Consider the following 228,795-nt stretch of genomic DNA (forward strand, 5'->3'; position numbering starts at 1 on the left):
CGGCACCGACCAGGGCCTCGGCCAGGCCCGCGACCTCGTGCTCGGGCAGGTCGGGGTCGCGGTGGGCCTCGCGGGCGGCGACCGCGATCAGCTCGGTCACGAAGGCGACGATCTCCGCGCGCATCGCGTTGACCTCGGCCGCGAAGGTCTCGCCGTGGGTGCGGGCCTGGATGTGCAGCACCGACCAGCCGTCGGGGTGCTCGGCGGTGTGCGCGAAGAACGCCCGCAGTCCGTCCCACAGCTGGCGGTCGGCGGGCAGCCCCGGCCGCACGGCGGTGCGGACCGCGTCGGCCAGCGCCGCGGCCTCGCGGCGGATGCACGCGGTGAAGAGGTCTTCCTTGGAGTTCAGGTACAGGTACACCAGCGGCTTGGACACGCCCGCCAGTTCGGCGATCTCGTCCATCGACGCGGCCATGTACCCGCGCCGCCCGAAGATCCGGACGGCGGCGTCGAGCATCTGCTGCTCCCGCATCGCACGCGGCATCCGTTTGGTCCTCACCGCACCCATGGGGCAAGCCTAGTTGGGGAGCGGGGCCGGCGGGTGACGCGCGGGGGGGCGGTCGGTCAGGAGGCCCGGCCCTGGGCACGGGCGCCGTCGTCGGCCCCGTCCTCCTGGCTGCGGCTGGCCTCCAGGTTGGCCTTCATCCGGTCGACCTTGTGCACGATCTGCACCGAGGCCCGGTCCCGCTCGCCGCGCAGCGCCACCCAGCTGATCGGCGCCGACAGCACCAGGGACAGCAGCAGCACCCACAGGAAGTTGGAGTCGCCGAAGCCGCGCGGGAAGATGCCGGAGTAGACGGCTCCCCAGACGACCACGAGGCAGCCGACGAAGATGCCGAGGCGCATCAGCGTGTAGCGGAGCATCTCAATCCACTCTTCCGTGTCGTACGGTCCGAAACCCCAGCAAGGGGCACCGTCCAGTGAAGCACGCCCCGCCACCGGTCCCGGCGGCGGGTGGGACGCCCGCGCCAGGTCCTCACAGGAGCGGCAGCAGCATGGTGACGTCGTCGCGGTCGTCGCCGGGGGCGACCCGGATGGCGCCGGGCACCCGGCCGACCTCCTTGTAGCCGCAGGAGGCGTAGAAGCGCTCCAGGCCCAGTCCGCCCCGGCAGGTGAGGCGGACGGCCTCGATGCCGTCGAAGGAGCGGGCCGCGTCGGCGGCCGCCGCGAGCAGGTCGCGGCCGTGTCCCCGGCCCTGGTGCTCCGGGTGGACCATCACCGTGTACAGCCACAGCCAGTGCCCCATCAGCCGGTGGGTGTTGGAGGTGAGGAACGCGGTCGCGGCCACCCGGCCCGTCCCGTCGTGCCCGGTGAGCAGCCGGGTGCGCCCCTCGGCCATCGCGACCATGTGCTTGACCAGCTCCGGGCGGACGTCCTCGCGCGTCACGGGCGGGACGAAGCCGACCGAGCCGCCCGCGTTGGACACGTCGGTCCACAGGTCGAGGATGCCGTCGCGCAGGGCGGGGGTGACGGCCGGGTCCAGGGTGAACGTAAGAGGCACTCGGCCATGGTAACCATTACCCCTACGGGTGCACGGCCGTCCGCGGGCCGGACACCGGCCTCCGGCGCGCCCGCTCCCGGCCGCCCGTCCGCGGCAGCGCCGACGGGTGGCCGGTGGGCACGGGCCGCCGCGGACGCCCCGCTCCGGCACGCCCCGCGCACCCCGGCCATCCGGAACGGCGGGCCCGGCAGCGCCTCGCCCGCGGTGACGGCCGGGCCGCACGGGCACCCCGGCCCCCCTTCGGCCGGGACCGGCCCCGCACGCCTCGCGTCAGACCCGCATGGGCTGCGGCGATTCGCGGCGCAGGGGGTCGGGGCCGTCGTACTCGCGGATGATCTCGTAGCGGGTGTTGCGCTCGACCGGGCGGAAGCCGGCGTCGCGGATGAGGTCGAGCAGGTCCTCGCGGGTCAGCTTGTTCGGGGTGCCGTAGTTGTCGGCGTCGTGGGTGATCTTGTACTCCACGACCGAGCCGTCCATGTCGTCGGCGCCGTGCTGGAGGGCGAGCTGGGCGGTCCGCACGCCGTGCATCACCCAGAACACCTTCACGTGCGGGACGTTGTCGAACAGCAGGCGCGAGACCGCGAACGTCTTCAGCGCCTCCGCGCCGGTCGCCATCCGGGTGCGGGCCTGGAGCCGGTTGCGGACCTTGCCGTCCTTCATGTCCACGAAGTCGTGCTGGTAGCGCAGCGGGATGAAGACCTGGAAGCCGCCCGTCTCGTCCTGCAGCTCACGCAGCCGCAGCACGTGGTCCACGCGGTGGCGGGGCTCCTCGATGTGGCCGTAGAGCATGGTGCACGGGGTCCTCAGGCCCTTCTCGTGCGCCAGGCGGTGGATGCGGGACCAGTCCTCCCAGTGGGTGCGGTGGTCCACGATGTGCTGGCGGACCTCCCAGTCGAAGATCTCCGCGCCGCCGCCGGTCAGCGACTCCAGGCCCGCGTCGATCAACTCGTCCAGGATCTCCGACGCGCTCAGCCCGGAGATGGTCTCGAAGTGGTGGATCTCGGTGGCGGTGAACGCCTTCAGGGAGACGTTCGGCAGCGCCTTCTTCAGCTCGCGCAGGGAACGCGGGTAGTAGCGCCACGGCAGGTTCGGGTGCAGCCCGTTGACGATGTGCAGCTCGGTGAGGTGCTCGTTCTCCATCGCCTTGGCGAGCTTGACGGCCTCCTCGATGCGCATGGTGTACGCGTCGGCCTCCCCCGGCTTGCGCTGGAAGGAGCAGTAGGCGCAGGAGGCCGTGCACACGTTGGTCATGTTCAGGTGCCGGTTGACGTTGAAGTGCACCACGTCGCCGTTCTTGCGGGTGCGCACCTCGTGCGCGAGGCCGCCCAGCCACGCCAGGTCGTCCGACTCGTACAGGGCGATGCCGTCCTCGCGGGACAGCCGCTCACCGGAGCGGACCTTCTCCTCCAGCTCGCGCTTGAGCCCGACGTCCATGCCAACACCTTTCCACGACAACGGGAGCAAACCTACGCCTAGACCTCCTCCGGCAGCTCTCCGACCCGGTTCTCCCACTTCGTGGACAGCACGATGGTGGTCCGGGTCCGCGAGACGCCCTTCGTCCCGGACAGCCGCCGGATGGTCCTCTCCAGCCCGTCCACGTCCGTCGAGCGCACCTTGAGCATGAAGGAGTCGTCGCCGGCGATGAACCAGCAGTCCTCGATCTCGGGCAGGTCCTTCATCCGGCGGGCCACGTCCTCGTGGTCGGCGGCGTCGGACAGCGAGATGCCGATCAGGGCGGTGACGCCGAGGCCGAGCGAGGCGGCGTCCACCGTGGCGCGGTAGCCGGTGATCACCCCGGCCGCCTCCAGCCGGTTGATGCGGTCGGTGACACTGGGTCCCGACAGGCCGACGAGGCGCCCCAGCTCCGCGTAGGAGGCCCGGCCGTTCTCCCTCAGGGCCTGGATGAGCTGCCTGTCCACCGCGTCCATGCGATCGAAGCCTTCCGCTGAAGAGTTCCCGGAGTGAATGAGAGGTACCGCGAGACGTGCCTAGCCGGGCGCGGCGCCGCCCAGCGTGCCCTTCCAGCGCCGGTACAGGCCGTGCCGCACGCCCGCGGCGTCCAGCACCCGCCCGGCGACGAAGTCAACCAGGTCCTGGATGTGGGTGGCGCCCGCGTAGAAGGCCGGCGAGGCGGGCACCACGCTCGCGCCGGCGTCGTCCAGGGCGACGAGGTGCCGCAGGGTCTGCCCGTTCAGGGGGGTCTCCCGCACGGCCACGACCAGCGGCCTGCGCTCCTTGAGCGTGACGCTCGCCGCCCGCTGGAGCAGGTCCTTCGACAGCCCGAGCGCGACTCCGGCGACGCACGCCGTGGAGGCCGGGACGACGAGCATGCCCTTGGCCGGGTACGAGCCCGACGAGGGCCCGGCGGCCAGGTCCCCGGCGCTCCAGTGGCGCACCGCGCCGATGTCCACGGCGAACGCGCCGGGCTTGCCGTCGGCGCCCCGGGCCAGCCATTCCCGCAGGTCGTCCTGCCAGTGCGCGTCCCGGAAGGAGATCCCGGTCTCGTCCAGCAGGGTCAGCCGGGAGGCCCGGCTGACCACCAGGTCGACCGCTTCCCCCGCCGCGAGCAACGCCCGCAGCACGGCAGCCGCGTACGGGGTTCCGGAAGCTCCGGACACCCCCACGATCCAAGGTGTGCGCTGCGTTTCTCCTGCGTTCACACCTTGAGCGTACCGGCGGGGTTGCGCGACTTCAGGCCGGGCCGGGCCGTGGGCCGGTGCGCGGGCTCAGACGGTCAGGCCCCGCACCAGCAGGTCGAGCAGCGCGCACACGAACAGGGCGATGCCGATGAAGCCGTTGACGCTGAAGAACGCCCTGTTGAGGCGGGACAGGTCGTGCGGGCGCACGATGCGGTGCTCGTAGACGAAGGCGGCCGCCACGACCACCAGCCCCAGCCAGAGGAACGGGCCGGCGTGGGTGGCCAGGGCGTACCAGAGGAACAGGGCCGTGGTGAGGGCGTGGCACACCCGCGCGCCCCGGATCGCCGCCGGGACGCCGAAGCGGGCCGGGACCGACCGGACACCGATCTCGCGGTCGGTCTCCACGTCCTGGCAGGCGTAGATGAGGTCGAAGCCGCCGATCCAGATGCCGACGGCCAGGCCCAGGATCACCGCGTCCCAGGACCACGAGCCGGAGACGGCCAGCCAGCCGCCGACCGGGCCCATCGCCTGGGCCAGGCCGAGGATGGCCTGCGGGAAGTCCGTGAACCGCTTGCCGTAGGGGTAGACCACCATCGGCACGACGGCGATGGGCGCCAGTACCAGGCACAGCGGGTTCAGCAGCGCCGCCGCGCCCAGGAAGACCACGAGGGCGATCAGGGCACCGGTCCAGGCGTGCTTCACCGACATCGCGCCGGTCACCAGTTCGCGGTGCGCGGTGCGCGGGTTGCGGGCGTCTATCTCGCGGTCGATGATCCGGTTGACCGCCATGGCGAAGGTGCGCAGCCCCACCATGCAGACGGTGACCAGCAGCAGCCGGACCCAGTGGATGTTCCCGTCCCGCTGGTACATCGCGGTGAGCGAGGCGATGTAGGCGAAGGGGAGCGCGAACACCGAGTGCTCGATCATCACCAGGCGCAGGAAGGCCTTGGTGCGTCCCGGCCGCGGAAGTGCCGCGGAGGCGCTGCTCACAGTCCGTACTCCTTCCAGCGGCGGTCCACCAGGGCCGCCGTAGCGGGGTCGGAGAGGACCATGTCGGGCCAGCCCCCGTCGCGGGTGTAGCCCTCCTCCGGCCACTTCCTCGTCGCGTCGATCCCGGCCTTGCCACCCCAGAACTGCTGGTAGGAGGCGTGGTCGAGGTGGTCGACGGGACCCTCCACGACCGTGAGGTCGCGGGCGTAGTCGGTGTTGCCGAGGGCGCGCCAGGCCACCTCGTGCAGGTCGTGGACGTCGCAGTCGGCGTCGACGACCACGATCAGCTTGGTCAGGGACATCATGTGCGCCCCCCACACGGCGTGCATGACCTTCTGCGCGTGCTTCGGGTACTTCTTGTCGATCGAGACGATCGCGCAGTTGTGGAAGCCGCCGGCCTCGGGCAGGTGGTAGTCCACGATGTCCGGGACGATGATCTTCAGCAGCGGGAGGAAGAAGCGTTCCGTGGCGCGGCCGAGCGGGCCGTCCTCCGTCGGCGGGCGGCCGACGACGATCGACTGGAGCAGCGGCCGCCTGCGCATGGTCACGCAGTCGATCCGCAGCGCCGGGAAGGGCTCCTGCGGGGTGTAGAAGCCGGTGTGGTCGCCGAAGGGGCCCTCCGGGAGCATCTCGCCCGGCTCCAGCCAGCCCTCCAGGACGACCTCCGCCTGCGCGGGCACCTGGAGCGGGACCGTCTTGCAGTCGACCATCTCGACGCGCCTGCCCGCGACGAACCCGGCGAACAGGTACTCGTCGATGTCACCGGGCAGGGGCGCGGTGGAGGCGTACGTCACGGCGGGCGGGCAGCCGAAGGCGATGGCGACCGGCAGCCGCTCGCCCCGGCGGGCCGCGACCTGGTAGTGGTTGCGGCTGTCCTTGTGGATCTGCCAGTGCATCCCGATGGTGCGCCGGTCGTGCCGCTGGAGGCGGTACAGGCCCAGGTTGCGGACGCCGGTCGCGGGGTCCTTGGTGTGGGTGAGCCCGAGGTTGAAGAAGGAGCCGCCGTCCTGGGGCCAGGTGAACAGGGCCGGGAGCCGGTCCAGGTCCACCTCGTCGCCGTGCAGGACGACCTCCTGCACGGGCGCGTGGTCGGGCTTCACCTTCTTCGGCGGCACGTGCGCCATCGCGCCGAGCTTGCCGAACGCCTCGCGCACCCCGACGAACCCGTGCGGCAGCTCGGGCCGCAGCAGCCCGCCGATCTTCTCGGAGATCTCGCCGTACGACTTCAGGCCCAGCGCCTTCAGCAGCCGCCGGTCGGTGCCGAAGACGTTCATCGCGAGGGGCATCGCGGAGCCCTTCACGTTCTCGAAGAGCAGGGCCGGGCCGCCGGACTTCTGGACCCGGTCGACGATCTCCCCGACCTCCAGGTACGGGTCGACCTCGGCCTTGATGCGCTTGAGGTCTCCCTCGCGCTCCAGTGCCCGCAGCAGGGAGCGAAGATCGTCGTAAGCCATGGGTCCCAGTATCGCCGACGTACCGCTTTGTCCCCGCGCCACCCCCGCGCCACCCCCGCGGCCCCGTCCGCCGGCACGTCCCGGGGCCCGGCCCGGCGCGGGCGGGAGGACGGCGGCCGCGACCGGCCCGCCGGGCACGACGGGCGGACCGTGCTCCCGGACGATCCGGCGTGCGCCCGGCTCGTGCGGGACCCGCCGCGGACGGACCGGTCCGGGGGCACGAGGACACCGGCGCGTGGACCGGGCCCCGGCGGTCACCGTGGGTTAATCACTTCCGCGTTCGCCCCGCCACCCGTTCCGCTGAAATGCCCCGGGCGGGCATGTCCCCGCCGCCCGTGACGGCATTCCCTTGGAGGGGACCCACGTCCATGGGGTCCCCCCTGCGAACGGAGACGCGTGCGTATCACTGACATCCAGCGCTGCGAGGTCCGGCCGGGACGGCTCGTCGAGTGGACGCTGAGCCCGGCGACCGTCGCGGCGGCGGACGGACTGCCGGAGGACTCCCGGCCCCCGGCCTACATCCAGGAGTCGCACATCAGGACGGCCAAGTGCGTGCGGGAGGACGGGCTGTTCGTGCCGACCTGGCTCGGCACGGCCTTCGACATCCCCGGCCCGGTCGACCTCGACGTCCTCCAGGAGGCCCTGCGGGCCTGGACGCTGCGGCACGAGACGCTGCGCAGCGGCTTCCGCTGGGTGGGGGACGAACTGCGCCGGTTCACGCTCGACGCCGGTGACGTGTCCCTGCACAGGGAGGTGACCGGCGACTTCTCCGACGCCGGCGCCCTGGTCCGGCACCTCGAAGGCCGCTTCGACACCGTCGCGGACGCCCTGCGCTGGCCCAGCTTCCTCTACACGGCGGTCGTCCGCGAGGACTCGGCCAGCGTGTACCTGGCCTTCGACCACACCAACGTCGACGCCTACTCCATGCACCGGATCGCCGCCGAGGTCCACGAGCTGTACGCGGCGGGCGTCGAGGGGCGCGACCCCGTGGCGCGCACCCCGGCGGCCAGTTACGTCGACTTCTGCGGGATCGAGCGCGCGGACGCGGACCGCATCGACGACAGCCACGAAGTCGTCGCACGCTGGCGGGAGTTCATCCGGCGCTGCGACGGCAGGCTGCCGAGCTTCCCGGTCGACCTCGGCGTGGAGCCGGACGGCCCGCTGCCGCCGCAGCGGATGCTGTCCGAACCGCTCGCGGACGCGGAGACGGCCGCCGCGTTCGAGGCGTACTGCCGGCCCTACGGCGGCAGCCTGGTCGGTCTGCTGGCGGCCACCGCCCTGATCCTCCACGAGCTGGGCGGGCAGTCCGTGTACCGCACGGTGGTGCCCTTCCACACCCGGGTGAAGTCCCGCTGGAGCGACTCGGTGGGCTGGTACGTGGGCGGCGCCCCGATCGAGGTGCCCGTGGCCGGCCGTCCCGACCTGCCCGGCACCCTGCGCGCCGTGCGCGCCGAACTGCGGGCCAACCGCGCCCTGGCCCGGATGCCGCTGGCCCGGGTGCTGAAGCTGCTGGGCGCGGACTTCCGGCCGTCCTCGCCCGACCTGTACTCGATCGTCTCGTTCCTCGACGCCCGCTCCATCCCCGGCGCCGGGCGCTGGGAGGAGATGAGGGCGCGCGCGCTGCTGCGGGTGTCGTACGGCGACCAGGTGTGCGTGTGGGTCAACCGGCTGCCCGAAGGCCTGTGGCTGGCGAGCCGCTACCCGGACACCGACGTGGCGGCGAAGAACATGCGGCTGTACGCGGAGCGGCTGCGGGACCTGGCGGCGTCACTTTTGTGACCGAACGGACGCCACCGCCCCTGGTGGGATCAACTTCCCCTTCCTGCACTGCTGTTGAGGGGGGATGCGGTGCACGCACGCACGGGCGCCTGCACGGGCGCGGAGCGCTGTTCGACGTCGACCCGGCCGGGCTGGCGCCGCGGCTGGTGGGCCTGCGCCCCCACCGGCATCGCGCCCATCCGTTCGAGCACCCGGGCGAGATGCCCTTCGTGGTGCTCACCGGCGCCCGCGGCCTGGGCAAGAGCGCGCTGCTCGGCGAGTTGCGGGACGTCTACCGGGGGCACACGCCGGTCGCGCTGGTCGACTGCGCGGAGGAGCAGTTCGCGGGCCCGCCCGCGGACCGGCCGGCCGAGTCCTGGTCGCCGGTGGCACAGGCGCTGCTGGGCATCGCCGAACAGCTGGCGGCGCCGGTGACGGGCGCCGGCCGGATCACCTTCCCCCGGCTGATGCCGGGACTCGTCGCGGTGGCCGCCGGCGGCTGGGGCGACGCCGACTCCGAGCGGATCCGCCGGGAGGTCGAGCGGATCCTGCTGCTGAACGAGGGCGGTTCCCGGATCAGCGGGCTGGCCGGACGGTGGGCCGGGAAGGTGGCCGCCAAGGTGGTCGCGGCGGCCACCGGCACCGGGCCGCTGCTGTCGAGCGCCGTCGAGGCGACCCTGGAGTCCGTCGCCGAGGGCTTCACCGGCCGCCGCCGCCAGAAGGCCTCCGTGTGGTACCGGACGTACCCGAACGCGGGCGGCAACGCCCAGCGCGGGCTGATCCTGCTGTCCGGGCACTTCCGGGCGGGCGGCACCTCCCGCGGACACGCCGAGCGGTACCTGGTGCGCGCCCTGCTCGCCGACCTCACCGAGGCGTACGCGGGGGTGCTGCCGCGCATGCAGCGCCTCGGCCGGCCCCTGGTGCTGGTCGACAACGCGCAGGGCGCGCCCGGTCCCGGACTGGTCGAGGCCGTGCTGCGGGACCGCGCCGAGGGCATCGCGGACCAGGTGGCGTTCGTCGCGGCCCGGCGCGGTGAGGGCCGGGAGGCACTGCGCAGCGCGGTCCGGCGGGAGCTGCCGGAGGTGGCCCGGCGCACCGGCTGGGCCCCGGACGCGGCGCCCTCCTCGCGGGCGCCGCTCCTCGCGCTGCCGCCGCTGAGCCCGGACGACACCCTGCACATCATCGGCGCCGTCTGCGACGACACGGACGACGGACCGGACGACCGCAGCGGGGAGGCCTGATGGCGCGCAGGGGCGTGGGCACGGTACTGCGCGGGAGCGTGTGGGAGATCCCGCTGCGCCGCTGTCTGGCGCTGCTGGCCACGGCCGCCCTGGTGGCGGGGCTGGTGTTCGCGGTCCGCGCGCTCGCGCACGACGACCGCTCCTGCGCGCCCGGGGTGGCCCGGCCGGCGGGCAGCGCGGAGTGCGTGGGCGTGGCGGTCGGCCCGTACGACTTCGGGCACGCCCAGCTGCGGCCGGTGGTGCGGGCCATCGCGCGGGAGAACGCCCGCCTGAAGGAGGGGAGTTACGTCACGGTGGCGCTGATGCTGCCGTACACCTCCACCGCCCGCACCAACCTCGACGACATCCAGCACCAGCTCCAGGGCGCGTACCTGGCGCAGTACGGGGCCAACCACGGCGCCAACGGGCAGGCGCCCGCGATCCGGCTGGCGCTCGCCAACCCCGGCGCGACCGGGGATCACTGGCGGCGGACGGTGGAGCGGCTGACGCGGATGACGACGGGCGCGGACCGGCTGCGGGCGGTCGCCGGCATCGGGCAGAGCACCGACAACAACAAGAAGGCGGTCGGGGAACTGACCCGGCGCGGGATCCCGGTGGTCGGCTCGTCCATCACCGCGGACGACCTGGCCAACGGGCAGGGCGGCGAGGACCCCTGCCCCGGGCTGGCCCGGGTGTCGCCGACCAACACCGACGAGGCCCGCGCGCTGGCCGCCTTCGCCGAGGTCGGCGCGGGCAGGGCACTGCTGGTGTACGACAACCCCGGCGACCCGTACACGCGCACGCTGCAGCGGTCGTTCGCCGGCCTGCTCAAGGGCTCGCCGTACGAGCCGCAGCCCTTCACGCCGCCCGCCGACCGCAGCGAGGAGGGCACGACCGCGAACACCTTCCGGCAGATCACGCACCTGGTGTGCGACACCTCGCGGGAGACGGACACGGTCCTGTTCGCGGGCCGGCACACGCGGTTGCGGCAGTTCGTCAACGCGCTGGGCGGCCGCGGCTGCCAGGACCGGACGTTCACGGTGCTGACCGGGGACGAGGCGTCGTACCTGACCCACGAGAAGGACCTGGACCGGGGCGCCCTCGGAAAGCACCTCTCCGTGCGCTACACCTCCCTCGCCCACCCGGACGCCTGGACGAAGGGCCCGGCGCGGACGGGCGGCTCGGCGGCGGACTACGAATCGCTCCGGCGGCTGCTGGCGGCCGCCGGGCGGGAGCCGGTCGGGCCCGGCGGGCGGGCCGCCCTGGACGACGGCCAGCTGATCGTCGGCTACGACGCGCTGCGGCTGGCGGTGCACGGCATCCGCGAGGCGGTGCCGGACGGCCGGACCTTCCCGCGCTGGCGGACGTCGGCCTGCAGTGGCCGCAGGTCAAGGGCTCGCTGCGGGTGAACGGCGCGAGCGGCTGGATCTGCCTGGACGTGCACGGCAACCCGTACGACAAGGCCGTGCCGATCGTGGAGCTGACGCCCGGGGGGTCCCGGTTCGTCAGGATCGCCTGGCCGGAGGGCAGGCCCCCGGCGAAGGAGTGCCTGCCGCCGTCCTCCTAGGCCGGTGAGGGCTCCAGACGGGCGATGAGGCGTTCGAGCCTGGTGCGCCAGGCGGCCTCCGACTCCCCCTCGCCCTGGAACTCGTGGGTGAGGCGCAGCGCGCTGCCCGCGTCCCCGTCCCGCTCCAGGTGGAACCGGATCCGGCCGCCCGCCACGGTGTACTCGGCGATCCGGTCCACGTCCCAGGCGGTGATCCGGCCGGCGCCCAGGCCGTGCAGGGTGACCTCGCCGGCGAGCCGGGGTTCGAGGACGTCGACGGCGGTGCACCAGCCCGCGAGTCCCGCGGGCGTGGCCACCGCCGTCCAGACCTCTTCCATGGACCTCGGGAGCCGCACCAGGAAGTGGAGTATGTGCGTGTTCCCGTGGGTCTGACTGGTGCCCTGTGCGATGGAACCGCTCATGCCACCAGTGTCTCCGACCCGGGGCTCAGACGCCCGCGTAGGAGTGCTTGCCGCTGACGAAGATGTTCACGCCGTAGTAGTTGAACAGCCAGCAGCCGAAGGCGATCATCGCCAGGTAGGCGGCCTTGCGGCCCTTCCAGCCGGCCGTGGCGCGGGCGTGCAGGTAGCAGGCGTAGGCGACCCACGTGATGAAGGACCAGGTCTCCTTGGGGTCCCAGTTCCAGTACCGGCCCCAGGCGTCGCCCGCCCAGATCGCGCCCGCGACGATCGTGAACGTCCACAGCGGGAAGACGGCCGCGTTGACCCGGTAGGCGAACTTGTCCAGGGAGGCCGAGGCGGGCAGCCGCTCCAGCACCGAGGTCGCGAAGGCACCCGGCCTGCCGCCGGTCTGGAGCTTGTTCTCGTACGCGTCCTTGAACAGGTACAGGATCGTGGCGACCGCGCCGACGTAGAACACCGCGCCGCAGAAGATCGCGGTGGAGACGTGGATGTACAGCCAGTACGAGTGCAGCGCGGGGACCAGCTGGTCGCTCGCCGTGTACAGGACGGTGACCGCGAGGCCCAGGTCCAGCAGCACGGTGGTGACCAGGAAGAGGCCCAGCCAGCGCACGTTCTTCCTCAGCGCCAGCAGCCCGAGGTACACGCCGACGGCGACCGTCGAGAAGGTGATGTTGAACTCGTACATGTTGCCCCACGGCGCCCGCTCCACGGAGGCCGCGCGGGCGGCGACCCCGCCCAGCTCCACCAGGAACGCGAGCACGGTGAGGGACACGGCGACCCGGCCGTACAGATCGCCCTGCACGTCCCCGCCGTGCGCGCCGGGCCCGTCCGGCACGTCCCGGGCGCCGGCCGCCGACCGGACCACGACCCGCGGCCGCTCCAGCACGGCGGTCCCCCCGGCCCGCTGCACGGTGACGGCGGGGGCACCCCCCTCGCGCGCGCCGTCGGCGGTCAGCGCGGCGGCCGTGCGGGCCACCTTGCTGCGGCTGCCGAAGAGCCACTCGGCGATGTACGCGAAGAAGGCCAGGGTGTAGACGGCCATGGAGGAGTAGATGAGCGTGTTGCTGATGCTCGCCAGGTGTTCGTTGGTCGCGACGGCGAGCTCGGTTGCGGCGGCGAGAGTCACTTCTCAGCCCCTTCGGCAGGTACGGCGTGGGAGTCGGGGGATGCTTCGTTGGACGCGGAGGAGTCGTCGGGGCCGGGTGCTCCCGGCGCCCGGTCGTACAGGGCCGCGGCGAGGTCGCCCAGTTCCTCGGGCACCTTCGCGGACTCGCTGCGGCCGAGCCCGGCCATCTCCACGACCGTGACGCCGTCGGCACCGCGCACCGCCCGCACCCACACGCGGCGGCGCTGGATGAACAGGGACCCGGCCAGGCCGAGGATCGCGGCGAGGGCACCGCCGAGCGCCCAGCCGCTGCCCGGTTCCTGGACGATCTCGAAGCCGGCCCATTCCTTGACGTCCTTCTCGAACGTGATGGACCCGGCGCCGTTCGGCAGGTTCATGGTGTCGCCCGGCTTGAGCAGCTTCTTCAGCTGCTTGCCCTGCGCGTCCTTGAACATCTTCATGTGGGAGGTGTCGAGCTGGTACACGCTCTGCGGGATGCCCGCGTCGACGCCCAGGTCGCCGTGGTAGGCGTTCACCGCGAGGAGCGGGTTCAGCAGTGCCGGGAACCGGGAGAGCATGGTGCCGCTGCTCGCGTCGAAGGTCGGCACGAAGAACACCTGGAATCCGAGCTGCTCCTTGACGCCCTTGGCGTCGCGGTAGCCGTCCATCACCTTCACCACGCCGTTGGAGGTGACGTTGCCGTCGAGTGGCAGCAGCGGTACGGCGTCCTGGTAGACGACCTTGCCCTTGCCGTCGCGGACGGTGATGACGGGCGCGTAGCCGTGGCTGACGAGGTAGACCTTGGCGTCGTCGATCTTCAGCGGCTCGTTGACCTTGACGGTGGTCGACCGCTCCGTGCCGTCCGCGCCCTTGCTGTAGGTGATCCTCGCCTGGTAGGTGCGCGGGGTGCCCCGGTTGGGGCCGGTCAGCTCGTAGGTGCCCTTGAAGTCCTTCAGGTCGAAGCTGAACGGCACCAGGTCGTCGGTGCTGAACAGGCTGCCGGACTTGAAGTCGTCGTACATCGGCAGCGCGTTGGAGAAGCCGTCGCCCTCGACCATCAGCTTGGTGCCGTCGGACTTGTACAGCTGCCCCGAGGCGAACGCGACCAGCAGCACGATCAGCGCGACGTGGAAGGCCAGGTTGCCCAGCTCGCGCAGGTAGCCCTTCTCGGCGGCGACGGCGTCCCCGGCCGCGTGGGCCCGGAAGCGGCGCTTGCGCAGCAGGGCGAGCGCGGCCTCGCGGACCCGCTCGGGCTCGGCCTCCGTGCGCCACGTCGTGTACGCGGGCAGCCGGGTCAGCCGCCGGGGCGCGGCCGGCGGACGGCCGCGCAGCTGGCCGACGAACTGCCAGGTGCGCGGCACGATGCAGCCGATCAGCGAGACGAACAGCAGGATGTAGATGGCGGAGAACCACACCGAGCTGTAGACGTGGAACAGGCCGAGCTCGTCGTAGACCGGCGCCAGCGTCCTGTGCGTCCTGCGGAAGTCGTCGACCTTGGTGGCGTCGATGCCGGTCTGCGGGATCAGCGAGCCGGGGATCGCGCCGAGGGAGAGCAGCAGGAGCAGCAGCAGCGCGACCCGCATGGAGGTGAGCTGCCGCCAGAACCAGCGGACCCAGCCGACGACGCCCATCGAGGGCGGGCCCGCCGTCTCCTCCCGCGGTGCGGTGGACAGCTGCGATCCGGCCGCTCCCAGGTCCGCGTCCTGGTCCTCGGTGCCGCCGGGAGGCGTGCCGGTTTCGGTCTTGCTCATCGATCAGATCCCCACAGTGAAGCCGGTGGACCAGGTCTGCATCTCCTGCACCAGGCGGTCCCAGGCCCCGGTCAGCAGCAGCGCACCGGTCACGATCATCATCGTGCCGCCGATGCGCATCACCCAGACATAGTGGCGCTTGACCCAGCCGAACGCGCCGAGGGCCTTGCGGAAGGCGACCGCGGTGAGGACGAAAGGGACGCCGAGGCCGAGGCAGTAGGCGACGGTCAGTACGGCGCCCCGGCCGGCGCTCGCCTGCTGGGAGGACAGGGCGACGACGGAGGCGAGGGTCGGGCCGATGCAGGGCGTCCAGCCGATCCCGAACAGCGCGCCGAGCAGGGGCGCGCCCACCAGACCGGTCGCCGGCCGCCGGTGGAAGCGGAACTCGCGCTGGCTCAGCCAGGGCATCAGCCCCATGAAGAAGACGCCCATGAGGACCATGAGCACGCCGAGCACCTTGGACAGGGTGTCCCTGTACTCCTGCAGGGTGGAGCCGAAGAAGCCGAACAGCGCCCCGCCGGAGACGAACACGACGGTGAAGCCGAGCACGAACAGGGCGGCACCGGTCGCCATCCGGCCCCGCCTGGCCTCCGCCAGGTCGGTGCCGGCGACGCCGGTCACGTAGGAGAGGTAGCCGGGGACCAGCGGCAGCACGCAGGGCGAGAAGAAGGAGACCAGCCCGCCGAGCACGGCGACGGGCAGGGCGAGCAGCAGGGCCCCGCTGTGGACGATCTCGTTGCCGCCCGTCGCGGCGAGCGTCGTCAGTGCGCCCACGTCACTTCTCCGCGAGGACGGGCTTGAGCATCTTCAGCAGGCCGGTGTCGTCGAGCGCCTCCAGCGCCCGCGCGGCGACCTTGCCGTCCCGGTCGATGACGAGCGTGGAGGGGATCAGCTGCGGGTTGAGCGTGCCCTTCCTGAAGCGGAGCATCAGCTTGCCCGTCGGGTCGTACAGGCTCGGGTAGGTGATCCCCTGCTCCTTCTCGAAGGCGAGCGCGGGGGTGGTGCTGGTGTCCCGGGTGTTGATGCCGACGAACTGCACGCCCTTGCCCCGGTAGGCCTTCGACACCTTGGCGAAGTACTTCCCCTCCTCGCGGCACGGCCCGCACCACGAGCCCCAGACGTTGACCACGACGACCTCGCCCCGGTAGTCGGCGACGTCGAGGGTCCTGCCGTCGAGGGTCCTGCCGGACAGTTCGGGGGCCGTCGCCCGCTCGCCCCGCGGCGCGGTGTCGATGCCGTTGTTGCCGGTGACGAAGTTGGTGTTGCCGCCCCCGCCGGAGGTGCCGCCGTTGCCGCACGCGGACAGGGTCAGGGCCGCCATGGCGGCCACGGCGCCGAGCAGGGCGGCGCGGCTACGGGTACTCATGTGAAAAGTTTCGCATGTCTGTTCCGGGGATCTTTCCCGCCCCCCCGCCGGGCGGAAATCCGCATTTCAGCCGGTTTTTACACGGGACATTCCGGTCAGTCGTCACGCGGCGCCGGAGGAGGCCGGCGCGGTGTCCCGCAGGAACTCCCGCCAGCCGCCGACGGGCCGCCGCCCGACGTCCAGCGTGCGCAGCCGGGCGAGCACCTCCGGCTTCTGCGCGTCCATCCAGTCCACGAACTGCCGGAAGGAGACCAGCCGGACGTCCGCGCCCTTCTCCCGCTCCCGCGCGACGTACCGGAAGGCCTCCTCGACGGCGTCCATGTAGATGCCGCCGTTCCACTGCTCGAAGTGGTTGCCGATGAAGAGGGGTGCCCGGTTTGTTTCGTAGGCCCGCCGGAAGCCGGCGATGTACGCCTGGGCCGCCTGCCTGCGCCAGGCCGGGCGGCGGTGGGCCGGGGCGTTGGTCGAGTTGACCGACTGGTTGGCGAGCATGTTGTAGTCCATGGACAGGACCTCGAAGGAACGTCCCGGGAAGGGTATCTGCTGCAGGGGCAGGTCCCAGACGCCCTGCCGCTTCACCGGCCACACCTGCCGGCCGCCGGGCGAGGAGGCGTCGTAGCGCCAGCCCAGCGCGCGGGCGGTGGGCAGCAGGTTGTCCTGGCCGAGCAGGCAGGGCGTGCGGCCGCCGGTCAGCTCCCTGTCGTAGTCGAACGGCAGGGCGGGCAGACCGGTCCAGCCGGTGTTGGTCCGCCACTCCTTCACGAACGCCTTGGCCTGCTCGATCTCGCTCCTCCACTGCCCGGGGGTCCAGCGGGCCACGGTGCCGCTGCCGCCGCAGAAGTGCCCGTTGAAGTGGGTGCCGATCTCGTGCCCCTCCAGCCAGGCCCGGCGCACGGCGGCCAGCGTGGCCTTGATGTGGTCGTCGGTGAGGTAGCCGATGTCGGACGCGCCGCGCGGGTTGTTCGGCGGGGCGTAGAGCCGCTTCTTCGACTCGGGCAGCAGGTACAGGCCGGAGAGGAAGAAGGTCATGCTCGCGCCGTGCTCCCTGGCGAGGTCCAGGAAGCGCGGGAAGAGGCCGTTGCCGACCTCGCCGGCACCGTCCCAGGAGAAGACCACGAACTGCGGCGGGGTCTGCCCCGGCTCCAGCGGCTCGGGCCGCGCGGGCTGGTGGGGCTGCCGGCCGGTGAAGGAGGTGGAGCCGTCCCCGAGGGGCCGGACCGGGTGCGCCGTGCTCCCGCCGCCGTGCCCGTCCGCGCCGGGACCGGAACCGCCCGGACGCCCGCCGGCGTCCAGGGACGTGAGGGTCCCGCAGCCGGCGAGCGTGGCGGCGGCCGCCGCGCCCGCGCCGAGGCCGAGCACTCCCCTCCGGGAGAGGGTGCGGGAGAAGGTGTGCATGGGGGTCCCCGATTCGTCACGCGTACTGGTGGTCACCCGGACAGAGGGCGTGACGATCGGGGAGGTTCCGCTAATCCTTCTGCTTTTCGTACCGGACCTGGAGGAAAGGCTCAAGCCCCTCGAACGGGCCGCCGGGCACGACCGCGGGGAGCGCCGGTCCTCCGGCCGGGGTCAGGCCCCGAAGGCCTTCCCCTGGGCCGTCCCCCCGCCCTTCTGCGGCCGGGCACCGGCCCGCAGGTGCGGCGGGACGAGGTCGACGGCCGGCTCGCTGTACCCCACGGAGACGATCCGGTCGCCCTGGAAGGTGAAGGTCGTCAGCGAGGCGAGCGTGCACTGCCGCCTGCGCGGGTCGTGCCACAGCCGCCGCTTCTCCACGTACGACCGCACGGTCCAGATCGGCAGCTGGTGGCTGACCAGCACCGCCTCGTGCCCGCGCGCGGCGTCCCTGGCCGCGCTCAGCGCGCCCATCATCCGCACGACCTGGTCGACGTACGGCTCGCCCCAGGACGGCCGGAAGGGATTGACGAGGTGCTTCCAGTTGTCGGGCTTGCGCAGCGCGCCGTCCCCGACCCCGAAGGTCCTGCCCTGGAAGATGTTCTCGGCCTCGATGAGCCGCTCGTCGGTGGCCAGGTCGAGCCCGTGCGCCTTGGCGATCGGGGTGCCCGTCTCCTGGGCCCGCTCCAGCGGCGAGGCCGCCACGTGGGTGACGTCCCGCGGGGCGAGGTGCTCGGCGACCCGCTCGGCCATCTTCCGGCCCAGCTCGGACAGGTGGTAGCCGGGCAGCCTGCCGTACAGGATCCCGTCCGGGTTGTCGACCTCTCCGTGCCGCATCAGGTGGACGACGGTGATGTCCTTGCCGTTGCTCACGCGGTGGCCTCCGCAGCCGCTCGGGCCGCCGCCGGAAGGGCGTCGGCGATCTTCTGGACGGCCCGCTCGTCGTGGGCCGCCGACACGAACCAGGACTCGAAGGACGACGGCGGCAGGTAGACGCCGTTCGCCAGCAGCGAGTGGAAGAAGGCGGTGAAGCGGTACGACTCCTGCCGCTTGGCGTCCTCGTAGGTGCGCACCTGCCGGTCGGTGAAGAAGACCGAGAACATGTTCGAGGCCGTCTGCAGCCGGTGCGCGACGCCCTCCTTGCTCAGCGCCTCGGTGACCAGGTCCTGGATCTGCGTGGAAACGGCGTTGACCGTGTCGTACGCGGCGTCGTCCAGGAGGCGCAGCTGGGCGAGCCCGGCGGCGGTGGCGACCGGGTTCCCGGACAGGGTGCCGGCCTGGTAGACGGGCCCGGCCGGCGCGAGGTGGCCCATGACGTCGGCCCGCCCGCCGAAGGCGGCGGCCGGGAAGCCGCCGCCCATGACCTTGCCGAAGGTCATGAGGTCGGGCCTGACCCCGTCGATGCCGTACCACCCGGCCCGGCTGGTGCGGAAGCCGGTCATGACCTCGTCGGAGATGTACAGGGCGCCGTTCTTGGCGCAGGCGTCCTTGAGCCCCTGGTTGAAACCGGGGTCCGGCGGCACGACGCCCATGTTGCCGGGCGAGGCCTCGGTGATGACGCAGGCGATCTCGCCCGGGTGCCGGTGGAAGGCCTCCTGCACGGCCTCCAGGTCGTTGTACGGCAGCACGATCGTGTCGCCGGCCTGCGCGCCGGTGACACCGGGCGTGTCCGGCAGCGCGAACGTCGCGACACCGGAGCCGGCCGCCGCGAGCAGGGAGTCCACGTGGCCGTGGTAGCAGCCGGCGAACTTGATGACCTTGGACCGCCGGGTGAACCCGCGGGCGAGCCGGATGGCCGACATGGTCGCCTCGGTCCCGCTGGACACGAGCCGCACCTGCTCGACGGGCTCCACGCGGGCCACGATCTCCTCGGCGAGCGCGACCTCGCCCTCGCCGGGCGTGCCGAAGGACGTGCCGCGGGCGACGGCCTCCTGGGCGGCGGCGACGACCTCGGGGTGCGCGTGGCCGAGGATCATCGGCCCCCAGGAGCACACGAGGTCGACGTACTCCCGTCCGTCGGCGTCGGTGAGGTACGGCCCCTTGCCCGACACCATGAACCGGGGCGTGCCGCCCACGGCGCGGAAGGCGCGCACGGGCGAGTTGACCCCGCCCGGGGTGACGGCGGCGGCGCGGTCGAAGAGCGACTGGGAGGCTGGTGCGTCGTAGGGATGGGGCGTTTCGCTCAGGGCACTCATGACGTGCGGCTTCTCCGGCTTCTCGGACTCCGGTGGCGTGGTGACCTCCTCAGGGTAGGCCGCGGCCCGCTCCGGACACGGCCGACCTCATGATCGAAGCGTCACATCTGCGAGACTGAGAGCTGATACACACAGCGCCCACGACCGTACTGGTCGGGGACCAGGGGATCCCGCGGACTGGTGTTTCGCCGTACGTTTCGGCGGGCGGCCGTGGGGGAGGTCACTGACATGATGATCGGGTTGCGCGGCCGGGGCCACGCGTCCTAGAAAAGCAGTCGGGTGGAGATATGCATCGCGGTGGCGGACTGGGCGAGGGGACTGACGACCTGGGTCCTCGACGTGCCCGGCGGGGAAGGCACCGGCGCGAAGCGGAGGAGACGACCGAGACGCGGCACACTGACGCACGTCAGACACACGGCGTACCGGGAGAGCGCGAACGGTACGACCGCCTCCGGGCGGGGAGCGGGAATGGTGGTCGGGTGGGGGTGACCTACAAGTACTTCGGCGCGCCGGACGGCGCCACCGCGGCCCGCGTCCCCATCTCCATGCGCCCCGAGGAGCTGGGCGGCGACGAGCTGGGCATGAACGGCATGTTCACCAAGATCAAGCCGGAGACGATGGCCGCGATGGTGCTCACCGGCATCCAGGGCGTCCCCCTGCACCGGGTGCCGCCCCTGGAACTGGTCGTCCTGCACCCCGATTACGCGGTGGTCAAGCTCCCCACGACGGTCGTCGACCCGCTGCGCGGCATCGGCGAGGAAGCGGTGGGCGCGGCGGCGTTCATCTGGTCGACGGTCCCCGACCGGGGCGGGCCCCGGGACGCGTTCAACGTCTACCAACTGCTGCACGAGTGGCAGGACTTCAGCCACCGGCTGCACGAGGCGGGACACCAGCCGTACTGCCTGGTGTGGCCCTGAGCCGGGTTCCGCCGGGCCGGCGGCCGGGCGGGGCGCGGGCGGCGGGGGCGCCGGCCGCCGCCATGGCGACGGACCGCACCGGCGCGTGCGGGGGCCGGCCCCGGCGGACGGGAGCGGACCGGAGCGGACGGATCGCGGGGCCCCGCCGGGGATAGGGTCGTCAGCACCAGGCAGACGGTCCCGAAACCCAAGGTGTCATGCCCGCTGAGAACCCCCCGGCCCCCGGCGGCCTCGACGACGACCACCCCGCCTACACCATGGGGCGGGCGGCCGCCGTGCTCGGCACCACTCCCGCCTTCCTGCGGGCCATCGGCGAGGCGGGGCTGATCACCCCGCTGCGGTCGGACGGCGGCCACCGCCGCTACTCCCGGCACCAGTTGCGCATCGCCGCGCGGGCCCGCGAGCTGGTCGACCAGGGGACTCCCATCGAAGCCGTGCGCCGCATCCTCGTCCTGGAGGACCAGCTCACCGAAACCCTGGTCCTGAACAGGGAAATGTGCAGGAAACTGGATGAACGCGGGCTGGATATCTAGATCCGCGGATGCAGAAATACGTTCAGCGCGCCGCGAGCTTGACTGCACGGACGGATGAACCGCGTCGGTGCCCATGGGATTTTCCGGCGCACTGTGTTAGCGTGATAGAAGTTGCAGTTTTGGTTACCGAAGACTTGTTTCTTTGCACAGCTTTCCGGGTCTTTCCGGAGGGGTGATCATCGCGGCGACTCGGGTTCCGTAAAGTGCGGTTCCCGGCACTGCCCCCGAGGGAGATTCAATATGGCATCTGGCACTGTGAAGTGGTTCAACGCGGAAAAGGGCTTCGGCTTCATCGAGCAGGACGGCGGCGGCGCTGACGTGTTCGCCCACTACTCGAACATCGCCACGTCGGGCTTCCGCGAGCTTCAGGAGGGCCAGAAGGTGACCTTCGACGTCACGCAGGGCCAGAAGGGCCCGCAGGCCGAGAACATCGTTCCCGCCTGACGCTGACGCGAACCAAGTGGCTGGGGCCCGCACTCTCTGGGGTGCGGGCCCCAGCCCTTTGTTCTGCGGTGCTCCGGCACCGCGGACGGGGCTCCGCTCCTTCGCGTCTTCCCCGGCCCATTTCTCCCACCCCCCTGCTGAGGCATCATGCGCTGCGTCATCGCCCGTTTCCCTTTCGACCTCATCAAGAGTGAGGTCGAGCGCTCGATGGAGGGCATCGCGCCCGAACCCGTCACCGGCGAATCCGTGACCATCGGCCGCCGCACCTACCCCGTCAAGCAGGTCGGGGAAGTGATCACCAAGCAGGACCGCCGCGACTTCACGGCCGGCGAGGTGCGCCGCGCACTGACCCGGCTGGGCTTCGCCTGCCACGACGCCCCGGCGGCCACGCCGGCGTGGGGCGTCTGAGCCGGGCACGGTCCGCAGGACTCGCGCCCCCGGTTTCCCCGCCCGCCCCTGACCCCCCGCCGCGCTCCGGACGCCGTTGGACTGGTCAGGGGCTTTGTGGTGCCGGCACCCGCCCGTTCCCCCGCTCCGCACCGGTCGCAGCCGCAGCCGCAGTCCGGTCGCAGCCGGTCCGCCGGCCCCGCCCCGCGGAACGCGGCGACCACGTCGCCTCCCGTCCCCGTGCAGTGCGCCCGACCGCCACAGCGGGCCGGGGCCGCCCGGCCGGACGTCCTCGGCGTCGACGAGGCCGGTGATGCCCTCCGCGTCCGCACCGAGGTGGATCCGCACGGCAACGAGCCCATCGCACCTACGTATCGTAGGTGCCCACGGCCGACGGCACACGTCTGTTCTTCGGGGGTCACATGCAGGGCACGGAAACGGGACCGGGCTCCACGGCGCGGGCCGGGGGGCGCGGTGGCGTGCGCGGTCTCACTCCGACGCTGACCGTGCTGGTCGTCAGCCTCGCCGTGGCCGCCGTCGGCGTGTACGAGCTGTGCGGTTTCGGCCTGCACAGCCTGGACCGGCGCCCGCACCTGTTCAGCGACGGCCTCGCGACCGGCGGGGTGATCGTCGCCGCCGTGGCGGCCGGGGCGGCGGTGGGCAACCTGGCCTGGACCCTGGCGGCGGCCCGGCGCGGCCCGGAGGACGCCGGGCGGGGATGAGACGCCGCCCCGGTGGCCGCGGCGGCGCGGCCACCGGGCGCGTCCGTCAGGTACCGGCGTCTTCCCCGCCCACCGGCCCACCGGCCACGGTGAAGCCGATGGCCGCCCCGCCGCCCCCCGCCGGTGGGCGAAGGGTGCCCCGCCGTGGGCCATCGCGACCTCGCGGACGATGGACAGGCCGAGGCCCGAGCCGGGCAGGGAGCGGGCGTCGGCGGCGCGGTAGAAGCGGTCGAAGATGCGGACCAGGTCGCCCTCGGCGATGCCGGGACCGCGGTCGAGGACCTCGACGCGGACCGTTCCCGGCCGGGCGGACCCGGTGACGCGGACCTCGATGGGCGCCCTGCCGTCGCGGTCGAACTTGGCCGCGTTCTCGACCAGGTTGGACAGCGCCCGCTGCAGCATGCCGGGCCGGCCGTCCGTGCTCGTGTCGCCGCTCGCGCGCAGCAGGATCTCCCGGCCCGTACGGCGTCTGGCCAGCCCCACCACGTCCTCGGCGATGTCGGCGAGGTCCACCCGCTGCGGCGGCGCGGTGTCGGACTGCCCGGCCGCGAGGTCGACCAGCTCGTTGACCAGGTCGGTCAGCTCGCGGGCCTCCTGGGTGAGGTCGGCGACCAGGTCCTCCCGGGTCCCCGGGGCAGCTCGTCGATCCGCCGGAGCAGCGAGATGTTGGTCCGCAGCGAGGTCAGGGGCGTGCGCAGCTCGTGCCCGGCGTCCTGCACGAGCCGCCGCTGGTCCTCCTCCGACTGGGCGAGCCGGCCCAGCATGCGGTCGAAGGCGCGGCCGAGCCGGCCCACCTCGTCCAGCCCCGCGACGGGCACCTCGATGCCCAGCCGGCGGGTGCGGGCGACGTCCTCGGCGGCGGAGGTGAGGACCACCAGGCGCCGGGTGATCCGGCGGGCCAGCCACCAGCCGAACAGACCGGCGGCGACCACGACCGCCGCCATCAGGATCAGCGTGCGCTGCTGGAGGGCGCGCAGCAGGTCCTCGGTGTCGCTGAACTCCTGCGCGACCTGCACCGCGCCCCGCCCGTCCCCGAGCGCGACGGTGGCGACGCGGAACAGGTCCTCGCCGACCCGGACGTCCCTGTGCTCGACCAGTCTCCCGGCCGTCCCGGCACCGGCCACGGCCCGGTCCCGGTCGGTGACGGGCAGGACGGGGCTGCCGTGGTCGACGACCTGGCCCCGCGCGCCGAGCACCTGGACGTCGGTGCGGGCGGGGCGGACGACGTCGTGGCCGGGACGGGAGGAGGAGAAGTCGTCCGGGACCATCTCGTGCTGCCGCACCTCGTCCTGCACGTCCCGCACGACCTGCGTGAACACCGACTGCTGGTCGACGCGGACCAGGCCCGCGGCGGAGCCGTACGACAGGATGCCGACCAGGATGGTGACGGCGGCGGTCACGGCCGCGAAGGACACGGCGAAGGTGGTGCGCAGCGAGACCAGCTTGGGCCGGCGCCGGGCCGGCGGCCGGCACGGGCGGCCCACTCAGTCCTCCCGCAGCACGTAACCCACGCCCCGCACGGTCTGGATCAGCTGCGGGGCGCCGGGCTCGTCCAGCTTGCGGCGCAGGTAGCCGACGTAGACGGCGAGGTTCTTCGATCCGGGGCCGAAGTCGTAGCCCCAGATGCGGTCGTAGATGGTGGAGTGGTCGAGCACGATCCCGGCGTTGCGCACCAGCAGTTCCAGCAGCTCGAACTCGGTGCGGGTCAGCTCCAGCTCGCGCCGGCCGCGCCAGGCGCGGCGGGCCTGGAGGTCCATGCGGATCCCGGCGGCCTCCACCCGCCGGTTGGAGACCTGGGCCTCCCGGGCCGGGCCCTCCGGGCCGGTGCCGCCGGGGCCGGGGGCGGGGCTCGTCCGGCGGAGCAGGGCGCGCAGCCGGGCGAAGACCTCCTCGACGTCGAACGGCTTGAGGACGTAGTCGTCCGCGCCGGCGTCCAGGCCCGCGATCCGGTCGGCGGTCTCCACCAGCGCGGTGAGCATGAGGATCGGGGTGCGGTCGCCCTCGGCGCGCAGCACCCGGCAGACCTGGAGGCCGTCGATGCCGGGCATCATCACGTCCAGGACGAGGACGTCCGGCGGGGTCCGGTGGGCCTGCGCGAGCGCCTCGACGCCGTCGGCGACCGCCGTCACCTCGTAGCCCTCCAGCGTCAGGGCACGCTCCAGGGCATGGCGGATGGCACGGTCGTCCTCGGCGAGCAGCACAGTCTGGGGCACGCTCCCAGTCTGCCAAGGCCACCGGCGCCCGCACCGGGCCCGGTGGGCCGCGACCGCCCTTTTTACCGGCCTCTCACCCTCGCGGGGGCCGGGTGCGCCGTCCCGGCGGGTCGGTGAGGTGGTGCGCGAGCCCGACCGCGCGACCGCGCACCACCGCCTGGCTCTCCACCGGGTCCGGCAGCCGCCGCTGCACCGCGGCGGCCGGCCGGTCGGCCGCCGCGGTGCAGGGCGGGACGCCCGGTCCCGCCGGGACGGCGACGGGCCTCACGCGACGGTCGCCCCCCGGGACGCCCTCAGCAGGGAGGCGTGGGTGGGGGCGTCGGGCACGTTCGCCGGGCGGTTCTTGGCGAACTCCTCGCGCAGTACCGGTACGACCTCCTCGCCGAGCAGGTCGAGCTGCTCCAGCACGGTCTTCAGCGGCAGGCCCGCGTGGTCCATCAGGAACAGCTGGCGCTGGTAGTCGCCGGCGTACTCGCGGAAGGCGAGGGTCTTCTCGACCACCTGCTGCGGGGAGCCGACGGTCAGCGGGGTCTGCTCGGTGAAGTCCTCCAGCGACGGCCCGTGCCCGTAGACCGGCGCGTTGTCGAAGTACGGCCGGAACTCGCGCACCGCGTCCTGGGAGTTCCTCCGCATGAACACCTGGCCGCCGAGGCCGACGATCGCCTGCTCGGGCGTGCCGTGCCCGTAGTGGGCGTACCGGGTCCGGTACAGCTCGACCATGCGCTTGGTGTGGTCGGCGGGCCAGAAGATGTTGTTGTGGAAGAAGCCGTCGCCGTAGTACGCGGCCTGCTCGGCGATCTCCGGGGAGCGGATCGAGCCGTGCCAGACGAACGGCGGCACGCCGTCCAGCGGGCGCGGGGTGGAGGTGAAGCCCTGCAGCGGGGTGCGGAACCTGCCCTCCCAGTTCACGGCCTCCTCGCGCCACAGCCGGTGCAGCAGGGCGTAGTTCTCGACGGCCAGGCCGATGCCCTCGCGGATGTCCTTGCCGAACCAGGGGTAGACCGGCCCGGTGTTGCCGCGCCCCGTCATCAGGTCCGTGCGGCCGTCGGCCAGGTGCTGGAGCATCGCGAAGTCCTCCGCGATCTTCACCGGGTCGTTCGTGGTGATCAGGGTGGTGGAGGTGGACAGGACCAGCCGCTCGGTGCGCGCCGCGACGTAACCGAGCATGGTGGTCGGCGACGAGGGCACGAAGGGCGGGTTGTGGTGCTCACCGGTCGCGAAGACGTCCAGGCCGACCTCCTCGGCCTTCAGCGCGATGGCGACCATGGCCTTGATCCGCTCGTGCTCGGTCGGCGCACGCCCCGTGGTGGGGTCCGGCGTGACGTCGCCGACGCTGAAGATCCCGAACTGCATGGTCGCTCACCCTCCAGATTGTTGACTGTTCAACTATACCTCCGGAACAGTGCCCCGGGCCGGGCTATTCCGCACCGCGCCCCGGAGGCCGGGATCCGCCCCGCGCGCCGGCCGGCTCGGCGCCGTACGGGCCGCGAAGACCCCGGTCCGGGTGCCGGCCGCCGCGGGCGGAGCAGCGGCGTGCGAGGCTGCCCCCCATGACGGTCCTGCGCTCCGCCGCCCTCTTCGTCGTCGCGGCCCTCTTCGAGATCGGGGGCGCCTGGCTCGTCTGGCAGGGCGTGCGCGAACACCGCGGCTGGCTGTGGACCACCGGCGGCGTCCTCGCGCTCGGTGCGTACGGCTTCGTCGCCACCGTGCAGCCCGACGCCCACTTCGGCCGTGTCCTGGCCGCCTACGGCGGCGTCTTCGTGGCCGGCTCGCTCCTGTGGGGCGCGGTCGCCGACGGCTACCGCCCCGACCGCTTCGACCTCGCCGGAGCCGCGATCTGCCTGACCGGCATGGCCGTGATCATGTGGGCGCCGCGGAACGGCGGTTGAGCCTCGCCTACGCTGGACGGAGCCGACCGCAGACGTCCCGACCTTCCAGGAGCAGCCCATGGCCCCCGCCGCCCCGTCCGCCGCCTCCCGCATCGCCGTCGTCACCGGTGCGAGCAGCGGCATCGGTGCCGCCACGGCCCGGCAGCTCGCCGCGGCCGGTTACCGCGTCGTCCTCACCGCCCGCCGCAAGGACCGCATCGAGGCGCTGGCGGAGGAGATCGGCGCGGCGGGCCACTCGGCGACGGCGTACCAGCTGGACGTGACGGACCGCGCGGCCGTCGACGAGTTCGCGACGGCCTTCCGGACGATCGGCGTGCTGGTCAACAACGCCGGCGGCGCGCTCGGCGCCGATCCGGTGGCCACCGGCGACCCCGCCGACTGGCGCACGATGTACGAGACGAACGTCATCGGCACCCTGAACCTCACCCAGGCCCTGCTCCCCAAACTGGTCGCGAGCGGTGACGGCGTGGTCGTCGTGGTGTCCTCCACCGCCGGCCACGGCACGTACGAGGGCGGCGCGGGCTACGTCGCCGCCAAGCACGGCGCCCACGTGCTCGCCGAGACCCTGCGCCTGGAGATCGTCGGGCAGCCGGTCCGCGTCGTCGAGATCGCGCCCGGCATGGTCAGGACCGACGAGTTCGCGCTGACCCGCTTCGGCGGCGACAGGGAGCGGGCGGCGAAGGTCTACGAGGGCGTCGCCGAACCCCTCACCGCGGACGACGTCGCCGAGACGATCACCTGGGCGGTCACCCGCCCCAGCCACGTCAACGTCGACCTGCTGGTCCTGCGCCCGCGCGCCCAGGCGTCCAACACCAAGGTGCACCGGGAGTCGTGACGGCCGACGACGGCCGGGACCCGTTCGAAAGGCGCCGGCTGGCCCAGGAGGCGAAGGACGAGCGCAAGGTCTGGTACTTCCTGGCGTACTTCCTCTTCGGCATCCACTTCGTGGCGTTCGTGATGATCTACGCGGTGCGGCACGCCAAGTGACCGGGCCGGGCGCCCGGCCCCCCGGGCCGCCTGCCCGGATCCCCGCCCGCGCGGACGGCACGGCGGGCCGGAACGGTCCCGGCCCGCCGGACGGGGCGGCGAGCGGCGTCAGCCCTTGACGCAGACGACCTGCTTCAGCTTGGCCACGACCTCCACCAGGTCCCGCTGCTGGTCGATGACCTGGTCGATCGACTTGTAGGCGCCCGGGATCTCGTCCACCACCCCGGAGTCCTTGCGGCACTCCACGCCCCGCGTCTGCTCCTCCAGGTCCCTGGTCGAGAACCGCCGCTTGGCCGCGTTGCGGCTCATGCGCCGGCCCGCGCCGTGCGAGGCGGAGTTGAAGGACGCGTCGTTGCCGAGGCCCTTCACGATGTACGAACCCGTGCCCATCGAACCGGGGATGATCCCGTGGTCACCCGAGCCCGCGCGGATCGCGCCCTTGCGGGTGACCAGCAGGTCCATGCCCTCGTAGCGCTCCTGCGCCACGTAGTTGTGGTGGCACGAGATCTCCTGCTCGAAGACCGGCCGGGCCTTCTTGAACTCCTTGCGGACCACGTCCTTCAGGAGCGCCATCATGAGCGTGCGGTTGTACCTGGCGTACTCCTGGGCCCAGAACAGGTCGTTGCGGTAGGCCGCCATCTGCGGGGTGTCGGCGACGAAGACGGCGAGGTCGCGGTCGACCAGGCCCTGGTTGTGCGGGAGTTTCCGGGCCACGCCGATGTGGTGCTCGGCGAGTTCCTTGCCGATGTTCCGGGAACCGGAGTGGAGCATCAGCCAGACCGAACCGTCCGTGTCCGTGCACACTTCGATGAAGTGGTTGCCCGATCCGAGCGTCCCCATCTGCTTCGCGGCCCGTTCCCGGCGGAACTTGACCGGGTCCGCGACCCCGTCGAACCGCCCCCAGAACTCCTCCCATCCCGCGGTGGCCAGGCCGTGGAAGCCGCCCGGGTCCACCGGGTCCCCGTGCATGCCCCGGCCCACCGGGATCGCCTGCTCGATCCTCGACCGGAGCCGGGACAGGTCACCGGGCAGGTCGTTCTCGGTCAGGGACGTCTTGACCGCCGACATCCCGCACCCGATGTCCACCCCCACCGCGGCGGGGCACACCGCCCCCTGCATGGCGATGACCGAACCGACCGTCGCGCCCTTCCCGTAGTGGACGTCCGGCATCACGGCCAGGCCCTTGATCCAGGGCAGGGTGGCCACGTTCTGCAGCTGGCGCAGGGCCACGTCCTCGACGGTCGCGGGGTCGGTCCACAACCGGATCGGTACCCTCGCGCCGGGCATCTCCACGTACGGCATGTCTTCCTCGTTCCCCCGGAATCGACGGCAAAAGGCCCATGGGCGGCATAACGCAAAAGCGGCGCCGAGATCGGTGGAAAGGGACAAGGGACCGGCGTCCACAGCAGTGCGTGCGATACACATTGTCTCCAGGACGCGCCCCGTCGCGGCAAGCGAATAACCGGCGGGGGGCGCCGGACCAGCGAGCGACCCGTCGAGAGGAGCCCGACCGTGCAGCGGAAGGCGTACGTATCCGCGACCGCCGCCCTCCTCGCGGCGGTACTGGCCGGCTGCACGAGCGGTTCCGGGGGCGACGGCCCGACGGACGACGCCAATCCGGGCGACACGGGCACCGCGGCGGCCGCGGCCCGGCCCGGCAGGTACCGCAGCCTCCCCGAGCCCTGCGGCGCGGTCGGCCACGACACCCTCGACACCCTGCTGCCCGGCATCCGGCAGCTCACCGACCCCGTCCAGCAGGACGGGGCGTACCAGGGCGAGGCCACGCTCACCTACAACACCGACCGCAGGGTGGGCTGTCACTGGAAGGTGGAGTCGGCCGACGCCACGGACCGCCTGTCGGTGGACTTCGAGCGGGTGGTGTCGTACGACACCGCGGTCAGCGACGACGACCAGGCGCGCAGGCTGTTCCAGGAGAAGGAGACGGCCGCCGACCTCCCGGAGCCGAGTTCCCCCGCCGCCTCCGCCGGCGGTGCGCCGGCCGGCCCGTCGGCGTCCCCGAGCGGCGGGGGGGCCTCCGCGTCCGCCGGCGGTGCCTCCGCCGCGTCCGGAGCCGGCGCTCCGTCCGGCGGCCCCGGCTCCTCCGGCACCGCGCCGGCCGACCTGCAGCCCCGCGTGCTGTCCGGTCTCGGTGACGAGGCCTACCTCGACGACCGGCTCGACGCCTCCGGGTCGACGGCCGAACAGCGCACGGTGACTGTGGTGTTCCGCACGTCCAACGTCATCGTCACCCTCCAGTACGAGGAGCAGCCGATGGCCACCGGAGCGGTCCCGGACAGCGAGGAGATGCAGGACAGGGCCCGGAACCTGGCCTCCCGGCTGGCCGACGTCCTCAACGGCTGACCGGCCCGCGGACCCCGTGCGTCCCGCCCGCACCACGCGTGACGCGAGCCGCACCGCTCCCCCACCGCGTACCGTGGCCCCGCAGGAACCCGCACGAACACCGAGTGTCATGAGCGAAGGAACCATGCAGCGAGCAGCCCAGCGAGACGACCGTGCCCAGGGGGCACCTTCCGCGCCGTCCAGGCGGTGGGGGGGTGACCAGCGAGCCAAGCGCCTGCGCCGCGCCCTCGTCTGCGCGGCAGCCGTTCCCGCGGTGCTGGTGACCGCCGCCTGCTCCTCGGACTCCGGCGACGACAAGGGCACCGTCGACGCCTCCGCGTCGCCGAGCACCGGCAGCGGCTCCGGGCAGGCCTCGGCCAGCGCGTCGCCGACCGTCCGGGCCGCCGCGTACCGGACGCTGCCCGCGCCGTGCGCGGTGCTGTCGAAGGGGACACTGGCCGACCTGGTGCCGAAGGGCGTCAAGTCCGGCAAGGAGGGCGGCAGCGACGACATCTCCACCCGTTCCTCCTGCTCCTGGAGCAGCCTGGACAACAACGGTGTCAAGGGCTCCCAGTTCCGCTGGCTGAACATCTCGCTCCTGCGCTTCGACTCGGACGCCACCCGCGGCTCCGGCGACGAGCAGGCGCACACGTACTACGCGCAGCAGGTCAAGGACGCGCAGGCCGTGGACGGCGCGAAGAACACCGAGGTGCAGCCGGTCACGGGCACGGGCGACGAGGCGACCGCGGTGCGCTACGACCTGAAGAAGAAGGAAGGCGCCTTCAAGCAGCAGACGGTCGTGGCGCGGGTGGAGAACGTCGTCGTCACCGTCGACTACAACGGCGCCGGTCTGGCGGGCGAGAAGACCCCGGACGCCGGCGACCTGACGAAGGCCGCGCAGCGGGCCGTCAAGGAGGTGGCCGCCTCCGTCGCGGCCGCCAACGGCAAGGGCTCCGGGGCGGGTTCGGCCACGACGACGCCGGCCGCGCCCACGAAGTCGGCCTCGGCGTCCTCGCCGAAGTCCGCGTCCCCGTCGAAGTCGGCCTCCGGGGCGGCGTCGAAGCCCCCCTCCCCCAAGGCCTCGCCGTTGCAGGCGTCCGCCGCGAAGAACTGACCGACAACACGTCCACCGCACACGCGTGCCACTCTGTTGCGCGCAACAACACGCAATGGGAGGGGAGTACGAGTGGCCGCGCCACTGCAGCTGACTCGGATGCACCGTGTTCTCATCGGCGTGGTCGTGACCGGCGCCATGATCATCGCCGGCATCGGCTTCGCCGGCTCGTACGCGGCCGTCCGTGAGCTGGCCATCCAGAAGGGCTTCGGGAACTTCGCCTACGTGTTCCCGGTCGGCATCGACGCGGGCATCTGCGTCCTGCTCGCCCTGGACCTGCTGCTGACCTGGATCCGCATCCCCTTCCCGCTGCTGCGCCAGACGGCCTGGCTGCTGACGGCGGCGACGATCGCCTTCAACGGCGCCGCCGCCTGGCCGGACCCGCTGGGCGTGGGCATGCACGCGGTGATCCCGGTGCTGTTCGTGGTCTCCGTCGAGGCGGCCCGGCACGCCATCGGCCGCATCGCGGACATCACGGCCGACAAGCACATGGAGGGCGTCCGGCTCACCCGCTGGCTGCTCTCGCCGGTCCCGACGTTCCTGCTGTGGCGCCGCATGAAGCTGTGGGAGCTGCGCTCCTACGAACAGGTCATCAAGCTGGAGCAGGAACGTCTCGTCTACCAGGCCAGGCTCCGCTCCCGCTTCGGCCGCGCGTGGCGCAGGAAGGCTCCGGTGGAGTCGCTGATGCCGCTGCGGCTGGCCCGGTACGGCGTCCCGCTGGCCCAGACGGCCCCGGCGGGCCTGGCGGCGGCGGGCATCGAGCCGGCGCTGGTACCGGCGGTGGCGGCCGCGGACGACCGGAGCGCCGGCGCCGTCACCGCCGGCGGGACGCCGGTCCCGCGGCGCACGGCCCCCTCCGGCGAGCAGCGCCCCGAACTGCCCGGCCGCAGGGCCGGGGAGCCGGAGCCCGCCCCGGCCGAGGAGGCGAGCCCGTGGTTCCAGGCTCCCCGCGAGGTGGACTACCACGGCGGCTACGACCCCACGTACGACCCCGGTCCCGAACCGCAGTACGCCCCCGAGGAGGAGTACGGGGACTGGTACGAGGAGCAGCCCCCGGAGCAGTTCCAGCAGCCCTCCCCGGAGGAGACCGGCAGCTTCCCCATCCCGGTGAGCCCCGGCCGCACCCGCGAGCTGGGTGAGGGGGGCGGCTCCGAGCCGGGCGAGGAGGACTACTACCTGGTCTTCCGGCAGTCGATAGACGGCAGTTACCCCACGCCCCGCGTCCTGGGCGACAACATCCAGGCGACGTACGGGACGACGCTGAGCCCCGGCGAGCTGAAGACCCTGGCGGAACGCTTCCAGCAGCGCCACCTGGCGGAGCTGGAGGAGGACCACATCGCGTAGGCGGCGGCGCGCGGACCGCGGCACGGAGACCACGGCGCACGGATGGCGGCGCATGACGAAGGGGCCCCCGCCCGGGGGCCCCTTCGCCGTCACCGTCCGCCCGCGCTCACTCCCCGAGCAGGGTCCGCACCCGCTCCTGCCCCACGGCCAGCAGCAGCGTCGGCAGCCGCGGCCCGGTGTCCCGGCCGACCAGCAGGTGGTAGAGCAGGGCGAAGAACGACCGCTGGGCCGTCTTAATCTCCGGCGGCAGCTCCTTGGGCGTGGCGTCGGCCGGGAAGCCGGCCTGCACCTTCGGCACGCCGTACACGAGGTGGGTCAGCCCGTCGAGGGACCAGTTGTCGGCGAGTCCGTCGAGCAGCAGCCGCACGGACCGCTGGGACGCCTCGTCCAGGGACTTGAGCAGGTCGACGTCGGGTTCGTCGCGCACGACGGTCCGCTGGTCGGCGGGGACGTGCGTGTTGATCCAGGACTCGGCCCGGTCGAAGCGGGGCCGCGCCTCGTCCAGGGAGGACAGCGGGTTGGCCGGGTCCAGCTCGGACAGGATGCGCAGGGCCTGGTCCTGGTGGCCGGCGGTGATGTCGGCGACGGACGCGAGCGTGCGGTAGGGCAGCGGCCGCGGGGTCTTCGGCAGTTCGCCGGAGGCCGTGCCCACGGCCCGGGTGTAGGCGGCGACGTCGGCCGGGAGGGCGGAGCCGTCGGCGACCTTGGCGACGAGCTTGTCCCACTCGTCGTACAGCCGCTGGATCTCCTGGTCGAAGGCGATCTTGAAGGACTGGTTGGGCCGGCGCCGGGCGTACAGCCAGCGCAGCAGCTGCGGCTCCATGATCTTCAGCGCGTCGGCCGGGACGGGCACGCCACCGCGCGAGGACGACATCTTGGCCATGCCGGAGATGCCCACGAAGGCGTACATGGGACCGATGGGCTGCTCGCCGCCGAAGATCCCGACGATCTGCCCGCCGACCTGGAAGGAGGACCCCGGGGAGGAGTGGTCGACGCCGCTCGGCTCGAAGATCACGCCCTCGTAGGCCCAGCGCATCGGCCAGTCGACCTTCCAGACCAGCTTGCCGCGGTCGAACTCGCTGAGCCGGACGGTCTCCTCGAAGCCGCAGGCGGTGCAGGTGTACGCCAGCTCGGTGGTGTCGTCGTCGTACGAGGTGACGGTCGTCAGGTCCTTCTCGCAGTTGCCGCAGTACGGCTTGTACGGGAAGTACCCGGCGGAGCCGGAGCTGCCGTCGTCCTCGGAGGCGGCGCCCGAGCCCTCCTCGGCCTCCAGCTCGGCCTCGTCCACCGGCTTCTGCTGCTTCTTGCCGGCCTGCTTGGGCTTGGTCCGGTACTGGTCGAGGACGGCGTCGATGTCACCGCGGTGCTTCATGGCGTGCAGGATCTGCTCGCGGTAGGCGCCGGAGGTGTACTGCGCCGCCTGGCTGATCCCGTCGAACTCCACGCCCATCTCGGCCAGCGACTCGATCATCGCGGCCTTGAAGTGCTCGGCCCAGTTCGGGTGCGGGGAGCCCTCCGGGGCGGGCACGGAGGTCAGCGGCTTGCCGATGTGCTCGGCCCACGACGCGTCGATGCCGGGGACGCCCGCCGGGACCTTGCGGTAGCGGTCGTAGTCGTCCCAGGAGATCAGGTGCCGCACCCGGCGCCCGCGGCGGCGGATCTCGTCGGCGACCAGGTGCGGGGTCATGACCTCGCGCAGGTTGCCCAGGTGGATCGGACCGGACGGGGACAGTCCGGAGGCGACGACGACCGGTTTGCCCGGGGCACGGCGCTCCGATTCCTCGATGACCTCATCCGCGAAACGGGAGACCCAGTCGGTGGTCTCGGTGCTCTGAGCCACGATCGGCACGTCCTTCTTTCTCCTCGGGCAGCCGGTACGGTCGCACGGCTGGCCCCTCCATTGTCCCAGGCGGTGCCGCGTGCGCGAAAACCGCTTTTCACCGCGTGGGATACTCGGCTTCCGTAGTACGTCCGGAACCCGAGCAGAACGGCAGCCACCCCATGGCCTCGGTCACGTCCCTCAGCGACTCCGTCCAGCAGCACCTCGCGTCCGCCCTCTCGGCCACCCTGCCCGAGGCCGCCGGCGCGGACCCGCTGCTGCGGCGGAGCGACCGGGCCGACTACCAGGCCAACGGGATCCTGGCCCTCGCCAAGAAGGCGAAGGCCAACCCGCGGGAGCTGGCCACCCGGGTCGTCTCCCGGATCGCCACCGGTGCGGTGATCGAGGACGTCGAGGTCTCCGGGCCCGGCTTCCTCAACATCACCGTCGCGGACCGGGCGATCACCGAGAACCTGGCCGCGCGGTACGCGGACGACTCGGGCCGCCTGGGCGTGCCGTACGCGGCTCACCCGGGCACGACGGTGATCGACTACGCCCAGCCGAACGTGGCGAAGGAGATGCACGTCGGCCACCTGCGCTCGGCGGTCATCGGCGACGCGGTCGTCCAGCTCCTGGAGTTCACCGGCGAGAACGTGGTCCGGCGCCACCACATCGGCGACTGGGGCACCCAGTTCGGCATGCTCATCCAGTACCTGGACGAGCACCCGCACGAGCTGGACCACAAGGACGCCCGGGTGTCGGGCGAGGAGGCGATGTCGAACCTCGACCGCCTCTACAAGGCCGCGCGCCGGCTGTTCGACTCCGACGAGGAGTTCAAGACGCGGGCCCGGCGCCGGGTGGTGGACCTCCAGGCCGGCGACCCGCACACCCTCGCCACCTGGCAGCGGTTCGTGGACGAGTCGAAGATCTACTTCTTCTCCGTCTTCGAGAAGCTGGACGTGGAGGTCCGGGACCCCGACATCGTCGGCGAGTCCGGCTACAACGACATGCTGGCCGAGACCTGCCGCCTGCTGGAGGAGTCCGGGGTGGCGGTCCGCTCGGAGGGCGCCCTGTGCGTCTTCTTCGAGGACGTCAAGGGTCCGGACGGCAAGCCGGTCCCGCTGATCGTGCAGAAGTCGGACGGCGGTTACGGCTACGCGGCCACCGACCTGTCCGCGATCCGCGACCGCGTCTTCAACCTCAAGGCGGACACGCTGCTGTACGTGGTGGACGCCCGGCAGGCCCTGCACTTCCGGATGGTCTTCGAGACCGCGCGGCGGGCCGGCTGGCTGGGCGACGACGTCACGGCGCACCAGCTGGCCTTCGGCACGGTGCTGGGCAGGGACGGCAAGCCGTTCAAGACGCGTGAGGGCGAGACGGTCAAGCTGGAGGACCTGCTGGACGAGGCGGTCGAGCGGGCCACGGCGGTCGTGCGGGAGAAGGCCGGGAAGGTGGGCCTGACGGAGGAGGAGATCGCCGAGAACGGCCGCCACGTCGGCATCGGCGCGGTGAAGTACGCGGACCTGTCGACGTCCGCCGTGCGGGACTACAAGTTCGACCTGGACCAGATGGTCTCGCTGAACGGCGACACCTCGGTGTACCTCCAGTACGCCTACGCCCGTGTCCAGTCCATCCTGCGCAAGGCCGGCGAGGCCCGTCCCGCGGCCCACCCGGAGCTGGCACTGGCCCCGGCGGAGCGGGCGCTGGGCCTGCACCTGGACCAGTTCGCGGAGACGGTCCTGGAGGTGGCGGGCTCCTACGAGCCGCACAAGCTGGCGGCCTACCTGTACCAGCTCGCCTCGCTGCTGACGACGTTCTACGACCAGTGCCAGGTGCTGTCCGCCGACAACCCGGCCCAGGTCGTGGAGAACCGCCTCTTCCTGGTCGACCTGACGGCCCGCACCCTGCACCGCGGCATGGCCCTCCTGGGCATCCGCACCCCGGAGAAGCTCTGACCGGCACCGGCGGTTCTCCGGCCCCGGTCTCCTCCCCCGCTGGGGAGGAGACCGGGGCCGCTGCCGTGCACGCGCCGGCCCGCGCCCCCTCCCCGGGTGACCGCCGGGCCGCCCGGGGGCGCGCCCGCGCCAACTCGGTTGTCAGTGGCCACCCTTACAGTCACCCTCATGGCGACTCTTCCCAACCCGCTGCCCAGGCTGGCCACCGACCCGAGCGGGCGTTCGCTCGGGCTGCGACTGCCTCCGGGCCGGCTGCTCGACGCCACCGGCGACGGTCCCTGGCACGAACCCCTGCTGTGGTACGCGCAGAAGCCGGCCGCGCCCGGCACCTGGAAGGCCCTGGGCGCCCCGGCGGCCCGCGTGGGGCTGCTGCCGGTGCTCGTGGACCTGGGCGGTTCCCGGGGCGGCCCGGAGGACTGGGGCCTGCTGCCCGGCGAGGCGTCGTATCCGGGGGACCACGACGCCGAGGACGTCCTCGCGGAGTACTGGGAGGAGGAGACCGCCGACGGTGAAGTCGCCGGGGACATCGAGCCGTTCGGGGACGAGTGGCCCGGTCTGGCGCCGGCGGCCGTCCTGTGCGCCGACCCGGACACCCGTGCCGCCGCGGTCGCCGACGCGCTGGAGGGCGGCCCGCGCGACTGGGTCGAGGAGCCGCACTTCGCCCTGGTGCCGGCCCGCCGCTCGGCCGACGTCCCGGCGGCGATCGGCTGGACCGGTGCGGTGGACTACGAGGGCGACGTGGCCCGGCTCTGTGCGGTCCTGCGCTCCTGGGAGGACCGCTTCGGCGTCCGGGTCGTGGCCCTCGGCCCCGACACCCTCGTCGTCTCCGTGGCGGCCCCGCCGGCCACCCGGGCCGAGGCCGAGGCGGTGGCGGCGGAGCACTTCGCGTTCTGCCCGGACGGCGTCACGCAGAACGGCCCGGACGACGGCACCCTGCGTGCCTACGCCGAGGAGCTGATCGGCGAGCCGGTCTGGAGCTTCTGGTGGGACTGACCGCCACCGTCGCCACCGGGCGCCCGGGACCGGGACCGGGACCGGTGGCGCGGGAGGGGCGCGGCCGTACGGGGGGCCGTATGGGGCCGCGGGGCCGCCCGGACGACGGCCGGGCGGCCCCGGGCGCGGCGCGTGGCCGGCGTCGCGGTGTTACACGAGCACCGGGGCTTCCTTCGGGTTCGGGCCGTACTTGTTCGCGCCCGTCTCGCTGTCCGTGCAGGAGAAGACCAGCAGGGTGATCGGGCCGGCGAGGGGGACCACGCCGAACAGGATCCACCAGCCGGAGCGGCCGGTGTCGTGCAGCCGGCGCACCGTGACGCCCCAGCCCGGCAGCAGGAACACGAGCGCGACGACGACCACGAGCCACGGCGCCTTCACCGCGGCACCGGCGATCGCCACCACGAGGTAGATGATCGACGCGAACAGCGTGAACATCCAGTACTCCTTGCGGCGCGCACGCCCGCTGAACACCGCGTACTTCTTGAACGCCTCGATGAACCAGTTCATTGCATCCCCCCAGGGATCGACATCCGGCCTGTCCGGAACGGATCGGGCCAGACGCAGAGATTAAAGGGTTGGCAAGAAGGCGTCGTTCCGCCGCGGACGCGCGCCGTTCGCCCACCGGGCGGGTTCCGGGCCCCTTTTCCGGGGCAAATCCGCCCATGATCACGGCGTGTTGCCCGGGGGGCGGCCGGACGTTCCCGGAACCGAGTTCGTTCCGTTGCCGAACCGCGGCCGGTCTGCCGCCTTTTCGGTACCGGACCGATCTCCGGCCGTGTCCGTCAGCGCAGCTTTCGCGCCGCCTCGATCGCCCAGTAGGTGAGGATGTTGCGGGCGCCGGCCCGCTTGATGCCGGTCAGGGTCTCCATGACGGCGCGGTCCCGGTCGATCCAGCCCTTCTCGGCGGCGGCCTCGATCATCGCGTACTCGCCGGAGATCTGGTAGGCGGCGACCGGCACGTCCACGGCGTCCGCGACCCGGGCCACGATGTCGAGGTAGGGGCCGGCCGGCTTGACCATGACCATGTCGGCGCCCTCGGCGAGGTCCAGCTCCAGCTCCCGCAGCGAGTCGCGCCAGTTGGCCGGATCCTGCTGGTAGGTCTTCCTGTCGCCCTGCAGCGACGACTCCACGGCGTCGCGGAAGGGGCCGTAGAAGGCGGAGGAGTACTTGGCGGTGTAGGCGAGGATCGCGACGTCCTCGCGGCCGATCTGGTCCAGCGCGTCGCGGACGACACCGATCTGCCCGTCCATCATCCCGCTCGGCCCGACGACGTGGGCGCCCGCGTCGGCCTGCACCTGGGCCATCTCGGCGTACCGCTCCAGGGTGGCGTCGTTGTCGACCCGCCCCCCGGCGTCCAGCACACCGCAGTGCCCGTGGTCGGTGAACTCGTCCAGGCACAGGTCGGACATGACGAGCAGGTCGTCCCCGACCTCGGCCCGCACGTCGCGCAGGGCGACCTGGAGGATGCCGTCCGGATCGGTGCCGGCCGTGCCCAGGGCGTCCTTCTTCTCCTCCTCCGGGACGCCGAACAGCATGATCCCCGAGACCCCGGCCTCCACCGCCTCCAGCGCGGCCTTCCGCAGGCTGTCGCGGGTGTGCTGCACGACCCCGGGCATGGTCGCGACCGGCGCCGGCTCGCTCAGTCCCTCGCGGACGAACGCGGGGAGGATGAGGTCGGCGGGGTGCAGCCGGGTCTCGGCGACCATCCGGCGCATGACAGGGGTGGTGCGCAGCCGACGAGGACGCGTACCGGGAAAAGATCCGTACTTCGTCATACCTTCTACGCTACGCCCGCCCCCACCCCGCCTTTGCCGACGCCCTGTCGGCCCGGGAAGGAAGCGGCGCAACCCGCGAACGCGTCCGACGCCTTCCCGTTCCCCGGTTCCGGCGCGCGGTGCACCGGTCGGCGTTCGGACGGCCGCGGGCGGTGGACGTTCAGGCCGCGCACGTGGTCCCGGTCGCTGGTGCCGTCGCCGCCGTCGGACCGGACCGGCAGTCGCGGCAGTGCCCCGGGGTCGGGGCGCGGAAGGCACGTTCGCAGCCGTCGCAGGTCTGGAAGGGGTGCGGGCCGTGGGCGCGTCCCGCCCCCGGTGCGGTGACCGGTGGGGGCGGCGGCGCGGGAAGCGGCGGGGGCAGGAGTTCGCCCAGGCGGTGGGCGAGCAGGCCGGCCGGGTGTTTGACGACCGGGGGGAGGTCGGCGGTCAGGGCGCGGTGCACGACGGCGGCGGAGGCACCGCTGTCGAACCAGTCGACGACGCCCGGCGCCAGTCTGTTCACGTCCCGGAGGGACAGGGTGAGGCGGTCGTCGGTGCGGCGCAGGCCCGCCAGGAGGGTGACGGCGCTCTCGTGGTGCCGGTCGCGCGGGGCGCGCTCCCGCGGTGGAGGCGGGGGTGCGGCTGCCGCGGGTTCCTCCCCGGGCGTGTCCGCGGCGGTGGCTCCGCGGGGGGACGGGCCGTCCTCCTCGGGCCCCTCCCGTACGTCCGCGACCGCCACGGGGGCGCGGGTGGTGCGGGCGCGGGCGGGTGACGCGGCCACCCCGGCGACGGCGGGGACCGGGGTGTGGTGGACGTAGGTGCGCGTGACCAGGCGGCCCGACTCCGTGTGCTCGCGGACCCGCTCCAGGTAGCCGTGCGCCTCCAGCTCGCGCAGCGCGAAGGCGATCCGGTCGCGCCCCTCGGGGAAGCGGTCCGCGAGGCTGCGGATGTCGACCGGGGTGCCCTCGGGCACCGACATGATGTGGGTGGCCAGCCCGATCGCGGTCAGCGACAACCGGCGGTGCTGGGCGAGGTGGTTGCCCACGACCACGTACCGGCCCGACTGGTACGTGCGTACGTGGGTGACCCCGGAGGGGGTGGCCGATCGCCGAACACCCCGATTCGGGCGCGGCGCGGCGTTAGGCTTCTTCTCAGCCATGGGGAAGGTCCGTTCTTCCTCGGTGGTCAGGCCCTCGCACTGGGATTGCCGTCCCGGCGGGGGCCGATGCATGTGTGGGGTCGTGCGGTCGCCAAGCTGTCGGGGCCGGTGAATGGCCCCGGGGCGAGACTGCACGTCCGAACCGCCGCCACGCCAGCCACACCGACCGGTTTCACCCGCCCGGGTGACCTATGCGAGGTTTGGTTGGTTGGGTTGGTTTTTTCCCAGGGTTCTTTGGTCTTTTTACGGCCCGCGACCCCGGGCCTCGCACCACCGCGCCCCGGGCTTCCGGGCTCCGGCCCGGGGCGCGTCGGCGCGGGTCACCGCAAGGGGGCCAGGTCCATCTCCGCCCACACGGTCTTGCACGGCACCGGTCCGGTCCGCACGCCCCACCGGTCCGCCAACTCCCCCACCAGCAACAGCCCGTAGCCGGACCCGGCGGGTTCCGCGTCCGCGGTCCGGCGGGCGGGCAGCCGGTCGCCCCGGGTGTCCGTCACCTCGACGCGCAGCACCCGGGGCGCGGGGACCGAGAGGGTGAGCCGGAAACTCCGGCCCGGGACCCTGCCGTGCAGGGCGGCGTTCGCCGCGAGTTCGGCCACGACCAGCCGGGCCGGGTCCAGGGGCAGGTCCCAGGCCTGGAGGCGTTCGGCCGCGAGCAACCGGGCCAGACGCGCGCCCCGGCGCGTGGCGGAGAGCGGTACGGAGAACTGGTGCAGCGGGGCGCCCGGCGTGGCGGTCCGCTCGTTTTGCCGATTCACGTCACTCAGCGTGGCGACTCGTGCTTAATCTGTGAACACCGGTGGCCCGTGCGGTCGGTGGCTGTCCGCGGGACGTCCGGTTCCGTCCGGACCGTCCGGGGTGACCGGGCGCGGGCGTGCCGGGTTGGACCGGGAAGGGCGCGACGGGAGGACGGCGCACATGAGCGACTGGGAAGCGGGGCTGGACGACGAGGAGGCCGGTGCCGTGATGCGCACCGTCGTCCGCCAGCTGAAGCTGTGGCGGCAGGCGAAGGGCCTGACCCAGGCCGAGTTCGGGGCGGCCATCGGCTACGGCGAGGAGCTGGTCTCCTCGGTGGAGCGGGGACGGCGCATCCCGCGTCCCGAGTACCTGGACCGCGCGGACGAGGCACTGGCGGCGGGCGGCCGGATCGCCGCGATGAAGAGGGACGTGGAGGAGGTCCGGTATCCGAAGAAGGTACGGGACGTGAAGCGCCTGGAAGCCGAGGCGGTCGAGATCTGCTCCTACAACAACTCGGTCATCGACGGGTTGTTGCAGACGAAGCAGTACGCGCGGGTCGTGTTCGACTCGCGGCGGCCACCGTTCACCGAGGAGGAGTTGGAGCAGCAGATTTCCGCTCGGCTGGCTCGCCAGGAAATCCTAGGCACCACAACGGCCCGACCCCTTTTCAGCTTTGTGCTGTGTGAAGCGACGCTGCGTCGTTTGATCGGGGGCAAGATGGTGATGCGCGGGCAACTCGAACGTCTGTTGGAGGCGACCCGGTTGCGCAACGTCGACCTTCAGATCCTGCCCCTCGACCGGGCGGAGAACTCGGGCATCGACGGCTCGTTCCGACTGCTCAAGCTCAAGGACGGAGCCACCGTGGGACTCAGCGAAGCGCCACTCACGAGCCGCGTGTTCTGCGACCCCAAGGAAACCACCGTCCTCGACATGCGCTACGGGATCATCCGAGCCCAAGCTCTCACGCCACAAGAGTCGCTAACCCTCATCGAGAGAATCCTGGGAGAGACATGACCCTCAAGCCCTCTGGTGGAGACATCTCCGAGCTGGAGTGGATAAAGAGCAGTTACAGCACAGCGGACGGCCCCTCCTGCGTCGAAGTGGCCGCCGTCCCCCGCCGCATCCTCGTCCGTGACTCCAAGAACCCGCACGGCCCCCGTCTCGCCCTCACCCCCGCCGCCTGGGCGACCTTCCTGCCGTACGCCTCCGGGCGCTGACGGCCCCGGCGCGCGGCCCGCGTCCGAGTGCGCGGGTGCGGGCCGCGCCCGCCGCACCGATCACCCCGCCGTCCCCGCTCCCGCCGGAGCCCCGGACCCCAGCACCCGCGCCGCGAACCCCGCCAGCCGCGCCCGCAGTTCCTCGCACCCCGCGCCCCGCGCGCCGGCCAGGTGCTCGACCAGGTCGGCGCGGACGGCGGCGAGCAGGGCGTGGGCGGTGAAGTCGCCGTCGTCCAGGCCGGGGACCTGTTCCAGCACGGTCCGCAGCAGCGTGTGCCAGCGCTCGTAGTGGTCCGCCGTGTAAGGGCTGTCGCTGCTGGCCGCCTCCAGGGCCAGCCCCAGGTGCCGGTGGTCGAACTTGAAGCACAGCAGGGCGTCGAGCAGGGCGGGCACGCGTTCCAGCGGCGGGGTGCCGGGGCCCAGCGGCGGCGGGCCCTGCGCGACGGCCCGCTCCACCGGTTCCAGCCGGGCCGCGTACAGCGCGCGGATCAGCCCGGTGCGGTCGCCGAAGGCACGGAACAGCGTCCCCTTGCCGACCCCGGCCGCCGCCGCGACGTCGGCCATCGTGACGTCCCCGGCGTGCTCGCGGCGGGCGAAGAGGTCGTCGGCGGCCGCGAGGACGGCGGCCCGGTTGCGGGCGGCGTCCTTGCGCGGCTTGCGCTCGGTCATGGTGCGGGCTCCTCCGTTTGCGAACCGGACCGTCGGTCCGTATTGTTTCATTAACCGGACCGTCGGTCCGCATTTTACGTGACGGAAGGATCCCCCATGCCCACGACCACCCTCACCTCACCGGAGGAGCTGTTCCGCCACGGCCTGCGCCTGCTGCTGGACAAGGACATCCCCGCCTGGGTCGCCCTGTGGGCCGAGGACGGCGTCATGGAGTTCCCGTTCGCGCCCGAGGGCTGGCCCCGGCGGCTGGAGGGCCGGGCGGCCGTCGCCGCCTACATGCGCGGCTATCCCGACCACATCGACCTGCGCGACTTCCCCGACCTGCGCGTCCACCGCACCGACGACCCCGGGACGATCGTGGTCGAGATGCGCGGCGTCGGCCGCCTGGTGCGGACCGGCGGCCCCTTCGACATGACGTACGTCGCCGTCGTGACCTTCCGGGACGGCCTGATCACCGCCTACCGCGACTACTGGAACCCGCTCGCCGTGCAGGAGCCCGGCCTCGACTTCACGGGGAGCGCCCGATGACCACCACCGGCGGCGCGCCCGCCCCCGCCGGCTCCTCGCCGGCCTCCGAGGGCACCACCCTGGTCGTCGGCGCCACCGGAACCACCGGCAGCCGCACCGCCGCCCGGCTCCTCGCCGCCGGCCACCGCGTCCGGGCGGCCAGCCGCCGGGGCACCCCGGTGCCGGGCGCGCAAGCGGTCCGCTTCGACTGGTACGACCCCGCCGGCTTCGACGACGCCCTCACCGGGACCGACCGCCTCTACCTGGTCCCGCCCGTGGGCGACCCGGACCCGGCCGCCGCCATGCTGCCCTTCCTGGAACGGGCCCGCGGCCTCGGCGTGCGCCGCGCGGTCCTGCTCAGCTCCTCGGCCGTCCCCGAGGGCGGCCCGGCGGTGGGCGCGGTGCACCGGGCGCTGCCCGGCCTGTTCGACGAGTGGGCGGTACTGCGCCCCTCGTGGTTCATGCAGAACTTCACCGGCGGCCACCTGCACGCCGTCTCGGTCCGCGAGCACGGCGCCTTCGCCACCGCGGCCGGGGACGGCCGCGTCGGCTTCGTCGACGCCGACGACATCGCCGCCGTCGCCGTGCGCGCCCTGACCGACGAGCGGGCGCCCCGCACCGACCTGGTCCTGACCGGACCGGAGGCCCTCAGCCACGACGACGTCGCCGCGATCCTGGGCGAGGTCACCGGACGGCCCGTGACCCACCTCCGGCTGACCCGGGAGCAGCTGCGCGACCGCCTGGCGGAGGCGGCCGGCCTGCCGCCAAAGTTCGCCGCGCTGCTGGCCGACCTGGACGGCACGATCGCCGAGAGGGCCGAGGACCGCGTCACGGACACCGTCCACCGCCTCACCGGACGCCCCCCGCACCGCTTCCGGGACGTGGTGGTCAGGGAGACGGCACGCATCCCGTGACGGCACGGCGGAACGGCGGAGGGGCCCCGGTGACCGGGGCCCCTCCGCCGTTCCGCTAGGTCGTCGACCGCCGCCTGCGCGCCCCCGGCCGCCGCTCGCTGGGCCGGGTCACCGGGTCGCCCGCCTCCAGCGCGGCGGCGCGCCGCTTCGTGCCGAAGTCGGCCAGGGCCTCCGCCAGTTTGTGCACCGACGGCTCCGGGGCCATGACGTCCACCCGCAGGCCGTGCTCCTCCGCGGTCTTGGCCGTCGCCGGGCCGATGCACGCGATCACCGTCACGTTGTGCGGCTTGCCCGCGATGCCGACCAGGTTGCGGACCGTCGACGAGGACGTGAAGAGCACCGCGTCGAAGCCACCGCCCTTGATCGCCTCGCGGGTCTCGGCCGGGGGCGGCGACGCCCGCACGGTCCGGTAGGCCGTGACGTCGTCCACCTCCCAGCCCAGCTCGATCAGACCGGCGACCAGGGTCTCCGTGGCGATGTCGGCGCGCGGCAGGAACACGCGGTCGATCGGGTCGAAGACCGGGTCGTAGGGCGGCCAGTCCTCCAGCAGGCCCGCCGCCGACTGCTCACCGCTGGGCACCAGGTCCGGCTTCACGCCGAACGCGACCAGCGCCTTCGCGGTCTGCTCGCCCACCGCGGCCACCTTGATGCCCGCGAAGGCCCGGGCGTCGAGGCCGTACTCCTCGAACTTCTCCCGCACCGCCTTCACCGCGTTGACCGACGTGAAGGCGATCCACTCGTAGCGGCCGGTCACCAGGCCCTTGACCGCCCGTTCCATCTGCTGCGGGGTGCGCGGGGGCTCCACCGCGATCGTCGGGACCTCGTGCGGCACGGCGCCGTAGGACCGCAACTGGTCGGAGAGCGAAGCCGCCTGCTCCTTCGTGCGCGGCACGAGCACCTTCCAGCCGAACAACGGCTTGGACTCGAACCACGACAACTGGTCGCGCCAGGCGGCGGCGGGACGCTCGCCGACCACGGCTATCACCGGCCGGCCGCCCTCGGGGGACGGCAGCGCCTTCGCCTGCTTCAGCTTCTGCGCGATCGTGCCGAGCGTCGCCGTCCAGGTGCGCTGGCGGGTCGTCGTACCGGCGACGGTGACCGTCAACGGGGTGTCGGGCTTGCGACCCGAGGACACCAGTTCGCCCGCGGCGGCGGCGACGGAGTCCAGCGTCGTCGACACCACCACGGTGCCGTCGGATGCGCCGACCTCGGTCCAGCAGCGGTCGGAGGCGGTGCGGGCGTCCACGAAGCGGACGTCCGCGCCGTGCGCGTCCCTGAGCGGCACACCGGCGTACGCGGGGACGCCGACGGCGGCGGCGACACCGGGGACGACCTCGAAGGGGACGCCCGCCGCGGCGCAGGCGAGCATCTCCCCGGCCGCGTAGGTGTCGAGCCCGGGGTCCCCGGACACCGCACGTACGACCCGCCTGCCGCCCCGCGCGGCCTCCATGACAAGATGGGCGGCATCCCGGGCGACGGCCGGGACCGCGGTGGTCGCTGACGCGCCGTCGACGACCGTGAGCTGGGGCGTACCCGTGCCCGGAAGCGGGCCCGAGTCCGTGTCCGTCGGCACGACGGACACGCCCTGCCGGGCGTGCGTCCGGATCACGTCGAGCACGTCGTGCTCGGCGACCAGGACGTCCGCGTTCGACAGCGCCTCCACGGCGCGCAGAGTCAGCAGTCCCGGATCCCCGGGTCCGGCACCCAGGAAGGTGACGTGCCCGTGTTCGGGACCGGCGGCGGGAAGAGTGGTGGGGCTCACTGTGCTTGCTCCCCCATCAGACCGGCCGCGCCCTGGGCGAGCATCTCGGCGGCGAGTCCGCGGCCGAGTGCCGTAGCCCGGTCGTGCGTCTGGGGCACGGGACCGGTGGTGGACAGCTGCACCATGCGGGTGCCGTCGGTCGTGCCGACGACGCCGCGCAGGCGCATTTCCTTGACGAACTGCCCGTCGTCCAGCAGGTCGGCCAGCGCGCCCACAGGTGCGCTGCAACCGGCCTCCAGGGCGGCGAGCAGTGACCGCTCGGCGGTGACGGCGGCCCGCGTGGACGGGTCGTCGAGCTCGCCGAGCGCCGCGATGAGGTCCGCGTGGTCCGCGGCGCACTCGATCGCCAGGGCCCCCTGGCCGGGGGCGGGCAAAACCGTGTCGACCGACAGGAAGTCGGTCGCCTCGTCGATCCGGCCGATCCGGTTCAGTCCGGCGGCGGCCAGGACGACGGCGTCCAGCCGGCCGTCGCGGACGTATCCGATCCGCGTGTCGACGTTGCCGCGGATCGGGACCGTCTCGATGTCCAGTCCGTGGCCGCGCGCGTACGCGTTCAGCTGCGCCATGCGGCGGGGCGAGCCGGTGCCTATGCGGGCGCCGCGCGGGAGGTCCGTGAACTTCAGCGCGTCCCGGGCCACGATCACGTCCCGCGGGTCCTCGCGCCGCGGTACGGCGGCCAGGACGAGTTCCGCGGGCTGCGTGGTCGGCAGGTCCTTGAGCGAATGAACCGCGAAGTCCACCTCGCCCCGCAGCAGCGCGTCGCGCAGTGCCGTGACGAACACGCCGGTGCCGCCTATCTGCGCCAGGCTCTCGCGCGAGACGTCGCCGTACGTGGTGATCTCGACCAGCTCGACGGGCCGCCCGGTGACCCGGCCGACGGCCTGCGCCACCTGCCCGGACTGGGCCATGGCGAGCTTGCTGCGCCTGGTCCCCAGTCTCAAAGCCTTCTCACTCATGCCGGTCGGTCCTTCTCGTCTGTGCTGTCCCCGGCCCGGGAGACGGCGGCCACCGTCTCGGGGTCGAGGTCGAACAGGGTGCGCAGCGCGTCCGCGTACCCGGCGCCGCCGGGCTCGGCCGCGAGCTGCTTGACCCGCACGGTCGGTGCGTGCAGCAGCTTGTCGACGACCCGGTGGACGGCCTGCCGGATCTCACCGCGCTGGCGTTCGTCCAGGTCGGGCAGGCGGCCGTCGAGCCGCGCGATCTCGCCCGCGACGACGTCGGCGGCCATGGTGCGCAGCGCGACCACGGTCGGGGTGATGTGCGCCGCCCGCTGGGCCGCGCCGAAGGCCGCGACCTCGTCGGAGACGATACGCCTCACCTGGTCGACGTCGGCCGCCATCGGGGCGTCCGCGGAGGCCTCGGCGAGGGACTCGATGTCCACCAGCCGCACCCCGGCCAGCCGGTGCACGGCCGCGTCGATGTCGCGGGGCATGGCGAGGTCGAGGAGGAACAGGGAGGGCGCCGGGCGCGCGAAGCCGGCGACCGGCTCGGGCCTGCGGCGCTCGGGGACGCGGCCGACGGTGGCGACGGTCGCGGCGAGCGCGGTGATCAGCTCGGCGTCGGCCTCGGGGGCGGTGCGCTCGCGGCGGTCCACCGTGCCGTTGTCGACCCAGGCCGCGTGCTGCTCCAGGGTGGCGGCGTCCAGGCCGGCCACGGCGGCCTCGCCGAGCACGGAGAAGCCGGTCGCGCCCTGGACGGCGGCCAGGTCCAGCGGGCAGTTCTCGTCGGTGCCGGCGCCCGTGGGCGGCCCCGCAGCGATCGGAGCGGCCGGTGCGTCCGCGGGGCCGCTGTCGGCGACGGGCCGGCCGGTGGTGCGGCCCTCGACCGCCTGCGCGACGGCCTGCGCCGTGAGCACCAGTCCCGTCGCGCCGGTACAGGAGACGACGACGTCGGCACGTGTCAGCTCGGCCGCCACGTCGTCCATCCGGACCGCGCGGGCGGCCGCGGAGGTGTCGTCCCCCTCGGTGAGTATCCCGGCCAGGCGTTCGGCGCGCTCGAAGGTGCGGTTGGCGACGACGATCTCGGCGACCCCGGCGCGCGCGAGGGTCGCCGCGGCCAGCGAGGACATCGACCCGGCGCCGATGACCAGCGCCCTGCGCCCCGCCGCCCAGGTCCGGACGTCGCCGCCCGCGGCCAGCTGCTCCAGGCCGAAGGTGACCAGGGACTGGCCGGCGCGGTCGATGCCGGTCTCGGAGTGGGCGCGCTTGCCGACCCGCAGGGCCTGCTGGAACAGGTCGTTCAGCAGGCGGCCCGCCGAGTGCTGGTCCTGCGCCTTGGCCAGGGCGTCCTTGATCTGGCCGAGGATCTGCCCCTCGCCCACGACCATCGAGTCCAGACCGCAGGCCACCGAGAACAGGTGGTGGACGGCCCGGTCCTCGTAGTGCACGTACAGGTAGGGCGTCAGCTCCTCCAGGCCGACCCCGCTGTGCTGGGCGAGCAGCGTGGACAGCTCGGCGACACCGGCGTGGAACTTGTCCACGTCGGCGTACAGCTCGATGCGGTTGCAGGTGGCCAGCACCGCGGCCTCGGTGGCCGGTTCGGCGGCGACCGTGTCCTGCACCAGCTTGACCTGGGCGTCCGCGCTCAGCGCGGCCCGTTCCAGCACGCTGACGGGGGCACTGCGGTGACTCAGTCCGACGACGAGGAGGCTCATGCCGGCATCACGGCGGGCACGTCCCCGTCGGGTCCCTGGTCGGCGGACGCCCCGCGGGGGGTGGCGGCGGGCAGCGCGCCGTCGCCCGCGGCGGTCTCCTCGCCGGCCTTGCGCTGCTCGTGGAAGGCGAGGATCTGCAGCTCGATGGAGAGGTCGACCTTGCGCACGTCGACGCCGTCCGGGACGGACAGCACGGTCGGCGCGAAGTTCAGGATGGAGGTGACCCCGGCGGCGACCAGGCGCTCGCAGACCTGCTGCGCGGCACCGGCCGGGGTCGCGATCACGCCGATCGAGACGCCGTTGTCCTTGATGATCTTCTCGAGGTCGTCGGTGTGCTGCACGGGGATGCCGGCGACGGGCTTGCCGGCCATCGCGGGATCGGCGTCGATCAGCGCGGCGACCCGGAAGCCGCGCGAGGCGAACCCGCCGTAGTTGGCGAGGGCGGCGCCGAGGTTTCCGATGCCGACGATGACGACCGGCCAGTCCTGGGTCAGGCCGAGCTCGCGGGAGATCTGGTAGACGAGGTACTCCACGTCGTAGCCGACACCGCGCGTTCCGTAGGAGCCCAGGTAGGAGAAGTCCTTGCGCAGCTTGGCGGAGTTGACCCCCGCCGCCGCGGCCAGCTCCTCGGAGGAGACCGTGGGCACCGAGCGCTCCGACAGTGCGGTCAGGGCTCGGAGGTACAGCGGAAGCCGGGCGACGGTGGCCTCGGGAATCCCTCGGCCACGGGTCGCCGGTCGGTGTGTTCGGCCAGTTGCCACGGTGCTCCTGCGGGTAGAGCGGGGCTGTGGGCGGTCATGCGTTCCCGGACCGCCCCGTCGAATGCAGGCTATGTCTTTGTGAACGCGTGCACAAAGATGGTGTCCGATTTGCCCGGCCAACGTGACCGGGGTCACGCGTCTTTTAGGTGGGGGCAAAACCGACACGCTCCTCGTGAATCCCGCCCCCGAGACAAAACCGCCATCGATCCTAATCGACGCGCGGGCCGACCTTGTACTACTCGGTCAGTTCCCTGCGCAGGCGGCCCTCGTCCACCCGCCAGAAGGTGTGCTGCTCCCCGTCGACCAGGACGACGGGGATCTGCTCCCAGTACCGGTCGTGCAACCGCCGGTCCTGGGTGATGTCCTTCGCCTCCCACGGCACGCCGAGCTCGCCGCAGACCTTCTCGACCACCGCCTGGGCGTCGTCGCACAGGTGGCAGCCGGGCTTGCGGACGAGGGTGACCAGCCGCCGCTCACGCGGGACGGCCGCCTTACGTCGGAAGAGGGAACTCATACCGGCCATTCTCGCCCGCCGTCCACGGTCCCCGGCGGTCCGGTCGCGCGGAGTTCACCCCCTCTCGACCTCGTGGCTCCGGAACCACCGAACAAACTGGCTATGCTCACGCCATGGCCGCTCTCGGATGGCTCACCCCCCGTAGGCGCTCCGCCACGGCGCGGAGCGTGTTGGCAGGCGAGGCCTCGGCGGAGGCCGCCCGCAAGTCCTCCAAAACCGCGCCGCGGACCCCCGGGGGCGGCGCGGGGAACCGGTGTTCCCGGTCCTCGGCGACGACAGGGCCGCCGCCTTCTTCGACCTCGACAACACCGTGATGCAGGGCGCCGCGCTGTTCCACTTCGGGCGCGGGCTGTACAAGCGGAAGTTCTTCGAGACCCGCGACCTCGCCCGGTTCGCCTGGCAGCAGGCCTGGTTCCGGCTGGCCGGCGTCGAGGACCCCGAGCACATGCAGGACGCCCGGGACTCGGCCCTCTCCATCGTCAAGGGCCACCGCGTCGCCGAACTGGAGACGATCGGCGAGGAGATCTACGACGAGTACATGGCCGGCCGCATCTGGCCGGGCACCCGCGCCCTCGCGCAGGCCCACCTGGACGCGGGGCAGAAGGTGTGGCTGGTCACGGCCGCCCCGGTCGAGATCGCCCAGGTGATCGCCCGCCGCCTCGGCCTGACCGGCGCGCTCGGCACGGTGGCCGAGTCCGTCGACGGCGTCTACACCGGCAGGCTGGTCGGCGAGCCCCTGCACGGCCCGGCGAAGGCGGAGGCGGTGCGCGCCCTGGCGGCGGCCGAGCACCTGGACCTCGCCCGCTGCGCGGCCTACAGCGACAGCCACAACGACATCCCGATGCTGTCCCTGGTCGGCCACCCGTACGCCATCAACCCCGACGCCAAGCTCCGCAGGCACGCCCGCGAGAAGGACTGGCGCCTGCGCGACTACCGCACGGGCCGCAAGGCGGCGAAGGTCGGCATCCCGGCGGCGGCCGGCGTCGGCGCGGTCGCCGGCGGCACCGCGGCCGCCATCGCCCTGAGCCGCCGCCGCCGGTAGCGCCCGCCCGCGGTGCCGGTCGGCCGGCGGGGTGGCGCGCGGTGAGTCGGCGCGGACCGCGCGCACCGGACCCGCGCCGCCCGGGTCCGAACCACCCGGGCCCGCACCGGCCCCCTCCCGGCCCCGCGCGCCCGAAGTATGCCGTGGCCACATCAACACGCGCCGTAGTTCACCGAAAACCTTCCCGTTCCGATCACCAAGCGATCATTTGTCGACGTCCGATCAGGCGCCAACCGGTTACGTAAGCGACGTAATCGACGATTTGAGCAACTCGGTGTAGCAGCCCCTGCACGAAGCGTTATTCTCCTCAGACGCATTCCGGTACCCCTTCCGTCGCCACGACGGGTGAACGGTCCCGCACTGCACGTGATGGAAGCTCTGCCTCTGGGAGTCCCGTGTACTCACACGTCGGGGTTGACGCCTCGGGCCTGGCTACGCTGCGCGCGGCGGTCGCAACGGTCAAGGAGACGCTGCGCGGCTGTGTCCCCCCCGCGTACGCCGTCCCGGCCTTCGCCGCCACCGCGCCTCTCGGCCCGTGCTACGCACTGGCCGACGGCGGCGCCGCCGTCGGCGGGCGGGGGCGCGCCACCGGCGCGGCCCCCGCCCGCCGGCCGGCCGCCGACAGCGACAGCGCCCGGATGATGGACCTCGTGGAGCGCGCCCAGGCCGGCGAGGCCGAGGCGTTCGGCCGCCTCTACGACCAGTACAGCGACATCGTGTACCGGTACATCTACTACCGGGTGGGGGGCAAGGCGACCGCCGAGGACCTCACCAGCGAGACCTTTCTGCGGGCGCTGCGCAGGATCGGCACCTTCACCTGGCAGGGCCGTGACTTCGGCGCCTGGCTGGTGACGATCGCGCGGAACCTCGTCGCCGACCACTTCAAGTCCAGTCGCTTCCGGCTGGAGGTCACCACCGGCGAGATGCTCGACGCCAACGAGGTCGAGCGCTCCCCGGAGGACTCCGTCCTGGAGTCCCTCTCCAACGCCGCGCTGCTCGACGCCGTCCGGCGGCTCAACCCCCAGCAGCAGGAGTGCGTGACGCTCCGCTTCCTCCAGGGCCTCTCGGTCGCCGAGACCGCCCGGGTCATGGGCAAGAACGAGGGTGCCATCAAAACACTCCAGTACCGGGCCGTCCGCACGCTCGCCCGGCTCCTGCCGGACGACGCCCGCTGACGTCCGCCACCCTGTGCGACGCCCGGCTCACGTGCGGTGAAGGCTCGTCGTCTTCCCGATCCGATCATCCGCCGTCCGTAACCCAAGTGCCGCGCCACTCGTTGTGCGGGATACCGGCTCCCTGTGGTCACGTCCTGGCCGACCCCGATCACCCGATCGTGTGGAAGTGTCCGGGACGTACAACCCTCAGGATCCCCTGGGGAGTCGACCGTCATGACGAGAGGAGGTGCCGCCAGTGATCGCGAACGTATCGGCGCACCGGCGGGCGAACGCCTTCGCCCAGGCCCTGGAGGAGCAGTCCGACCGGGACACGGCGGCCGAGCAGTCCGCAGCACCGGCGCAGTCGCCGCCGGTCACCGAGGAACAGTCCGAGCCGGGCCGGCTGCTGGCCCTCACGGCGGATCTCGGCGCACTGCCCCGGCCACAGCTCGACCCGGAGGTCAAGGTCGTCCAGCGGGCCCGGTTGGTGGCCGCGATGGAGGCCATGCTCCAGGAGGGGACCGGGGCGGCGGACGTACCGGTACCGGAGCAGCGCTCCCGGAGCCGGAGTGCGCACCGGGCGAGTCCACTGGGCAGGCTGCAACCCCGTTCCCGGCTGGCGAAGGGGCTGGCCGCGGGCGGGCTCAGCGTCGGCGTGGCCGCCGGAGCCTTCGGCGGGGTCGCCGCGGCGAGCAGCGACGCCCTGCCGGGCGACTCCCTGTACGGCCTCAAACGCGGCATCGAGGACTTCCGGCTCAACCACCTGAGCGACGACGACGGCGAACGCGGCCGGACCTACCTCGACCAGGCCTCCACCCGGCTGAACGAGGCGCGCCGGCTGATGGAGCGCGGCCGGGGCGGCCACCTGGACCACGAGTCCATCGGTCAGATCCGCCGCACCCTGTCCGGGATGCAGCACGACGTCACCGAGGGCCACCGCCTGCTGCACGAGGCCTACGAACGCGACCCCGACTCCCTCGGCCCCATCCAGGCGCTCTCCGTCTTCTCCCGCTCCCACCGCGAGGCCTGGAGCGCCCTGAGCGACAAGCTGCCCGTGCAGCTCGGCGACGTCAAGGAACAGGTCTCGTCGGTCTTCGAGGCCATAGACGAAGAGGTCGCTCCGCTGCAGTCGCTGCTCCCGCAGCCGCCCGTCCGGGGCGGCGACGGCAAGCGGCACGGCTCCGGCCCACCGTCCGCCGGCTCCACCGGCCGGCCGGCCGCGCCCGGCACCGGCGGCACCCCGTCCTCCGGCACACACGCGAGTCCCGGCGGCCCCAGCGCCCCGGCCACCGGCGATGCCGGTGACGGCCTGCTCGGGGGCAACACCGGCGGCCTGCTGGACCCGCCGAAGCCCGGTTCCGGCAGCAGCGCCCCGTCCACCGGCAAGTCCCCGACGAGCGAGCCGGACGTCACCCTGCCGCCGCTCCTCCCGGGCCTGCTGCCCGGCCTGGACATCGACGGCAAGGACGCCGGCTAGCGTCCGCGGACCGGCGGCGGGGGCACTCCTCTTCCGAGCGGGGGTGTCCCCGTCGTCGTCCGCGCGCACGGCTCAGAAGAACACCGACCTGCGCTGCACCAACAGCTTGTAGAGGGTGTGCTGGATCTGCTCGCGGACCTGGTCGGTCAGGTTGAACATCAGCATCGGGTCCTCGGCCGCCTCCGGCGGGTAGCCGTCCGTCGGGATCGGCTCGCCGAACTGGATCGTCCACTTGGTGGGCAGCGGGACCGCCCCCAGCGGACCCAGCCACGGGAAGGTCGGCGTCAGCGGGAAGTACGGGAAGCCCAGCAGCCGTGCCAGCGTCTTCGCGTTGCCGATCATCGGGTAGATCTCCTCGGCCCCGACGATCGAGCACGGGACGATCGGCGCGCCCTGCCGCAGCGCGGTGGAGACGAAACCGCCCCGGCCGAACCGCTGGAGCTTGTACCGCTCGCCGAAGGGCTTGCCGATGCCCTTGAAGCCCTCCGGCATCACCCCGACCAGCTCGCCCTGCCCCAGCAGCCGTTCGGCGTCCTCGGCGCAGGCGAGGGTGTGCCCCAGCTTGCGCGCGAGTTCGCTGACCACCGGCAGCGCGAAGACCAGGTCGGCCGCGAGCAGCCGCAGGTGCCGGCCGGCCGGGTGGTGGTCGTGCACGGCGACCTGCACCATCAGGCCGTCCAGCGGCAGCGTCCCGGAGTGGTTGGCGACGATCAGCGCCCCGCCCTCGGCCGGGATGTTCTCGATGCCCTTCACCTCGACCCGGAAGTACTTCTCGTACAGCGGCCGCAACAGCGACATCAGGACCTGGTCGGTCAGCTCCTCGTCGTAGCCGAAGTCGTCGACCTCGTAGTCCCCGGTCAGCCGGCGGCGCAGGAAGGCCAGGCCGCCGGCCAGGCGCCGCTCCAGGCCGCCGCCGCGCGGCTCGGCGGACGGCCGGTCCCCACCGGTCACGGGGCCCTCCTTTCGCGGGGAGTTCCCGGTGGGCAGGGGCTGGACCGTGCCGGCCGGCGCGGCCTCGCCCGCGGCACCGCGCCGGCTCCCCGTACTCCGGCGCCGCGGGGGCCGCTGGGCGGCGCTCCCCCGGGACCGGTCGTCGTCGAACGGAATGACCTTGGCGTCCGCCATCGTTGCTGCGCTCCTCAGTTGGCGCTGTGCGTCGGGAGGTGCCCGCCCGCCTTCGCGGCGAGCCCGGCGACCCGGTCCACGGCCTCCGCGAGGGTCTCCGGCGGCAGCAGCCCGGGCCCCCGGCTGCGCGCGAAGTCCGCGAACGTCTCCGCTGTCGTGTACCTCGGTTCGAATCCCAGCGTCCGGCGCATCTCGTCGGTGGCCACCACCCGCCCGTGGGTCAGCAGCCGGATCTGCTCCGGCGAAAAGTCCGTCATACCGAGCGTACGCACCAGGGAGCCGGTCCAGGTGAGCGCGGGCAGCAGCAGCGGCACGGTGGGCCGGCCCAGCCGCCGCGAGCACTGCGACAGCAGCAGCGCACCGTCCCCGGCGATGTTGAAGGTGCCGCTGTTGTAGGTGCCCCGGCGCGGCTCGCGCGAGGCGATCCGCAGCACCTCGATGACGTCGTCCTCGTGCACGAACTGCAGGCGCGGGTCGTAGCCGAACACGGTCGGCAGCACGGGCAGCGCGAAGTAGGAGGCGAGCGGGGTGTCCGCGGTCGGTCCGAGGATGTTGGCGAACCTGAGCACGCACACGGCGACGTCGGGACGCCGCCGGGCGAACCCGCGCACGTAGCCCTCCACCTCGCAGACGTCCTTGGCGAAGCCGCCGCTGGCCAGCGACTTGGCGGGGGTGGCCTCGGTGAACACGGCCGGGTCGCGCGGCGCGGACCCGTACACGTTCGTACTGGACTTCACCACCAGGCGCTGCACGGCCGGCGACTTCTGGCAGGCGCCGAGCAACTGCATGGTGCCGATGACGTTGGTCTCCTTGACCGTGGCCCGGCTGCCGCCGGCCAGCGCGGTGCCGGTCACGTCCAGGTGGACGACCGTGTCGGCGCCGGTCTCGGCGAGCACCCGGGCGATCCCGGGCTGCCGGATGTCGGCCTGGATGAAGTCGGCCCCGCCCAGGTGGTGCGCCGGCGGCACCGCGTCCACGGCGATCACCCGGTCCACCTCCGGGTCCCGCTGGACGCGCCGCACGAACCGGCCGCCCAACTGCCGGGCGGCTCCGGTGACGAGCACGACCTTCCCCAAGATCAGCGCCTTCCTTCCCGACCTCGCGCGCAACCGCTCCCAGCCCGCGTTCCCGTGTGCGGCCAACTTAGCCGGTCGATGCCGCGCCGCGACGACCGCGCACGGCTCCGGACACGCCAGTGGCCCCCCACCACTCGGATGGGGGGCCACCGGACCACGCTCCCGCGCGGCGCCGCCTACTTCTTGTTGCGGCGCTGAACGCGCGTGCGCTTGAGCAGCTTGCGGTGCTTCTTCTTAGCCATCCGCTTGCGCCGCTTCTTGATAACAGAGCCCACGACTACCCTCGCTCACTTCTCATCACTCGGTTGTTTGGGCGCCATGGGCCCACACGACCTACGAGGGCCTAGCCTACCCGGTCGAGCGACGCAGCTTGTAATCGAGGGTGGTTTCCGGGTCTCCCGGAAGCGCCGTCAGGCCGTTTCCACCCCCACGTAGCTCTCGCGGAGGTACTCGTGCACCGCTTGCTCGGGGACGCGGAAGGACCGCCCCACCCGGATCGCGGGCAGATGACCGCTGTGCACCAACCGGTACACGGTCATCTTCGACACTCGCATCACCGAGGCGACCTCCGCCACGGTCAGGAACTGAACCTCGTTCAGAGGCCTTTCGCCAGCTGCAGCCATGACACACCTGAACCTTCCGCACGCGACGGCCGCCGGCTTCCCCTTCCGGTGACTCTTCGTCGCTGCGCGCTCACTCCCCAGACTAGGGGCGGGTGGTGCGAGTGGGGAAGAGGTGCACCCATCGGCGGCCTACCGTGACAGACGGGCTCGTTTGAGCACGTAGCGGGTAAGCGGGAGGTAGCGAACGGACGGGACCCCGTCGTCAAGTGGAACGACGACGGACACCGCGCCCTGTGCCTGACCGACGAACGGCGCCGGATCGTCGCTGTCCGCCAGCCCGATCGCCTCGAACCCGAGCTGACCTGCACCGCAGACCCACCCGTGGTCCCCGACGACCAGCCCCGGCAGGGGCCCGCCGCCCCCGGCCGCGGCGTCCAGCGCGACGCGAACCGGCAGCGGCGAATGACTGTGCACCCCCGGCCCGCCACCGGGGTGCCCGGCCCCCGGTTCCCGCACCAGCGCGACCCCTCGTACGTAGTCCAGTCGGCACGTGCGTAGGCCGAACCGGGTCAATATGTCGACACGGCGGCCCTGCGCCGGGGTGAGGACCTCACATCCCGCCGCCGACAGGCCGTCCGCCAACCCGGCGTAGAACCCGAGCAGTCGGTGCGGGTGCCCGGTGCCGAACAGCACGGGCGCGCAACGCCGGGCGGCGGCCCCGATCCGCTCCGCGAACGCGTCCAGCGCCCCCAGGGTCCGCTCCGGATCGATCACGTCCGGGCCCGAGACGTGCCGCGGGTCGGCCGACACCCCGCACCTGTCCGCCATCAGGGCGAGCAGGTCCCGCTGCCCCCAGGGCCGTTCGGGATCGATCCCGATCAGCACACGGGGGTCGCGGGCCGCGAACAGCCGGTACCGCCGGAGACTGTCCTCCCGCGAGGTGGCGACCTCCCCGGCGAGCCGCGCCCCGAGCAGGTGCGCCCGCAGCGCACCGGTGTCGCACACGCCCCCGATGGTGGCCCATCGCCGGCGGGCCGGGGGCACGAACACCGCAACACCGCACGGTTGGTCTAACGCACCCCGGAACACGCTCCCGCACGCGCCCACGGCCGCCGGCCGCGGTTCACGGCAGCAGCCCCCGCAGCGGGAACACCGCCCGCCGGGTGGCCAGCACGGCCTGGTCCAGGCGGTCGGCGGGGTCGTACCCCTCCTCCCAGGAGGCCCAGGACACCGGCCACCGCCCGTCGGTCATCCGCTGCGGCCCCGGCTGCCGTGTCCGGGCGAACACCTCCTGCCGCCACGCCTCGGGGACGAGCGCCTCCGGAGCGACGGGCCGCCCGGCCGCGATCCCCACCAGGTGCGTCCACGACCGCGGCACGACGTCCACCACCGCGTACCCGCCCCCGCCCAGCGCGACCCACTTCCCGCCCGCGTGCTCGTGCGCCAGCTCGTGGCACGCCGTCTGCACGGCCCGCTGCGCGTCCAGGGACACGGCGAGGTGCGCCAGCGGATCCTCGAAGTGCGTGTCGGCCCCGTGCTGGGTGACCAGCACCTGCGGCCGGAACCCGGCGAGCAGTTCCGGCACCACCGCGTGGAACGCCCGCACCCACCCCGCGTCCCCGGTCCCGGCCGGCAGGGCCACGTTCACGGCGCACCCCTCCCCCGCGCCCGCACCGGTCTCCTGCGGCCACCCGGTCTGCGGGAACAGGGTGCGGGGGTGCTCGTGCAGCGAGACCGTCAGCACCCGCGGGTCCTCCCAGAACGCCGCCTGCACACCGTCCCCGTGGTGCACGTCGACGTCCACGTAGGCGACCCGCTCGGCCCCCAGCTCCAGCAACCGCGCGACGGCGAGCGCGGCGTCGTTGTAGACGCAGAACCCCGAGGCGGCCCCGGGCATGGCGTGGTGCAGGCCGCCCGCGAAGTTCACGGCGTGCTCGGCGTCCCCGCGCCACACGGCTTCCGCGGCCCCCACCGACTGCCCCGCGATCAGCGTGGACACCTCGTGCATCCCGGCGAACGCGGGATCGTCCAGCGTCCCCAGCCCGTACGACCGGTCGGCCGCCCCGGGGTCCGCGGACGCGGCCCTCACGGCGTCGATGTAGTCCTCCCGGTGGACCAGCCGCAGCGTCGACTCCCCGGCCGGTTTCGCCGCGACGACCTCCACCTCCCGGTCCAGCCCGAAGGCACCGACCAGCTTCCGGGTCAGGGCCAGCCGGACCGGATCCATCGGGTGGTCCGGGCCGAAGTCATAGCCCGTCACCGCCTCGTCCCACATCAGCTGTGCGCGGCCGCTCATGCCCGCCACCGTACCGGTCCGGCCGAGCCGCGAACGACCGGGCGTGCACCAGGGTCACCAGCACCAACACCATCGGCACCAGCATCGCCCCCCGATAGCCCCAGGCGTCCCCGACCACCCCCACCAACGGTGAACCCACCAGGAAACCGACGTAGTTGAAGACGTTGAGCCGTGCGACCGCCGCGTCCGACGCCCCGGGAACAGCCGGCCCGCCGCCGCGAACGTCTGCGGCACCAGCACGCACAGTCCCAGTCCCAGCAGGGTGAAGCCGAGCATCCCCACCCACGCGTCCGGCGCCGCCGACACCACCGCGAACCCCCCGGCCGCCACCAGCGCCCCGAGCCGGACGACCGCCACCGCCCCGAACCGCCGCACCCCGAAGTCCCCCAGGGCCCGCCCCACCAGCGTGGTCACCGTGTACACGTTGTACGGCACGGTCGCCAGCTGTTCCGAACCGCCCAGCACGTCCCTGACGTACTTCGCGCTCCAGTTCGAGACCGTCGAGTCCCCGATGTACGCGAACGTCATCACCAGGCACAGCGGCAGCAGCAGCGCCAAGGCGACTCCCCCGCCGGGCGGCCCCCCGTCCGGCGCGGCGGGCGCCGGCTCCCCGTCCACGTACCACCGGCTGCCCACCAGCGCCGCCGGCAGCAGCACGGCCACCACCGGCAGGTACGACACCCACAGCGCGAGCTGCCGGTGCGCCCCCGCCCACGCCAGCGAGGCGCCCAGGATCCCACCGAGGCTGAAGGCCGCGTGGAAGCCCAGCATGATGCTGCGCCCGTACGCGCGCTGCAGGCTGACCCCGAGCATGTTCATCGAGGAGTCCAGCGCCCCCACGGCCAGCCCGAACGCGGCCAGCGCCACCGCCAGCCCGGCCGCCCGCCCGCCCGCGCCGGCACCGAGCAGCGCCAGCAGCACCACGGGCTGGGACCAGCGCAGCAGCCGGCTCGGCCGGACGCGCTTCACCACGTGCTCGGTCGTCACGCTGCCGACCCCGGCGAGGATCGGCACGGCCGCCAGGAAGACCGGGAGCAGGGCGTCGGAGACGCCGTACCGGTCCTGGAGGGCGGGGATGCGCGTGACGAGCAGCGCGAAGGTGACGCCCTGCGCGAAGAAGCCGAACGCCAGCGAGGCCCTGCCGCGCCGCAGCACATCGGTCATGGCGGCGAGCGTAGGACCCCGGGCTACCTGTGGGTAGATCCGGCCAAAGGTGAGTTCTGCTCAACTCCGCCCGCACTGGAGGCGGGTGCGGGCCGGTCCGGGCGGCGATGGCCGGGGCCGCCTCCCGGGCGCTGCCCGGCGCCTGCCGTCCGGACGTCGGCACGACGGATGCGGGCCCCCCGCCGACGGCCCGGATCACACGAGCAGGTCGGCCAGCTCCCCCATGGTGGAGAAGAGGCGGTCCGCCCCGGCCAGACCGGCCGCCGGGGTCATCGCGGTGAACCCGTACACCTCCATCCCGGCGGCCAGGGCGGCCTGCACGCCCAGCGGGGAGTCCTCCACGACCAGGCACCGCCCGGGGGCCGCCCCCATCCGCCCGGCCGCGTGGAGGAAGAGGTCGGGGGCCGGCTTGCCGCGGCCGACGTCCTGCGAGCTGAAGACGCGCCCTTCCCCGAACCACCGGTCGAGCCCGGTCGTCCGGTGCCCGACCCGGATCCGCTCGTGGCTCCCGGAGGACGCCACGCAGTACGGCACCCCGTCCGCGGCGAGCTTCTCCAGCACGCCGGCGACTCCGGGGACGGGCCGCAGCTCCCGCTCGAAGGCGGCGAACACACGGGCGTGGAAGACGTCGTCGAAGTCGTCCGGCAGCCGCTGCCCGGTCCGCTCCAGCACCAGGTCGTGGACCCGGTGCAGCGCCGACCCCATGTAGTCCCGGACGGAGTCCTCGTACGACGTCGGGTGCCCCAGTTCGGTCAGGTAGGCGGCCAGGATCCGGTTGGAGATCGGCTCGCTGTCCACGAGGACACCGTCGTTGTCGAAAATGATGAGGTCGTAGCGCATGGATACGAGCGTAGGTGAGCCCCGTGAACGCAGAAAGCCCCCGCATCTTCCGATGCGGGGGCTTTCCCAAGAATTGTTCGGCGGTGTCCTACTCTCCCACAGGGTCCCCCCTGCAGTACCATCGGCGCTGTGAGGCTTAGCTTCCGGGTTCGGAATGTAACCGGGCGTTTCCCTCACGCTATGACCACCGAAACACTATGAAACTGAACGCCGCACCATGTGCGAGCACACGGGGCTGTTCGTGGTTTCAGAACCAACACAGTGGACGCGAGCAACTGAGGACAAGCCCTCGGCCTATTAGTACCGGTCACCTCCACACGTTACCGTGCTTCCAGATCCGGCCTATCAACCCAGTCGTCTACTGGGAGCCTTACCCCATCAAGTGGGTGGGAGTCCTCATCTCGAAGCAGGCTTCCCGCTTAGATGCTTTCAGCGGTTATCCCTCCCGAACGTAGCCAACCAGCCATGCCCTTGGCAGGACAACTGGCACACCAGAGGTTCGTCCGTCCCGGTCCTCTCGTACTAGGGACAGCCCTTCTCAAGACTCCTACGCGCACAGCGGATAGGGACCGAACTGTCTCACGACGTTCTAAACCCAGCTCGCGTACCGCTTTAATGGGCGAACAGCCCAACCCTTGGGACCGACTCCAGCCCCAGGATGCGACGAGCCGACATCGAGGTGCCAAACCATCCCGTCGATATGGACTCTTGGGGAAGATCAGCCTGTTATCCCCGGGGTACCTTTTATCCGTTGAGCGACGGCGCTTCCACAAGCCACCGCCGGATCACTAGTCCCGACTTTCGTCCCTGCTCGACCCGTCGGTCTCACAGTCAAGCTCCCTTGTGCACTTACACTCAACACCTGATTGCCAACCAGGCTGAGGGAACCTTTGGGCGCCTCCGTTACTCTTTAGGAGGCAACCGCCCCAGTTAAACTACCCATCAGACACTGTCCCTGATCCGGATCACGGACCCAGGTTAGACATCCAGCACGACCAGACTGGTATTTCAACGACGACTCCACACACACTGGCGTGCCTGCTTCACAGTCTCCCAGCTATCCTACACAAGCCGAACCGAACACCAATATCAAACTGTAGTAAAGGTCCCGGGGTCTTTCCGTCCTGCTGCGCGAAACGAGCATCTTTACTCGTAGTGCAATTTCACCGGGCCTATGGTTGAGACAGTCGAGAAGTCGTTACGCCATTCGTGCAGGTCGGAACTTACCCGACAAGGAATTTCGCTACCTTAGGATGGTTATAGTTACCACCGCCGTTTACTGGCGCTTAAGTTCTCAGCTTCGCCCCACCGAAATGGAGCTAACCGGTCCCCTTAACGTTCCAGCACCGGGCAGGCGTCAGTCCGTATACATCGCCTTACGGCTTCGCACGGACCTGTGTTTTTAGTAAACAGTCGCTTCTCGCTGGTCTCTGCGGCCACCCCCAGCTCAAGCAGCACATGCTCTCACCAGACGTGGCCCCCCTTCTCCCGAAGTTACGGGGGCATTTTGCCGAGTTCCTTAACCATAGTTCACCCGAACGCCTCGGTATTCTCTACCTGACCACCTGAGTCGGTTTAGGGTACGGGCCGCCATGAAACTCGCTAGAGGCTTTTCTCGACAGCATAGGATCATCCACTTCACCACAATCGGCTCGGCATCAGGTCTCACCCTGCATGAGCGGCGGATTTACCTACCACTCGGGCTACACCCTTACCCCGGGACAACCACCGCCCGGGATGGACTACCTTCCTGCGTCACCCCATCACTCACCTACTAACCGCTTGGTCCGGCGGCTCCACCACTTTCCATTCCCCGAAGGGTCCGGAACGGCTTCACGGCCTTAGCATCACGATGCTCGATGTTTGACGCTTCACAGCGGGTACCGGAATATCAACCGGTTATCCATCGACTACGCCTGTCGGCCTCGCCTTAGGTCCCGACTTACCCTGGGCAGATCAGCTTGACCCAGGAACCCTTAGTCAATCGGCGCAAACGTTTCTCACGTTTGTATCGCTACTCATGCCTGCATTCTCACTCGTCAACCGTCCACAACTACCTTCCGGTGCTGCTTCACCCGGCAGACGACGCTCCCCTACCCATCAACACACCCGTTGGGGCTATATATGTCAATGACACGACTTCGGCGGTACGCTTGAGCCCCGCTACATTGTCGGCGCGGAATCACTAGACCAGTGAGCTATTACGCACTCTTTCAAGGGTGGCTGCTTCTAAGCCAACCTCCTGGTTGTCTGTGCGACTCCACATCCTTTCCCACTTAGCGTACGCTTAGGGGCCTTAGTCGATGCTCTGGGCTGTTTCCCTCTCGACCATGGAGCTTATCCCCCACAGTCTCACTGCCGCGCTCTCACTTACCGGCATTCGGAGTTTGGCTAAGGTCAGTAACCCGGTAGGGCCCATCGCCTATCCAGTGCTCTACCTCCGGCAAGAAACACACGACGCTGCACCTAAATGCATTTCGGGGAGAACCAGCTATCACGGAGTTTGATTGGCCTTTCACCCCTAACCACAGGTCATCCCCCAGGTTTTCAACCCTGGTGGGTTCGGTCCTCCACGAAGTCTTACCTCCGCTTCAACCTGCCCATGGCTAGATCACTCCGCTTCGGGTCTTGAGCGTGCTACTAAAACGCCCTCTTCGGACTCGCTTTCGCTACGGCTTCCCCACCCGGGTTAACCTCGCAACACACCGCAAACTCGCAGGCTCATTCTTCAAAAGGCACGCAGTCACGAGAATGAAGAAAACTCCACTCCGACGCTCCCACGGCTTGTAGGCACACGGTTTCAGGTACTATTTCACTCCCCTCCCGGGGTACTTTTCACCATTCCCTCACGGTACTATCCGCTATCGGTCACCAGGGAATATTTAGGCTTAGCGGGTGGTCCCGCCAGATTCACACGGGATTTCTCGGGCCCCGTGCTACTTGGGTGTCTCTCCAACGAGCCGCTGACGTTTCGACTACGGGGGTCTTACCCTCTACGCCGGACCTTTCGCATGTCCTTCGCCTACATCAACGGTTTCTGACTCGTCCCACGGCCGGCAGACCGTGAAAGAGAGATCCCACAACCCCGCACACGCAACCCCTGCCGGGTCTCACACGTATACGGTTTAGCCTCATCCGGTTTCGCTCGCCACTACTCCCGGAATCACGGTTGTTTTCTCTTCCTGCGGGTACTGAGATGTTTCACTTCCCCGCGTTCCCTCCACACTGCCTATGTGTTCAGCAGCGGGTGACAGCCCATGACGACTGCCGGGTTTCCCCATTCGGAAACCCCCGGATCAAAGCCTGGTTGACGACTCCCCGGGGACTATCGTGGCCTCCCACGTCCTTCATCGGTTCCTGGTGCCAAGGCATCCACCGTGCGCCCTTAAAAACTTGGCCACAGATGCTCGCGTCCACTGTGCAGTTCTCAAACAACGACCAGCCACCCATCACCCCGGACCACCGTCCGAGTGCACTGGGGCCGGCACCTGAGGAAAAAAACCCATTCCCTCAGACACCCAACAGCGTGCCCGATCCAACCCCGCCCGAAGACCATGCGTTCCACGCCCTTACGAGCAGTACTAACAGCCCCCGACCCGAGAACCGAACCGAATAGTCAACGTTCCACCCATGAGCAACCGGCATCGGACACTCGCCGATGCACCGGCCTCTGACCGGGCCAGGCCCGGTAAGAAGTGCTCCTTAGAAAGGAGGTGATCCAGCCGCACCTTCCGGTACGGCTACCTTGTTACGACTTCGTCCCAATCGCCAGTCCCACCTTCGACAGCTCCCTCCCACAAGGGGTTGGGCCACCGGCTTCGGGTGTTACCGACTTTCGTGACGTGACGGGCGGTGTGTACAAGGCCCGGGAACGTATTCACCGCAGCAATGCTGATCTGCGATTACTAGCGACTCCGACTTCATGGGGTCGAGTTGCAGACCCCAATCCGAACTGAGACCGGCTTTTTGAGATTCGCTCCACCTCACGGTATCGCAGCTCTTTGTACCGGCCATTGTAGCACGTGTGCAGCCCAAGACATAAGGGGCATGATGACTTGACGTCGTCCCCACCTTCCTCCGAGTTGACCCCGGCGGTCTCCCGTGAGTCCCCAGCACCACAAGGGCCTGCTGGCAACACGGGACAAGGGTTGCGCTCGTTGCGGGACTTAACCCAACATCTCACGACACGAGCTGACGACAGCCATGCACCACCTGTACACCGACCACAAGGGGGACCCTGTCTCCAGGGTTTTCCGGCGTATGTCAAGCCTTGGTAAGGTTCTTCGCGTTGCGTCGAATTAAGCCACATGCTCCGCCGCTTGTGCGGGCCCCCGTCAATTCCTTTGAGTTTTAGCCTTGCGGCCGTACTCCCCAGGCGGGGCACTTAATGCGTTAGCTGCGGCACGGACAACGTGGAATGTTGCCCACACCTAGTGCCCACCGTTTACGGCGTGGACTACCAGGGTATCTAATCCTGTTCGCTCCCCACGCTTTCGCTCCTCAGCGTCAGTATCGGCCCAGAGATCCGCCTTCGCCACCGGTGTTCCTCCTGATATCTGCGCATTTCACCGCTACACCAGGAATTCCGATCTCCCCTACCGAACTCTAGCCTGCCCGTATCGACTGCAGACCCGGGGTTAAGCCCCGGGCTTTCACAACCGACGCGACAAGCCGCCTACGAGCTCTTTACGCCCAATAATTCCGGACAACGCTCGCGCCCTACGTATTACCGCGGCTGCTGGCACGTAGTTAGCCGGCGCTTCTTCTGCAGGTACCGTCACTTTCGCTTCTTCCCTGCTGAAAGAGGTTTACAACCCGAAGGCCGTCATCCCTCACGCGGCGTCGCTGCATCAGGCTTTCGCCCATTGTGCAATATTCCCCACTGCTGCCTCCCGTAGGAGTCTGGGCCGTGTCTCAGTCCCAGTGTGGCCGGTCGCCCTCTCAGGCCGGCTACCCGTCGTCGCCTTGGTGAGCCATTACCTCACCAACAAGCTGATAGGCCGCGGGCCCATCCTGCACCGCCGGAGCTTTCCAGAACCACAGATGCCCATGATCCTCATATCCGGTATTAGACCCCGTTTCCAGGGCTTGTCCCAGAGTGCAGGGCAGATTGCCCACGTGTTACTCACCCGTTCGCCACTAATCCCCTCCCGAAAGAGGTTCATCGTTCGACTTGCATGTGTTAAGCACGCCGCCAGCGTTCGTCCTGAGCCAGGATCAAACTCTCCGTGAATGCTCACCCCGGACCATGCAACCAGCACATCCGGTGCACACATCACGAGAGCGGAACAGCCGGGCGGAATAAGCCCAGCCGTTCACAGCGTCCTCGCTGTGTCTACTTCAAAGGAACCTCGACCATCGGAAAACAACCTCCGACGGACGGGGTATCAACATATCTGGCGTTGACTTTTGGCACGCTGTTGAGTTCTCAAGGAACGGACGCTTCCTTCGTACTCACCCTCACGGGCTTTCCTCCGGGCGCTTCCCTTCGGTCCTGCGTCTCCGACTCTACCAGATCCTTTTCCGATCCGATTTCCTCGGTGCTTTCCAGGTTCCCGCTCCCGCGTTTCCCTTTCCGGCGGTTCCGACTCTATCAGATCCTTTCGGACCTGACTCCCAGTCAGCGGGCGTTGTCCTTGCGGCCGTTGGGCCGTTCCGACGAGTGAGACTTTAGCGGATTCCCGGCTCCCGAGCTAATCGGGGCCGTGTCCTTTCGAACGCGGATTCCTCATTTCGCGAATACGCACGCCAAAGCATTCGGCGCCGAGGCGTCGACTCTGGGTGGACTTGCGGAATGGCTGTCCGGGGACCGACCGAAGTCGGTGCTCACGTCGGACAACTCGGAGTACCTTACGAACCCGGTCGGTGCGTGTCAACTTCGTCCCCGGCGCGCCCCCGCGGGTGCGGTGCGGGGGCGCGCCGGGGTGGGGTTTCAGCCCTTGTTGCCCGAGGCGAGGGCGCGGCTGCGGTCGCGCGCGGCCTCCAGTGCCGCGATGAGGGCGGCCCGGACGCCGTGGTTCTCCAGCTCGCGGATGGCGCTGATCGTGGTGCCCGCCGGGGAGGTGACGTTCTCGCGGAGCTTGACGGGGTGCTCGCCGCTGTCCCGGAGCATCACGGCGGCGCCGATGGCGGACTGGACGATGAGGTCGTGGGCCTTGTCACGGGGCAGGCCGAGCAGGATGCCGGCGTCGGTCATGGCCTCGACCAGGTAGAAGAAGTAGGCCGGGCCGGACCCGGACAGGGCGGTGCAGGCGTCCTGCTGGCTCTCGGGGACGCGGAGGGTCTTGCCGACGGCTCCGAAGATCTCCTCGGCGACGGCCAGGTGGTCGGTGGTGGCGTGGCTGCCGGCGGAGATGACCGACATGGCCTCGTCCACGAGGGCCGGGGTGTTGGTCATGACGCGGACGACGGGGGTGCCCGCGGCGAGGCGTTCCTCGAAGAAGGCCGTGGGCACGCCGGCGGCGCCGCTGATGACGAGGCGGCCGGCGGGGACCTGCGGGGCGAGTTCGTCCAGGAGGGCGCTCATGTCCTGCGGCTTGACGGTGAGGATCAGGGTGTCCGCGGTCCTGGCGGCCTCGGTGTTGGTGACCGGGGCGACTCCGTAGCGGGTGCGGAGTTCTTCGGCGCGTTCGGGACGGCGGGCGGTCACCAGGAGGTCGGCGGGGGCCCAGCCGGCCCGGATCATTCCGCTGAGCAGGGCTTCGCCGATCTTGCCGGTGCCGAGGACTGCGACTTTCTGGCTCATGCGGGCCATCCTCGCACCGGGGGTGAGGGACCGGGGGTGGTTGTCCGGTGGGCGGAACGGACCTCGGCACCGGGGTGCCCGGGACCGTCGTGGGTCGCCCGGGGCGTCAGCGGCGGCGCTTCTTCCCCGGGTTGCCCGGACGCCGGGCGGCGCGCCGGGCGTGGGCCTCGCGGGCCCTGGCGTACTCCTCGCGGTGGAGTCCCTCGCCCGGGGCCTCGGTCAGGGAGCGGAGGAAGTAGGCGAGGAGGGAGCCGACGAAGCCGATGGCGAGCAGGCCGCGCAGGGAGGCCTGGCGTGCCGGGTCGTGGCGCCTGGTGAAGCCCTCCCAGGTGTTGCGGAAGGCGAGCGCGCTGCAGACCGCGAACATGACGATGACCAGGACGGTCACGAAGGAGCCGGTGCCGGCGAGCCGGATGCCCTGGTAGGCGAGGCGCAGGACCAGGCAGGAGACGACCGCGGCGGCGAGGGAGCCGGCGGCGACGCCGGTCCGGCGGGCCGCGTATCCGTGGTCGTGGTGCACCCAGGACGTGCCGAAGAAGCGCAGGGGCTCGGGGCTCGGCCCGCCCCGGGCCGGGCCCGTGGAGCCCGCGGGGGTGCCCGGAGTGCCGGTTTCGTCGCTCACCGGACGATTATGGCGCCGGGGTGCCGCGGGCTCCGGGCGGGGTCAGCCGCAGCGCGGGGCGACGTAGCCGTCGCTGCCCGTTCGGACGTAGGTGTCGGAGACGTACTCGCCGTTGCCGATGTTGTCCCAGATGGCCGAGGTGCCGTAGGGGCCCGCGACGGAGGTGCCCGGTGTCTGGCAGTGGACGGGGACGCTCGCGCCCTCGGGCAGGACGCGGACGAGGCCGTAGCCGGTGCCGGGACCGCTGCGGACGTTCAGGCGGACGCCCGGGGCGACCGCGTAGTAGCGCAGGGACTCCGCCGTGACCGTCACGGTCGCGGCCCGCCCCGCACCGGTGCTGCCGATGTCTTCCACGTGCTCGACTGACATGAAGAGTCCCCCCGTCGGCCCCATGGCTGTCATGGGAGCCCGTCGACGTGCCGGAAAAGCGGTCGCGGAACAGCTGTGCGCGACGCGCAGGCAGACGCTAGCAAGCCGCCTCCGTCTCGAACGAGTCATCGACTAGGCTCCGTGCGTCGCGCGCGCGGTCGAACAGCACGGGGGAATCCATGGCGCCACAGCGCAACGTCGGAGCGGGCGCGGAAGCGGAACGCCCCGAGTGCGCCGGTCAGTACCGGCTGGAGGCGCGCCTGGGCTCGGGCGGCATGGGGGTCGTGCACCTGGCCCGCAGCACCTCCGGGCTGAGGCTCGCGGTGAAGGTCGTGCACGCGGAGTTCGCCCGGGACCCGGAGTTCCGGGGCCGCTTCCGGCAGGAGGTGGCGGCCGCCCGGAGGGTGAGCGGGGCCTTCACCGCGCCCGTCGTGGACGCCGATCCGGAGGCCGAACGGCCGTGGATGGCCACGCTGTTCATCCCGGGGCCGACCCTTTCCGAACACGTGAGGGACGACGGGCCGATGCCGTCGGCCCGGTTGCGGCGGCTCATGGCCGGGCTCGCCGAGGCGTTGCGGGACATCCACCGGGTGGGGGTCGTGCACCGGGACCTCAAGCCGAGCAACGTGCTGCTCGCCGAGGACGGGCCGAAGGTCATCGACTTCGGCATCTCCCGGCCCAAGGACAGCGAACTGCGCACCGAGACCGGGAAGCTGATCGGTACGCCGCCGTTCATGGCGCCGGAGCAGTTCCGCCGGCCGCGGGAGGTGGGGCCGGCGGCGGACGTCTTCGCCCTCGGGTCGGTGATGGTGCACGCGGCGACCGGGCGCGGGCCGTTCGACTCCGACAGTCCGTACGTGGTGGCGTACCAGGTGGTGCACGACGAGCCGGACCTGACCGGTGTGCCGCAGGACCTGGCGCCGCTGGTGCAGCGCTGCCTCGCCAAGGAACCGGCGGACCGGCCGACCCCGGACGAGCTGATGCGGGAGCTGCGGTCGGTCGCGGCGTCCTACGACACGCAGGCGTTCGTACCCGCGCAGCGGACCCGGGAGGACGGTCCGGGGCCGCGGACCGGTGCCGGGGGGACCACGGGCCGGACCGGAAGGCGGCGGGGCAGGCGGATGGCCGCCGCGGGCGCCGCCGCGCTCGGTCTGGCCGTGCTCGCCGCCCTGGCCCCGGTCCAGTGGTCCGGCGGCTCCGGGAGCACGGCCGGGGACGGGAGCGCGCGGACGGTGCCGACCGCGTTCGGCGGCTGGTCGGCCGGACCGGTGGTGAAGGGCGGGGGCGTGCCCCAGTGCTCCTACGCGGCGGACAGGCTGCTGTGCGCCCAGCCCGGCGTGGTGTTCGCGCTGTCCCCCACCGACGGCGCCCTGGTGTGGCGGCACCCGGTACCCACGCGGGTCACGAGCGGTCCGCCGGCGGTGGCGGCCGGTCTCGTGCAGCCCGACCCGGACGGAGGCACGCGGCTGGCGGCGCTCGCCCCCGCCTCGGGCCGGGAGGTCTGGCAGCGGCGGCTGCCCCCGGGCACGACGGTGCGCCACGCGGGTGACACGGCCCTGCTCACGCACGCCGACGGCTCGGTGGACGGGGTGGACGCGGCGACCGGTGCGCCGAAGTGGCGGCGGACGTTCCCCGGCGGGGGTCCGCCGGTCCTCACGTCCTTCCCCGGCGACCCGCTGGCCTACGCGGCCCGGACGTCCGCCGACGGGTCGGGCACCCGGGTGACCGCCGTGGACCCGCGCACGGGACGGGTGCGGTGGGACGCCCGGCTGGACGGGGCGCTGCGGCCGTTCGGCGCCCACGGCGGTTCGGTGTTCCTGCTCTCCGTCGGCCGTGTCCGCGGGGACGCCCGGGAGGTCGTCCGCTACACCCCGGCCGGCGGGGGGACCCGCCGGGTGACGCTGCCCGTCGCCCTCGACGACGCGCAGGCCACCGTGCGCGGGAACGTCGCGTACCTCCTGGCGTCCGGGGGAGCCCTGGTCGCCGTCGACCTGGACGCGCGCAAGCAGCTGTGGCGCCTGGAGACGTCGGTGAGCCGCGGGTCGGCGCCCGCCGCCGACGGCGCGCGGGTGTACTTCAGCTCGGCGGACGGGCGGCTCCTGGCCGTGGACGCCGACGGGGGCGGGCTCGTCGGGCAGACCGGAGCCCGCCTCGGCGAGGACCCGTCCCGGGTCGTCGCGGCCCTGCCCGCGCCGGTCGTCGTCGGTGGCCGGATCTACGCCGCCGCTCCGGACGGCACCGTCTTCGCCCTCGACGCGCGCGACCCGTCGGCCTGGTAGGCGCGGAAGGGGCCGCCCCCGGGGGCGGCCCCTTCCGCGCCGTGGACCGGGCCGGTCAGCCGAGCTTGGTCACGTCGCGCACCGCGCCCTTGTCCGCACTGGTCGCCATCGCCGCGTAGGCCCGCAGGGCCGCGGAGACCTTGCGCTCGCGGTTCCTCGGGGCGTGGACGCCGTTCAGGGCCTGCTCGCGGCGGGCCAGTTCCGCCTCGTCGACCAGCAGCTCGATCGTGCGGCCGGGGATGTCGATGCGGATGCGGTCGCCGTCCTGGACCAGGGCGATCGTGCCGCCGGAGGCCGCCTCCGGGGAGGCGTGGCCGATGGACAGGCCCGAGGTGCCGCCGGAGAAGCGGCCGTCGGTGATCAGGGCGCAGCTCTTGCCCAGGCCGCGGCCCTTCAGGTAGGAGGTCGGGTAGAGCATCTCCTGCATGCCGGGGCCGCCCTTGGGCCCCTCGTAGCGGATCACCACGACGTCGCCGTCCTTGACCTCCTGGGTGAGGATCCGCTGGACGGCCTCCTCCTGGGACTCGCAGACCACGGCCGGGCCCTCGAAGGTCCAGATCGACTCGTCCACGCCGGCCGTCTTCACCACGCAGCCGTCGACCGCCAGGTTGCCCTTGAGGACCGCCAGGCCGCCGTCCTTCGAGTACGCGTGCTCGACCGAGCGGATGCAGCCGTTCTCGGCGTCGTCGTCCAGGGAGTCCCAGCGCTCGGACTGGGAGAAGGCCTCGGCGGAGCGGACGCAGCCCGGGGCCGCGTGCCACAGCTCCACCGCCTCGGGGGACGGGGAGCCGCCGCGCACGTCCCAGGTCTTGAGCCAGTCGGCCAGGGAGGGGCTGTGGACGGAGTGGACGTCCTCGTTCAGCAGGCCCCCGCGGTGCAGCTCGCCGAGCAGGGCGGGGATGCCGCCGGCGCGGTGCACGTCCTCCATGTAGTAGGTGCGGTTCTTGCCGACGTTCGGGGCGACCTTGGCGAGGCAGGGCACGCGGCGGGAGACCGCGTCGATCTCCTCCAGGCCGAAGGGGACGCCCGCCTCCTGGGCCGCGGCCAGCAGGTGCAGGATCGTGTTGGTCGAGCCGCCCATCGCGATGTCCAGGGCCATGGCGTTCTCGAAGGCCTGGAAGGTGGCGACGGAGCGGGGCAGGACCGTGTCGTCGTCCTGCTCGTAGTGGCGGCGGGTGAGGTCCATGACCGTGCGGGCCGCGTCCTCGTAGAGCCGGCGGCGGGCGGTGTGGGTGGCGAGGACCGAGCCGTTGCCGGGCAGGGAGAGGCCGATGGCCTCGGTGAGGCAGTTCATCGAGTTGGCGGTGAACATGCCGGAACAGCTGCCGCAGGTCGGGCAGGCGTTCTCCTCGATCCGCGCGATGTCCTCGTCGGAGATCTTGTCGTTCACGGCGTCGGAGATCGCGTCGACCAGGTCGAGGGTGCGCACCGTGCCGTCGACCAGCGTGGCGCGGCCGGACTCCATCGGGCCGCCGGAGACGAAGACCGTCGGGATGTTCAGGCGCAGGGCCGCCATCAGCATGCCCGGGGTGATCTTGTCGCAGTTGGAGATGCAGACCAGGGCGTCGGCGCAGTGGGCCTCCACCATGTACTCCACCGAGTCCGCGATCAGCTCGCGGGAGGGCAGGGAGTACAGCATGCCGCCGTGGCCCATCGCGATGCCGTCGTCCACGGCGATCGTGTTGAACTCGCGCGGGATGCCGCCCGCCTCCCGGATCGCCTCGCTGACGATCCGGCCGACCGGCTGCAGGTGGGTGTGGCCGGGGACGAACTCCGTGAAGGAGTTGGCGACGGCGACGACCGGCTTCCGGCCGATGTCCGCACCGGGTACACCGGAGGCGCGCATAAGGGCGCGGGCGCCCGCCATGTTGCGGCCGTGGGTGACTGTGCGGGACCTCAGCTCGGGCATCGTCGCTCGCTCCTTCGAAACCGTCTGTCGGTCAGTGCGTTCTAACTCTTTCCGAGCGTACGCCGCCGCTCCAAGGACTGGACACACTCGTCCGGAATGCGGGACGCGCGGTCCACGGCGCCGTGGGCCGGGCGCGGTCCCCGTCACCGCCGGGGCACCCTCGCCGCGGCGGCCAGGTGGAGGCGGGTGAAGGCCAGGGCCTCGGCGAGGTCGGCCTCGCGTTCGGCGCTGGACATCGCCCGCCGGGTGTTGACCTCGAGGACGACGTGGCCGTCGAAGCCGTTGAGCGCGAGGCGTTCCAGCGTCTCGGCGCAGGGCTGGGTGCCGCGGCCGGGCACCAGGTGCTCGTCCTTGGCCGAGCCCCGGCCGTCGGCCAGGTGGACGTGGCCGAGCCGGTCGCCCATGCGGTCGATCATCTCCAGCGCGTCCGTGCGGGCCGTCGCCGTGTGGCTCAGGTCGATCGTGAAGTGCCGGTAGTCGTCCTTGGTGACGTCCCAGTCGGGCGCGTAGGCGAGCATCTCGCGGTCGCGGTAGCGCCAGGGGTACATGTTCTCGACGGCGAACCGCACGTCCGTCTCGTCCGCCATCCGCCAGATCCCGGAGACGAAGTCCCGGGCGTACTGCCGCTGCCAGCGGAAGGGCGGGTGGACGACGACGGTGGTGGCGCCGAGCTTCTCGGCGGCGGCGCGGGCCCGCTGGAGCTTGGTCCATGGGTCGGTGGACCAGACCCGCTGGGTGATCAGCAGGCAGGGGGCGTGGACGGCCAGGACCGGGACGCCGTGGTAGTCGGACAGCCGGCGCAGGGCCTCGATGTCCTGGCTGACCGGGTCGGTCCACACCATGACCTCGACGCCGTCGTAACCGAGGCGCGCGGCGATTTCGAAGGCGGTTGCCGTCGGCTCCGGGTACACGGAGGCCGTCGACAAGGCGACCTTCGCATCCGGAATCCGCACGGACACGTCCCTTGGTTCAGCCACGCAGACACCTTACGGGCTGCGGTGGCCCGGATGCCGGGTACCGGATGGCGGTTGTGAGGTTTGCCATGCGGGCGGGCGCCGGGGCGGTCACAGCACCAGGGTCCGTCGTTCGGATCGGATCGGACCGGGTCGGGGAGCGGGATCCGGTGCCGTGCACCGCACGGCGGAGGAGGGCGTCACGGCGGAGCCACGGCAGCCGACGACAAGCCGCGGGGTGCGGTGCCGGGCCCCGCGAGCCCGGCGTGGTCCGATCCGAACGACGGGCCCTAGTCGCCGCCCATGTGGTCGAGGCGCCGCAGGATCACGCCCTCCCGCAGCGCCCAGGGGCATATCTCCAGGCTCTCCACGCCGAACAGGTCCATCGCGCCCTCCGCCACCAGGGCGCCGGCGAGTATCTGGGCCGCCCGGCCCTCGGAGACGCCGGGCAGTTCGCAGCGCTGGGCCGTGGTCATGCCGGACAGCCGGGGGACCCAGGCCTCCAGGGACTCCCGCTTCAGTTCGCGCTGGACGTACAGGCCCTCGGCGCTGCGGGCGGCGCCGGCGATGCGGGCCAGCTGCTTGAAGGTCTTGGAGGTGGCGACCACGTGGTCGGGCGCGCCGAGGCGGCTGAACTCGCCGACCGTGCGGGCGATCTCGGTGCGGACGTGGCGGCGCAGGGCCCGCACGTCCTCGGGGTCGGGCGGGTCGCCGGGCAGCCGGGCCGCGGTGAGCCGGCCGGCGCCGAGCGGGAGGGAGACGGCCGCGTCCGGCTCCTCGTCCATGCCGTAGGCGATCTCCAGGGAGCCGCCGCCGATGTCCAGGACCAGCAGCTTGCCGGCGGACCAGCCGAACCAGCGGCGGACGGCCAGGAAGGTGAGCCGGGCCTCCTCCGCGCCGCTGAGGACCTGGAGCCGTACGCCGGTCGCGTCCCGGACGCGGGCGAGGACGTCGTCGGCGTTGGTGGCCTCGCGGACGGCGGAGGTCGCGAAGGGCACCAGGTCCTCGACGCCCTTGTCCTCGGCGGCCCGCAGGGCGTCCTCCACGACCGCGATCAGCTTGTCGACGCCCTCGGTGCCGATGGCGCCGTCGTCGTCGAGGAGCTGGGCGAGCCGCAGGTCGGCCTTGTGCGAGTGCGCGGGCAGCGGGCACGCGCCGGGATGGGCGTCCACCACCAGCAGGTGCACCGTGTTCGAACCCACGTCCAGGACCCCGAGTCTCATGGACGCAAACGCTACTGCCACACCCCCCGTCCTCGGTGCTCCGAGCGGATCCCGGCGACTTACCCTGGACACGTGCCAAAGACGAAAAAGGCGAAGGACGACAAATTCGCCAAGGGTCCGAAGGATCCTTCACGGGTGGGGACGTCCGGCTCCGACACGGTCCCGCAGGTGAGCGACGAGAAGGGACTCGACTTCGCGCGCGCATGGGTGGAGTTCCCCGATCCGGCGGACGGCGAACAGGTCTTCCGGTGCGACCTGACCTGGCTAACCTCTCGCTGGAACTGCGTCTTCGGCAGCGGCTGCCAGGGCATCCAGGCGGGCCGCGCCGACGACGGCTGCTGCACGCTGGGCGCCCACTTCTCCGACGAGGACGACGAGAGGCGGGTGGCCGGGCACGTGGCGCGGCTCACCCCCGACATCTGGCAGCACCACGACGAGGGCGTGCGGGGCGGCTGGGTCTCGGAGGACGAGGAGGGCTCCCGGCAGACCCGGCCCTTCCAGGGATCGTGCATCTTCCAGAACCGGCCCGGTTTCGCGGGCGGGATGGGCTGCTCGCTGCACATCCTCGCCCTGCGGGAGGGCCGGGAGCCGCTGGAGACCAAGCCGGACGTGTGCTGGCAGCTGCCGGTCCGGCGGACCTACGACTGGATCGACCGGCCGGACGACACACGGGTGCTGCAGGTGTCGATCGGTGAGTACGACCGCAGGGGCTGGGGCCCGGGCGGCCACGACCTGCACTGGTGGTGCACGTCGGCGACCTCGGCGCACGGCGCGGGCGAGCCGGTGTACCTCTCCTACCGGGCCGAGCTGACGGAACTGATGGGCAAGGCCGGCTACGACCGTCTGGCCGAGCTGTGCGAGCGGCGGCTGGCTTCGCAGCTCCCGCTGGTCGCCCCGCACCCGGCGGACCCGGGGCGGACCCCCTAGTCGCCCGGCGGGTGCGGGGTGCCGTCGTCGGGCGGGGACGGTGACGAGGCCGGCGGGTCCGTCGGGGCGGGCTGCGTGGGGGCGGGGGGCCGGGTCGGCGAGGGCCGGCCGGACGGGGGGTCGGCCGGGGTCGTGGCCGAGGGGGCCGGGGCCGGGCCGGGTTCCGGGGGCGGTGCCGGGGAGGTGGCGGGGGCGGTGCCGTAGCCGTCGACGGTGACCACGGCGCCGGCCGGTGCGATCGCCACCCGGGCGTGCCAGTGGCCGGACGGTTCGCGCAGCTGGTCGACGTACACCTTGATCGTGAACGTCTCGCCGGGCATCAGGGTGCCCGTGGAGCGGCTGAGGTAGAGCCAGGTCGCCGGGGTGGACGCGGACCAGCGCACCGGTGCGGAACCGGAGGCGGTGAGCGTGACGAGCGTGGTGTCCCCCCGGGTGCCGGCGCCGACCGCGAGCCGCCCGGCGCCCCCGTGGCCGGCTCCGGTGACGCTGACGACCTCCACCGAGACGTCCGGCGTGCCGTCCCCGGTGTCGTGGGGGCCGGGTGTGACACGGGCGTTGCCGGTGTCCTCGTAGCCGCCCGCCGAGGAGCCGCCGAGGGCGTCGGGGCCCTGTGCCTCGCGCGCGGTGGCGGAGCGGGCGTCGTCGTCGGCGGTCGGCGCGCCCCGGTAGGCGGCCCACAGGGCGAGCACGGGCGCGGCGACGACGGTGGCGACGACGGTCGTGGTGACGGCACGCGCGCGCAGGCGCTCGCGGCGGGCCGCGCAGTCCTTGGGGTCCATCGGGAAGCCGCGCCGGTCGAAGCGCGGCAGGGCCGCCCCCCGCGCACGCGGGTGGTGCGCCAGCGCGACGTGCAGGGCCGCGCGGGGTGCCTCCAGGACGGGCAGCTCGGCGGGGGTGACCGTGGCGCCGGGCCAGGGGCCGGTGACCGCGCGCTCGGCGGTGCGGCGGCAGCGCGGGCAGTCGTCGACGTGCCGGACCAGCTCGCGGCGCAGGGCGGGGCTGAGGACCGGCTGCCCGCCCGCGGTGAAGCGGGCCACGCCCGGGCAGCCGCCGGTCCCGGCCACGGCGAGCGCGGCGCGGGTGCGCTCCACCTCGCAGGCGGCGGAGGCCAGCAGTTCGCGGGTGGCGGCGGGCTCCATGCCGAGGACCGCGGCGACCTCGTGGGCGGCCAGGTGGTGGCGCACGGCCAGTTCCAGGGCCTCGCGCTGCTCGGGGGTGGTGCCGGCCGCCTCGGGCCAGGCGAGCACGGCCAGTTCCCGGCACCGCTGCTCCTGCGTCCCCGGGGCGGGGGACGGTGCGGTGTGCCGGCGGGCGCCCCTGGAGCGCTGCCCGGCGTCCGCGGGGCGCCCCGCCGCGCGGCCGGCCCGGCGGTCCGGTCCGGCCTCGGCGAGCCCGTGCAGGCACGCCCAGCGGGCCAGTGCGTACAGCCAGGCCCTGCGGTCGCCGGCGGCCTCCGGGACGCGCTGCCCGCGCCGCTCGGCGAGCGCGAGGACCTCCCCGAGGGCGGCGGTGGCCGCGTCGTGGTCGTACAGCACCGACAGGCAGTAGGTGAACAGGCCGTCCAGATACGGTTCGTAGCGGGCCGGGGGGCGCGGGGAGGCGAGGGTGCGCGCGGCGGCTCGATCGCGCGCCTCGCGGTGCGCCCGGTGCGCGCTGGTGGTGCGGGCCGTGGTCTCCGGACTGCTGCTCATCACCCGTGCGACCGTAGGCGGCGCTGGAGCGCCTGTTCGCGCACCTTGAGCAGTTTTAATTCGTACGGGTGAAACGATCCCTCATAAGGGGACACGACCGCCTGGTTCCGTGGCGTGAACCAGGCGGTCGGTGGCCGGTTGCGGACCGCCCGCAGGTGCCCCCCGGCGGCATTGTCAGTGCCGCGGGCTACGGTTTCCGCATGGCTGCCCGCACCAAGACCACCAAGGACCGTCCGTCCTACCGCTGCACCGAGTGCGGCTGGCAGACGGCCAAGTGGCTCGGCCGCTGCCCCGAGTGCCAGGCCTGGGGCACGGTCGAGGAGTACGGCGCGCCCGCGGTCCGTACGACGGCGCCGGGCCGGGTCAGCACCTCCGCGCTGCCCATCGGCCAGGTCGACGGCCGGCAGGCCACCGCCCGCACCACCGGCGTGCCCGAGCTGGACCGGGTGCTCGGCGGCGGGCTGGTCCCCGGCGCGGTCGTACTGCTGGCCGGCGAGCCGGGCGTCGGGAAGTCCACGCTGCTGCTGGACGTGGCCGCCAAGTCGGCGAGCCCCGAGCACCGCACCCTCTACGTGACCGGTGAGGAGTCGGCGAGCCAGGTCCGGCTGCGCGCCGACCGCATCGGCGCCCTGGACGACGACCTGTACCTGGCCGCCGAGACCGATCTGGCCGCCGTCCTCGGGCACTTGGACGAGGTGAAGCCGTCCCTGCTGATCCTCGACTCGGTGCAGACGGTGGCCTCCCCGGAGATCGACGGCGCACCCGGCGGCATGGCCCAGGTCCGCGAGGTGGCCGGCGCCCTGATCCGCGCCTCCAAACAGCGCGGCATGTCCACGCTGCTGGTGGGCCACGTCACGAAGGACGGCGCCATCGCGGGCCCCCGGCTGCTGGAGCACCTGGTGGACGTCGTCCTGCACTTCGAGGGCGACCGGCACGCGCGCCTGCGTCTGGTGCGGGGCGTGAAGAACCGCTACGGCGCCACGGACGAGGTCGGCTGCTTCGAACTGCACGACGAGGGCATCACCGGCCTCGCCGACCCCAGCGGGCTCTTCCTGACCCGCCGCGCCGAGCCGGTTCCCGGCACCTGCCTGACGGTGACCCTGGAGGGCCGCCGCCCGCTGGTGGCCGAGGTGCAGGCGCTCACCGTGGACTCGCAGATCCCCTCTCCGCGCCGCACCACCTCCGGCCTGGAGACCTCCCGGGTGTCGATGATGCTCGCGGTGCTGGAGCAGCGCGGCCGGATCAGCGCGCTCGGCAAGCGGGACATCTACTCCGCGACCGTCGGCGGGGTGAAGCTGTCCGAGCCGGCCGCCGACCTCGCCATCGCCCTCGCGCTCGCCTCGGCCGCCAGTGACACCCCGCTGCCGAAGAACCTGGTCGCGATCGGCGAGGTGGGCCTGGCGGGCGAGGTGAGACGGGTCACGGGCGTGCAGCGCAGGCTCAGCGAGGCGCACCGGCTGGGTTTCACGCACGCGCTCGTGCCGGGCGATCCGGGCAGGGTTCCGGCCGGAATGAAGGTGCTGGAAGTCGCCGACATGGGGGAGGCCCTCAGGGTGCTGCCGCGCTCCCGTCGCCGAGAGGCCCCACGGGAGGCGGAGGACCGCCGGTAGACTTTGCCCAGGTCTCGCCCGTCCGTACGAACCGAGTGCGCACGACGGCAGCGCCCAGAACCTGCGACCGGAGGAGTGCAGTGGCAGCCAACGACCGGGCAGCAGCTCCCGGAAAGTCCGGTGGGAGTGCCGGTACCGATGGCCTGATGCGTGCCTCCCTGAGCGCCGTGGCGCCCGGTACGGCCCTGCGTGACGGCCTCGAGCGCGTGCTGCGCGGCAACACCGGCGGACTCATCGTGCTCGGCTCCGACAAGACGGTCGAGGCCATGTGCACGGGCGGGTTCGTCCTGGACGTCGAGTTCACCGCCACCCGCCTGCGCGAGCTGTGCAAGCTGGACGGCGGCATCGTGCTCTCCTCGGACCTGTCGAAGATCCTGCGGGCCGGCGTGCAGCTCGTGCCGGACCCGACGATCCCCACGGAGGAGACGGGCACGCGGCACCGCACGGCGGACCGGGTGAGCAAGCAGGTCGGCTTCCCGGTGGTGTCGGTCTCCCAGTCGATGCGGCTGATCGCCCTGTACGTGGACGGCCAGCGGCGCGTCCTGGAGGACTCCGCGGCGATCCTGTCCCGCGCGAACCAGGCACTGGCCACGCTGGAGCGGTACAAACTGCGGCTGGACGAGGTCGCGGGCACCCTGTCGGCGCTGGAGATCGAGGACCTGGTCACCGTCCGGGACGTGTCGGCGGTCGCGCAGCGGCTCGAAATGGTCCGGCGCATCGCCACCGAGATCGCCGAGTACGTGGTCGAACTGGGCACCGACGGGCGTCTGCTCGCGCTCCAGCTGGAGGAGCTGATCGCCGGCGTGGAGCCCGACCGCGAGCTGGTGGTGCGGGACTACGTCCCCGAGCCCACCGCCAAACGCTCCCGCACGGTCGCGGAGGCGCTGCTCGAACTGGACGCGCTGAGCCACGCGGAACTGCTCGAACTGGGCACGGTGGCGCGGGCGCTGGGCTACACCGCCTCGCCGGAGAGCCTGGACTCCGCGGTGTCCCCGCGCGGCTTCCGGCTCCTGGCCAAGGTGCCCCGGCTCCCGGGCGCCATCATCGACCGCCTGGTCGAGCACTTCGGCAGCCTGCAGAAGCTGCTCGCCGCGAGCGTGGACGACCTGCAGGCCGTGGACGGTGTCGGGGAGGCCCGGGCGAGGAGCGTGCGGGAGGGGCTGTCGCGGCTGGCCGAGTCCTCGATCCTGGAGCGGTACGTCTAGTGCTCTGACCGCATACCTTCGCCGGGTTGAGCGGGTGTGGGGCCATATGGATGCCATCTGCCTGGCCGAGGCATCCGCCTATGCTCGGCTCGTGCAGCCGCTTTCCGACAGCAGCAATCCGTTGATCACGGCGTTCCCAGCTGAGCTTGCAGGCGATGCCGAGGCAGTTCTGGCGTTGGTGCCTGCTTCTCGGCTCCAGCCGCATGCCTCGTTCTCGGTTGTTGTAGAGGGCCAGCAGGTTTTGATCCCTGGGCGCCTCTACAACGACGAGCCGCCGACCGACGCGGTGGCACCGCTTTCGTCGCGCCAACGGCAACTTCTGCACTGCCTGTACTCACGGCACTGCGACGGGGTGGTCAGACAGCGTCACCTGGAAAAGATCGTTGGTTCCACGGACCCATGGGTCGTCCCCTTCGTCGTGCAGCTGGTTGGCGAGTACGTCTTGGAGATCCTGGTCGTTATCTGCGATGAGCTCCGTGATCTCGCCATGCCCGGCACCGGCGGCCACCTCGCTTACGGGCAGTTCATCGTGGACAACCCTGCCTTCTTCGCGCGCACTCAACGGCGGGTCGTGAGCTACTGGAGCTGCTACTACCGGGGCACCTACACGAGTTTTCGGGGCTACCCGGGGTGCACTCTTCTTGACCTCCTACGGTCCGCTGCCTCCGACACAGCAGGGCATCCCTGGCCCAACCTCGCTCCCGCCGGCGCCAGGGCGGACGGCTGCTGCTAAACCTGGCCGGGCAAGGTCGCAGGACGGTCAAGCGGCTCGGCGAGGGGACGTCTGCCCCAACGGATGCCCTTCTCGCTGCGGATGCGAGCGCGCTCGCGGCGCTGGGCTGCCAGCACGTCGGGTGACGGGCATTCGCGTTGCGCCAGCGCAGATAGGCGTGCAGGGTCCGGGTCTGCACGGTGTGGTTGCGGTGGTTGGAGTTGGCGATGGTGAACTGCCGCAACGGCCCGAAGTGCGCCTCGATTGGGTTGGCCCAGGACGCGTATGTCGGGGTGAAGCACAGCTCGACGCGGTTCTTCTTCGCCCAGCAGCGGATCGCCTCGCCCTTGTGGGCGGAGAGGTTGTCCAGGATGACGTGGATGGGGGCGCCGTCCGGCCGGGCGGCCCGGATCGACCTGAGCGCGGCCAGTGTGTTCGTGGCGCCCTTCTTGCGGCGGTTGATGCCCCAAAGCGTGTCGTCGCCGACCGAATAGCAGCCGTGGAAGTATCTGACGCCGTGGGTGCGGTGGTAGGTCGCCGGGTGCCGCTCGGGGTGACCGGCGGGGGCCCAGCCCGCACCGCCGGTGGGGCGGATGCCGAGCGGGCCGAACTCGTCGAACGCGAAGACCCGGTCCGGGAAGCGGTCCAGGACCTCCTCGATCCGGTCCAGCTTTGCCTCGCGGTCGGGGTCTGGGGACTCCTTCCACGTCTTGGTGCGCTGGAAGGTGATGCCGCGGCGGGCGAGCAGACGGCGTAACGCCTCGCGGCCGATGCGGATGACCCGCCCATGGACTTTCCGCAGGTAGGCCAGCAGTTTGCGGATGGACCAGCGGGTGAAGGGCTGGCCGAGCTTGGTCGGGCGGGTGGTGGCAGTCTGGACGACGAAGTCCTCGTCGTCAGGACTGAGCAGGCGGGGACGGCCTCCCGCCCACCGAGGGTCCAGACAGGCCATGCCGATCTCGTTGAACTGGTGGATCACATCCCGGACGGTGTCCTCGTCGGCCTGCACCAGTTGGGCGATCACCGGGACCCGGTTCCCGCCGGCTGACGCCAGCAGCATCATCGCCCGTCGGAAGCGCACCGAACTGGTGCTGCCCCGGCGCACGATCTGCTGCAGCTTCTGCCCCTCCTGGTCGGTCAACCTGCGCACGCGGACAGGCTCAGCCACCGCACCCCCAGCACTCGGATCGGACGTCACCACACATCCAACCGTCCCGACCACCAACCCGGTGAACCAATGTGGTCAGAGCACTAGCTCCACGCCGTGCGCCCGCTGCGCGGGCGCACGTGCGCGGACCCTGGCCCCGCGCGGCCGGCCGCGCGGTTCCCCGCGTCCCCGGACGCCTGCCGCCCGGCCGGTCCGCCGGACTAGTCGGCCGACAGCACGAACGAGGCCTGTGCCTTCGCGAATCCCGGCGCCTTGGCCTCCAGCAGGTACGTCCCCGCCTTGGCCGAGCCCGCCGCGGGGGTCGCGCAGTGCGCGGCGCTCGGCCTGCGGTCCCACTTCACCGTGTAGGTGATGCTCTGCCCCGCCGGTACCCGGAACACCAGGCTCGCCGCGCCCTTGGGGCAGTCGGCGGACGACCAGTAGTCGTCGCTGCTGTCGGCCGGCGTGATCGTCAACACCGCGTGCTTCGGCCCGAGATCGACCTTGCAGTCGGTGGACGCCGTGTTCCTCGCGGTGAGTTCGAAGGTCGGCGTCTGGTCCGGCGAGTACGAGTTGTGCAGGCTGCGCAGGCCCAGCGAGACCGCCCCGGAGGTGCAGGCGGGCAGCGAGGAGGACGCCGGCAGCGCGTCGCCCGCACCGACGCCGCCGGAACCCGGGCCCGAGCCCGTCCCCGCGCCCGAGGAGCCGTCGCCCGAACCGCCGCCGGCCCCCGACCCGGACGCGCCGGAGCCGCCCGTGCCGTTCGAACCGGAACCGCCCCCCGGCCCGGAGGCACCGCCCCCGGAGCCCGAGCCCGACTCGTCGCGCCCGCCCGGGTGCTGGCTGATCGCCGGCCCGGACGAGGACGGCCCGGGGGTGATCGTGGACGCGGGATTCTTGCCGTTGGACCCGTCGGCCCCGTTCTTGCCGCCCCCGCCGCCCGACACCGTGATCCAGGCGATCAGTAGCGCCAGCAGGGCGACCACGGACAGCAGTACGCCCCTCCGTCGCCAGTAAATGGAGGAGGGAAGCGGCCCGACCGGATTGCGCAGAGATCCCACGGCGCAAACTGTACGAGAGATCGCCCCGCATGCTCGCGTCACCCGCCGCCGCGACATCAACTTTTCCGGATCATCATCCCGGCAACTGCCCCGGGAAACAGGGGCCTTTCACCTCTCGACACACTCCGTCACCGGGCCGTCACCCTCCATGTCCGTTCCGGTCGTGGGAGGATCGGAAGGCCATGACTGAGAAGCTCCACGCCCCCGTGATCTCCTGGTTCGACACCCACGCCCGCGACCTGCCCTGGCGCCGCCCGGAGGCGGGTGCGTGGGGCGTGATGGTCAGCGAGTTCATGCTCCAGCAGACGCCGGTGAACCGGGTGCTGCCCGTGTACGAGCAGTGGCTGGCCCGCTGGCCGCGCCCCGCCGACCTCGCGAAGGAGGCGCCGGGCGAGGCGGTGCGCGCCTGGGGCCGGCTCGGTTACCCGCGCCGCGCCCTGCGGCTGCACGGCGCCGCCGTCGCCATAACGGAACGGCACGGCGGAGACGTGCCGACGGACCACGCCCAGTTGCTGGCGCTGCCCGGGATCGGCGAGTACACGGCCGCCGCGGTGGCGTCCTTCGCGTACGGGCAGCGCCACCCGGTGCTGGACACCAACGTGCGCCGGGTCATCGCGCGGGCGGTGACCGGGGTGCAGTACCCGCCGAACGCGACGACGGCGGCCGAACGGCGGCTGGCCCGCGAGCTGCTGCCCGAGGACGAGCGGACCGCCGCCCGCTGGGCCGCCGCCTCCATGGAGCTGGGCGCGCTGGTGTGCACGGCGAAGAACGAGGGGTGCCCGCGCTGTCCGATCGCCGCGCAGTGCGCCTGGCGGCTGGCGGGCAAGCCGGAGCACGCGGGACCGCCGCGGCGCGGGCAGACGTACGCCGGCACCGACCGCCAGGTCCGCGGCAAACTGCTCGCGGTGCTGCGGGAGGCGCACGCGCCGGTGCCGCAGGCGGTGCTGGACCGGGTGTGGCACGAGCCGGTGCAACGCGCCCGCGCGCTCGACGGACTCGTCGCGGACGGTCTGGTGGAACCGCTGCCGGGCGGCCTGTACCGGCTGCCGCTGACCTGACGTCCGGTGGGCGCGGGGCACCGGGGACTTCCGTCACGGCCCCCGCCGCCGGTCACATCACCACATGACGGGACATGGAACCCGACCGCCCTACCCCGTTCCTCCTTCCGTTACACAACCGACGGACAGCCGATTGCCGGCCGCGGGCTGCTCCGCACACCCCCGTGACAACCGTTCCGTAGCTTCTTCCACGTGCCCGGCGGATCACGGGCCGGCGGACAGCGGGACTTCGGGCGCGAGCCGGAGCGAAACGGGGAAACGGAGGCGGTCGATCATGGCGCAGGGCGAGGTGCTCGAATTCGAGGAGTACGTGCGCACCCGGCGGGAGGCGCTGCTGCGCAGCGCCCGCCGGTTGGTCCCGGACCCGGTCGACGCCCAGGACCTGCTGCAGACCGCGCTGGCCCGGACGTACGGCCGCTGGGACGGCATCGCCGACAAGCGGCTCGCGGACGCCTACCTGCGCCGGGTGATGATCAACACCCGCACCGAGTGGTGGCGGGCGCGCAAGCTGGAGGAGGTCCCGACCGAGCAGCTGCCCGACGCGTCCGTGGCGGACGTCACCGAGCAGCACGCCGACCGCGCCCTGCTGATGGACGTCCTGAAGGTGCTCGCGCCCAAGCAGCGCAGTGTCGTCGTGCTGCGACACTGGGAGCAGATGTCCACGGAGGAGACCGCCGCGGCCCTCGGCATGTCGGCCGGAACGGTCAAGAGCACGCTGCACCGGGCGCTCGCCCGGCTCCGCGAGGAGCTGGAGGCCCGCGATCGGGACGCGCGCGTACTGGAGCGGGAGGAGCGGAAGCGTTGCGCGGCCTGACCGGGGCCGGGCCCGGCCGGGCCCGGAGCAGGGCACAGGTGGTGATCGCGGCGGCGGCCGCGCTCGCCGCCCCCGCCCTCTTCACCGCCGCGTGCGGCACCGGCGGCACGGGCGCCCGGGACGAGGGCCCGGCGCACGCCTCCGCGGTGGCCGGCGCCGCCTCCCCCCGCCCAGCCCGTCCGGCACCCACCGGCGGGTGGACGCCGTGACGCTGATCAGGAAGGACCCGGCGGTCTCGGGGACCGTCAAGCGGGAGCTGCGGCCGTGCAACGGCGACGAGTACCCGGTGGACGTCTCCTACGGCGACCTCACCGGCGGCTCCGTGGACGATGTCGTCGTCAACGTGCTCACCTGCGGTGACGCGGTCGGCATCGGCTCGTACGTGTACCGTGACGAGGGGGGCACGTACCGGGACGTCTTCCGGAGCGAGGAGTCCCCGGTCTACGCGGAGATCGACCAGGGCGTCCTGACGGTGACCAAGCAGGTGTACCGCAGGGGCGACCCGATCTCCAGCCCCTCCGGTGAGGACGTGATCCCCTACCGGTGGAGGGCGGGACGCTTCGCCCAGGGGCACGTCACGCACACCGACTACAGCAACGTCGGCAGCAGCCCGACCCCCGTACCGGACGGCTGAGCGGCCCTCGGGGAACCCCCGGCCGCCCCCGCCCACGACCGCACCCCCTCACCACACCACCTGAGGACTGAGAGCACCGGGATGGCAGACCAGACCCACGTCCTGTTCGTCGAGGACGACGACGTCATCCGCGAGGCCACCCAGCTCGCCCTGGAGCGGGACGGCTTCGCGGTCACCGCCATGCCCGACGGGCTGTCGGGGCTGGAGGCGTTCCGGGCCGACCGCCCCGACATCGCGCTGCTGGACGTCATGGTCCCCGGCCTGGACGGGGTCAGCCTGTGCCGACGGATCCGGGACGAGTCGACCGTGCCCGTGATCATGCTGTCGGCGCGCGCCGATTCCATCGACGTCGTCCTCGGCCTGGAGGCGGGCGCCGACGACTACGTGACCAAGCCGTTCGACGGTGCCGTCCTGGTCGCCCGGATCCGCGCGGTGCTGCGCCGGTTCGGACACGCGGGCGGCGTCCGCGGCGAGGCCGGGGCGGACGGGGGCGTGCTGACCTTCGGCGAGCTGGAGGTCGACACCGGGGGCATGGAGGTGCGCCGGGCCGGGCAGCCGGTGGCGCTCACCCCGACCGAGATGCGGCTGCTGCTGGAGTTCTCCCACGCGCCGGGCACCGTGCTGTCCCGGGACAAGCTGCTGGAGCGGGTGTGGGAGTACGGCTGGGGCGGCGACACCCGGGTCGTGGACGTCCACGTGCAGCGGCTGCGGCAGAAGATCGGCCAGGACCGCATCGAGACGGTCCGTGGCTTCGGCTACAAGCTGAAGGCCTGAGCGGGGCGGGCGTGCGGGCGGTGATCGGGCGCCGGGTGCGGCGCGTGGAGCGGGCGGGTCTGCGGACCGGACTGCGCTGGAAGCTGAGCGCGGCGATCGCGCTGGTGGCCGGGCTGGTGGCGGTCGCGCTGAGCCTGGTCGTGCACAACGCGGCCCGGGTCTCCATGCTGGACAACGCCCGGGACCTCGCCAACGAGCGCGTCCAGATCGCCGAGCGCAACTACGAGCTGTCCGGGCGGCCGAACTTCCCCAGCATCAGGATCGACGACCCCGAACTGCCGGCGGCGCTGCGGGAGAAGGTCCAGCGGGGCCGGCGGGCCAGCGACGTCTCGGACCCGGGGGGCGGCTCACCGGACATCTGGGCGGCCGTGCCGGTCAAGAGCGGGCACGTGCTGTCGCTGCACAGCCACGTCCCGGACCGCAGCACGGACATCATGAAGGACCTCGACCAGGCCCTGGTCATCGGCTCCATCGCGGTCGTGCTCGGCGGCAGCGCGCTCGGTGTGCTGATCGGCGGGCAGCTCTCGCGGCGGCTGCGGAAGGCGGCGGCCGCGGCGGGCCGGGTCGCCAAGGGCGAGACGGACGTCCGGGTGCGGGAGGCCATCGGCGGGGTCGTGCGGGACGAGACCGACGACCTCGCGCGCGCGGTGGACGCCATGGCGGACGCGCTGCAGCAGCGGCTGGAGGCCGAGCGGCGGGTCACCGCGGACATCGCGCACGAGCTGCGCACCCCGGTGACCGGCCTGCTCACGGCCGCCGAACTGCTGCCCCCCGGCCGCCCCACGGAACTGGTCCTGGACCGCGCCAAAGCCATGCGCACCCTCGTCGAGGACGTCCTGGAGGTCGCCCGCCTCGACGGCGCCTCCGAACGGGCCGAGCTGCAGGACATCATGCTGGGCGGGTTCGTGGCGCGGCGCGTGGCGGCCAGGGACCCGGACGCCACCGTACGGGTGGTGCACGAGTCGGAGGTCACCACCGACCCGCGCCGCCTGGAACGGGTGCTGTTCAACCTGCTCACCAACGCCGCCCGGCACGGCAGGCCGCCCATCGAGGTCACCGTCGAGGGCCGGGTGGTCCGGGTCCGCGACCACGGCCCCGGTTTCCCCGAGGAGCTGCTGGCCGAGGGGCCGAGCCGGTTCCGCACCGGCAGCCGGGACCGCGCCGGCCAGGGCCACGGCCTCGGTCTGACCATCGCGGCCGGCCAGGCCCGTGTGCTGGGCGCCCGCCTGACCTTCCGCAACGTGCGCCCGGGGGGCGCGCCCGCGCACGTCCCGTCGGAGGGCGCGGTCGCCGTCCTCTGGCTCCCGGAGCACGCCCCCACCGACACGGGCAGCCACCCGATGCTGCCGCTGCCGGGCACCGCCGGCTGAGCCGCCGTCCGCCCCGATTCCAGGCCGGGCGGGCCGGTCCTGCCGGGCGGGCCGGGCGATCCGGTCCGGACACGGCGAAGGCCCCCGGGGCGGACACCACCGGGGGCCTTCGGTCTCGCGGGGCGGGCCGGACCGCCTCGGCCCGAGTGGTCAGACCGCCTCGATCAGCGGTACCGGAGCCGCGTCCGTGCCGTCCTCCGACGGCTTCTGCGGGCCGCTCCTGAGCGGGACCTCCTTGACGAACAGGGCCGCGACCAGCACCAGGACGGCGATCGCCGCGCCGAGCAGGAACGCCGCGTGCGTGCCGGAGGAGACCGCGTGCTGGTAGGCCTCGCGGACCTGGACCGGGAGCTTCGCGAGGCTCGCCGCGTCCAGTTGGGCGGACTTCTCGGTGATGTTCTTGCCCAGTGCGCCGGCCCGCTCGGACATGACGTCCTGGACCCGGTGGTTGAACAGCGCGCCCATGACGGCCACGCCGAAGGAGGAGCCGAGCGTGCGGAACAGGGTGGTGGACGAGGAGGCCACACCCATGTCCTTCATCTCCACGCTGTTCTGCGCCACCAGCATGGTGATCTGCATCAGGCAGCCCATGCCCGCGCCCAGCACGGCCATGTAGAGGCCCGAGGTCAGGCGCGTGGTGCCGGTGTCCATCAGCGACAGCAGGTACAGGCCGACGACCATCAGCACGCCGCCGGTGATCGGGAAGACCTTGTAGCGGCCGCTGTTGGTGGTGACCCGGCCGGCGACCATCGAGGTCACCAGCATGGCGCCGAGCATCGGCAGGAGCAGCAGACCGGAGTTGGTCGCGGAGGCGCCCTGCACCGCCTGCTGGTACAGCGGCAGGAACAGCGTGGCACCGAACATCACGAAGCCGGTGACGAAGCCGATGAAGGACATCAGCGTGAAGTTGCGGCTCCTGAAGATGTGCAGCGGCAGCACCGGCTCGGCGGCCCTGGTCTGCCAGACCACGAATCCGACCAGCGTGGCCACGCCGATGCCGATCAGCTCCATGATCCGTGCGGACGTCCAGGCGTACTCGGTGCCGCCCCAGGTGGTGACCAGCACGATCGAGGTGATGCCGACGGTCAGCAGGATGACGCCGAGGTAGTCGATGCCGGCCTTGGACCGCTTCCTGGGCAGGTGCAGCACGGCACTGACCAGCGCCAGCGCCACGGCGCCCAGCGGCAGGTTGATGTAGAAGGTCCAGCGCCAGCCCCAGTTGTCGGTGATGGTGCCGCCGACCAGCGGGCCGCCGATCATCGCCAGCGCCATGACGCCGGCCATCATGCCCTGGTACTTGCCCCGCTCCCGCGGTGGTATGAGGTCACCGATGATCGCCATGACGCCGACCATCAGACCGCCGGCACCGAGGCCCTGGACGGCCCGGAACCCGATCAGCTGGCCCATGTCCTGGGCCATACCGCTCAGCGCGGAACCGATCAGGAAGATCACGATCGAGCTGAGGAAGGCGCCCTTGCGTCCGTACATGTCGCCGAGCTTGCCCCAGACGGGGGTGGACGCCGCGGTCGCCAGGGTGTACCCCGTCACCACCCAGGACAGGTGTTCCAGGCCACCCAGCTCGCCCACGATCGTCGGCATCGCCGTACCGACGATCATGTTGTCGAGCATCGCGAGCATCATCGCGATCATCAGCGCGAGCAGGACGACCCGCACGCTCCTCTGCTTCTTCTCCGGCTGGTCCGGTTTCCCCGGGCCCGTCACGGATGTCGGTGTGTCCGCCATCTCTCCCCACTCCCCCTGGCGGCCGATACTTACCTGCCGCCCGGCTAGCTCGTTACACTGGGAAAGTAGCCTTGTCATTAGCCGGTCGTCAAGTAAGTTTCCGCGGAAGCGCGAGGAGTACGAGGATGGGCGTCACCATGGACGGCACCAAGCAGCAGCGCCGCGGCAACACCCGCCAGCGCATTCAGGACGTGGCGCTCGAGCTCTTCGCCGAGCAGGGTTACGAGAAGACCTCCCTGCGCGAGATCGCCGAGCGTCTCGACGTCACCAAGGCGGCCCTGTACTACCACTTCAAGACCAAGGAAGAGATCATCGTCAGCCTCTTCGAGGACCTGACGAAACCGATCGGCGACCTGATCGAGTGGGGCCGGCACCAGCCGCACACCCTGGAGACCAAGCAGGAGATCGTGCGGCGCTACAGCCTGGCGCTGGCCGGCGCGGAGCCGCTCTTCCGCTTCATGCAGGAGAACCAGGCCACGGTGCGGGAACTGCGCATCGGCGAGACCTTCAAGGACCGGATGCGCGGCCTCAGGGACATCATCATCGACCCGGAGGCGCAACTCGCCGACCAGGTCCGCTGCATCAGCGCGCTGTTCACGCTGCACGCGGGGATGTTCATGATGCAGGACCTGGAGGGCGACTTCGAGAAGAGGCGCGAGGCCGTCCTCGAAGTCGCCGTGGACCTGGTCACGCAGGCGCACGGCAGCACCCACGGGGGGGCCTAGGGACGCCGGCCGTTCCCGCCGCCCCGCAGCGCCCCGGTGCCCCGGGAACACCCGCAGGCCCCCCGGAACCCAAAGGTTCGGGGGGCCTGGACGCGACGGGCCCGCGGGCCCGGGAGCGCCGGGCGTCAGACCGTGACGCCGTGGGAGCGCAGGAAGGCGACCGGGTTGATCGCGGAGCCGTAGTTCGGGGTCGTGCGGATCTCGAAGTGCAGGTGCGGGCCGGTGGAGTTGCCGGTGCTGCCCGACAGGGCGATGTGCTGGCCGGTCCGGACGACCTGGCCGATCCTGACGTCGATCCGGGACAGGTGCGCGTACTGCGAGTAGGTGGTGTTGCCGTGCTTGATGACGACGGCGTTGCCGTACGCGGGGCCGTCACCGGCGCCGTTGGAGCCGGCCTTGACGACGGTGCCGCCGTGCGCCGCGACGACCTCGGTGCCGGTCGGCACCGCGAAGTCCTGGCCGCTGTGCTTCGCGACCCAGTGGCTGCCGGCCTGGTTGAAGCCGGCGGAGAGCGTGTACCTCTTCACCGGGTCGACCCAGGAGGTGGCGGAGGGCGCGGCGGCGCTCGCGACCCCGGCCCCCAGCACGGCCGTGGCGCCGACTCCGGCGGCCAGGGCGGCCACGCGGGCACGGGGCGAGGACGTACGGGAAGAACGGGACGTGACGCGCTGGAACATCGAGACCTCGTGAACTCGGGGACAGACGATTCACCCGCCGTACGGACGTTCGCCGGACGGGACTCGTCATTGGTAACCCCTCATCCCATCCACCTACAAAACGCAGATCTACGGCGATGCGTAGTAGACGGGTGCAAAAACGCCCACTTCTTGACAGAGGCCCCACCTTTGGGTGCCAACCCCGCCGACATGGCGTTTTGGCCGAGCACTCGCGGAACTAAATCCCATTTTGTCCATATTTAAGATCCCACTATCCCGGTTAGTAACGGACATATCGCCTGTGCGGCTTGTCACCGGCCGCATAACCCGCGGGATCCATACATGTGACGCAGGCCTCTATGCACCTACCGCCCGGTAACCCTACGGTTCCTCTCGCACCACCCCCACCAAAGATCATGCCCCTGCCAGTCCACCGTTCAGGCCGCGCAGCGTACGGACGTGAGAGGACCCCCACCGATGACCAGACGCCCCTGGACGCACCGGATATCCGTCACCGCCGTCTGTGGGGCCGCGCCGGCCGCGCCGGCCGTCCCGGCCCAGGCCGCCCGGAAGCCCGGGCGCGGCCCCGAGCGGCACGGCCGCCACCACCGCCGTGGTCGACCACGCCACCCGGCAGCGGGACTGCCGGGCGGTCATCGACCAGGCCCTGCCCCGTCTGCGGGACCGCATCGCCGCCGCCGGGCCGGGCGAGAAGCAGGCGGTCGTGTTCGACGTCGACGACACCGTGCTGGAGACCGGCTTCAGCTTCCCGCAGCCGGCCAACCAGCCCGTGCTCGACGTCGCACGGTACGCCCAGCAGCACGGCGTCGCGCTGTTCTTCGTCACCGCCCGCCCGGGCATCATCGGGGCGCCCACCGGGTGGAACCTCGAGCACGACGGCTACCGGTCTCCGGGCTCTCCGGCCGTGGCCTCCTCGACCTCTTCAAGGACGTCGCCGCCTACAAGACCGCCCAGCGCGCCGGCATCGAGGACAAGGGCTACACGATCATCGCGAACATCGGCAACAGCGCCACCGACCTCTCGGGCGGCCACGCCGAGCGGACGTTCAAACTGCCCGACCACGACGGTCGGTTGCCGTAGGCCTTCGTGGGCACGCGAAAGGGGCCGGTGCCTCGGCACCGGCCCCTTTCGGCGTCGCCGTGACGCCTACGCGTCCTTGCTCAGGTTCGGTCCGGCACCGCCGGCCGCCTGCTCGATCGGCGGGACGTCCGGCAGCGCCGACTTCTCCTCGCCCCGGAAGGTGAAGGTGGTGGCGTCGCCCTCGCCTTCGGTGTCCACGACCACGATGTGACCGGGACGCAGCTCGCCGAAGAGGATCTTCTCCGAGAGCGTGTCCTCGATCTCGCGCTGGATCGTGCGACGCAGCGGACGCGCGCCCAGCACCGGGTCGTAACCCTTCTTGGACAGCAGTTCCTTGGCGGACTGGGACAGCTCGATGCCCATGTCCCGGTCCTTCAGGCGCTCGTCCACCTTGCCGACCATCAGGTCGACGATCCGCAGGATGTCCTCCTGCGTGAGCTGCGGGAAGACGACCACGTCGTCGACGCGGTTGAGGAACTCGGGACGGAAGTGCTGCTTCAGCTCGTCCGACACCTTGTTCTTCATGCGCTCGTAGTTGGTCTTCGTGTCACCCGAGGCCGCGAAGCCCAGGTTGAAGCCCTTGGAGATGTCCCGGGTGCCGAGGTTGGTCGTCATGATGATGACCGTGTTCTTGAAGTCCACGACCCGGCCCTGGGAATCGGTCAGGCGACCGTCCTCCAGGATCTGCAGCAGCGAGTTGAAGATGTCCGGGTGGGCCTTCTCGACCTCGTCGAAGAGGACGACGGAGAACGGCTTGCGGCGGACCTTCTCGGTCAGCTGGCCGCCCTCTTCGTAGCCCACGTAACCGGGGGGCGAACCGAAGAGCCGCGACACCGTGTGCTTCTCGCTGAACTCCGACATGTCGAGGGAGATCAGCGCGTCCTCGTCACCGAAGAGGAACTCGGCGAGCGCCTTGGACAGCTCGGTCTTACCGACACCGGAGGGACCGGCGAAGATGAACGAGCCACCCGGACGCTTCGGGTCCTTCAGACCCGCGCGCGTACGGCGGATCGCCTTCGACAGCGCCTTGACGGCGTCGACCTGGCCGATGACCCGCTTGTGGAGCTCGTCCTCCATGCGCAGCAGACGCGAGGACTCCTCCTCGGTCAGCTTGAAGACCGGGATGCCGGTGGCCGTGGCGAGGACCTCGGCGATCAGCTCGCCGTCGACCTCGGCGACGACGTCCATGTCGCCGGCCTTCCACTCCTTCTCCCGCTTGGCCTTGGCGGCCAGGAGCTGCTTCTCCTTGTCGCGCAGGGAGGCGGCCTTCTCGAAGTCCTGCGAGTCGATCGCGGACTCCTTGTCCCGGCGGACACCGGCGATCTTCTCGTCGAACTCGCGCAGGTCCGGCGGAGCGGTCATCCGGCGGATGCGCATCCGGGAACCGGCCTCGTCGATCAGGTCGATGGCCTTGTCCGGCAGGAAGCGGTCCGAGATGTACCGGTCGGCCAGGGTGGCTGCCTGGACCAGGGCCTCGTCCGTGATGGAGACGCGGTGGTGCGCCTCGTACCGGTCGCGCAGGCCCTTGAGGATCTCGATGGTGTGCGGCAGGGACGGCTCGGCGACCTGGATGGGCTGGAAGCGGCGCTCCAGGGCCGCGTCCTTCTCCAGGTGCTTGCGGTACTCGTCCAGCGTGGTCGCACCGATGGTCTGCAGCTCACCGCGGGCCAGCATCGGCTTGAGGATGGAGGCCGCGTCGATGGCGCCCTCGGCGGCACCCGCACCGACCAGCGTGTGCAGCTCGTCGATGAACAGGATGATGTCGCCGCGGGTGCGGATCTCCTTGAGCACCTTCTTCAGGCGCTCCTCGAAGTCACCGCGGTAGCGGGAGCCCGCGACCAGCGCACCGAGGTCCAGGGTGTAGAGGTGCTTGTCCTTGAGGGTCTCGGGCACCTCGCCCTTGACGATGGCCTGCGCGAGGCCCTCGACCACGGCGGTCTTGCCGACACCGGGCTCACCGATGAGGACCGGGTTGTTCTTCGTGCGGCGGGACAGCACCTGCATGACCCGCTCGATCTCCTTCTCGCGCCCGATGACCGGGTCGAGCTTGGACTCACGGGCGGCCTGGGTGAGGTTCCGGCCGAACTGGTCCAGGACGAGGGAGGTCGAGGGCGTGCCCTCGGCCGGCCCGCCGGCCGTGGCGGTCTCCTTACCCTGGTAACCGGAGAGCAGCTGGATGACCTGCTGCCGCACCCGGTTGAGGTCTGCGCCCAGCTTGACCAGGACCTGGGCGGCGACGCCCTCGCCCTCGCGGATCAGGCCGAGCAGGATGTGCTCCGTGCCGATGTAGTTGTGGCCCAGCTGAAGGGCCTCGCGGAGCGACAGCTCCAGGACCTTCTTGGCACGGGGGGTGAAGGGGATGTGCCCGGACGGGGCCTGCTGGCCCTGACCGATGATCTCCTCCACCTGCTGGCGGACCGCCTCAAGCGAAATGCCGAGGCTCTCCAGGGCCTTAGCGGCGACACCTTCGCCCTCGTGGATGAGACCCAGGAGGATGTGCTCGGTGCCGATGTAGTTGTGGTTGAGCATCCGGGCTTCTTCCTGAGCCAGGACGACAACCCGCCGCGCGCGGTCGGTGAACCTCTCGAACATCGTTAATCGCTCCTCAGAGCGGTCAGGCAGTGGGGGGAACTTCCCCTCCCTGTCCTTCCGCAGCTTAGTCCCGCAAGCGGGGACCGCTCATTCCAACTGCCGACACCGTCGATGGCCTCCTGACCCCGAACGCCGACATCTGCTCCAACCCGATGGTGCGAGACGATGTTCCCGCAGGCCAGACAGTTACCCCAGTCGCCAGTACGCCGATGGCGAACGTGAGACGGCCTTCCCCGCATGTCGCCCCCCTCCCACTAGGCATGTCTTACCCGCGGTGACGGACGGTCCATGCCACGTAGCCCGGTTCCCTCCGCTACGGGCGAACAAGCCGACGCCTCCCCCGCCCCTCACGTCCCGCCCGGACCGCCACTTTCCGTGGCATATGGGGCGCTCAACGTAACCTGCGGGTCCTCGCGGCGGTTGCACGGGGCATGGCCGGCCCGGTCCCCACGACCTCCGCGGTACCCCTCCCCCAGCGCCCCTCGGGCCCGGGGCCGTCCGGACGCCCTGACGGCCCGGACGGCGGGCGGCCCGGCCCGGACGCCCCGGCCCGGCACTGGTACGAGAACGTCCTGGGGTGGCCGACGGTGCCCGGGCGGCCGCTGCGGCTGGCCACGGGGGTGCGGTTCGACGTGCTGGACGTGCCGGCCGAGGCGGGCGCCGCGGCGCTCGGGCACCTCGCGCCGGGGTCTCCGGTGGCCCTGTGCGGAAACCGGATGCGGCTGCTGGTGGCCGCGGGCAGCGCGGAGGAGCTGCCGGGGATGCTGGACTGGCTGGAGTGGGGCGCGCTGGCGCTCGACCTGCGGGCCGTGGGCGCCGGCGGTGCGACGCGGGCGCCGGTTCCGCCCGGGTGGGGCCCGGCCGGACCCTCACCGCTTCCCGGCCGCCGCCACGAGGAGGGCGCGGGGAACGGCCGCGCGGGGTCCGTACAGGGGGCCGCCGTGTGGCTGCGGCCCCCCGCGCCGGGGTGCGGGGCCGGGGCCCCGCTGCCGGCGCTGCCGGCCGTGGGGTGCCCGGGAGGCGCCCCCGATCTGGTACGCGTGGTGGACACGGTGGCCGCGCGGTGCCACCGGATCCGGCTGCGGCGCGCGAACACCCGTCCGCCCGCCGGCCGACGGGATCAGCCGTTGGCCTTCTCGTAGGCCTCGCGGATCGACGCGGGAACGCGGCCCCGGTCGTTGACCTCGTAGCCGTTCTCCTTCGCCCAGGCGCGGATCGCCGCGGTGTCCTGGTTGCCGCCGGAAGCGGCGCGCGCCTTTCCACGCCCGCCCGAAGCACGGCCCCCGGTACGGCGACCGCCCTTCACATAGGGGTCGAGAAGGTCGCGCAGCTTGTCCGCATTCGCAGTCGTGAGATCGATCTCGTACGTCTTGCCGTCCAGCGCGAACGTCACGGTCTCGTCCGCCTCGCCGCCGTCGAGGTCGTCGACAAGAAGGACCTGAACCTTCTGTGCCACCGGTTTTCCTTTCATCGATAACGTGAGGACCCAGGGGGTGCGGTGCCCACCCGTTTCACCGCCCCTGTTATATGCGGTACTGCAGTACGTTGGAAAGCAAACCGCTTTTGCCGGAAAAACACAAACCCCCGGGAGTGGTTCAGGGGACCGTCCGGTCCCGGAAACGTACGCGTTTCGGACATAGGGCACCGGGGCAATGACGATCACAGATGCAGAAGCATCCGACTGTTGCCCAGGGTGTTCGGTTTCACTCGTTCGAGACCGAGGAACTCCGCGACCCCCTCGTCATAGGAACGCATCAGCTCCGCGTAGACATCGGTGTCGACGGGCGTCTCGCCGATCTCCACGAAGCCGTGCTTCCCGAAGAAGTCCACTTCGAAGGTGAGGCAGAAAACCCGGCGAACGCCGAGCCAGCGGGCGGTCTCCAGCAACTTCTCCAGCAACTGGTGACCGACGCCGGCGCCCTTGAGGCCTGGCTTCACCGCGAGAGTGCGGACTTCCGCGAGGTCTTCCCACATGACGTGCAGCGCGCCGCAGCCGACCACCTCGGCGTTGTCGTCGCGTTCGGCGACCCAGAACTCCTGGATGTCCTCGTAAAGGGTGACCGTGGCTTTGTCGAGCAGGATGCGGTCACGGACGTAGGCGTCGAGGAGGCGGCGGACGGCCGGAACATCGCCGGTCCGGGCCCGCCGGACGGTGATGGCTTTTGCGGAGACTTCGGGACGCTCTGCTGACATGAGCGGACGCTATCGCCCGCCGGCGCCCCCCGCCGAGCCGGGGTTCTCCTCTTCCCGGCCTTCCCAGCCTTCCCGGTACCCGGGGGCTTCCCGGGTTTCCGGCAGCCGGACGATGCGTACGGCGTCGCGCAGGGCCTGGCGCTGTTCCTCGCTCATCATCCCGAAGAAGGCGACGAGAGCGGCTGCCTGGTTGTCGCTCTGGGACCACGCGTCGTTCATCAGGGCGGCGGCGTAGGCGGCCCGTGTGGAGACGGCCTCATATCGATAGGCGCGCCCTTCCGCCTCGCGGCGCACCCAGCCCTTCTGATGGAGGTTGTCCAAAACGGTCATCACGGTGGTGTACGCGATGGACCGTTCCCGCTGCAGGTCTTCCAGGACTTCTCGAACGGTCACCGGGCGGTTCCACTTCCACACCCGCGTCATGACCGCGTCTTCGAGTTCTCCCAGGGGGCGGGGCACAGCTCAGACAATAGTGGGAGATCCGCCGCACGGCGTGCCGAACGGGCACCACGGGCGCGGATGCCCACGAAAAGGACGCACGACCCGTGCGGCCCCCGGTCGCGGGACCGGGGCGCGGGGAGGCGTGCGCCCCGCACCGGTGCGGGGCGCGCCCGCCGCCGGCGGCCTCAGGCGTCGCCGGCGGCGGAGGCCCGGCGCGCGCTCTCCGCGCGCGCGAGGGCCGCGTCGACGGCGGCGTCCTCCTTGGCCTTGGCGGCCCCGCCCTGGGTCTTGATGATCACCCTGACCACACCGATGAAGAGCGCGGCCATGACGACCGGGGGCACGAGCGCGGAGACGTAGTCCATGGCTCCAGGGTAGCCAGGCGGGAACGGGCGAAAGGGGCGGGGTGGGCGAACCGCCGCGTCAGCCCGCGGCGAGCTGCCGGGCCCCGGCCGGGCCGGCGGGCGGCCGCGGCGGCAGGCGGCGGGGGAAGACCTCGCCCGGGGTGGGGACGGGGCGCCTGGGGGCCGCCGGGGCGGCGGCGGGACGCGCGGGAGGAGTCCGGCCGGGCTCGTCGGCGGGCTCGGCAGGGGGCTTCCGGGCGGACTTCCCGCCCTCCCGGGCCCCGGCGGCCGGGGCGGCGCCCGAGCCGCCGGGCAGGCCCGCCAGGCGCGCCCTGGACGCCGGTACGGCGGGGGCGGGGACCGTGCGGGCCCCTTGCGCGAAGCGCGCCCGCAGGTCCTGCTCGGCCAGCGTCCGGCAGCGTTCCAGCAGGGCCGCCGCCGCGGGGTTGCCGCGCAGCGCCCGCAGCGCGGCGAGGTCGTCGGGGGTGGGCCGGTGCCCCGCGCCGAGCGCCTCCTCCAGGAGCGTGAGGTAGCCGGCGACGGTGCCCGGCAGGGCGGCGCGGTACCGGCCCAGGTCGGCCACCAGGAAGGCCCGCAGCCGGGCTCCGTCGTCGATCGCCTCGTCCAGCGAGGCGGCTAGCCGGAAGCAGTCCTGGACGTCCTCGGCGGACGCTCGGCCGGGGTGGAGGGCGAGGGCGAGGGCGCGGCGGAGCACACGCAGCTCCTGGACGCCGAACGCCATGCCGCCGCGGGATCCGTAGGGCGTGGGCATGCGGCGACGGTATCGCCGATCGGACAAAAGGGACGGACCGTGATGCCGTGGGCCCGCGTGTCGCACGCGGTTTCCCCGGCCGGTCCCGGACCCTCGCGGCGCGCCGGACGTCCGGCGCGCCGCGAGGGTCCGGGACCGCGGAGGACCGGCGCCGCGGGGGCGCCGGTCCCGTCACGGACGCGACGCGTTCCGCTCGTACACCAGGCGCAGTCCGATCAGCGTCAGCCACGGCTGGTGCTCGTCGATCACCGAGGACTCCCCCAGCACCATGGGCGCGAGGCCGCCCGTGGCGATCACCGTCACCTCGTCGGGGTCGGTGGCCAGTTCCCGCGCCATCCGGCTGACGACCCCGTCGACCTGGCCCGCGAAGCCGTACACGATGCCCGCCTGCATGGCCTCGACCGTGTTCTTGCCGATCACGCTGCGCGGCCTGGCCACCTCGATCTTCCGCAGCTGTGCGGCCTTGACGCCCAGCGCCTCCACGGAGATCTCGATGCCGGGTGCGATGACCCCGCCGACGTACTCCCCGCGCGCGCTGACCGCGTCGAACGTGGTCGCCGTGCCGAAGTCGACGACGATCGCCGGGCCGCCGTACAGCTCGTTGGCCGCGACCGCGTTGATGATGCGGTCGGCGCCGACCTCCTTGGGGTTGTCGAAGAGGATCGGCACGCCGGTCTTCACGCCCGGCTCGACCAGCACCGCGGGCACGTCGCCGTAGTAGCGCCGCGTCACCTCGCGCAGCTCGTGCAGCACGGAGGGCACGGTCGCGCAGATCGCGATGCCGTCGATTCCGTCGCCCAGTTCGTCGCCGAGCAGCGGGTGCCGGCCCATCAGGCCCTGCAGCAGCACCGCCAGCTCGTCCGCCGTGCGGCGCGGGTCCGTGGAGATGCGCCAGTGCTCGACGATGTCCTCGCCGTCGAACAGACCGAGCACGGTGTGCGTGTTGCCGACGTCGATCGTGAGCAGCATGGCCGTTACTCCGCCTCGCGCAGGTCCAGGCCGATGTCGAGGATCGGCGCGGAGTGGGTGAGGGCGCCGACGGCCAGGAAGTCCACGCCGGTGTCGGCGTACGCGCGCGCGTTGTCGAGCGTGAGCCGGCCGGAGGCCTCCAGCAGGGCCCGGCCGCCCACGACCGCGACGGCCTCCTCGCACTCCCCGGGCGTGAAGTTGTCCAGCAGGATCAGGTCGGCGCCCGCGTCGACGACCTCGCGCAGCTGGTGCAGGGTGTCGACCTCGACCTCGATCGGCACGTCCGGGAAGGCCTCCCGCACGGCCTCGAAGGCCTGGGCGACGCCGCCGGCGGCCACCACGTGGTTGTCCTTCACCAGGGCCGCGTCGGACAGTGACATGCGGTGGTTGACGCCGCCGCCGCAGCGCACCGCGAACTTCTCCAGCGACCTGAGGCCCGGGGTGGTCTTGCGGGTGTCGCGGACCCTGGTCCGGCTGCCCTCCAGCAGGTCCGCCCACGCGCGCGTGGCGGTCGCGATGCCGGACAGGCGGCACAGGATGTTGAGCGCGCTGCGCTCGGCGGTGAGCAGGTCGCGCGTGCGCGTGGTGACCGACAGCAGCTTCTGCCCGGCCTCGACCCGGTCGCCGTCCTCGACGTGCCGCTCGACCTCGAACTCGTCCGTGCACACCACGGAGACCACGGCCTCGGCGACCCTGAGGCCGGCGACCACACCGGCCTCGCGCGCGGTGAAGTCGGCGGTGGCCACCGCGTCCTCGGGGATGGTCGCGACGGTGGTCACGTCCACACCGCCGTCCAGGTCCTCCTGGATGGCGACGTTGGCGATGTCCTCGACCTCGACGGGGTCGAGCCCGGCCGCGGTCAGCAGTTCGGCGAGCGCGGGGTCGAGCCCGCTCTCCAGGTACTCCTCGTCGCCGTCCGCGCCGCAGGCGCAGCCGTCGCCGCAGCCGCCGGTCGGGGCGAGGGGAAGGTCGTCGGTGCTCACGTCTGTCACTGCTCCTGGGAACGCGGGGTGGGCCGGGTGGGGGGAAGTCTGCGGTGTCGGTGGTGCGGACGGCCAGCGACCGGTCGGGGTCGAGCCGCAGGACGATGTGGCGCCGCCAGCGGGCGTCGTCGCGGTCGGCGCGGTCCTCGCGCCAGTGGCAGCCGCGGGTCTCCTCGCGCGTCAGGGCGGCGGCCACCAGGACGCGGGCCACGCACAGGAGGTTGGTGGCCTCCCAGGTGTCCACGCCGGGCTCGGCGGTCTTGCCGTTCTCGGCGAGGGCGTCGCGGGCCTCGGTGTGCAGCCGACGGAGCTGCTCGGCGGCCGTCTCCAGCGACCGTTCCGAGCGCAGCACGCCCGCGCCCGCGGTCATGATCCGCTGGATGGCGAAGCGGGCCTCGGGGGCGAGCAGCGGGTGCTCGGGCCTGTCGGTCGGCGCGACCGGCGCGGGCACGCGCGCGGGGAGGTCTCCCGCGGCGCGGGCGGCGGCGATGTCGGCGGCGATCCGCTCCGCGTAGACGAGGCCTTCGAGGAGGGAGTTGGAGGCGAGCCGGTTGGCGCCGTGCACGCCGGTGCAGGCGACCTCGCCGCACGCGTACAGCCCGGGCACGGTCGTACGGCCCCGGGCGTCCGTGCGGACGCCCCCGGAGGCGTAGTGGGCGGCCGGGGCGACCGGGACGGGTTCGGTGACCGGGTCGATGCCGTGGGCGCGGCAGGCGGCCAGGATGGTCGGGAAGCGGTGCTCCCACATCTCGGCGCCGAAGTGCCGGGCGTCGAGGTACATGTGCTCGGCTCCCTGCTCCTGCATGCGCCGCATGATGCCCTTGGCGACGATGTCCCTCGGCGCCAGCTCGGCCAGTTCGTGCTGCCCGGTCATGAAGCGCACACCGTCGCCGTCGACCAGGTGGGCGCCCTCGCCGCGCACCGCCTCGGAGACGAGCGGCTGCTGGCCCTCGGCGTCCGCGCCGAGGAACAGCACGGTGGGGTGGAACTGCACGAACTCCAGGTCGCTGACCTCCGCGCCGGCGCGCAGGGCCAGCGCCACGCCGTCGCCGGTCGACACGGACGGGTTGGTGGTCGCGGAGAACACCTGGCCCATGCCGCCGGTGGCGAGGACGACCGCGGGGGCGTGCACGGCGCCCACGCCGTCGTGCTGGCCCTCGCCCATCACGTGCAGGGTGACGCCGGCGGTGCGGCCGTCGGCGTCGGTCAGCAGGTCCAGGACGAGCGCGTTCTCGATCGTGCGCACCCCGCGCGCGCGGACGGCCTCGACGAGCGCGCGGGAGATCTCCGCGCCGGTCGCGTCACCGCCGGCGTGCGCGATGCGGCGCCGGTGGTGGCCGCCCTCGCGGGTGAGCTGGATGCCGCCCTCGTCGTCGGTGTCGAAGTGGGCGCCGGTGGAGATCAGCCGCCGCACGGCGTCCGGGCCCTCGGTGACGAGGATGCGCACGGCCTCCTCGTCGCACAGGTCCGCGCCCGCGACCAGGGTGTCCGCCAGGTGCTGCTCGGGGGTGTCGCCCTCGCCGAGGGCCGCCGCGATGCCGCCCTGCGCCCAGCGCGTGGAACCGTCGTCGAGGCGCGCCTTGGTGACGACGACCGTCGTCAGGCCCGCCGCCTCGCAGCGCAGGGCCGCGGTCAGACCGGCCACGCCGGAACCGACGACGACCGCGTCCGCGGAGATCGACCAGCCGGGGGCGGGGGCGTGCAGACGTATGCCTGTGCTGTTCACGAGGCGGCTCCGAGGGTTCCGAAGGTGAGGGGGAGGTTGTCGATCAACCGGGTCGAACCGACCCGGGCGGCGACGGCGAGCACGGCTTCGCCGGTGAAGTCGTCGCCGACCTCGGTGAAGTCGGACGGGTCGACCAGGGCGAGGTAGTCCAGTTCCAGCGGCGGGTCGAGGCGGGCGGCCTCCTCCAGGACCTGGAGGGCGGCGGCGCGGACGGTCGCGGGGCCGCCGGGCGCGGCCGTGGCCACGGCGTGCGCGTCGGCCGCCGCGCGGGACTCCCCCAGGGCGCTGAGCGCTTCGGCGCGCGCGTGCGTGGAGGGCACTTCGCGGGCGCGGGCGCGCAGCGCCTCCTGGGCCGCGAGCCGGTCGGCGCCCGCGAACAGGGCGCGGGACAGGGCCAGGGCGGTACGCCGCTCGGCGGGCGAGAGGTAGCGGTTGCGGCTGGACAGGGCGAGCCCGTCCTCCTCGCGCACCGTGGGCACGGCGACGATCTCGACGCCGAAGTTCAGGTCCCGCACCATGCGCCGGATCAGCGCCAGCTGCTGGGCGTCCTTCTGGCCGTAGAGGGCCGCGTCGGGGCGGGTGAGGTGCAGCAGCTTGGCGACGACGGTGAGCATGCCGTCGAAGTGCCCGGGCCGCGAGGCGCCCTCCAGGCGTCCGCCCATGGGGCCCGCGGAGAGGCGTACCTGGGGTTCGCCGCCGGGGTAGACCTCGTCCACGGACGGCGCGAACACCGCGTCGGCGCCCGCCCGGGCGGCGATCTCCAGGTCGGCCTCGAGGGTGCGCGGGTAGCGGTCCAGGTCCTCGCCGGCACCGAACTGGAGCGGGTTGACGAACACGGTGACGACGACCTCGCCGTCCACCCCGGCGATCTCGCGCGCGGCGCGGATCAGCGTGGCGTGGCCCTCGTGCAGGGCGCCCATGGTCATCACGACGGCCCGGCGGCCGCGGCGCACGCGCGCGCGCAGTTCGGCGGCGGTGCTCAGCAGGTCGGTGGTCATCGGACGTCCCCCTCGGTGCCGTTCGGGCCGCCGGTCGTGCCGCGTCCGTCGGCGAGCACCCCCAGCAGGTCTTCGGCCAGCTCCGGCTTCAGCAGGCCGTGGGCCAGGGCGCGGTCGGCGGTGGCGCGGGCCATCGCCAGGTAGCCGGCGCGGGTCTGCGGGGCGTGCCGGCGCAGCTCGGCCAGGTGCGCGGCGACCGTGCCGGCGTCGCCGCGCGCGACGGGGCCGGTGAGGGCGGCGTCGCCGGAGCGCAGCGCGTTGTCCAGGGCGGCGCCCAGGAGGGGGCCGAGCATCCGGTCGGGGGCCTCCACGCCGGCGGTGCGCAGCAGTTCCATGGCCTGGGCGACCAGGGTGACCAGGTGGTTGGCGCCGAGGGCGAGGGCCGCGTGGTAGAGCGGGCGGCTGTCCTCACCGATCCACTCGGGCTCACCGCCCATCTCGATCACCAGGGCCTCGGCCGCCAGCCGCAGTTCCTCGGGCGCGGTGACGCCGAAGGAGCAGCCCGCCAGGCGCTGGACGTCCACGGGGGTGCCGGTGAAGGTCATCGCCGGGTGCAGGGCCAGCGGCAGCGCGCCCGCGCGCAGGGCGGGGTCGAGCACCCGGGCCCCGTACCGGCCGGAGGTGTGCACGAGCAGTTGTCCCGGCCGGACCGCGCCCGTCCCGGCGAGCCCGGCGACCAGGCCGGGCAGGGCGTCGTCGGGGACGGTGAGCAGCACCAGGTCGGCACGCTGGAGCACCTCGGCGGGCGGCACCAGCGGCACGCCGGGGAGCAGCGTCCCGGCGCGCCTGCGGGAGGCGTCGGAGACTCCGGAGACGGCCACCGGGCGGTGTCCGGCGAGCCGGAGGGACGCGGCCAGGGCGGGGCCCACGCGTCCGGCACCCACGACGCCGACGGTGAGCCGCGCGGGGCGGTCCTGGGGATCTGGCTGGTGGACTGTACTCACGCGACGGCGGCCCTCCCGTTCCAGCCCGCTCTGGGTACCGGACGATTTCTCGTCATGTTAACGCTATCGGGTCGGCCCGTGTCCGGTCATCCACGGGCCGTGGTCGTCCCGCGGCCGTGCGCCGGGTGTCCCCGCGCGGGAACCGGGGTGTTCCGCGGGGACGCGGTGAGGCATGATTCCACGCATGAGCGACACGCCTGAGCAGGACGAGAACCGGTCGGTGCGCGAACGGCGGGCCGCCGCCGGCCGGGAGGCCCGGCGCACCCTGTCGCGCGCGGGCCACCAGGGCACGCTGCGCGACCGGCTGTCCTGGCTGGCGGAGACGGCGCCCGAGGTGTACGACCTGGACGAGCCGACGGACCTCTACGGCGACCGGATCGTGGCCGCCCTGGAGGAGCGCGTCGCCGCCCTGCTCGGCACCGAGGCCGCCGCCTTCTTCCCGACCGGCACGATGGCCCAGCAGGTCGCCCTGCGCTGCTGGGCGGCCCGCACCGGCGACCGCACGGTCGCCCTGCACCCGCTCTCGCATCCCGAGATGCACGAGCGGGACGCGTTCAGCCAGGTCAGCGGTCTGCGCCCGGTGCACGTGACCCGGGCGCCCCGGCTGCCCACGGCCGGGGAGGTGCGCGACTTCGAGGAGCCCTTCGGCACGCTGGTGCTGGAGCTGCCCCTCCGGGACGCCGGTTTCGTCCTGCCCACCTGGGAGGAGCTGACCGGGGTGGTCGCCGCGGCGCGGGAGCGCGACGCGGTGGTGCACTTCGACGGCGCGCGCCTGTGGGAGTCCACCGTCCACTTCGGCCGCTCCCTGGAGGAGATCGCCGGCCTCGCCGACACGGTCTACGTGTCGTTCTACAAGTCGCTCGGCGGCTTCGGCGGCGCCGTGCTCGCCGGCCCGGACGGTCTCGTCGCGGAGGCGAAGACCTGGCGGCACCGGTACGGCGGGGCGGTCTTCCAGCAGTTCCCGACCGTGCTGTCGGCGCTCGCCGGACTGGACCGGGAGCTGCCCCGGCTGCCCGGTTACGTGCACCACGCGCGCATGGTGGCCGCCGCGCTGCGCGAGGGGTTCGCGGCGGCCGGACCGCCCTGGGCACGCGTGCACCCGCAGGAGCCGCACACCCACCAGTTCCAGGTCTGGCTGCCGTACCGCCCCGAGGTGGTGGAGGAGGCCTCGGTGCGCCAGGCCGAGGAGACCTCGGTGCTGCTGTTCGCGGACGCCTGGGAGCAGGCCGGGCCGGACCTGGCGCGCACCGAGGTCACGGTCACCGCGGAGGGCCTGGAGTGGACGGCCGACGACGTCCGGGCGGCCGTGGCGGACTTCGTGCGCCGGCTGCCCGGCCTGGCGTAGCCGGCGCGCGGGGTGCGGCCGGGTCAGCCGTGGCCGCCCGCGCGCACCAGTCCGGTCTCGTAGGCGAGCACCACCACCTGCACCCGGTCGCGCAGGCCGAGCTTGGTCAGGATGCGGCCCACGTGGGTCTTCACCGTCGCCTCGGACAGCACCAGCCGGGCCGCGATCTCACCGTTGGACAGGCCCTGCGCGACCAGCACCATGACCTCGCGCTCCCGCTCGGTGAGCCGTTCCAGTTCCGTGTGCCGGGGCCGGGCGCCGGCGGAGGGCAGCATGGGCGCGAACCGGTCCAGCAGCCGCCGGGTGGTGGAGGGCGCCACGACGGCGTCGCCGCTGTGCACGGCGCGGATGGCCGCCAGCAGGTCGCCGGGCGGCACGTCCTTGAGCATGAAGCCGGAGGCGCCCGCCTTCAGCCCGGAGAAGGCGTACTCGTCCAGGTCGAAGGTCGTCAGGATCAGCACCTTCGGCGCGTCGGGCTCGGAGCAGATCCGCCGGGTGGCCTCCACCCCGTCCAGCTTCGGCATGCGGACGTCCATCAGGACGACGTCGACGGCGGTGGAGCGCAGCACCTGCAGGGCCTCCACGCCGTCGCCGGCCTCCGCGACGACCTCCATGTCCGGCTGGGCCGCGAGCACCATCCGGAAGCCGGTGCGCAGCAGCACCTGGTCGTCGACGAGCATCACGCGGATCGTCATGGGTCCTCTTCCGTGGTTCGTGGCCGGGCTGGGGGCGTGACAGGTGTCAACGAGGGGCGTGCGGCGGTGTCAGTGCGCTGGTTTGAGGGGGAGCAGCGCGCTGATGCGGAAGCCTCCGCCCGGACGCGGGCCGGCGTCCAGGGTGCCGCCGACCATGCCGACCCGCTCGCGCATGCCGATCAGGCCGTGCCCCCGGCCGTCGGCGCCGCCCTCCTCGTACAGCTCGTGCGGGGCGCCCTCGCCGTCGTCCTCGACGAGCAGCCCGAGACCGTCGTCGAAGTACACCAGTCGCACGCTGGCGCCCGCGTTCGGGCCGCCGTGCTTGCGGGTGTTGGTGAGCGCCTCCTGCACGATGCGGTAGGCGGTCAGCTCCACGCCGCTGGGCAGCGGGCGCGGGGTGCCCTCGACCTTGAAGTCGACGGGCAGGCCCGAGCTGCGGCACTGCTCGACGAGGTCGTCGATCTGCTCGACGTCGGGCTGGGGCACGTACTCGCCGCCCTCCTGGTGCTCACCGGTGCGCAGCACGCCCAGCAGGCGGCGCATCTCGGCGAGGGCCTGGCGGCCGGTGGAGGAGATCGTCTCCAGGGCCTTCCTGGCCTGGTCGGGCGCGGCGTCGAGGACGTAGGCGGCGCCGTCGGCCTGCACCACCATCACCGACACGTTGTGCGCGACGACGTCGTGCAGCTCGCGCGCGATCCGGGCGCGCTCGGCGGCGACGGCGACCTTGGACTGCGCCTCGCGCTCCTTCTCCAGCCGGGCGGCGCGCTCCTCCAGCTGGGCGAAGTAGGCGCGCCGGGTGCGCATGGAGTCGCCGAGCACCCAGGCCAGCGCGAACGGCACGGTCTGGAACACCGCTATCGCGACCTGCCCCAGGAAGCCGGTGTCCTCCACCGGCCAGCGCACCTGCGCCAGGGGCGCCGCGCACAGGCCGGCGCCGAGCGCGAGCCGGGAGGCCCAGCGTGCGCCGACCGTGGCGACCGTGTAAGTGATCACCAGCATGGCGAAGTCGGCCACGGTCATCTCGACGTCCAGGACCAGCTGGGCCAGTCCGCTCGCGAGGGCCAGCAGCAGCATCGGTTCCGGGAAGAGGCGGCGCAGCGCGACGACGACGCACAGGACGGCCGACACCGACAGTCCCGCGGCGACCGGCATGTGGTGCTCGGGCCCCCGGCTGGCACCGATCACGCTCGCGCCGGAGATCCCGCACAGGACGACGGCCCAGAAGCTGTCGACCCAGGCCGGGTGGCGGCGGAGGAAGTCGTAGAGGCGCTGCACGTAACCCAGAGTAGGGAAGCGGGATGCGTGCAGGGGTCAACCGGTGGGCCGATCCGTACCGGGCGCGCGTACTCCGCAAGGTGGAGACCGTGATCACCCGGGTGCCTAGTCTGGTGCGGTGACGGACGGGGCGGCGCGGGAAGCGCGGGAAGCGGAAGCGGTGGAAGCGGTGGAAGCGGTGGGCCGGGCGGCCGGGGGGGCGCGCGGCTGGCGCGCGGCGGCCGAGGAGGCGCTGTACGGGCCCGGCGGCTTCTACCGGCGGCCCGAGGGGCCGGCCGGGCACTTCCGCACGTCCGTGCACGCCTCGGGGCTGTTCGCCGGGGCGGTGGCCCGGCTGCTGTGCCGGGTCGACGAGGCCCTGGGCCGGCCACGGGCGCTGGACTTCGTGGACCTGGGGGCGGGACGCGGCGAACTGGTCACCGGGGTGCTCGCCGCCCTGCCGGCCGACGTGGCCGCCCGCACGCGCGGGCACGCCGTGGAGATCGCCGCCCGCCCGGCCGGCCTGGACGGGCGGATCACCTGGCGCGGCGACCTCCCGGAGGCGGTCACGGGGCTGCTGTTCGCCAACGAGTGGCTGGACAACGTGCCCGTGGACGTCGCCGAGGTGGACGCCGCGGGCGTGCCCCGGCGGGTGCTGGTCGCGGCGGACGGCTCCGAGCGGCTCGGGGAGCCGGTGTCGGGTGCGGAGGCGGACTGGCTGGCGCGCTGGTGGCCGCTGCCCGCCGAGGAGGGCCTGCGGGCGGAGATCGGCCTGCCCAGGGACCTGGCCTGGGCATCCGCGGTGGGCCGGGTGGTGCGGGGACTGGCGGTGGCCGTGGACTACGCGCACACCGCGGACGCGCGCCCCCCGTTCGGGACGCTCACCGGCTTCCGGGAGGGGCGCGAGACGGCACCCGTGCCGGACGGGTCGTGCGACATCACCGCGCACGTCGCGCTGGACGCGTGCGCGGCGGCGTGCACGACGTCCGAAGCGGGCGAACGGCTCCCCACCGCGCGTCTGCTCACACAGCGCACCGCCCTGCACGCCCTTGGTCTCACCGGCGCACGCCCCCCGCTCGCGCTGGCGGCCGCGGACCCGGCGGCCTACGTGCGTGCCCTCGCGGGCGCCGGCGAGGCCGCCGAGCTGACCGCCCCGGGCGGCCTCGGGGACTTCGGCTGGCTGCTCCGGCCGGTCGGCGTCCCGGACCCGCTGCTCCCCTGAGGACGCCCGGCCGCCCGCCGCCGGCGGACCCGCCGCCTACTTGTCGATGTCCCCGACCACGAAGAACATCGACCCCAGGATGGCCACCATGTCCGCCACCAGCGTCCCCGGCAGCAGCTCGGTGAGCACCTGGACGTTGTTGTACGACGCCGAGCGCAGCTTCAGCCGGTACGGGGTCTTCTCGCCCTTGCTGACCAGGTAGTAGCCGTTGATGCCGAGCGGGTTCTCGGTCCACGCGTACGTGTGCCCCTCGGGCGCCTTCAGCACCTTGGGCAGCCGCTGGTTGATCGGGCCGGGCGGCAGCTCGGCCAGCCGGTCCAGGCAGGCCCCGGCGAGGTCCAGCGCGTTGTGGGTCTGCTCCAGGAGGCACTCGAAGCGGGCGAGGCAGTCGCCCTCGTCCCGGGTGACCACCTTCAGGGTGTCCCCCAGGTCGCCGTACGCCAGGTACGGCTCGTCGCGGCGCAGGTCGAAGTCGACCCCGGAGGCGCGCGCGATGGGTCCGCTCACGCCGTAGGCGTGCACGGCCTCGGGCGACAGCGCGCCCACGCCCCGCGTGCGCCCCCGGAAGATCTCGTTGCCGAGCACCAGGTCGTCGAAGACGTCCATGCGGGAGCGGACCGCGGCGACGGCGGCGCGCGCGCGTGCGGCCCACCCGGCCGGCAGGTCCTCCTTGAGGCCGCCGACGCGGTTGAACATGTAGTGCATGCGTCCGCCGGAGACCTCCTCCATGACGTTCTGGAGCACCTCGCGCTCCCGGAACGCGTAGAACACCGGCGTGATCCCGCCCAGCTCCAGCGGGTACGAGCCGAGGAACATCAGGTGGTTGAGCACCCGGTTCAGCTCGGCGAGCAGCGTGCGCGTCCACACCGCCCGCTGCGGGACCTCCATGCCGAGCATCCGCTCCACGGCGAGGACCACGCCCAGCTCGTTGGAGAACGCCGACAGCCAGTCGTGGCGGTTGGCGAGCATGATGATCTGCCGGTAGTCGCGCGCCTCGAAGAGCTTCTCCGCCCCCCGGTGCATGTAGCCGATCACCGGTTCCGCACGCAGGATGCGCTCCCCGTCCAGGACGAGCCTGAGCCGCAGCACGCCGTGCGTGGACGGGTGCTGGGGGCCGATGTTGAGCACCATGTCGGTGCTCTCGGCGGCGCCACCGATGCCGACCGTGGTCTCCGTCGCAGTCATGGACCCAGTTTCCCCTACGTACGCTGGCCCCATGGAGACGGGGAGCCCGGAAACGACCGGGGCGGCGGGGGACGAGCCGGTGTGGCGGGGGCTGCCGCCGGGGCTGCTGCGCATGCGCAGGCTGCTGCTGGTGCTGTGGGCGGGGCTGCTCGCCCTCGCGGTGGGGCTGCCGCTCGGCCTGTTCGCGGGACCGCCGTGGGCCGCCTGCGCGCTGCTCCCGCTCACCGCGGCGGCGTGGTGCTGGCCGCTGCTGGGCCGCAACTGGCGCTCCTGGCGGTACGCCGAACGCGCCGACGACCTGCTGATCAGCCGCGGGGTGCTGTGGTGCGAGGAGACCGTGGTGCCGTACGGGCGGATGCAGCTGGTGGAGGTGACCTCCGGGCCCGTCGAGCGGTACTTCGGGCTGGCCCGCATACAGCTGCACACCGCGGCCGCGGCGACCGACGCGGCCATCCCGGGCCTGGCCCCGGCCGAGGCGGAGCGGTTGCGCGACCGGCTCACCGAGCTGGGCGAGGCCCGATCGGCCGGCCTGTGACCGCCCCGGGGCCCGACGGCCCGAGGGCGCGCCCGCCCGCCGGCGAGCGGCGGCTGCACCCCGTCACGCCCTTCCGGCGGGCGTGGGCGCCGGTCGCCGTCCTCGCGGGATGGGCGGTGCACGACCCGAACGCCGCGCAGGAGCAGCTGGCGCGGCTGACCGGCACCATGCTCCTCGTCGGGCTCAGCGCGCTGGTCCCGGCGGCCGGTCTCTACGGCTTCCTGTCCTGGTGGTTCACGCACTTCGCGGTGACCGACACCGAACTGCGCATCCGTACCGGGCTGCTGTTCCGGCGCACCGCGCACATCCGCCTGGAGCGCGTCCAGGCGGTCGACGTCACGCGTCCGCTCCTCGCGCGCGTGGCGGGCGTGGCCAAGCTGCGGATCGACGTCGTCGGGACCGAGAAGAAGGACGAGCTCGCCTTCCTCGGCGAGCGCGAGGCGCGCGCCCTGCGCGCGGAACTACTCGCGCGCGCCGCGGGGTTCGCGCCCGACACGGCGCGTGAGGTCGGGGAGGCGCCGGCGCGCGAGCTGCTGCGCGTGCCCCCGCGCGAGCTGGCGCTGTCGCTGGCGCTGACGGGTGCCACGTGGGGCTCGCTGGCCGCCGCCCTCGTCGTGCCGGCCGTGCTGTGGCTCGTCACCCACAGCGTGTGGACGGTCCTCGCCACCGCCCTGCCGCTGCTCGGCGCGGCGGTGGCGAGGAGCGCGGGGCGGTTCGTCAACGAGTACGACTGGACCGTGGGCGAGTCACCGGACGGGCTGCGCATCGACCACGGGCTGCTCGACCGCGCCCACGAGACGGTGCCGCCGGGGCGCGTGCAGACCGTGCACCTCGTGGAGCCGCTGCTGTGGCGGCGGCTCGGCTGGGTGCGGGTGGAGCTGGACGTGGCCGGCTCCGACAACTCCGTCCTGGTGCCGGTCGCCCCGCGCGCGGTGGCTGGGTCGGTCGTCGCGCGGGTGCTGCCCGGCGTGACCGTACCGGCCTCGCCGGTCCGCCCGCCGCGGCGGGCGCGGTGGTGCGTGCCGGTGTGGTGGCGCGGGCTCGGCCTCGCGGTCACCGGCACGGTGTTCGCCGCCCGGCACGGCCTGCTGCGCCGCCGCCTGTCCCTGGTCCCGCATGCGAAGGTGCAGAGCGTACGGCTCACCCAGGGCCCCTGGCAGCGCCGGTGGCGGCTCGCCGACGTCCACGTGGACACCGGGGCCGGCAAGACCGTGACGGCCCGTCAGCGGGACGCGGGGCGGGCGGCCCTCCTGCTGCACGCCCAGGCCGACCGCTCCCGCACCGGCCGCAGGGACGCCCGCCCGGACCGCTGGATGGCCTGAGCGGGTGCGCCGGCGGATGCGCCGGACGTGACGGCGTCGAGCCGGACACGCGGAGCGGGTGAGCCGGACGTGTGGGCGTCGAGCCGCGGGCGCGGGGTGGGTGAGCCGGGTGAGCCCGCCCGGACCGCTGGCCGGCCCGGGCCGTCCGGGGGAGGGACCGGACGCGCCGGGGGCACGGGGGCGCCGGCGGCCCCGGTCCGGGGCGGTGAACGGCGGGGCCCGGTGGCCGGGGCGCCGGACCGACCGCGGCCGCGGCACCGGGCTCCGGGCCCGGCCGGCGCGACGCCGGAGCCCGGCTCCTCCGCACGGGGAGCCGGGCTCGTGGGACGGTGGGGCCGGGCCGGTGGTTCAGGAGGCCGCGCTGCGCAGTCTGTGGACGTCGATGTGCTCGGTCTCGTCGTGCGCGGTCAGGTCGATGACCTGCCCGATGCCCCGCGCCTCCTCGTCGGCGGGCTTGAACTCCGCCTCGGCCTCGGCCTTGTGCAGCGCGAGGGCCTCCTGGCCGACGACGTCCGCGAGGTCCTCGTTCTGCACGGAGTCCAGCGCGGCGGACGACGTGTGCTTCTGGGTGCCGAAGAAGTCGAACCCGCCCTCGACCGACGTGCGCCGCGCGGGCGCGGCCGGTACGACGGCCACCGCGGTCGGCACCGCGAAGTGCCCGGCGGGCTGCTGTCCCTGGGTCGGGGCGGACTCGGCCGGGACCGTCGGGGCGGCGGACGCGCGCGCGTGCGCGCCGGCCGCCCCGGACTTCCCCTGCGCCTCGTCCTCCTGGGCGGCGCCCGCGCTCCGGGAGGCCTCGCCCGCACCCGTCACGTCCGCCCCGGCACCTGCTCCTTTGGCGGGCCCGCCCGCCTCGCTCCCGGCTCTGGACGGGCCGCCCGGCCGCACCGGCCCCGGTCCGGGGCCGGCCGCCGGAGGCCGGACGGCGGACGCCTCCGGGTCGAGCCGGGCCAGCGCCGCGCCCGCGCGACGGAACAGCCGGGAACCCTCGGACGAGAACACCGCGGCCCTCCCGGGCACGTCCCCGGCGTCCGCCCGGGCGGCCCCGGGGGCCGGGGCGCCGGGGGGCCCGGGTTCGGCGCTCCGCGCGGCCGGCAGCGCCAGGGAGCCCGACGGGACGGCCGACTCGATCTCCAGCAGGCGGCGTCCCTCCAGGGCGCTCGCGCGCTCGGTCTCCGCGGTGGCGTAGCGGCGCAGCAGGGCCGCGTGCTCGTTGCGCAGCCCGGCCAGCTCGGCGCGCTTGGCGCGCAGCCGCTGCTCCAGCTTGGCGCGCAGCTCGCGCGACTCCTCCAGGTCGGTCTCCAGCTCGGCGATCCGCTCCTCGAAACGCCACTCGTCGCCGGCCCGCGCGCGCGTGAGGTCGGCGACCCGCTTGCCCGCCTGCGCGTCCCAGCGGCGCATCACGACGGCGCCCACGACCGTCGTCGCCGCGGCGGCCGCGGCCAGTGCGCGCAACACCGTGGCCTCGGAGGACGCCCAGGGACCCAGCGCGCAGACGACGGAGACTCCGGCTATCGCCGACGGGGGCAACAGCCGGTGCAAAGGCGGGGAATGGCGGTGGCGTCCACGTGGCATGGCCAGAAACTTACCGCGCGTAGGCGAATCATGGGCGCCGCCACCGTAAAAACACGGCCACGACACGGGCTTCACCGGCACCGGGCGCCGCGGCGGCTCAGCGGTCGGTGAGCCGTCCGCTGAGCCACTGCAGGGTCGCCGGGATCTCCCGCCGCCAGGTGTTGAAGTTGTGCCCGCCGCTGTCCAGGATGATCGACGAGATCCGGGTCCGGCGGGTCGCCCGCACCTGCCCGATGAACCTGAGCGTGTCCCTGTAGTTGTGTTCGCCGATCCTGCTGCTGGTGACGAGCAGCGAGGTGTCCGGCGCCGGCTCGTGCCGCAGCAGCCACGGCAGGTCGGCCCGGTCGCGCAGGCGGCCGTCGCCGTGGAAGAGGTCGCCGGTGGTGGGGTCGACCGGCGCCTTGTAGTAGGCCGACAGGCCCGCGCCGGCCGCGTAGACGCCCGGGTGGTGCAGGGCGAGCTTCAGCGCGCAGTAACCGCCGGTGGAGTCGCCGACGATCCCCCAGCTGCCGGGCCGTTCGCCCACCCGGTAGTGGGCGGCCACGGCCGCGGGCAGGTCCTCGGCGAAGAAGGTCTCCGTCCGCGGCCCGCCCGGGACGTCCACGCACTCGGTGTCCCGCGGCGGCGCCACCGTCGGCCGCAGCATCACCAGGATCATCGGCTGCATCCGCCCGTCGGCGGCCAGCTCCCGCGCCGTACGCGGGTAGTGCAGCTTGTCCACCAGGGCCCGTGCCGTGCCGGGGTAGCCGGTCAGCACGACGGCCGCCGGGAACGTCCGCGTGCGGTACCGCGGCTGGAAGTACTCCGGCGGCAGGTAGACGAACGCCTGCGTGGCGATGCGGGATTCGCGGCCCACGATGTCGACCTCCTGCACCTGTCCCGCCCTCCGCGCCGGCGCACCGTGCCCGCCCCGCGCCCCGCCGGTGGAGAGCACCTGCAGCGGTCCCCCGGTGCCGGCCCGCCCCGAGTGGTCGACGACGACGCCCTGGTCCGTCTCCGTGCCGAACAGGTCCGCCCAGCTCGCGTAGAAGCCGTAGGCCTGGTTGGCGGCGACGCCCAGGAAGGCGAAGAGCGCCAGCTGGGTGGTGAGGAGCAGCCCGACGCGTCCGGTGACGGCCCGCCAGGTGCGCCGGGAGAGCAGTGGCCACAGCCACACCGTGGCGACGAACAGCAGGACGGCGGCCGCCATCGCCAGTACCAGCATCGTATTGCTCGTGAGACCCATGGTCCGTTACCTGCCCGTGCTTTCCGCCCGTGGGCCGCCCCCGCTCCGTCGCGAGGGCTTGCCCGGGGCTTTCCTTGGCCTTTGACCCGGCTTTCCAGTGGGGAGTGAACCTCTCTCCCCGAGACACCGTCCTAGAGGGCGCAATGTCGCCGGATGCCCGATCGGCACCGGATTCAAGGTCTCTCGCAGAACTACGGGATGCGATGTCTGTCAGGATAGATGGGGAAATGCCGGGTGGAGTTCCGCGCCGGCCGAACCGGGTGCGGCGCTTGGCCCGCGGTCCGCGCCCCGAGGCCGTCCCCGCCCTGGTGGGCAGGGCGTGCGCCCTCGTGGGGCTGGTGGACATCGCCGCGGGCGTCTTCCCGCGCTTCCGTCACAGCCGTATGCACGCCATGGCCGAAGTCCTCCCCGGTTCCTTCGGGCCCTTCGCCGCGGCGCTCTCGCTCAGCGCCGGCGTGCTGCTGCTGCTGCTCGCGCACGGGCTCAGGCGCCGCAAGCGGCGGGCCTGGCGCGCCGCGGTCGCGCTGCTGCCGGCGGGCGCGGTCGCCGAGTTCGTGTACCGGCACTCGCTCGTCGGCGTGCTCGTCGCGGTGGCGCTCCTCGTGCCGCTGCTGCGCCACCGCGACGAGTTCGCGGCCCTGCCCGACCCGCGCAGCCGGTGGCGCGCGCTCGCCAACTTCGTCCTCATGGGCGCAGGTTCCCTCGTCCTCGGACTGGTCATCGTCAGCGTCCACCCGGACCGGACGATCGGCGACCCGAGCCTGGCCGATCGGCTGACGCACGTCCTGTACGGCCTGGTCGGCTTCCAGGGCCCGGTCGACTACCGGGGCACCACCTCCTGGACGGTCGCCTTCTCCCTCGGCGCCCTCGGCTGGCTGACCGCGGTCACCACCGTCTACCTGGCCTTCCGCCCCGAGCACCCGGCCGCCCGGCTCACCGACGAGGACGAGGCGCGCCTGCGCGCCCTGCTGGACAGGCACGGCCGCCGCGACTCCCTCGGCCACTTCGCGCTGCGCCGCGACAAGGCGGTGGTCTTCTCGCCCAGCGGCAAGGCGGCGGTGACCTACCGCGTCGTCTCCGGCGTGATGCTCGCCAGCGGCGACCCGATCGGCGACGTCGAGGCCTGGCCGGGCGCCATCGAGCGCTTCATGGACGAGGCCAGGGCCCATTCCTGGACGCCGGCCGTCATGGGCTGCTCGGAGACGGGCGGCGAGGTCTGGACCCGCGAGACCGGCCTCGACGCGCTGGAACTGGGCGACGAGGCGGTGGTGGACGTGGCGGATTTCTCGCTCGCCGGACGCGCGATGCGCAACGTGCGCCAGATGGTCAAGCGCATCGAGCGGGCCGGCTACGAGACCCGGGTACGGCGCGTCCGTGACCTCGGCGAGGCCGAACTGGAGCGCGTCCGGCGGGCGGCTGCGGACTGGCGCGGCACCGACACCGAGCGCGGCTTCTCCATGGCCCTGGGCCGCATCGGCGACCCGGCCGACGGCGACTGCCTGATCGCCACCGCCCACAGGGCGGACGGGCGGCCCGGCGCGTACGGCGACCTCCGGGCGGTCCTGCACTTCGTGCCGTGGGGCCCGGACGGCGTCTCCCTGGACCTCATGCGCCGCGACCGCGCCGCCGACCCCGGCATGAACGAACTGTTGATCGTCGCCGCCCTGCAGGCCGCCCCGAGGTTCGGCATCACCCGGGTCTCCCTCAACTTCGCGATGTTCCGCTCCGCCCTCGCGCGCGGGGAGAAGATCGGCGCGGGACCCGTGCTGCGCGCCTGGCGCGGGCTGCTGGTCTTCCTCTCCCGCTGGTTCCAGATCGAGTCGCTGTACCGGTTCAACGCCAAGTTCCAGCCGCGCTGGGAGCCGCGTTTCGTGGTCTACCGGGCCTCCGGCGACCTGCCCCGCATCGGTTTCGCCGCCCTGCAGGCCGAGGGGTTCGTCGACCTCGCCCTGCCGCTGCCGCGCGTCCTGCGCCGGCGCAGGGCCGCCGCCGCGCGCCCCTGCGTCCACACGGTGGCGGAACGGGACGCGCGGGCCGCCTGAGCCCTCCTCCCCGGACCCGCCACGGCCCGCGTCCCGGACCGGGCGCGGGCAGGGACCGGACCGACCCGGCCGGACCGAACGGACCCGAACGGCCCCGGGCCGGTCCGGACGGCCCCGGACCGGCCCGGGCGGAAGCCCCCTCCTCCCCCTCGGGGGGCTCCGCCCGGGCCACCGCGTGTGTCGACCACCGGCCGTGCGCCGCGCCGTCGTGCCCGTCGTGCCAGGTCACCGCGCCCTTCGTGCCGGGCCGTCGCGCGGCGGCCGGGCCGCCGCGCGTGTCGGGCGGTCCCCTGGGCCTACGCTGAACGTATGAACAACCTCAGCGGGCGCGGCCGAGTGGCGGGCCTTCCGGCATGGGACCGGTGCGCGGTCATGGGAGTCGTGAACGTCACTCCCGACTCCTTCTCCGACGGCGGCCGCTGGTTCGACACGACCGCCGCCGTCAAGCACGGCCTGGACCTGGTCGCCGGGGGCGCGGACCTGGTCGACGTCGGCGGCGAATCCACGCGCCCGGGCGCCACCCGCGTCGACGAGGCGGAGGAACTGCGGCGCGTCGTCCCCGTCGTGCGCGGCCTCGCCGCCGAGGGCGTGCTCGTCTCCGTCGACACCATGCGCGCGTCCGTCGCCGAACGGTCCCTCGGGGCCGGCGCCGTCCTCGTCAACGACGTCAGCGGCGGCCTCGCCGACCCCGCGATGATCCCGGTGGTCGCCGCGGCCGGCGCCCCCTTCGTCGTCATGCACTGGCGCGGCTTCCTCGAAGGCGGCAACGCCAAGGGCGTCTACGCGGACGTCGTCGCCGAGGTGGTGGCCGAGCTGCGCGCCCGTGTGGAGGCGGTCCTAGCGGGCGGCGTCGCCCCCGACCGGGTCGTGGTCGACCCCGGCCTCGGCTTCTCCAAGGAGGCCGGGCACGACCTCACCCTCCTCGCACACCTCGACCGCCTCCGCGCCCTCGGGCACCCCCTGCTCGTCGCCGCCTCCCGCAAGCGGTTCCTCGGCCGCGTCCTCGCCGGTCCCGGGGGCGCGCCACCGCCGGCCCGCGAGCGCGACGCCGCCACGGCCGCCGTCTCCGCGCTCGCCGCGCAGGCCGGCGCCTGGGCGGTGCGGGTGCACGAGGTACGGGCCACGGCGGACGCCGTGCGGGTCGCACGGGCCGTGGAGGAGGCGCGCACGGCCGAGCCCGCGCCGAGCGTGCGCGAGCACGCGTCCGGCGTGAGCGGTGCGTCCGAGCCCGGACCGGGCGCACGTGGTACGGCCGGCGCGGAAGGAGACCGGTGAGCGCCCCCCACACCGACGTCGAACAGGTGGAAGCCGCCAACACCGCCTACTACGAGGCGATGGAGCGCGGCGACTTCGAGGAACTGTCCTCCTTCTGGCTCACGCCCTCCGACCTCGGCGTCGACGAGGAGTACCACGACCCGGCCGACGCCGGCGTGGTCTCCTGCATCCATCCGGGCTGGCCGGTGCTCACCGGCCGCGGCGAGGTCCTGCGGTCGTACGCGCTGATCATGGCGAACACCGACTACATCCAGTTCTTCCTCACCGACGTGCACGTCTCCGTCACCGGTGACACCGCCCTGGTGACCTGCACGGAGAACATCCTCAGCGGCGGCCCCGCGCCCGAGGGGGACGAGGAGCTCGGGCCCCTGGTCGGCCAGCTCGTCGTCGCCACGAACGTGTTCCGGCGCACCCCTTCGGGATGGAAGCTCTGGGCACACCACGCCTCCCCCGTACTGGCCGAGGCGGACGACGACGAGGACGAGGACGACGAGAACGGGGGGAGCGGGGTGAACGGCTCGGCACCGGACGACGACCCCCTCGTTTGAGCCGCCGGGCATCGGGGCGCCCGGAAAAGGTGGTTGGAATCACGCACGCCGGGGTAGATGCGGCTACCAGTCCCTGACACGGCCGGGTTTCCCCGGGGGAACGCACGGTGAACTTCCGTGGTCCCGGTCCGGGCCACGGCCCCGTGGCCCGGTCTTGTCAGTGTCCGCAGGTAGATTCGTCCGAGACCGGCGTGCCGCCCGCGCGCGGCGCCGACCGGCCGTCCCCGACGATTGCAGGAGTGATTCGCGTGGATCGTGTCGCGCTGCGCGGCCTCAAGGCCCGAGGGCACCACGGTGTGTTCCCCAGGGAGCGCCAGGAGGGCCAGACCTTCATCGTCGACCTCGTGCTCGGGCTGGACACCCGGCCGGCCGCGGCCGACGACGACCTGGCGAAGACCGTGCACTACGGCATCGTGGCCGAGGAGGTCGTGGCCGTGGTGGAGGGCGAGCCGGTGAACCTCATCGAGACCCTCGCCGAGCGGATCGCCGGGACCTGCCTGAAGCACGAGGGGGTGCAGGAGGTCGAGGTCCGCGTCCACAAGCCGGACGCCCCGATCACGGTCCCCTTCGACGACGTGACCGTCACGATCACCCGGAGCCGAGTATGACCCGCCCGTTCACCCGGGGTCACAGCGACCCGACCGTACAGCCGGTGCCCGCCTCCGTGGTCGAGCAGGTCGACGCCGCGGACATCACGCTGAGCAACCCCAAGCGCGCCGTCGTCTCCATCGGCGCCAACCTCGGCAACCGCCTGGAGACCCTGCAGGGCGCCGTCGACGCCCTGGAGGACACCCCCGGCGTCCGGGTGAAGGCCGTCTCACCGGTGTACGAGACCGAGCCGTGGGGCGTGGCACCCGGCAGCCAGCCGTCCTACTTCAACGCCGTCGTCGTGCTGAAGACCACCCTGCCCCCCTCCTCCCTGCTGGAGCGCGCCCACGCCGTCGAGGAGGCCTTCCACCGCGTCCGGGACGAACGCTGGGGACCGCGCACCCTGGACGTCGACATCGTCGCCTACGCCGACGTCGTCTCCGACGACCCGCGCCTGACGCTCCCTCACCCCCGGGCCCACGAGCGGGCCTTCGTGCTCGCGCCCTGGTACGACGTGGATCCGCAGGCGCAGTTGCCCGGCCGCGGTACGGTGGCCGATCTGCTGTCGGCGGTCACCCGCGGCGGCGTCGCGCCCCGCCGGGACCTGGAACTCCGACTGCCCGAGTAGTCGTTAAGGTCAGGACGACCACAGTCCGGGAACCGGTCCGGGGGAACTGAAGGGACACCGTGAGTAAGCTGCGCATCAGGGTGCTGGCCGGCGTGTTCGTCGTGGCCGCCGTCCTGTCCTGGGCGGGCGCCCGCCTCTGGAACTCGGTCGGGACCCTGCCCAGCGTCCCCTTGGCCGCCCCCGTCGTCCTCGCCCTGATCGCCGCGGTGCTCCTGGCCACGGCGTTCTCCCTGCGCGCCCGCCTCCGGGCCCAGCGCGAGCGCCGCCCCGGCGCCAAGGGCGTCGACCCCCTGATGGCCGCCCGCGCGGTCGTCTTCGGCCAGGCCAGCGCCCTGGTGGCCGCCCTCGTCGCCGGCATGTACGGCGGCACGGGCGTCTTCCTCCTGGAACTCCTCGACTTCCCCGCCCGCCGCGACCAGGCCTTCTACGCGGGTTTCTCGGTCCTGGCGGGCATCGCCGTGATAGCGGCGGCCCTGTTCCTGGAACGCGTCTGCAAACTCCCCGACGACGACGACCAGAACCCCCCGGGCCCGGAACCGGCGGCCTGACCGGCGGGTCTAGCGCGCCAGTATCAGGCTCATCGCCTCGGCGCGGGTGGTGGCGTTCCGGAGCTGGCCGCGCACCGCCGAGGTGGTGGTCTTGGCGCCGGGCTTGCGGATGCCCCGCACCGACATGCACATGTGCTCGGCCTCGATCACGACGATCGCGCCGCGCGCATCCAGGATGCGCATCAGGGAGTCCGCGATCTGGGTGGTGAGTCGTTCCTGCACCTGCGGGCGGCGGGCGAACACCTCCACCAGGCGGGCCAGTTTCGACAGGCCCGTGATCTTGCCGGTCTCGGCGGGGATGTACCCGATGTGCGCCACGCCGTGGAACGGCAGCAGGTGGTGCTCGCACAGGGACACGATCTCGATGTCCTTCACCAGGACCATCTCGTCGTGACCCAGGTCGAACGTCGTCGTCAGGACGTCCTCCGGCTTCTGCCACAACCCCGCCAGGAGCTCCCGGTACGCCCGTGCCACCCGTCCCGGCGTGTCCTTCAGGCCCTCGCGGTCGGGGTCCTCGCCGACCGCGATCAGCAGTTCGCGCACGGCGTTCTCGGCACGCTTCTCATCGAACTCGCCGATGAAGCCGTCGCCGGCCAGCGTCACGGGGTCGGTCATCTGAAGCCTCGTTCCTGTACGTCTCGGCCGCGGGCATGCGGACATGCCGCGCCCCCCAGGCTAGAACCTGGGGGGCGCGGCATTCATTCCGGGCCGGTCGGCCGGAAGGATCAGCTCTCGGAGCGGTCCTCCGGGACCTGCTCCGTGGCCGGGGCGGGCTCCGTCGCCGTGGACTTCACCGTGTTGATCGACGCCGTCGTGCCGTTCGCGCCGTTGGTCAGTGCCAGCTCCTTCGGGGAGAGCACCGGCGGGCGGGTGGAGGGGGTGCGGCGCGAGGAGCCGGTCCACGCGGGCCGCGGCGGGCGCTTGACGATCGGGGCGAAGATCTCGGCGATCTCCTCCTTGCCCAGGGTCTCCTTCTCCAGCAGCTGCAGGACGAGGTTGTCGAGCACGTCGCGGTTCTCGACCAGGATCTCCCAGGCCTCGTTGTGCGCGGTCTCGATGAGCTTCTTGACCTCCTCGTCCACCAGCGCGGCGACCTCTTCCGAGTAGTCGCGCTGGTGGGCCATCTCACGGCCGAGGAAGGGCTCGCTGTTGTCGCCGCCGAACTTGATGGCGCCGAGCCGCTCGGTCATGCCGTACTGCGTGACCATCGCGCGGGCCAGGTTGGTGGCCTTCTCGATGTCGTTGGCGGCACCCGTGGTCGGGTCGTGGAAGACCAGTTCCTCGGCCGCCCGGCCGCCCAGCATGTAGGCGAGCTGGTCGAGCATCTCGTTGCGCGTGGTGGAGTACCTGTCCTCGTCGGGCAGGACCATGGTGTAGCCGAGGGCCCGGCCGCGGGACAGGATCGTGATCTTGTGGACCGGGTCGGAGTTCGGCGAGGCCGCCGCGACCAGGGCGTGGCCGCCCTCGTGGTACGCGGTGATCTTCTTCTCCTTGTCCGACATGATCCGGGTCCGCTTCTGCGGGCCCGCGACCACGCGGTCGATCGCCTCGTCCAACGCCTTGTTGTCGATCAGCTTCTGGTCCCCGCGGGCGGTGAGCAGCGCGGCCTCGTTGAGCACGTTGGCGAGGTCGGCGCCGGTCATGCCGGGGGTGCGGCGGGCGACGGCGGACAGGTCGACGTCGGGCGTGACCGGCTTGCCCTTCTGGTGGACCTTGAGGATCTCCAGACGGCCCTGCAGGTCCGGCGGGTCGACCGCGATCTGCCGGTCGAAGCGGCCGGGGCGCAGGAGGGCCGGGTCGAGGATGTCCGGCCGGTTGGTGGCGGCGATCAGGATGACGCCGCCCTTGACGTCGAAGCCGTCCATCTCGACCAGCAGCTGGTTCAGGGTCTGCTCGCGCTCGTCGTGACCGCCGCCGAGGCCGGCGCCGCGGTGGCGGCCGACCGCGTCGATCTCGTCCACGAAGACGATCGCCGGGGCGTTCGCCTTGGCCTGCTCGAACAGGTCACGGACCCGGGAGGCACCGACACCGACGAACATCTCCACGAAGTCGGAGCCGGAGATCGAGTAGAACGGCACGCCCGCCTCGCCGGCGACCGCGCGGGCGAGCAGGGTCTTGCCCGTGCCCGGGCGGCCGTAGAGGAGCACGCCCTTGGGGATCTTGGCGCCGACGGCCTGGAACTTGGCCGGTTCCTGCAGGAACTCCTTGATCTCCTGGAGTTCCTCGACGGCCTCGTCGCAGCCGGCGACGTCCGAGAAGGTCGTCTTCGGCGTGTCCTTGGTGATGAGCTTGGCCTTGGACTTGCCGAAGTTCATGACCCGGGAGCCGCCGCCCTGCATCTGGTTCATCAGGAACAGGAATACGACGACGATGAGGACGAAGGGCAGCAGGGACAGCAGGACGCCGAGGAACGGGTTCTGCTTGGACGGCGAGACGGTGTAGCCGTCCGGAATCTGCTCGTCCTGGTACTTGGTCTGCAGCGTGTTGGCGATGGTCACGCCCTGGTCGCCGATGTAGCTCGCCTGGATCTTCGAGCTGCCGTCGACCTTCACGCCGTCCTTGAGCGTGGCCTTGACGGTCTGCTCGTCACCGGTGGTGAGTTTGGCCGACTCGACCTTGTTGTCGTTGATCGCCGCCACGACCTGGCCGGTATCCACCGTCTTGTAGCCGCCGGACGAGCCGACGACCTGCATCAACACGACCACGGCAAGGACGGCCAGCACGATCCACATGACCGGCCCACGGAAGTATCGCTTCACGTCCATCCATACGGAGCGGTGCCGCCCCGTCCCTCCTGCCATAGTGAGTTTGATAAGACAGTTCTTCTGACGGTACCCCAGCATCGTTGTCCGAAGCCGCACGGAGCGGCTGGGACGGCCGGTAATCCCGTTTCTGCTTGCTCCAACGGCGCGGGACCCCCCGGGGTTCCCGATCGCGCCAAAAGCGCTCGCCGCGCCGGCTCAGCCGCCGTAGACGTGGGGCGCGAGCGTACCGACGAACGGGAGGTTGCGGTACTTCTCGGCGTAGTCGAGGCCGTAACCGACGACGAACTCGTTCGGAATGTCGAAGCCCACCCATTCGACGTCGATGGCGACCTTCGCGGCGTCCGGCTTGCGCAGCAGCGTGCACACCTTCAGGGAGGCGGGCTCGCGGGAGCCGAGGTTGTTGATCAGCCAGGACAGGGTGAGCCCGGAGTCGATGATGTCCTCGACGATCAGGACGTGCCGGCCCTTGATGTCGGTGTCGAGGTCCTTCAGGATCCGGACCACACCGGAGGACTGGGTGCCCGCGCCGTAGGAGGACACGGCCATCCAGTCCATGGTGACGGGGGTGGACAGCGCCCGGGCGAGGTCCGCCATGACCATCACGGCGCCCTTGAGGACGCCGACGATCAGCAGGTCCTTGCCCGCGTACTCCGCGTCGATCTTCGCGGCGAGCTCGATGAGCTTCGCGTCGATCTCTTCCTTGGTGATGAGCACCTGCTGGAGGTCGGCACCCATGTCGTTCGCGTCCACCCGCATCACTTTCGGTCGTCCCGCACTTACGGCCGCTGTCACGGCCCCCGGCTGCCCGGCCCGCCGGAGGTCCCCTCCGGGAAGGTCGGGATTCAGCCTTGCCGAATCACCAGTCTGCCACCCTGGCGCTGGGCGACGACTTTGCCCGGAAGATTGATGGCCCCCTGGCCGCGCCAGCCGGTGATCAGCCGATCGACTTCCTCGATGTGGCGGGCGAACAGCGAGCCGGCCGGGGCCCCGGCCTCGATGGCGGCACGGCGCAGGATGCGGCGGCGTACGGCGGGCGGCAGGGCGTACAGCTTGGCGCACTCCAGGCGGCCGGCCGCGTCCCGCACGGAGGCCGCGGCCTGGCCGGCCCAGGCGTCGAGGGCGTCGGCGTCGTCGCGGGAGAGCCGGGCGGTGCGGGCGAGTGCCTCCACGACGCCTTTGCCGAGGGCCTTCTCCAGGGCGGGCAGGCCCTCGTGCCGGAGCCGGGAGCGGGTGTAGGCGGGGTCGGCGTTGTGGGGGTCGTCCCAGACGGGCAGGGACTGGACCATGCAGGCCTTGCGGGCGGTCTGCCGGTCGAGGTGCAGGAAGGGGCGCCGGTAGCGGCCGTCGGCCCCCGAGACCGCGGCCATACCGGACAGGGAGCGGATGCCCGAGCCGCGGGCGAGGCCGAGCAGGACGGTTTCGGCCTGGTCGTCGCGGGTGTGACCGAGCAGGACCGCGGTGGCGCCGTGGCGCCGGGCGGCGGCGTCGAGGGCGGCGTAGCGGGCGTCGCGGGCGGCGGCCTCGGGCCCGCCCTCGCGGCCGACGGTCACGGCGACGGACTCCGCGGGGTCGAGGCCGAGTTCGCGCAGCCTGAGGACGACCTCGTCGGCGCGGAGGTCGGAGCCGGGCTGGAGGCCGTGGTCGACGGTGACGCCGCCGGCACGCACACCGAGCCTGGGTGCTTCGAAGGCCAGGGCGGAGGCGAGCGCCATGGAGTCGGCGCCGCCGGAGCAGGCGACGAGCACCAGCGGGGACGGGAGGCGCTCGCCCCGGCCGTGTTCGCGGGCCTCGCGGGGGGCCGCCGCGGCGGCCGCCACCGCTGCCCCGGCGGCGCGGTCGTGGTCGGTGAGGATGTCGTGGAGTACGCGGCGGACCGCCAGGCGTATCGCCGCGACCGCAGGATGGGGACCCATGTCCGGTTCCCTTCATGAAGTTTTCGGGGGGTGAGCCCGAGGCCGGTCACTCAGAGTGTGTCGATGGTGACAGAACCGGGGCGTTCCCCGAGCATTGCACGCCTACGCATGGCCCACGGTCCCTCGGACGGGTGATTGGAGGGGCGTTCGTCTGCCGTCGGCCGGATCCGTTCACGACTTCCCCCGGGCGTGCGCGGTGCGGGCTAGCGGTGCACCCGTGCGACCCAGTCCGCCGGTTTGGCGATCTCCGCCTTGGTGGGCAGGGTGTTGGGCGAGGTCCACACGCGGTTGAAGCCGTCTATGCCGACCTCCTCGACGACCCCGCGGACGAAACGCTCGCCGTCCCGGTACTGCCGGAGCTTGGCGTCCAGGCCCAACAGCTTGCGCAGGGCGAGGTCCAGGCGGGAGGCGCCCTTGGCGCGCCGCTGCTGGAACTTCTCGCGGATCTCCGAAACGCTCGGGACGACGTCCGGCCCGACGCCGTCCATGACGAAGTCGGCGTGGCCCTCCAGCAGGGACATGACGGCGGTGAGGCGGCCGAGGATCTCGCGCTGGGCGGGGGTCTGCACCAGTTCCACGAAGGAGCGGCCGCCGTCGTCCTCCTCGCCCTCGGGGCGCCCGCCGGCGAGGGACTGGGCGGCTTCCCGGAGGCGGTCCAGGACGGTCATCGGGTCCACGTCGGTCTCCGCCAAGAACGACTGGATTTCACCCTCCAGGTGGTCGCGGAGCCAGGGCACGGCGGTGAACTGCGTGCGGTGGGTCTCCTCGTGGAGGCACACCCACAGCCGGAAGTCGTGCGGCTCGACGTCCAGTTCGCGTTCCACGTGGACGATGTTGGGCGCGACGAGCAGGAGCCGGCCGCCGCCGTTGCGGCCGGCCGGCAGGTCGCGGGTGGCGGGGGCGAAGGTCTCGTACTGGCCCAGGACGCGGGAGGACAGGAAGGACAGGAGCATGCCGACCTCGACGCCGGTCACCTTGCCGCCGACGGCGCCGAGGACGGCGCTGCCGGGGTTGCCGCCGCGCCGTTCCTGCATCTTCTCCAGCAGCGGCCTGAGGAGCTCGCGGAAACCGGCGACGTTGGCCCGGACCCAGCCGGGGCGGTCCACGACGAGGACGGGGGTGTCGTGGGTCTCCTCGGTGCCCAGACGAGTGAAGCCCCGGACGTGTTCCTCCGAGGCCTTCGCGTGCCGGCGCAGTTCCGCGACGACGGCCCTGGCCTCGTCGCGGCTGACTTCGGGGCCCGGCCGTACGAGCCGTGTCGCGGTCGCCACCGCGAGGTTCCAGTCGACCATCCCGGGAGATGCAGCGCTCGTCATGCGTCAACCGTACGTGAGCGTTCCGGCTTGGGGCAGACCGTACGGGTCCGCCGGGGTCCGGGTTCCGCCTGCCGGCGGCGGGCGGCGGGCGGCCGCGGTCCCGCCCGCGCGGCTACCGGCAGCCGCAGGCCGCCAGTGCCGTGGCCGTCCGGTCCAGGGCCGCCTGGGCGTCCGGGGGGCTGGTGGTGCCGGAGGCCAGGAAGGCGAAGGCCAGGAGGTGGCCGTCCGCGTCGACGACCGTGCCCGCCAGGGTGTTGACGCCCGTCAGGGTGCCGGTCTTGGCGCGGACGAGGCCGGCCGCGCCGTCGGTGTAGCGGCCGGCGAGGGTGCCGGTGAAGCCCGCGACGGGCAGACCGGTGAGGACCGGGCGCAGGCCGGGGCGGGCCGGGGCGCCGGCCTTGGCCAGCAGGGCGGTGAGGAGGCCGGCCGTGAGCCGGTCGTCGCGGTCGAGGCCGCTGCCGTCGTGGAAGGAGGCGCCGGACAGGGGCAGGCCGAGCTTGCGCAACTGGGTGGCGATGGCCCTGGCGCCGCCGTCGAAGCTCGCGGGCTGTCCGCTCGCGAGGGCGGTCTGGCGGGCCAGCGCCTCGGCGATGTCGTTGTCGCTGTTGGTCAGCATGCGTTCGACCAGCTCGGACAGCGGGGGCGAGGAGACGGTGGCGAGGGTCCTGGCACGGCTGGTGGCCTTGGACGGGCCCGGGGCGGTGGTGCGGATGCCGGCCTTGTTCAGGAAGTCCGCGAACGCGTGCGCCGCGTCCGCCGCGGGGTCGCCCGCGCGGGGCGCGGGGCCGCTGGCGGAGCCGTCGGTGCGGCCCTCGTCGGCGGTCAGGGCGGTGACGGGGGCGAGGTTGTCGTTGACGCCGATGGGGTGCAGGGCCGGGCCGGAGTACAGGGTGGTGTCGTAGGAGAGCGTGACGGTGCCGATGCCGTGCCTCGCCAGGGCGGCGGCGGTGTCCGCGGCGAGCGTGCGCAGGCTCGCCCAGCCGCCGGGCTTCGCGCGGGCGGTGAGGGTCGGGTCGCCGCCGCCGACGAGGACCAGCTCGCCGGTGTCGGGTTCGAGCGCGGCGCGGGTGGTGAGGCGGTGGTCGGAACCGAGGGCGGACAGGGCGGCGACGGCGGTGGCGATCTTCGTGGTGGACGCGGGGGTGAGGGGCCGGCCGGCGCCCGCGGCGTAGAGGCGCCGGCCGGTGGCCACGTCCACGACGGCCGCCGTGTGGTTGCCGCCGAGCTGGGGGGCGTGCAGCAGGGGTCCGAGGACGTCCGCGAGGGCCTTCGCGGACGGCGGGGCCTTCCTGGTGCTGACGGTGGTCGTGGCGGCGCCCAGGCCGGTCAGGACGGACGCGGCGCTCGGCGCGGGCAGGGGAGCCCCCGCCGCCGTGCCGGAGCCACCGTGATCTGCGCCACCTGATCGCTCCAGGGCAGCGGCCCGGTCCCGCTCGGCCGTACGCTGACCGTCGGCGTCCCAGGGACCGGCGACGGTCACCACGCCGGCGGCCAGTGCCAGCCCGGCGGTGGCGGCACCTGCGGTGTACCGCCAGGTCCTGAGCGTTCGCGGACGAGGGGGTGGGAGCAGCGTCGCGAGCCGTGGTCCCACGGCCCGCGTCAGCCGCGCGACCCGCGGTTTCGCGGCCGTGGCGGCGCGCGCCAGAGTCGGTCGCACGGCGTTCGCGGCCCGCACCACGTGCGGCCTCGCGGCCCGCCAAGGCCTCAGCTCAGGCACGACCACCAGCCCCTTTCGCGATCACACACCTGCGTGAGGGACACTTAACCACCAGAACTATGCGTTGATCATGGAGGAGCCACCGGTGGAGTTCGACGTCACGATCGAGATTCCGAAGGGTTCGCGGAACAAGTACGAGGTGGACCACGAGACCGGCCGGATCCGCCTGGACCGTCGTCTCTTCACCTCGACCGCCTACCCGACCGACTACGGCTTCGTCGAGAACACCCTCGGCGAGGACGGCGACCCGCTGGACGCGCTGGTCATCCTGGACGAGCCGACGTTCCCGGGCTGCCTGATCCGCTGCCGTGCCATCGGTATGTTCCGCATGACGGACGAGGCCGGCGGCGACGACAAGCTGCTGTGCGTCCCGGCCACCGACCCGCGCGTGGAGCACCTGCGCGACATCCACCACGTGTCGGAGTTCGACCGCCTGGAGATCCAGCACTTCTTCGAGGTGTACAAGGACCTGGAGCCCGGCAAGTCGGTCGAGGGGGCCAACTGGGTGGGCCGCACGGACGCCGAGACGGAGATCGAGCGGTCTTACAAGCGCTTCGAGGAGCAGGGCGGCCACTGACCGGCCGGTTTGCCCTCCGCGGGCCGCGGCACCCTGCTGGGGTGGCGCGGCCCGTTTGCGTACGCGTGCGCATACTGAGGCCTACGGAAGGTGTCGTTCAGGAAGCGGTGCGAGGTGACGGAGACGGAGGACCGCAAGCCCCGGTCGGACGAGGCGCGGACCACGTACGACCCGGAGATCACGTCCGAGTTCGCCGTCCCCGAGGGGCTCGCGGTGCCCCGGTCCGACGGCGAGCCGGAGACGACGTCGGAGTTCGCCGTCCCCAGGGGCCTGGGGGTGCCGCAGCCGCCCAGCGCGGAGCCGGAGGGGTCGGCGTTCAGTCCGCCGCGCACCTACAGCGCCATGGAGGCCCCGGCCGCGTTCACGCCGGCCGCCGGGATGCCGCCGGTCAGCCTGGTCAAGGACGCGCCGTGGCAGGACCGGATGCGCACGATGCTGCGCATGCCGGTGACCGAGCGCCCCGCGCCGGAACCGGTGCAGCGGGTGGAGGAGGGCCCGGCCGTCCCGCGCGTGCTCGACCTGACCCTGCGCATCGGGGAGCTGCTGCTGGCCGGCGGTGAGGGCGCCGAGGACGTGGAGGCCGCGATGTTCGCGGTGTGCCGCTCCTACGGCCTGGACCGCTGCGAGCCGACCGTCACCTTCACGCTGCTGTCGATCTCCCACCAGCCGTCCCTGGTGGAGGACCCGGTGACGGCCTCGCGGACGGTACGGCGGCGGGGCACCGACTACACGCGGCTCGCGGCCGTCTTCCGGCTGGTGGACGACCTCACGGACCCGGAGGCCCACGTCTCGCTGGAGGAGGCCTACCGGCGCCTGGCGGAGATCCGCCGCAACCGGCACCCCTACCCCGGCTGGGCGCTGAGCCTGGCGAGCGGGCTGCTCGCCGGTGCCGCCTCCGTGCTGGTCGGCGGTGACCTGGTGGTGTTCGTCGCCGCCGCGCTGGGCGCGATGCTCGGCGACCGGCTCGCCTGGCTGTGCGCCGGGCGCGGGTTGCCGGAGTTCTACCAGTTCACGGTGGCCGCGATGCCGCCCGCGGCGATCGGCGTGGCGCTGACGCTGGCCCACGTGGACGTGAAGGCCTCCGCCGTGATCACCGGTGGGCTGTTCGCGCTGCTGCCCGGACGGGCGCTGGTGGCGGGCGTGCAGGACGGCCTGACGGGCTTCTACATCACCGCGTCCGCGCGGCTGCTGGAGGTCATGTACTTCTTCGTCGGCATCGTGGTCGGGGTGCTGGTCGTCCTGTACTTCGGGGTGCAGGTGGGCGCCAAGCTGAACCCGGACGCGGCGCTGAACCTGTCGGAACGGCCGCTGGTGCAGATCGCGGCCGCCATGCTGCTGTCCCTGACCTTCGCGGTGCTGCTCCAGCAGGAGCGCTCCACCGTGCTCGCGGTGACCCTCAACGGGGGCGTGGCCTGGTCGGTGTACGGGGCGATGCACTACGCGGGCGGCATATCGCCGGTGGCGTCCACGGCCGTGGCGGCGGGACTGGTGGGGCTGTTCGGGCAGCTGCTGTCGCGGTACCGGTTCGTCTCGGCACTGCCGTACACGACGGCGGCGATCGGGCCGCTGCTGCCCGGTTCGGCGACCTACTTCGGGCTGTTGTCCATGGCGCAGAACGAGATGGACAAGGGACTGGTGTCGCTGGCCAAGGCCGCGTCCCTGGCGATGGCCATCGCGATCGGCGTCAACCTCGGGTCGGAGATCTCCCGGCTGTTCCTGCGGGTCGGCTCGGCCGGCAAGCGCCGGGCGGCCAAGCGGACCAGGGGTTTTTGAGCCGCGCCCCTGTCAGTGGTTGCGGTGGTCGTACGGGTACTGGCTCCGGTCGTACCGGTCCTGCTGCTCCTGGCCGTACGGGTCCTGGCCGCCGTACTGCTCCTGGCCGTACTGGTCCTGGCCGCCGCGCGGGTCCCGCCCGTGTCCGGGGTACTGGTCGTGGCCGTAGTGGCCGTGCTGGCCGTACGGGTCCTGGCCGTACTGCTGCTGCGGGTACTGCCGCTGGTCGTGGTGCCGGCCGTCGTGGCCCTGGCCGTCGTGGCCCTGGCCGTCGTGGCCCTGGTTCCAGTACTGCGGCTCCTGCGGCTCGATGCGGCGCAGCCTCGTCGTGGCGTCGTCCATGACCGGCGGGTGCTGGTACGGGGTCTGCTGCTGGTGACGGGGCTGCCCGTACGGGGCCTGGTGGGTGGGCCCGGGCTCCTGCGGGGCGGCCTTCCCGCTCTTGCCGCGGGCCCGCAGGAACTCGATCGCGATGGGGACCACCGAGACGAGGACGATCAGGATGAGGATCGCCTCGATGTTGTTCTTGACCACGCCGATGTTGCCGAGCCAGGAGCCGAGCAGGGTGACGCCCGCGCCCCACAGCACGCCGCCGATGACGTTGAAGGTGAGGAAGGAGCGGTACCTCATGCCGCTGACGCCGGCGACGATCGGCGTGAACGTGCGCACGATGGGCACGAAGCGGGCCAGGACCAGGGACTTCGGGCCGTACTTCTCGAAGAACTCGTGCGCCTTGGTGACGTTCTCCTGCTTGAACAGGCGGGAGTCGGGCCGGTTGAACAGCGACGGCCCGACCTTCTTGCCGAACATGTAGCCCGCCTGGTCGCCGAGGACCGCGGCGAGGCAGATCAGGGCGATCGCGCCCCACAGCGGGAAGTCCAGCTGGTGCGAGGTGATCAGCAGGCCGCAGGTGAACAGCAGGGAGTCGCCCGGCAGGAAGAAGCCGATGAGCAGGCCGGACTCGGCGAAGACGACGAGCAGCAGACCCCAGATTCCGTAGGTGTCGAGCAGGTGGTTGGGATCCAGCCAGCTCGGGCCGAGGGCGAGTGTCATCACGGGTCCGGGCTCCTGAAGGGGTGAGGGCGGCTGCCGCGTCCTGGTGCGGCCGCACAAAGCTATCAACGCCTCGCGTCCGCCCCGGGTTCCACGGGTGGCTCCAGGATGCACCGCGGGCCGCCCGGGGCGCAGCCGTGCCCCCTGCGCCCGGTACCGGTCAGGCGGCGCGGCGGGCGGCGTTGGCGAGGATCGCGTCCCGCAGGTGCTCGGCGAGGCCCGGCCAGACGGAGTCGTAGAACGCCCGGAAGCGCTCGTCGGAGACGTACATCCGGCCCAGGCGGCGGTGCGTTTCGTACGGGCACGGGTAGAACCACCGGCTGATGTGCTTCCGGTGCTCCTCGGCCAGGTCCGCCGCCGCCGCGCCGGTGGGCGGCTCGCCGGCGGCCATCAGGGCCGCGTAGCGCCCGTTCCAGTCGTCGGCCTCGGCCCGCAGCCGCTGCCAGTCCTCCTTCGTGTGGGCGGCGGCCCGGCGCTGCGACTCCGCGTACGCCCCGGTGCCGCCCCAGCGCTCCTCGGCCTCCTCGCGGTACCGCTCGGGATCGTTGTCCCCGAAGACCTCGAACCGTTCCTCGGGCGTGAGGTTGATGCCCATGTCGCGTGCCTCCATCGCGTGCTCCACGGCCGCGGCCATCCTGCTCAGCCTCTCGATCCGGGCGGTCAGCAGTTCGTGCCGGCGGCGCAGGTGCGCGCGCGGGTCCGCGTCCGGGTCGTCGAGCAGGACCGCGACCTCCTCCAGGGGGAAGCCGAGCTCCCGGTAGAACAGGATCTGCTGGAGCCGGTCGAGGTCGGCGTCGTTGTAGCGCCGGTGGCCGGCGCGGGTGCGTCCGCCGGGCACGAGCAGGCCGATCCCGTCGTAGTGGTGCAGGGCGCGCACCGTGATCCCGGCGAACCCCGCGACCTGTCCCACGGAGTAGCTCACTTCCGCTCCTTGTCGTCGGTACGCCGTTCACGGTGCGGCCTCACGTCGCGTGAGGTGCAAGCCGGATCACGTTCCGGATGTTGTGTGCCTTTTGTCCGCTTATGGTGATCGCGTGGCCCAGCACACCGCGCGGGAGGCGCCCCCGGCCGCTTCCACCGCCCCGGCACGGGTTCCGCTGCCGTTCATCGTGCCCGTCCGCGCCCGGGGGCGTGGCCGCGGGGCGCCCGGGGGCGTGGTCGCGGGGCGACGGCACCCCGGTCCGCTGAAATCCCCTCCTGGAGGCATGCCCATGGCCCTGCACCAAGGTCCCGAGAAGCACGACCGGCGGCCGCTGTCGGTCAACCCGTTCTTCGGGGAGGCGAACCCGGTCGGCGGCATGACCGCGGCCCCGGCCACGCACCGGCTCCCGGACTCCCCGCTGCCCCCGTCGACGGCGTACCAGGTGGTGCACGACGAGCTGATGCTGGACGGCAACTCCCGGCTGAACCTCGCCACCTTCGTCACCACCTGGATGGAGCCGCAGGCCGGGGTGCTGATGGCGGAGTGCCGCGACAAGAACATGATCGACAAGGACGAGTACCCGCGCACCGCCGAGCTGGAGCGGCGCTGTGTGGCGATGCTCGCCGACCTGTGGAACGCGCCGGACCCGTCGGCCGTCGTGGGCTGTTCCACCACCGGGTCGAGCGAGGCGTGCATGCTGGCCGGGATGGCGCTGAAGCGGCGCTGGGCCCGGCGCGACGCCGGCCGCCCCCGGGGGCGCGCCCGAACCTGGTCATGGGCGTCAACGTCCAGGTCTGCTGGGAGAAGTTCTGCACCTTCTGGGAGGTGGAGGCCCGGCTGGTCCCCATGGAGGGCGAGCGGTACCACCTGGACCCGCAGGCGGCGGCCGAGCTGTGCGACGAGAACACCATCGGGGCCGTCGGCGTCCTCGGCTCGACCTTCGACGGGTCGTACGAGCCGGTCGCGGACCTGTGTGCGGCCCTGGACGCCCTGCAGGAGCGCACCGGTCTGGACGTCCCCGTGCACGTGGACGGCGCCTCCGGCGGCATGGTGGCGCCGTTCCTGGACGAGGGCCTGGTGTGGGACTTCCGCCTGCCCCGGGTGGCCTCCATCAACACCTCCGGGCACAAGTACGGCCTGGTCTACCCGGGGGTGGGCTGGGCGCTGTGGCGGGACGCCGAGGCGCTGCCCGAGGAACTGGTGTTCCGGGTCAACTACCTGGGCGGCGACATGCCGACGTTCGCGCTGAACTTCTCCCGCCCCGGCGCCCAGGTGGTCGCGCAGTACTACACGTTCCTGCGGCTGGGCCGCGAGGGCTACCGGGCGGTGCAGCGGTCGACGCGGGACGTGGCCCGCTCGCTGGCCGGCCGGATCGAGGCGCTCGGCGACTTCCGCCTGCTCACCCGCGGGGACCAACTGCCCGTCTTCGCCTTCACCACGGCCGAGGGCGTGACGTCGTACGACGTGTTCGACGTCTCCCGGCGGCTGCGCGAGAGCGGCTGGCTGGTGCCCGCGTACACCTTCCCGCCGAACCGGGAGGACCTGTCCGTCCTGCGGATCGTGTGCCGCAACGGCTTCTCGCACGACCTGGCGGACCTGTTCGCCGAGGACCTGGCCCGCCTGCTGCCGGACCTGCGCCGCCAGCCGTATCCGCTGACCAGGGACAAGGACGCGGCGACCGGGTTCCACCACTGAGCCGGAGGACGGACCGGCCGCCGCCCTCTGCGCGCCGCTCCCCCGCCGCGGTCAGAACGGGAAGTTGCTGCGGCCGTGCTGGACCGAGATCCACTTGACCGTGGTGAACGCCTCCAGGGTGCTCTCACCGTTCAGGCGGCCGATGCCGGAGTGCTTCTCGCCGCCGAAGGGGACGAGCGGCTCGTCGTGCACGGTGCCGTCGTTCACGTGGAACATGCCGGTGTCGATCCGCCGGGCGAAGGCCACGCCGCGCTCGACGTCGCCCGTGTGGACGGCGCCGCTGAGGCCGTACGGGGTGTCGTTGACGATCCGGGCCGCCTCCGCCTCGCCGTCGAAGGGGACCAGGAAGACGACCGGGCCGAACACCTCCTGCCGGAGCAGGGCGGAGCCGGCGGGGAGGCCGGTCAGCACGGTGGGCTCGACCAGGTTGCCACGGACGGCGCCGCGCACCAGGGCCGTGGCGCCCTCGGCGAGCGCCTGCTCGACCGTGCCCGCGAGGGCGTTGGCCTGCGTGGAGCTGATCACCGGGCCGATGACGGTCCGCGGGTCGCGCGGGTCGCCGGTCCTGAGCGACCTGACCCTGGCGACGAACTTCTCGGTGAACTCCTCCGCGATCGCGCGGTCCACCAGGACCCGGTTGGCCGCCATGCAGACCTGGCCCTGGTGGACGAAGCGGCTGAAGACCGCCGCGTCCACGGCGTAGTCGACGTCGGCGTCGTCCAGGACGACCAGGGCGCTGTTGCCGCCCAGTTCGAGAACCGAGCGCTTGAAGTGGGCGGCGCAGACGGTGGCGACGTGCCGGCCGACCCGGTCGGAACCGGTGAAGGAGATGACCTTGGGGACCGGGTGCTCGATGAAGGCGTCGCCGATCTCGGCGATGTCGGTGACGACGACGTTCAGCAGCCCGCCGGGCAGCCCCGCCTCCTCGAAGATCTTCGCGACGAGGGTGCCGCCGGCGATCGGGGTGTGCTGGTGCGGCTTGAGGACGACGCCGTTGCCGAGGGCGAGCGCGGGGGCCACCGACTTGACCGACAGCAGGAGGGGGAAGTTGAACGAACTGATCACGCCCACGACGCCCACCGGGACCCGGTAGACGCGGTTCTCCTTGCCGTCGGCCGGGGAGGGCAGGATCCTCCCCTCGGGACGCAGCGCCAGGTGGGCCGACTCGCGCAGGAACTCCTTGACGAGGTGCAGCTCGAAGCCCGCCTTCACGCGCGTGCCGCCCAGCTCCGCGACGATCAGGTCGGCTATCTCCGGCTCGCGTTCCTCGATCAGCCCGAGCGCCCTCTCGAAGACCGCCCGCCGGGTGTACGGGTTGGTCGCGGCCCACTGCTTCTGGGCGCGGGCGGCGCTCCGGTAGGCCTGGTCCACCTCGTCGACCGTGGCCACGGTGATCGAGGCCAGCTTCTCGTCGTCGTACGGATTGAAGTCGATGACGTCCCAGGAGCCGGTGCCCGGCCGCCACTCACCGTCGATGTACTGCTGGGCCAGGTCGCTGAAGTAGGACGACATGTGATCCCTCAATCACTAAGCAGACACCAGATCCCGGTCACGGTCTGATGACATGTCATCGTACGTGTGGTTCAGGACAATTGGAGGAGACCGCGGAGAAGATCCCGGCTCTCGTCCGGCCCGGGGCCGTCCTGCTGCAGTTCCTTGAACGCCTGCTCGTACTGGGCGACGTCCTCGCGCTTGTCCAGGTAGAGCGCGCTGGTCAGTTGCTCCAGGTACACCACGTCGGACAGGTCCGACTCGGGGAAGCTGAGGATGGTGAAGGCGCCGCTCTCGCCGGAGTGCCCGCCGAGACCGAACGGCATGACCTGCAGCCGTACGTTGGGCCGCCCGGAGACGTCGATCAGGTGCTGGAGCTGGCTGCGCATCACCTCGCGGTCGCCGTGCGGGCGGCGCAGGGCGGCCTCGTCCAGGACGATGTGGAACTCGGGGGCGTTGTCCGCGAGGAGGTACTTCTGCCGCTCCAGGCGCAGTGCGACCCGGCGCTCCACGTCGGCGGCGCTCGCGCCCCTCATGCCGCGCCGGACCACCGCGCGGGCGTACTCCTCGGTCTGCAGCAGGCCGTGCACGAACTGCACCTCGTAGACCCGGATCAGGGAGGCGGCGCCCTCCAGGCCCACGTAGGTGGGGAACCAGTTGGGCAGCACGTCGGTGTAGCTGTGCCACCAGCCGGCGACGTTGGCCTCGCGGGCGAGGGACAGCAGCGACTCGCGTTCCGCGTCGTCGGTGATGCCATACAGCGTCAGCAGGTCCTCCACGTCTCTGGTCTTGAAACTCACCCGGCCCAGTTCCATCCGGCTGATCTTCGATTCCGAGGCGCGGATCGAGTACCCCGCCGCCTCGCGCGTGATCCCCCGCGCTTCACGCAGTCGCCTCAGTTGCGAGCCGAGCAGCATCCGCCGCACCACCGATCCGGGCTCTCCCGCGCTCACGTTCGCCAGCCTCCCCAGCCGTTCCCAGGGGCCGAAGTCTGCCACTAAAACACTTCGAGCAGTACTCGTACGGTTACGCAAACGGAAAGAGGTCGGCCGGTTCCGGCTGGACAGGTCCCCACCTCTGGAAGAAGCGGGCGTGAATATGGCAGAAAAAATGACCAAGAAGCGGTACGGGAAGGATCATTTCGGTCGCGTGCACGTGCATCTGCCCTTGCATCTGCTCCTCGCTTCCGAAAGCATGGTGCGCGCGCCACCGCTGCGTCGCAACGACCGCGAATTCCCGGGAGTGCCCCGCATGGGAACGAATGGATCGACCATGCTCAAGCCATTACGGCAGGGCCTTCCGCCACTGGACCCCGCGGCCGTGTCCGGTGCCGTCTCCTGCGCCCTGCCCGCCCGCCACGAAGCGGTGCGCGAGGCCCGGCGGTTCACCCGCGGCACGCTGGACCAGTGGGACGTCGGCGACCGCCTCGACGACATCTGCCTGGTCGTCTCCGAACTCGTCACCAACGCCCTGCGGCACGCGCTGCCGGCCGAGGCGGGGCGGGCCGAGCACCTGCCGTCGGCCCGGCTGCACCTGATGCGCTGGACGGAACGGCTGGTGTGCGCGGTGCGCGACCCCAGTTACGAGAGCCCCGTGCCGCGCGGGACCGAGGACTTCTCGGCCGAATCGGGCCGCGGCCTGTTCCTGGTCGAGTCCTTCGCGGACAGCTGGGGCTGGCACCCGCTCGCGGGCACCCTCAGCGGCAAGGTCGTCTGGGCGCTGTTCCGGCTCCGCCCGGCCGAGCGGCACCGCGCGGGCTGACCGGCGGCGCTCCCGGGCGACGGCGCCCCCTCCGCGCGCCGGGCCGTCAGCCGGCCGCCAGGTGGTCGAACTCGCCGTCCTTGACGCCGAGGAGCATGGCCTCGATCTCCGCGCGCGTGTAGACCAGCGCGGGTCCGTCGGGAAAGCGGGAGTTGCGCACGGCCACCTCACCGCCGGGCAGCCGCGCGAACTCCACGCAGGAACCCTGGGAATTGCTGTAGCGGCTCTTCTGCCAGGCCACTCCGTCCAGCTGCGTCGCAGCCATGCCGTTGTACACGTCGTACCCGTACACGCCGTCAGCGTCGCGGTCCACAGGTCGCTCCCCGGTGTGCACTGGCTGGTATGGCCATGGATGCTGTAGTCACCTGACCGGGATCATAACTCCGTTCCCGTGTAGATGCATGAGCAAATGCACGTGCACGGGCAGTGGTCCCGCGGTTACAGCCTTGGCGTGTGCTTTACCGAAACTGTCCCCGCACCTGCCCCGGAATCGGCAGAACATGCGCACGCAAAAGGGAGACGCCCCTCCGGTTCCGCAAGGGGCGTGGCCGCAGCACGGCCGGCACGGGAAAAGGGCGGGCGGCCTCCCGCGCGTGGAGCGCGGAAGACCGCCCGCCCTACGTCACCCATCCGCCGGACCGCCGCGCCGGGCGCCGGGCGCCGGGCGCCGACTCAGCGTGCTTCCCGGAACTCGACGTGCCGGCCGGCGGCCGGGTCGTACTTGCGCAGGGTCATGCGGTCGGGGTCGTTGCGGCGGTTCTTGCGGGTCACATAGGTGTATCCGGTCCCCGCGGTGGACCGGAGCCCGACGACCGGGCGGAGTTCGTTGCGTGCCATGCCCTCAGGTTATTACAAATGAATACCATTATCACAAAACTTCGAGGAGAGGTACGTCACCCCCCTCACGGCGATTTCCCGCCCCCTCGTCCACAAGTCCGCGGGGTAACGGCTGGTAACTTGCTGCGGTCCCTCCGGCCCAGGGACGCCGCCGCCCTGATCCGGCGGCAGGCCGACCGTCCTGGGGCGGCCGGCTCTACCGCTTGGGAGCTTGACGTGACTACGGCGACTGCAAGGGTGCGGATCGCGGCGGCGGCCGCGGGACTGGCGGGCGCGCTCGCGCTGACCGCCTGCGGCGGGGGCGGGAGCGGATCCGACGACGGCTCCGCGCCCACCGCGGGCGCGGCCCCCGCGTCCGCTGCGTCCACCGCGGGCTCCGGCGGTACCCCGAACGGGGTGACGGGCGCCGCCGGCAAGCTGCAGGGCAGCTGGATCACCACCAGTGGGGGCGCCGTCGTGGCGCTGGTGGTCAACGGGAAGCGGGCCGGTCTCTTCGCGACCGGCGGAACCGTGTGCAGCGGTACCGCGGGGACCGAGGCGGGCATGCAGATGATCCACCTGACCTGCACCGACGGCAGCAAGGACCGGGTCACCGGCATGGTCGACTCGGTGGGCGCGAGCGGGATGAAGGTGACCTGGTCGGGCAAGCTCGGCCAGGAGACCTACACCAAGGCCGAGGGCGGCAAGCTGCCCTCCGGACTGCCGACGGCGAACCTGAAGCGGTGAATTCGGGTGGGGCGCGTGCGGGGGACACGGTCGCAGGCGCCATGATGCAGGGAGACCGTCTCGACCTCGATGGGACCCGTACATGCGCGTCATTCCGCTCACCGTCACCGCCCTGGCAGCCGCCCTCACCCTGACCGCCTGCGGCGGCGACGGCGGCCAGAGCGACAAGAGCAGCAGCTCCGCCTGCGAGATCGGCGGCGTCTCGGTGCAGATCGGATCGGCGAGCGTGGCCCCCGCCGCCGGTGACACGGGCGAGGTGCCCGTCAGCATCACCAACCACAGCGCCCCCTGCACCCTCGACCACTTCCCGGGCGCCTCGCTGAGCGCGGGCGGCGCGGAGGTCGAGGTGCCCGTGCAACAGGGCGCGAAGGCCCAGAAGCTGAAGCTCGCCAAGGGTGACTCGGCGATGTTCACCCTCAGCTACGTGCGCGGCGGGGCGGGCGGCGGGAGCGGCCTGGCGGCGAAGACCGTGAAGGTCTCCCTGCCCGGCTCCGGGACCGCCCGGAGCTTCCCCTGGTCGTACGGGCCCGTCGCGCACAAGGGCGCCTCGGACGCCCCGGACGCGTCCGTCAGCGCCTTCCAGCAGGTCGGCGACTGACGTTCACGGCAACCTGCGGCGGGCGCGGACCTGCGCCTCGTCCGCGGCCCGCGCTCCCTCCGTCCAGCCCGCCGCGTCGCTCACGCCGCGCAGCCGGGTCGTGGTGGTTCGCGGGAACAGGCTCTCCAGCCGGCCGGTGACGGCCAGTTCCCGCGTGGCGAGGACCGGCAGCAGGTCCCGGGCGACCTGGGTCTCGGCAGCGGCCGCGAGCCGGTCGCCGACACGATGGGCGTAGGCCGCGAGGAAGGACTGCCGGAAGGTCTTCGTCCGCTTGCGGCCGCCGGCTCTCTGGGCGGCCTCCGCCCTGGTCATCGCGTGCACGGCCTGCACCAGCAGGGAGGTGTGGAGCAGCTCGACGGCCTCCAGGTCCGCCTCGAAGCCGACGACCGTGGAGAAACCGAACGCTTCGTTCCACACCGCGCGGCAGTGGTTGGCGGTGGCGACGGCGTCCAGCAGCACCGCCTTGGCCTGTTCGTACGGCGGCTCGACCCCGATCCGGCAGGCTCCGGGCACGTCCGGGGCGGGGGCCGCCGCGTCGAGCAGTGCCTCGTCGACGCTGTGCCGGGCCATCAGCTCCTGCGCCTTGGCGCTCAGGGCCTCCGCCTCCTCCGGATAGCCGGTGGCCTCGGCCTTGGCGAGCAGGGCGCGGATGCGGGTGAGCGTGCGGGAGGCGGCGGGTCCGGCAGCGCGGCGGGGCTCCTCCAGTGGCTCCAGGGCGGGCAGGCGCAGCAGCAGGCGGTACAGCTGGAGGACGGCCGTGGCGTGCGGGAAACGGTCGGTCCCGCGCACGGGATCCTCCGGCAGGGCCTCCAGTTGGGCGGCCCAGCGGTGGCCGCGCGGGCGGTCCCGTCCGGCCTGCGCGCGGACCAGCGCCGCGAGGAGGCGTACGTGGACGTCGTCCAGCTCGCGCCGCACGAGCCGTACGACGTCCGCGGGCTGCCAGCCGCGCTGCCAGGCCGTAGCCACCAAGTCCTCGCCGCGCCGCGTGAGTTCGGCGTCCGCGCCGGGGTCGGCCGCGAGCAGGGAGGCACCCGTGTCGAGGCCCGCGTCGGTGTCGTCGTAGAGGGCGGCCCGGAAGGCCCGCTCGGCGGTGCTGGCGGTACTGGTCACGTGGTCGATCGTGCCATGTGGTCCCGGTGGTCGGCGGAATCCGTCCACAGCCTGTGGAAAACTCCGTGGGATCGTTCCCGGGGCGCTCGACGGAGAACTCCACTGTCAACCATCAGTTGACAGTGGAGGGGCCGCAACCTACGGTTGACACATGGACGGCAACTCGAAAATCAGGGCATCCGTACGCCTCGACGACCTCATCGAGGCCATCAAGACGGCTCACACCGAGCCCCTCGAACAGCTCCAGGACGCGGTCATCGCCGCCGACCACCTCGGTGACGTGGCCGACCACCTGATCGGGCACTTCGTCGACCAGGCCCGCCGCTCGGGCGCGTCCTGGACCGAGATCGGCAAGAGCATGGGCGTGACCCGGCAGGCGGCGCAGAAACGGTTCGTGCCGAAGGAGTCGGCCGACCTCGACCCGAGCCGGGGCTTCGGCCGTTACACCCCGCGCGCGCGGAACGTCGTCATGGCCGCCCACGGCGAGGCCGTCACGGCCCGCAACCCCGAGGGCCGTCCCGAACACCTGGTCCTGGGACTGCTGGCCGAACCGGAGGGCCTGGCCGCGAAGGCGGTCATCGCCCAGGGCGTGCCGCTGGACGCCGTGCGCCGGGCCGCCTCCGCCGCGCTCCCGCCGGCCGCGGACCAGGTCCCGGACCTCGTCCCCTACGGCGGGGAGGCCAAGAAGGTCCTGGAACTCACCTTCCGCGAGGCCCTGCGGCTCGGCCACAACTACATCGGCACCGAACACCTCCTGCTGGCCCTGCTGGAGCACGAGAACGGCCGGGGCGTCCTCAGCGGTCTCGGCGTCACCAAGGCGGCGACCGAGGAGTACGTCGGCAGGGTCCTCGCGACGCTGCTGGAGGAGCAGGGCGGCCAAGCCCCGCAGGAAGACTGAAACCGCAGGTCAAGACCGTTGTCAGAGCCACCTGCCACACTCGGGGCATGACGGACCGGTGGGCGCTCGCACCGGCCGGGGACGCGGGCGTGGACGTCGCCCCCCTCGGCCCGGACGGGCTGCCCGCCGGACCGGTGCGGCGGGAGAGCGATCTCGCCGGGGCGGTGCGGAGCCGCCCGGAGGTGACGCGCTGGGTGTGGCGCTCGACCCCCGAGGTCTACCCGCGTCTGCTCGCCACGGGGGTGCGAGTGGAGCGGTGCTACGACATCGAGGCCGCCGAGACCCTCCTGCTGGGCCACGAGGGCCGGTACGGCGAGCCGCGCTCGGCCGCCGCCGCCCTGGCCCGCCTCCGCGGCGGCCCCGTCCCGCCCGACCCGCCGCACCGCGCGGCCGCGCCGGGCGCCCAGTCCCCGCTGTTCGAGCCGGCCGCCACCCGCCTGCCCCTCGGTGACCTCCTCGCGGTCTACGCCGACCAGCTGCGCCGGCACGCCAGGACCGCGCACCCCGACCGGATGCGGCTGCTGACCGCCGCCGAGTCGGCCGGGATGCTCGTGGCCGCCGAGATGAACCACGTCGGGCTGCCCTGGCGCGCCGACGTCCACCGCGAGCTGCTGCGCGACCTGCTCGGCGAGCGCTACGCGGGCGGGGGCGAACCGCGCCGCCTGGCCGAGCTGGCGGACGAGGTGTCCGCCGCCTTCGGCCGCCGCGTGCGGCCCGACCTGCCCACGGACGTCGTCAAGGCCTTCGCCCAGGCCGGGATCAAGGTCGGATCCACCCGCCGGTGGGAGATCCGGTCCCTCGACCACCCGGCCGTCGAACCCCTGCTGGAGTACAAGAAGCTGTACCGCATCTGGGTGGCGCACGGCTGGTCCTGGCTGCAGGACTGGGTGCGCGACGGCCGGTTCCGGCCGGAGTTCCTCGCCGGCGGCACGGTCTCCGGGCGCTGGGTCACCAACGGCGGAGGCGCGCTGCAGATCCCCAAGGTGATCCGGCGGGCCGTCGTCGCCGACCCCGGCTGGCGGCTGGTGGTGGCCGACGCCGACCAGATGGAGCCGCGCGTGCTCGCGGCGATCTCCCGCGACCCCGGTCTGATGGAGGTGGCCGCCCGCGACGGCGACCTCTACCAGTCCGTCTCCGACCGCGCCTTCTCCGGGGACCGCAACCAGGCCAAGCTGGCCGTGCTCGGCGCCGTCTACGGCCAGACCAAGGGCGACGGCCTGAAGAACCTCGCCGCGCTGCGCCGCCGCTTCCCCCTGGCCGTGGCCTACGTCGACGAGGCGGCCCGCGCGGGCGAGGAGGGCCGCCTCGTGCGCACCTGGCTGGGCCGGACCTGTCCGCCCGCCGCCGGCACGGGCGAGGACGCGGCCGAGGAGGCGGGCATCCCGGTGGGCGGGGACGAGGCCGACGGCCGGGCGCGGGACCCCGGCCACGCCTCCGGCGGCTCCCGCGCGCGGGGCCGCTTCGCCCGCAACTTCGTCGTCCAGGGCAGCGCCGCCGACTGGGCCCTGCTGCTGCTCGCCGCGCTGCGCCGGGCCTGCGCGGACCTGGCGGCCGAGCTGGTCTTCTTCCAGCACGACGAGGTGATCGTGCACTGCCCCGCCGAGGAGGCCGACACGGTGGTCCGGGCCGTCCGGGAGGCCTCCGCCGTCGCCGGCCGGCTGACTTTCGGGGACACCCCGGTGCGCTTCCCGTTCACGACCGCGGTGGTGGAGTGCTATGCCGACGCCAAGTGAGCCGGACCGTCGGGGAGTCCGGCCGCCGAGGAGGGCCCGCAGCCGTGCCGGCACCTCCCGCTCGTCCGTGTCGTCCAGCGCCGCGAGGGCCGTGCGCCACACGTCGTGCGCCTCCGCGGCGCGACCCCGCGCGTGCAGCAGACCCTGCTGGTGGCGGGCGAGACCACCCGTGTAGCGGTCGGCGCGGGCGTCCGCCCGGCGCACCAGCTCGGCGCACTGCGCATCCGCCCGCTCCGTCCCGCCCGGCTGCCGCAGCGCCCGTACCGGGCCCGGCCGGGTCTGCGACTCGCCGTGCCGGTCGCCGTGGCCGCCGAGGACGCGCAGGCCGTCCTCGAAGTGCCGGGCGGCAGCAGCCGGTTCGCCGAGGGCGCGGTGGACGCAGCCGATGTTGCAGTGCGCCGGGTGCCGCACGACGACCGCGCCGAGCGCGGACCGTCCGGGCACCTCCATCCCGGCGAGGCGCCCTCGGCGCTGCACGTACGGGAAGAGCGCCGGCCGAGCACGGACACGGACAGGGACGCCGCCCGGCGCCCGTCGGACGCGCCCCTGCTGCGTGCGACCAGCGCGACGACGTTCTCCAGCACCAGCAGCGCGACGAGCAGGGCGCGCGCTTTGGAACCGCCGACGGGCCGGGCCACGGCGGCGCCGCGGTCCTCGCGGGCATCCGCCGGAAAACCGCCAGGGCGTCAGGGCCCTCAGGGCCGTCCGCCCCACCGGCCGCACCGGGACCCACCGGGAACCTCTTGAGCGCCGCGCGCCAAGCCGTACGGCGGCCGTTCGTAGAGGACGGGCGGTCCCGGCAGTCCGAACCGCAGCTCGCGCCGGGCCACCGCGCCGCTCCCCCGCCTTCCCGTGCGATCCCGCTCGGCCGTGCGCCGCACGGCGGAACCGTGCCTGCCGCTCTGTGGCGGATTCCCGCCCCGTACACAACGGTTTCCCGCCAACCTCCACCCAATGGTTGAGACCAGGATTCCGTGCGCGGCCTCGCCTGGAACCCCTCCCCCGCGCCGACTTCCGGCCACCCGGTCCGCGCCCCGAAGGTGAACCATTGGCCATATGTTAGGAATCTGTTGGCACGCCCTGGTGTGATCCCTCCATCGGGTCCGGCCCGACGGCGCGCAACCCGGGGGAGTGTCGCCGCAGGCCGGATCCGGGACACAAGAGGGCCCCGGTCGGCGGAGGTGAACGGCCGGGGCCCTGTCCCACGCCCCGCACCCGCCCGAGGCGAATCGCGCACCCGCCCACACGACGAAAACCCGGATCACACAGGGTGATCCGGGTTTCCAGTGGAGCCGCTTTCGGGATTCGAACCCGAGACCTACGCATTACGAGTGCGTTGCTCTGGCCATCTGAGCTAAAGCGGCGCGCTGCCCGCACCACGGTGCGATCGGCAACGTCAGTAAGTCTACACAGTTTCGGCGAGTGCTTCGCACACGCCCCGGAGGGGAGCGGTCCGGGGTGGGTGGCAGGGCTATGAACAGCGTTTTCCGGGGGCCGGCGGGGTGCCGAGGAGCAGGTAGGTGTTGATCGCCGAGTCGATGCAGGTGCTGCCACGGCCGTAGGCGGTGTGGCCGTCGCCGACGTAGGTGAGGAGGCGGGCCGAGGAGAGCTGGCGGGCCAGGGCCTGGGCCCAGGGGTAGGGGGTCGCCGGGTCGCGGGTGGTGCCGACCACGACGATGGGGGCAGCGCCCTTCGCCTCGATCCGGTGGGGCTCGCCCGTCGCCTTCACCGGCCAGTACGCGCAGTTCAGCGAGGCCCAGGCCAGGCCCTCGCCGAAGACCGGCGACGCCTTCTCGAACCGGGGCAGGGCCTTCTCCACCTGCTCGGGGCCGTCGAAGGCGGGGGGCAGGTCCAGGCAGTTCACGGCCGCGTTGGCCATCATCAGGTTGCTGTACCGGCCGTGCCCGTCGCGTTCGTAGTAGCTGTCGGACAGGACGAGCAGACCGGCGCCGTCGTGCTCCTTCATCGCCGAGGCCAGCGCCTCGCGCAACCGCTGCCAGGCCCTCTCGTCGTACATCGCCGCGATGACCCCCGTGGTGGCGAGCGCTTCGCCCAGCGTGCGGCCGTCGGCGTCGCCGGCCGGGAGGGGGTGGGCGTCCAGTTCCCGGAAGAAGGCCTTCAGACGGTCGCCGACCCGCGCGGGCGACGCGCCCTTCGTGCCGAGCGGGCAGTCGGTGTGCCGTACGCAGTCCTTCGCGAACGCCCGGAACGCCGTCTCGAAGCCCGCCGTCTGGCCGAGGTTCAGCTCGCGGGCGTCGAGGGAGGGGTCCATCGCCCCGTCCAGCACCAGGCGGCCCGCCCGCTTCGGGAACAGTCCGGCGTACGTCGCGCCGAGGAAGGTGCCGTAGGACGCGCCCACGTAGTTCAGCCTCGGGTCGCCCAGTACCGCCCGCAGGATGTCCATGTCCCGCGCCGATTCGACGGTGGACACGTGCCGCAGCAGCCGCGCCGCGTGCGTCCCGCAGCTCTCCGCGAACTTCCTGTACTCCCCGACCAGCGCGTTCGTCTCCTTCTGGTCGTCGGGGGTGGAGTCCGTCCGGGTGTAGGCGTCCATCTCGGGGCCGTCGAGGCACTCGACCGGCTCGCTGCGGGCGACGCCCCGCGGATCGACCGCCACCATGTCGTAGCGGGCGCGGACCGCCGCGGGGTATCCGACGCCCGCGTACTGCTGGAGGTAGTCGATCGCCGAACCCCCCGGTCCACCGGGGTTGACCAGCAGCGAGCCCAGCGGTTTGGCCTTGCCGGTGGCCTTCTTGCGGGCCACGGCGAGCCGGACGTCGCCCGAGCCGGGGTGGGCGTAGTCCAGCGGGGCCTTCAGCGTCGCGCACTGGAAGCCCGGGACACCGCAGTCGCGCCAGCGCAGGCTCTGTCCGTAGTACGACGACAGTGCCGACGGCGTCGAGAGCGGCAGTGCCGCCAGGGCCGCCTCCGCCGCACCGCCGGCCGTCGTGGTCGAGCTCCCGGGGGAGCAGGCGGACACGAACAGCGCGGCGGCCGCGAGGAGGGCACCCGTGAGCCGGGCCACGGCCCGGGACCGGGTGCGGGCGCCGGGCCAGCCGGTCCGCCGGGGAGGTGGGCTGGTGTGCATCAGGCGAGCGTAACGGTGAGCGAGGGAATCGACACGTCGTGTGCGGTTCGGGGCCTCGTACGGGGGACCCCAGTCCGTCAATCACCGTACGCGCGCCTCGTCCGGTCCGCGCCCCGGCGACCGCGCCGGGCGGGCCCGCCCCGCCCGCGGCGCGCCTCACCCCGCGCGCAGGGCCATCGTCATCGCCTCCACCGCCAGCAGCGGGGGCACGTTGCGGTCCAGGGCCTGGCGGCAGGCGGCGACGGCATCGATGCGGCGGAGGGTGGACTCCGGGGTGCCGGCGCGGGCCAGCCGCTGCAGGGCGTCCTCCGCGTCCCCGTTGGCGATCGCGATCCGCGAACCGAGCTGGAGGGCCAGGACGTCGCGGTAGAAGCCGGTGAGGTCGTCGAGGGCGACGTCGAGACTGTCGCGCTGCGTGCGGGTCCTGCGGCGCTTCTGCATGTCCTCCAGGTCCTTCATCACGCCCGCCGTACCGCGCGGCAGCCGGCCGCCCTGGGCCGCGCCGAGCGCCGCCTTCAGTTCCTCGGCCTCCTTGCCGTCCCTCTCCTCGGCGAGCTGCTTGGCGTCCTCGGCCGCCGCGTCGACCAGTTCCTGGGCCGCCTTGAGGCAGGCGCCGACCTCGTCCAGGCGCAGGGGCAGCTTGAGGACGGCGGCGCGGCGTTCACGGGCCGCCGGGTCGGTGGCCAGACGGCGGGCCCGGTCGACGTGGCCCTGGGTGGCGCGGGCCACGGCCGCGGCGACCGCGGGTTCGACGCCGTCGCGACGCACGAGCATGTCGGCGACCGCCTCGACCGAGGGCGTGCTCAGGTTCAGGTGGCGGCAGCGGGAGCGGATCGTGGGCAGGACGTCCTCGACGGAGGGGGCGCACAGCAGCCAGACCGTGCGGGGAGCGGGCTCCTCGACGGCCTTGAGGACGGCGTTGGCCGACTTCTCGTTCAGCCGCTCGGCGTCCTCGACCAGGATGATCTGCCAGCGGCCGTTCGCCGGCGAGGTGAACGACTTGCGGACCGTGTCCCGCATGTCCTTCACCAGGATCTCGGCGCCGACCGCGGCGACCGTGTTGACGTCCGCGTGGGTGCCGAGCAGGGCGGTGTGACAGCCGTCGCAGAAGCCGCAGCCGGGGGTTCCGCCAAGAGCGCGGTCGGGGCTCACGCACTGCAGGGCCGCCGCGAACGCCCGCGCCGCCTGGTTCCGGCCCGCTCCGGGCGGCCCCGTGAACAGCCACGCGTGGGTCATCTTCGACGCCTCCGGCAGCGGCCGGTCCTGGGCGGCGGCGGTGACGAGGGCGTCGGCGTCCCGCGCGGCGGCGTCGAGCACCGCGCTCACCCTCTCCTGCCCGACGAGGTCGTCCCACACGGTCACGGGTCACGCCGCCCTTCCGTCGCACTGTGCGTTCCGGGGTCCATTGTGCGGGTCGGCACCGACAGCGGGCGGCGCCCGCCGGTGCCCCGAAGTGCTCCGGCGGGCGCCGCCCGCTGCCCTCGCCCGGTCACGCGGTCCGAAGTCCCGCGCAGTCCGCCGTGCCGCTCAGCCGCGCCGGCCCCGCCCGCGGCGGTCCGGGTCCTGGCGGCCCGGGTCCCCGTCCCGGCCCGGTGCGCCGAACTCCCGCGCGTCGTACGAGCCCAGCAGTTCGTCCGCCAGCGTCGGCAGGTCGTCCAGCGGGGTCTCCTCGGCCCAGTCGGGGCGCGGACGGCGGCGGGGCGTGCCGTCGGCATCGAGCTGGGGCATCTCGCGGGTCCGCGCGTCGGTGCCGTCGGGGCCGGCCGCCGGCCGCTCGTCCCGGAAGAAGCCGGACGGTATCCGGTCCGCCGGGGCGTCGTCCCGTACGGGCGGCAGCACGGCGGTCTCCTCGGCCGCCCCCGGGGCCACGGGCGGCAGCACGGCGGTCTCCTCGGCGGGCACCGGCGGCAGCACCGCCGTCTCGTCCGCGGCACCGGACACGGCCGGCGGCTGCGGCAGCTCGGCCGTCATCTCGGAGTCGGGGTCGGGGCCGGCCGTCCGGCGGGCGCGGGCGTCCCCGTCGCGCTCCCCGCGCGCCACCACGGGCTCCTCGCGGGGCGCGGCGGACCCGCCGCTGGAGGCCGCGCGGTCCTCCCGCGCCGCCGCGCGGTCCTCGCGCACCGGCCGCAGCACCGCCGTCTCGTCCGTGCCCAGGGAGACCACCGGCGTCGGGACGGTCAACTCCTCCGGGGGCACGGCGGGAGCCGCGGGGGCGGGCGTGCCGGGCCGGCGGGCCGCCGCGTCGGCCGCGGCCGCGGCCTCGGCCGCCCGGCGGCGGGCCTCCTCGGCCCGCAGCAGTGCCTCCTCGGCCTTCCGCTGCGCCTCCAGGCGCCGTGCCTCCTCCTCGGCGCGCCGCCGGGCCTCCTCCTCCGCCTGCTTGCGGCGGGCCTCCTCCTCGGCCCTGCGGCGCGCCTCCTCCTCCGCGCGGGCCTTCTCCTCCGCGAGGAGCCGCTGCCGCTCCGCCTCCGCACGGCGGCGCGCCTCCTCGGCCCGCTGCCGGGCCTCCTCGGCCTGCCGTTCGGCCTCGCGGCGCTGCGCCTCCTCCAGTTCGCGGCGCTTGCGCTCCTCCTCCTCGGCGCGCAGCTTGGCGAGCTGCTCCTGGCGCTCGCGCTCCAGGCGCTCCTCCTCGGCCTTGCGCGCGGCCTCTTCCTCGGCCCTGCGGCGCGCCTCCTCCTCGGCCTTCCGGCGCGCCTCCTCCCGGGCCCTGATCTCGGCCTCGGACAGCGGCAGCACGGTGTCGAGCCGGTGCCGGATGGCCGTGGTGACGGCCTCGGGCTCCTGTCCGGCGTCCACGACGAGGTAGCGGCCGGGGTCGGAGGAGGCGAGCGTGAGGAAACCGGCCCGTACGCGCGCGTGGAACTCGGCGGGCTCCGACTCCAGGCGGTCCGGTGCCTCGGTGAACCGTTCGCGGGCGGTCTCCGGCGAGACGTCCAGCAGGACGGTGAGGTGCGGGACGAGTCCGCCGGTGGCCCAGCGGTTGATGCGGGCGATCTCCGTCGGCGACAGGTCGCGGCCGGCACCCTGGTAGGCCACGGACGAGTCGATGTACCGGTCGGAGATGACGACCGCGCCGCGCGCCAGGGCGGGCCGTACGACGGTGTCGACGTGCTCGGCCCGGTCGGCCGCGTACAGCAGCGCCTCCGCGCGGTGGGACAGGCCCGCCGAGGAGACGTCGAGCAGGATCGAACGCAGCCGCTTGCCCACGGGGGTGGCCCCCGGCTCGCGGGTGAGGACGACCTCGTGGCCCTTGGCGCGGATCCACTCGGCGAGGGCTTCGGCCTGGGTGGACTTGCCGGCGCCGTCGCCGCCCTCCAGGGCGATGAAGAACCCGGTCGCCGCCGGGACCGTGGCCGGGTCGTCGCCGCCGAGCAGCGCGTCCTTGAGGTCCTGGCGCAGCGGGACCCCGGAGCGGTCGTCGACCTTGGCGAGCACCAGCGCGGCCACCGGCAGCAGCAGCGCGCCGACGAGCATCAGGGTGAAGGCGGCGCCGCCGTGGGCGAAGACGAACTTGCCGTTCTCCAGGCGGTGCGGGCCGATCAGCGCCGCGACGAGCGGTGCGATCAGGGCGCCGAGCGCCACGAAGACCCGTACGACGGCGTGCAGGTGCTCCGTGGTGCGGGCCCTGCGGTTCTCCTCGGTCTCCTGGTCGAGCAGGGCGTGTCCGGTGCTGGCGGCGACGCCCGCGCCGACACCGGCCAGGGTGAGCAGCAGCAGCACCGTGGTGACGTCCGGGACCAGGCCGGCGGCCAGCAGCGCGACGCCGGTGAAGGCGATGGCGAGGGCGAGGAGACGGCGGCGCGAGAGCGAGGGCAGCACCGAGGGGGCCGTACGGATGCCGGCGCCGACACCGCCGGTCAGGCCCAGCACCAGCAGGCCGTAGAGGACGGGCCCGCCACCGAGGTCCTCGGTGTGCAGCACGCACACCGCGACGGCGGCGGCGACGGCTCCGGCCACGGCGGCGCAGGCCGGGACGAGCAGCGGGACGGCACCCGTACGGCCCTTGTCGATGCCGGTGCCGGTGCGCGGGCGGCGCAGCCCCTCCAGCGGGGACCGGGCACGCGGGGTGCGCGTGCCGGGCAGTTCCAGGGAGGTCAGCACGGACAGGGACCCGGCGAACAGTCCGGCCGCCACGTACGCCCCGAGGGCCGCCCGGTGCTGGTCGAACCAGGCGACGCCGGTGCCGAGCAGGTTGTTGACCAGCGCGGCCACGACGAGGGTGGCGGCCGCCAGCGGGATCGCCGCGAAACCGGTGCGCAGCGCCAGGCGGCGCAGTGCGTCCAGGTGGTCCGGCAGCGGCCGCACGGTCGCCCCCTCCGGGGGCGGGGCGGGCAGCAGGGCGGGGGCGGCGCTCTCCCGGCACACCGTCCACAGCCGCTCGGCGGCGCCGGTGACGAAGGCGGTGGCGAGCAGGACGGCGAGCGCGTCGTCCGGGGTCCAGTCGATCCACAGGGGGGCCACGATCAGCAGGGCGGCGCGCAGGCCGTCGGCGCCGACCATGGTCCAGCGCCGGTCGAGCGGGCCCTCCTGGGCGGTGAGCTTCGCCAACGGGCCGAGGAGGACGGCGCCGAAGAGCAGGGTGGCGAGGATGCGGACGGCGAAGACGGCCGCCACCGCGAACGCCACGCCCCGGTAACCGCTCCCGAAGGAGCCCCCGGCGAGGGCCGCCTGCAGGGCGAGGAGGACCAGCACGAGGAGCGCGAGGGCGTCACCGACACCGCTCACGAGCTGTGCGCCCCACAGGCGCCTCAGCTGCGGTCGTCGCAGCAGGGAACGCAAGGCGCGCTCGCGGGAGTCCGCGACGAGGGCGTCGTCCGGTGCTGTGGTGGGGGCCGTTGGCTGCTCGGCTCGCGTCATGCGTTCAGCCTATCCGCAGGAACCGACACCACACCTCGCCCGCCCGGACACGCGGTCACCCCGACACCGAAGTGATGCCGGGGCGTTCGCCGCCGAGGTCCGGGAGCCGGACCGACGGTCCGGCAGGCGGGTTGCCCGGCGCTACGACGGGACGGCGGTCCGAGGGGCCGGCGAGCGGACCGGCCGCCGCGCTGACGCCGCGTCAGTCCTCCGTGCCGGAGGCCGTCGCCCGGGACGCCGCCGCCTTCTTCGCGGTCGTCTTCTTGGCCGTGGTCTTCTTCGCGGCGGTGGTCGTCTTCTTCGCCGCCGTCTTCTTGGCCGCGGCCTTCTTCGCCGGCGCGGTCTTCTTCGCGGTGACGGCCTTCTTCGCGGTCTTCTTGGCGGGGGCCTTCGCGCGCTTCTCGGCGAGCAGCTCGAAGCCGCGTTCCGGGGTGATCGTCTCCACGCTGTCGCCGGAGCGCAGGGTCGCGTTGGTCTCGCCGTCGGTGACGTACGGGCCGAAGCGGCCGTCCTTGACCACGACCGGCCTGCCGGAGACCGGGTCCTCGCCCAGCTCCTTCAGCGGTGGCTTGGCGGCGGCCCGGCCGCGCTGCTTCGGCTGGGCGTAGATCGCCTGGGCCTCCTCCAGCGTGATCGTGAAGATCTGGTCCTCGGACTGCAGCGAACGCGAGTCCGTGCCCTTCTTCAGGTACGGGCCGTAGCGGCCGTTCTGCGCGGTGATCTCCACGCCGTCGGCGTCGGTGCCCACGACGCGCGGCAGGGACATCAGCCTGAGCGCGTCCTGCAGGGTCACGGTGTCCAGCGACATGGACTTGAGCAGCGAGGCCGTACGCGGCTTGACGGCGTTCTTGCCGGTCTTCGGAGTGCCCTCGGGGAGCACCTCGGTGACGTAGGGGCCGTAGCGGCCGTCCCTGGCGATGATCTGGTGGCCCGTCTCCGGGTCGGTGCCCAGCTCGAAGTCGCCGCTGGGCTTGGCGAGCAGTTCCTCGGCCAGTTCCACGGACAGCTCGTCCGGGGCGAGGTCCTCGGGGATGTCGGCGCGCTGGTGGTTCCCGGAGTCCTTCTCGCCGCGCTCGATGTAGGGGCCGTAGCGGCCGACCCGCAGGACGATGTCGTTGCCCACCGGGAACGACGACACCTCGCGCGCGTCGATCGCGCCCAGGTCGGTCACCAGCTCCTTGAGGCCGCCGAGGTGGTCCCCGTCGCCGTTTCCGGCGTCGGCGGCGGTGGCCGTGGCGGTGGCCGTGGCCGTGCCCTCGCCGAAGTAGAAGCGCTTGAGCCACGGCACGGCCTGTGCCTCGCCGCGGGCGATGCGGTCGAGGTCGTCCTCCATCCTGGCGGTGAAGTCGTAGTCGACGAGCCGCCCGAAGTGCTTCTCCAGGAGGTTGACCACGGCGAAGGACAGGAAGGACGGCACCAGGGCCGTGCCCTTCTTGAAGACGTAGCCGCGGTCGAGGATCGTGCCGATGATCGACGCGTACGTCGACGGGCGGCCGATCTCCCGCTCCTCCAGCTCCTTGACCAGGGAGGCCTCGGTGTAGCGGGCCGGGGGCTTGGTGGCGTGGCCGTCGACCGTGACCTCCTCGGCGGACAGCGCGTCGCCCTCGGCGACCTGGGGCAGCCGGCGCTCGCGGTCGTCCAGCTCGGCGTTCGGGTCGTCGGCACCCTCGACGTACGCCTTCAGGAAGCCGTGGAAGGTGATCGTCTTGCCGGAGGCGCTGAACTCGGCGTCCCGGCCGTCGGCGGCGGTGCCCGCGATCCTGACCGTCACGCTGTTGCCGGTCGCGTCCTTCATCTGGGAGGCGACCGTGCGCTTCCAGATCAGTTCGTAGAGCCTGAACCGGTCGCCGGTCAGGCCGGTCTCGGCGGGAGTGCGGAAGCGGTCGCCCGAGGGCCGGATCGCCTCGTGGGCCTCCTGCGCGTTCTTGACCTTGGCGGCGTACGTACGCGGCTGCGGCGGCAGGTAGTCGGCGCCGTACAGCTGGGTGACCTGGGCGCGGGCGGCGGCGACGGCCGTGTCGCTCAGGGTCGTGGAGTCCGTGCGCATGTACGTGATGTAGCCGTTCTCGTACAGCTTCTGCGCGATCTGCATGGTCGCCTTCGCGCCGAAGCCGAGCTTGCGGCTGGCCTCCTGCTGCAGCGTCGTCGTACGGAACGGGGCGTACGGCGAGCGGCGGTACGGCTTGGACTCGACGGACCGCACGGAGAAGCGGGTGTTCTCCAGGGCGGTGGCGAGGGCGCGGGCGCCCGCCTCGTCGAGGTGGAGGGTGTTCGCGCCCTTGAGCCGTCCGAGGGAGTCGAAGTCGCGGCCCTGCGCGACCCGCCTGCCGTCGACGGCCTGCAGGCGGGCGACCAGCGACGACGGGTCCGACGGGTCCCCCGCGCGGCCGGTCGCGAAGGTACCCGTCAGGTCCCAGTACTCGGCGGAACGGAACGCGATGCGCTCGCGTTCCCGCTCCACGACGAGCCGGGTGGCGACGGACTGGACCCGGCCCGCGGACAGCCGCGGCATGACCTTCTTCCACAGCACCGGCGAGACCTCGTAGCCGTAGAGACGGTCGAGGATGCGGCGGGTCTCCTGGGCGTCGACCATGCGCTGGTTGAGGTCGCGCGGGTTGGCGACGGCCGCGCGGATCGCGTCCTTGGTGATCTCGTGGAAGACCATCCGCTTGACCGGGACCTTGGGCTTCAGGACTTCCAGGAGGTGCCACGCGATGGCTTCGCCCTCGCGGTCCTCATCGGTGGCGAGGAAGAGTTCGTCGGAGTCCTTCAGCAGGTCCTTGAGCTTCTTGACCTGGGCCCTCTTGTCGGCGTTGACGACATAGATCGGCTCGAAGTCGTGTTCCACGTCCACACCGAGGCGGCGGACCTCGCCGGTGTACTTCTCGGGCACCTCGGCGGCGCCGTTGGGAAGGTCACGGATGTGCCCGACGCTCGCTTCGACTACGTAGCCGGGGCCGAGGTAGCCCTTGATCGTCTTCGCCTTGGCAGGCGACTCGACGATGACGAGTCGGCGGCCGCCCTGTGCGGTCTCGCTGGTCGGGGACAACTTCGCTCTTCTCTCCGGTCGACACTGGGGCCTCCCCAGGCCTTGGTCCCGGGGGCACGGCGTACTGCACGGCTGGTGTGACGCTGCGGAGTGTGACGGTACATCCCGCTCCCGTGTCAAACGGGAAAAGCCCACAACGGCCACTCGAACGGTAACCCGACTCCCGGCATTCCTGCCGCCCGGACCACCGGCCGTCCCCGGGACCCCTGTCCGGAGCGTGCCGCTCCCATTACTCATACGATCATGAGCCCGCCGACGTCAGAGGCGGCCGAGGCAGTACCCGGCGAGGCCCAGCGCGACCGCGCCGGCCGCGCCGGCGACGGCGGCCGATGCGACGCGGCTCACACCGTCGGCGACGGGCTCGCGGCGTCGCAGCCGGATGCCGGTCCATACCAGCAGAGCACCCCCGAACAGGGCGAACACCATTCCCGCGAAGATCGCCGGTCCGCTCTCCATGATCCAGCCCACCCCTCCCGGGCCGTCCGTCCGTGCCCAGCGCGGGGAGAGTGGCACGCGCGGGAGACGGGCGAGCGAAATCGGGGTGAAGCGGAAGGTGGAGCCCTGCCGAACAGAAAATCGAACAAGAGGATCTGCGGTCCGTGGACATATTTTTCCGGCCGTTTTCACGGCACCGGCGCGTCCGTTCCGCGCCACGGCCGTGCACCGGCGGCCCGGACGCGGCTGCCGCGGCCCGGGAGCCGGAGCACGGACGCGGCACGGACGGCACGGACGGCACGGACGGCACGGACGGCGACCGGGTACGGCGGGCCCGTACGGCCCGGGAACGGCACGCGGTCCCACTGCCGCGCCCCGCCCGGCACGACCGGCTCGCCGCGCGCACCGGGCCCTGGGCCGCCGGACACGGGGCCGCCGGGCACCGGGCCATCGGGCACCGGGCCGGCCCAGGTCACGCCCGGTCCGCCCCGGCCGGCTCCAGGAAGCCCTGCCCGACCAGCAGCCGGATCTGCGCGGGCGTGCGGTCGCGCAGCAGCACGGGGTCCTCGCCGACGAGCTGGGCGATGGCGTCCAGGATGCGGCCGGCGCTCAGCGTGCCGTCGCACACGCCCGCGAACCCGGCGCCGACCGTGTCGACCTTCGTGGCGCGGCGCATCCCGCGGTGCTGGCGCAGCACCACGTGCTCCGGGTCCTCGGCGCCGGGCAGTCCGACCTGTTCCTGGACCACCTCGGCGGCGAGCCTGAAGTGTGCCTCCAGCAGGGCCGCGTCGTCGTGCTCCCGGAGGTAGTCGAGGCGCTCGAAGTGCCGCCGGACCGTCTCACCGAGGGGTTGTTCGACCGGGTGCGGCCACTCCTCCACGGTCACCGAGGGCTCGGCCGCCCCCGTGCGGCGCAGGGTGATCCAGCCGAAGCCGACCGCCCTGACCTTGCGCGCCTCGAACTCGTCCAGCCAGGCGTCGTACCGCGCCTGGTACTCCGCCGGGTCCGCACGGTGGTCGCCGGCGTCCCGGAGCCACAGCTCGGCGTACTGCGTGACGTCCTGCACCTCGCGCTGCACGATCCAGGCGTCGCAGCCGCGCGGCACCCACGACCTCAGCCTGTCCTGCCAGTCCTCCCCCGCCACGTGCTGCCAGTTGGCGAGGAACTGCGCGAACCCGCCCTCGGCGAGCCGCTCCCCCGCCTGCTGGACGAGCGAGCGGCACAGGTCGTCCCCGCCCATTCCGCCGTCGCGGTAGGTCAGCCGGGCGCCCGGCGAGATGACGAAGGGCGGGTTGGACACGATCAGGTCGAACCTCTCGTCGTCCCGGACCGGCTCGAACAGCGAGCCCTCGCGCAGGTCGGCGGCCGGCGCCCCGGACAGGGCGAGCGTGAGCGCCGTGATGTGCAGCGCGCGCGGGTTGAGGTCGGTGGCCGTCACGCGCGTGGCGTGCTGGGCGGCGTGCAGCGCCTGGATGCCGGAGCCGGTGCCGAGGTCGAGGGCGGCGGCGACGGGCGTGCGGACGGTGATGCCGGCCAGGGTCGTGGAGGCGCCGCCCACACCGAGGACGACACCCTCGTCGCGTTGTCCGACGCCGCCCGCGCCGCCGACCGCGCAGCCGAGGTCGGACACGATGAACCAGTCCTCGCCGCCCGGTCCGCCGTAGGGCCGTACGTCCACGGTGGCGGCCACCTCGTCGCCGCCCGCACGCGTGAGCCAGCCGCCCTCCAGGGCGTCCCCGACCGGCAGGACGTCCGCCACGCGCGCGTGCGGCACCGGCTGCTGGAGCAGGAACAGCCGGACGAGCGTCTCCAGCGGCGTGTCACCGCGGGTGGCCCGCAGGGCGGGCACGGTCTCGCTGCGGGCCAGCGCCGCGTACGCGGGGGCACCGAGCAGGTCGAGCAGCCCGTCGGCGGTGAAGGAGGCGGCGAGCAGGGCGTCGCGCAGGCGCGCGGCGGTGCCGGGCCGGTCGGCGGCGGGCAGGGGGGCGGGGCCTGAGTCAGTCACGTCCTCCATTGTGGCCCGCGAACGGTGCCGCGGAGGGCCCCGGCGGGGCCGGCCGCGGCACCGCCAGGGCCTCAGCCGACCGTCGCCGAGGGCGAGGCGCTGATCTTCTTGCAGCTGGCCTGCTCGGCGATCGCCTCCTTGACGTCGCCCTGCTCCAAGTTCTTCAGCGCCTCGGTGCCGTTCCGGCTCTGCTTCTCCAGGTCCTTCATCTCGGTGGCGACGTCGTGCAGCCCCGTGGCGAACTTCCCCTGGTCCTTGGTGTCGAGCGCGTCCACCTTCTTCTCCAGGTCGGCGTACGACGCGGAGAGACCGTCGATGTTCTTGACGGCGTCCTGCTGCCGCTTGGCACCGCCGTCCACCCCGGGGGGCGCCCCGGCGTCACCGATGGCGGCGGCGATCGCCTTGTAGCCGTCCGACATGTCCTGGAAGGCCTGCGCGTACGCCTTCTGGAGCTCGTCGGGCGTGCCGGTGGTGTCCGCGGCCGTCTTGTCGATCACCGCGTTGGCCGCCTTGATCTTCGCGTCCTGCGCGGGCACGGCGTCGCACACCGACTTGGCCCAGGCCTGCAGCTTGGGGTCGGGGCCGTCGTCCTTGCCGCCGCATCCCGACAGCGCCACCACCAGTGCCGCACCACCGGACAGCGCGGCCGCGAGCTTCTTGTTCACCGGATTGGTCCCTTCCATGGCTCTCGGCCCACGGACCTTACACGGCGGACGCACACGATACGCATACCGAACAACACGTACATCATCTTTTGCGATGATTTCCCGGGGAGAGACAAGGCTCACCACGTGGGCGGGTCCACGGTGTCCCCGCACGCGGAAGCGGGCGGTCGGCGCATCGGCATGCGCCGACCGCCCACCCGTTGAGCAGGACTCCCGGAAGGGCCTACGACACCACGGCCGCGCCGGTCGAGTCGTCCACCCGGCCGGCGTTACCGTCGTCACCGACGGTGATGCCGCGCCGCTTGGAGATGTACACCGCGACGACGATCACCAGCAGCGCGAGGACCGCGATCCCGATCCTCACACCGAGGTTCTCGTCGTCGCCGTAGGAGAACCTGATCACCGCGGGCGCGATGAGCAGGGCGACCAGGTTCATGACCTTCAACAGCGGGTTGATGGCCGGTCCGGCGGTGTCCTTGAAGGGATCGCCGACCGTGTCGCCGATCACCGTGGCCGCGTGGGCCTCGCTGCCCTTGCCGCCGTGGTGGCCGTCCTCCACCAGCTTCTTGGCGTTGTCCCAGGCACCGCCGGAATTGGCGAGGAAGACCGCCATGAGCGTGCCCGCGCCGATCGCGCCCGCGAGGAAGGAGCCGAGCGCGCCGACGCCGAGCGTGAACCCGATGAAGAGCGGCGCCAGGACGGCGAGCAGACCGGGCGTGGCGAGCTCGCGCAGGGCGTCCTTGGTGCAGATGTCGACGACCTTGCCGTACTCCGGTTTCTCGGTGAAGTCCATGATCCCGGGTTTCTCGCGGAACTGCCGCCGCACTTCGAACACCACGGAGCCCGCCGACCGCGACACGGCGTTGATGGCGAGTCCGGAGAAGAGGAAGACGACCGCGGCGCCCGCGACGAGACCGACGAGGTTGTTGGGCTGGGAGATGTCCATGGACAGGCTCAGCGGCGCGCCCGGACCGGTGAGGCCGGTCCCGACGTCCCGCACGCCGGTGGTGATCGCGTCGCGGTACGACCCGAAGAGCGCCGACGCCGCGAGCACGGCGGTGGCGATGGCGATGCCCTTGGTGATGGCCTTGGTGGTGTTGCCGACCGCGTCCAGGTCGGTGAGCACCTGGGCGCCCGCGCCCTGGACGTCGCCGGACATCTCGGCGATGCCCTGCGCGTTGTCGGAGACCGGCCCGAAGGTGTCCATGGCGACGATCACGCCGACCGTGGTGAGCAGCCCGGTGCCGGCCAGCGCGACCGCGAACAGCGCGAGCATGATCGACGCCCCGCCGAGCAGGAACGCGCCGTACACACCGAGCCCGATCAGCAGGGCGGTGTAGACGGCCGACTCCAGGCCCACCGAGATGCCGGAGAGGATGACGGTGGCCGGACCCGTGAGGGAGGTCTTGCCGATGTCCCTGACCGGGCGCCGGCCGGTCTCGGTGAAGTAGCCGGTCAGCTGCTGGATGACGGCGGCCAGGAGAATGCCGATGGCCACCGCGACCAGGGCGAGGACCCGCGGATCGCCGCCCCTGCCCCGGATGGCCGCGTCGGTGACACCGTGCAGGCCGGAGTACGACGACGGCAGGTAGGTGAAGACCGCGAGCGCCACCAGCACCAGGGAGATCACCGCGGAGACGAAGAAGCCGCGGTTGATCGCGCTCATGCCGCTGCGGTCGGCGTGCCGCGGGGCGACCGCGAAGATGCCGATCATGGCGGTGAGCACGCCGATCGCCGGCACGAGCAGCGGGAAAGCCAGCCCGGCGTCGCCGAACGCGGCCTTGCCGAGGATCAGCGCGGCCACCAGGGTGACGGCGTACGACTCGAACAGGTCGGCGGCCATGCCCGCGCAGTCGCCGACGTTGTCGCCCACGTTGTCGGCGATGGTCGCGGCATTGCGCGGGTCGTCCTCCGGAATGCCCTGCTCGACCTTGCCGACCAGGTCGGCGCCGACGTCGGCGGCCTTGGTGAAGATGCCGCCGCCCACCCGCATGAACATGGCGATCAGGGCGGCGCCGAGGCCGAATCCCTCCAGCACCTTCGGCGCGTCGGCCGCGTACACCAGGACGACGCAGGAGGCGCCCAGGAGGCCGAGCCCCACCGTGAACATGCCGACCACGCCACCCGTGCGAAATGCGATCTTCATCGCGGTGTGCGAGACGGTGGTGAGATCCTTTTCCGGTTCCCCCTCGGCCGGAGTGGCTTCGCGGGCCGCCGCGGCGACGCGCACATTGCTGCGCACGGCGAGCCACATGCCGATATAACCGGTGGCTGCCGAGAACAGGGCACCGATCAGGAAGAACACCGATCGTCCGGCACGCTGATTCCAGTCGTCCGCGGGCAGCAGCATGAGCAGGAGGAAGACGACGACGGCGAATGCGCCGAGCGTGCGCAGCTGCCGGGCGAGATACGCCTTGGCGCCTTCCTGGACCGCCTCCGCGATCCGTTTCATGCCCTCGGTGCCCTCACCGGCCGCCAGCACCTGGCGTACGAGGACGCCCGCGACCACGAGCGCGGACACCGCGACGGCCGCGATCACGACCACGATGATCCGGTTGTCGTCGGTCAGGACCGCGGCTGCGAGGGATGCGGGGTGACCCGACTGCTGGGGGATGGAAAGCTCCGCCATTCGTCCTCCTTGACGCTTGGGCTGAGCTCAAGATGTGGACGAATTGTAGGTACCCGATCGCGATGCAGACAGAGCGTGGTAAACGGAATGAGCCGCCACTTGCCCTTCCGTGAATGATCGGGGTCCCGTCGGCGGACCCGAAAGAGGTAATGCCCCAAAGGCATTGACGGCTGCATGGAGCCTTGATCGAGTAATGGGATCACCGAGCGCGTTTTTCTTCACCCGTTCGGGCGAGATGGCGGAAAATGCGAGAAGGGCCCTGCCGATCGAGCAGGGCCCTTCCGAGTCGGTGCGGTGGTCAGACGAGTGCGGTGGCCGGCGGGGCGGTGGGCCAGCGCATGCGGATCAGACCGCCGTTCTCGCCCGTGGTGACCTCCACGTCGTCGACGAGACCGCTGATGACCGCGAGACCCATCTCGTCCTCCTCGGCCTCCACGTCCGCGTCCGCGGACGGACCGCCCGCCACCCGTTCGGCGGGCACGGCGTGCGGGGCCTCGTCACCGACCTCGATGGAGAACTGTTTCTCCTCCTCGATCAACGCCACCTTCACAGGTGCCGTGATGCCGCCGCTGCGGTGCAGACCGACGGCACGGGAACAGGCCTCTCCGACGGCCAGGCGGACCTCGTCCAGTACGGCCTCGTCCACCCCGGCCCTGCGCGCCACCGCCGCCGCCACCAGCCGGGCGGTCCGGACGTGCTCGGGCAGCGCGCTGAAGCGGAGTTCAACGGTGGCCATGCATCCCCCTCGCGACTACGGGCGTGCGGTCCGGGCGGGGCGGTCGAAGGTCCGCCTCCCGGAAAAATCACTGAGCCCCGGACGCGACCGGCCCGGGGCGGGACCGAGCGACCGGCGTCCGGGCCGCTGGACGGCCCGGGCACCGGCAACCGGCCATGGGTCAGTCGGTGGCCGCCACCGCTTCCTCGACCGAGGTGTGAATCGGGAACACCTTGGTGAGACCGGTGATGCGGAAGATCTTCAGAATGCGCTCCTGGTTGCAGACCAGGCGCAGCGAGCCCTCGTGGGCACGCACTCGCTTCAGACCGCCGACCAGCACGCCGAGCCCGGTGGAGTCGAGGAAGTCCACGCCCTCCATGTCCACGACGAGGTGGAAATTCCCGTCGTTCACCAGCTCGACCAGCTGCTCGCGCAGCTTGGGCGCGGTGTATACATCGATTTCGCCACCGACCTCGACGACCGTACGATCGCCGACGGTACGGGTCGACAGGGACAGGTCCACGGATCCTCCAGCACCTTGCTATCGAGCGGTCGTCCCTCGGGCACCTCGGCTTGCGGCCCCCGGGACGCAACGCCAGCCGCGATGGCATTCAATCACTTACCGGCAGGCGTGCACGACGCCTTGGCTCCATTGTCCGTCACTCCAGTGACACACTCGGTGCCGATGGCCAAGAATCACCGATCCGACGGATCCCCGGCGAACCCGGCGTCCCGGCCCTCCCCGGGCACGGTCCTGGACCGGCTCGCCGCCGGGCCGAGCCGGTCTGCGCGCATCACTCATACGGAGCACTTGCCCCCGCGCGCGGGCCGCCATGCGCTCTGGCCTGACCGGATTCGGCCGGAGGTGATCGAGGCCCTCAGGTCGTGCGGCATCGAGCACCCCTGGGAACACCAGGCGCTGGCCGCCGAGCACGCCCTGGACGGCGATTCGGTGGTCGTCGCCACCGGCACCGCCTCAGGCAAGTCCCTCGCCTACCTCGTACCGGTCCTGTCGGCCCTCCTGGACGGCTCGCAGGCCCCGAACGGCCGCGGTGCGACCGCCCTCTACCTGGCCCCCACCAAGGCCCTCGCGGCGGACCAGTGCCGGTCGGTGAGGGAGTTGTCGCAACCGCTCGGCACGGCGGTGCGCCCGGCCGTGTACGACGGCGACACGCCGTTCGAGGAACGCGAGTGGGTCCGCCAGTACGCGAACTACGTCCTGACCAATCCCGACATGCTGCACCGCGGCGTGCTTCCCTCCCACCCGCGCTGGGCCTCCTTCCTGAAAGCGCTCAGGTTCGTCGTCGTCGACGAGTGCCACACCTACCGGGGCGTCTTCGGCTCGCACGTCGCCCAGGTGCTGCGCCGCCTGCGCCGCCTGTGCGCGCGCTACGGCGCCTCGCCCGTGTTCCTGCTGGCCTCGGCGACCGCCGCCGAACCCGCCGTCGCCGCCCGCCGACTGACCGGCCTGCCGGTGGTCGAGGTCGCCGACGACGCCTCCCCGCGCGGGGAGCTCGTCTTCGCCCTGTGGGAGCCCCCGCTCACCGAACTGCACGGCGAGCGGGGCGCACCCGTACGGCGTACGGCCACCGCGGAGACCGCCGACCTGCTGACCGACCTCACCGTGCAGGGCGTGCGCTCGGTCGCCTTCGTCCGCTCCCGGCGCGGCGCCGAGCTGGTCTCGGTGATCGCCCAGGAGCGGCTGGCCGAGGTGGACCGCTCCCTGGTCCGGCGTGTCGCGGCCTACCGGGGCGGTTACCTCCCAGAGGAGCGCCGCGCCCTGGAGCGTGCCCTGCACTCCGGCGAGCTCCTCGGCCTCGCCGCCACCACGGCCCTGGAACTCGGTGTGGACATCGCCGGCCTGGACGCGGTCGTGATCGCCGGTTACCCGGGCACCCGGGCGTCCCTGTGGCAGCAGGCGGGCCGCGCGGGCCGTGCCGGACAGGGCGCGCTGGCGGTGCTGGTGGCCCGCGACGACCCGCTGGACACCTTCCTGGTGCACCACCCCGAAGCCCTGTTCGACCAGCCCGTGGAGTCCACGGTCCTCGATCCCGACAACCCCTACGTCCTCGCCCCGCACCTGTGCGCCGCCGCCGCCGAGATCCCGCTGACCGAGGAGGACCTGGATCTCTTCGGCCCCGCCTGCGCGGAGCTAATGCCGCAGCTGGAGGCCGCGAAACTGCTGCGCCGCCGCACGAGGGCGTGGCACTGGACGCGCCGGGAGCGGGCCGCCGACCTGACCGACATCCGCGGCGCGGGCGGCCGTCCGGTCCAGGTCGTGGAGGAAGGCACGGGCCGCCTGCTCGGCACCGTCGACGCGGGTGCCGCGCACTCCACGGTGCACGAGGGCGCGGTGCACCTGCACCAGGGCCGCACCTACCTGGTGCGCTCCCTCGATCTGGAGGACTCGGTCGCTCTGGTCGAGCAGGCCGACCCGCCGTACTCGACGGTCGCCCGCGACACCACCTCCGTCTCCGTCCTGAAGGCGGACACCGAGGTGCCGTGGGGAGCGGGCCGCCTGTGCTACGGCTCGGTCGAGGTCACCAATCAGGTGGTCTCCTACCTGCGAAGGCGGCTCATCACGGGTGAAGTGCTGGGCGAGACGAAACTCGACCTCCCGCCCCGTACGCTGCGTACGCGTGCGGTGTGGTGGACGGTCACCGAGGACCAGCTGGACGAGGCCCGCATCATCCCGGAGATCCTCGGCGGCTCCCTGCACGCCGCCGAACACGCCTCGATCGGAATGCTGCCCCTCTTCGCGACCTGCGACCGCTGGGACATCGGTGGCGTGTCCGTCCCCCTGCACCCGGACACGCTGTTGCCCACGGTCTTCGTCTACGACGGCCACCCCGGCGGGGCGGGCTTCGCCGAGCGCGCCTTCCACACCGCCCGGGCCTGGCTGTCCGCCACCCGCGAGGCCATCGCCTCCTGCGAGTGCGAGGCGGGCTGCCCGTCGTGCATCCAGTCCCCCAAGTGCGGCAACGGCAACGACCCACTGCACAAGAGGGGCGCGGTACGACTCCTCACGGTCCTGCTGCGCGGGGCTCCGGAGGAAGAACCGGGCGGGGGGCCGACGGGGTCGTGACAGGTGTGACGCGGGAGGAGACGGGAGGTAGGGGTTGGCGGGGGTGCGGTGAGGCCGTAGGGGCGGTCCGCTGCGGCCGGAGGCTGCGGGGTCGAACAGACGAGTCCGGGCGGTCGAGGCGGGCGCGGGCCGGCTGCGGGCCGCGACCGGGATCCGGGACCGGCTGAGGCAGGCTCCGGGGGGCCGGACCGGCGCCCACCGGCTCCGGAACCTGCTTGCTGCCCCGGGCTCAGACAGCCTGGAGCGGGACCAGAGTGGCGCGGATCAGCGCCCGAGTGGCACGGAAGCGGCCAGGTCCAGCGGTTCGGAGGCATCCGGTGGTGCCGGTGGTGCCGGTCCCGGTGGGCCGGCTCTCGCCCTGACCCGGGCCTCGAACGGCCCCCTGCCCGAGGCCACCGTCACGTCCGAGACCTCGCCCACGAGCGAGCACCGCACCAGTCGCCCCTTCTGCGCCCTCGCAACCCGCTGGGCCCGGGCGCAGGCCCCCGTGGCGCCCTCACTCCAGTGGTCCGCCCCCGCGAGAGCCGCGAGATCGGCGCCGCCTGCCGCGCGGTGCCGGACCACGACGGCCTGCCCGAGAGCGAGCACCACACCGAACACCACGCACAGCACGGCGATCACCCCGAGACTCCAGACGGTGGCGGACCCCCGGTCGGAATCCGCGCGGCCGAACACGCGGCTCATGACCCCGGCTCCCCCGCCGCCCCGCCCCTCCCGGTCCCTCCTTGGATCCCTGTGCCCGCCGCACCCGCTCCGGCACCAGCACCCGTGTCCGTGCCCTCCTCCGCAGCCGCCACCGCCTCCTCCCGCACTTCGAACGGCAACCCGGTCAGCACCGGCGGTCTGGCCACCACCGTCACCCGGACCTGGCCACCCTCCCGGCCGATCGTCACCCGCGCACCGCGCGGTGCCGCCTTCCGGGCCACTTCCACCACGGCAGCGGCCGGGTCCTGCCGGGCGGCGGCCCGGGCGCCCGTGCGGGCCGCGTCCACGCACTGGATCCGCACGGCCACCACGAGCAGCCCCCAGACCAGCGCCACCGTGAACGCCACCAGCACAGGCAGCACCACGGCCGCCTCCGCGGTCACGAACCCCCGGTCCGCCCCCCGCTCACATCCGCGCACTGAGGGCCCGCTTCACGATGGTCTGCAGTTCGGCCTTGACCTGGCCGCTGGTGACGACCTCGTAGAGCAGCAGCGCGAATCCGACCGCCGCGATGATCCCCATCGCGTACTCGGACGTCACCATCCCCGCGTCCCGGCGGCACCGCTCGTGCAGCAGCACCCACATCGTCCGTGCCTTCTTCCGCATTCCGAACTCCTTCTGCTTCGATTCCTCGTGATCCGGGTCCTCGTGATCCGATTCCGTTGTTCCGGTCATTCGCGCCTGTGCCGCTCGTCAGCCCGCATCCCCTCGCATCACGCCTCCCGCCAGTCCGATCACCACGGGCAGCACACCGACCGCGATGAACGCGGGCAGGAAGCACAGGCCCACGGGCGCGGAGACCATCACGGCCGCCCGGCGGCCCCGGGCCGTGGCGGTCCGGGCGCGCTCGGCCCGCGCGTCCGACGCGAGGCGGGCGACCGGGCCGGCCGCGGGAAGCCCGGACTCGCCGGCCCGTTCCAACAGCCGTGCCAGGGCCGCCGCGCCGGGTAGTTCCGCCAGCCGCCGCCAGGCGTCCGCCGGTTCGCCGCCCAGCCGCACCTCCGCAGCGCCCCGCGCCAGCGCGTCACCGACGGGTCCGCCGAGCGCCTCCCCGACCGCCTGCGCGGCGATCACCGGACCGGCCCCGGCCGCGATGCACGCCGCCAGCAGCTCCGCGGCCAGGGGGAGCTGGCGGACGGCCTCCCCGGTGTCGACCGGCTCCCGCCGGTCCACGACGGCCCGGCCGCGCCGCCAACGCCACAGCGCCGCGGCGACACCGAGCCCCACGACGGCACCGGCGACCCCGCCGACCAGCGCCCACACCCCGCACAACGCCCCGGCCACCGGCAGCCACCGCCGCGCCGCGGCGCCGGCGTCGACGGTCGGCCCTGGCTGGGCGCACTCCACGGCCAGCAGCTCGGCCACCCGGCGCCGTGCCCGCCGCCGTCGCCGGACGTGTTCCAGCCACCCGGCCATCGAGCCAAGGGCCAGTGCCGCGGCCATCCCCAGCCTGTGGACGGTGTCCCCGCTCATGCCTCCTCCGCCTTCCGCACGATCCACGTCACCCACCACATCCCGGCGCATTCGAACGCCGCTCCGACCACCAGGCAGCCAAGTCCGGCCCCGCTGTGCAACAGGATCCGCAGCGGGTCGGCGCCCATGGCCGAACCGAGGAGCAGTCCGAGACCGGGCAGCGCGGCGAGCAGGACCGCCGTGGCCCGGGCTCCGGACAACTGGGCGCGCAGGTCGGCCCGTTGGTCCCGCTCCGCTCGCAGCGCCCCCTCCAGCCGGTCCAGGCCTGCGGCGAGCCCGGCCCCTTGGTCCACGGCCACCCGCCAGCAGGCGGCGAGCCCCCGCAGCCCCTCCGCGCCCGGCTGTCGGGCCGCGGTGGCCAGCGCGGCCGGAACATCCCCGCCGAACCGCGCCGCCGCGATCACCGCCGCCTGTGCCTCCCCCAGCCCGCCGGAGTCCCGCGCGGCCCGCACCAGCGCCTCACCGGGCTGCCGTCCCGCCCGTACCTCCCCGGCGAGGACGCCGCACAGACCGATCACCGCGTCCCCGTGCCGCTCCCGTTCCCGCCCGGCCTGCCGGGCCAGCCGCATCCGGCGCAGCACCGGCACCCCGGCCGCCCCCGCGACGACCGGAATCACCGAGGCACCCAGCAGCGCGAGCAGCAGACCGGCCGCGAATGCCCACCACTCGGCAGCCAACCGGCCACGCAGCCGCCGCAGTTCGCCGAGTGTCTGTTCCCAGACCGGTGGCCCGGTCGCCACCGCACCGCCGCCCGCGAGCAACAGCCGGGCCCGCCGCACCCCGGAGGGCCGTCCGCCCAGCAGCCAGATCGCGGCTCCCAGACACGCCACCGCCGCACCCGTCGACGTCTCATCCATCGCTTCCCTCACTCCTCCCACCTGTCACCGCTTCCTGCCGCCCCGGCCTCCCCGCCGCCGGACTCACCGCGCAACAGCCCCCGCAGCCGCTCCCAGCCGCGCTCCCGGGCGAAGGCCCGCGCCCCCCAGCGCAGGGCCGGAATGGTCCGCACCAGGCCCGAGGCGTCCCTCTCCAGCACGTGCACCTCGGCGATCCGGCGCCGCCCGGACCGATCCCGCACCAGATGGAGCACCACGGCCAGCGCGGCCGCCAACTGGCTGTGCAACGCGGCCCGGTCGAGCCCCGCCGCCGTCCCGAGCGCCTCCAGGCGGGCGGGCACGTCCGCGGCGGCGTTGGCGTGCACGGTGCCGCAGCCACCTTCATGGCCGGTGTTGAGCGCGGCCAGCAGATGCACCACCTCAGGGCCGCGCACCTCGCCCACCACCAACCGGTCGGGGCGCATCCGCAGCGCCTGCCGGACCAGGTCCTCGAGGGTCACGAGGCCGGCGCCCTCCTGGTTGGCGGGCCGGGTCTCCAGCCGTACGACATGGGGGTGTTCCGGTCTCAGCTCCGCGGAGTCCTCGGCGAGGACGATCCGTTCGCCGGGTCCGACGAGACCGAGCAGGGCGCTCAGCAGGGTGGTCTTCCCACTGCCGGTGCCCCCGCTGACGAGGAAGGACAGCCGGGCCTCCAGCAGCGCGCGCAGGATCCGGTCCCCACCGGGCGGCACGGTGCCCGCCCCGACCAGTTCCCCGAGGGTGAAGGCCCGGGGCCGGACGACCCGCAGGGACAGGCAGGTGCAGCCGACGGCCACCGGGGGCAGCACCGCGTGCAGCCGGGTCCCGTCGGGCAGCCGGGCATCCGCCCAGGGCCGTGCGTCGTCCAGCCGGCGCCCGGCCACGGCGGCCAGGCGTTGCGCGAGGCGTCGCACGGCCGCCGGGTCGGGAAAGGTCACCGAGGTCAGCTCCAGGCCGCCGCCACGGTCCACCCACACCCGGTCGGGGGCGGACACGAGGACGTCGGTGACGTTGGAGTCGGTGAGCAGCGGCTCCAGGGGGCCGGTGCCGACGAGTTCGGACCGCAGGTGCTCGGCGGCGCCGAGGACCTCGGCATCGCCCAGTACCCGCCCCTGTTCGCGCAGAGCCTGCGCCACGCGTGCGGGGGTGGGGTCGGCACCGCTCTCGGCCAGCCGGCGCCGAACGCCGTCGAGCAGGGCCGCGCCGTCGGCGCGGTCGAGTCCGGGGAGCGTCATCGCGGACCCCCCGCTTCGACCAGGGCGTGCTCCCAGAAGGTGGTGCAGAAGCGGGCCAGGGGACCGCGGCCGGTCGCGCCGGGAGGTTTCGCCGTGCTGCGGGGGCGCAGCAGGGCCGGTTCGACGGGCACCTCGCCGGCCAGGGGGAGGCCGAGCAACCGGGCCACCTCGCGGTCGTCGAGGCCAGGTGCGTACGGTCCGCGGATCGCCACCCGCAGGTCACGGACGACCATGCCCACGACCGACGCGACCCGGCCGGCCGCCGCCAGGGCGCGCAGGTCGGCGGGTACGACGAGCAGCGCCAGGTCGAGTTGGGCGAGGACTTCGGCGACTCCGTCGTCCAGGCGGCGCGGGAGGTCGACGACGACCGTGCCGCCGCGTCGGCGGGCGGCGGCGAGCACGGCCCGCACCGCCTGGGGCGGCACGGCGACGCAGTCGCCGCGGTCCCAGCTGAGCACCCGCAGCGCGTGCAGTTCGGGCAGGGACTCCTCCAGTGCGCCACCGCCGACCCGGCCGCGGGAGGCGGCGAAGGCCGGCCAGCGCAATCCCTCGGCGCCCTCACCGCCGAGGAGGACGTCGAGTCCGCCTCCCAGTGGATCCGCGTCCACGAGGAGGGTGCGCACTCCTTCGCGGGCGGAGGTGACGGCGAGCGCGCAGGCCAGTGTGGACGCGCCGGCCCCGCCCCGGCCACCGATGACCCCGACGGTGAGGGCCGGGTGGCCGACGCCCTCGGCGACGTCGGCGATGCGGTCGACCAGCCACTGTTCGCCGTCGGGCAGCATCAGGACGTGGTCGGCGCCGATCTGGACGGCCCTCTTCCACACGCCCGGGTCGTCCTGGTCGCGTCCGACGAGCACCACTTCGCGCCGGCGCGCGGCTCCGTGCACCCGGCGGGCCGCGTCGTCGCCGACGAGGACGAGCGGGGCCGTGTCCCAGCCGCCGCCGTGGTCCGGTACGCCGGTGTGCACCTCGGGAGTAGCACCGGCGGCCGCGCACAGCCGCAGCAAATCGTCGAGGAGACGAGGATCCTCGGTGACGATGAGCGGCCGCCCCGGTCGGCCTGCGGCGGCCGGGTGCGGGTCGTGGGTGACGGTTCCGGTCACGGGTACTCCCCCTCGCTGTGTGTTCCGCGTCGTGTGCGCGGCCTCTGCGGCCGCGCGATTCCCAAAGGTGTGGAGGACCGGCAGCCGGCCCGCATAGGCGGCCGATAGGAACCGGCCGAACGCAGCCCCGGCAATCGGAACCGGTCATGAACTCGCCGCGGCCGGAGTGCGCAGGAATCACGGTGCAACGAGCCGGGAAATCGTGTGGATCTTGGTTGAAAACTGTGGGCGACTCAGGATCTGTGAATATCTCCGTCACCCGAACCGGTGACCTTCGCCGCAGCCCCGACGGACTTCCACAGAGACGCACAGTTATTACCGTGAGTAACTAGACGTGAGCATGACAAATTACCCCACCTCGTCATCCCGCCAGGCCTCGCAGCGAGATACGGAGGGGCGAAAACACATCCGGACATGCGACGACCCCCGCCGGGGAGAGCGGGGGTCGTCCCCACGGCCGACTCGGGGGGAGGAGTCGGACCGGGTTAGCACGGTCGCGAACGATCCGTGACTTCCATGGTGTACCCGAGAGCCCTCTCAGGCAAACCCACGCGCCCCACCTTACGCCGAATGGTGGGCGCCTATGCTCAGGGGCGTGGAAAACCACTCCTCGCCCCGCGCAGCAGCCTTCTTTGACCTGGACAAGACGGTCATTGCGAAGTCGAGCACACTCACCTTCAGCAAGTCCTTCTACCAAGGCGGACTGATCAACCGCAGGGCCGCACTGCGTACCGCATACACCCAGTTCGTCTTCCTGGCCGGTGGTGCCGACCACGATCAGATGGAGCGCATGCGCGAGCACCTGTCCGCGATGTGCCGCGGCTGGAACGTCCGGCAGGTGAAGGAGATCGTCGCCGAGACCCTGCACGAACTGATCGATCCGATCATCTACGACGAGGCCGCCTCCCTGATCGAGGAGCACCACGCGGCCGGGCGCGACGTCGTGATCGTGTCCACCTCGGGCGCCGAGGTGGTCGAACCGATCGGCGAACTGCTCGGCGCCGACCGGGTGGTGGCCACGCGCATGGTCGTCGGCGAGGACGGCTGCTTCACCGGGGAGGTGGAGTACTACGCCTACGGCCCGACCAAGGCCGAGGCGGTCAGGGAACTGGCCGCGTCCGAGGGGTACGACCTGGAGCGCTGCCACGCCTACAGCGACTCGGCGACCGACCTGCCGATGCTCCAGGCGGTCGGGCACCCCCACGCCGTGAATCCGGACCGCGCGCTGCGCCGGGAGGCACTCGCACGCGGGTGGCCGGTCCTGGAGTTCCGCCGGCCGGTGCGGCTCAAGCAGCGGCTGCCCGCCCTCGCCGTGCCGCCCCCGGCCCTGGTCGCGGCGGCGGCCATAGGGGCGGCGGCCGCCACGGCCGGCCTCGTCTGGTACGCCAGCAGGCGCCGCGGCACGGTTTCCTGACAGCTCCAGCCCCTGAATCAACCTCTTTCACCCCTTTGAGCAACAAAACATGAGCAGGGGTTCCGCCTGCTCACGGCTTGCAGTACAAAGGAATCAGCGGCCCGCGAGACCACAGGGCATCCGAGAGGATCCCCTGACGCTACGCACCCGGCCCCACGGACCCAGCATGAACACCGGGCACCCACGCGACGTCGACCCGTCGATTACGGGCCAGCCGCACCAGGCCACGGGCGAAGTACCCGACCTGATGGGCGACATTTCGAGGACGCCTGGTAACCCGGTGGTCATGCCAGCGGCGGTACGACGACTCGTACCGCCGCGGCCCGTTCCTGAGGCGGCTCCCCTCAGGCCGCCCCGCGCTGCAGCGCCTCGCACACCGCCGTGGACTCGCGCACACCCAGCTCGATCGCCCTGCCGCAGTGGGCGATCCAGGCCGCCATGCCCTCCGGGGTGCCGGAGACGTAACCGTCCAGCGCGGCGAGGTATGACGCGCGGCCCAGTTCGGCATGACCCACTTCGGCCGGGCAGATCGCCTTCGGGTCGAGGCCGCTGCCGATCAGGACGATCCGCTCGGCCACGCGTGCGACCAGGCCGTTGTGGGACGCGAAGGGACGCAGCGCCAAGAGCTCGCCGTGCACCACGGCGGCGGTGACCAGTGCGGGCGCGGAGGTACCGGCGATGATCAGGTCCGCCAGGCCCTCCAGCCGGCCGGACACCTCCCGGGAGTCCGGCAGCGGCAGTTCGACCAGCGGCTCGTCGACGGGTTCGCCCGCCCGGCGCGGCCGGCCGACCTCGTCACCGTCACTCGCGGCGGCCACCAGGTGCAGCCGGGCGAGCACCCGAAGCGGTGACTGCCGCCATATGGACAGCAGCTGGCCCGCCTCGGCGGTCAGCCGGAGGGCCGCGCCCACGGCACGGGCCTCGGCGCCGGCACTGAAGTCGGTGCGCCGCCGCACCTCCTCCAGGGCCCAGTCGGCGCCGGAAAGCGCGGCGGAGCCGCGGGCACCGCGCAGGGCCGCCTCGGAGGTGACCGCGTTGCTGCGGCGTCGCATGATCCGGTGGCCGTAGACCCGGTCCACGGCCTTGCGCACGGACTCCACGGACTCGGCCACTCCGGGCAGCGAGCCCAAGGTGGCGAGCGGATCGGCGGTCGCACCTGTCGAACTCATGAGTACGACCCTACGCACCCCGTCGACCCACCCCACGAAGGAGTGGTCTTCTTCACTCCCCCCTGACACACACAGCCATCATTCAACTACTCTTGGTGAACATGAAAATTGCTTTCGTCGGGAAGGGCGGCAGCGGCAAGACCACGCTCTCGTCCCTCTTCATCCGCCACCTCGCCGCTTCCGGCGCACCGGTGGTCGCCATCGACGCGGACATCAACCAGCACCTCGGTCCGGCGCTCGGCCTCGACGAGGCGGAGGCGGCCGCACTGCCCGCCATGGGTGAACGGCTCTCGCTGATCAAGGACCACCTGCGGGGTTCCAACCCGCGCATCACCTCCGCCGCGACCATGATCAAGACCACGCCGCCGGGCGAGGGCTCGCGCCTGGTCCGGGTGCGGGAACCCAACCCGGTGTACGACGCCTGCGCGCGGCCGGTGGAACTCGACGGCGGCGCCGTCCGTTTGATGGTCACCGGCCCCTTCACGGACGCCGACCTGGGCGTCGCCTGCTACCACTCCAAGACGGGAGCGGTGGAACTGTTCCTGAACCACCTCGTCGACGGCCCCGACGAGTACGTCGTGGTCGACATGACGGCGGGTTCGGACTCCTTCGCCTCCGGCCTGTTCACCCGCTTCGACATGACGTTCCTCGTCGCCGAACCGACCCGGAAGGGAGTCTCCGTCTACCGCCAGTACAAGGAGTACGCCAGGGACTTCGGCGTCATCCTGAAGGTCGTCGGCAACAAGGTCCAGGGCCAGGACGACATCGACTTCCTGCGCGCGGAGACGGGCGACGACCTGCTGGTCGCGGTCGGGCACTCCGACTGGGTGCGCGCCATGGAGAAGGGCCGTCCTCCCCGGTTCGACCTCCTGGAGGAGGCCAACGTCCGCGCCCTGCACACGCTGCGGACCGCGGCCGACGCGACGTACGAGCTGCGCGACGCGGAGCGCTACACGCGCCAGATGGTGCACTTCCACCTGAAGAACGCCGAGGCGTGGGGCAACGAGCGCACCGGGGCCGACCTGGCGGCGCAGGTCGATCCCGGCTTCGTGCTCGGCGAGGGCGCGGTGGCCCCCGCCTGACACCTACGGCCTGGCCGCCGGCGCCCCGGGCACGCCCTTCGGCGCCGGCGCCGGGTGACCGGAGAGGAAGGACGCCCAGCCCTGTCTCGGCACCTCGCCCACGTCCAGGGTGCGCAGCTTCGCCAGCGTCTGCGGATCCTGGGCGTCCAGCCAGTCGGCGAGCTGGCGGAAGGAGACGCAGCGTACGTCGGGCTTGTGGCAGACCTCCTTCACCACCTCCTCGACGGCACGCATGTAGGTGCCGCCGTTCCAGGACTCGAAGTGGTTGCCGATGACCAGGGGCGCGCGGTTGCCGTCGTAGGCGCGGTAGAAACCCTGGAGCAGTCCGTCGCGCATCTGGTCGCCCCAGTATTCGCGCTTGTCCGGGTCACCCTGGGTCTGTGTGCCGGACTGGTTGACCATAAAGTTGTAGTCCATGGTCAACTGCTCGTAGGTGTGGCCGGGGAAAGGCACCAGCTGCATCGAAAGGTCCCACAGGCCTTCCTTCTTCCCGGGCCACACCTGGTTGTTGACCCCGCTGGAGTCATAGCGGAAACCGAGCTGGTGGGCCGCCTTCATGAAGTTCTCCTGCCCTTCCAGGCAGGGAGTGCGGGCGCCGATCAGTTCCTTGTCGTAGTCGAAGGGCAGCGGCGCCGCGTTCGTCATCCCGGTGTTGGTCCGCCAGGTTTTCACGAACTGCTTGGCCTGGGCGATCTCGCTCTTCCACTCCTCCACCGACCACTCGCCGACCCCGCCGTCGGGGCCGCAGAAGTGACCGTTGAAGTGGGTGCCGATCTCGTTGCCCTCCAGCCAGGCCAGCCGCACCTGCTTCAGGGTGTCGCTGATGCCCTGCTGGTCGTTGAAGCCGATGTCCGACCTGCCCGGCGAGTGCTGCGGCGGCCGGTAGAGGTCACTCTTCTCCTCCGGCAACACGTACACGCCGCTGAGGAAGTACGTCATCGTCGCGTGGTTCTCCTTGGCGACCTTGCGGAAGTGGGAGAACAGCTTCTGGCTGTCCTCGCCCGCCCCGTCCCAGGAGAACACCACGAACTGCGGGGGTTTCCGGCCGGGCTTCAGCCGCTCGGGTCTGGGCAGGTGCGGCTGCGCACCGGTGTACGAGGTGGAACCGTCCCCGATCAGACGGACCACGCCCCTGGGCGCCGGTGCCGCCTTCTGCGGGCCGGGCGCTCCTTCCTTCGCGCCGCCGGAGCCGGTCGCGCAGCCGGCCAGCGACGTGGCGCAGGCCGCGACGACCACGGCACCGACGGCCATTTTGTGGGTGGCGGCCATGTTCCGCCCACCTTCTTCCTTCTCTCAGGCAAACGCCGGTGAGGGCGTTTTCTGGCGATACGCCGGGTTCTACCGACAGCGCCGCCAAGTTCGCACGAGACCGGGAAGGAATTAATACGACAAGCCGATGAAATGGCTGCTTCACCCGTCCAAGCGACACACTGCTCCATTTGCACAGAAAAGCTATGCTCGGCCTTTACCTTGCATTACGATTCATTTACCAAGTGTTGATCGAACCCCGCCGCTGCACGCCATGTCTTATGGCCGCGACCGATCCCCGCCCCCGGCGGGAACCAACCGGTCCGCGACCGCGCCGCCCCGGAGGAAACGGGAATATGTCCGCCTGCGCACCCCCTTGCCCCCCGCGCTCCCACCCACCGCACGGCCCCCCACCGGCGCGGCACCGCCGCCTCGTCGAGAGCGCCGACCTGTCCGCGCCCGTCGCGGTCCTCCTGATCGCCCTCCCCCTGCCCCTCGGCATCACCCCGGTCACCGGCGCCCCGCTGCGGGCCGGCCCGGTCGCCGCCGGCATCGTCCCCGGTGCGCCCGGCGGACTGCCGGTCGCGGGCGTGGCCGCGCGGAGTGCGGCGGATGTGAATTCCGGTGTCGTGAGCCGGAACCCCACGATGCTGCACGGCGTTCTCGTGGTGGTCAGCGCGCTGCTGTTGGTCCCGGTCCTGGAGCGGATCCCGCTCACCTCGCGCGCCGTCCTGGTGACGGCCGTCGGTATCCGGATGGTGCCCCTGCACCACATCCGTACGGTGGCCCGCCACCGCGAAGTGCCGGTGCACGCCGCCACCGCACCCGGCGTGGTGCCCCCCGGCGTCCTGCGGGGCGTGGCCCTCGGGGGCGTCGTGGCGGTCGCCCTCGCCCTGCACCGCCTCGCCCGTGCGCGCATCACGCACGAGGAGAAGGAGGAGGTCCATCACGTCGGCGTGCGAGGCCGGTTGATGTTCCTCGCAGCGCCCCGGCCGAGCAGAACGCCGCAGCTCGTCCCCCAGGGCGCCCACGCCGTCGAACTGGACGGGTCGTCCATGGACCACGCGGCGTACGCGCCACTGCAGGACTGGCGGAGCGCCCACACCGCGCGGGGCGGGTTCCACCGAGCCGAAGGGACGGCCCCGCGGAGTCCGCACCACCGGCCCGGCCCCCTCCGCCGCGTGCCGGTGCCGGCCCTGGACGCCGTGGTGCAACCACCGGGCCTGCTTCGCGGGGCCCGTCCCGACCCGGCACCCCCGCGGTCCATGAGCTCGCCCGCGGCATCCGCTCCTTCCGGCGGAACACCGCCACTGGTGGGCGAGGAGCCGGCGGGGCTGGCACGGAAGGGCAGCAGCCCTCACAGCTCTTCTTCACCCGCGCCGACTCCAGGGTCGTCGCGTCGACGATCACCTCCAGTGGTCCCGGCGATCCGTTCGTCGTCCGCAACGTCGGCAATCTGGTGCCGTCGGGCGAGGAGCACGGCGACGACCCGGTGGCGGCCGCCGTCGAACACGCGGTGGACGTGCGGGAGTGCGGTCCGTCACGGTGTGCGGGCACTCCGGATGCGGGGCGATGCGGACATGTTCTCCGCCGGCCCAGCGGGCGGCACCGCCGGAGCGGCCCCGCTGGAGCGGTGGCTGCGGCACGGGCTGCCAGGCCTCCGGCGAGCGGCCCGCGACGGGGTCGCCCTGCTCCGGCCGGCCGGGCGGGCACCCGTCGGCGCGGTGGAGCAGCCGTGCCCGGCCAACGTGGTCCGGCAGCTGGACCGCCTGCGCCCGCGCGGCCCGGTCCCGCGGGCGCCTGTGGCCGGTGCCGCCGGAGCTGTACGGGACGTACTTCCACAGGGAGGGGGCGCGGGCCTACCTGCCGGACGGAACGGTGGACGGTCCGGTGTTCGAGGAGATCGAAGGTGCCGAGGAGGTGTGCGGTGCGGTGTGGGCGGCCCGGCCTCATGACGGGGCCCACACAGGTCTAAACCAATTTTCGGCCGACCCTTGTCATCCGGCCCCCGCGTCTGATGAGCTGTGGCCTGGGACACAACGGACACCCCGGGAAAGGGAGATGTCGTGAGCAACGAAAGCCTGGCCAACCTCTTGAGGGAGGAGCGACGCTTCGCGCCGCCCGCTGACCTGGCCGCGCACGCCAACGTCACGGCAGAGGCGTACGAGCGGGCCAAGGCTGACCGGCTCGGTTTCTGGGCCGAGCAGGCGCGGCGGCTGACCTGGGCGAAGGAGCCGTCGGAGACGCTGGACTGGTCGAACCCGCCGTTCGCGAAGTGGTTCAAGGACGGCGAGCTGAACGTCGCGTACAACTGCGTGGACCGGCATGTGGAGGCCGGGCACGGAGACCGGGTCGCCATCCACTTCGAGGGCGAACCCGGCGACAGCCGGTCGATCACCTACGCGCAGCTGAAGGACGAGGTCTCCAAGGCGGCCAACGCCCTGCTGGAGCTGGGCGTTGGCAAGGGCGACCGGGTCGCCATCTACATGCCGATGATCCCGGAGACGGCGATAGCGATGCTGGCCACCGCCCGGATCGGTGCCGCGCACTCGGTGGTCTTCGGCGGCTTCTCCGCGGACGCACTGGCGACCCGCATCCAGGACGCGGACGCCAAGGTCGTCATCACCGCGGACGGCGGCTACCGGCGCGGCAAGCCGTCCGCGCTCAAGCCCGCCGTCGACGAGGCGGTCGAGAAGGCCGCGGGCGTCGAGCACGTGCTGGTGGTGCGCCGCACCGGGCAGGACGTGGCCTGGAACGGCGAGCGGGACCTGTGGTGGCACGAACTGGTGGAGCGGCAGTCCGCCGAGCACACCCCGGAGGCGTTCGAGGCGGAGCACCCGCTGTTCATCCTCTACACCTCCGGCACGACGGGGAAGCCGAAGGGCATCCTGCACACCTCCGGCGGCTACCTGACGCAGACGGCGTACACCCACTGGGCGGTGTTCGACCTCAAGCCGGAGACGGACGTGTACTGGTGCACGGCCGACGTCGGCTGGGTCACCGGGCACTCCTACATCGTGTACGGGCCACTGGCCAACGGCGCGACGCAGGTCATGTACGAGGGCACCCCGGACACCCCGCACCAGGGCCGATTCTGGGAGATCGTGGAGAAGTACCGCGTCACGGTCCTCTACACCGCGCCGACCGCGATCCGCACCTTCATGAAGTGGGGCGACGACATCCCCGCGCGGTTCGACCTGTCCTCCCTGCGGGTCCTGGGCTCGGTGGGCGAGCCGATCAACCCCGAGGCGTGGGTCTGGTACCGCAAGCACATCGGTGCCGACCGGACACCGGTCGTGGACACCTGGTGGCAGACCGAGACCGGCGCGATGATGATCTCGCCGCTGCCCGGCGTCACCGAGGCCAAGCCCGGCTCGGCGCAGCGCCCGCTGCCCGGCATCAGCGCGACCGTCGTCGACGACGAGGCGAACGAGGTGCCCAACGGCGGCGGTGGCTACCTGGTGCTCACCGAGCCGTGGCCGTCGATGCTGCGCACCATCTGGGGCGACGACCAGCGGTTCATCGACACCTACTGGTCGCGCTTCGAGGGCAGGTACTTCGCCGGTGACGGGGCGAAGAAGGACGACGACGGGGACATCTGGCTGCTGGGCCGGGTGGACGACGTCATGTTGGTGTCCGGGCACAACATCTCCACCACCGAGGTGGAGTCGGCGCTCGTCTCCCACCCGTCGGTCGCCGAGGCGGCCGTCGTCGGCGCCGCCGACGAGACCACCGGCCAGGCCATCGTCGCGTTCGTCATCCTGCGCGGGACGGCGTCGGAGGACGACAAGCTGATAGCCGGGCTGCGCGACCACGTCGGTGCCACACTCGGCCCGATCGCCAAGCCGAAGCGGATCCTGCCGGTGGCGGAGCTGCCGAAGACCCGTTCCGGCAAGATCATGCGCCGGCTGCTGCGGGACGTGGCCGAGAACAGGCAACTCGGTGACGTCACCACACTGACCGACTCCGCGGTCATGGACCTGATCCAGGCCAAGCTCCCGGCGACGCCGAGCGAGGACTGAGCAGACGCCCCCGGGGCACCCGGCCTGCGGACGCGCCGGGTGCCCCGTCCGCGTCCGCCCTGTGAAGATCACCGGTCCCGGCCCAGGTGGCTTGGGTAAACTGAGCAAAGCGTCACGGACGCGACATGGTGCGCCGGGAAGTCTGGTCGGCATGTGAGCCGGCCTGTCCCACCACCGGAGGTCTCCCGTGACCGCGCCCCGCACCCAGCCCCCCGCCCGCAAGGTCTTCGGACGGCTGTCCCTGCCGGAGCGGACGTTCATCACGGACGCGCTGCGCACCGAGACCGTCGGCGGCGTCCTGCTCCTCGCCGCCGCCGTCGCGGCCCTGGTCTGGGCGAACGTCCCGGCACTGCGGCACAGCCACGAAGCGACCGGCCACTTCCACTTCGGCCCCGCAGCCCTCGGCCTGCACCTGTCCGTCGCCCACTGGGCCGCCGACGGCCTGCTGGCCGTGTTCTTCTTCGTGGCCGGCATCGAGCTCAAGCGCGAGCTGGTCGCCGGGGACCTGCGGGACCCCAGGTCGGCGGTGCTGCCGGTGGTGGCCGCGCTGTGCGGGATGGCCGTGCCCGCGCTCGTCTACACCCTCACCGCCCTCGCCGGGCACGGCTCCGCGCGGGGCTGGGCCGTGCCCACCGCCACCGACATCGCCTTCGCGCTCGCCGTCCTCGCGGTCATCGGCACCTCGCTGCCCAGCGCCCTGCGCGCCTTCCTGCTGACCCTCGCGGTCGTCGACGACCTGTTCGCGATCCTGATCATCGCGGTCTTCTTCACCGACCGGATCCACTTCGCCGCGCTCGGCGGGGCCGCCGCCGGACTGGTGGTCTTCTGGCTGCTGCTGCGCAAGGGCGTCGGCGGCTGGTACGTGTACGTGCCGCTGGCCGCCGTCGTCTGGGCGCTGATGTACAACAGCGGTGTGCACGCCACCATCGCGGGCGTCGCGATGGGCCTGATGCTGCGCTGCACCACCCGCGGGGGCGAGGAGCACGCGCCGGGCGAGCGGATCGAGCACCTGGTGCGGCCGTTGTCGGCCGGGCTGGCCGTACCGCTGTTCGCCCTGTTCAACGCGGGGGTTCCGGTGTCCGGCGGGATACTCGGGGACGTGTTCACCCGGCCGGAGACGCTCGGGGTGGTGCTCGGTCTGGTCGTCGGCAAGACGCTCGGCATCTTCGGTGGCACCTGGCTGACCGCCCGCTTCACCCGCGCCTCGCTCAGTGAGGACCTGGCCTGGTCCGACGTGTTCGCGGTGGCGTCCCTCGCCGGGATCGGCTTCACCGTCTCCCTGCTCATCGGCGAGCTGGCCTTCGACGGCGACACGGTGCCGGCCGGCGAGGTGAAGGCGGCCGTCCTCACCGGATCGCTGATCGCGGCCGGCTGTGCGACCGTGCTGTTGAAGATCCGCAACACCAGGTACCGCAGGCTGTGCGAGGAGGAGGAGCGGGACGAGGACCTCGACGGCGTACCGGACGTCTACGAGGAGGACGATCCGGCGTACCACCTGCGCATGGCGGAAATCCACGAGCACAAGGCGGCCGAGCACCGCCGGATCGCCGCCGAGCGGGCGGCGGCGGCGCGCCACGGGCTTGCGGAAGTACCGGGCAGGGCAGGCGAGGAGCACGGTCGTCCGGCATGATCTGACGAGACGGTACAAAACAAGACGGTACCCCTACGGCTCAGAAGACTTCAGAGGGAGAACGCGATGAGCGCACCCGACGGCAGCCCGGTCGGCGCCGAACGCAGCATCGGCCAGCTGTTCGCCTCGGCGACGACCGAATTGTCGGCACTGGTGCACGACGAGATCGCGCTGGCCAAGGCGCAGCTCAAGCAGGACGTGAAACGCGGCGCGGCCAGCGGCGGCGCGTTCTCGGTGGCCGGCGCGGTACTGGTGTTCTCCCTGCCGATGCTCAACTTCGCCCTGGCGTACGGCATCCGGACCTGGAGCGGCTGGAACCTGGCCGTCTGCTTCCTGCTGTCCTTCGCGGCGAACGTACTGCTCGCCGGCCTCCTGGCGCTGATCGGCGTGACGTTCGCGAAGAAGGCCAAGCAGGGCAAGGGCCCGCAGAAGGTCGCCGCGTCGGTGAAGGAGTCGGCGGGCGTCCTGCAGAACGCCAAGCCGCACCCGCGGCACGAGCTGCCGCAGGACCGGGCGCCCGAGGCCATCGAGGCTGTGGCACGCTCGTCGTCATGACGGAGCCCGCCGCGGCATCGGCCGTACGGATCGACCTCCCTTCCGGGGACACAGTGACGCACCGGGACGTCGCCGCCAACGGCGCCCGCTTCCACATTGCCGAGCTGGGCGACGGACCGCTGGTGCTGCTGCTGCACGGCTTCCCGCAGTTCTGGTGGACGTGGCGGCACCAGCTGACCGCACTCGCCGGGGCGGGCTACCGGGCGGTGGCGATGGACCTGCGGGGCGTCGGCGGCAGCGACCGCACCCCGCGCGGGTACGACCCGGCCAACCTGGCCCTGGACGTCACCGGGGTGATCCGCTCGCTCGGCGAGCCGGACGCCGCGCTGGTCGGCCATGACCTGGGCGGCTACTTGGCGTGGACGGCGGCCGCGATGCGGCCGAAGCTGGTGCGGCGGCTGGCCGTGGTGTCGATGCCGCACCCGCGGCGCTGGCGCGCGGCGATGCTGCGGGACGCCCGGCAGACGGCGGCCAGTTCCCACGTCTGGGGCTTCCAGCGGCCGTGGATCCCGGAGCGCCGACTCACGGCGGACGACGGTGCCCTGGTGGGCCGTCTGCTCCGGGAGTGGTCCGGGCCGCGGCCGCCGGAGGACGAGGCCGTGGAGACGTACCGGCGGGCGATGTGCATCCCGTCCACCGCGCACTGCTCGATCGAGCCCTATCGCTGGCTGGTGCGCTCGCTGGCCCGCCCGGACGGCCTCCAGTTCTACCGCCGGATGAAGCGGCCGGTGCGGGCGCCGACGCTGCACCTGCACGGCTCGCTGGACCCGGTGACGCGGGCGCGCAGCGCGGCCGGTTCGGGGGAGTACGTCGAAGCCCCGTACCGTTGGCGCCTGTTCGACGGTCTGGGACATTTCCCGCACGAGGAGGATCCCGCCGCGTTCTCCGCCGAGCTGATCAACTGGCTGAAGGACCCCGAGCCGGACAGGTGAGGCGTCCGGGGCGGACGGTTCGTCCGGGACCGGCGGATGTGCCGGACTCGACGTGACCGTTTCGGTGTGCGGAATGTTCGGTTCTGAACGCTTCTCCCGCCCGGCGGCCACATGCCCACCGCATACGCCAATTGGGGGGCAGCCAGGCGGTTATGGACCTTGGGGCGGGGGCACACGTCCGGGTATGGGCTGGACGCACGACTACAGTGACGCACCCCGCACCCGCCGCTCGGCCGTCGGGCCGGGCTCCTCTCAGCGAGGTACCCCGCAACTCGCCGGAGCCGACATCCGGGTGGGAATTCCGCACATCCTGCGCCGCCGGGCCCGCTGGGTCTCGGTGCGGCTGCGTCACCCGCGCGGCTGAGCGCTCCCCGAGGCCTCTTTCACCGGCGCGTCCGGTCCCGGTACCGGGGCTCCCCCCACCCGCGCGGCCGAGCCCTCTGCGAGGCACCCCCACCGGGTGCCCCGCAGGGGTCAGAGGGCACAGCTGTCGGTGCCCACCTGCTCGTTCGCCGTGCGGCCGCGGTCGATGTCCCGCTGAATCTCGTCCGCCGTGAGGGCGTACCCGGTCTCGGCGTCGTCGAGGGACTTGGCGAACACCACGCCGTAGACCTTGCCGTCGGGCGTGAGCAGCGGGCCGCCGGAGTTGCCCTGGCGGACGGTCGTGTACAGGGAGTAGACGTCGCGGCGGACCGTGCCGCGGTGGTAGATGTCCGGGCCGTTGGCCGTGATGCGCCCGCGCACGCGCGCGGCGCGGACGTCGTACGCTCCGTTCTCCGGGAAGCCCGCGACGATCGCGCCGTCACCGCCGGCCGCGTCCCCGGCGGAGAACCGCAGGGGGGTCGCCCTCAGGTCCGGTACGTCGAGGACGGCGACGTCGCGCTTCCAGTCGTACAGGACGACCCTCGCGTCGTAGGCGCGGCCCTCTCCGCCGATCTGCACGGTGGGCGCGTCGACCCCGCCGACGACGTGCGCGTTGGTCATGACGCGGCGGTCGGCGAAGACGAAGCCGGTGCCCTCCAGGACCTTGCCGCAACTCTGGGCGGTGCCGGTGACCTTGACGATGGACCGCTGGGCGCGGGTGGCGACCGGGCTCGCCGCCAGGGCCGGGTCGGGCGGCCGGACGTCGGTGATCGGCTCGCTGGAGAAGGGGCTGAAGACCTGCGGGAAGCCGTTCTGCGCGAGGACGGAGGAGAAGTCGGCGAACCAGGTGTCGGCCTGCGCGGGCAGCGTCCGGGAGACCCCGAGGAGCACCTTGGAGCCGCGGACCTCCCTGCCGAGCGTCGGCAGGGTGGTGCCGGCGAGGGCGGAGCCGATCAGCCAGGCGACCAGGAGCATGGCGAGCACGTTGACCAGGGCGCCGCCGGTGGCGTCCAGGGCGCGGGCCGGGGACCAGGTGATGTGGCGCCGGAGCTTGTTGCCGAGGTGGGTGGTCAGGGCCTGGCCCACGGAGGCGCACACGATGACCACGACCACGGCGACGACGGCGGCGGCGGTGCCGACCTCGGCGTCGTCGGTGACCGCGCCCCAGACGACGGGCAGCGCGTACACGGCGACGAGGCCGCCGCCGAGGAAACCGACCACCGACAGGATGCCGACGACGAAGCCCTGGCGGTAGCCCACGACCGCGAACCACACGGCCGCCACCAGCAGCAGGATGTCCAGCACGTTCACCGCTTCAGGCCTCGCCTATTCACTCCGGTCCCAGCAGCTCGGCCGGGGGTCCGGGGGCCCTCGGCGCAGCCGCCGACGGCACTGCCCCCGGAAGGACACAGCACGGGGATCACCCTGTCACGACCGCCAGTCGAGCGGGACCTGCTTGTCCCTGTCCCACGGGCGCTCCCAGCCCGCGAAGTGCAGCAGGCGGTCGATCACCCCGGCCGTGAAACCCCACACCAGGGCCGATTCGACCAGGAATGCCGGACCCCGGTGGCCGCTGGGGTGGACGGCGGTGGCCCGGTTCGCCGGGTCCGTGAGATCCGCCACGGGGACGGTGAAGACGCGGGCGGTCTCGTTCGGGTCCACGACGCCGACCGGGCTGGGCTCGCGCCACCAGCCGAGGACGGGCGTGACGACGAAGCCGCTGACCGGGATGTAGAGGGCGGGCAGGACGCCGAAGAGCTGGACGCCCGCCGGGTCGAGGCCGGTCTCCTCCTCGGCCTCGCGCAGCGCGGCCCGCAGCGGGCCGTCGCCGTGCGGGTCGCCGTCCTCCGGGTCGAGGGCGCCGCCGGGGAAGGAGGGCTGCCCGGCGTGCGAGCGCAGGGAGCCGGCGCGCTCCATGAGCAGCAGCTCGGGACCGCGTTCGCCCTCGCCGAAGAGGATCAGCACGGCCGACTGCCGCCCCGAGCCGTTCTCCGGCGGCAGGAAGCGGCTGAGCTGGCGCGGCTCGATCGTCTCCGCCGCCCACGCCACCGGCTCCAGCCAGGCCGGCAGTCCCCGCCTGCTCGGCGTCACCGAGCCGCCCTGCGTGTCGCGCGTGTGCGTCATGGCCTCCCCGTCCTGCCGTGTCCAACGCCCGAGGGCACCGGGATCGTTCCGCCCGCGGCGGCGGCCCCCGTCATCCGGCCGTGAGCGGCGGGGCGGGCCGGCCGCCGGCGTCCAGGTAGGCCTGCGGGGGGTTGAGGCGCTGGCCCGGGAAGCCGCCCTTCTCGTACTTGAGGAGCTTCTCGGCCTTTTCCGGGTCGGTCTCGCCCTCGCCGTAGGCCGGGCAGAGCGGGGCGATGGGGCAGGCGCCGCAGGCGGGCTTGCGGGCGTGGCAGATGCGGCGACCGTGCCAGATCACGTGGTGGGACAGGTCGGTCCACTCGTTCTTGGGGAAGAGCGCGCTGACGGCGGCCTCGATCTTCTCGGGATCGGTCGCCCCGGTCCACCGCCAGCGCCGCACGAGCCGCTGGAAGTGCGTGTCCACGGTGATCCCGGGCCGCCCGAAGGCGTTGCCGAGGACGACGAAGGCGGTCTTGCGACCGACGCCGGGCAGCGTGACCAGGTCCTCCAGCCGGCCGGGGACCTCTCCGCCGAACTCCTCGACGAGGGCCTTGGACAGCCCTATGACCGAGCGGGTCTTGGCGCGGAAGAAGCCGCAGGGGCGCAGGATCGCCTCGACCTCCTCCGGGTCGGCCGCGGCCAGGTCCTCGGGCGTGGGGTACGCGGCGAAGAGCGCCGGAGTGGTCTGGTTGACGCGCAGGTCGGTGGTCTGGGCCGACAGGACCGTGGCGACCAGGAGCTGGAAGGGGTTCTCGAAGTCCAGCTCGGGGTGGGCGTACGGATAGACCTCGGCCAGTTCGCGGTTGATCCGGCGGGCGCGGCGCACCAGGGCGGTGCGGGATTCGGCGGCCGGTACTTCTTCAGCCGTTAGCTTTTTGTCGGATTTCACCCTTTTATTACTTCCTTCGGGGCCCTGTTCGCCCATAGCGGAAACACTCCGTGCATCCCCCGCCCGGCCTCCCAAGCCTGCGCTCTCACCGGCGATTCGGGCACCCGGCCAGCCTAGAGCCCGGTACCCGCATCCGCCCCGGACCCGGAGGATCGGCGCCCGATCGGGCCCCTGCCGCTTACCCCGGGACACCCGTGCGGCATCCTTGTGACAGATCACACTGTTTGGACCGCCCGGCACAATGGGGAACACGGTCCCCTGGCAGACGGGGGAGCAAGCCCCCTGAGCAGGTCGACAAGGAGAGAACTCGTGGACGACGTTCTGCGGCGCAACCCGCTCTTCGCGGCTCTCGACGACGAGCAGGCCGCGGAGCTTCGCGCCTCCATGAGTGAGGTGACCCTCGCACGCGGCGACTCCCTGTTCCACGAGGGCGACCCCGGCGACCGGCTGTACGTCGTCACCGAAGGCAAGGTCAAGCTGCACCGCACCTCCCCCGACGGCCGCGAGAACATGCTCGCCGTCGTCGGCCCCGGCGAGCTGATCGGCGAGCTGTCCCTGTTCGACCCGGGCCCGCGCACGGCGACCGCGACCGCGCTGACCGAGGTCAAGCTGCTCGGGCTGGGCCACGGCGACCTCCAGCCCTGGCTGAACGCGCGCCCCGAGGTGGCCGGCGCCCTGCTGCGCGCCGTCGCGCGCCGGCTGCGCAAGACCAACGACGCCATGTCCGACCTGGTCTTCTCCGACGTCCCCGGCCGGGTCGCGCGGGCCCTGCTGGACCTGTCGCGCCGTTTCGGCGTGCAGTCCGAGGAGGGCATCCACGTCGTCCACGACCTCACCCAGGAGGAGCTGGCCCAACTGGTCGGTGCCTCGCGCGAGACCGTGAACAAGGCGCTGGCGGACTTCGCCCAGCGCGGGTGGCTGCGGCTGGAGGCGCGGGCGGTCATCCTGCTGGACGTGGAGAGGCTGGCCAAGCGCTCGCGCTGATCCCGGTCTCCCCGCGGCCCCGCCCCGACGCCGTGACCGCCCGGACGGCCGCCGCTCCCGGACCACCGTTCCAGGGCGGCCGGAGCCACCGCCGGGACGCCGGCCGGGCCCGCCGCGCGGCCACCGGAGGGGCCGGATGAAGCGCGTACCGGCCGAGCGGGCGCGCAAGGGCCTCGATCCCGGGGGGCACATCGCCCGCGAGGGCTCCCTCGCGCGGGTGGCGCCCGCCTTCCGGCCGGTCGTCGCCGCCGTCCGGGCACGCCTGCCGGAGGTGTCCGGCACGCGGCTGCACAGCGCGTACCTCTACGGATCGGTCCCGCGCGGCACCGCACGCGCGGGGCGCAGCGACCTGGACCTGCTGCTCGCGCTGCACGAGGAACCGGCCGACGCCGACCGGGGAGCCGCCTGCGCCCTCGGTGAGGCCCTGGACGGGGAGTTCCCGCAGATCGACGGCGTGGGCACGCTGCTGTTCGGCCGGGCGCGGCTGCTGAGCGACGCGGAGCGGCACGACCTCGGCTGGTTCGTCGCTGCCTGTGCACCCCGCTGCTCGGCGACGACCTCGCCCGGCACCTCCCCCGCTACCGTCCCGACCCCCTGCTGGCCCGGGAGACCAACGGGGACCTGGCGGTGCTGCTGCCGTGCTGGCGCGAGCGCATCGAGCGGGCGCAGGGCACCGAGGAGGCCCGGCGGCCGCTCGTGCGCTTCATGTCCCGGCGCCTCGTCCGCACCGGCTTCACCCTCGTCATGCCCCGCTGGAACGGCTGGACGAGCGACCTGCACGAGATGGCCGAGGTCTGCGGCGCCCACTACCCGCGGCGGGCCGGCCCCCTGCGCACGGCGGCGCGGTACGGCCACGAGCCCGCGTCGGCGACCCGGACGTCCTGCGCGCGTACGTCGACGACCTGGGCCCCTGGCTGGCGGAGGAGTACGCCCGCGTGCACGGCGTGAAGACGCCGCGCCCATGAGACCGGGAGCACCCCCCGTCCGTCTCCCGGCCCGGGGCCGACGCGCGCCCCCTGCCCCCGCGGCCCACGACTCCGGCCGGGGGACGGGGGCCCGGGACCCGGGGGCGCCGACGGTCTCGACCGTCCGGCGGGGCCGTCCGGCGCGCCCGCGCGGAAGCGGCCCCGCGCGGCCAGGGCCCTTCGTCCGGGCCGGCCGGCCCCCGCGAGCCCGGCAGGATCCGGACGGGAGGTCCTAGATCAGTCCGTGCTCGCTCAGGTACTCCAGCTGGGCGCGTACGGACAGCTCGGCCGCCGGCCACAGGGAGCGGTCCACGTCCGCGTAGACGTGGGCGACGACCTGGGCCGGGGTGCGGTGGCCGTTCTCGACGGCCGTCTCGACCTGGGCGAGGCGGTGGGCGCGGTGGGCGAGGTAGAACTCCACCGCGCCCTGGGCGTCCTCCAGGACCGGGCCGTGGCCGGGCAGGACGGTGTGCACGCCGTCGTCCACGGTCAGGGACCGCAGGCGGCGCAGGGAGTCCAGGTAGTCGCCCAGGCGGCCGTCGGGGTGCGCCACGACCGTCGTACCGCGCCCGAGGACAGTGTCGCCGGTCAGTACGGCCCGGTCCGCCGGGAGGTGGAAGCTCAGCGAGTCCCCGGTGTGCCCGGGGGTCGGCACGGCCCTCAGTTCCAGGCCACCGACCGTGATCACGTCCCCGGCGGCCAGCCCCTCGTCGCCCAGCCGCAGCGCCGGGTCGAGGGCGCGCACGCGCGTGCGGGTCAGCTCGGCGAAGCGGGCGGCGCCCCCGGCGTGGTCGGGGTGGCCGTGGGTGAGCAGGGTGAGCGCGATCCTCCTGCCGGCCCGCTCGGCGGTGTCGACGACCGCGCGCAGGTGGGTGTCGTCCAGCGGACCGGGGTCGACCACGACGGCCAGGTCGGAGCCGGGTTCGGCGAGGATCCAGGTGTTGGTGCCGTCCAGGGTCATCGCGGAGGCGTTGGGCGCCAGGACGTTGACGGCGCGCTCGGTGGCGGGGCCGCGGAGCGCTCCGTCCCGGGGCCGGCCCGGCAGGGCTGCCGCATCGGTCATGCGGGGCCTCCCCCGGCGCTCGTCGGGGCGGTCGGGACGTGCTGGGTGAACTCCTCGTGCCCCGGCCAGGACAGCTCGATCCCGCCGTCCCGCAGGCGGGCGCTCGCGAGCACCGGGGTCATGTCGCGCGCGGGCGCCGCGGCCAGCGCCTCGGCGGCGGTGGCGTAGGGCAGCAGCTGGCGCAGGGTGGCGATGGTGGGCGGCATCATCAGCAGGTCGCCGCGGTCGTAGCCGGCGGCGGCGTCCTGCGGGCGGATCCACACCGTGCGGTCGGCCTCCGTGGAGGCGTTGCGGGTGCGCTGGCCCGCGGGCAGGGCGGCCACGAAGAACCAGGTGTCGTAGCGGCGGGACTCGAACTCGGGGGTGATCCAGCGGGTCCAGGCGCCCAGCAGGTCGGAGCGCAGCACCAGGCCGCGGCGGTCCAGGAACTCGGCGAGGGACAGCTCGCGCGCGACCAGCGCGGCGCGGTCGGCCTCCCAGTCCGCACCGGTGGTGTCGCCGGCCACCGCGTCGGTGCCGGGCCCGGCGAGCAGGACGCCCGCCTCCTCGTACGTCTCCCGCACGGCCGCGCAGACGATCGCCTGGGCGCCGCTCTCGTCGGTGCCGAGCCGCTGCGCCCACCACGCGCGCGAGGGACCCGCCCAGCGCACCGGGAGGTCGTCGTCGCGCGGGTCGACCCCGCCGCCGGGATACGCGTACGCGCCTCCGGCGAAGGCCATGGAGGCGCGTCTGCGCAGCATGTGGACGACCGGGCCGTCCGGGGTGTCCTTCAGGAGCAGCACCGTGGCCGCGCGCCTGGGGGTCACGGGGGTGAGGGTGCCGTCCGCGAGCGCGCGGATGCGGTCCGGCCACTCCGGGGGGTACCACTGCCCATTCGCCATGGCCGGAGGCTATCCCGTGTAGGGCGAATGTTCGAGAGGTGCCCGAGGTCAGCGGGACCGCGGGGCGTCACGGGGCCAGCTCGACCTGGATCTCGACCTCCACCGGCGCGTCCAGCGGCAGCACCGCGACGCCCACCGCGCTGCGGGCGTGCACGCCCTTGTCGCCGAGCACCTCGCCGAGCAGTTCACTGGCGCCGTTGACGACGCCGGGCTGCCCGGTGAAGTCGGCGGCCGAGGCGACGAACCCGACGACCTTCACCACGCGCGCGATGCGGTCCAGGTCGCCGGTGACGGACTTCACGGCGGCCAGGGCGTTCAGGGCGCAGGTGCGGGCCAGGTCCTTGGCCTCCTCCGCGGTGACCTCGGCGCCGACCTTGCCGGTGACCGGCAGCCTGCCGTCCACCATCGGCAGCTGGCCGGAGGTGTACACGTACCCGCCGGAGCGCACCGCCGGCTGGTACGCGGCCAGCGGCGGCACGACCTGCGGCAGGGTCAGGCCCAGTTCGGCCAGCCTGGCCTCGACCGCGCTCACGCCTGCTTCTCCCGCTTCAGGTAGGCCACGAGCTGTTCGGGGTTGTTGGGCCCGGGCACGACCTGGACGAGCTCCCAGCCGTCCTCGCCCCAGGTGTCCAGGATCTGCTTCGTGGCATGGACGAGCAGCGGCACGGTTGCGTATTCCCACTTGGTCATGCGGCCGACTGTAGCCGCTGCGGTCCGCCGCTCCGGCGGCGACCGCGGGCCCGGTTGTCCACAGCCTGCCGCACGGCCGTCGGCCGGACTGGTTAGGCTCGAATACGTGAGCAGGCTCCAGGTCGTCAGCGGCAAGGGCGGGACCGGAAAGACGACGGTCGCCGCCGCACTCGCGCTGGCCCTCGCGACCGAGGGGAAGCGGACGCTTCTCGTGGAGGTCGAGGGTCGCCAGGGCATCGCACAACTCTTCGAAACGGAGGCGCTGCCCTACGAGGAACGGAAGATCGCGGTGGCTCCCGGGGGCGGGGAGGTGCACGCCCTCGCCATGGATCCGGAGCTGGCCCTGCTGGACTACCTCCAGATGTTCTACAAGCTCGGCGGGGCGGGCCGGGCCCTGAGGAAGCTCGGCGCCATAGACTTCGCCACCACCGTCGCGCCGGGGCTCAGGGACGTCCTGCTGACCGGCAAGGCGTGCGAGGCGGTGCGCCGCAAGGACCGGGCCGGGCGCTTCGTCTACGACCACGTCGTCATGGACGCCCCGCCCACCGGCCGCATCACCCGCTTCCTGAACGTCAACGACGAGGTGGCGGGCCTGGCGCGGATAGGGCCCGTCCACAACCAGGCGCAGGCCGTGATGCGGGTGCTGAAGTCGCCGCAGACGGCGGTGCACCTGGTGACGCTGCTGGAGGAGATGCCCGTCCAGGAGACCGCCGACGGCATCGCCGAACTGCGGGCCGTCCGGCTGCCGGTGGGCCGGATCATCGTGAACATGGTCCGCCCGGCGGTGCTGGACGAGACCGACCTGGAACTCGTGCGGGCCGTGGAGCGTTCCTCCCTCGCCCGGTCGCTCGGCGCCGCCGGTCTGGGCGGGGCACGGCGCGGCGGCGACGCGGAGCGGCTGGTGGACCCGCTGCTGGAGCAGGCCGAGGAGTACGCCGAGCGGCACGCGCTGGAGCAGGACCAGCGCGCGGCCCTCGGTGAGCTGGGCCTGCCGCTGCACGAGCTGCCGCTGCTCGCCGAGGGCATGGACCTGGCGGGCCTGTACGAACTCGCCACCGAGCTGCGGAAGCAGGGGTTGTCATGAGTCCGGACCCGGCCGAGGCGCAGGACGCCGTACGCCCGCACCTGTCGTCCGCTCCCGTGCTCGACGTCGACCCGCTGCTGGACGACCCCTCGACCCGGATCGTGGTGTGCTGCGGCTCGGGCGGTGTCGGCAAGACGACGACCGCGGCGGCCCTCGGGCTGCGGGCGGCCGAGCGGGGCCGCAAGGTGGTCGTGCTCACCATCGATCCGGCGCGCAGGCTGGCCCAGTCGATGGGCATCGACTCCCTGGACAACGTGCCGCGCCGGGTGAAGGGCACCGAGGGCGACGGCGAACTGCACGCCATGATGCTCGACATGAAGCGCACCTTCGACGAGGTCGTCGAGGCGCACGCGGATCCCGCCCGGGCCGCCGCGATCCTGTCCAACCCCTTCTACCAGTCACTCTCGGCGGGCTTCGCGGGCACGCAGGAGTACATGGCGATGGAGAAGCTGGGGCAGTTGCGGGCGCGGGACGAGTGGGACCTGATCGTGGTCGACACGCCGCCGTCCCGGTCGGCGCTGGACTTCCTGGACGCGCCCAAGCGGCTCGGCTCGTTCCTGGACGGCCGGCTGATCCGGCTGCTGACCGCCCCCGCCAAGCTGGGCGGCCGAGCGGGGATGGCGTTCCTGAACGTCGGCATGTCAATGATGACCGGCACGCTCGGCAAGCTGCTGGGCGGACAGCTGCTGAAGGACGTCCAGACGTTCGTGGCCGCGATGGACACCACCTTCGGCGGTTTCCGTACGCGCGCGGACGCCACGTACAAGTTGCTCCAGGCGCCCGGCACGGCGTTCCTGGTGGTGGCGGCGCCGGAGCGGGACGCGCTGCGCGAGGCCGCGTACTTCGTGCAACGGCTGGCCGCGGAGCGCATGCCGCTGGTGGGTCTGGTGCTCAACCGGGTGCACGGCAGCGGCGCCGGCGGACTGTCGGCCGAGCGGGCGCTCGCCGCCGCGGAAAATCTTGAGGAGTCCCGCATTGTGGATCAGGGGGACGGGAAAGTAGGACTTCGTAACTCTCCTGAACGGTACGGAAGTTCAGAATCCCCCATCCCCGGAACACCGGATCCCGAGGACGGCTCCCCCGCCGTGGGCGATCCCCCCGCCGCGGACGGCTCCCCGGCCACGGGGACGGAGCGTTCCGTCGACCTGCTCACCGCGGGTCTGCTGAGGCTGCACGCCGAGCGCATGCGGCTGCTCGCGCGCGAGCAGCGCACGCGTGACCGCTTCACCGCCCGCCACCCCGAGGTGGCGGTCGTCGAGGTGCCCGCACTGCCCGGTGACGTGCACGACCTCGCGGGTCTGCGCGACATCGGCGACCGGCTCGCGGCGGGACCCGCGAAACGGCCGTGAGCGGTTCGCCCGCGGGCGTGCGCAGTCATCGGCGGGCGTGAGCGATCCACCGACGGGCCCGGATGGCGCCGAGGCGCACACGGCTCCCCGCGGGCGCACGCGGTTCTTTCGGGCACGGCCCCCACCGGCCGCGCTGCCCGCGTCACCTGCCCGGCGGACGGTGCCGCAGAGGGCGGTGCCCTCAGCCGACCGCCGCGTAGTTCTCGTACACCTCGTCGCTGTCGAGGGACACCATCCCGGTGCCGCGCTCGTACTCCGAGCGGGCCGTCTCCAGCAGTCTGCGCCAGGACGTCACGGTGGGCCGCCGGCGCAGCAGCGCGCGGCGCTCCCGCTCCGTCATGCCTCCCCACACGCCGAACTCGACGCGGTTGTCCAGTGCGTCGGCCAGGCACTCGGTGCGTACCGGGCATCCGGTGCACACCGCCTTGGCCCTGTTCTGCGCTGCTCCTTGAACGAACAGTTCATCCGGATCGGTAGTGCGGCAGGCAGCCTGCGCACTCCAGTCGGTTACCCAGCCCATACCGGCGCCGTCCTCTCCCGAATCCAGGCTCCCCCACGGCGGCAGCGGCATATTCACCGCCGCCAGTTGAGGACGTTACGGAAGGCGAGGGCAGCGCAACACCCCCTTCGGGCCCAATCTTGAATGGCCCGAACGGACTATGGGTAAGCGGCAGATCACCCGCGGGAGTGAGCTGGCGACATACGTGACCATCCCGGCGAAGCAGGACGGTTGTGATGCACTACACCGGACACCAGGTGACACACCGGGCGGATTCGGACGCACTCCCCGCCAAGGCACGGGGGTGCTTCCGGAACGGTTCGGGGTCGCCGGGCATAGGAATGCATGACCGCACCGCTGTGACAATTGAGAGCAGCTTAGGCCAACGCCTCTGTGTCTGTCCGGCGAATGAGGAGGGAGGTCACGCCGTGCCGCCACACCCCGTTCCCGCGCACCGCTGCCCGCCGGCCGCCGCGCGCGCGGACGTCACGATCCGGCACGGGATCCTCCCGGCGAGGAGGCGTTCCCCCGGAACGCCCATCGGTACGGATTAGGCTGCCCCCATGCCAAAACAGCGCTCGGGCGGTGGTCTGTCGCCAACGCAGCAGGCCGGCAGGTTCCTCGGTGTCAGTGTGCTCGCGGGAGCCGTCATGGCGGGCATCGCGCTGCCCGCGGCCGGCGCGCTGGGCCTCGCGGCCAAGGGCTCGGTGCAGGGCTTCGACGAGATCCCGGCCAACCTCAAGAGCCCCCAGCTCAGCCAGCGCACGACCATACTGGACAGCCGGGGCAACCAGATCGCGACCGTCTACTCGCGCGACCGCACGGTGGTCGACCTCCAGCAGATCTCGCCGTACATGCAGAAGGCGATCGTCGCGATCGAGGACTCACGCTTCTACCAGCACGGCGCCATCGACCTCAAGGGCGTGCTGCGCGCCCTGAACAAGAACGCGCAGAGCGGCGGGGTCGCCCAGGGCGCCTCCACGCTCACCCAGCAGCTGGTGAAGAACTACTTCATCGAGGAGGCCGGCGACGACCCCACGAAGGTCGCCCAGGCCACCCAGCAGACCCTCGGCCGCAAGGTCCGCGAGCTGAAGTACGCGATCCAGATCGAGGACAAGCTCGGCAAGAAGAAGATCCTCGAGAACTACCTGAACATCACCTTCTTCGGCGAGCAGGCCTACGGCGTCGAGGCCGCCTCCCAGCGCTACTTCTCCAAGCACGCCAAGGACCTGAGCCTGCAGGAGGCCGCCCTGCTGGCCGGCATCGTGCAGTCCCCGAGCCGCTATGACCCGGTGAACGACGAGGCCGAGGCCACCAAGCGCCGCAACACCGTCCTGCAGCGCATGGCCGAGGTCGGCGACATCTCGCAGGCGGAGGCCGACCGGGCCGAGCGGGAACCGCTCGGACTGCACGTGAGCCGGCCGGAGAACGGCTGCATCACCGCCACCAAGGGCGCCGCGTTCTTCTGCAAGTACGTCGAGAACGTCTTCCTGACCGACCCGACCTTCGGCAGGACCCGCGAGGAGCGCGCCAAGGTCTGGAACAAGGGCGGTCTGACCATCCGCACGACGCTGGACCCGCAGGCCCAGAGGTCGGTCCAGGCGTCCCTGAAGAACCACGTCAACAAGTCCGACAGCGTCGCCGCGGCCGCCACCCTGGTCGAGCCCGGCACCGGCAGGATCCTGGCGATGGGCCAGTCCAAGCCCTACGGCTACGGCAGCAACGAGACCGAGTACAACTTCTCGGTCAACCGGGACATGGGCGGTTCCAACTTCGGCTTCCCCACGGGTTCGACGTTCAAGCCGTTCGTGGCCGCCGCCGCGATCGAGGGCGGCAAGCAGGCGACGCAGGAGTACTCGTCGCCGTACCAGATGGACTACCCGAGCCCCGTCCAGACCTGCGGCAGCACGCCGTGGACCAACCGGAGCGGCGAGAAGGTCGAGAACGAGAGCGAGTCGGAGCAGGGTCCGTACCGCATGAAGGAGGCGATGGCCAAGTCGGTCAACACCTACTTCGTGCAGCTCATCTCCGACATCGGCCTGTGCCCGGTGGAGAAGATGACCGCCGCGCTGCACGTCGTGCAGGGCAACGGCGACAAGCTCCCGGAGACCCCCTCCATCGCCCTGGGCGCGATCGGCCTGTCCCCGCTGACCATGGCCAACGCGTACGCCACCTTCGCCTCCCGCGGCATGTACTGCACGCCCGTCGCCATCGAGTCGATCACCCAGAAGTCCGGTGACGAGGAGAAGGCGGTCCCGGTACCCAGGTCGACGTGCTCGCGCGCCATGAGCGAGAGGACCGCCGACACGGTCAACACCCTCCTGCGCGGCGTGGTCGACTCCGGTACCGGCCGGCAGGCGGGACTGAGCGACCGCGAGAGCGCCGGCAAGACGGGTACGACCGACGAGCGCAAGAACGCCTGGTTCGTCGGCTACACGCCCAACCTGGCCGGCGCGGTCTGGGTCGGCAGCGCCAAGCAGAACGTGAAGATGATCGACATCACCATCGGCGGCGTCTACCGCCCGCTCGTCTACGGCGGTGAGGTCCCCGGCCCGATCTGGAAGGACGCCATGTCCGGCGCCCTGTCGGGCAAGGAGGCCCCGGACTTCCACCTGGTGGACATCCCGGACGAGGACAACGGGGACGGCCGGGGAAAAGGCCAGGGGGGACGGACGACGGGAACAACGGGGACAGCGGGGGCAACAGGGACAACGGGAGCAACACGGGGGGACTGATCGGGGGTCTGATCGGGGGTCTGACGGACGGGGGCGCAACCGGTGACACCACCGGGGGCACCGACGGCACCACCGGCGGCGGCTTCCCCACGCCGACCTTCTCCCTCCCCGGCGACTTCTTCGCGGGCCAGACGAACGGCGGGACCGGCGGGAACAGGAACGGAAACGGCGGGCAGCGGGGCTGAGCGCCGAGGACGCGTCCGAGACGGCGGCGGGGCCGCACCCCTGGAAGTGGTGAGGGGTGCGGCCCCGCCGCCGGAGGGTGGGCGCCACCCCGCAGGGGGAGGCGCTGCCGTAAGCGGAGGGCGAACACTCGAAGCCCGGCGGACCGGCAGCTCGGCAAACCGGCAGGCCGTGAGCCCGCCGGTCCGTCAGCCCTGGAGGAGCTTCCTCACCGCGGCGGCGACGCGGCCGCCCTCGGCCTGGCCGGCCACCTTCGGGTTCACGATCTTCATGACGGCGCCCATGGCCCGCGGCCCCTCGGCCCCGGCCGCCTTCGCCTCCTCGACGGCCTGGGCGACGATCGCGTCCAGTTCCTCGTCGGACATCTGCTTGGGCAGGTACGCGGCAAGCACCTCGCCCTCCGCCTCCTCCCGCTCCGCCGACTCGGCACGACCACCCTGCGCGAAGGCCTCGGCCGCCTCACGGCGCTTCTTGGCCTCCTTGGCGATCACCTTGAGGACCTCGTCGTCGGACAGCTCCCGCTTCTGCTTGCCCGCGACCTCCTCCTTGGTGATCGCGGCGAGCGTCAGCCGCAGCGTCGAGGAGCGCAGCTCGTCGCGCTCCTTGATGGCGGCGTTGAGGTCGTCCTGCAGCTTCGACTTGAGCGTGGTGGTCATGGGGTCGATTGTCGCAGGTGCGGGGGGCCGAACGCCCGCGTATTAGGCGGCGGCCGGGTCTGGGCGGGGTGCCGGGGTCTGACACGATGGCCACATGCGCGCGCGATACGGAGTACCCCTGGGAATCATGGCGGCAGGCGCCGCCGGACTGGCGTACGCGGCGGGCTTCGAGGCCCGCTCCTTCCGCCTGCGACGGGTGACGGTCCCCGTCCTGCCGCCGGGCATACGCCCCTTGCGCGTGTTGCAGGTCTCCGACATCCACATGGTCGGCGGCCAGCGCAAGAAGCAGCGCTGGCTGCGGTCGCTGGCGGGGCTGCGTCCCGACTTCGTGATCAACACGGGCGACAACCTCTCGGACCCCGAGGGCGTCCCCGAGGTCCTCGACGCCCTCGGCCCGCTGCTGGAGTTCCCGGGCGCCTACGTCTTCGGCTCCAACGACTACTACGGCCCCAAGCTCCGCAACCCGGCCCGCTACCTGATGGAGAAGGCCAACGGCCGGCACGGCCTGAACGGCAACGCGCCGGCCGTGGGCGTGATCCACAACCCCTGGGAGGACCTCAGGGACGGGTTCGACGCGGCGGGCTGGCTGAACCTGACGAACACCAGGGGAGCCCTGAAGGTCGAGGGCGTGTCCATCGAGCTGACCGGCCTGGACGACCCCCACATCAAGCGCGACCGCTACGCGCAGGTGGCCGGCGGCCCCTCCGGGACGCACGACTTCTCGATGGGCGTGGTCCACGCGCCGTACCTGCGCGTCCTGGACGCCTTCACGGCGGACGACTACCCCCTGGTCCTGGCCGGCCACACCCACGGCGGCCAGCTCTGCATCCCCTTCCACGGCGCCCTGGTCACCAACTGCGACCTGGACACCGACCGGGTGAAGGGCCTGTCCACGCACACGGCGGAGGGCCGCACCTCCTACCTGCACGTCTCGGCGGGCTGCGGCACCAACCGCTACACCCCGGTCCGCTTCGCCTGCCCGCCGGAGGCGACCCTGCTGACGCTGGTGGGAAGGGAGCGGGGCACGGGGGCGTAATCCCGCCGGTGCGGGGCACCGGGGCGGGAGCCCGACGGGCCTTCGGAGCTGCACCGGACACGGGGACGGCGCGACGGACCGCGGGACCGCCCGGAGCCCGGCCCGAGGTCCGGCCGGAGCCCCTGCCGGAGTCCGGACGAAAACCCGGCCGGGGGGAGATTAACCCGCCCGGAGTGCCCCGCATGGCCCCGTTCGCCCTCCCTGCTTAGCGTGAGGGCATGACCGCCCCGATACCCAGGGACATCCCGGACCTCCCCGCGGTCCCGGCCCCGCCCCGCCTGCTGCCCGCACCGGTCCCGGCCACGGCGGTGGTGGCACCGGCCCGCTGCCCCGGGACGGCCCTGTTCCGCCTCCTGACCGCCGTGGCGGCGGCCGGCGCCGTCGCCCTGGAACTCCTCCTGGGCACCCCGGCCCGGGTCCTGAGCTACTTCGGCGTGCAGACCAACATCCTGCTGGCCCTCGTCATGCTTCTGTCGGCATCCAGGGCCTGGCGGGCCCGCCGCTCCCTGCCGGCCTCCGTGACCGGCGCCGCGCTCCTCTACGCCGTGGTCACGGCGCTGGTCCACCAGTTGCTCCTGGCCCACACGACGCCCCCGTTCTCCATGACCGGCGCGGCGACGGCTCCCGAGCGCTGGCACGGCCAGTGGGTGGCCCTCCAGCTCCTCCACACGCTGGTCCCGGCGGCGGTCCTCCTGGACTGGCTGATCCTCACCCCCGCCGCCCGCCTGCACCTGCGCCAGGCAGCGACGTGGCTCCTGTACCCCTTGGTCTACCTGGCCTTCTCCCTCGTCGGGGCGGCCGTCCTGCCCGCTTCGGCACCGGCCCGCCACCTCTACCCCTTCCTGGACGCCGACGCCCACGGCTACCGCGGCGCCCTCGCGGACGCACTCCTCCTGGGCCTCGCCGTCTACGGCACGGCGATCCTCCTGGTCGCCCTGGACCACGCCCGCCCGACCCCGCTCCGCCGCCGCGTCTGAATCGGATTTCGTCTCCGGCCACCGGTGGGCTAAAGTAAACGACGTCGCCGCGACAAGCAGCGACATCGGGGTGTAGCGCAGCTTGGCAGCGCGCTTCGTTCGGGACGAAGAGGTCGTGGGTTCAAATCCCGCCACCCCGACAGTGAAGTACCAGGTCAGGGGCCTGATCCACCGAGTGGATCAGGCCCCTGAGTGGTTCCTGGGGTCGTTTTGGGAGCCGCTTGGGAGCCGAGGTCGGGATCCAGCTCCCGGCGGCTCCCGTTTCGTCCACACGGAGGCAGCGTCCGGCTCATCACGGGGAAGCGGGCGAGCACACGCTCCCAGCCCCGGCTCAGGGCCTGCGATCGGCAGCGAAGGGTGGGCCCTTGTCAGCTTGTCGGGCGAGCGGACTCTCGCGTCGGCCAGGCGTGTCGACGGTGGGGGCAACACATAGGCGAAACCGGGTGGCCTGCTGCTTGATGAACCAGCCGGATGCCCCTCGCTATGGGACGGCTCTTCTGTCCAGAAGGTGGCCACCCTGCGTTGCCGCTTATCATCCTCGACTGGCTCGACGCGATCCGCCCATGCGCCGGCCAGCGTCAGGCCACCCTCGACGCCCCGGTCAGCCAGCTCGCAGTCCTTCTTCCGCAACCGGGCAAGCTGGACCACGGCGGAGCTCTGCCTTCCACGCGGCGAACTTCGGTGCATCCATCCCGTCGGCACAGATCCGCGACGAAGTCCTCGGACTCGCCTCCCGACATCGTGTCCACCTCGACGAGGAACCGGTGACCGGACCTGAGGGCTCCGCCTGCCGTCACTAGTGATCACGTCCTTTGAACAATCGGGTCGTACGCCATAGCCCCCACCCTCCTAGGGCACCCCCGACGAGAAACGAGCCCGCCGACGAGGAACCGCCAGATCGCCTGCCAGAACACGCCCAGCAGGACGAGGCAGTCCGCAGCACCGATCAAGCCCTCCCTGAGGCGCTGCGCCCGGTGCTTCCGCGCTGCGGATCGACGCCGCTTCCGTGCTGCCACCCAAACCTAGCCATTTCCTGAGCAGCAGTCTCGGCAGCTCTGTGGACTTCGTTAAGGGCCGCAGTTGGGCCAGTGGCCGATGTGATCCCTTCGATAGAACGACCACGGTGGATTCGGAACCAGCCTGTGCAGAACGGGTGTTCATATCCTTGCCAGCACAACCGTTTTGGCGTGTTGCCGATCCGGCCTATGCGCCGCACGTATCACGCCATTCTCCCGGGACGCGTTGTCCTGCCTGCCTGGCACCCTCATCCTGAAATGTTCGCCATCAGCCGAGGGGAGCAAGGTGAACGTGCCGCGACGTGTCGCGAACGACCCTGACGTCATTGGACAGACCACCGGGCTGCTGGGCTTCCTCAAAGAAGTCGTGCAGAGCAGCCATAACCGTCTACGCGACGACCGCCGCTCACGGGAGCGCATATGGCTGGCGAACCTGCCCGCCTCCGTACGACGCCCGTCAGCTCGAGTAGACGGCTTGCTGCTCACACTCGAGCACGTGCCGCAGACGGCACCACCGCCCCTGCCAGAGGTGCTGGATGGATGGATTTCCGCGGAACAGTGCCAGGACGCTGATGGCGGTGATCCGCCGCTAGCACTCGAAGGGCCGGGGCGTGAGCTGGTGCGAGCCGCGGACGGCCGTCAGTGGTGGGAGGAGGCGGAGGACCACAGCGTCCGCCGAGAGGATGCAGCCGAAGTGCTGCGGGCCTATGGTCCGTGGCTCGACCGCTGGCGCCGGTGGGCAGAGCGGGAGCGTGCGGAGCGATCCCTTCGGGAGTTGTACGAGCAGATCTACCACTGGCACCAGAAGCTGACCCAGCAGGACGACCAACTCGAACTCGTCCTGGCGACCGGCTTGTTGACGTGGAGTGATCCGCGCGGCGACGCCGTCCATCGTCATCTGCTCACTCACCGGGTTGAGACGTCGGTTGAGCGCAAGACCGCCCGGCTGACAGTGCGGCTCATGGCCGAAGGCGCGGTGCGACTCGAGGATCAGGCGTTTCTCGACACCGATGACGGCTGGGCTCCCGAGCGCTCGGCCGCGCTCGCGGAGGAGATAGCTTCCCAGTCGCTGCACCTGCTCGGCACGGAGGCACTGGAGCAGTTGGTCCAATGGCAGGAGCGAGTGCTGCAGCGTCCGGTCGCGTTCAGCGCCGAGTGGCAGCCTCCACGCGAGCCGGAGGCAGGCGCGCGACTGACCTACGCTCCAGCCCTGGTGTTGCGTCCGCGGGACCGAAACGCCTTGCTGAGCTTCTACGACCGAATCGCGGACAGTGTGGCCTTCGAGGCGCACGCTCCCCTGGGGCTCGCTCAGCTGGTGATGACACTGGATCCGGAGGAGCGCGCGAACTGGGGTGACCGCGAGATCCCACCCCTCTTCGGGGACGACCCGCTCTTCCCTGGGAAGACCAACGAGCGACAGCGGAGTGTGCTCAGGCGCCTGGAGCACGACACAGGTGTAGTGGTGCAGGGTCCGCCGGGGACCGGCAAGACACACACGATCGCCAACCTGGTCTCCGCGCTGCTCGCACAGGGACAGCGGGTTCTCGTGACCAGTGCCCGCGATCAGGCTCTGACGGTTCTACGAGACAAACTTCCGCCTGCTGTGAGGGACTTGTGCGTTCTCCTGCTCAGCTCCGCGCGGCAGGACGGGGCGGATGAACTGGAGCGCACGATCAATGCCCTGACTGACCAGGTCGCTGCCAGTGATCCCGAGCAGCTTCAGGACGAGATCCGTCGACTGACCGCGCGCCGTGAAGAGGTGCGGGGAAGGATCAGCACGCTCACCGAGCAGGTGATCGCGCTACGGGAGAACGAGGTCTACCGTCACCGGGAGATCGCGCCCGGATACACCGGCACCCTTGCCGCAATAGTGCAGCGCGTCCAGGACAACGCCGCGCGTCACTCCTGGATCGGCCTGGTTCCGGATGAAGGACCGACACCCTCCATTCCCCCGCTCTCTCCCGCGCAGGCAGCGGAACTGCTGAGCCTCCTGCGTGACGGAGCGGCTGAGCCGCGCGCGGGTGGCACTCTGCCGGATCCGGACAGCCTGCCGTCACCCGAAGATCTGGCCCAAGCCCTCGCGGCCGGCCGTATCACCGATGACGGCCTGTCCTCGGAAGCGACTGGCATTCGTGACGATCTCGCCCAGCTCGACATGTCCGTCACCGGTGAACTGACCTCGCTCGCCGGTGACTGCCGTACGGCGCTGCACCGTCTCGGTCTGCCGACATCGGCCGACCAGTGGGATACAGCCAAGTGGACCACCAAGGCCCTCTCGGACCGGCTCTCTCGCGAAAACCTCCTCCTGTGGCGTCGAGTCTCCGGATTGGCAGATCACCTCGCCGTCATGTCCCGGCAGTTTGACGAGCAGGGAATTAAGCGCATCATCGTGCCCGAGCAGCTCTCCGTCGAGCGAGCCGATGCGATGGTCGCGACTGGCTCTGCGCTGCGCGAGCATCTCGCCTCGGGTGGCAAGCTGCGCGCTCGCGGCAGCTTCCGTGCGTCGAAGGCGCAGAAGGCCGCTCAGGAGCTGCTCGATACGTGCACCGTAAACGGTCGCCCGCCCGAGACACTGGAGGATCTCGACTCCGTTCTCGTCCGCGTGCGCGCTCACTCCGCTGTCGCCACACTCGCGGAGCGGTGGGCGCAGGCCGGGGTCTCCATACCGGAAGGGCCGGTGGAGCTACGTCTGGCCTCTCTGGCCGAGGCTTTCGCACGCCTGGAGCACATCGACGCGTTCGGCGCTGCACGCGAGCGCATCGACGAACTGCTCGTAGGCCACGGCCTGCACATCGCCCTCACTTCCCGCGCGGCCTGGCAGGACTTCACCAGCGCGCTGGCTGCCCTCTCCGGTCGGCGGGCGGCCGATGAAGCCATGGCTCAGCTGGCCGCATGGGAGGAGCAGCTTCATACGCCGGTGGAGGGTTCTCACTCCTCCGCCGAAGCACTGGCCGCCGCCCAGGCCATCCGAGAACAGGACATCGACCGCTACGCTAAGGAACTGGAGGCGCTGCGGGAAGCACATAGGCGGGAGCATCGTCGCCGCCGGTGCGCCGTGCTCCTGGACAGCGTCCGCAGGGCACACCCCCTGCTCGCCGACCAGCTGACGCAGACACCCGACGATCCTGCCTGGGAGGCGCGGCTGGACTCGCTGGCCGAGGCGTGGGCATGGGCTGTGGCTTCCGCGTTCGTACGCCGCCAGCGCACCCCGGGCCGCGAGCGTCAGCTTGAAGCGGAACTGGCCCAGTGCGAAAAGAACCTGGAGGACCTGACCGGTGAACTCGCTGCCACTTGGGGTCGGCTGCACTGCTTGCAGCGCATGACACAGGAGCAGCGGTCAGCGCTCCAGGCGTACCGCAACCACATGGCCTCGTACGGCAAGGGCAAGGGTCGCAACGCGGGCAAGTACCGTGCCGCGGCGCACGACGCCATGAGGACGGCGCAAGGAGCCGTACCCGCGTGGGTCATGCCGATCTCTCAGGTGGCCGAGTTGGTGCTGCCCAAGCGCGACGCGTTCGACGTCGTCATCGTCGACGAGGCCAGTCAGGCCGGCATGGACGCGCTGTTCCTACTGTGGCTCGCTCCCCGCGTGATCGTCGTCGGGGACGACAAGCAGTGCGCGCCCCCGGTCAGCGGCATGGGTCGTCTTCAGGCGATCCAGGACCGGCTCATCTCTCATCTGCCGGACATGCCACCCATGCTGCGCCAGCTCTACACCCCCGCCACCAACCTCTACCAGTTGCTCTCCACATTCTTCCCGAAGGTGATCCGGCTGGAGGAGCACTTCCGGTGCATGCCCGAGATCATCGGCTGGTCCTCCCAGACCTTCTACAACAACAAACTGCAACCCCTGCGGCAATTCGGCGGTGAGCGCCTTGATCCGCTCGTGACGCAGTTCGTCGAAGAGGCTGTCACCCAGGGCCGCGACAGCCGGCTCCGCAACCCCAAGGAAGCCGAGGCCATCGCCGACTGCCTGGCCCGACTCGTGCAGGATCCCGCCTACCGGGACAAGACCATGGGCATCATCGCTCTGCAGGGTCCGGTCGGCCAGGTCAAGCTCCTGGAACAGCTGATCAATGAGCGTATCCCGGCGCCGGTGCGCGAGCGTCACCAGATCCGTGTGGGCAACCCCGCGTCGTTCCAGGGCGACGAACGCCACGTCATCCTGCTGTCGATGGTCGCGACCGACCCGCCGCGCATCGCGGGCGGCGCGCGCAGCGAACGGCAGGCGTACAACGTCGCCGCATCCCGCGCCCAGGACCAGATGTGGCTCTTCTACTCGGTTCCCCCGGACCGCTTGAAGAAGGAGGACCTCCGGTTCAACCTGCTCGCTTATATGGAGAACCCGCCCGCCGCACTGGCCAGCTCCGCCGACATCGGAGAGGTGTCGAGTGAGATCCCGCAGAAACCATTCGAATCACTCTTCGAGCAGCACGTCTATCTACGTCTGAAGGAGCGCGGCTATCACGTCATCCCGCAGTACCCAGCGGGCAACAAACGCATCGACCTTGTCGTCGTAGGGGCACGCGGGTGCCTGGCCGTGGAATGCGACGGCGAGCGGTACCACTCGACACCCGAGCAGATCCGGCGCGACCAGCAGCGCGATCGTGAACTACAAAGAGTGGGCTGGACGTTCTGGCGCATCCGCGAGAGCGACTTCCGATTCGACCCCGACGAAGCGCTGTCCGGCCTTTGGGAAGAACTGAACCGGCTGGGGATCCATCCGGCCACGTTCGGCGGCGCCGACGACCAGTCCCGCTCGCCCTCCGCATCTGGCACTCCTCGGTGGACCCCGCTCGACCTCTCCTCCGACGAAGGGCTGGCCGAGGATTCAGCCGACGCACCCGACACCCCAGACACGACTGATCCGGTCGCTGCCCTCGACATGACCGGAGACGACGAAACCGACGGCACCAGCACGGAAGGCCCTGCATGACTCCGCAGTCCCCACTCGGCATCCTGGACGCCAACACCCTAGAGGAACTGGCCCGCGTCATCTGCGGCGACGAGCACCTCTACTACCGCAAGGGTTACGAGATCGCCCGCTTCCTGGAGCACGCCGGCTGGCAGCGGGTGCCTGAGTACGACGGCGAGTACCGCAGGGAGTGGACCCTTGCCCGACTCACCGAGCGCCGAGAGGACCCCACGGAGCTGGAGAAGGTCCTGCTTCGGCTCGCCGACCCACGCGAGTACCTCGATGAACCGGACCAGCTCCCTGCCGTCATCTCCGCCGTCAACGCCTTCCTCATCCACGAGGGCGCCCGCCTGGAGAACCCCGGGGGCCGGCCCCGCCTGGTCGCCTGCGACCCCTCTCTCGCTCATCCGGGCAGCCAGGGCCCGGTCGAGCTCAGAGCAGCCATGACCGACCTGATCAGCGACCAGACTATGGCCGGGCTCCTCCAGCACCGCCTGGACGAAGCACGCACCTGCTACGCCAACGGCGCCCACGTCGCTGCCATCATCATGCTCGGCAGCCTCTTGGAAGGCGTCCTCGTCCATGTGGTCCAGGAACGGGGCGCGTCACTGCTCGGCAACAAGTCCCCGGACCACGTGAATCTGGACACGCTGATCAAGATCTGCCATGACGCGGGCTGGATCGGCGCCGATGTGGAGCGCTTCTGCCACGAGCTGCGCAAGTACCGCAACTTCGTCCACCCGCGCGCCGAGATCCGAGAGGCGCACACCCCGGACCGCGACACGCTGGACATGTGTTGGCCTGTGGTCAACGCGGTCCTGAACGACCTGGCCGACTCACAGCCCAAGGCGGCCTGACAACGCCAACCACACCATCCCCGCCCCGGGCTGGGCTCGTCAGACGAGACTCAGCACGGGGCGGCTGTCCGGCATCCCCAGCAGTTCCCGCACACGGGCTGGCTTCCATGCCAGTTCCGCAGCCAGCTCGCGGATCGTCAGTCCCGTGTCTTGCTCGGCCAGCTCGAACGCCTTGCGCAGCATCACGCGCTGCTCACCCGGAGACCCGCGCACGGACTCGGGCGCGAAGCCTGGTTGGCCGCTGAGGCGGAAGCTGTATACGCGGGGCCGCGTGGTCGACGCCCGGTTGGACAGTGAGGCCATACAGCGAGTGGGTGCTCACAAGTGGATGGTCAGGAAAGAACCCCCGAGCGCCTCGCCAAACCGGTGGAGGAGATCAACCCAGGGAGGCGTCCGCGATACCGCCGCGTCCTCAGTCCGGACTACTACATCGACAGTCTTCGACGCCGAGCCCCGGACGCCCATAGAGCCGCTGGCTGACTGCGATGCCACCCCATCTGTAAGCACCCTGTGGGCGGCAAGACTCCTTGGGAGCCATCTGGGAACCAACCCGCTCCCCGAGCCCCTTCGAGACCGCCCGAAACCACGACAGTCCGACGCTCTGACCAGGGCAGACGCCATCCAGGCTGGCAAGATCAGCACCCGAACCTCATCCTTGTCAGGCCGTCTTGGGAGCCGTTTGGAAGCCGACTCGGTGATCCGGCTCCCAAACCATGGAGACTCGCAGTCCGGGATGGACTGTCGGTAGCTGTGGTTAGCCTGCTGCCATGGCCATCCAGACCCTGACGCTGAGCGTCCTCATCGCTTCCCCAGGCGACACCGCTCCTGATCGCGATGTGGTGGAGGACTCCATCCGCAGTTGGAACAGCGACCACACGATGCGGCGCAAGGTCCACCTCCTTCCTCTTCGATGGGAACTGGGGGCAGTGCCGCTGGTCGGGCAGGGCGACGCGCAGGAGGTGATCAACGCACAGTTCGCCGACGAGGCGGACATCGTCATCGCGGTGTTCAACAGCCGGCTCGGCCAGGCAACGAAGCGCGCGGTCTCCGGTACGGCCGAAGAGATCCTCAGAGCCCGTGATCGCGGTGCGGCTGTCCACGTCTTCTTCTCCGACGCGCCAATCCAGCGTGATCACGATCCGGAGCAGCTCGCTGCTCTGAACTTGTTCCGCAAGGAGCTCCAAGAGCACGGCCTCACTGGCACCTACGCATCGGCGGATGATCTCAAGGCAAAGGTGCGGACATGCCTGGAGCACGATGCGTATGTGGCTGGCGCCCCAAAGAGTGACACGTCAGAAAGCCCACGGACGGGTGCGCTCCTCCGCTCAAGCTTTCAGTGGGACACCGAACCCAAGCAGGACAGCAAAGGTCGGGTCAGGATGCGGCGTGTGAGAGAGCGACTGCGCGTGGAGAATCTGGGTGACGTCGCTGCCGAGAACGTCGTCCTGGAGATGAAGCCCGTCGGCGAGGGCCGCAACCCGCACGTATTCGACGAACTGACCGCCGACCGCATCCCGTCCAAGTCTTTCGTTGATTTCCTCCTCGCTTCCGATATGGGGACCTCTCGTCAGGGGACGATCGTGCACCGATGGACTGAGTCGGGCACGCCGTGCGAGGAAGAACAGACGATCTCCTGGCTGTAGGCGCATAGTGTGCTGAGGGCTGCTCGGGGGTGAACCCGAGCAGCCCTTGGTCTACCGGCGTGCGCGCAGAAGATCGTTGAGCGCCCGTACCGGCGATGCCGGACACATCGCCAGGCGCGCGTCGAGCATCGCCTCCCACTGTTCGGTCAGGCCAGCCATGAGGCGGCGGCGCATGCCTGGGGTGACGTGGGCGTACCGCGCCGAGACCGAGCCGTCGATGTGCCCCATCCGTTCGTCCATGAGCACCTTCTCGGTGCCGAGGTCCTCTATCATCGTCCGGTGGGTGTGGCGAAGGCCGTGGGGCGTGAGTCCCTTGGCTATCGGGAGCCAGCAGGCGTCGGCCCGGTCGCTGGCACCCCGGCCCCGTGCCGGGACACCGGGCCACGGCTCGCCAAGTAGGGGCACCGGCCGTGGCTCCTGTGGTGCCTTCTTCGGGTACCAGCCGGAGACCGCCGGCGTGAACAGCCAGGTGGCGAAACCGTTCCTGCGCCAGTGGGCGGCATGCTCCGGTACGACGCCGCCCCGCACGAACCGGAGGTCCGCGATGGCCTGCGCGACCTTCTCTCGCGTGGCCTCGGCGACGCGTTCGGGATGGTTGAGGACGTTGGACGCCGTGCCCGTCGAGACGCCGGCACGACGGGCGACGTCGACGAGCTTCGCGCCTTGGTGGCCCCCTGTGCGGGCCGCGCCCTGTCCTCGGAAGACGTAGGTCTTGCCGTGGCAGGGGCACGGCTTGGGCTTCGTGCGGGCGATGTGGTTGGCGACGAGCGCGGACAGCCAGTCCATCGAGTCGATGGTGCGGTAGCTGTCGTCCTTCGGCGGGCAGCGCACCAGCTCCCCCGTGTCGAGCTCGTACAGCTGCCACTCGACCCGGACGGCTCCAGGGCGGACGAACGCGGTCTCCAGGCCGACGATCTCGCCCCAGCGCATGCCGGTGTACCCCTTGAGGACCACGGCGACGAACTCGTCGTCGCGGCCGGAGAGCAGGGCGGCGCGCTCGGCGGTCAGCAGGATGCCGAGCGCGTCGGTGACCACCTTCTCGGGGCCACGGTCTCGGGAGCGGCCGGCGCGTTTGCCGCGTCCGCGCCGGCGAGCGGCTGGGTTGGACGTGATCAGGCCCTCGTCGATCGCGTCCTCGAGGATCAGGTGGAGCGTCGAGCGCCAAGTCTTGACGCTGGAGGCCGCGTAGAGGGCCTTCTCCTTCTTCTCCCACAGGTCGACGTCCGTGCGCAGGATGCCGGCGAGCGCCTTGTCCTCGAAGTCGGGGAGCAGGTGCTCCTCGATGTGGCGCTTGTAGTTCTGCATGGTGGAGGCAGCCAGGTCCTGGGCCTCGTACCAGCGGTTCGCGTACTCGCCGAAGGTCTCCTGGCCGAGGGCCGGGTCTCGCCAGTCGCCGCGACGGTACTTGTTCTCGGCCTCGGCCGCCGCCCGTTGGGCCTCGCCCTTGGTGGCGAACCTAATCGCCTTCCGTTCTCGTCGACGACCGTGTTGTGCTTGCCGGGCGCGACCTTGTACCGACCGCGCCAGTAGTTTCCGCGCTTCTCCGCGAAACCCAAGTCCCGCTGTCCCCTTCTTTCTTGTCCTCGGCTACGGCAGATTCGATCGGGTCACACGACAGCGCTGTACTGCTGCTGTCGACGCGGCGAGCGGGCGCGTAGGCGGGTCGTCGGAGCGACGGCAGGACGGCGAGGTTGCCTGGAGCCGGTCTGCGTAGTGGGCTCGGAGAGCGGCTCGGTCGCCCGTCCGGTTGTCTGCGCAGGCTGGGCCGGCCGCTCCTCGTGGAGACGGATGATCTCGGCAAGGTGCTCGGCTGTGAATCGGTAGGCACGGCCGACCCGGGTGTGCGGTATCAGGCAGCGTCGGGCTCGGTCCTTGACCCACCACGCGGAGCAACCGAGGGTCTCGGCGATCTCGTCGGGGCGGTAGAGACGAGGCTGAGGGGCCTCGGACGGCGTGTGGGGAACGGGCGCGGGCGTGAATCGGTACAAGGGGGCGGCTCCTGGTCGGGAAGTCAGGGAGGGCTGTGTAGGCGGCTCAAGTGGCGCCCGGCCCCTGAAGGAGGGCGGTGGGAGATACCTGCAGGGCTTCTGCGATGGCGACGAGGTCGTCGATATCGCATCGCTGCTTGGCGAGTTCGATGCGGGACAGCATCGTGTTGGACATAGGACGGCCCAAAGCGGTGCACCGTGCGGCAAGTTGGCGCTGGCCAAGCCCGCGTTCCGTGCGAAGAACTTCGATGGTGCGAGCCGCCAGGATTCCTGCGGGCCCTATTTCCAGAGAACGTGCTGCCATGGCTCCAGTTGTAGCGTCCATTCGCCGGTTTGGTTAACCGGCGATCGTCGGCTATGTTGCGCCGCGCTCAACCGGCGAGCGAGGCGGTCGGGGTGTTCCGATTCAGCCGGATCCCCGCACACTCCCCAACGTCAAGACCGTCGTTGACGTGGGGTGTTGTGTTGTATCTTCGCCGCTCGCGGGATGTCAACGGCTTCCCGACGTGATGCTTCTGGCTCGGCACGCGGGGCAACTATTTGGTCAACCGGCGATCGTGCCCTACCGTTTTCGCACCGCCCTCGCCGCCTCGATTTCCAGCGGCATTTCTGCCGTGAGAGATTGCGCCGGATTGGGCTGGACTTGTGCGCCGGAGGTGTGGCTATGTTGACGCCGCCCCGGAAAGCGCGAGCGGCCATCAACGCTCCCGCGTCAACGGTCGGACATTCCCCGCCCTTCACGCTCCTCCCGCCCCCGACCGACGGTGAACCGTGGGCCTCCAGCTCACCGGCCACCGAGTGAGGACCGCCCCTCTTGGCACGAATCCGCACCATCAAGCCCGAAGCCTTCGTCTCCGAGTCCCTGGCCGCCGTCTCCCTGACCGCCGAACGCACCTTCTTCGGCCTGCTCACCCAGGCTGACGACCAGGGCCGCCACCGTGACCACGCCGCGATCATCGCCGGGCAACTCTGGGTCCTGCGCCCGGAGCACGCGCCCTCCGCCGTCGAGCAGGACCTCGCCCAGCTCGCCGACACCGGGCTGTTATGCCGCTACAAGGGCCCGGACGACAAGCGCTACCTGCACATCGTCACCTGGCAGAAGCATCAGAAGATCAACCGCCCCAGCGCGAGCCGCCTGCCGGGCTGCCCGTGCCACGACACGCCGGCTCGCACCGCGTCCGGCGTCGACACGCCAGCCACGGGGGCTGGCGTCACGGAGCCCGCGCTGCTGTCTCACGGAGCCCTCCGTGAGGGCCCCGGTCAAGTACGCAACCCTGCGGTGAATCCCTCTCCGAACAGAGAACCTGCAGGTCAGGACGATTTCACAGCGTCCTCCGTGAGGGAGCAGGGAGGGCTCGGTGAGGGGCAGTGACGTCTCACGGTCCGGATCTAGGACCTAGGATCATGGATCTAGGAGATGACCCTTCGGGGGGCGCGAGCGCCCCCGCACCTCGCACCGTCTCGGCCCATCAGCTCATCGCCGAGTACGCCGCCGCTTGCACACACCGGCCACCCAAGGACGTCCTGGGCCATCTGGGCCAGCAGGTGCGCAAGCTGCTCGACGAGGGCATAGCCCTCGATCACATCCGGGCCGGACTCGGACTGCACCGCGCCAAGGGCCTGCACCCCAGCACGTTGCCGAGCCTCGTGCACGAGGCCATGAACGCGTGCCCCGCCACGCCGGTTGTCCACAGGGCGTGGACAAACCCCGTCGATGCCGAAGCCGCCTACGGAGGTGACCTCTGACCGCCACCCTCACCCGTGAGCCCCACCGGGTCGGCCCGCTCGCCGACCGGCTCAACGGCATCCTTGCCAGTCGCGGCATCGACCTCGCCAGCACGGCCGTCGAGGAAGGGCACGCCGAGCCCGTCACCGCACTGGAACTCGCCGACGCCAGGATCCCCGCCCGCTACCGCCGAGCCCTGGCCGACCACCCGAAGGTCGCCGTCTGGGCCGACGAGATCGCCCGCGCCGGGCGTCCTGGCCCCGGCGGGCCCGGGATCGCCGAAGGCCCGTCGCTGCTGATCGCCGGCCCCACGGGCACAGGTAAGACGTACCAGGCGTACGGCGCCATCCGCACCCTGCTCGCCCGTGGCGTCCGCCTGCGCTGGGAAGCGACCACCACCGCCGACTTCCACGCTCGCCTGCGTCCACGCGCCGGCCATGACGCCGAACGTGAACTGCAGACCCTGGCACGCTGCCCGCTGCTGTTCCTGGACGACCTCGGTGCGGCCAAGACCAGCGAGTGGACCGAGGAGCTCACCTACCGGCTCATCAATCACCGGTACGAGCACATGCTCCCCACCCTCATCACCACCAACCTCCCGACGGAGCAGCTACGCATCGCCCTCGGTGACCGCGTCGCCTCCCGCCTCGCCGAAATGACCGAGCGCGTCATCCTCAAAGGCCCCAACCGACGACGCCGCACCGCGCCCTCCGCCTGACCGGCCTCCCCACCTGCCTCGCCGCGCCGCGCGCGCTCACGCCTGGCCTGCGCCGGCCCGCGCGGCAGGACCGCTCAACGCTCCGCCGTGATCGTCCGGCCCTCCCCGGTTCCTCTACACCTTGGAGACCCTCCTGCCTTCTCTGACCCTCGTTTCCCTGGCCACCCGGAACAGCGGCACGCCGCTCCGCCCGGACTGGGTCACCTCCCCGGTGACAACCCTGACGCTCCTCATCTCTCTCGTGCTGCTGGGCCTGCTCGCCGGATGGCTGATTCGCCAGCAGCGCCGCCGGTCGCCCGGCAGCAAACGCTGGCGCGGGACCGTCGCGGTGCCCGTCGCGGCCATGGCCGCGCTCGGCTGCACCGCCTACAGCGCGGACACCAGCTGGCGGTTCGCCGCCGACTACCTCGACATGGACGGCACCGCCGAGCGCGTCGCGATGTTCGCCGCCGCCGAGCTGGCCCTGTTCGCCACCGCCCTGATGGCGCGGCAGAACCTGAACGGCCCGAAGCGGGCTCCCGGCCTGCCCGGCACACTCACCTGGGTCATCACCGCCGTCCAGGTTCTGCCCGCCTACGCCGAGTCCGGGCTCGTCGGCGGCACCGTGCGAGCCTTCGTCGGCCCCGTCATGGCCGCGATGCTGTGGCACCTGGCCATGGGCATCGAGCTGCGCCACCGCGCCCCTGACGCCGCCTCGCGCGGCCTGGCCGCCGTCCTCGTCCGCCAGGCCCGCGAGCGCCTGCTCGCCCGCCTCGGCATCGCCGACCAGGACGCCGATGCCACCCGCCTCATCCGCGAGCGCGCGCTGAGCGAAGCCGTCGCCCTGATCCTGCGCGCCGAGTCGATGACCGACCGACAGCGCGGCAAGCGACGGCAACGACGCCTGACAGAGCGACTGCACCAGGCGCTGGAGCGGGCCGGCGTCGACGGAGATCCGCTCCAGGACGAGCTGCTGCTGCGCAAGCTCGCCACCCGCAAGCAGGCCCTCGGCCTCGCCTTCATCACACTGCCGCCGCGCTGGCACATCCCGGCCTCGTCCCCTGCCCCTGAATCCGGGCACAACCGCCCGCGCGCCGCCCGCCCGGAAGCACTGCCGCGGGCAGAGGACGCTGCCCGACCACACCCATCAGACCCGGGGGACGACGAGGTGCCTCCGGCTGCCCGCTCGCAGCCTGCCCGCCCGGTGCCCGGGCTGCCCGCACGGGCAGAGACGCAGGACAGCCGACCGCGCACGGGCAACAACTCGGGCAGCGTGTCGGGCAAGCGCGAACGGAAGGGGGCTGCCCGGAAGAAGCGCGACGCCGGCAAAGCCCGTGCCTCCGACGAGGTCATCCTCAAGCACGCTCGCCGCATGTACGAGGAGACCGGCAGCGTCGGCCGCGACCGGGTCGAGGACGCCCTGCGCGCCGCCGGCTACACCGTCTCCAGCGACGGCGTCGGACGAGTCGTCCGCGAGTTCAAGGCCCAGCTCAAGGCCGCAGCCGGCGATCCACTCCGCTGATCCCCGCAGCACCAGCACTTCCGACCAGACCCCGACCCGAAGGGCCCCATGCACGCCCCGCACCACGAAGACCCCATGCCCCACGAGGAATCCCTGCTGATCACCCCTGCCCCATCAGGAGCAAGTTGGTGCAGGAGCATTGCTCCCGTCGGGAGCAATGCTCCTGCCTCTCCCGCCCCGGGAGTGGCAGGAGCGGATCGGCACCGGGGGACGCCGATCGTTGAGGATGCGACCGAGGGCGGATCGCATCCTGAGAGGGAGGAACCGCGCACGTGCCACAGCACCGACTGCGCTCACGCCTCTTCGTCGAAGCCCCGTGTGCAGCAGCGTGAGCGTCTGCGCGACAAGAAGAAACGCGTGCGCCAGCCCAGCTGCCGCATGAACCACGACGAGTACCAACTCCTCGTCCGAGCAGCCGCCGAGTGCCATATGAGGGTCGCCGGGTTCCTTGCCCGCGCGGCTCTCAACGCTGCCCGCGACCTCAACCGCACCGCCACGAACATCGCGGGTGAGAACGAGATGCTGCAGGAGCTGTTCGCGCTGCGGCGGCACCTCGGGCAGATCGGCAACAACCTCAACCAGGTGGCCAAAGCGCTGAACTCCGGAGCCGACGCCCCGCAGGCCGCAGCCGCCCTCGCCGCCGTCCAGCGCGCCGCCAAGCGGGTCGACGCCTTCACCCAGCAGCACCTGGACCACAGGACGGCTGCGTGATCCCGCGCGTCCACACTAGGGGCACGCGCACCATCGGCCTGCTCCACTACCTGTACGGGCCCGGCACGCACGAGGAGCACATCGACCCGCACCTGGTGGCCGCATGGGACGGCCTTGCCCCCGACCCCGGCCGAAACCCCGACGCCACGTACGGCGATCTCCAGCGGCTGCTCGACCAGCCGGTCATGGCCCTGCCCGAGAGCCGGCGGCCCGCCGAGCACGTGTGGCACCTGTCGGTACGCGCCGCCCCCGAGGACCCGATCCTGTCGGACGAGCAGTGGGGCGAGATAGCCCGCAGGATGGTCGCCGCCACCGGTATCGCCCCCGCCGGCGACGACGCCGCGTGCCGCTGGGCGGCCGTCCGGCACGCCGACGACCACATCCACGTCATCGCCACCATCGTCCGCGAAGACGGCCGCCAGGCCCGCCTGCGCCAGGACGGCAGACGCTCCCAGGCCGAAGCCCGCAAGATCGAGATCGACTACGGGCTGCGCCGCCTCCACACCGGCGACGGCACCGCCGCCCAGCGGCCCACCAGCGCCGAACGACATAAAGCCCAACGGGAAGGCCGCGAGCGCACCGCGCGGGAGGAACTGCGAGAGACCGTGCGCCGCGCCGTCGCTGGCACCGCCTCCACGGAGGAGTTCTTCGACCGCCTGGCCGCCGCCGGTCTGTTGATCCGCAAGCGCATCGCGCCCTCCGGTGACCTGCTCGGCTACAAGGTCGCGCTGCCCAATGACCGCAACGGTGAGAAGGAACCGGTGTTCTACGCGGGCTCCACGCTCGCGCCCGATCTGTCCCTGCCCCGCATCCGCGAACGCTGGGCGCTTCCCGCGGAGGCCGCTTCAGCGGACGGCTCAGGGCCGGAGCAGCCTGCCCTGCCGGACGTGACCGGCCCCGCGTTCGCGCGACGGCGGGCCTCCGCCGCCACCTGGCAGGCGCTGCTGATCATCGACCACGGCGACGACGGCACGGCAGCTGCCCAGATCACCGCGGCGGGCGAGATCCTGGACGCGCTCGCCAAGACCTCCGCCGCCCACACCCGCGCTGAACTCCGCGAGGCAGCCTTCGCGTTCGAGCGGGCCAGCCGTTCCCACGTGAGAGCCGCACGTGGGCATGACCGGGCCCTGCGGCAGGTCGCCCGCGATCTCGTCCACAGCGGGCCAGCCCTCGGCCGAGGGGAAGATGGCGCCACCACCGCCATGCTCATCGACATGGCGTTCTTCCTCGCCATGGCCGCGGCGAACTGGCACGCGAAGAAGCACCACGGCCAGCAGGCCGCAGCCGCCCGGCAAGCCGCCGAACATCTGCGCGCCGCCTACCAGGCCGCCGCAGGTGAATCCATGGCCGCCCTCGCACAGCGAGGCCGCGGTATGGCCCCGCGTGTTCGGCAACGGCAAGCCGACCTTCTCCACCAGGTGCTGCCGGAGCTGGCCGAACGCATCCGGGCAGAGGACGGCTGGCCTGCCCTGGCCGCCACACTCGACGACGCTCGCAGAGCCGGCCACGACCCGGCAGCTCTGCTGGCTGACGCTGCCCGGCGGCGCGAGGTCGACACCGCGACCTCCATCAGCGACGTCCTCGTCTGGCGCCTGCGCCGCAGCGCCCACCTGCCCGCCCTGCCCGAAAGCTCCCACGAGACGCCCGCCCGAGACAGTCGGCACCAGGCGACTTCGGCGCCCAACCCGCCGCTGACGCAGGGCGTCGGGAACCATTTCAGCCGCCGACGCTGACCGGAAAGCGACGCAACATAGCCGACGATCGCCGGTTGGGCAAAACGGCGATCCTCCGGACCAATGATGCCTCCACCCACCCACTCCCATGAGGAGCACCCGTATGCCCAAGACCTAAGCCCGACCGGAGATCGTCGTCCTGCTCTGCGACACGGACGTCGAGCGCCAGCGTGAGACCAGCAAGCGGTACCACCTCGACGGACGCCCGTTCAGCAAGGACGAGCTGAGCCTTCCTCCGCAGGGCTACTCGCGCCGAGTTCGAAGAGATTGAGATACAGCTCAAGCGATACCGGGACTACCTGCCGAACGAAGCACCAGGCGTGGAGGCGGACCGTTCTCAACAACCTCAGACCGTAACGCACGAGGACGCCGACCAGGGCACAGCAGCATGAAGCCGGGCTTCCCCAAGGGGAGGCCCGGCTTCATGCGTTGGACGGCCCTCAGCCGGCCGGAGCGCGCAGGAGTCGGTCGCGTGTGCTCTCCGGCACCACCCGACGCAGCACCGGCGCGCTGGAACTGAGGCAGTCGGCGAACGCGGCGACGAGGTCGTGCGGCACGCTGGCGCCGAACGACGCGGCCCACAGGTAGCCCGCGCCGAACACCGGTTCGGCCCACGCCTGCCACCCGACCAGGACCGCATCGTCCGCCTCAGCCACCAGCGCGAGTGGGTCGCCATCCTGGATGAGGGGCGGCACCTCGCCGAGGCGGATGTGGGAGGCGAACGTCGGATCCACCGCGCCCGAGCCGGGCTGGTCGACGTCACGCAGCCACCCGTGCGCCGTAACCGCGTCGAGGACCAGCTCGGGGCCACCGAGCGGCAAGGCGGGCTGATCGCGGGCGTCGAGCGCGGCAAGGAAGCCGGCGAGGATCTCCCCCGGGACATCGGGGGTGAAGTAGGCCGACCACTGGGCGAGCGGGCTGCTCGGGTCCGTACGGGCGGAGATCTGCCAGGCCATCGGTAGGTTCCCCAGGTGGAACGGCTCGTCCGGCAGGACCCACTGCGCCCACCGCAGGGAGTCGGGGCTGATGTGCAGGACGGTGCTGCGCAGGACCTGACGGTCCTCCGGCTCCTGGCGCCCGCGGACGAGCGTCAGGCTCGTCCACCCCAGGCCGGCGAGCGTGTCAGCGACGGCGTCGTAGAGGCGTCCGTCGTCGCCGGCCAGGTGCCGGGGACCGACCCAGTACGCGGAGGGGACGCAGGCCGGAGCGGGTGGATCGATCGGGACATCGGGATGCAGGTGCGCCTCCAAGGGGCTGGGGGCTGATGCCGCCAGCGTTGCGTAGAACTGGATGGATGTGCCGTGCTGGGCCTTCCGGCGGCCTCGGGTGACAGATGCCGGGCTCCCCCGTCTCACCCTCACCAGGCAGACGTCAGGTCCCCCAGGGGCGCCGACTCGTCGAGCCTCTGGGTGTCACACGCGCTGGGAGGTCTCCAGCACGCACGCGACTGCGGCAGCGACGACATCGGCCGGCGTCTCGGTGTCGAAGGACATCTGGTAGCCGCGCACCTTGGCCGTACCGGTGACGGCGATCTTCCACCCCTCGCCGTCGGTACCAGGGCGGCCGGACGGAAACCATCCGAGATAGAAGGATCCATCCTTCGAGTTGACGTGTACCTCCGCGCGGTCGTCGACGACCAGGTGGAAGTCGTCGGCGAAGAACTGATCCATCACGAGAGTGGCCTGGCCCGGTCCGAGCAGCCACTCACGCAGCCGCAGGGCCTCGACGCTGGTGGAGAATCCGGCGTCCTGGGGGGCCGCAGTCACGAGCAATCACCTCTTTGACCTGGTGTTTTGCGAGAAGGTCGTCCAGGTTCACATGCCCTTGCGGCGTTGACCAGTCACTCGTGGATCTTTGCCGTCTGCCCCCGACGAACTGAGATGCAGAGCGCGAGCGCTGTCCAGCTGCGGAAAACGGCGTGCGCCCGGTGTGGGCGGTGCTGATAGTTGCCCCATGGAGGCGATCGAGGCCGCACGCGCCGTCGTAGAGGAACATCACCCCAGCGCGCGAGCCGCGTTCCTAGGAGGCAGCGTCGTGACAGGCCGACGCACGGCGACGTCGGATCTGGACATCGTGGTGCTGCTCTACGGCGCCCCAGCCCCCTACCGGACATGCCTCCAGCACGCCAGCTGGCCGGTGGAGATGTTCGTGCACACCGAGGCGACGTGGCACGCCTACGTCGAACGGGAACTGCGCAAGCGCCGATCACCACTGCTGTGGATGTGTGCCGACGGGTTGCTGCTCTTCGACAGGGATGGGCTCGGAGCGCGCCTCGCCGCACAAGCCCGGAAGCTGACCGCCACGGGACCGCCGCCGGTGCCAGCGGAAGAGATCGAGGACCGCCGCTACGCAATCACCGACCTCCTCGACGACCTGGCGGGAAGCAACGACCAAGGCGAGCGTCTGTTCATCGCCACCGAGTTGGTCCGACGCACCGGCGAGCTGGCACTGGCCATCGGCGGTTCGTGGAGCGGGGGAGGGAAGTGGCTGGCACGCCGCCTTGAGTCGGCCGCCCCGGGACTGAGCACCCGCCTGCACCACGGCCTCCACGAGGTACTGAGCGGCCGCGCAGAGGCCCTCGTGACCGTTGTGGAGGAGGTACTCGAACAAGCAGGAGGCCGGTTGTGGGTCGGCTACAAGCGCGCCGGGTCTCTGTGAACAACCTTGCGGAACCCGCTCACGCCAAGTTGATTTGATCGATGACGCGCCAGCGATAGGCCCGGTCTTGGCGCCGCAGCTCGACCAGGTCAAGGTGGTCGACTGGCACGCTGACGCAGTCCATGTCGCGAAGCGGGCGAATCGTTTCCCGAACCAGTCGGGCGTCCACCGCGCGGTTGCAGTAGGCGATGCCGATGTGCGGTCTCAACACGGAGGTCGGCTTCCGGAACGGCAGCTGACACTGCGCGCCGGCGGCGGACAGTTTGGCGTGCAGATCAAGTACGGGGGTGCAGGGAGCGATGCTGTAGCGAACCGCCCCCCGGGATGCAGTCATGGGTACGGCCTGCAGCCGGAACCGGTCCGTCGGCATCTCGGCCACAGCGGCCAGCAGTGCGTTCAGTTCGTCCAGGGAGACATCCTCGACGGTCCCTACCCGACCCAGGGTCAGATGCAGACCATCCGCGTCGATGGGATCGAAGTGCAGATTCTGAATCTCCTCTTGGCACTGCTGAGCATGCTCGGCGAGTGCCGAATCTGCGGGGAAGCCGAGCATCCAGTAATAGGCGCGCGTCGATGGAGTCCACCCACGCCGATCCCAGTGGCTGCTCATCTCCTCTACTCCGTCGAAGGCCGCCCAATCGTGCACCGCGATGACTTGGGGGTCATCCAGGTCCGGTGGCGGCGCGGAGGGAAACGCGCTGGTGTCGTAACTGAGCAGCACTCGGTGCCCTTCTATTACGGCTGTCGCTCGCAAGCGCCATCTTGGCAGAATCACTCACCGCGCTCGGGTTAACGGAGCGTTGTGCCAGCTCCGCAGTACCTCGGCGCAGTCCGGTCGGCCAGAAGCTCCCGCCAGGCCGCAGCAGTCGTATGGAGTTCGCCAGCGCGCTGGACGACCGACCGGATCCGCGGACCGCCCCCAGCTGTGAGAGCGGCAGAGACGGGCCCCGTTCACCAGCTTGGCCGACGCCTGTCAGCGAGAACCCGGTGGCCCCGGCCGCAGTCGCGAGCACAGGATCTCAGGAGGGCAGGGTTCCGTCGAGGTAGTCCCGCACGGGCTCGAACAGCCCCGCGGGCACATACTGAGGGATTTCTCCACGGGTCGCCCAAGCAAGTTCAGCCAGTTCGTCGGGGGCGGCGATGTGGGCCGTGCTACTCACCACATCGCAGGTGACGTACGACATCAGTCGGCCCGTCTCCGGATGAACCCGCTCGCCGAGCATCGTCACAGCGGCCACAGCCAGGCCGGTTTCCTCCTGCGTTTCACGCACGGCCGCGTCTTCTCGAGTCTCACCAGGTTCGACCTTGCCGGCCGGGAACTGCCAGGAGAGCGAACCTTCGCTGACACGGCGCCGCACCAGTAGTACACGGCCCCCGTGAACGATGACGGCTGCGGCTACGCTCGGTTGTTCTGCCACGACGTCTGTTTCCTCCCAGGGGTCGGATCACTTGGTGGCGAGCAGCGTCCGAGTCTCCTCGGCGCACCCCCACGACAGCGTGACGCCGGCGCCGCCGTGCCCGTAGTTGTGCACGACGAAGGTGCCGTCCTGCCACCGGTCGCTCTCCACGCGGATCGTGACGCGGGTCGGCCGAGCGCCCATCCGGTGCTCCAGGACGCGGGCCTCGGCGAGGCGGGGTTCGACCTCGGCGCAGCGGGCGAGAATGCCGGCCGCCGCCTTGTCGTCGGGGGCAAGGTCGCCCTCGCCGTCGACCGCTGTGCCGCCCAGGACGACGGTGTCGCCGTGGGGGTAGAAGCACAGCAGATCCGGCGAAAGGCCGGTGTCCTCTGAGGAGAACTCGGTCAATCCCGGGTTGGTAACGACGACGTGCTGACCGCGAATGGGCCGAAGGGCAGGGTCCGGAACCAGGTCGCGCGCCCCGAGGCCCGCGCAGTTGACGATCGCCGAAGCCGGACGGGCGTCCGAGAGCGAGGTCAGCCGTCGCCTCTCGATCGCTCCCCCGGCATCGTGCAGCCGGCGCATGAGGTAGTCGAGGTAGGTGGGCATGCCGATCAGCGGCACGGTGAACCGGTAGCCCGCCGTGAACCCGGCCGGGAGTTCGGCAGGCTCGCACGGCCGGAAGCCCGGAAGGGTCATGGCCCAGTCGGGCGCGGCTTCGGCCGTGCGGGACGCGTCGATGCCATTGGTGAACCGGACGCCCGTCGCCGGGTCCTGGGCCAGCTCGCGGAAGATCTCCAGGGACCGTTGTCCCCACTGGTCGACCTTGTCCTTCGGCTCGACCAGGTAAGGCCCCCACATCGACCCGGCCGCCAGCGACGTGACCCCCGGCACCTGCTCGGCGATCACGTGCACCGAGGCCCCGGCCTCGGCGAGAACAACGGCCGTGGTGAGCCCAGCCACCCCAGCCCCGACAACGACAACGCGCTCCCCTGCGGTCATGTGTCTGCCCCTAGGCGCCGTGGATCTCGCTGGGCGTGCCGCGCGCTGCGCCAGGCCGCGTCGCGCGCTGCCGCGCTCATCTCCCACTCCGCCGCCCAAAGCGGATCAGGAATTCGTTCTCCTCAGGGAAGGTGTCGTCCTCGCTGAAGGCCGCGAGCCGCTCCCTGACCGCAGCCTCAAATGCCGGCAGCCGGTCGCCGAAGAGATGGGGTGCGGCGAAGGATGTGGAGTAGAGGTAGCCGAGGATGCTCTCGGCGGTCCAGGTGCGGCGCACAGGGATCCGCGCCTCCTCGACCCGATCGAAATGCGACTCCTCCATGATCTCGCTGTACGGGCGGTTGTGGTGCTGAAAGGTGCCGGAGCCCGCACGCCGTTCCTCGCCCAGGAATGTCCTGACGACGTCCCGGACGGCTTTCTCCCACGGACTGGTCGCGGTCCAAAAGCTGGTGTCTCCGAAGATGGCCACGAGACCGTCGGGTGCGACCTGATCGTCCAGGCGGGCCAGGACGGCGGGCTGGTCGAGCCAATGGAACGCACGGCAGATCGTGACCAGGTCGGCTTTCCAGCCAGCGGGTGGCACGAAGTCCTCTGCGGTGCTCTCGATGAGCGACAGGTGCGTGCCCTCGGGCAGCTTTGGGCGCAGCGCCGATTCCGCCGCAGCCAGCATGTCGGCGTCGTTGTCGATGGCGATGATGTCGTCGAACCGGTCAAGCAGTGCCTCGGCAACCAGTCCGGTGCCGGTGCCGACGTCCAGCAGGCGTCGCCGACCCCCGGACCGGGACGGAGCGGCCTTGTCCAGGGCCTCGGCGACGCCTTCCGGGATGCCGGGGCGGAACTGACGGTAGTAGCTGGCGGTTCCTGTGAACAGACTCATGTGATCACGTCCCGTGAGGTACTGGATGTAGCCGAACGTAGCTGCTGGTTCCTCGTGTTGGACTACCTCCCGCTGTCCCGCTGCTACGGTCGCGTGTATGACGCTCTCGGTCTCCACGAGTCGGGCTGTTGACCTACGCGTACAGCCGGTTGACGAGGTTCTGGATCGCGTCGCGCGGTCTCTGCAGGTCCAATTCCTCCCGGGTACGGTGGTGCGTAAGCGCCGGTCCGTGGGAGGCCGGACAGACCGCGAGACCTGGGTCCGCATAGAGCGACGCTTGCTCGACAAAATCACCGATCAAGGATGGAACGGCGCGGAATGCGCCGCCCGCTTGGTTGGCGTCGCCCAGCCGACATGGCGGGGATGCGTCGTCTGGCGAGACGCGAACGAACCGGTGATGTGGCGGGCCGACGAAACCGACCTCCTGCCGGCCGCTCCTGTCGGAAATGCCATTCTGAGCGAGGCCCCCGAACTGCCGGACGAGTGGTGGGATGGGTTGAACGCCTCTTTGGACGCGTTGGCAAGGCACCAGACGAGGCGGGTCGCCACCCCCGACACCGAGACCATCACCCAGACATCGGTCACCGAGTCCATCGGAGCTGTCTTTCCCGGCGACTTCGACACGACCGTCCAGCGTTGGGTGCCGGCCCATGCCGACCTGAACTGGGCCAACGTGACGGCCCCGGTGTTCAGTCTCTTCGACTGGGAGGACTGGGGGAACGCCCCGCAGGGGCTGGACTCTGCTTCCCTGTGGGGGAGCTCGCTTGCCGTCCCGTCTCTGGCCGATCGTGTATGGCAGGAGCGTCGGCGGGACTTGGAGAGCCGGGACGGCAAGCTGATGACGCTGTTCGTCTGCTCGAAGATCCTCGGGCCGTGCGCGCACCCGGAGGATCCTCGGTTGGAGCCCGCGCGGCGCATGGCCGGGCAGGCCATCAAGGACCTTCAGGAGGACTGATCACCCGAGCGGTCGCGAAGGAGTTTCCGGTACTCATGCACGGTTCGCTCCTCCACCTGACCTGCCAGCGCTCCAACGAGTTCCCCCAAGTGGGCCGGTTCGTCGGTGCCCACGGCGATGGAGCCAACCCGCGGGAGGTGGTAGGCGGTTCTGAACGCTGCCTGTAGGCGGGAGAGCCGGCCGCTGGCCTGAAGGAAGAGGCGCGGGTCGACCCTGTCCCACACGGAGGCACTGGCGGCGCCCCCAAAGGGGCTCATCCCCCAGACTTCGCCATCGCTGAGATCCCAGGCGTCGATGAGGGTGTCCGCTGCGTCCAGCGTTCTTGCTCCGACCAGCAATCCGGCGCGGACCATGAGGACCGATGGCCTCGGCACGGCCGGCGCGACCATGCTCAGAAGCGGGGACGGATCCCACGACGCGATGCCCCACGCGGCGCACAACCCCTTCGCTGTTGCGTCATCCAGGGCCGTACACGCCGCGGCAAGCAGATCCTTGTTGTACGGCACGGCTTCCCGGAGCGACTGTTCCGGATTGTGCAGGAACACAATGTCCGGCGCACGTCCGAGGTCTTTGGCCGCCTCTTCCACGGCCGCCTTCAGCCGCACGGGATCCAGGGAGTGCTCCGCCCCATCGGGTCCCGGGAAGTAACCGATCTTCGTAGAGACCGTGAACTTCGGCAGCAGGTCACCGGCTGTCCGAGCCAGGATCTGGTGCGAGCGGAAGCTGGCGTAGTTGGTGCTGGTGTCGAGCGCAGTGACGCCCAGATCCAGCGCGCCGGTCAGGAGCCGGCGTTCGTGACGAGACCGGTGTAGCCCGAGGACAACTCGGGGGTCAGGACCGCGCACAACTCCTCCTCCACCAGGATCTCGGCGACCTCCGCCACTTCGGCCCCGACGAGGGTCGCAGCCTGTTCCAGCACGACCGGCCTACCGCTCAGGAGCAAACGCAGCGCCGGCAGAGCCTTGGCCGCGAGGGTCAGCTTCTTCCCCGAGGCCAAGACGTCGACGGTCTCCCCGCTCTCCTGGATCCGGGGAGGGAAGTGGGTGGTGCACACCACGGCATCCAGCGGCCCGAGAATGTCAAGGAAGGGCACGTGCCGGGGCAGCGTCGTCTGCTGCTCATACGCGGCCAGGTAAGCGGCCGGGGAGCGCTCGCCGAGCAGCGCCGTGGCGGCCTCGGTCAGAGGTGCGCTGTCGGGACCGTGCCAGCGGTCCAGATCGTGCCTGAAGATTTCGTGCTCGCGGCACCAGTCGGCGAGCCAGGCCAGCCAGCTGGCCCCGGTGCGTTTGGTGATGCCGAAGGTGACGTGGAGGCTCTTGCCTGAGCCGCTGCCGGTCCGGGTCGCCTGGTGCCAGTGGCCTCGGGGGATGTGCATGACGTCACCGGTCCTCATCACGCCGGACCAGATGATCTCGTCGCTCGGCGTGTTGTTGGGGTCGGAGTCCCGGTACAGGGGGACCTTGCGGGAAGCCGCGCGCACCTCCCACTCCTTCTCGCCGGCGAGCTGCACGATCACGACGTCGTGGTCGTCCCAGTGCAGGGGGAAGCCGGCGGCGTCGTTCGTCGTCAGGTACGCGTTGACCTGAACGCGCTCATGGGACCACCACTGCAGCGCCCGGCACGCGACCTCCATCGTCGGGTTGAAGACGTTGGCCTGGTCGAGGATGACCGTCGCGCCTTCTCGAAGGAGGTTACCGAGGCTGCGCATGTTGACCATGGGGATGCTCTGGCCCCGGGGGCTGACACTGTCGGTGTAGTAGACGGCCGGGTGCACCTCCACACCCTTCTGGAAGCACCGGAACTGCGGACGGTTCAAGCTCCTGCGCATGGCGATGTCGAGCAGCCGGTTGGGGGTCAGGAGGCGGGAGAGGAGCGCGGGGTCGTCCAGACCGCCCCGCGCGAAGCCCTTGCCCAGTTCCTCGGCTCCGCTCCACCCGAGTGCTGTCTCGATCGCGGTGATCAATCGATGTTCCATCGCTGTGCCTCCAACAGTGTGGTCGCCTGACGTAGACACGGCGGGGCCGATACGACCAGTCGTGCCGGCCCCGCCGCTTGGTGCGTGCGTGCCTACTCGCTGTCGTGCAGGTTGCCGTCGCCGCCCGGCCACGGCGCGTCGCCGGAGCTTCCGGCGTTGTCGGACCGGAGGCTGTCGTACCGGTCGTGCACGGCGGTCAGCTCCTCGACCGCCATCAGCAGGCCGCTACGGGCCGGAGGCGGTGCCGTACGCTCTTCCACCTCGTGCTCCTTCCTCTTCGGGTCTCCCGCCGGGGGTCCGGCGGGAGGTCATGGCCGCCTCACGGCCGTGGGAGAGATGGATTTCCGTGAGGCGGCGGTCTTTGGGTAGCGCTCGGCGAGCTCGGACTCCGCGCCTACGACCAGGCGGCCCGGTTACTCACCTGGAGGACGGCCGCGTCCTGGCGCATGTTGGCCTCCAGGACGCGCTGGTCCAGCTCGTACAGGCACGCGCGGCAGGCGAAGAGGCCGCGTGCATGCCGCTCGAACGGACGGGCCCGATCCACGTCACCTCGACGTCGTCACGGCCGCACCACAGCCAGCACTCGCCGTGGGTCTGCCATTCATGCCGGTCCCACAGTGCGTAGGCCGTCGGCTCACCTGTGACGGGGTCGATGTCGCGGCGGGTGAGGCGGAAGACCACATCGCGGGCCGGTGACGGAGCCGCTCGTACTGCGTGCTTCCCCATCACGCGACTGCCAGCGTCAGCAACTCCGGCTGGACTCCGGCCCTGCACTTGGCCCACATCGTGAATAAGCCACTCGGACCGATGGCGGCTGGGCTTCTCTCAGCCACCGTGGGTAGTGCCATCTCGGCCCATACCCGCTTACCGGAGCCGGCGGGTTCCCAGGCACAGTTCGCCGCGAGTAGTCGGACCAGCGCCAAACCGCGCCCATGCTCGTCGTCCGGCTGGGCACACTCCGTCTGCGGCACCGCCGGGTCACCGTCCAGGACATCGATCACCAACCGATCGGGACGGTTGGAGAGGGTGACGGTGATCGGCCCCGTCCCATGGACCACGGCGTTGGTGATGAGTTCGGAGGCGACGAGCCGGATGGCGTCGGCGGTCTCCTCGTCCAGTGGCACACCCCATGCGCGTACCTTGTCGACGATCTCGCGTCGAGCCAGGGGCACCTCGGATTCGGTACCCGTGAGGACGAACCGATGGACGAGCGTGGGCATGGCGGACGCCTCCGAAGAGCTGGAGAGCGGCTCCATCCCCGACGGGGGCGCGGGAATGGAGCCGCCGATCTGAGGAACCGCCCGCCAAGCGTTCAACTGGGCGCTCGCTGGCGGCTGATACCCAGTCAACGTCGCTGCCCTAGCCCGTCGGAACGTTTCTAGGGGGTTTCTCCTGGGGACGCCCTCCCCGTAGCCGGACACGAGACGTAGCCTCACAGCTACGCCTTGAGGGGATGACAGGAGTGATGACGTGCCTGCCCAGCCGTTAGCAGTCCATCCGCTGAGCTTCCTCCTCCAGACGCGTGGATGGGGCAAGGCCGCATTCGCCCGGCTCATGCAGGACCACGGGAGGAAGCTCGGTATCCCGCTGGCGACCAACCGGACGACTGTCTGGAAGTGGGCACAGGGCCAGGAGCCGGACGCGGACGCCCAGCGCGTCCTGGCCAACCTTCTGGGCGTCCCGTATGAGCAGGCTCGTGCAGAGGGATGGCCCCGCTGGCTGCCAGTCTGGGAGGTGACCGGGCTTACCGCTCCTTGGACAGAGGCCGGTACCGTCGAGGCGTTGTCCGATCTGGTGGGGAGTGGACGGATGGACCGCAGAGGCTTCCTCACCATCACAGGAGCCGCCCTGACGGGCCTCGCGGCGAGCTGGGTGGACGCGCCCTCCGCCATGGCCGCGGCACTCAACGGTGACCGGGTCACGGACACGATGGTCTCGACGATCGAGCACCGCATCAGTACCCTCCGCACGCTCGACGACCAGCTTGGCGGCGCGCGGCTGCTGGAACAGGCGCGAGGCGACCTGGCTCTGGTCACCGGTCTCCTCAGCGGTGGCCGCTTCACTGACAAGGTCAGGCTCCGGCTGTACGCGCTGGCAGCCCGCGTGTCGCACCTGACCGGATGGATGGCCTACGACGCCGGCCTACGGTCCGCAGGGCAGCGCTACTACGTCGGCGCCCTGCGCAGCGCTCGCACCGCCGGCGACGACGCGTTCGGCGCATTCATCCTCGCGGAGATGGGCGTGCACGTCTCCGAGGCCGGGCGCACCGCTGAGCGTGTCGACCTCATCTCGACCGCCATCGACAACGCGCCACGCTCTCTGTCGCCCCGCACCCAGTCGTTCCTCTACCTGCACAAGGCAGAGGCCCTCTCACGCGACGGCGAGCACCGCGAGGCCGGCACGGCACTCAACCGTGCCACCTCCCTCTGGGAGCGCCACGTGACGGACGAGAACCCTGACTGGCTCGACTGGTTTGGCGAGGCACAACTGCGGTCGACCGAGGGGAAGGTCCTTTTGCGCTCGGGGCAGGTAGAACGCGCGACCAGTTCCCTGGAGACTTCCGTGACGAGAGCCGCCCCCCGGGACAAGGCGGTACGGTCAAGCCGTCTCGCTGAGGCGCGGCTCGCCGGCGGTGACCTAGAGGGTGCGTTGGACGCCGCGAACTACGGCGCCGAACTGCTGGAGGACAGTGTCAGCTCCGTCCGGCCCTGAACCGCCTCAAGGAGTTCTCCACGCGGTTGGAGCCGCACAAGTCCGTACCTCCCGTTCGGGAGTTCCGCGAGCGTCTGCAGGAACTGTCCGTCGCCGTTTGATGTCGACCGTCTGACCACCGGGGACGAGCCGTCTCGGTGAAGAGGGCTGCAAGACTGCCAGGATGGCCGACATGACGACGATCTACGGTGAGGTGGCCCCCGGGTTCGAGCCGGTGCGGGCGGCGTTCATGGAGAACTTCACCCAGCACGGAGACCTCGGCGCGGCGGTGTGCGTGTACCGGAACGGCCGACCGGTGGTGGACCTGTGGGGTGGCGTGGCCGACGCCGAAACCGGTCGTCCCTGGACGCGCGACACGCTGCAACTGGTCTACTCGGTGACCAAGGGAGCGACCGCCACCGCCGTGCACATGCTGGCCGAGCGCGGAGCACTCGACCTGGACGCGCCCGTCACGAAGTACTGGCCGGAGTTCGCCGCGAACGGCAAGGCGGACATCCCGGTGCGCTGGCTCCTGTCCCATCAGGCCGGCCTGGTCGCGCTGGACCAGCCGGTACCGTTGAAGGACGCGCTGGCCTGGCACCCGATGGCGGCGGCACTAGCCGCGCAACGCCCCCTCTGGACTCCGGGCACAGCGCACGGCTACCACGGCCGGACCTGGGGCTGGCTGGTCGGCGAGGTGATCCGACGGGTGTCCGGCCGCTCACCGGGCCGCTTCTTCGCCGACGAGATCGCGGCCCCACTGGGCTTGGACTTTTTCATTGGCTTGCCCGCCGGCGAGCGCGACCGAGTCAGCCGCATGGTGTACCAGCGGCCGGAGGTCGACCTCACCACCCTGCCCACGGAGTCGGTGCCCGAGGAACTCCGCGAGCAGGTCGCCGCATGGCGGGACCCGAACTCATTCAACAACAGGGCCTACGCCGTCACCGACCCACCCGAAATCGACTTCGACTCACCGGAGGTACAGGCCGCAGAACTCCCGGCCTCTAACGGCATCGGCACCGCACGCGCGCTTGCCCGCATGTACGCCGCGCTGATCGGCGAGGTGGACGGAACCCGCCTGCTCTCCCCGGACGCCCTGGCGTCGGCAACCGAGGAGCGGGCCCGCGGGAAGGACCAGGTCATGCTGATCCCTAGCCGCTTCAGCGCCGGGTACATGCTGCCCACCAAGAGCAATCCGATGATCGGGCCGAGCTCTTTCGGTCACACTGGCCGAGGGGGGTCACTCGCCTTCGCCGACTCGGAGCACGGGGTTGCATTCGCCTACGCGATGAACCGCGTCATCGGAGGCGGCGACGATGTGCGAGCGGCCTCGCTGGCCGAGGCAGTACGCCGATCTCTGGCGTAATGACCTGGTGGTCGTGCGTTGTGATCATTCGGCAAGCCATGTACCGCTTCACTTACAGGCGGCGACAAAACGTACGGGTTCGGCCAGCACTGCTGTTGCGGCTTTCAGGTCCGCCAGCCGGGCCGACAGCGTCGCTTCCGCCAAGCGTGGCGGCAGCGCATCCCCGAACTTCAGCCCTCGTACCGCCCGTTCGTCGACGGCGGGAAGGCAAAACCGGTCCGGAGCCTCGTTCAGGGCTTCCTTCCACACCGGTGGCGTGAGGTCTTCCCGCAGACGGATCCAGTGATCGTTGATGCGTTGAGCCGGTACGGCGATTCCCTCCAGCGTGGCCGCCAGCGTCGCGTTCGCCCGGTGGCCTGCCCAGGTCCACCATCGAAGTTGCCCCGATTCATCGTGCACGATCAACGTGCCGCCCGGGTGAACCTTCTCCAGAAAAGTCTCACGCGCCTCCTTGAGCGTCGTGGTGGCGCGTTGGGTCAGGGCGACGGGCGGATCCGTGCCGAGCACCACCTCACGCACCGCACGTGTGACCTCGAAAGAGGTGCCCTGGCCGAAGCCCGTGCCGCTCCACTTGGCCTTTCCGCCGCCGTCGACCGGCTCGACGAAGCAGCGTTTGCGGCGCCAGTCGATGTAGGTGACCTGCCAGCTGCGGCCGGCGAGGAGGAGCCGACGAGGGCCAGCGACACGCTCGGTGAGCAGGGCGGGGTCGGTGCGGCCGATCTCGGTGCGGCCCTGGAGGACGGTGAACTGCGGGGGTGCGGTGAAGACGGCGGTGAGGTTCATGAAGTGGCGGTGTGCGAAGCGCCGTTCGGCTTCGGGGCCGATGAACAGCATGCCGCCGTCCTGGTCCAGGTATCCCTCCTCCACCAAGTGGCGGACGATCGGCTCGGCCGAGCCTCCGAACGGTCCCAGGCCGTTCCACCACTCCTGCCAGAGTTTGTCTCCGACGCGGTGTTCCTGGAGGCAGAGGGCGAGCAGCTGCTGGGCGACGATGTGCCGGGGCTCGGGTGGTGCGGTGACCGGTTCGACCCAGCCTCGTGACCACTGGAGCAGCAGTCCCGCGGCGGCCAGGAGCCCGCCTTGGTCGAGGGTGAGGAAGAGGCAGTTCCGGGTCGTGCCGGGGCGGCGCCCGGTGCGGCCGAGGCGCTGCAGGAAGGAGGCGACTGAGGTGGGGGCGTCGATCTGGATGACGCGGTCCAGGTCGCCGACGTCGATGCCCAGTTCCAGGGTGCTCGTAGCGATGATCACGCAGTCGCGCGCCTCGGCGAACGCAAGTTCCGCGCGTCTGCGTTCGTCGAGGGAGAGGGAGGCGTGTGAGAGGAACGTGGTCACCCCTTTGGCCCGCAGCTTGGCGCCCAGTTCCTCGACCAAGCGCCGCGACTCGCAGAAGACGAGCCTCTTCTCCCCCCGGTGGAGAGCGCTGATGACGGTGGCCGCGTTGTCGAGCGAGCCGACGTAGTCGAGCTGGATGTCACCCGGCAGTACGGAGGCCGACGTCGGCTGGGCCTCGGCCAGGTGGGGCGCGACCACGCGGCCGGGGCGCCGGCCTGCTCCCGATCCCTGGAGCCAGGTGAGCAGGGCTTCGGGGTTGCCGACAGTCGCGGAGAGACCGACGCGCTGCACGGAGCGGCCCACGACGCGCTGCAGGCGCTCCAGTACGGCGAGCAGGTGCCAGCCACGGTCGTCGCCGGCGAAGGCGTGGACCTCGTCGACGACCACGGCCCGCAGCCCGGAGAAGAAGGACGCGTGGTCGACGTTGACGCTGACCAGCATGGCTTCCAGCGACTCGGGAGTGGTGAGCAGCACGTCGGGCCGGGATGCGAGGATGCGCCGCCGGGCGCCGGCCGGTGTGTCGCCGTGCCACAGGGCCGCGGACCGGCCGAGCCAGGCGGTGTAGGTCTCCACACGCGGAAGCAGGTTGTTCAGCAGCGCCTTGAGGGGACACACGTACAGCACCGAGGTGCCGGACCAGCCCTGGGCGTGCATCCGGGACAGCAGGGGGAAGTAGGCGGCTTCGGTCTTGCCGCCGGCCGTCGGGGCCAGCAGCAGGGCGTCGTCTCCTGCGGTGAGCGGGGTGACGGCAGCCTTCTGGAGCGGGCGCAGGTCC

Annotated in this window: 191 protein-coding genes, 2 tRNA genes, 3 rRNA genes and 16 pseudogenes (2 of these 212 running past the window's edge); 83 read left to right on the top strand and 129 right to left on the bottom strand. The window is 72.0% G+C overall.

Annotation, left to right across the window (positions count from 1 at the left end; genetic code table 11):
• The 8 genes from QQY24_RS13290 to QQY24_RS13325 form a co-directional block, all read right to left on the bottom strand.
• Positions 1-508, bottom strand: the 5' portion of a protein-coding gene (locus tag QQY24_RS13290; RefSeq protein ID WP_301972900.1) for a TetR/AcrR family transcriptional regulator. It extends 143 nt beyond the left edge of the window; 508 of the gene's 651 nt are visible here — the first part of the coding sequence; it begins with the start codon at positions 506-508; its stop codon lies beyond the left edge, outside the window.
• Positions 509-564: 56 nt separating this feature from the next.
• A complete protein-coding gene (locus QQY24_RS13295) occupies positions 565-864 on the bottom strand; it encodes a DUF4229 domain-containing protein (RefSeq protein WP_301972901.1) in 300 nt (99 codons plus the stop codon).
• Positions 865-976: 112 nt separating this feature from the next.
• Entirely contained in the window at positions 977-1,501 is a 525-nt protein-coding gene (locus QQY24_RS13300; RefSeq protein WP_301972902.1) for a GNAT family N-acetyltransferase, read from the bottom strand.
• A gap of 270 nt (positions 1,502-1,771) precedes the next feature.
• Positions 1,772-2,935, bottom strand: a complete 1,164-nt coding sequence (mqnE, locus tag QQY24_RS13305; protein WP_301972903.1) for an aminofutalosine synthase MqnE — start codon at positions 2,933-2,935, stop codon at positions 1,772-1,774.
• Positions 2,936-2,973: 38 nt separating this feature from the next.
• Complete coding sequence (locus QQY24_RS13310) at positions 2,974-3,429, bottom strand: Lrp/AsnC family transcriptional regulator (protein WP_301972904.1); 456 nt, start codon at positions 3,427-3,429, stop codon at positions 2,974-2,976.
• A gap of 60 nt (positions 3,430-3,489) precedes the next feature.
• On the bottom strand, positions 3,490-4,161 hold the full coding sequence (locus QQY24_RS13315) for a UbiX family flavin prenyltransferase (RefSeq protein ID WP_301972906.1): 672 nt from the start codon (positions 4,159-4,161) through the stop codon (positions 3,490-3,492).
• Between the two features lie 66 nt (positions 4,162-4,227).
• Positions 4,228-5,130 (bottom strand): menaquinone biosynthesis prenyltransferase MqnP, encoded by a 903-nt coding sequence (gene mqnP, locus QQY24_RS13320; RefSeq protein WP_301972907.1) that lies wholly within the window; start codon positions 5,128-5,130, stop codon positions 4,228-4,230.
• Positions 5,127-6,584, bottom strand: coding sequence for a menaquinone biosynthesis decarboxylase (locus tag QQY24_RS13325; protein WP_301972908.1), 1,458 nt, complete (start codon positions 6,582-6,584; stop codon positions 5,127-5,129). The genes mqnP and QQY24_RS13325 overlap by 4 nt, the downstream gene beginning before the upstream one ends.
• Positions 6,585-6,980: 396 nt before the next feature.
• Here QQY24_RS13325 and QQY24_RS13330 point away from each other — a divergent pair, with 396 nt between their 5' ends.
• From QQY24_RS13330 to QQY24_RS13340, 3 genes and pseudogenes are all read left to right on the top strand, one after another.
• Positions 6,981-8,363 (top strand): condensation domain-containing protein, encoded by a 1,383-nt coding sequence (locus tag QQY24_RS13330; protein WP_301972909.1) that lies wholly within the window; start codon positions 6,981-6,983, stop codon positions 8,361-8,363.
• Between the two features lie 23 nt (positions 8,364-8,386).
• The gene (locus QQY24_RS13335; protein ID WP_367657995.1) at positions 8,387-9,583 is read left to right on the top strand and encodes a hypothetical protein; all 1,197 of its coding nucleotides are present in this window, start codon (positions 8,387-8,389) and stop codon (positions 9,581-9,583) included.
• Positions 9,583-11,129 (top strand): annotated as a pseudogene (locus tag QQY24_RS13340) (hypothetical protein). Before QQY24_RS13335 ends, QQY24_RS13340 begins: the two are co-directional and overlap by 1 nt.
• Here QQY24_RS13340 and QQY24_RS13345 read toward each other — a convergent pair.
• From QQY24_RS13345 to hemL, 8 genes are all read right to left on the bottom strand, one after another.
• Positions 11,126-11,530, bottom strand: coding sequence for a hypothetical protein (locus QQY24_RS13345; protein WP_301972910.1), 405 nt, complete (start codon positions 11,528-11,530; stop codon positions 11,126-11,128). The pseudogene QQY24_RS13340 and the gene QQY24_RS13345 sit on opposite strands and share 4 nt — an antisense overlap.
• Before the next feature lie 25 nt (positions 11,531-11,555).
• Positions 11,556-12,656 (bottom strand): c-type cytochrome biogenesis protein CcsB, encoded by a 1,101-nt coding sequence (gene ccsB, locus QQY24_RS13350; RefSeq protein ID WP_301972911.1) that lies wholly within the window; start codon positions 12,654-12,656, stop codon positions 11,556-11,558.
• Positions 12,653-14,386, bottom strand: a complete 1,734-nt coding sequence (locus QQY24_RS13355; protein ID WP_301972912.1) for a cytochrome c biogenesis protein ResB — start codon at positions 14,384-14,386, stop codon at positions 12,653-12,655. The genes ccsB and QQY24_RS13355 overlap by 4 nt, the downstream gene beginning before the upstream one ends.
• A gap of 3 nt (positions 14,387-14,389) precedes the next feature.
• Positions 14,390-15,160: a cytochrome c biogenesis CcdA family protein gene (locus tag QQY24_RS13360; protein ID WP_301972913.1), complete on the bottom strand. Its 771-nt coding sequence runs from the start codon at positions 15,158-15,160 to the stop codon at positions 14,390-14,392.
• A 1-nt stretch (position 15,161) separates the two neighbouring features.
• Positions 15,162-15,752: a TlpA disulfide reductase family protein gene (locus tag QQY24_RS13365; protein ID WP_301972914.1), complete on the bottom strand. Its 591-nt coding sequence runs from the start codon at positions 15,750-15,752 to the stop codon at positions 15,162-15,164.
• A 102-nt stretch (positions 15,753-15,854) separates the two neighbouring features.
• Positions 15,855-17,147 (bottom strand): hypothetical protein, encoded by a 1,293-nt coding sequence (locus QQY24_RS13370; RefSeq protein ID WP_301972915.1) that lies wholly within the window; start codon positions 17,145-17,147, stop codon positions 15,855-15,857.
• A 171-nt stretch (positions 17,148-17,318) separates the two neighbouring features.
• Positions 17,319-17,978 carry a histidine phosphatase family protein gene (locus tag QQY24_RS13375; RefSeq protein WP_301976234.1) on the bottom strand — a complete coding sequence of 220 codons (660 nt, stop codon included), beginning with the start codon at positions 17,976-17,978 and terminating at the stop codon, positions 17,319-17,321.
• A 32-nt stretch (positions 17,979-18,010) separates the two neighbouring features.
• Entirely contained in the window at positions 18,011-19,327 is a 1,317-nt protein-coding gene (gene hemL / locus QQY24_RS13380) for a glutamate-1-semialdehyde 2,1-aminomutase (protein WP_301976235.1), read from the bottom strand.
• Positions 19,328-19,623: 296 nt separating this feature from the next.
• Between hemL and QQY24_RS13385 the strand changes: the two genes are divergently transcribed.
• The 5 genes from QQY24_RS13385 (at position 19,624) to QQY24_RS13405 (ending at position 22,339) form a co-directional block, all read left to right on the top strand.
• Positions 19,624-20,253, top strand: coding sequence for a hypothetical protein (locus QQY24_RS13385; RefSeq protein ID WP_301972916.1), 630 nt, complete (start codon positions 19,624-19,626; stop codon positions 20,251-20,253).
• Positions 20,254-20,450: 197 nt separating this feature from the next.
• Positions 20,451-20,786, top strand: coding sequence for a MerR family transcriptional regulator (locus tag QQY24_RS13390; protein WP_301972917.1), 336 nt, complete (start codon positions 20,451-20,453; stop codon positions 20,784-20,786).
• 240 nt (positions 20,787-21,026) lie between these two features.
• The gene (locus QQY24_RS13395) at positions 21,027-21,230 is read left to right on the top strand and encodes a cold-shock protein (RefSeq protein WP_007383480.1); all 204 of its coding nucleotides are present in this window, start codon (positions 21,027-21,029) and stop codon (positions 21,228-21,230) included.
• 147 nt (positions 21,231-21,377) lie between these two features.
• Positions 21,378-21,638: an SCO5918 family protein gene (locus tag QQY24_RS13400; RefSeq protein ID WP_301972922.1), complete on the top strand. Its 261-nt coding sequence runs from the start codon at positions 21,378-21,380 to the stop codon at positions 21,636-21,638.
• A gap of 458 nt (positions 21,639-22,096) precedes the next feature.
• The gene (locus QQY24_RS13405) at positions 22,097-22,339 is read left to right on the top strand and encodes a hypothetical protein (RefSeq protein WP_301972923.1); all 243 of its coding nucleotides are present in this window, start codon (positions 22,097-22,099) and stop codon (positions 22,337-22,339) included.
• 46 nt (positions 22,340-22,385) lie between these two features.
• Here QQY24_RS13405 and QQY24_RS13410 read toward each other — a convergent pair.
• From QQY24_RS13410 to QQY24_RS13425, 4 genes and pseudogenes are all read right to left on the bottom strand, one after another.
• Positions 22,386-23,823, bottom strand: a pseudogene (locus tag QQY24_RS13410) (ATP-binding protein).
• The gene (locus QQY24_RS13415; RefSeq protein ID WP_301976236.1) at positions 23,824-24,540 is read right to left on the bottom strand and encodes a response regulator transcription factor; all 717 of its coding nucleotides are present in this window, start codon (positions 24,538-24,540) and stop codon (positions 23,824-23,826) included. It abuts the pseudogene before it with no gap.
• 85 nt (positions 24,541-24,625) lie between these two features.
• On the bottom strand, positions 24,626-24,820 hold the full coding sequence (locus tag QQY24_RS13420) for a hypothetical protein (protein ID WP_301972924.1): 195 nt from the start codon (positions 24,818-24,820) through the stop codon (positions 24,626-24,628).
• On the bottom strand, positions 24,817-25,905 hold the full coding sequence (locus QQY24_RS13425) for an LLM class flavin-dependent oxidoreductase (RefSeq protein ID WP_301972925.1): 1,089 nt from the start codon (positions 25,903-25,905) through the stop codon (positions 24,817-24,819). The genes QQY24_RS13420 and QQY24_RS13425 overlap by 4 nt, the downstream gene beginning before the upstream one ends.
• Positions 25,906-26,102: 197 nt before the next feature.
• On the opposite strand from QQY24_RS13425, the gene QQY24_RS13430 reads away from it, so the two are divergent.
• Genes QQY24_RS13430 through QQY24_RS13440 form a run of 3 tightly spaced genes read left to right on the top strand, consistent with a single transcriptional unit; the run spans position 26,103 to position 27,428 of the window.
• Positions 26,103-26,441, top strand: a complete 339-nt coding sequence (locus tag QQY24_RS13430; protein ID WP_301972926.1) for a YnfA family protein — start codon at positions 26,103-26,105, stop codon at positions 26,439-26,441.
• A gap of 58 nt (positions 26,442-26,499) precedes the next feature.
• A complete protein-coding gene (locus QQY24_RS13435) occupies positions 26,500-27,276 on the top strand; it encodes an SDR family NAD(P)-dependent oxidoreductase (protein WP_301972927.1) in 777 nt (258 codons plus the stop codon).
• A complete protein-coding gene (locus QQY24_RS13440; RefSeq protein ID WP_301972928.1) occupies positions 27,273-27,428 on the top strand; it encodes a hypothetical protein in 156 nt (51 codons plus the stop codon). Before QQY24_RS13435 ends, QQY24_RS13440 begins: the two co-directional genes overlap by 4 nt.
• A 108-nt stretch (positions 27,429-27,536) precedes the next feature.
• Here QQY24_RS13440 and QQY24_RS13445 read toward each other — a convergent pair whose 3' ends face one another.
• Positions 27,537-28,730: an RtcB family protein gene (locus QQY24_RS13445; RefSeq protein WP_301972929.1), complete on the bottom strand. Its 1,194-nt coding sequence runs from the start codon at positions 28,728-28,730 to the stop codon at positions 27,537-27,539.
• A 210-nt stretch (positions 28,731-28,940) separates the two neighbouring features.
• On the opposite strand from QQY24_RS13445, the gene QQY24_RS13450 reads away from it, so the two are divergent.
• The 3 genes from QQY24_RS13450 (at position 28,941) to QQY24_RS13460 (ending at position 32,226) form a co-directional block, all read left to right on the top strand.
• Positions 28,941-29,789 (top strand): DUF3558 domain-containing protein, encoded by an 849-nt coding sequence (locus tag QQY24_RS13450; RefSeq protein ID WP_301972931.1) that lies wholly within the window; start codon positions 28,941-28,943, stop codon positions 29,787-29,789.
• Between the two features lie 109 nt (positions 29,790-29,898).
• Positions 29,899-30,882 (top strand): DUF3558 domain-containing protein, encoded by a 984-nt coding sequence (locus tag QQY24_RS13455; RefSeq protein ID WP_301972932.1) that lies wholly within the window; start codon positions 29,899-29,901, stop codon positions 30,880-30,882.
• Positions 30,883-30,981: 99 nt separating this feature from the next.
• Positions 30,982-32,226, top strand: coding sequence for a DUF2637 domain-containing protein (locus QQY24_RS13460; protein WP_301972933.1), 1,245 nt, complete (start codon positions 30,982-30,984; stop codon positions 32,224-32,226).
• 106 nt (positions 32,227-32,332) lie between these two features.
• Here QQY24_RS13460 and lysS read toward each other — a convergent pair whose 3' ends face one another.
• Entirely contained in the window at positions 32,333-34,075 is a 1,743-nt protein-coding gene (gene lysS / locus QQY24_RS13465) for a lysine--tRNA ligase (RefSeq protein ID WP_301972934.1), read from the bottom strand.
• A 152-nt stretch (positions 34,076-34,227) separates the two neighbouring features.
• On the opposite strand from lysS, the gene argS reads away from it, so the two are divergent.
• Both argS and QQY24_RS13475 read left to right on the top strand, forming a co-directional pair.
• Positions 34,228-36,000: an arginine--tRNA ligase gene (gene argS, locus QQY24_RS13470; RefSeq protein ID WP_301972935.1), complete on the top strand. Its 1,773-nt coding sequence runs from the start codon at positions 34,228-34,230 to the stop codon at positions 35,998-36,000.
• Between the two features lie 168 nt (positions 36,001-36,168).
• Entirely contained in the window at positions 36,169-36,993 is an 825-nt protein-coding gene (locus QQY24_RS13475) for a DUF4253 domain-containing protein (RefSeq protein ID WP_301972936.1), read from the top strand.
• A 150-nt stretch (positions 36,994-37,143) separates the two neighbouring features.
• Here QQY24_RS13475 and QQY24_RS13480 read toward each other — a convergent pair whose 3' ends face one another.
• The 4 genes from QQY24_RS13480 to QQY24_RS13495 form a co-directional block, all read right to left on the bottom strand.
• Positions 37,144-37,500, bottom strand: a complete 357-nt coding sequence (locus tag QQY24_RS13480; RefSeq protein ID WP_301972937.1) for a DUF805 domain-containing protein — start codon at positions 37,498-37,500, stop codon at positions 37,144-37,146.
• 275 nt (positions 37,501-37,775) lie between these two features.
• Positions 37,776-38,768 carry a porphobilinogen synthase gene (gene hemB / locus QQY24_RS13485; RefSeq protein ID WP_301972938.1) on the bottom strand — a complete coding sequence of 331 codons (993 nt, stop codon included), beginning with the start codon at positions 38,766-38,768 and terminating at the stop codon, positions 37,776-37,778.
• 160 nt (positions 38,769-38,928) lie between these two features.
• Positions 38,929-39,906 (bottom strand): helix-turn-helix domain-containing protein, encoded by a 978-nt coding sequence (locus tag QQY24_RS13490; RefSeq protein WP_301972939.1) that lies wholly within the window; start codon positions 39,904-39,906, stop codon positions 38,929-38,931.
• 320 nt (positions 39,907-40,226) lie between these two features.
• A complete protein-coding gene (locus QQY24_RS13495) occupies positions 40,227-40,664 on the bottom strand; it encodes an ATP-binding protein (RefSeq protein ID WP_301972940.1) in 438 nt (145 codons plus the stop codon).
• Positions 40,665-40,824: 160 nt separating this feature from the next.
• On the opposite strand from QQY24_RS13495, the gene QQY24_RS13500 reads away from it, so the two are divergent.
• Together QQY24_RS13500 and QQY24_RS13505 are read left to right on the top strand one after the other, a co-directional pair.
• The gene (locus tag QQY24_RS13500; protein WP_301972941.1) at positions 40,825-41,658 is read left to right on the top strand and encodes a helix-turn-helix transcriptional regulator; all 834 of its coding nucleotides are present in this window, start codon (positions 40,825-40,827) and stop codon (positions 41,656-41,658) included.
• Entirely contained in the window at positions 41,655-41,861 is a 207-nt protein-coding gene (locus tag QQY24_RS13505) for a DUF397 domain-containing protein (RefSeq protein ID WP_301972942.1), read from the top strand. The genes QQY24_RS13500 and QQY24_RS13505 overlap by 4 nt, the downstream gene beginning before the upstream one ends.
• Before the next feature lie 60 nt (positions 41,862-41,921).
• On the opposite strand, the gene QQY24_RS13510 is transcribed toward QQY24_RS13505, so the two are convergent.
• Positions 41,922-42,530 carry a TetR family transcriptional regulator gene (locus QQY24_RS13510; RefSeq protein ID WP_301972943.1) on the bottom strand — a complete coding sequence of 203 codons (609 nt, stop codon included), beginning with the start codon at positions 42,528-42,530 and terminating at the stop codon, positions 41,922-41,924.
• A 96-nt stretch (positions 42,531-42,626) separates the two neighbouring features.
• Between QQY24_RS13510 and QQY24_RS13515 the strand changes: the two genes are divergently transcribed.
• Both QQY24_RS13515 and QQY24_RS13520 read left to right on the top strand, forming a co-directional pair.
• Positions 42,627-43,058, top strand: a complete 432-nt coding sequence (locus tag QQY24_RS13515) for a nuclear transport factor 2 family protein (protein ID WP_301972944.1) — start codon at positions 42,627-42,629, stop codon at positions 43,056-43,058.
• Positions 43,055-43,951 (top strand): NAD(P)H-binding protein, encoded by an 897-nt coding sequence (locus QQY24_RS13520; protein WP_301972945.1) that lies wholly within the window; start codon positions 43,055-43,057, stop codon positions 43,949-43,951. Before QQY24_RS13515 ends, QQY24_RS13520 begins: the two co-directional genes overlap by 4 nt.
• Positions 43,952-44,006: 55 nt before the next feature.
• On the opposite strand, the gene QQY24_RS13525 is transcribed toward QQY24_RS13520, so the two are convergent.
• From QQY24_RS13525 to QQY24_RS13545, 5 genes are all read right to left on the bottom strand, one after another.
• Positions 44,007-45,713, bottom strand: coding sequence for a bifunctional uroporphyrinogen-III C-methyltransferase/uroporphyrinogen-III synthase (locus tag QQY24_RS13525; RefSeq protein ID WP_301972946.1), 1,707 nt, complete (start codon positions 45,711-45,713; stop codon positions 44,007-44,009).
• Positions 45,710-46,669, bottom strand: a complete 960-nt coding sequence (gene hemC, locus QQY24_RS13530; RefSeq protein ID WP_301972947.1) for a hydroxymethylbilane synthase — start codon at positions 46,667-46,669, stop codon at positions 45,710-45,712. Before hemC ends, QQY24_RS13525 begins: the two co-directional genes overlap by 4 nt.
• On the bottom strand, positions 46,666-48,366 hold the full coding sequence (locus QQY24_RS13535) for a glutamyl-tRNA reductase (protein ID WP_301972948.1): 1,701 nt from the start codon (positions 48,364-48,366) through the stop codon (positions 46,666-46,668). Before QQY24_RS13535 ends, hemC begins: the two co-directional genes overlap by 4 nt.
• Positions 48,363-49,127, bottom strand: a complete 765-nt coding sequence (locus QQY24_RS13540) for a redox-sensing transcriptional repressor Rex (protein WP_301972949.1) — start codon at positions 49,125-49,127, stop codon at positions 48,363-48,365. Before QQY24_RS13540 ends, QQY24_RS13535 begins: the two co-directional genes overlap by 4 nt.
• Positions 49,128-49,362: 235 nt before the next feature.
• Positions 49,363-49,650, bottom strand: a complete 288-nt coding sequence (locus QQY24_RS13545; protein WP_301972950.1) for a glutaredoxin family protein — start codon at positions 49,648-49,650, stop codon at positions 49,363-49,365.
• Positions 49,651-49,754: 104 nt separating this feature from the next.
• Between QQY24_RS13545 and QQY24_RS13550 the strand changes: the two are divergent.
• The 3 genes and pseudogenes from QQY24_RS13550 (at position 49,755) to QQY24_RS13560 (ending at position 53,314) form a co-directional block, all read left to right on the top strand.
• Positions 49,755-50,683: pseudogene (locus QQY24_RS13550) on the top strand (HAD family hydrolase).
• Positions 50,684-51,078: 395 nt separating this feature from the next.
• Positions 51,079-51,858: an ECF subfamily RNA polymerase sigma factor, BldN family gene (locus tag QQY24_RS13555; RefSeq protein WP_301972951.1), complete on the top strand. Its 780-nt coding sequence runs from the start codon at positions 51,079-51,081 to the stop codon at positions 51,856-51,858.
• Positions 51,859-52,093: 235 nt separating this feature from the next.
• Entirely contained in the window at positions 52,094-53,314 is a 1,221-nt protein-coding gene (locus QQY24_RS13560; RefSeq protein WP_301972952.1) for a DUF5667 domain-containing protein, read from the top strand.
• Between the two features lie 72 nt (positions 53,315-53,386).
• On the opposite strand, the gene QQY24_RS13565 is transcribed toward QQY24_RS13560, so the two are convergent.
• The 14 genes and pseudogenes from QQY24_RS13565 to QQY24_RS13630 all read right to left on the bottom strand — a co-directional run bounded on the left by QQY24_RS13565 (position 53,387) and on the right by QQY24_RS13630 (position 68,114).
• A complete protein-coding gene (locus QQY24_RS13565; RefSeq protein WP_301972953.1) occupies positions 53,387-54,439 on the bottom strand; it encodes a lysophospholipid acyltransferase family protein in 1,053 nt (350 codons plus the stop codon).
• Positions 54,440-54,453: 14 nt separating this feature from the next.
• Positions 54,454-55,515 carry an NAD-dependent epimerase/dehydratase family protein gene (locus QQY24_RS13570; protein WP_301972954.1) on the bottom strand — a complete coding sequence of 354 codons (1,062 nt, stop codon included), beginning with the start codon at positions 55,513-55,515 and terminating at the stop codon, positions 54,454-54,456.
• Positions 55,516-55,691: 176 nt separating this feature from the next.
• The gene (locus tag QQY24_RS13575) at positions 55,692-55,790 is read right to left on the bottom strand and encodes an AURKAIP1/COX24 domain-containing protein (RefSeq protein ID WP_003948845.1); all 99 of its coding nucleotides are present in this window, start codon (positions 55,788-55,790) and stop codon (positions 55,692-55,694) included.
• A 135-nt stretch (positions 55,791-55,925) separates the two neighbouring features.
• Positions 55,926-56,138, bottom strand: a complete 213-nt coding sequence (locus tag QQY24_RS13580) for a helix-turn-helix domain-containing protein (protein WP_004984898.1) — start codon at positions 56,136-56,138, stop codon at positions 55,926-55,928.
• Positions 56,139-56,267: 129 nt separating this feature from the next.
• Complete coding sequence (locus QQY24_RS13585) at positions 56,268-57,083, bottom strand: phosphatase (RefSeq protein WP_301972955.1); 816 nt, start codon at positions 57,081-57,083, stop codon at positions 56,268-56,270.
• Between the two features lie 118 nt (positions 57,084-57,201).
• Entirely contained in the window at positions 57,202-58,374 is a 1,173-nt protein-coding gene (locus tag QQY24_RS13590; RefSeq protein ID WP_301972956.1) for an acetoin utilization protein AcuC, read from the bottom strand.
• A pseudogene (locus QQY24_RS13595) lies at positions 58,325-59,538 on the bottom strand (MFS transporter). Before QQY24_RS13595 ends, QQY24_RS13590 begins: the two are co-directional and overlap by 50 nt.
• Before the next feature lie 195 nt (positions 59,539-59,733).
• A complete protein-coding gene (locus QQY24_RS13600; RefSeq protein ID WP_301972957.1) occupies positions 59,734-60,378 on the bottom strand; it encodes an HAD family phosphatase in 645 nt (214 codons plus the stop codon).
• Between the two features lie 75 nt (positions 60,379-60,453).
• Positions 60,454-60,570: ribosomal RNA gene (gene rrf / locus QQY24_RS13605) — 5S ribosomal RNA — on the bottom strand.
• Positions 60,571-60,655: 85 nt separating this feature from the next.
• Positions 60,656-63,777: ribosomal RNA gene (locus QQY24_RS13610) — 23S ribosomal RNA — on the bottom strand.
• A 307-nt stretch (positions 63,778-64,084) separates the two neighbouring features.
• A 16S ribosomal RNA gene (locus QQY24_RS13615) occupies positions 64,085-65,611 on the bottom strand.
• Together the 16S, 23S and 5S rRNA genes form the textbook arrangement of a ribosomal RNA operon.
• 699 nt (positions 65,612-66,310) lie before the next feature.
• The gene (gene proC / locus QQY24_RS13620) at positions 66,311-67,123 is read right to left on the bottom strand and encodes a pyrroline-5-carboxylate reductase (RefSeq protein WP_367657996.1); all 813 of its coding nucleotides are present in this window, start codon (positions 67,121-67,123) and stop codon (positions 66,311-66,313) included.
• 106 nt (positions 67,124-67,229) lie between these two features.
• Entirely contained in the window at positions 67,230-67,745 is a 516-nt protein-coding gene (locus QQY24_RS13625; protein ID WP_301972959.1) for an EamA/RhaT family transporter, read from the bottom strand.
• A 42-nt stretch (positions 67,746-67,787) separates the two neighbouring features.
• Positions 67,788-68,114 carry an SH3 domain-containing protein gene (locus QQY24_RS13630; protein WP_301972960.1) on the bottom strand — a complete coding sequence of 109 codons (327 nt, stop codon included), beginning with the start codon at positions 68,112-68,114 and terminating at the stop codon, positions 67,788-67,790.
• Positions 68,115-68,293: 179 nt separating this feature from the next.
• On the opposite strand from QQY24_RS13630, the gene QQY24_RS13635 reads away from it, so the two are divergent.
• Entirely contained in the window at positions 68,294-70,393 is a 2,100-nt protein-coding gene (locus tag QQY24_RS13635) for a serine/threonine-protein kinase (RefSeq protein WP_301972961.1), read from the top strand.
• 55 nt (positions 70,394-70,448) lie between these two features.
• Here QQY24_RS13635 and ilvD read toward each other — a convergent pair whose 3' ends face one another.
• From ilvD to QQY24_RS13650, 3 genes are all read right to left on the bottom strand, one after another.
• Entirely contained in the window at positions 70,449-72,302 is a 1,854-nt protein-coding gene (gene ilvD, locus QQY24_RS13640) for a dihydroxy-acid dehydratase (protein ID WP_301972962.1), read from the bottom strand.
• A gap of 143 nt (positions 72,303-72,445) precedes the next feature.
• Positions 72,446-73,279, bottom strand: a complete 834-nt coding sequence (locus tag QQY24_RS13645; RefSeq protein WP_301972963.1) for a sugar phosphate isomerase/epimerase — start codon at positions 73,277-73,279, stop codon at positions 72,446-72,448.
• A gap of 266 nt (positions 73,280-73,545) precedes the next feature.
• On the bottom strand, positions 73,546-74,478 hold the full coding sequence (locus tag QQY24_RS13650) for a Ppx/GppA phosphatase family protein (protein ID WP_301972964.1): 933 nt from the start codon (positions 74,476-74,478) through the stop codon (positions 73,546-73,548).
• A 72-nt stretch (positions 74,479-74,550) separates the two neighbouring features.
• Between QQY24_RS13650 and QQY24_RS13655 the strand changes: the two genes are divergently transcribed.
• Positions 74,551-75,405: a hypothetical protein gene (locus tag QQY24_RS13655; RefSeq protein ID WP_301972965.1), complete on the top strand. Its 855-nt coding sequence runs from the start codon at positions 74,551-74,553 to the stop codon at positions 75,403-75,405.
• On the opposite strand, the gene QQY24_RS13660 is transcribed toward QQY24_RS13655, so the two are convergent.
• Positions 75,402-77,099 carry a hypothetical protein gene (locus tag QQY24_RS13660; RefSeq protein WP_301972966.1) on the bottom strand — a complete coding sequence of 566 codons (1,698 nt, stop codon included), beginning with the start codon at positions 77,097-77,099 and terminating at the stop codon, positions 75,402-75,404. The genes QQY24_RS13655 and QQY24_RS13660 overlap by 4 nt on opposite strands.
• Positions 77,100-77,296: 197 nt before the next feature.
• Here QQY24_RS13660 and radA point away from each other — a divergent pair, with 197 nt between their 5' ends.
• The 3 genes from radA (at position 77,297) to QQY24_RS13675 (ending at position 80,644) form a co-directional block, all read left to right on the top strand.
• The gene (radA, locus tag QQY24_RS13665; RefSeq protein ID WP_301972967.1) at positions 77,297-78,706 is read left to right on the top strand and encodes a DNA repair protein RadA; all 1,410 of its coding nucleotides are present in this window, start codon (positions 77,297-77,299) and stop codon (positions 78,704-78,706) included.
• 80 nt (positions 78,707-78,786) lie between these two features.
• Positions 78,787-79,911: a DNA integrity scanning diadenylate cyclase DisA gene (gene disA / locus QQY24_RS13670; RefSeq protein WP_301972968.1), complete on the top strand. Its 1,125-nt coding sequence runs from the start codon at positions 78,787-78,789 to the stop codon at positions 79,909-79,911.
• 46 nt (positions 79,912-79,957) lie between these two features.
• Positions 79,958-80,644 carry a hypothetical protein gene (locus QQY24_RS13675; RefSeq protein ID WP_367657997.1) on the top strand — a complete coding sequence of 229 codons (687 nt, stop codon included), beginning with the start codon at positions 79,958-79,960 and terminating at the stop codon, positions 80,642-80,644.
• Here the strand turns inward: QQY24_RS13675 and QQY24_RS13680 are convergent.
• A pseudogene (locus QQY24_RS13680) lies at positions 80,641-81,791 on the bottom strand (IS630 family transposase). The gene QQY24_RS13675 and the pseudogene QQY24_RS13680 sit on opposite strands and share 4 nt — an antisense overlap.
• A 200-nt stretch (positions 81,792-81,991) precedes the next feature.
• Positions 81,992-82,831: a hypothetical protein gene (locus tag QQY24_RS13685; RefSeq protein WP_301972969.1), complete on the bottom strand. Its 840-nt coding sequence runs from the start codon at positions 82,829-82,831 to the stop codon at positions 81,992-81,994.
• 182 nt (positions 82,832-83,013) lie between these two features.
• Between QQY24_RS13685 and QQY24_RS13690 the strand changes: the two genes are divergently transcribed.
• The 5 genes and pseudogenes from QQY24_RS13690 to cseC all read left to right on the top strand — a co-directional run bounded on the left by QQY24_RS13690 (position 83,014) and on the right by cseC (position 87,481).
• On the top strand, positions 83,014-83,889 hold the full coding sequence (locus QQY24_RS13690; protein ID WP_301972970.1) for an A/G-specific adenine glycosylase: 876 nt from the start codon (positions 83,014-83,016) through the stop codon (positions 83,887-83,889).
• Positions 83,890-84,163: 274 nt separating this feature from the next.
• Positions 84,164-84,703 (top strand): SigE family RNA polymerase sigma factor, encoded by a 540-nt coding sequence (locus QQY24_RS13695; RefSeq protein ID WP_301972971.1) that lies wholly within the window; start codon positions 84,164-84,166, stop codon positions 84,701-84,703.
• Between the two features lie 41 nt (positions 84,704-84,744).
• Positions 84,745-85,337: pseudogene (locus QQY24_RS13700) on the top strand (hypothetical protein).
• A gap of 81 nt (positions 85,338-85,418) precedes the next feature.
• Positions 85,419-86,111, top strand: a complete 693-nt coding sequence (gene cseB, locus QQY24_RS13705; RefSeq protein WP_301972972.1) for a two-component system response regulator CseB — start codon at positions 85,419-85,421, stop codon at positions 86,109-86,111.
• Positions 86,112-86,122: 11 nt separating this feature from the next.
• Complete coding sequence (gene cseC / locus QQY24_RS13710) at positions 86,123-87,481, top strand: two-component system sensor histidine kinase CseC (RefSeq protein ID WP_301972973.1); 1,359 nt, start codon at positions 86,123-86,125, stop codon at positions 87,479-87,481.
• A 150-nt stretch (positions 87,482-87,631) separates the two neighbouring features.
• Here cseC and QQY24_RS13715 read toward each other — a convergent pair whose 3' ends face one another.
• Positions 87,632-89,224 (bottom strand): MDR family MFS transporter, encoded by a 1,593-nt coding sequence (locus QQY24_RS13715; protein ID WP_301972974.1) that lies wholly within the window; start codon positions 89,222-89,224, stop codon positions 87,632-87,634.
• Between the two features lie 125 nt (positions 89,225-89,349).
• On the opposite strand from QQY24_RS13715, the gene QQY24_RS13720 reads away from it, so the two are divergent.
• The gene (locus tag QQY24_RS13720; protein WP_301972975.1) at positions 89,350-89,949 is read left to right on the top strand and encodes a TetR/AcrR family transcriptional regulator; all 600 of its coding nucleotides are present in this window, start codon (positions 89,350-89,352) and stop codon (positions 89,947-89,949) included.
• A gap of 125 nt (positions 89,950-90,074) precedes the next feature.
• On the opposite strand, the gene QQY24_RS13725 is transcribed toward QQY24_RS13720, so the two are convergent.
• Complete coding sequence (locus QQY24_RS13725; protein WP_301972976.1) at positions 90,075-90,626, bottom strand: M23 family metallopeptidase; 552 nt, start codon at positions 90,624-90,626, stop codon at positions 90,075-90,077.
• A 456-nt stretch (positions 90,627-91,082) separates the two neighbouring features.
• On the opposite strand from QQY24_RS13725, the pseudogene QQY24_RS13730 reads away from it, so the two are divergent.
• Positions 91,083-91,706 (top strand): annotated as a pseudogene (locus QQY24_RS13730) (HAD family acid phosphatase).
• 66 nt (positions 91,707-91,772) lie between these two features.
• Here QQY24_RS13730 and QQY24_RS13735 read toward each other — a convergent pair.
• A complete protein-coding gene (locus tag QQY24_RS13735) occupies positions 91,773-94,298 on the bottom strand; it encodes an ATP-dependent Clp protease ATP-binding subunit (protein WP_301972977.1) in 2,526 nt (841 codons plus the stop codon).
• 431 nt (positions 94,299-94,729) lie between these two features.
• Between QQY24_RS13735 and QQY24_RS13740 the strand changes: the two genes are divergently transcribed.
• On the top strand, positions 94,730-95,440 hold the full coding sequence (locus QQY24_RS13740) for an SCO3374 family protein (protein WP_301972978.1): 711 nt from the start codon (positions 94,730-94,732) through the stop codon (positions 95,438-95,440).
• Here the strand turns inward: QQY24_RS13740 and QQY24_RS13745 are convergent.
• The 10 genes and pseudogenes from QQY24_RS13745 to QQY24_RS13790 form a co-directional block, all read right to left on the bottom strand.
• Positions 95,419-95,754 carry an Lsr2 family protein gene (locus tag QQY24_RS13745; RefSeq protein ID WP_301972979.1) on the bottom strand — a complete coding sequence of 112 codons (336 nt, stop codon included), beginning with the start codon at positions 95,752-95,754 and terminating at the stop codon, positions 95,419-95,421. The two genes, QQY24_RS13740 and QQY24_RS13745, sit on opposite strands and share 22 nt — an antisense overlap.
• Before the next feature lie 203 nt (positions 95,755-95,957).
• Complete coding sequence (locus QQY24_RS13750; protein WP_301972981.1) at positions 95,958-96,491, bottom strand: amino-acid N-acetyltransferase; 534 nt, start codon at positions 96,489-96,491, stop codon at positions 95,958-95,960.
• A 9-nt stretch (positions 96,492-96,500) separates the two neighbouring features.
• Positions 96,501-96,914, bottom strand: a complete 414-nt coding sequence (locus tag QQY24_RS13755; protein ID WP_301976238.1) for a BlaI/MecI/CopY family transcriptional regulator — start codon at positions 96,912-96,914, stop codon at positions 96,501-96,503.
• Between the two features lie 203 nt (positions 96,915-97,117).
• Positions 97,118-97,297 (bottom strand): hypothetical protein, encoded by a 180-nt coding sequence (locus QQY24_RS13760; protein ID WP_301972982.1) that lies wholly within the window; start codon positions 97,295-97,297, stop codon positions 97,118-97,120.
• Positions 97,298-97,355: 58 nt separating this feature from the next.
• Positions 97,356-98,018, bottom strand: a complete 663-nt coding sequence (locus tag QQY24_RS13765; RefSeq protein ID WP_301976239.1) for a hypothetical protein — start codon at positions 98,016-98,018, stop codon at positions 97,356-97,358.
• A gap of 201 nt (positions 98,019-98,219) precedes the next feature.
• Positions 98,220-99,017, bottom strand: coding sequence for a type III pantothenate kinase (locus QQY24_RS13770; protein WP_301976240.1), 798 nt, complete (start codon positions 99,015-99,017; stop codon positions 98,220-98,222).
• A 5-nt stretch (positions 99,018-99,022) separates the two neighbouring features.
• Positions 99,023-100,000, bottom strand: a complete 978-nt coding sequence (gene nadC / locus QQY24_RS13775; RefSeq protein WP_301972983.1) for a carboxylating nicotinate-nucleotide diphosphorylase — start codon at positions 99,998-100,000, stop codon at positions 99,023-99,025.
• Positions 100,001-100,037: 37 nt separating this feature from the next.
• Positions 100,038-101,726, bottom strand: a pseudogene (locus QQY24_RS13780) (L-aspartate oxidase); the annotation flags it as partial.
• On the bottom strand, positions 101,723-102,724 hold the full coding sequence (gene panC / locus QQY24_RS13785) for a pantoate--beta-alanine ligase (protein WP_301972984.1): 1,002 nt from the start codon (positions 102,722-102,724) through the stop codon (positions 101,723-101,725). The gene panC and the pseudogene QQY24_RS13780, both read right to left, overlap by 4 nt.
• On the bottom strand, positions 102,721-103,668 hold the full coding sequence (locus tag QQY24_RS13790; protein WP_301972985.1) for a Rossmann-like and DUF2520 domain-containing protein: 948 nt from the start codon (positions 103,666-103,668) through the stop codon (positions 102,721-102,723). Before QQY24_RS13790 ends, panC begins: the two co-directional genes overlap by 4 nt.
• A gap of 184 nt (positions 103,669-103,852) precedes the next feature.
• Here QQY24_RS13790 and QQY24_RS13795 point away from each other — a divergent pair, with 184 nt between their 5' ends.
• The gene (locus tag QQY24_RS13795; RefSeq protein WP_301972986.1) at positions 103,853-105,013 is read left to right on the top strand and encodes a low specificity L-threonine aldolase; all 1,161 of its coding nucleotides are present in this window, start codon (positions 103,853-103,855) and stop codon (positions 105,011-105,013) included.
• 23 nt (positions 105,014-105,036) lie between these two features.
• On the opposite strand, the gene QQY24_RS13800 is transcribed toward QQY24_RS13795, so the two are convergent.
• Positions 105,037-105,708 (bottom strand): response regulator transcription factor, encoded by a 672-nt coding sequence (locus QQY24_RS13800; protein ID WP_301972987.1) that lies wholly within the window; start codon positions 105,706-105,708, stop codon positions 105,037-105,039.
• A 69-nt stretch (positions 105,709-105,777) separates the two neighbouring features.
• Positions 105,778-106,983, bottom strand: coding sequence for a sensor histidine kinase (locus QQY24_RS13805; RefSeq protein ID WP_301972988.1), 1,206 nt, complete (start codon positions 106,981-106,983; stop codon positions 105,778-105,780).
• 178 nt (positions 106,984-107,161) lie between these two features.
• Here QQY24_RS13805 and QQY24_RS13810 point away from each other — a divergent pair, with 178 nt between their 5' ends.
• On the top strand, positions 107,162-108,184 hold the full coding sequence (locus QQY24_RS13810) for an SAM-dependent methyltransferase (protein WP_301976241.1): 1,023 nt from the start codon (positions 107,162-107,164) through the stop codon (positions 108,182-108,184).
• Positions 108,185-108,220: 36 nt separating this feature from the next.
• Here QQY24_RS13810 and QQY24_RS13815 read toward each other — a convergent pair whose 3' ends face one another.
• Positions 108,221-109,369, bottom strand: coding sequence for an NADH-quinone oxidoreductase subunit D (locus tag QQY24_RS13815; RefSeq protein ID WP_301972989.1), 1,149 nt, complete (start codon positions 109,367-109,369; stop codon positions 108,221-108,223).
• A 31-nt stretch (positions 109,370-109,400) separates the two neighbouring features.
• On the opposite strand from QQY24_RS13815, the gene QQY24_RS13820 reads away from it, so the two are divergent.
• Positions 109,401-109,904 carry a PH domain-containing protein gene (locus QQY24_RS13820; protein ID WP_301972990.1) on the top strand — a complete coding sequence of 168 codons (504 nt, stop codon included), beginning with the start codon at positions 109,401-109,403 and terminating at the stop codon, positions 109,902-109,904.
• Positions 109,901-111,226: a PH domain-containing protein gene (locus tag QQY24_RS13825; RefSeq protein ID WP_301972991.1), complete on the top strand. Its 1,326-nt coding sequence runs from the start codon at positions 109,901-109,903 to the stop codon at positions 111,224-111,226. The genes QQY24_RS13820 and QQY24_RS13825 overlap by 4 nt, the downstream gene beginning before the upstream one ends.
• Positions 111,227-111,574: 348 nt before the next feature.
• Here QQY24_RS13825 and QQY24_RS13830 read toward each other — a convergent pair whose 3' ends face one another.
• Positions 111,575-112,801, bottom strand: a complete 1,227-nt coding sequence (locus tag QQY24_RS13830; RefSeq protein ID WP_301972992.1) for a hypothetical protein — start codon at positions 112,799-112,801, stop codon at positions 111,575-111,577.
• Between the two features lie 97 nt (positions 112,802-112,898).
• A complete protein-coding gene (locus tag QQY24_RS13835; RefSeq protein ID WP_301972993.1) occupies positions 112,899-114,026 on the bottom strand; it encodes an esterase family protein in 1,128 nt (375 codons plus the stop codon).
• Between the two features lie 227 nt (positions 114,027-114,253).
• On the opposite strand from QQY24_RS13835, the gene QQY24_RS13840 reads away from it, so the two are divergent.
• The 6 genes from QQY24_RS13840 (at position 114,254) to QQY24_RS13865 (ending at position 119,655) form a co-directional block, all read left to right on the top strand.
• Positions 114,254-116,068 (top strand): phosphatidylglycerol lysyltransferase domain-containing protein, encoded by a 1,815-nt coding sequence (locus QQY24_RS13840; RefSeq protein ID WP_301972994.1) that lies wholly within the window; start codon positions 114,254-114,256, stop codon positions 116,066-116,068.
• A 309-nt stretch (positions 116,069-116,377) separates the two neighbouring features.
• Positions 116,378-117,343: a dihydropteroate synthase gene (gene folP / locus QQY24_RS13845; protein ID WP_301972995.1), complete on the top strand. Its 966-nt coding sequence runs from the start codon at positions 116,378-116,380 to the stop codon at positions 117,341-117,343.
• Entirely contained in the window at positions 117,340-117,891 is a 552-nt protein-coding gene (locus QQY24_RS13850) for a nuclear transport factor 2 family protein (protein ID WP_301972996.1), read from the top strand. The genes folP and QQY24_RS13850 overlap by 4 nt, the downstream gene beginning before the upstream one ends.
• A 248-nt stretch (positions 117,892-118,139) precedes the next feature.
• Positions 118,140-118,499, top strand: a complete 360-nt coding sequence (gene folB, locus QQY24_RS13855; protein ID WP_301972997.1) for a dihydroneopterin aldolase — start codon at positions 118,140-118,142, stop codon at positions 118,497-118,499.
• The gene (gene folK, locus QQY24_RS13860; protein WP_301972998.1) at positions 118,496-119,107 is read left to right on the top strand and encodes a 2-amino-4-hydroxy-6-hydroxymethyldihydropteridine diphosphokinase; all 612 of its coding nucleotides are present in this window, start codon (positions 118,496-118,498) and stop codon (positions 119,105-119,107) included. Before folB ends, folK begins: the two co-directional genes overlap by 4 nt.
• 59 nt (positions 119,108-119,166) lie before the next feature.
• Positions 119,167-119,655 (top strand): DUF3180 domain-containing protein, encoded by a 489-nt coding sequence (locus QQY24_RS13865; protein WP_301972999.1) that lies wholly within the window; start codon positions 119,167-119,169, stop codon positions 119,653-119,655.
• A gap of 9 nt (positions 119,656-119,664) precedes the next feature.
• Here the strand turns inward: QQY24_RS13865 and folE are convergent, their stop codons facing one another.
• The 6 genes from folE to dacB all read right to left on the bottom strand — a co-directional run bounded on the left by folE (position 119,665) and on the right by dacB (position 127,327).
• Positions 119,665-120,270, bottom strand: coding sequence for a GTP cyclohydrolase I FolE (gene folE, locus QQY24_RS13870; protein ID WP_301973000.1), 606 nt, complete (start codon positions 120,268-120,270; stop codon positions 119,665-119,667).
• 110 nt (positions 120,271-120,380) lie between these two features.
• On the bottom strand, positions 120,381-122,420 hold the full coding sequence (gene ftsH / locus QQY24_RS13875) for an ATP-dependent zinc metalloprotease FtsH (protein ID WP_301973001.1): 2,040 nt from the start codon (positions 122,418-122,420) through the stop codon (positions 120,381-120,383).
• A 195-nt stretch (positions 122,421-122,615) separates the two neighbouring features.
• A complete protein-coding gene (gene hpt, locus QQY24_RS13880; RefSeq protein ID WP_301973002.1) occupies positions 122,616-123,176 on the bottom strand; it encodes a hypoxanthine phosphoribosyltransferase in 561 nt (186 codons plus the stop codon).
• Between the two features lie 86 nt (positions 123,177-123,262).
• Positions 123,263-124,333, bottom strand: a complete 1,071-nt coding sequence (tilS, locus tag QQY24_RS13885) for a tRNA lysidine(34) synthetase TilS (protein WP_301973003.1) — start codon at positions 124,331-124,333, stop codon at positions 123,263-123,265.
• A gap of 203 nt (positions 124,334-124,536) precedes the next feature.
• Positions 124,537-125,649, bottom strand: a complete 1,113-nt coding sequence (locus QQY24_RS13890; RefSeq protein ID WP_301973004.1) for a zinc-dependent metalloprotease — start codon at positions 125,647-125,649, stop codon at positions 124,537-124,539.
• Positions 125,650-125,761: 112 nt separating this feature from the next.
• Positions 125,762-127,327 carry a D-alanyl-D-alanine carboxypeptidase/D-alanyl-D-alanine-endopeptidase gene (dacB, locus tag QQY24_RS13895; protein ID WP_301976242.1) on the bottom strand — a complete coding sequence of 522 codons (1,566 nt, stop codon included), beginning with the start codon at positions 127,325-127,327 and terminating at the stop codon, positions 125,762-125,764.
• Positions 127,328-127,451: 124 nt separating this feature from the next.
• Between dacB and QQY24_RS13900 the strand changes: the two genes are divergently transcribed.
• Together QQY24_RS13900 and QQY24_RS13905 are read left to right on the top strand one after the other, a co-directional pair.
• Complete coding sequence (locus tag QQY24_RS13900) at positions 127,452-127,943, top strand: inorganic diphosphatase (RefSeq protein ID WP_301976243.1); 492 nt, start codon at positions 127,452-127,454, stop codon at positions 127,941-127,943.
• A 114-nt stretch (positions 127,944-128,057) separates the two neighbouring features.
• Positions 128,058-129,716 carry a threonine/serine exporter ThrE family protein gene (locus QQY24_RS13905; RefSeq protein ID WP_301973005.1) on the top strand — a complete coding sequence of 553 codons (1,659 nt, stop codon included), beginning with the start codon at positions 128,058-128,060 and terminating at the stop codon, positions 129,714-129,716.
• Positions 129,717-129,728: 12 nt separating this feature from the next.
• On the opposite strand, the gene QQY24_RS13910 is transcribed toward QQY24_RS13905, so the two are convergent.
• On the bottom strand, positions 129,729-130,772 hold the full coding sequence (locus tag QQY24_RS13910) for a VTT domain-containing protein (protein WP_301973006.1): 1,044 nt from the start codon (positions 130,770-130,772) through the stop codon (positions 129,729-129,731).
• A 157-nt stretch (positions 130,773-130,929) separates the two neighbouring features.
• Entirely contained in the window at positions 130,930-131,691 is a 762-nt protein-coding gene (locus tag QQY24_RS13915; protein ID WP_301973007.1) for a MerR family transcriptional regulator, read from the bottom strand.
• A gap of 289 nt (positions 131,692-131,980) precedes the next feature.
• On the opposite strand from QQY24_RS13915, the pseudogene QQY24_RS13920 reads away from it, so the two are divergent.
• Positions 131,981-133,386, top strand: a pseudogene (locus QQY24_RS13920) (glutamate decarboxylase).
• Between the two features lie 51 nt (positions 133,387-133,437).
• Here the strand turns inward: QQY24_RS13920 and QQY24_RS13925 are convergent.
• Both QQY24_RS13925 and QQY24_RS13930 read right to left on the bottom strand, forming a co-directional pair.
• Positions 133,438-134,898, bottom strand: coding sequence for an aldehyde dehydrogenase family protein (locus tag QQY24_RS13925; protein WP_301973008.1), 1,461 nt, complete (start codon positions 134,896-134,898; stop codon positions 133,438-133,440).
• A gap of 71 nt (positions 134,899-134,969) precedes the next feature.
• Positions 134,970-135,794 (bottom strand): helix-turn-helix transcriptional regulator, encoded by an 825-nt coding sequence (locus QQY24_RS13930; RefSeq protein ID WP_301976244.1) that lies wholly within the window; start codon positions 135,792-135,794, stop codon positions 134,970-134,972.
• Positions 135,795-136,149: 355 nt separating this feature from the next.
• On the opposite strand from QQY24_RS13930, the gene QQY24_RS13935 reads away from it, so the two are divergent.
• The gene (locus QQY24_RS13935) at positions 136,150-136,638 is read left to right on the top strand and encodes an ATP-binding protein (protein ID WP_301973009.1); all 489 of its coding nucleotides are present in this window, start codon (positions 136,150-136,152) and stop codon (positions 136,636-136,638) included.
• 46 nt (positions 136,639-136,684) lie between these two features.
• On the opposite strand, the gene QQY24_RS13940 is transcribed toward QQY24_RS13935, so the two are convergent.
• A complete protein-coding gene (locus QQY24_RS13940) occupies positions 136,685-136,903 on the bottom strand; it encodes a DUF397 domain-containing protein (protein WP_301976245.1) in 219 nt (72 codons plus the stop codon).
• A gap of 407 nt (positions 136,904-137,310) precedes the next feature.
• Complete coding sequence (rpmG, locus tag QQY24_RS13945) at positions 137,311-137,475, bottom strand: 50S ribosomal protein L33 (RefSeq protein WP_301973010.1); 165 nt, start codon at positions 137,473-137,475, stop codon at positions 137,311-137,313.
• Positions 137,476-137,691: 216 nt separating this feature from the next.
• Between rpmG and QQY24_RS13950 the strand changes: the two genes are divergently transcribed.
• Together QQY24_RS13950 and QQY24_RS13955 are read left to right on the top strand one after the other, a co-directional pair.
• Entirely contained in the window at positions 137,692-138,201 is a 510-nt protein-coding gene (locus QQY24_RS13950) for a hypothetical protein (RefSeq protein ID WP_301973011.1), read from the top strand.
• An 82-nt stretch (positions 138,202-138,283) separates the two neighbouring features.
• Complete coding sequence (locus QQY24_RS13955; protein WP_301973012.1) at positions 138,284-138,799, top strand: DUF4232 domain-containing protein; 516 nt, start codon at positions 138,284-138,286, stop codon at positions 138,797-138,799.
• A gap of 3 nt (positions 138,800-138,802) precedes the next feature.
• Here QQY24_RS13955 and QQY24_RS13960 read toward each other — a convergent pair whose 3' ends face one another.
• A complete protein-coding gene (locus tag QQY24_RS13960; protein WP_301973013.1) occupies positions 138,803-139,909 on the bottom strand; it encodes a DUF2786 domain-containing protein in 1,107 nt (368 codons plus the stop codon).
• A gap of 151 nt (positions 139,910-140,060) precedes the next feature.
• Between QQY24_RS13960 and QQY24_RS13965 the strand changes: the two genes are divergently transcribed.
• Together QQY24_RS13965 and QQY24_RS13970 are read left to right on the top strand one after the other, a co-directional pair.
• Positions 140,061-140,807: a Clp protease N-terminal domain-containing protein gene (locus QQY24_RS13965; RefSeq protein ID WP_301973014.1), complete on the top strand. Its 747-nt coding sequence runs from the start codon at positions 140,061-140,063 to the stop codon at positions 140,805-140,807.
• Positions 140,808-140,854: 47 nt separating this feature from the next.
• Positions 140,855-142,540, top strand: a complete 1,686-nt coding sequence (locus tag QQY24_RS13970) for a bifunctional 3'-5' exonuclease/DNA polymerase (RefSeq protein WP_301973015.1) — start codon at positions 140,855-140,857, stop codon at positions 142,538-142,540.
• A gap of 27 nt (positions 142,541-142,567) precedes the next feature.
• On the opposite strand, the pseudogene QQY24_RS13975 reads toward QQY24_RS13970, so the two are convergent.
• The 12 genes and pseudogenes from QQY24_RS13975 to bldG all read right to left on the bottom strand — a co-directional run.
• Positions 142,568-142,966 (bottom strand): annotated as a pseudogene (locus QQY24_RS13975) (transcriptional regulator); the annotation flags it as partial.
• Positions 142,967-143,827: 861 nt separating this feature from the next.
• Positions 143,828-143,904: transfer RNA gene (locus tag QQY24_RS13980), tRNA-Thr, on the bottom strand.
• A 107-nt stretch (positions 143,905-144,011) separates the two neighbouring features.
• Positions 144,012-145,628, bottom strand: a complete 1,617-nt coding sequence (locus QQY24_RS13985; RefSeq protein WP_301973016.1) for an alpha/beta hydrolase — start codon at positions 145,626-145,628, stop codon at positions 144,012-144,014.
• Positions 145,629-145,784: 156 nt separating this feature from the next.
• Positions 145,785-146,990 (bottom strand): DNA polymerase III subunit delta', encoded by a 1,206-nt coding sequence (locus QQY24_RS13990; protein WP_301973017.1) that lies wholly within the window; start codon positions 146,988-146,990, stop codon positions 145,785-145,787.
• Between the two features lie 165 nt (positions 146,991-147,155).
• On the bottom strand, positions 147,156-150,482 hold the full coding sequence (gene tmk / locus QQY24_RS13995; protein WP_301973018.1) for a dTMP kinase: 3,327 nt from the start codon (positions 150,480-150,482) through the stop codon (positions 147,156-147,158).
• Positions 150,483-150,684: 202 nt separating this feature from the next.
• Positions 150,685-153,531, bottom strand: a complete 2,847-nt coding sequence (topA, locus tag QQY24_RS14000) for a type I DNA topoisomerase (protein ID WP_301973019.1) — start codon at positions 153,529-153,531, stop codon at positions 150,685-150,687.
• Between the two features lie 258 nt (positions 153,532-153,789).
• Entirely contained in the window at positions 153,790-153,987 is a 198-nt protein-coding gene (locus tag QQY24_RS14005; RefSeq protein ID WP_301973020.1) for a hypothetical protein, read from the bottom strand.
• 451 nt (positions 153,988-154,438) lie between these two features.
• Entirely contained in the window at positions 154,439-155,980 is a 1,542-nt protein-coding gene (locus tag QQY24_RS14010) for a class I SAM-dependent methyltransferase (RefSeq protein WP_301973021.1), read from the bottom strand.
• A 62-nt stretch (positions 155,981-156,042) separates the two neighbouring features.
• Positions 156,043-156,654: a small secreted protein gene (locus tag QQY24_RS14015; RefSeq protein ID WP_301973022.1), complete on the bottom strand. Its 612-nt coding sequence runs from the start codon at positions 156,652-156,654 to the stop codon at positions 156,043-156,045.
• Positions 156,655-156,859: 205 nt separating this feature from the next.
• Positions 156,860-159,265 (bottom strand): sodium-translocating pyrophosphatase, encoded by a 2,406-nt coding sequence (locus tag QQY24_RS14020; RefSeq protein WP_301973023.1) that lies wholly within the window; start codon positions 159,263-159,265, stop codon positions 156,860-156,862.
• A gap of 298 nt (positions 159,266-159,563) precedes the next feature.
• The gene (locus tag QQY24_RS14025) at positions 159,564-160,001 is read right to left on the bottom strand and encodes an ATP-binding protein (protein ID WP_301973024.1); all 438 of its coding nucleotides are present in this window, start codon (positions 159,999-160,001) and stop codon (positions 159,564-159,566) included.
• Between the two features lie 160 nt (positions 160,002-160,161).
• Positions 160,162-160,503, bottom strand: coding sequence for an anti-sigma factor antagonist BldG (gene bldG, locus QQY24_RS14030; protein ID WP_010986038.1), 342 nt, complete (start codon positions 160,501-160,503; stop codon positions 160,162-160,164).
• Between the two features lie 81 nt (positions 160,504-160,584).
• Here bldG and QQY24_RS14035 point away from each other — a divergent pair, with 81 nt between their 5' ends.
• The gene (locus QQY24_RS14035) at positions 160,585-163,065 is read left to right on the top strand and encodes a DEAD/DEAH box helicase (RefSeq protein WP_301973025.1); all 2,481 of its coding nucleotides are present in this window, start codon (positions 160,585-160,587) and stop codon (positions 163,063-163,065) included.
• A 264-nt stretch (positions 163,066-163,329) separates the two neighbouring features.
• On the opposite strand, the gene QQY24_RS14040 is transcribed toward QQY24_RS14035, so the two are convergent.
• The 7 genes from QQY24_RS14040 to ssd form a co-directional block, all read right to left on the bottom strand.
• Entirely contained in the window at positions 163,330-163,749 is a 420-nt protein-coding gene (locus tag QQY24_RS14040) for an Rv3654c family TadE-like protein (RefSeq protein ID WP_301973026.1), read from the bottom strand.
• On the bottom strand, positions 163,746-164,153 hold the full coding sequence (locus tag QQY24_RS14045) for a TadE family type IV pilus minor pilin (protein ID WP_301973027.1): 408 nt from the start codon (positions 164,151-164,153) through the stop codon (positions 163,746-163,748). Before QQY24_RS14045 ends, QQY24_RS14040 begins: the two co-directional genes overlap by 4 nt.
• A 22-nt stretch (positions 164,154-164,175) precedes the next feature.
• Positions 164,176-164,376, bottom strand: a complete 201-nt coding sequence (locus QQY24_RS14050; RefSeq protein WP_301973028.1) for a DUF4244 domain-containing protein — start codon at positions 164,374-164,376, stop codon at positions 164,176-164,178.
• Positions 164,377-164,463: 87 nt separating this feature from the next.
• Positions 164,464-165,243, bottom strand: a complete 780-nt coding sequence (locus QQY24_RS14055) for a type II secretion system F family protein (RefSeq protein ID WP_301973029.1) — start codon at positions 165,241-165,243, stop codon at positions 164,464-164,466.
• Positions 165,240-166,100 (bottom strand): type II secretion system F family protein, encoded by an 861-nt coding sequence (locus QQY24_RS14060; RefSeq protein WP_301973030.1) that lies wholly within the window; start codon positions 166,098-166,100, stop codon positions 165,240-165,242. The genes QQY24_RS14055 and QQY24_RS14060 overlap by 4 nt, the downstream gene beginning before the upstream one ends.
• Before the next feature lie 8 nt (positions 166,101-166,108).
• A complete protein-coding gene (locus QQY24_RS14065; RefSeq protein ID WP_301973031.1) occupies positions 166,109-167,332 on the bottom strand; it encodes a TadA family conjugal transfer-associated ATPase in 1,224 nt (407 codons plus the stop codon).
• On the bottom strand, positions 167,329-168,435 hold the full coding sequence (gene ssd, locus QQY24_RS14070; protein ID WP_301973032.1) for a septum site-determining protein Ssd: 1,107 nt from the start codon (positions 168,433-168,435) through the stop codon (positions 167,329-167,331). The genes QQY24_RS14065 and ssd overlap by 4 nt, the downstream gene beginning before the upstream one ends.
• A 583-nt stretch (positions 168,436-169,018) precedes the next feature.
• Here ssd and QQY24_RS14075 point away from each other — a divergent pair.
• Positions 169,019-169,849 carry an HAD family phosphatase gene (locus QQY24_RS14075; RefSeq protein ID WP_301973033.1) on the top strand — a complete coding sequence of 277 codons (831 nt, stop codon included), beginning with the start codon at positions 169,019-169,021 and terminating at the stop codon, positions 169,847-169,849.
• Between the two features lie 344 nt (positions 169,850-170,193).
• Here QQY24_RS14075 and QQY24_RS14080 read toward each other — a convergent pair whose 3' ends face one another.
• Positions 170,194-171,018, bottom strand: a complete 825-nt coding sequence (locus tag QQY24_RS14080; RefSeq protein WP_301973034.1) for a Fic family protein — start codon at positions 171,016-171,018, stop codon at positions 170,194-170,196.
• A gap of 101 nt (positions 171,019-171,119) precedes the next feature.
• On the opposite strand from QQY24_RS14080, the gene QQY24_RS14085 reads away from it, so the two are divergent.
• Positions 171,120-172,100, top strand: a complete 981-nt coding sequence (locus QQY24_RS14085) for an ATP-binding protein (RefSeq protein ID WP_301973035.1) — start codon at positions 171,120-171,122, stop codon at positions 172,098-172,100.
• A 3-nt stretch (positions 172,101-172,103) separates the two neighbouring features.
• Here QQY24_RS14085 and QQY24_RS14090 read toward each other — a convergent pair whose 3' ends face one another.
• Positions 172,104-173,369, bottom strand: coding sequence for a hypothetical protein (locus QQY24_RS14090; RefSeq protein WP_301973036.1), 1,266 nt, complete (start codon positions 173,367-173,369; stop codon positions 172,104-172,106).
• A 521-nt stretch (positions 173,370-173,890) separates the two neighbouring features.
• Here QQY24_RS14090 and QQY24_RS14095 point away from each other — a divergent pair.
• The 6 genes and pseudogenes from QQY24_RS14095 to QQY24_RS14120 form a co-directional block, all read left to right on the top strand.
• Positions 173,891-175,418, top strand: a pseudogene (locus QQY24_RS14095) (carbonic anhydrase); the annotation flags it as partial.
• Entirely contained in the window at positions 175,415-177,370 is a 1,956-nt protein-coding gene (gene acs / locus QQY24_RS14100) for an acetate--CoA ligase (RefSeq protein ID WP_301973037.1), read from the top strand. The pseudogene QQY24_RS14095 and the gene acs, both read left to right, overlap by 4 nt.
• A gap of 187 nt (positions 177,371-177,557) precedes the next feature.
• Positions 177,558-179,000, top strand: coding sequence for a Na+/H+ antiporter NhaA (gene nhaA / locus QQY24_RS14105; protein ID WP_301973038.1), 1,443 nt, complete (start codon positions 177,558-177,560; stop codon positions 178,998-179,000).
• Positions 179,001-179,066: 66 nt separating this feature from the next.
• Entirely contained in the window at positions 179,067-179,555 is a 489-nt protein-coding gene (locus QQY24_RS14110; RefSeq protein ID WP_301973039.1) for a phage holin family protein, read from the top strand.
• Complete coding sequence (locus QQY24_RS14115) at positions 179,552-180,487, top strand: alpha/beta fold hydrolase (RefSeq protein ID WP_301973040.1); 936 nt, start codon at positions 179,552-179,554, stop codon at positions 180,485-180,487. The genes QQY24_RS14110 and QQY24_RS14115 overlap by 4 nt, the downstream gene beginning before the upstream one ends.
• A 184-nt stretch (positions 180,488-180,671) precedes the next feature.
• A complete protein-coding gene (locus tag QQY24_RS14120; RefSeq protein WP_301973041.1) occupies positions 180,672-180,851 on the top strand; it encodes a hypothetical protein in 180 nt (59 codons plus the stop codon).
• 110 nt (positions 180,852-180,961) lie between these two features.
• Here the strand turns inward: QQY24_RS14120 and QQY24_RS14125 are convergent, their stop codons facing one another.
• From QQY24_RS14125 to nth, 3 genes are all read right to left on the bottom strand, one after another.
• Positions 180,962-182,161, bottom strand: coding sequence for a MarP family serine protease (locus tag QQY24_RS14125; RefSeq protein WP_301973042.1), 1,200 nt, complete (start codon positions 182,159-182,161; stop codon positions 180,962-180,964).
• A 117-nt stretch (positions 182,162-182,278) separates the two neighbouring features.
• The gene (locus tag QQY24_RS14130; protein WP_301973043.1) at positions 182,279-182,974 is read right to left on the bottom strand and encodes a CoA pyrophosphatase; all 696 of its coding nucleotides are present in this window, start codon (positions 182,972-182,974) and stop codon (positions 182,279-182,281) included.
• Between the two features lie 70 nt (positions 182,975-183,044).
• Complete coding sequence (gene nth, locus QQY24_RS14135; RefSeq protein WP_301973044.1) at positions 183,045-183,896, bottom strand: endonuclease III; 852 nt, start codon at positions 183,894-183,896, stop codon at positions 183,045-183,047.
• Positions 183,897-184,169: 273 nt separating this feature from the next.
• Here nth and QQY24_RS14140 point away from each other — a divergent pair, with 273 nt between their 5' ends.
• Together QQY24_RS14140 and QQY24_RS14145 are read left to right on the top strand one after the other, a co-directional pair.
• Positions 184,170-184,844 carry a Crp/Fnr family transcriptional regulator gene (locus QQY24_RS14140; RefSeq protein ID WP_014674022.1) on the top strand — a complete coding sequence of 225 codons (675 nt, stop codon included), beginning with the start codon at positions 184,170-184,172 and terminating at the stop codon, positions 184,842-184,844.
• 136 nt (positions 184,845-184,980) lie between these two features.
• Positions 184,981-185,809: pseudogene (locus tag QQY24_RS14145) on the top strand (nucleotidyltransferase).
• A gap of 232 nt (positions 185,810-186,041) precedes the next feature.
• On the opposite strand, the gene QQY24_RS14150 reads toward QQY24_RS14145, so the two are convergent.
• From QQY24_RS14150 to QQY24_RS14165, 4 genes are all read right to left on the bottom strand, one after another.
• Positions 186,042-186,872: an MBL fold metallo-hydrolase gene (locus tag QQY24_RS14150; protein WP_301973045.1), complete on the bottom strand. Its 831-nt coding sequence runs from the start codon at positions 186,870-186,872 to the stop codon at positions 186,042-186,044.
• Positions 186,869-187,753 (bottom strand): NUDIX hydrolase, encoded by an 885-nt coding sequence (locus tag QQY24_RS14155; RefSeq protein ID WP_301973046.1) that lies wholly within the window; start codon positions 187,751-187,753, stop codon positions 186,869-186,871. The genes QQY24_RS14150 and QQY24_RS14155 overlap by 4 nt, the downstream gene beginning before the upstream one ends.
• A 67-nt stretch (positions 187,754-187,820) precedes the next feature.
• On the bottom strand, positions 187,821-188,285 hold the full coding sequence (locus QQY24_RS14160; protein ID WP_301973047.1) for a RidA family protein: 465 nt from the start codon (positions 188,283-188,285) through the stop codon (positions 187,821-187,823).
• Positions 188,282-188,443 carry a DUF4177 domain-containing protein gene (locus QQY24_RS14165; protein WP_003975360.1) on the bottom strand — a complete coding sequence of 54 codons (162 nt, stop codon included), beginning with the start codon at positions 188,441-188,443 and terminating at the stop codon, positions 188,282-188,284. Before QQY24_RS14165 ends, QQY24_RS14160 begins: the two co-directional genes overlap by 4 nt.
• A gap of 106 nt (positions 188,444-188,549) precedes the next feature.
• Here QQY24_RS14165 and QQY24_RS14170 point away from each other — a divergent pair, with 106 nt between their 5' ends.
• Positions 188,550-189,527 (top strand): ArsA-related P-loop ATPase, encoded by a 978-nt coding sequence (locus QQY24_RS14170; RefSeq protein ID WP_301973048.1) that lies wholly within the window; start codon positions 188,550-188,552, stop codon positions 189,525-189,527.
• Positions 189,524-190,876, top strand: a complete 1,353-nt coding sequence (locus QQY24_RS14175) for an ArsA family ATPase (RefSeq protein WP_301973049.1) — start codon at positions 189,524-189,526, stop codon at positions 190,874-190,876. The genes QQY24_RS14170 and QQY24_RS14175 overlap by 4 nt, the downstream gene beginning before the upstream one ends.
• A 181-nt stretch (positions 190,877-191,057) precedes the next feature.
• On the opposite strand, the gene wblA is transcribed toward QQY24_RS14175, so the two are convergent.
• On the bottom strand, positions 191,058-191,396 hold the full coding sequence (gene wblA, locus QQY24_RS14180) for a transcriptional regulator WblA (protein ID WP_301973050.1): 339 nt from the start codon (positions 191,394-191,396) through the stop codon (positions 191,058-191,060).
• Positions 191,397-191,938: 542 nt separating this feature from the next.
• Between wblA and QQY24_RS14185 the strand changes: the two are divergent.
• Positions 191,939-194,295, top strand: a pseudogene (locus QQY24_RS14185) (transglycosylase domain-containing protein).
• 186 nt (positions 194,296-194,481) lie between these two features.
• Here QQY24_RS14185 and QQY24_RS14190 read toward each other — a convergent pair.
• Entirely contained in the window at positions 194,482-194,949 is a 468-nt protein-coding gene (locus tag QQY24_RS14190; protein WP_301973051.1) for a GatB/YqeY domain-containing protein, read from the bottom strand.
• A gap of 94 nt (positions 194,950-195,043) precedes the next feature.
• On the opposite strand from QQY24_RS14190, the gene QQY24_RS14195 reads away from it, so the two are divergent.
• The 5 genes from QQY24_RS14195 (at position 195,044) to QQY24_RS14215 (ending at position 203,750) form a co-directional block, all read left to right on the top strand.
• Positions 195,044-195,985, top strand: a complete 942-nt coding sequence (locus QQY24_RS14195; protein ID WP_301973052.1) for a metallophosphoesterase — start codon at positions 195,044-195,046, stop codon at positions 195,983-195,985.
• Positions 195,986-196,203: 218 nt separating this feature from the next.
• On the top strand, positions 196,204-196,962 hold the full coding sequence (locus QQY24_RS14200) for a Pr6Pr family membrane protein (protein ID WP_301973053.1): 759 nt from the start codon (positions 196,204-196,206) through the stop codon (positions 196,960-196,962).
• Positions 196,963-197,028: 66 nt separating this feature from the next.
• Positions 197,029-197,102, top strand: a tRNA-Pro gene (locus tag QQY24_RS14205).
• Between the two features lie 1,162 nt (positions 197,103-198,264).
• Positions 198,265-202,914, top strand: a complete 4,650-nt coding sequence (locus QQY24_RS14210) for an AAA domain-containing protein (protein ID WP_301973054.1) — start codon at positions 198,265-198,267, stop codon at positions 202,912-202,914.
• Positions 202,911-203,750 (top strand): hypothetical protein, encoded by an 840-nt coding sequence (locus tag QQY24_RS14215; RefSeq protein ID WP_301973055.1) that lies wholly within the window; start codon positions 202,911-202,913, stop codon positions 203,748-203,750. Before QQY24_RS14210 ends, QQY24_RS14215 begins: the two co-directional genes overlap by 4 nt.
• Before the next feature lie 39 nt (positions 203,751-203,789).
• Here QQY24_RS14215 and QQY24_RS14220 read toward each other — a convergent pair whose 3' ends face one another.
• Entirely contained in the window at positions 203,790-203,936 is a 147-nt protein-coding gene (locus QQY24_RS14220) for a hypothetical protein (RefSeq protein ID WP_301973056.1), read from the bottom strand.
• Positions 203,937-204,517: 581 nt separating this feature from the next.
• Here QQY24_RS14220 and QQY24_RS14225 point away from each other — a divergent pair.
• Positions 204,518-205,393 carry a hypothetical protein gene (locus QQY24_RS14225; protein WP_301973057.1) on the top strand — a complete coding sequence of 292 codons (876 nt, stop codon included), beginning with the start codon at positions 204,518-204,520 and terminating at the stop codon, positions 205,391-205,393.
• Positions 205,394-205,444: 51 nt separating this feature from the next.
• Here the strand turns inward: QQY24_RS14225 and QQY24_RS14230 are convergent.
• The 3 genes and pseudogenes from QQY24_RS14230 to QQY24_RS14240 form a co-directional block, all read right to left on the bottom strand.
• Positions 205,445-206,949: pseudogene (locus tag QQY24_RS14230) on the bottom strand (LacI family DNA-binding transcriptional regulator).
• A 51-nt stretch (positions 206,950-207,000) separates the two neighbouring features.
• Positions 207,001-207,381, bottom strand: coding sequence for a helix-turn-helix domain-containing protein (locus QQY24_RS14235; protein ID WP_301973058.1), 381 nt, complete (start codon positions 207,379-207,381; stop codon positions 207,001-207,003).
• Between the two features lie 46 nt (positions 207,382-207,427).
• Positions 207,428-207,685 (bottom strand): helix-turn-helix domain-containing protein, encoded by a 258-nt coding sequence (locus QQY24_RS14240; RefSeq protein WP_301973059.1) that lies wholly within the window; start codon positions 207,683-207,685, stop codon positions 207,428-207,430.
• 510 nt (positions 207,686-208,195) lie between these two features.
• On the opposite strand from QQY24_RS14240, the pseudogene QQY24_RS14245 reads away from it, so the two are divergent.
• The 5 genes and pseudogenes from QQY24_RS14245 (at position 208,196) to QQY24_RS14265 (ending at position 213,770) form a co-directional block, all read left to right on the top strand.
• Positions 208,196-209,127, top strand: a pseudogene (locus QQY24_RS14245) (hypothetical protein).
• On the top strand, positions 209,124-209,825 hold the full coding sequence (locus QQY24_RS14250) for an ATP-binding protein (RefSeq protein ID WP_301976246.1): 702 nt from the start codon (positions 209,124-209,126) through the stop codon (positions 209,823-209,825). The pseudogene QQY24_RS14245 and the gene QQY24_RS14250 overlap by 4 nt, the downstream one beginning before the upstream one ends.
• Before the next feature lie 211 nt (positions 209,826-210,036).
• Complete coding sequence (locus tag QQY24_RS14255; RefSeq protein ID WP_301973060.1) at positions 210,037-211,326, top strand: hypothetical protein; 1,290 nt, start codon at positions 210,037-210,039, stop codon at positions 211,324-211,326.
• A gap of 318 nt (positions 211,327-211,644) precedes the next feature.
• Complete coding sequence (gene mobC, locus QQY24_RS14260) at positions 211,645-212,037, top strand: plasmid mobilization relaxosome protein MobC (protein ID WP_301973061.1); 393 nt, start codon at positions 211,645-211,647, stop codon at positions 212,035-212,037.
• Positions 212,034-213,770, top strand: a complete 1,737-nt coding sequence (locus QQY24_RS14265; protein ID WP_301973062.1) for a relaxase/mobilization nuclease domain-containing protein — start codon at positions 212,034-212,036, stop codon at positions 213,768-213,770. The genes mobC and QQY24_RS14265 overlap by 4 nt, the downstream gene beginning before the upstream one ends.
• Positions 213,771-214,210: 440 nt before the next feature.
• Here QQY24_RS14265 and QQY24_RS14270 read toward each other — a convergent pair whose 3' ends face one another.
• Both QQY24_RS14270 and QQY24_RS14275 read right to left on the bottom strand, forming a co-directional pair.
• Positions 214,211-215,020, bottom strand: coding sequence for a DUF317 domain-containing protein (locus QQY24_RS14270; protein ID WP_301973063.1), 810 nt, complete (start codon positions 215,018-215,020; stop codon positions 214,211-214,213).
• 162 nt (positions 215,021-215,182) lie between these two features.
• Positions 215,183-215,536: a DUF317 domain-containing protein gene (locus QQY24_RS14275; RefSeq protein WP_301973064.1), complete on the bottom strand. Its 354-nt coding sequence runs from the start codon at positions 215,534-215,536 to the stop codon at positions 215,183-215,185.
• 187 nt (positions 215,537-215,723) lie between these two features.
• On the opposite strand from QQY24_RS14275, the gene QQY24_RS14280 reads away from it, so the two are divergent.
• Positions 215,724-216,428 carry a nucleotidyltransferase domain-containing protein gene (locus tag QQY24_RS14280; protein ID WP_301973065.1) on the top strand — a complete coding sequence of 235 codons (705 nt, stop codon included), beginning with the start codon at positions 215,724-215,726 and terminating at the stop codon, positions 216,426-216,428.
• A 19-nt stretch (positions 216,429-216,447) separates the two neighbouring features.
• Here QQY24_RS14280 and QQY24_RS14285 read toward each other — a convergent pair whose 3' ends face one another.
• From QQY24_RS14285 to QQY24_RS14300, 4 genes are all read right to left on the bottom strand, one after another.
• Entirely contained in the window at positions 216,448-217,149 is a 702-nt protein-coding gene (locus QQY24_RS14285) for a 2'-5' RNA ligase family protein (RefSeq protein WP_301973066.1), read from the bottom strand.
• Between the two features lie 298 nt (positions 217,150-217,447).
• Positions 217,448-217,846 carry an NUDIX hydrolase gene (locus tag QQY24_RS14290; protein ID WP_301973067.1) on the bottom strand — a complete coding sequence of 133 codons (399 nt, stop codon included), beginning with the start codon at positions 217,844-217,846 and terminating at the stop codon, positions 217,448-217,450.
• Positions 217,847-217,873: 27 nt separating this feature from the next.
• Positions 217,874-218,827 carry an FAD-dependent oxidoreductase gene (locus QQY24_RS14295; protein ID WP_301973068.1) on the bottom strand — a complete coding sequence of 318 codons (954 nt, stop codon included), beginning with the start codon at positions 218,825-218,827 and terminating at the stop codon, positions 217,874-217,876.
• A gap of 76 nt (positions 218,828-218,903) precedes the next feature.
• Complete coding sequence (locus QQY24_RS14300; protein WP_301973069.1) at positions 218,904-219,701, bottom strand: trans-aconitate 2-methyltransferase; 798 nt, start codon at positions 219,699-219,701, stop codon at positions 218,904-218,906.
• A 97-nt stretch (positions 219,702-219,798) separates the two neighbouring features.
• Here QQY24_RS14300 and QQY24_RS14305 point away from each other — a divergent pair, with 97 nt between their 5' ends.
• On the top strand, positions 219,799-220,656 hold the full coding sequence (locus tag QQY24_RS14305) for a hypothetical protein (protein ID WP_301973070.1): 858 nt from the start codon (positions 219,799-219,801) through the stop codon (positions 220,654-220,656).
• Here QQY24_RS14305 and QQY24_RS14310 read toward each other — a convergent pair.
• From QQY24_RS14310 to QQY24_RS14330, 5 genes are all read right to left on the bottom strand, one after another.
• The gene (locus tag QQY24_RS14310; protein ID WP_301973071.1) at positions 220,644-221,501 is read right to left on the bottom strand and encodes an aldo/keto reductase; all 858 of its coding nucleotides are present in this window, start codon (positions 221,499-221,501) and stop codon (positions 220,644-220,646) included. The two genes, QQY24_RS14305 and QQY24_RS14310, sit on opposite strands and share 13 nt — an antisense overlap.
• Entirely contained in the window at positions 221,435-222,631 is a 1,197-nt protein-coding gene (locus QQY24_RS14315; protein WP_301973072.1) for a cupin domain-containing protein, read from the bottom strand. The genes QQY24_RS14310 and QQY24_RS14315 overlap by 67 nt, the downstream gene beginning before the upstream one ends.
• Positions 222,632-222,723: 92 nt before the next feature.
• Positions 222,724-222,891: a hypothetical protein gene (locus QQY24_RS14320; RefSeq protein ID WP_004939628.1), complete on the bottom strand. Its 168-nt coding sequence runs from the start codon at positions 222,889-222,891 to the stop codon at positions 222,724-222,726.
• A 134-nt stretch (positions 222,892-223,025) separates the two neighbouring features.
• Positions 223,026-223,175, bottom strand: a complete 150-nt coding sequence (locus QQY24_RS14325; protein WP_301973073.1) for a hypothetical protein — start codon at positions 223,173-223,175, stop codon at positions 223,026-223,028.
• Positions 223,176-223,356: 181 nt separating this feature from the next.
• Positions 223,357-223,851, bottom strand: a complete 495-nt coding sequence (locus QQY24_RS14330; protein ID WP_301973074.1) for an ATP-binding protein — start codon at positions 223,849-223,851, stop codon at positions 223,357-223,359.
• A 250-nt stretch (positions 223,852-224,101) separates the two neighbouring features.
• Between QQY24_RS14330 and QQY24_RS14335 the strand changes: the two are divergent.
• Positions 224,102-225,444 (top strand): annotated as a pseudogene (locus tag QQY24_RS14335) (tetratricopeptide repeat protein).
• Positions 225,445-225,515: 71 nt separating this feature from the next.
• Positions 225,516-226,688 (top strand): serine hydrolase domain-containing protein, encoded by a 1,173-nt coding sequence (locus QQY24_RS14340; protein WP_301973075.1) that lies wholly within the window; start codon positions 225,516-225,518, stop codon positions 226,686-226,688.
• Between the two features lie 48 nt (positions 226,689-226,736).
• On the opposite strand, the gene QQY24_RS14345 is transcribed toward QQY24_RS14340, so the two are convergent.
• Positions 226,737-228,795 carry the 3' portion of a DEAD/DEAH box helicase gene (locus QQY24_RS14345; protein ID WP_301973076.1) on the bottom strand. It continues 65 nt past the right edge of the window, so the window shows 2,059 of its 2,124 coding nt (coding positions 66-2,124); its start codon lies off the right edge, out of view; its stop codon occupies positions 226,737-226,739.

The organism is Streptomyces sp. TG1A-8, from assembly GCF_030499535.1.
Lineage (GTDB): Bacteria > Actinomycetota > Actinomycetes > Streptomycetales > Streptomycetaceae > Streptomyces.

Bases quoted from the DNA above. Each gene is read 5' to 3' on its own strand.
- QQY24_RS13295 (WP_301972901.1), bottom strand. From the start codon at position 864: ATGCTCCGCTACACGCTGATGCGCCTCGGCATCTTCGTCGGCTGCCTC.
- mqnE (WP_301972903.1), bottom strand. From the start codon at position 2,935: ATGGACGTCGGGCTCAAGCGCGAGCTGGAGGAGAAGGTCCGCTCCGGT.
- QQY24_RS13310 (WP_301972904.1), bottom strand. From the start codon at position 3,429: ATGGACGCGGTGGACAGGCAGCTCATCCAGGCCCTGAGGGAGAACGGC.
- QQY24_RS13325 (WP_301972908.1), bottom strand. From the start codon at position 6,584: ATGGCTTACGACGATCTTCGCTCCCTGCTGCGGGCACTGGAGCGCGAG.
- QQY24_RS13345 (WP_301972910.1), bottom strand. From the start codon at position 11,530: ATGAGCGGTTCCATCGCACAGGGCACCAGTCAGACCCACGGGAACACG.
- QQY24_RS13355 (WP_301972912.1), bottom strand. From the start codon at position 14,386: ATGAGCAAGACCGAAACCGGCACGCCTCCCGGCGGCACCGAGGACCAG.
- QQY24_RS13365 (WP_301972914.1), bottom strand. From the start codon at position 15,752: ATGAGTACCCGTAGCCGCGCCGCCCTGCTCGGCGCCGTGGCCGCCATG.
- QQY24_RS13370 (WP_301972915.1), bottom strand. From the start codon at position 17,147: ATGCACACCTTCTCCCGCACCCTCTCCCGGAGGGGAGTGCTCGGCCTC.
- QQY24_RS13375 (WP_301976234.1), bottom strand. From the start codon at position 17,978: ATGCGGCACGGAGAGGTCGACAACCCGGACGGGATCCTGTACGGCAGG.
- QQY24_RS13385 (WP_301972916.1), top strand. From the start codon at position 19,624: ATGCATCGCGGTGGCGGACTGGGCGAGGGGACTGACGACCTGGGTCCT.
- QQY24_RS13390 (WP_301972917.1), top strand. From the start codon at position 20,451: ATGCCCGCTGAGAACCCCCCGGCCCCCGGCGGCCTCGACGACGACCAC.
- QQY24_RS13395 (WP_007383480.1), top strand. From the start codon at position 21,027: ATGGCATCTGGCACTGTGAAGTGGTTCAACGCGGAAAAGGGCTTCGGC.
- QQY24_RS13400 (WP_301972922.1), top strand. From the start codon at position 21,378: ATGCGCTGCGTCATCGCCCGTTTCCCTTTCGACCTCATCAAGAGTGAG.
- QQY24_RS13425 (WP_301972925.1), bottom strand. From the start codon at position 25,905: ATGCAGTTCGGGATCTTCAGCGTCGGCGACGTCACGCCGGACCCCACC.
- QQY24_RS13430 (WP_301972926.1), top strand. From the start codon at position 26,103: ATGACGGTCCTGCGCTCCGCCGCCCTCTTCGTCGTCGCGGCCCTCTTC.
- QQY24_RS13435 (WP_301972927.1), top strand. From the start codon at position 26,500: ATGGCCCCCGCCGCCCCGTCCGCCGCCTCCCGCATCGCCGTCGTCACC.
- QQY24_RS13445 (WP_301972929.1), bottom strand. From the start codon at position 28,730: ATGCCGTACGTGGAGATGCCCGGCGCGAGGGTACCGATCCGGTTGTGG.
- QQY24_RS13455 (WP_301972932.1), top strand. From the start codon at position 29,899: ATGAGCGAAGGAACCATGCAGCGAGCAGCCCAGCGAGACGACCGTGCC.
- QQY24_RS13460 (WP_301972933.1), top strand. From the start codon at position 30,982: ATGCACCGTGTTCTCATCGGCGTGGTCGTGACCGGCGCCATGATCATC.
- argS (WP_301972935.1), top strand. From the start codon at position 34,228: ATGGCCTCGGTCACGTCCCTCAGCGACTCCGTCCAGCAGCACCTCGCG.
- QQY24_RS13475 (WP_301972936.1), top strand. From the start codon at position 36,169: ATGGCGACTCTTCCCAACCCGCTGCCCAGGCTGGCCACCGACCCGAGC.
- QQY24_RS13480 (WP_301972937.1), bottom strand. From the start codon at position 37,500: ATGAACTGGTTCATCGAGGCGTTCAAGAAGTACGCGGTGTTCAGCGGG.
- hemB (WP_301972938.1), bottom strand. From the start codon at position 38,768: ATGACGAAGTACGGATCTTTTCCCGGTACGCGTCCTCGTCGGCTGCGC.
- QQY24_RS13490 (WP_301972939.1), bottom strand. From the start codon at position 39,906: ATGGCTGAGAAGAAGCCTAACGCCGCGCCGCGCCCGAATCGGGGTGTT.
- QQY24_RS13500 (WP_301972941.1), top strand. From the start codon at position 40,825: ATGAGCGACTGGGAAGCGGGGCTGGACGACGAGGAGGCCGGTGCCGTG.
- QQY24_RS13505 (WP_301972942.1), top strand. From the start codon at position 41,655: ATGACCCTCAAGCCCTCTGGTGGAGACATCTCCGAGCTGGAGTGGATA.
- QQY24_RS13510 (WP_301972943.1), bottom strand. From the start codon at position 42,530: ATGACCGAGCGCAAGCCGCGCAAGGACGCCGCCCGCAACCGGGCCGCC.
- QQY24_RS13515 (WP_301972944.1), top strand. From the start codon at position 42,627: ATGCCCACGACCACCCTCACCTCACCGGAGGAGCTGTTCCGCCACGGC.
- QQY24_RS13520 (WP_301972945.1), top strand. From the start codon at position 43,055: ATGACCACCACCGGCGGCGCGCCCGCCCCCGCCGGCTCCTCGCCGGCC.
- hemC (WP_301972947.1), bottom strand. From the start codon at position 46,669: ATGAGTGAGAAGGCTTTGAGACTGGGGACCAGGCGCAGCAAGCTCGCC.
- QQY24_RS13535 (WP_301972948.1), bottom strand. From the start codon at position 48,366: ATGAGCCTCCTCGTCGTCGGACTGAGTCACCGCAGTGCCCCCGTCAGC.
- QQY24_RS13545 (WP_301972950.1), bottom strand. From the start codon at position 49,650: ATGGCCGGTATGAGTTCCCTCTTCCGACGTAAGGCGGCCGTCCCGCGT.
- QQY24_RS13565 (WP_301972953.1), bottom strand. From the start codon at position 54,439: ATGGCGGACGCCAAGGTCATTCCGTTCGACGACGACCGGTCCCGGGGG.
- QQY24_RS13580 (WP_004984898.1), bottom strand. From the start codon at position 56,138: ATGGCTGCAGCTGGCGAAAGGCCTCTGAACGAGGTTCAGTTCCTGACC.
- QQY24_RS13590 (WP_301972956.1), bottom strand. From the start codon at position 58,374: ATGAGCGGCCGCGCACAGCTGATGTGGGACGAGGCGGTGACGGGCTAT.
- QQY24_RS13600 (WP_301972957.1), bottom strand. From the start codon at position 60,378: ATGCGCTACGACCTCATCATTTTCGACAACGACGGTGTCCTCGTGGAC.
- proC (WP_367657996.1), bottom strand. From the start codon at position 67,123: ATGAGCCAGAAAGTCGCAGTCCTCGGCACCGGCAAGATCGGCGAAGCC.
- QQY24_RS13630 (WP_301972960.1), bottom strand. From the start codon at position 68,114: ATGTCAGTCGAGCACGTGGAAGACATCGGCAGCACCGGTGCGGGGCGG.
- QQY24_RS13635 (WP_301972961.1), top strand. From the start codon at position 68,294: ATGGCGCCACAGCGCAACGTCGGAGCGGGCGCGGAAGCGGAACGCCCC.
- ilvD (WP_301972962.1), bottom strand. From the start codon at position 72,302: ATGCCCGAGCTGAGGTCCCGCACAGTCACCCACGGCCGCAACATGGCG.
- QQY24_RS13650 (WP_301972964.1), bottom strand. From the start codon at position 74,478: ATGAGACTCGGGGTCCTGGACGTGGGTTCGAACACGGTGCACCTGCTG.
- radA (WP_301972967.1), top strand. From the start codon at position 77,297: ATGGCTGCCCGCACCAAGACCACCAAGGACCGTCCGTCCTACCGCTGC.
- QQY24_RS13675 (WP_367657997.1), top strand. From the start codon at position 79,958: ATGGATGCCATCTGCCTGGCCGAGGCATCCGCCTATGCTCGGCTCGTG.
- QQY24_RS13690 (WP_301972970.1), top strand. From the start codon at position 83,014: ATGACTGAGAAGCTCCACGCCCCCGTGATCTCCTGGTTCGACACCCAC.
- QQY24_RS13695 (WP_301972971.1), top strand. From the start codon at position 84,164: ATGGCGCAGGGCGAGGTGCTCGAATTCGAGGAGTACGTGCGCACCCGG.
- cseB (WP_301972972.1), top strand. From the start codon at position 85,419: ATGGCAGACCAGACCCACGTCCTGTTCGTCGAGGACGACGACGTCATC.
- QQY24_RS13715 (WP_301972974.1), bottom strand. From the start codon at position 89,224: ATGGCGGACACACCGACATCCGTGACGGGCCCGGGGAAACCGGACCAG.
- QQY24_RS13720 (WP_301972975.1), top strand. From the start codon at position 89,350: ATGGGCGTCACCATGGACGGCACCAAGCAGCAGCGCCGCGGCAACACC.
- QQY24_RS13725 (WP_301972976.1), bottom strand. From the start codon at position 90,626: ATGTTCCAGCGCGTCACGTCCCGTTCTTCCCGTACGTCCTCGCCCCGT.
- QQY24_RS13735 (WP_301972977.1), bottom strand. From the start codon at position 94,298: ATGTTCGAGAGGTTCACCGACCGCGCGCGGCGGGTTGTCGTCCTGGCT.
- QQY24_RS13740 (WP_301972978.1), top strand. From the start codon at position 94,730: ATGGCCGGCCCGGTCCCCACGACCTCCGCGGTACCCCTCCCCCAGCGC.
- QQY24_RS13750 (WP_301972981.1), bottom strand. From the start codon at position 96,491: ATGTCAGCAGAGCGTCCCGAAGTCTCCGCAAAAGCCATCACCGTCCGG.
- QQY24_RS13755 (WP_301976238.1), bottom strand. From the start codon at position 96,914: ATGACGCGGGTGTGGAAGTGGAACCGCCCGGTGACCGTTCGAGAAGTC.
- QQY24_RS13760 (WP_301972982.1), bottom strand. From the start codon at position 97,297: ATGGACTACGTCTCCGCGCTCGTGCCCCCGGTCGTCATGGCCGCGCTC.
- QQY24_RS13765 (WP_301976239.1), bottom strand. From the start codon at position 98,018: ATGGCGTTCGGCGTCCAGGAGCTGCGTGTGCTCCGCCGCGCCCTCGCC.
- QQY24_RS13770 (WP_301976240.1), bottom strand. From the start codon at position 99,017: ATGCTGCTCACGATCGACGTCGGCAACACGCACACCGTGCTCGGTCTG.
- panC (WP_301972984.1), bottom strand. From the start codon at position 102,724: ATGACCACCGACCTGCTGAGCACCGCCGCCGAACTGCGCGCGCGCGTG.
- QQY24_RS13795 (WP_301972986.1), top strand. From the start codon at position 103,853: ATGAGCGACACGCCTGAGCAGGACGAGAACCGGTCGGTGCGCGAACGG.
- QQY24_RS13800 (WP_301972987.1), bottom strand. From the start codon at position 105,708: ATGACGATCCGCGTGATGCTCGTCGACGACCAGGTGCTGCTGCGCACC.
- QQY24_RS13815 (WP_301972989.1), bottom strand. From the start codon at position 109,369: ATGACTGCGACGGAGACCACGGTCGGCATCGGTGGCGCCGCCGAGAGC.
- QQY24_RS13820 (WP_301972990.1), top strand. From the start codon at position 109,401: ATGGAGACGGGGAGCCCGGAAACGACCGGGGCGGCGGGGGACGAGCCG.
- QQY24_RS13830 (WP_301972992.1), bottom strand. From the start codon at position 112,801: ATGCCACGTGGACGCCACCGCCATTCCCCGCCTTTGCACCGGCTGTTG.
- QQY24_RS13835 (WP_301972993.1), bottom strand. From the start codon at position 114,026: ATGGGTCTCACGAGCAATACGATGCTGGTACTGGCGATGGCGGCCGCC.
- QQY24_RS13840 (WP_301972994.1), top strand. From the start codon at position 114,254: ATGCCGGGTGGAGTTCCGCGCCGGCCGAACCGGGTGCGGCGCTTGGCC.
- folP (WP_301972995.1), top strand. From the start codon at position 116,378: ATGAACAACCTCAGCGGGCGCGGCCGAGTGGCGGGCCTTCCGGCATGG.
- folK (WP_301972998.1), top strand. From the start codon at position 118,496: ATGACCCGCCCGTTCACCCGGGGTCACAGCGACCCGACCGTACAGCCG.
- folE (WP_301973000.1), bottom strand. From the start codon at position 120,270: ATGACCGACCCCGTGACGCTGGCCGGCGACGGCTTCATCGGCGAGTTC.
- ftsH (WP_301973001.1), bottom strand. From the start codon at position 122,420: ATGGACGTGAAGCGATACTTCCGTGGGCCGGTCATGTGGATCGTGCTG.
- hpt (WP_301973002.1), bottom strand. From the start codon at position 123,176: ATGCGGGTGGACGCGAACGACATGGGTGCCGACCTCCAGCAGGTGCTC.
- tilS (WP_301973003.1), bottom strand. From the start codon at position 124,333: ATGGGTCCCCATCCTGCGGTCGCGGCGATACGCCTGGCGGTCCGCCGC.
- QQY24_RS13890 (WP_301973004.1), bottom strand. From the start codon at position 125,649: ATGACGAGCGCTGCATCTCCCGGGATGGTCGACTGGAACCTCGCGGTG.
- QQY24_RS13925 (WP_301973008.1), bottom strand. From the start codon at position 134,898: ATGTCGTCCTACTTCAGCGACCTGGCCCAGCAGTACATCGACGGTGAG.
- QQY24_RS13930 (WP_301976244.1), bottom strand. From the start codon at position 135,794: ATGCTGCTCGGCTCGCAACTGAGGCGACTGCGTGAAGCGCGGGGGATC.
- QQY24_RS13935 (WP_301973009.1), top strand. From the start codon at position 136,150: ATGCTCAAGCCATTACGGCAGGGCCTTCCGCCACTGGACCCCGCGGCC.
- QQY24_RS13940 (WP_301976245.1), bottom strand. From the start codon at position 136,903: ATGGCTGCGACGCAGCTGGACGGAGTGGCCTGGCAGAAGAGCCGCTAC.
- rpmG (WP_301973010.1), bottom strand. From the start codon at position 137,475: ATGGCACGCAACGAACTCCGCCCGGTCGTCGGGCTCCGGTCCACCGCG.
- QQY24_RS13955 (WP_301973012.1), top strand. From the start codon at position 138,284: ATGCGCGTCATTCCGCTCACCGTCACCGCCCTGGCAGCCGCCCTCACC.
- QQY24_RS13965 (WP_301973014.1), top strand. From the start codon at position 140,061: ATGGACGGCAACTCGAAAATCAGGGCATCCGTACGCCTCGACGACCTC.
- QQY24_RS13970 (WP_301973015.1), top strand. From the start codon at position 140,855: ATGACGGACCGGTGGGCGCTCGCACCGGCCGGGGACGCGGGCGTGGAC.
- QQY24_RS13985 (WP_301973016.1), bottom strand. From the start codon at position 145,628: ATGCACACCAGCCCACCTCCCCGGCGGACCGGCTGGCCCGGCGCCCGC.
- tmk (WP_301973018.1), bottom strand. From the start codon at position 150,482: ATGACGCGAGCCGAGCAGCCAACGGCCCCCACCACAGCACCGGACGAC.
- QQY24_RS14005 (WP_301973020.1), bottom strand. From the start codon at position 153,987: ATGGAGAGCGGACCGGCGATCTTCGCGGGAATGGTGTTCGCCCTGTTC.
- QQY24_RS14010 (WP_301973021.1), bottom strand. From the start codon at position 155,980: ATGGAGGACGTGACTGACTCAGGCCCCGCCCCCCTGCCCGCCGCCGAC.
- QQY24_RS14015 (WP_301973022.1), bottom strand. From the start codon at position 156,654: ATGGAAGGGACCAATCCGGTGAACAAGAAGCTCGCGGCCGCGCTGTCC.
- QQY24_RS14020 (WP_301973023.1), bottom strand. From the start codon at position 159,265: ATGGCGGAGCTTTCCATCCCCCAGCAGTCGGGTCACCCCGCATCCCTC.
- QQY24_RS14025 (WP_301973024.1), bottom strand. From the start codon at position 160,001: ATGGCCACCGTTGAACTCCGCTTCAGCGCGCTGCCCGAGCACGTCCGG.
- QQY24_RS14035 (WP_301973025.1), top strand. From the start codon at position 160,585: ATGGCATTCAATCACTTACCGGCAGGCGTGCACGACGCCTTGGCTCCA.
- QQY24_RS14040 (WP_301973026.1), bottom strand. From the start codon at position 163,749: ATGAGCCGCGTGTTCGGCCGCGCGGATTCCGACCGGGGGTCCGCCACC.
- QQY24_RS14050 (WP_301973028.1), bottom strand. From the start codon at position 164,376: ATGCGGAAGAAGGCACGGACGATGTGGGTGCTGCTGCACGAGCGGTGC.
- QQY24_RS14055 (WP_301973029.1), bottom strand. From the start codon at position 165,243: ATGAGCGGGGACACCGTCCACAGGCTGGGGATGGCCGCGGCACTGGCC.
- QQY24_RS14060 (WP_301973030.1), bottom strand. From the start codon at position 166,100: ATGGATGAGACGTCGACGGGTGCGGCGGTGGCGTGTCTGGGAGCCGCG.
- QQY24_RS14065 (WP_301973031.1), bottom strand. From the start codon at position 167,332: ATGACGCTCCCCGGACTCGACCGCGCCGACGGCGCGGCCCTGCTCGAC.
- QQY24_RS14075 (WP_301973033.1), top strand. From the start codon at position 169,019: ATGCTCAGGGGCGTGGAAAACCACTCCTCGCCCCGCGCAGCAGCCTTC.
- QQY24_RS14080 (WP_301973034.1), bottom strand. From the start codon at position 171,018: ATGAGTTCGACAGGTGCGACCGCCGATCCGCTCGCCACCTTGGGCTCG.
- QQY24_RS14085 (WP_301973035.1), top strand. From the start codon at position 171,120: ATGAAAATTGCTTTCGTCGGGAAGGGCGGCAGCGGCAAGACCACGCTC.
- QQY24_RS14090 (WP_301973036.1), bottom strand. From the start codon at position 173,369: ATGGCCGCCACCCACAAAATGGCCGTCGGTGCCGTGGTCGTCGCGGCC.
- QQY24_RS14110 (WP_301973039.1), top strand. From the start codon at position 179,067: ATGAGCGCACCCGACGGCAGCCCGGTCGGCGCCGAACGCAGCATCGGC.
- QQY24_RS14115 (WP_301973040.1), top strand. From the start codon at position 179,552: ATGACGGAGCCCGCCGCGGCATCGGCCGTACGGATCGACCTCCCTTCC.
- QQY24_RS14120 (WP_301973041.1), top strand. From the start codon at position 180,672: ATGGGCTGGACGCACGACTACAGTGACGCACCCCGCACCCGCCGCTCG.
- QQY24_RS14130 (WP_301973043.1), bottom strand. From the start codon at position 182,974: ATGACGCACACGCGCGACACGCAGGGCGGCTCGGTGACGCCGAGCAGG.
- nth (WP_301973044.1), bottom strand. From the start codon at position 183,896: ATGGGCGAACAGGGCCCCGAAGGAAGTAATAAAAGGGTGAAATCCGAC.
- QQY24_RS14150 (WP_301973045.1), bottom strand. From the start codon at position 186,872: ATGACCGATGCGGCAGCCCTGCCGGGCCGGCCCCGGGACGGAGCGCTC.
- QQY24_RS14155 (WP_301973046.1), bottom strand. From the start codon at position 187,753: ATGGCGAATGGGCAGTGGTACCCCCCGGAGTGGCCGGACCGCATCCGC.
- QQY24_RS14165 (WP_003975360.1), bottom strand. From the start codon at position 188,443: ATGACCAAGTGGGAATACGCAACCGTGCCGCTGCTCGTCCATGCCACG.
- QQY24_RS14175 (WP_301973049.1), top strand. From the start codon at position 189,524: ATGAGTCCGGACCCGGCCGAGGCGCAGGACGCCGTACGCCCGCACCTG.
- wblA (WP_301973050.1), bottom strand. From the start codon at position 191,396: ATGGGCTGGGTAACCGACTGGAGTGCGCAGGCTGCCTGCCGCACTACC.
- QQY24_RS14190 (WP_301973051.1), bottom strand. From the start codon at position 194,949: ATGACCACCACGCTCAAGTCGAAGCTGCAGGACGACCTCAACGCCGCC.
- QQY24_RS14195 (WP_301973052.1), top strand. From the start codon at position 195,044: ATGCGCGCGCGATACGGAGTACCCCTGGGAATCATGGCGGCAGGCGCC.
- QQY24_RS14200 (WP_301973053.1), top strand. From the start codon at position 196,204: ATGACCGCCCCGATACCCAGGGACATCCCGGACCTCCCCGCGGTCCCG.
- QQY24_RS14215 (WP_301973055.1), top strand. From the start codon at position 202,911: ATGACTCCGCAGTCCCCACTCGGCATCCTGGACGCCAACACCCTAGAG.
- QQY24_RS14225 (WP_301973057.1), top strand. From the start codon at position 204,518: ATGGCCATCCAGACCCTGACGCTGAGCGTCCTCATCGCTTCCCCAGGC.
- QQY24_RS14240 (WP_301973059.1), bottom strand. From the start codon at position 207,685: ATGGCAGCACGTTCTCTGGAAATAGGGCCCGCAGGAATCCTGGCGGCT.
- QQY24_RS14280 (WP_301973065.1), top strand. From the start codon at position 215,724: ATGGAGGCGATCGAGGCCGCACGCGCCGTCGTAGAGGAACATCACCCC.
- QQY24_RS14295 (WP_301973068.1), bottom strand. From the start codon at position 218,827: ATGACCGCAGGGGAGCGCGTTGTCGTTGTCGGGGCTGGGGTGGCTGGG.
- QQY24_RS14300 (WP_301973069.1), bottom strand. From the start codon at position 219,701: ATGAGTCTGTTCACAGGAACCGCCAGCTACTACCGTCAGTTCCGCCCC.
- QQY24_RS14305 (WP_301973070.1), top strand. From the start codon at position 219,799: ATGACGCTCTCGGTCTCCACGAGTCGGGCTGTTGACCTACGCGTACAG.
- QQY24_RS14315 (WP_301973072.1), bottom strand. From the start codon at position 222,631: ATGGAACATCGATTGATCACCGCGATCGAGACAGCACTCGGGTGGAGC.
- QQY24_RS14330 (WP_301973074.1), bottom strand. From the start codon at position 223,851: ATGCCCACGCTCGTCCATCGGTTCGTCCTCACGGGTACCGAATCCGAG.
- QQY24_RS14340 (WP_301973075.1), top strand. From the start codon at position 225,516: ATGACGACGATCTACGGTGAGGTGGCCCCCGGGTTCGAGCCGGTGCGG.